General features: G+C 68.9%; 189 protein-coding genes, 10 tRNA genes, 2 pseudogenes and 2 riboswitches (2 of these 203 cut by a window edge). Of the genes and pseudogenes, 138 read left to right on the top strand and 63 right to left on the bottom strand.

Annotated elements, in window-relative coordinates:
• The 7 genes from HBK84_RS05540 to HBK84_RS05570 form a co-directional block, all read left to right on the top strand.
• On the top strand, window positions 1-643 hold the 3' portion of the coding sequence (locus HBK84_RS05540; protein ID WP_240919113.1) for a ribonuclease HII. 59 nt of this gene lie to the left of the window's left edge; only the last 643 of its 702 coding nucleotides appear in the window; its start codon lies beyond the left edge, outside the window; its stop codon occupies window positions 641-643.
• Between the two features lie 140 nt (window positions 644-783).
• Window positions 784-1,263, top strand: a complete 480-nt coding sequence (locus HBK84_RS05545; RefSeq protein ID WP_085106283.1) for a YraN family protein — start codon at window positions 784-786, stop codon at window positions 1,261-1,263.
• Between the two features lie 155 nt (window positions 1,264-1,418).
• Window positions 1,419-2,741: a hypothetical protein gene (locus tag HBK84_RS05550; protein ID WP_167318395.1), complete on the top strand. Its 1,323-nt coding sequence runs from the start codon at window positions 1,419-1,421 to the stop codon at window positions 2,739-2,741.
• Window positions 2,742-3,037: 296 nt separating this feature from the next.
• A complete protein-coding gene (locus HBK84_RS05555; protein WP_167319142.1) occupies window positions 3,038-4,609 on the top strand; it encodes a YifB family Mg chelatase-like AAA ATPase in 1,572 nt (523 codons plus the stop codon).
• 164 nt (window positions 4,610-4,773) lie between these two features.
• Complete coding sequence (dprA, locus tag HBK84_RS05560) at window positions 4,774-5,985, top strand: DNA-processing protein DprA (RefSeq protein WP_240919114.1); 1,212 nt, start codon at window positions 4,774-4,776, stop codon at window positions 5,983-5,985.
• Entirely contained in the window at window positions 5,945-6,967 is a 1,023-nt protein-coding gene (locus HBK84_RS05565) for a tyrosine recombinase XerC (protein WP_085106279.1), read from the top strand. The genes dprA and HBK84_RS05565 overlap by 41 nt, the downstream gene beginning before the upstream one ends.
• A gap of 217 nt (window positions 6,968-7,184) precedes the next feature.
• The gene (locus HBK84_RS05570; protein WP_085106278.1) at window positions 7,185-7,688 is read left to right on the top strand and encodes a DUF3145 domain-containing protein; all 504 of its coding nucleotides are present in this window, start codon (window positions 7,185-7,187) and stop codon (window positions 7,686-7,688) included.
• A 232-nt stretch (window positions 7,689-7,920) separates the two neighbouring features.
• Here HBK84_RS05570 and HBK84_RS05575 read toward each other — a convergent pair whose 3' ends face one another.
• The 6 genes from HBK84_RS05575 to aceE all read right to left on the bottom strand — a co-directional run bounded on the left by HBK84_RS05575 (window position 7,921) and on the right by aceE (window position 16,062).
• On the bottom strand, window positions 7,921-9,183 hold the full coding sequence (locus HBK84_RS05575) for a beta-ketoacyl synthase (protein WP_064846119.1): 1,263 nt from the start codon (window positions 9,181-9,183) through the stop codon (window positions 7,921-7,923).
• Between the two features lie 123 nt (window positions 9,184-9,306).
• Entirely contained in the window at window positions 9,307-9,552 is a 246-nt protein-coding gene (locus tag HBK84_RS05580) for an acyl carrier protein (RefSeq protein WP_035964527.1), read from the bottom strand.
• A gap of 148 nt (window positions 9,553-9,700) precedes the next feature.
• A complete protein-coding gene (locus HBK84_RS05585) occupies window positions 9,701-10,768 on the bottom strand; it encodes a beta-ketoacyl-ACP synthase III (RefSeq protein WP_064846118.1) in 1,068 nt (355 codons plus the stop codon).
• A 60-nt stretch (window positions 10,769-10,828) separates the two neighbouring features.
• On the bottom strand, window positions 10,829-11,740 hold the full coding sequence (locus HBK84_RS05590) for an ACP S-malonyltransferase (RefSeq protein ID WP_167318397.1): 912 nt from the start codon (window positions 11,738-11,740) through the stop codon (window positions 10,829-10,831).
• 91 nt (window positions 11,741-11,831) lie between these two features.
• Window positions 11,832-13,067: a CdaR family transcriptional regulator gene (locus HBK84_RS05595; protein ID WP_064846116.1), complete on the bottom strand. Its 1,236-nt coding sequence runs from the start codon at window positions 13,065-13,067 to the stop codon at window positions 11,832-11,834.
• Window positions 13,068-13,323: 256 nt separating this feature from the next.
• Complete coding sequence (gene aceE / locus HBK84_RS05600; protein ID WP_167318398.1) at window positions 13,324-16,062, bottom strand: pyruvate dehydrogenase (acetyl-transferring), homodimeric type; 2,739 nt, start codon at window positions 16,060-16,062, stop codon at window positions 13,324-13,326.
• Window positions 16,063-16,427: 365 nt separating this feature from the next.
• Between aceE and HBK84_RS05605 the strand changes: the two genes are divergently transcribed.
• The 3 genes from HBK84_RS05605 (at window position 16,428) to HBK84_RS05615 (ending at window position 18,252) form a co-directional block, all read left to right on the top strand.
• A complete protein-coding gene (locus tag HBK84_RS05605; RefSeq protein WP_144996474.1) occupies window positions 16,428-16,844 on the top strand; it encodes a DUF3052 domain-containing protein in 417 nt (138 codons plus the stop codon).
• A 40-nt stretch (window positions 16,845-16,884) separates the two neighbouring features.
• Window positions 16,885-17,346, top strand: coding sequence for a redoxin domain-containing protein (locus tag HBK84_RS05610; RefSeq protein ID WP_167318399.1), 462 nt, complete (start codon window positions 16,885-16,887; stop codon window positions 17,344-17,346).
• Window positions 17,347-17,496: 150 nt separating this feature from the next.
• Window positions 17,497-18,252 (top strand): Sir2 family NAD-dependent protein deacetylase, encoded by a 756-nt coding sequence (locus HBK84_RS05615; RefSeq protein ID WP_370520620.1) that lies wholly within the window; start codon window positions 17,497-17,499, stop codon window positions 18,250-18,252.
• Between the two features lie 152 nt (window positions 18,253-18,404).
• Here the strand turns inward: HBK84_RS05615 and ppgK are convergent, their stop codons facing one another.
• On the bottom strand, window positions 18,405-19,238 hold the full coding sequence (gene ppgK, locus HBK84_RS05620) for a polyphosphate--glucose phosphotransferase (protein WP_064847240.1): 834 nt from the start codon (window positions 19,236-19,238) through the stop codon (window positions 18,405-18,407).
• 72 nt (window positions 19,239-19,310) lie between these two features.
• Window positions 19,311-20,207, bottom strand: a complete 897-nt coding sequence (map, locus tag HBK84_RS05625) for a type I methionyl aminopeptidase (protein ID WP_085108672.1) — start codon at window positions 20,205-20,207, stop codon at window positions 19,311-19,313.
• 183 nt (window positions 20,208-20,390) lie between these two features.
• Here map and HBK84_RS05630 point away from each other — a divergent pair, with 183 nt between their 5' ends.
• A complete protein-coding gene (locus HBK84_RS05630; RefSeq protein ID WP_144930816.1) occupies window positions 20,391-20,567 on the top strand; it encodes an SPOR domain-containing protein in 177 nt (58 codons plus the stop codon).
• Between the two features lie 60 nt (window positions 20,568-20,627).
• Here HBK84_RS05630 and panB read toward each other — a convergent pair whose 3' ends face one another.
• Window positions 20,628-21,482, bottom strand: a complete 855-nt coding sequence (gene panB, locus HBK84_RS05635; RefSeq protein ID WP_085108670.1) for a 3-methyl-2-oxobutanoate hydroxymethyltransferase — start codon at window positions 21,480-21,482, stop codon at window positions 20,628-20,630.
• A gap of 237 nt (window positions 21,483-21,719) precedes the next feature.
• Here panB and HBK84_RS05640 point away from each other — a divergent pair, with 237 nt between their 5' ends.
• Window positions 21,720-23,063 carry a glutamine synthetase family protein gene (locus tag HBK84_RS05640; protein ID WP_035962238.1) on the top strand — a complete coding sequence of 448 codons (1,344 nt, stop codon included), beginning with the start codon at window positions 21,720-21,722 and terminating at the stop codon, window positions 23,061-23,063.
• A gap of 9 nt (window positions 23,064-23,072) precedes the next feature.
• The gene (locus tag HBK84_RS05645) at window positions 23,073-26,144 is read left to right on the top strand and encodes a bifunctional [glutamine synthetase] adenylyltransferase/[glutamine synthetase]-adenylyl-L-tyrosine phosphorylase (protein WP_167318400.1); all 3,072 of its coding nucleotides are present in this window, start codon (window positions 23,073-23,075) and stop codon (window positions 26,142-26,144) included.
• Here HBK84_RS05645 and HBK84_RS05650 read toward each other — a convergent pair.
• The 8 genes from HBK84_RS05650 to HBK84_RS05680 form a co-directional block, all read right to left on the bottom strand.
• Window positions 26,141-26,737: a DUF2231 domain-containing protein gene (locus HBK84_RS05650; RefSeq protein WP_240919115.1), complete on the bottom strand. Its 597-nt coding sequence runs from the start codon at window positions 26,735-26,737 to the stop codon at window positions 26,141-26,143. The two genes, HBK84_RS05645 and HBK84_RS05650, sit on opposite strands and share 4 nt — an antisense overlap.
• A gap of 355 nt (window positions 26,738-27,092) precedes the next feature.
• Window positions 27,093-27,479 (bottom strand): ImmA/IrrE family metallo-endopeptidase, encoded by a 387-nt coding sequence (locus tag HBK84_RS05655; protein WP_167318401.1) that lies wholly within the window; start codon window positions 27,477-27,479, stop codon window positions 27,093-27,095.
• A gap of 150 nt (window positions 27,480-27,629) precedes the next feature.
• A complete protein-coding gene (locus HBK84_RS05660; protein ID WP_167318402.1) occupies window positions 27,630-28,481 on the bottom strand; it encodes a DUF3037 domain-containing protein in 852 nt (283 codons plus the stop codon).
• A gap of 29 nt (window positions 28,482-28,510) precedes the next feature.
• Window positions 28,511-29,329, bottom strand: coding sequence for a HipA family kinase (locus HBK84_RS05665; protein WP_167318403.1), 819 nt, complete (start codon window positions 29,327-29,329; stop codon window positions 28,511-28,513).
• Between the two features lie 308 nt (window positions 29,330-29,637).
• Entirely contained in the window at window positions 29,638-30,024 is a 387-nt protein-coding gene (locus HBK84_RS05670) for an ImmA/IrrE family metallo-endopeptidase (protein WP_167318404.1), read from the bottom strand.
• Between the two features lie 79 nt (window positions 30,025-30,103).
• Entirely contained in the window at window positions 30,104-30,478 is a 375-nt protein-coding gene (locus HBK84_RS05675) for a hypothetical protein (RefSeq protein WP_167318405.1), read from the bottom strand.
• A gap of 117 nt (window positions 30,479-30,595) precedes the next feature.
• Entirely contained in the window at window positions 30,596-30,721 is a 126-nt protein-coding gene (locus tag HBK84_RS13035) for a hypothetical protein (protein WP_255458077.1), read from the bottom strand.
• Window positions 30,722-31,021: 300 nt separating this feature from the next.
• Window positions 31,022-31,097: transfer RNA gene (locus HBK84_RS05680), tRNA-Arg, on the bottom strand.
• Window positions 31,098-31,362: 265 nt separating this feature from the next.
• Here HBK84_RS05680 and HBK84_RS05685 point away from each other — a divergent pair.
• Window positions 31,363-32,067, top strand: coding sequence for a single-stranded DNA-binding protein (locus HBK84_RS05685; protein ID WP_167318406.1), 705 nt, complete (start codon window positions 31,363-31,365; stop codon window positions 32,065-32,067).
• A 222-nt stretch (window positions 32,068-32,289) separates the two neighbouring features.
• Entirely contained in the window at window positions 32,290-33,972 is a 1,683-nt protein-coding gene (gene ettA, locus HBK84_RS05690; protein ID WP_035962235.1) for an energy-dependent translational throttle protein EttA, read from the top strand.
• A 227-nt stretch (window positions 33,973-34,199) separates the two neighbouring features.
• On the opposite strand, the gene HBK84_RS05695 is transcribed toward ettA, so the two are convergent.
• The 4 genes from HBK84_RS05695 to HBK84_RS05710 form a co-directional block, all read right to left on the bottom strand.
• Window positions 34,200-37,010, bottom strand: a complete 2,811-nt coding sequence (locus HBK84_RS05695; RefSeq protein WP_255458083.1) for a GNAT family N-acetyltransferase — start codon at window positions 37,008-37,010, stop codon at window positions 34,200-34,202.
• Between the two features lie 170 nt (window positions 37,011-37,180).
• Window positions 37,181-39,007 carry an IucA/IucC family siderophore biosynthesis protein gene (locus HBK84_RS05700; protein ID WP_167318408.1) on the bottom strand — a complete coding sequence of 609 codons (1,827 nt, stop codon included), beginning with the start codon at window positions 39,005-39,007 and terminating at the stop codon, window positions 37,181-37,183.
• A complete protein-coding gene (locus tag HBK84_RS05705) occupies window positions 39,004-41,055 on the bottom strand; it encodes a GNAT family N-acetyltransferase (protein WP_167318409.1) in 2,052 nt (683 codons plus the stop codon). Before HBK84_RS05705 ends, HBK84_RS05700 begins: the two co-directional genes overlap by 4 nt.
• The gene (locus tag HBK84_RS05710; protein ID WP_167318410.1) at window positions 41,052-42,596 is read right to left on the bottom strand and encodes a pyridoxal-dependent decarboxylase; all 1,545 of its coding nucleotides are present in this window, start codon (window positions 42,594-42,596) and stop codon (window positions 41,052-41,054) included. Before HBK84_RS05710 ends, HBK84_RS05705 begins: the two co-directional genes overlap by 4 nt.
• Window positions 42,597-42,799: 203 nt before the next feature.
• Here HBK84_RS05710 and HBK84_RS05715 point away from each other — a divergent pair, with 203 nt between their 5' ends.
• A complete protein-coding gene (locus HBK84_RS05715; RefSeq protein ID WP_206069198.1) occupies window positions 42,800-43,570 on the top strand; it encodes a siderophore-interacting protein in 771 nt (256 codons plus the stop codon).
• Window positions 43,567-44,823, top strand: a complete 1,257-nt coding sequence (locus HBK84_RS05720) for an MFS transporter (protein ID WP_167318411.1) — start codon at window positions 43,567-43,569, stop codon at window positions 44,821-44,823. The genes HBK84_RS05715 and HBK84_RS05720 overlap by 4 nt, the downstream gene beginning before the upstream one ends.
• Window positions 44,824-44,832: 9 nt before the next feature.
• Here HBK84_RS05720 and HBK84_RS05725 read toward each other — a convergent pair whose 3' ends face one another.
• Window positions 44,833-45,723: an acyl-CoA thioesterase II gene (locus HBK84_RS05725; RefSeq protein ID WP_098055004.1), complete on the bottom strand. Its 891-nt coding sequence runs from the start codon at window positions 45,721-45,723 to the stop codon at window positions 44,833-44,835.
• 43 nt (window positions 45,724-45,766) lie between these two features.
• Between HBK84_RS05725 and HBK84_RS05730 the strand changes: the two genes are divergently transcribed.
• Together HBK84_RS05730 and HBK84_RS05735 are read left to right on the top strand one after the other, a co-directional pair.
• Complete coding sequence (locus tag HBK84_RS05730; protein WP_064847268.1) at window positions 45,767-46,234, top strand: thioesterase family protein; 468 nt, start codon at window positions 45,767-45,769, stop codon at window positions 46,232-46,234.
• The gene (locus HBK84_RS05735) at window positions 46,231-46,941 is read left to right on the top strand and encodes a hypothetical protein (protein ID WP_085107751.1); all 711 of its coding nucleotides are present in this window, start codon (window positions 46,231-46,233) and stop codon (window positions 46,939-46,941) included. The genes HBK84_RS05730 and HBK84_RS05735 overlap by 4 nt, the downstream gene beginning before the upstream one ends.
• 61 nt (window positions 46,942-47,002) lie before the next feature.
• Here HBK84_RS05735 and HBK84_RS05740 read toward each other — a convergent pair whose 3' ends face one another.
• Window positions 47,003-47,395, bottom strand: a complete 393-nt coding sequence (locus HBK84_RS05740) for a globin (RefSeq protein ID WP_035962646.1) — start codon at window positions 47,393-47,395, stop codon at window positions 47,003-47,005.
• A gap of 146 nt (window positions 47,396-47,541) precedes the next feature.
• On the bottom strand, window positions 47,542-50,130 hold the full coding sequence (pepN, locus tag HBK84_RS05745; protein WP_167318412.1) for an aminopeptidase N: 2,589 nt from the start codon (window positions 50,128-50,130) through the stop codon (window positions 47,542-47,544).
• A gap of 297 nt (window positions 50,131-50,427) precedes the next feature.
• Here pepN and HBK84_RS05750 point away from each other — a divergent pair, with 297 nt between their 5' ends.
• Together HBK84_RS05750 and HBK84_RS05755 are read left to right on the top strand one after the other, a co-directional pair.
• Window positions 50,428-50,940, top strand: coding sequence for a ribose-5-phosphate isomerase (locus HBK84_RS05750; RefSeq protein WP_085107757.1), 513 nt, complete (start codon window positions 50,428-50,430; stop codon window positions 50,938-50,940).
• A gap of 15 nt (window positions 50,941-50,955) precedes the next feature.
• A complete protein-coding gene (locus HBK84_RS05755; protein ID WP_131332776.1) occupies window positions 50,956-51,879 on the top strand; it encodes an Fpg/Nei family DNA glycosylase in 924 nt (307 codons plus the stop codon).
• Window positions 51,880-52,025: 146 nt separating this feature from the next.
• On the opposite strand, the gene HBK84_RS05760 is transcribed toward HBK84_RS05755, so the two are convergent.
• Window positions 52,026-52,096 (bottom strand) — tRNA-Gly (locus HBK84_RS05760).
• 186 nt (window positions 52,097-52,282) lie between these two features.
• On the opposite strand from HBK84_RS05760, the gene HBK84_RS05765 reads away from it, so the two are divergent.
• The 6 genes from HBK84_RS05765 (at window position 52,283) to HBK84_RS05790 (ending at window position 57,574) form a co-directional block, all read left to right on the top strand.
• Window positions 52,283-52,355, top strand: a tRNA-Pro gene (locus tag HBK84_RS05765).
• Window positions 52,356-52,459: 104 nt separating this feature from the next.
• Window positions 52,460-53,863: a trigger factor gene (gene tig / locus HBK84_RS05770; RefSeq protein WP_167318413.1), complete on the top strand. Its 1,404-nt coding sequence runs from the start codon at window positions 52,460-52,462 to the stop codon at window positions 53,861-53,863.
• Between the two features lie 301 nt (window positions 53,864-54,164).
• Window positions 54,165-54,767 (top strand): ATP-dependent Clp protease proteolytic subunit, encoded by a 603-nt coding sequence (locus HBK84_RS05775; protein WP_035962642.1) that lies wholly within the window; start codon window positions 54,165-54,167, stop codon window positions 54,765-54,767.
• A 48-nt stretch (window positions 54,768-54,815) separates the two neighbouring features.
• Window positions 54,816-55,478, top strand: coding sequence for an ATP-dependent Clp protease proteolytic subunit (locus HBK84_RS05780; RefSeq protein WP_035962208.1), 663 nt, complete (start codon window positions 54,816-54,818; stop codon window positions 55,476-55,478).
• Window positions 55,479-55,643: 165 nt separating this feature from the next.
• A complete protein-coding gene (clpX, locus tag HBK84_RS05785) occupies window positions 55,644-56,939 on the top strand; it encodes an ATP-dependent Clp protease ATP-binding subunit ClpX (protein ID WP_064847274.1) in 1,296 nt (431 codons plus the stop codon).
• A gap of 32 nt (window positions 56,940-56,971) precedes the next feature.
• The gene (locus HBK84_RS05790) at window positions 56,972-57,574 is read left to right on the top strand and encodes a DsbA family protein (RefSeq protein WP_167318414.1); all 603 of its coding nucleotides are present in this window, start codon (window positions 56,972-56,974) and stop codon (window positions 57,572-57,574) included.
• Window positions 57,575-57,806: 232 nt separating this feature from the next.
• Here HBK84_RS05790 and valS read toward each other — a convergent pair whose 3' ends face one another.
• Window positions 57,807-60,458, bottom strand: coding sequence for a valine--tRNA ligase (valS, locus tag HBK84_RS05795; protein ID WP_167318415.1), 2,652 nt, complete (start codon window positions 60,456-60,458; stop codon window positions 57,807-57,809).
• A gap of 50 nt (window positions 60,459-60,508) precedes the next feature.
• Here valS and HBK84_RS05800 point away from each other — a divergent pair, with 50 nt between their 5' ends.
• The 8 genes from HBK84_RS05800 to cobA all read left to right on the top strand — a co-directional run bounded on the left by HBK84_RS05800 (window position 60,509) and on the right by cobA (window position 68,364).
• Window positions 60,509-60,877, top strand: coding sequence for a DUF488 domain-containing protein (locus HBK84_RS05800; RefSeq protein ID WP_167318416.1), 369 nt, complete (start codon window positions 60,509-60,511; stop codon window positions 60,875-60,877).
• Between the two features lie 63 nt (window positions 60,878-60,940).
• Window positions 60,941-61,741, top strand: a complete 801-nt coding sequence (locus tag HBK84_RS05805; protein WP_167318417.1) for an SDR family oxidoreductase — start codon at window positions 60,941-60,943, stop codon at window positions 61,739-61,741.
• 231 nt (window positions 61,742-61,972) lie between these two features.
• Window positions 61,973-63,037, top strand: coding sequence for an ABC transporter substrate-binding protein (locus HBK84_RS05810; RefSeq protein WP_167318418.1), 1,065 nt, complete (start codon window positions 61,973-61,975; stop codon window positions 63,035-63,037).
• A gap of 81 nt (window positions 63,038-63,118) precedes the next feature.
• Complete coding sequence (locus HBK84_RS05815) at window positions 63,119-64,123, top strand: iron ABC transporter permease (RefSeq protein ID WP_167318419.1); 1,005 nt, start codon at window positions 63,119-63,121, stop codon at window positions 64,121-64,123.
• A complete protein-coding gene (locus HBK84_RS05820; RefSeq protein ID WP_240919117.1) occupies window positions 64,120-65,190 on the top strand; it encodes an iron chelate uptake ABC transporter family permease subunit in 1,071 nt (356 codons plus the stop codon). The genes HBK84_RS05815 and HBK84_RS05820 overlap by 4 nt, the downstream gene beginning before the upstream one ends.
• Complete coding sequence (locus HBK84_RS05825) at window positions 65,187-66,080, top strand: ABC transporter ATP-binding protein (protein WP_167318420.1); 894 nt, start codon at window positions 65,187-65,189, stop codon at window positions 66,078-66,080. The genes HBK84_RS05820 and HBK84_RS05825 overlap by 4 nt, the downstream gene beginning before the upstream one ends.
• A complete protein-coding gene (locus HBK84_RS05830; RefSeq protein ID WP_167318421.1) occupies window positions 66,077-67,108 on the top strand; it encodes a siderophore-interacting protein in 1,032 nt (343 codons plus the stop codon). The genes HBK84_RS05825 and HBK84_RS05830 overlap by 4 nt, the downstream gene beginning before the upstream one ends.
• A gap of 89 nt (window positions 67,109-67,197) precedes the next feature.
• Window positions 67,198-68,364, top strand: coding sequence for a uroporphyrinogen-III C-methyltransferase (cobA, locus tag HBK84_RS05835; protein WP_167318422.1), 1,167 nt, complete (start codon window positions 67,198-67,200; stop codon window positions 68,362-68,364).
• On the opposite strand, the gene nirB is transcribed toward cobA, so the two are convergent.
• Entirely contained in the window at window positions 68,352-71,006 is a 2,655-nt protein-coding gene (gene nirB / locus HBK84_RS05840) for a nitrite reductase large subunit NirB (protein ID WP_085107788.1), read from the bottom strand. The genes cobA and nirB overlap by 13 nt on opposite strands.
• 116 nt (window positions 71,007-71,122) lie before the next feature.
• Here nirB and nirD point away from each other — a divergent pair, with 116 nt between their 5' ends.
• From nirD to HBK84_RS12640, 6 genes are all read left to right on the top strand, one after another.
• Window positions 71,123-71,521: a nitrite reductase small subunit NirD gene (nirD, locus tag HBK84_RS05845; protein WP_052160704.1), complete on the top strand. Its 399-nt coding sequence runs from the start codon at window positions 71,123-71,125 to the stop codon at window positions 71,519-71,521.
• A gap of 269 nt (window positions 71,522-71,790) precedes the next feature.
• Window positions 71,791-75,090, top strand: coding sequence for an isoleucine--tRNA ligase (gene ileS, locus HBK84_RS05850; protein ID WP_167318423.1), 3,300 nt, complete (start codon window positions 71,791-71,793; stop codon window positions 75,088-75,090).
• Window positions 75,087-76,457 (top strand): folylpolyglutamate synthase/dihydrofolate synthase family protein, encoded by a 1,371-nt coding sequence (locus HBK84_RS05855; protein ID WP_167318424.1) that lies wholly within the window; start codon window positions 75,087-75,089, stop codon window positions 76,455-76,457. Before ileS ends, HBK84_RS05855 begins: the two co-directional genes overlap by 4 nt.
• Before the next feature lie 30 nt (window positions 76,458-76,487).
• Window positions 76,488-76,931 carry a DUF4233 domain-containing protein gene (locus HBK84_RS05860; RefSeq protein ID WP_167318425.1) on the top strand — a complete coding sequence of 148 codons (444 nt, stop codon included), beginning with the start codon at window positions 76,488-76,490 and terminating at the stop codon, window positions 76,929-76,931.
• 118 nt (window positions 76,932-77,049) lie between these two features.
• Window positions 77,050-77,463 (top strand): nucleoside-diphosphate kinase, encoded by a 414-nt coding sequence (ndk, locus tag HBK84_RS05865; RefSeq protein WP_064846151.1) that lies wholly within the window; start codon window positions 77,050-77,052, stop codon window positions 77,461-77,463.
• 16 nt (window positions 77,464-77,479) lie between these two features.
• Window positions 77,480-77,683: a hypothetical protein gene (locus HBK84_RS12640; protein WP_206069199.1), complete on the top strand. Its 204-nt coding sequence runs from the start codon at window positions 77,480-77,482 to the stop codon at window positions 77,681-77,683.
• A gap of 20 nt (window positions 77,684-77,703) precedes the next feature.
• On the opposite strand, the gene HBK84_RS05875 is transcribed toward HBK84_RS12640, so the two are convergent.
• A complete protein-coding gene (locus HBK84_RS05875; protein ID WP_240919118.1) occupies window positions 77,704-78,342 on the bottom strand; it encodes a vitamin K epoxide reductase family protein in 639 nt (212 codons plus the stop codon).
• Between the two features lie 460 nt (window positions 78,343-78,802).
• Here HBK84_RS05875 and HBK84_RS05880 point away from each other — a divergent pair, with 460 nt between their 5' ends.
• The 12 genes from HBK84_RS05880 (at window position 78,803) to HBK84_RS05935 (ending at window position 91,839) form a co-directional block, all read left to right on the top strand.
• Complete coding sequence (locus tag HBK84_RS05880) at window positions 78,803-82,138, top strand: Rne/Rng family ribonuclease (RefSeq protein ID WP_167318426.1); 3,336 nt, start codon at window positions 78,803-78,805, stop codon at window positions 82,136-82,138.
• Window positions 82,139-82,218: 80 nt separating this feature from the next.
• Window positions 82,219-82,314: riboswitch (TPP riboswitch) on the top strand.
• A complete protein-coding gene (locus HBK84_RS05885) occupies window positions 82,302-83,855 on the top strand; it encodes a bifunctional hydroxymethylpyrimidine kinase/phosphomethylpyrimidine kinase (RefSeq protein ID WP_085107801.1) in 1,554 nt (517 codons plus the stop codon). (Overlaps the previous riboswitch by 13 nt.)
• 237 nt (window positions 83,856-84,092) lie before the next feature.
• Window positions 84,093-84,404 (top strand): 50S ribosomal protein L21, encoded by a 312-nt coding sequence (rplU, locus tag HBK84_RS05890; protein ID WP_064846154.1) that lies wholly within the window; start codon window positions 84,093-84,095, stop codon window positions 84,402-84,404.
• Window positions 84,405-84,450: 46 nt separating this feature from the next.
• Window positions 84,451-84,705 carry a 50S ribosomal protein L27 gene (gene rpmA / locus HBK84_RS05895; RefSeq protein ID WP_035962177.1) on the top strand — a complete coding sequence of 85 codons (255 nt, stop codon included), beginning with the start codon at window positions 84,451-84,453 and terminating at the stop codon, window positions 84,703-84,705.
• Between the two features lie 151 nt (window positions 84,706-84,856).
• The gene (obgE, locus tag HBK84_RS05900; protein ID WP_035962175.1) at window positions 84,857-86,458 is read left to right on the top strand and encodes a GTPase ObgE; all 1,602 of its coding nucleotides are present in this window, start codon (window positions 84,857-84,859) and stop codon (window positions 86,456-86,458) included.
• Between the two features lie 49 nt (window positions 86,459-86,507).
• Window positions 86,508-87,731 carry a glutamate 5-kinase gene (proB, locus tag HBK84_RS05905; RefSeq protein ID WP_167319146.1) on the top strand — a complete coding sequence of 408 codons (1,224 nt, stop codon included), beginning with the start codon at window positions 86,508-86,510 and terminating at the stop codon, window positions 87,729-87,731.
• A 68-nt stretch (window positions 87,732-87,799) separates the two neighbouring features.
• Window positions 87,800-89,107, top strand: a complete 1,308-nt coding sequence (locus tag HBK84_RS05910) for a glutamate-5-semialdehyde dehydrogenase (protein ID WP_167318427.1) — start codon at window positions 87,800-87,802, stop codon at window positions 89,105-89,107.
• Between the two features lie 79 nt (window positions 89,108-89,186).
• Window positions 89,187-89,444: a hypothetical protein gene (locus HBK84_RS05915; protein ID WP_167318428.1), complete on the top strand. Its 258-nt coding sequence runs from the start codon at window positions 89,187-89,189 to the stop codon at window positions 89,442-89,444.
• Window positions 89,445-89,548: 104 nt separating this feature from the next.
• Complete coding sequence (nadD, locus tag HBK84_RS05920; protein WP_167319147.1) at window positions 89,549-90,235, top strand: nicotinate-nucleotide adenylyltransferase; 687 nt, start codon at window positions 89,549-89,551, stop codon at window positions 90,233-90,235.
• The gene (locus HBK84_RS05925) at window positions 90,232-91,164 is read left to right on the top strand and encodes a hypothetical protein (protein WP_167318429.1); all 933 of its coding nucleotides are present in this window, start codon (window positions 90,232-90,234) and stop codon (window positions 91,162-91,164) included. Before nadD ends, HBK84_RS05925 begins: the two co-directional genes overlap by 4 nt.
• Window positions 91,165-91,196: 32 nt before the next feature.
• The gene (gene rsfS / locus HBK84_RS05930; protein ID WP_085107812.1) at window positions 91,197-91,607 is read left to right on the top strand and encodes a ribosome silencing factor; all 411 of its coding nucleotides are present in this window, start codon (window positions 91,197-91,199) and stop codon (window positions 91,605-91,607) included.
• 159 nt (window positions 91,608-91,766) lie between these two features.
• Window positions 91,767-91,839 (top strand) — tRNA-Ala (locus tag HBK84_RS05935).
• 604 nt (window positions 91,840-92,443) lie between these two features.
• Here HBK84_RS05935 and HBK84_RS13125 read toward each other — a convergent pair.
• Both HBK84_RS13125 and HBK84_RS05950 read right to left on the bottom strand, forming a co-directional pair.
• A pseudogene (locus HBK84_RS13125) lies at window positions 92,444-92,908 on the bottom strand (recombinase family protein); the annotation flags it as partial.
• A complete protein-coding gene (locus HBK84_RS05950; RefSeq protein ID WP_167318430.1) occupies window positions 92,905-93,402 on the bottom strand; it encodes a recombinase family protein in 498 nt (165 codons plus the stop codon). The gene HBK84_RS05950 and the pseudogene HBK84_RS13125, both read right to left, overlap by 4 nt.
• A gap of 891 nt (window positions 93,403-94,293) precedes the next feature.
• Here HBK84_RS05950 and HBK84_RS05955 point away from each other — a divergent pair.
• From HBK84_RS05955 to HBK84_RS05970, 3 genes are all read left to right on the top strand, one after another.
• Entirely contained in the window at window positions 94,294-99,342 is a 5,049-nt protein-coding gene (locus HBK84_RS05955) for a hypothetical protein (RefSeq protein ID WP_167318431.1), read from the top strand.
• An 858-nt stretch (window positions 99,343-100,200) separates the two neighbouring features.
• Complete coding sequence (locus HBK84_RS05965) at window positions 100,201-100,923, top strand: isochorismatase family protein (RefSeq protein WP_167318432.1); 723 nt, start codon at window positions 100,201-100,203, stop codon at window positions 100,921-100,923.
• A gap of 65 nt (window positions 100,924-100,988) precedes the next feature.
• Window positions 100,989-101,597 carry an NADPH-dependent FMN reductase gene (locus tag HBK84_RS05970; protein WP_167318433.1) on the top strand — a complete coding sequence of 203 codons (609 nt, stop codon included), beginning with the start codon at window positions 100,989-100,991 and terminating at the stop codon, window positions 101,595-101,597.
• A gap of 100 nt (window positions 101,598-101,697) precedes the next feature.
• Here the strand turns inward: HBK84_RS05970 and HBK84_RS05975 are convergent, their stop codons facing one another.
• Complete coding sequence (locus HBK84_RS05975; protein WP_240919137.1) at window positions 101,698-102,702, bottom strand: esterase-like activity of phytase family protein; 1,005 nt, start codon at window positions 102,700-102,702, stop codon at window positions 101,698-101,700.
• A 692-nt stretch (window positions 102,703-103,394) separates the two neighbouring features.
• Here HBK84_RS05975 and HBK84_RS05980 point away from each other — a divergent pair.
• From HBK84_RS05980 to HBK84_RS06000, 5 genes are all read left to right on the top strand, one after another.
• Window positions 103,395-104,054, top strand: a complete 660-nt coding sequence (locus HBK84_RS05980) for a TetR/AcrR family transcriptional regulator (RefSeq protein WP_167318435.1) — start codon at window positions 103,395-103,397, stop codon at window positions 104,052-104,054.
• A complete protein-coding gene (locus HBK84_RS05985) occupies window positions 104,051-104,998 on the top strand; it encodes an arsenic resistance protein (RefSeq protein ID WP_167318436.1) in 948 nt (315 codons plus the stop codon). Before HBK84_RS05980 ends, HBK84_RS05985 begins: the two co-directional genes overlap by 4 nt.
• Window positions 104,999-105,125: 127 nt before the next feature.
• Entirely contained in the window at window positions 105,126-106,073 is a 948-nt protein-coding gene (locus HBK84_RS05990; RefSeq protein WP_240505781.1) for a hypothetical protein, read from the top strand.
• 389 nt (window positions 106,074-106,462) lie between these two features.
• Window positions 106,463-110,512 carry a Pls/PosA family non-ribosomal peptide synthetase gene (locus tag HBK84_RS05995; protein ID WP_240919120.1) on the top strand — a complete coding sequence of 1,350 codons (4,050 nt, stop codon included), beginning with the start codon at window positions 106,463-106,465 and terminating at the stop codon, window positions 110,510-110,512.
• The gene (locus HBK84_RS06000) at window positions 110,509-111,942 is read left to right on the top strand and encodes a DUF418 domain-containing protein (protein WP_085108680.1); all 1,434 of its coding nucleotides are present in this window, start codon (window positions 110,509-110,511) and stop codon (window positions 111,940-111,942) included. The genes HBK84_RS05995 and HBK84_RS06000 overlap by 4 nt, the downstream gene beginning before the upstream one ends.
• Window positions 111,943-111,982: 40 nt before the next feature.
• Here HBK84_RS06000 and HBK84_RS06005 read toward each other — a convergent pair whose 3' ends face one another.
• On the bottom strand, window positions 111,983-112,765 hold the full coding sequence (locus tag HBK84_RS06005; protein WP_035962156.1) for a 4'-phosphopantetheinyl transferase superfamily protein: 783 nt from the start codon (window positions 112,763-112,765) through the stop codon (window positions 111,983-111,985).
• Window positions 112,762-113,526 carry a thioesterase II family protein gene (locus HBK84_RS06010; RefSeq protein ID WP_035962154.1) on the bottom strand — a complete coding sequence of 255 codons (765 nt, stop codon included), beginning with the start codon at window positions 113,524-113,526 and terminating at the stop codon, window positions 112,762-112,764. The genes HBK84_RS06005 and HBK84_RS06010 overlap by 4 nt, the downstream gene beginning before the upstream one ends.
• Before the next feature lie 335 nt (window positions 113,527-113,861).
• Between HBK84_RS06010 and ybaK the strand changes: the two genes are divergently transcribed.
• The 4 genes from ybaK to HBK84_RS06030 all read left to right on the top strand — a co-directional run bounded on the left by ybaK (window position 113,862) and on the right by HBK84_RS06030 (window position 116,081).
• Window positions 113,862-114,383: a Cys-tRNA(Pro) deacylase gene (ybaK, locus tag HBK84_RS06015; RefSeq protein WP_052160699.1), complete on the top strand. Its 522-nt coding sequence runs from the start codon at window positions 113,862-113,864 to the stop codon at window positions 114,381-114,383.
• 229 nt (window positions 114,384-114,612) lie between these two features.
• The gene (locus HBK84_RS13130) at window positions 114,613-114,984 is read left to right on the top strand and encodes an enoyl-CoA hydratase-related protein (RefSeq protein ID WP_370520622.1); all 372 of its coding nucleotides are present in this window, start codon (window positions 114,613-114,615) and stop codon (window positions 114,982-114,984) included.
• A 2-nt stretch (window positions 114,985-114,986) separates the two neighbouring features.
• Entirely contained in the window at window positions 114,987-115,493 is a 507-nt protein-coding gene (locus HBK84_RS06025; RefSeq protein WP_240919121.1) for an acyl-CoA dehydrogenase family protein, read from the top strand.
• A gap of 33 nt (window positions 115,494-115,526) precedes the next feature.
• Window positions 115,527-116,081, top strand: coding sequence for an SDR family NAD(P)-dependent oxidoreductase (locus HBK84_RS06030; RefSeq protein ID WP_167318438.1), 555 nt, complete (start codon window positions 115,527-115,529; stop codon window positions 116,079-116,081).
• A 13-nt stretch (window positions 116,082-116,094) separates the two neighbouring features.
• On the opposite strand, the gene HBK84_RS06035 is transcribed toward HBK84_RS06030, so the two are convergent.
• Entirely contained in the window at window positions 116,095-116,430 is a 336-nt protein-coding gene (locus HBK84_RS06035) for a putative quinol monooxygenase (protein ID WP_206051984.1), read from the bottom strand.
• Between the two features lie 263 nt (window positions 116,431-116,693).
• Between HBK84_RS06035 and HBK84_RS06040 the strand changes: the two genes are divergently transcribed.
• The 12 genes from HBK84_RS06040 to HBK84_RS06095 all read left to right on the top strand — a co-directional run bounded on the left by HBK84_RS06040 (window position 116,694) and on the right by HBK84_RS06095 (window position 130,430).
• On the top strand, window positions 116,694-117,122 hold the full coding sequence (locus HBK84_RS06040) for an MFS transporter (protein WP_206069200.1): 429 nt from the start codon (window positions 116,694-116,696) through the stop codon (window positions 117,120-117,122).
• Window positions 117,101-117,244, top strand: coding sequence for a hypothetical protein (locus HBK84_RS12655; protein ID WP_206069201.1), 144 nt, complete (start codon window positions 117,101-117,103; stop codon window positions 117,242-117,244). The genes HBK84_RS06040 and HBK84_RS12655 overlap by 22 nt, the downstream gene beginning before the upstream one ends.
• Before the next feature lie 363 nt (window positions 117,245-117,607).
• Window positions 117,608-118,018: a hypothetical protein gene (locus tag HBK84_RS06050; RefSeq protein ID WP_167318439.1), complete on the top strand. Its 411-nt coding sequence runs from the start codon at window positions 117,608-117,610 to the stop codon at window positions 118,016-118,018.
• 102 nt (window positions 118,019-118,120) lie between these two features.
• Window positions 118,121-121,774, top strand: a complete 3,654-nt coding sequence (locus tag HBK84_RS06055; RefSeq protein WP_167319150.1) for a DNA polymerase III subunit alpha — start codon at window positions 118,121-118,123, stop codon at window positions 121,772-121,774.
• Between the two features lie 173 nt (window positions 121,775-121,947).
• The gene (locus HBK84_RS06060) at window positions 121,948-123,162 is read left to right on the top strand and encodes a metallophosphoesterase family protein (protein WP_167318440.1); all 1,215 of its coding nucleotides are present in this window, start codon (window positions 121,948-121,950) and stop codon (window positions 123,160-123,162) included.
• A gap of 178 nt (window positions 123,163-123,340) precedes the next feature.
• Complete coding sequence (locus HBK84_RS06065; RefSeq protein WP_064846806.1) at window positions 123,341-124,411, top strand: App1 family protein; 1,071 nt, start codon at window positions 123,341-123,343, stop codon at window positions 124,409-124,411.
• An 89-nt stretch (window positions 124,412-124,500) separates the two neighbouring features.
• On the top strand, window positions 124,501-125,358 hold the full coding sequence (locus HBK84_RS06070) for an NAD(P)H-binding protein (RefSeq protein WP_167318441.1): 858 nt from the start codon (window positions 124,501-124,503) through the stop codon (window positions 125,356-125,358).
• 295 nt (window positions 125,359-125,653) lie between these two features.
• Complete coding sequence (gene nrdH / locus HBK84_RS06075) at window positions 125,654-125,890, top strand: glutaredoxin-like protein NrdH (RefSeq protein WP_035962144.1); 237 nt, start codon at window positions 125,654-125,656, stop codon at window positions 125,888-125,890.
• 127 nt (window positions 125,891-126,017) lie between these two features.
• Complete coding sequence (nrdI, locus tag HBK84_RS06080) at window positions 126,018-126,512, top strand: class Ib ribonucleoside-diphosphate reductase assembly flavoprotein NrdI (RefSeq protein WP_064846809.1); 495 nt, start codon at window positions 126,018-126,020, stop codon at window positions 126,510-126,512.
• On the top strand, window positions 126,509-128,668 hold the full coding sequence (nrdE, locus tag HBK84_RS06085; protein ID WP_167318442.1) for a class 1b ribonucleoside-diphosphate reductase subunit alpha: 2,160 nt from the start codon (window positions 126,509-126,511) through the stop codon (window positions 128,666-128,668). The genes nrdI and nrdE overlap by 4 nt, the downstream gene beginning before the upstream one ends.
• Window positions 128,669-128,854: 186 nt before the next feature.
• Complete coding sequence (locus HBK84_RS06090) at window positions 128,855-129,826, top strand: ornithine cyclodeaminase family protein (protein WP_167318443.1); 972 nt, start codon at window positions 128,855-128,857, stop codon at window positions 129,824-129,826.
• 22 nt (window positions 129,827-129,848) lie between these two features.
• The gene (locus HBK84_RS06095; protein ID WP_240919138.1) at window positions 129,849-130,430 is read left to right on the top strand and encodes a MerR family transcriptional regulator; all 582 of its coding nucleotides are present in this window, start codon (window positions 129,849-129,851) and stop codon (window positions 130,428-130,430) included.
• Between the two features lie 112 nt (window positions 130,431-130,542).
• Here the strand turns inward: HBK84_RS06095 and HBK84_RS06100 are convergent.
• The 3 genes from HBK84_RS06100 to HBK84_RS06110 form a co-directional block, all read right to left on the bottom strand.
• Window positions 130,543-130,617, bottom strand: a tRNA-Val gene (locus HBK84_RS06100).
• A 29-nt stretch (window positions 130,618-130,646) separates the two neighbouring features.
• Window positions 130,647-130,717 (bottom strand) — tRNA-Cys (locus tag HBK84_RS06105).
• A gap of 57 nt (window positions 130,718-130,774) precedes the next feature.
• Window positions 130,775-130,847, bottom strand: a tRNA-Gly gene (locus HBK84_RS06110).
• Between the two features lie 243 nt (window positions 130,848-131,090).
• Here HBK84_RS06110 and HBK84_RS06115 point away from each other — a divergent pair.
• The 6 genes from HBK84_RS06115 to rpe all read left to right on the top strand — a co-directional run bounded on the left by HBK84_RS06115 (window position 131,091) and on the right by rpe (window position 136,318).
• A tRNA-Val gene (locus HBK84_RS06115) sits at window positions 131,091-131,162 on the top strand.
• Between the two features lie 179 nt (window positions 131,163-131,341).
• On the top strand, window positions 131,342-132,262 hold the full coding sequence (locus HBK84_RS06120; protein WP_167318444.1) for a cytochrome: 921 nt from the start codon (window positions 131,342-131,344) through the stop codon (window positions 132,260-132,262).
• A 45-nt stretch (window positions 132,263-132,307) separates the two neighbouring features.
• Window positions 132,308-132,967 carry a peptide deformylase gene (def, locus tag HBK84_RS06125; RefSeq protein WP_144930959.1) on the top strand — a complete coding sequence of 220 codons (660 nt, stop codon included), beginning with the start codon at window positions 132,308-132,310 and terminating at the stop codon, window positions 132,965-132,967.
• Window positions 132,964-133,914, top strand: a complete 951-nt coding sequence (locus HBK84_RS06130; protein WP_167318445.1) for a methionyl-tRNA formyltransferase — start codon at window positions 132,964-132,966, stop codon at window positions 133,912-133,914. The genes def and HBK84_RS06130 overlap by 4 nt, the downstream gene beginning before the upstream one ends.
• Entirely contained in the window at window positions 133,911-135,608 is a 1,698-nt protein-coding gene (locus HBK84_RS06135; protein ID WP_167318446.1) for an RsmB/NOP family class I SAM-dependent RNA methyltransferase, read from the top strand. The genes HBK84_RS06130 and HBK84_RS06135 overlap by 4 nt, the downstream gene beginning before the upstream one ends.
• Before the next feature lie 44 nt (window positions 135,609-135,652).
• Entirely contained in the window at window positions 135,653-136,318 is a 666-nt protein-coding gene (gene rpe, locus HBK84_RS06140; protein ID WP_064846815.1) for a ribulose-phosphate 3-epimerase, read from the top strand.
• A 46-nt stretch (window positions 136,319-136,364) separates the two neighbouring features.
• Here the strand turns inward: rpe and HBK84_RS06145 are convergent, their stop codons facing one another.
• The gene (locus tag HBK84_RS06145) at window positions 136,365-136,721 is read right to left on the bottom strand and encodes a helix-turn-helix transcriptional regulator (RefSeq protein ID WP_131332855.1); all 357 of its coding nucleotides are present in this window, start codon (window positions 136,719-136,721) and stop codon (window positions 136,365-136,367) included.
• Between the two features lie 55 nt (window positions 136,722-136,776).
• Here HBK84_RS06145 and arsB point away from each other — a divergent pair, with 55 nt between their 5' ends.
• The 20 genes from arsB (at window position 136,777) to pyk (ending at window position 160,667) form a co-directional block, all read left to right on the top strand.
• A complete protein-coding gene (gene arsB / locus HBK84_RS06150) occupies window positions 136,777-137,910 on the top strand; it encodes an ACR3 family arsenite efflux transporter (protein ID WP_144996568.1) in 1,134 nt (377 codons plus the stop codon).
• Window positions 137,907-138,347, top strand: a complete 441-nt coding sequence (locus HBK84_RS06155; RefSeq protein ID WP_167318447.1) for an arsenate reductase ArsC — start codon at window positions 137,907-137,909, stop codon at window positions 138,345-138,347. Before arsB ends, HBK84_RS06155 begins: the two co-directional genes overlap by 4 nt.
• A 57-nt stretch (window positions 138,348-138,404) precedes the next feature.
• Window positions 138,405-138,580: riboswitch (FMN riboswitch) on the top strand.
• Window positions 138,581-138,727: 147 nt separating this feature from the next.
• Window positions 138,728-139,435: a nicotinamide riboside transporter PnuC gene (gene pnuC / locus HBK84_RS06160; protein ID WP_131332861.1), complete on the top strand. Its 708-nt coding sequence runs from the start codon at window positions 138,728-138,730 to the stop codon at window positions 139,433-139,435.
• On the top strand, window positions 139,432-140,700 hold the full coding sequence (ribD, locus tag HBK84_RS06165; protein ID WP_368835358.1) for a bifunctional diaminohydroxyphosphoribosylaminopyrimidine deaminase/5-amino-6-(5-phosphoribosylamino)uracil reductase RibD: 1,269 nt from the start codon (window positions 139,432-139,434) through the stop codon (window positions 140,698-140,700). The genes pnuC and ribD overlap by 4 nt, the downstream gene beginning before the upstream one ends.
• An 88-nt stretch (window positions 140,701-140,788) precedes the next feature.
• Window positions 140,789-142,183, top strand: coding sequence for a 3,4-dihydroxy-2-butanone-4-phosphate synthase (ribB, locus tag HBK84_RS06170; RefSeq protein ID WP_144996570.1), 1,395 nt, complete (start codon window positions 140,789-140,791; stop codon window positions 142,181-142,183).
• Complete coding sequence (gene ribA / locus HBK84_RS06175) at window positions 142,180-142,881, top strand: GTP cyclohydrolase II (protein WP_082943382.1); 702 nt, start codon at window positions 142,180-142,182, stop codon at window positions 142,879-142,881. Before ribB ends, ribA begins: the two co-directional genes overlap by 4 nt.
• The gene (ribH, locus tag HBK84_RS06180; RefSeq protein WP_144930970.1) at window positions 142,878-143,357 is read left to right on the top strand and encodes a 6,7-dimethyl-8-ribityllumazine synthase; all 480 of its coding nucleotides are present in this window, start codon (window positions 142,878-142,880) and stop codon (window positions 143,355-143,357) included. Before ribA ends, ribH begins: the two co-directional genes overlap by 4 nt.
• 114 nt (window positions 143,358-143,471) lie before the next feature.
• Window positions 143,472-143,735 (top strand): phosphoribosyl-ATP diphosphatase, encoded by a 264-nt coding sequence (locus HBK84_RS06185; RefSeq protein WP_035962118.1) that lies wholly within the window; start codon window positions 143,472-143,474, stop codon window positions 143,733-143,735.
• 69 nt (window positions 143,736-143,804) lie between these two features.
• Entirely contained in the window at window positions 143,805-144,650 is an 846-nt protein-coding gene (gene hisG, locus HBK84_RS06190; protein ID WP_035962116.1) for an ATP phosphoribosyltransferase, read from the top strand.
• A gap of 48 nt (window positions 144,651-144,698) precedes the next feature.
• Window positions 144,699-145,463, top strand: a complete 765-nt coding sequence (hisF, locus tag HBK84_RS06195; RefSeq protein WP_064846823.1) for an imidazole glycerol phosphate synthase subunit HisF — start codon at window positions 144,699-144,701, stop codon at window positions 145,461-145,463.
• Window positions 145,463-145,867, top strand: coding sequence for a phosphoribosyl-AMP cyclohydrolase (gene hisI, locus HBK84_RS06200; RefSeq protein ID WP_231885604.1), 405 nt, complete (start codon window positions 145,463-145,465; stop codon window positions 145,865-145,867). Before hisF ends, hisI begins: the two co-directional genes overlap by 1 nt.
• Window positions 145,868-147,457 (top strand): anthranilate synthase component I, encoded by a 1,590-nt coding sequence (locus HBK84_RS06205; protein WP_167318448.1) that lies wholly within the window; start codon window positions 145,868-145,870, stop codon window positions 147,455-147,457. It begins immediately after the preceding gene.
• Window positions 147,458-147,459: 2 nt separating this feature from the next.
• Window positions 147,460-148,101, top strand: coding sequence for a Trp biosynthesis-associated membrane protein (locus tag HBK84_RS06210; RefSeq protein WP_167318449.1), 642 nt, complete (start codon window positions 147,460-147,462; stop codon window positions 148,099-148,101).
• A 132-nt stretch (window positions 148,102-148,233) separates the two neighbouring features.
• The gene (locus HBK84_RS06215; RefSeq protein WP_098054460.1) at window positions 148,234-148,479 is read left to right on the top strand and encodes an HGxxPAAW family protein; all 246 of its coding nucleotides are present in this window, start codon (window positions 148,234-148,236) and stop codon (window positions 148,477-148,479) included.
• 130 nt (window positions 148,480-148,609) lie between these two features.
• Window positions 148,610-150,775 (top strand): bifunctional phosphoribosylanthranilate isomerase/tryptophan synthase subunit beta, encoded by a 2,166-nt coding sequence (locus HBK84_RS06220; protein ID WP_167318450.1) that lies wholly within the window; start codon window positions 148,610-148,612, stop codon window positions 150,773-150,775.
• A 38-nt stretch (window positions 150,776-150,813) separates the two neighbouring features.
• Entirely contained in the window at window positions 150,814-151,620 is an 807-nt protein-coding gene (trpA, locus tag HBK84_RS06225) for a tryptophan synthase subunit alpha (RefSeq protein ID WP_231885607.1), read from the top strand.
• The gene (gene lgt, locus HBK84_RS06230; protein ID WP_144996579.1) at window positions 151,620-152,483 is read left to right on the top strand and encodes a prolipoprotein diacylglyceryl transferase; all 864 of its coding nucleotides are present in this window, start codon (window positions 151,620-151,622) and stop codon (window positions 152,481-152,483) included. Before trpA ends, lgt begins: the two co-directional genes overlap by 1 nt.
• A 327-nt stretch (window positions 152,484-152,810) precedes the next feature.
• Entirely contained in the window at window positions 152,811-157,526 is a 4,716-nt protein-coding gene (gene gltB, locus HBK84_RS06235; protein WP_240919122.1) for a glutamate synthase large subunit, read from the top strand.
• Window positions 157,519-158,982: a glutamate synthase subunit beta gene (locus tag HBK84_RS06240; protein ID WP_035962101.1), complete on the top strand. Its 1,464-nt coding sequence runs from the start codon at window positions 157,519-157,521 to the stop codon at window positions 158,980-158,982. The genes gltB and HBK84_RS06240 overlap by 8 nt, the downstream gene beginning before the upstream one ends.
• Before the next feature lie 182 nt (window positions 158,983-159,164).
• The gene (pyk, locus tag HBK84_RS06245; RefSeq protein WP_167318451.1) at window positions 159,165-160,667 is read left to right on the top strand and encodes a pyruvate kinase; all 1,503 of its coding nucleotides are present in this window, start codon (window positions 159,165-159,167) and stop codon (window positions 160,665-160,667) included.
• Between the two features lie 606 nt (window positions 160,668-161,273).
• On the opposite strand, the gene HBK84_RS06250 is transcribed toward pyk, so the two are convergent.
• Window positions 161,274-161,355 (bottom strand) — tRNA-Leu (locus HBK84_RS06250).
• Between the two features lie 195 nt (window positions 161,356-161,550).
• On the opposite strand from HBK84_RS06250, the gene HBK84_RS06255 reads away from it, so the two are divergent.
• The 4 genes from HBK84_RS06255 to rpsA all read left to right on the top strand — a co-directional run bounded on the left by HBK84_RS06255 (window position 161,551) and on the right by rpsA (window position 168,496).
• Complete coding sequence (locus HBK84_RS06255; RefSeq protein WP_035962094.1) at window positions 161,551-162,285, top strand: ANTAR domain-containing response regulator; 735 nt, start codon at window positions 161,551-161,553, stop codon at window positions 162,283-162,285.
• A gap of 136 nt (window positions 162,286-162,421) precedes the next feature.
• Complete coding sequence (gene polA, locus HBK84_RS06260; RefSeq protein WP_167318452.1) at window positions 162,422-165,313, top strand: DNA polymerase I; 2,892 nt, start codon at window positions 162,422-162,424, stop codon at window positions 165,311-165,313.
• Window positions 165,314-165,443: 130 nt separating this feature from the next.
• Window positions 165,444-166,841 (top strand): GNAT family N-acetyltransferase, encoded by a 1,398-nt coding sequence (locus HBK84_RS06265; protein WP_167318453.1) that lies wholly within the window; start codon window positions 165,444-165,446, stop codon window positions 166,839-166,841.
• Window positions 166,842-167,026: 185 nt separating this feature from the next.
• Window positions 167,027-168,496, top strand: a complete 1,470-nt coding sequence (gene rpsA / locus HBK84_RS06270; protein ID WP_035962088.1) for a 30S ribosomal protein S1 — start codon at window positions 167,027-167,029, stop codon at window positions 168,494-168,496.
• Window positions 168,497-168,582: 86 nt separating this feature from the next.
• Here the strand turns inward: rpsA and HBK84_RS06275 are convergent, their stop codons facing one another.
• A complete protein-coding gene (locus HBK84_RS06275; RefSeq protein ID WP_240919123.1) occupies window positions 168,583-169,305 on the bottom strand; it encodes a YigZ family protein in 723 nt (240 codons plus the stop codon).
• A 159-nt stretch (window positions 169,306-169,464) separates the two neighbouring features.
• Between HBK84_RS06275 and HBK84_RS06280 the strand changes: the two genes are divergently transcribed.
• The 5 genes from HBK84_RS06280 (at window position 169,465) to HBK84_RS06300 (ending at window position 177,662) form a co-directional block, all read left to right on the top strand.
• Window positions 169,465-171,837 (top strand): dephospho-CoA kinase, encoded by a 2,373-nt coding sequence (locus HBK84_RS06280; protein ID WP_167318454.1) that lies wholly within the window; start codon window positions 169,465-169,467, stop codon window positions 171,835-171,837.
• Window positions 171,830-172,456 carry a dephospho-CoA kinase gene (coaE, locus tag HBK84_RS06285; protein ID WP_167318455.1) on the top strand — a complete coding sequence of 209 codons (627 nt, stop codon included), beginning with the start codon at window positions 171,830-171,832 and terminating at the stop codon, window positions 172,454-172,456. The genes HBK84_RS06280 and coaE overlap by 8 nt, the downstream gene beginning before the upstream one ends.
• Window positions 172,457-172,518: 62 nt before the next feature.
• A complete protein-coding gene (gene uvrB / locus HBK84_RS06290; RefSeq protein ID WP_144996595.1) occupies window positions 172,519-174,666 on the top strand; it encodes an excinuclease ABC subunit UvrB in 2,148 nt (715 codons plus the stop codon).
• Between the two features lie 104 nt (window positions 174,667-174,770).
• Window positions 174,771-175,982: a TerC family protein gene (locus tag HBK84_RS06295; RefSeq protein ID WP_064846601.1), complete on the top strand. Its 1,212-nt coding sequence runs from the start codon at window positions 174,771-174,773 to the stop codon at window positions 175,980-175,982.
• A gap of 297 nt (window positions 175,983-176,279) precedes the next feature.
• Entirely contained in the window at window positions 176,280-177,662 is a 1,383-nt protein-coding gene (locus HBK84_RS06300) for a TerC family protein (protein WP_144996597.1), read from the top strand.
• Window positions 177,663-177,723: 61 nt separating this feature from the next.
• Here the strand turns inward: HBK84_RS06300 and HBK84_RS06305 are convergent, their stop codons facing one another.
• From HBK84_RS06305 to HBK84_RS06325, 5 genes are all read right to left on the bottom strand, one after another.
• Window positions 177,724-178,224, bottom strand: a complete 501-nt coding sequence (locus HBK84_RS06305) for a hypothetical protein (RefSeq protein WP_064846600.1) — start codon at window positions 178,222-178,224, stop codon at window positions 177,724-177,726.
• Window positions 178,221-178,949: a sigma factor-like helix-turn-helix DNA-binding protein gene (locus tag HBK84_RS06310; protein WP_206069202.1), complete on the bottom strand. Its 729-nt coding sequence runs from the start codon at window positions 178,947-178,949 to the stop codon at window positions 178,221-178,223. Before HBK84_RS06310 ends, HBK84_RS06305 begins: the two co-directional genes overlap by 4 nt.
• 85 nt (window positions 178,950-179,034) lie before the next feature.
• Window positions 179,035-181,647: an RNA helicase gene (locus HBK84_RS06315; protein WP_167318456.1), complete on the bottom strand. Its 2,613-nt coding sequence runs from the start codon at window positions 181,645-181,647 to the stop codon at window positions 179,035-179,037.
• Window positions 181,648-181,845: 198 nt separating this feature from the next.
• Window positions 181,846-182,832 carry a bile acid:sodium symporter family protein gene (locus HBK84_RS06320; protein WP_240919124.1) on the bottom strand — a complete coding sequence of 329 codons (987 nt, stop codon included), beginning with the start codon at window positions 182,830-182,832 and terminating at the stop codon, window positions 181,846-181,848.
• The gene (locus HBK84_RS06325) at window positions 182,829-183,485 is read right to left on the bottom strand and encodes an MBL fold metallo-hydrolase (protein ID WP_144996605.1); all 657 of its coding nucleotides are present in this window, start codon (window positions 183,483-183,485) and stop codon (window positions 182,829-182,831) included. Before HBK84_RS06325 ends, HBK84_RS06320 begins: the two co-directional genes overlap by 4 nt.
• Before the next feature lie 303 nt (window positions 183,486-183,788).
• Here HBK84_RS06325 and HBK84_RS06330 point away from each other — a divergent pair, with 303 nt between their 5' ends.
• The 13 genes from HBK84_RS06330 (at window position 183,789) to secG (ending at window position 199,792) form a co-directional block, all read left to right on the top strand.
• Window positions 183,789-184,340, top strand: coding sequence for a MarR family winged helix-turn-helix transcriptional regulator (locus HBK84_RS06330; protein ID WP_167318458.1), 552 nt, complete (start codon window positions 183,789-183,791; stop codon window positions 184,338-184,340).
• Window positions 184,337-186,145, top strand: coding sequence for an MDR family MFS transporter (locus tag HBK84_RS06335; protein ID WP_167318459.1), 1,809 nt, complete (start codon window positions 184,337-184,339; stop codon window positions 186,143-186,145). The genes HBK84_RS06330 and HBK84_RS06335 overlap by 4 nt, the downstream gene beginning before the upstream one ends.
• Before the next feature lie 200 nt (window positions 186,146-186,345).
• A complete protein-coding gene (gene uvrA, locus HBK84_RS06340) occupies window positions 186,346-189,453 on the top strand; it encodes an excinuclease ABC subunit UvrA (RefSeq protein WP_370520631.1) in 3,108 nt (1,035 codons plus the stop codon).
• Window positions 189,450-190,136, top strand: a complete 687-nt coding sequence (locus HBK84_RS06345; RefSeq protein WP_144996609.1) for an HAD family hydrolase — start codon at window positions 189,450-189,452, stop codon at window positions 190,134-190,136. The genes uvrA and HBK84_RS06345 overlap by 4 nt, the downstream gene beginning before the upstream one ends.
• 11 nt (window positions 190,137-190,147) lie before the next feature.
• Complete coding sequence (locus HBK84_RS06350) at window positions 190,148-190,837, top strand: 1-acyl-sn-glycerol-3-phosphate acyltransferase (RefSeq protein WP_206069203.1); 690 nt, start codon at window positions 190,148-190,150, stop codon at window positions 190,835-190,837.
• Window positions 190,830-192,893: an excinuclease ABC subunit UvrC gene (uvrC, locus tag HBK84_RS06355; protein WP_144996613.1), complete on the top strand. Its 2,064-nt coding sequence runs from the start codon at window positions 190,830-190,832 to the stop codon at window positions 192,891-192,893. The genes HBK84_RS06350 and uvrC overlap by 8 nt, the downstream gene beginning before the upstream one ends.
• Before the next feature lie 58 nt (window positions 192,894-192,951).
• Window positions 192,952-193,869 carry an RNase adapter RapZ gene (rapZ, locus tag HBK84_RS06360; RefSeq protein WP_085107506.1) on the top strand — a complete coding sequence of 306 codons (918 nt, stop codon included), beginning with the start codon at window positions 192,952-192,954 and terminating at the stop codon, window positions 193,867-193,869.
• Between the two features lie 27 nt (window positions 193,870-193,896).
• Window positions 193,897-194,970, top strand: a complete 1,074-nt coding sequence (yvcK, locus tag HBK84_RS06365; RefSeq protein ID WP_094067113.1) for a uridine diphosphate-N-acetylglucosamine-binding protein YvcK — start codon at window positions 193,897-193,899, stop codon at window positions 194,968-194,970.
• Between the two features lie 51 nt (window positions 194,971-195,021).
• Entirely contained in the window at window positions 195,022-196,014 is a 993-nt protein-coding gene (gene whiA, locus HBK84_RS06370) for a DNA-binding protein WhiA (protein WP_167318460.1), read from the top strand.
• A 234-nt stretch (window positions 196,015-196,248) separates the two neighbouring features.
• On the top strand, window positions 196,249-197,256 hold the full coding sequence (gene gap, locus HBK84_RS06375) for a type I glyceraldehyde-3-phosphate dehydrogenase (protein ID WP_167318461.1): 1,008 nt from the start codon (window positions 196,249-196,251) through the stop codon (window positions 197,254-197,256).
• 85 nt (window positions 197,257-197,341) lie between these two features.
• A complete protein-coding gene (pgk, locus tag HBK84_RS06380; RefSeq protein ID WP_206069204.1) occupies window positions 197,342-198,565 on the top strand; it encodes a phosphoglycerate kinase in 1,224 nt (407 codons plus the stop codon).
• A gap of 96 nt (window positions 198,566-198,661) precedes the next feature.
• A complete protein-coding gene (tpiA, locus tag HBK84_RS06385) occupies window positions 198,662-199,480 on the top strand; it encodes a triose-phosphate isomerase (protein WP_085107501.1) in 819 nt (272 codons plus the stop codon).
• A 57-nt stretch (window positions 199,481-199,537) separates the two neighbouring features.
• Entirely contained in the window at window positions 199,538-199,792 is a 255-nt protein-coding gene (gene secG / locus HBK84_RS06390; protein WP_035962057.1) for a preprotein translocase subunit SecG, read from the top strand.
• Window positions 199,793-199,985: 193 nt separating this feature from the next.
• Here secG and pgl read toward each other — a convergent pair whose 3' ends face one another.
• From pgl to tkt, 6 genes are all read right to left on the bottom strand, one after another.
• A complete protein-coding gene (pgl, locus tag HBK84_RS06395) occupies window positions 199,986-200,792 on the bottom strand; it encodes a 6-phosphogluconolactonase (protein ID WP_144996623.1) in 807 nt (268 codons plus the stop codon).
• Complete coding sequence (locus tag HBK84_RS06400; protein WP_167318462.1) at window positions 200,785-201,807, bottom strand: glucose-6-phosphate dehydrogenase assembly protein OpcA; 1,023 nt, start codon at window positions 201,805-201,807, stop codon at window positions 200,785-200,787. Before HBK84_RS06400 ends, pgl begins: the two co-directional genes overlap by 8 nt.
• Window positions 201,804-203,342, bottom strand: coding sequence for a glucose-6-phosphate dehydrogenase (gene zwf / locus HBK84_RS06405; protein WP_064845169.1), 1,539 nt, complete (start codon window positions 203,340-203,342; stop codon window positions 201,804-201,806). The genes HBK84_RS06400 and zwf overlap by 4 nt, the downstream gene beginning before the upstream one ends.
• A 33-nt stretch (window positions 203,343-203,375) precedes the next feature.
• Window positions 203,376-204,980, bottom strand: a complete 1,605-nt coding sequence (locus tag HBK84_RS06410; protein WP_167318463.1) for a glucose-6-phosphate isomerase — start codon at window positions 204,978-204,980, stop codon at window positions 203,376-203,378.
• A gap of 120 nt (window positions 204,981-205,100) precedes the next feature.
• Complete coding sequence (gene tal / locus HBK84_RS06415) at window positions 205,101-206,207, bottom strand: transaldolase (RefSeq protein WP_167318464.1); 1,107 nt, start codon at window positions 206,205-206,207, stop codon at window positions 205,101-205,103.
• A gap of 78 nt (window positions 206,208-206,285) precedes the next feature.
• Window positions 206,286-208,397: a transketolase gene (gene tkt / locus HBK84_RS06420; protein WP_085107489.1), complete on the bottom strand. Its 2,112-nt coding sequence runs from the start codon at window positions 208,395-208,397 to the stop codon at window positions 206,286-206,288.
• Window positions 208,398-208,818: 421 nt separating this feature from the next.
• Here tkt and HBK84_RS06425 point away from each other — a divergent pair, with 421 nt between their 5' ends.
• A complete protein-coding gene (locus HBK84_RS06425) occupies window positions 208,819-209,715 on the top strand; it encodes a heme o synthase (protein ID WP_167319156.1) in 897 nt (298 codons plus the stop codon).
• Between the two features lie 174 nt (window positions 209,716-209,889).
• Complete coding sequence (locus HBK84_RS06430) at window positions 209,890-210,813, top strand: dihydrodipicolinate synthase family protein (RefSeq protein WP_085107486.1); 924 nt, start codon at window positions 209,890-209,892, stop codon at window positions 210,811-210,813.
• A 16-nt stretch (window positions 210,814-210,829) separates the two neighbouring features.
• Here HBK84_RS06430 and HBK84_RS06435 read toward each other — a convergent pair whose 3' ends face one another.
• The 3 genes from HBK84_RS06435 to HBK84_RS06445 all read right to left on the bottom strand — a co-directional run bounded on the left by HBK84_RS06435 (window position 210,830) and on the right by HBK84_RS06445 (window position 213,746).
• Window positions 210,830-211,855, bottom strand: a complete 1,026-nt coding sequence (locus tag HBK84_RS06435; RefSeq protein WP_167318465.1) for a heme A synthase — start codon at window positions 211,853-211,855, stop codon at window positions 210,830-210,832.
• 95 nt (window positions 211,856-211,950) lie between these two features.
• Window positions 211,951-212,751 (bottom strand): ABC transporter permease, encoded by an 801-nt coding sequence (locus tag HBK84_RS06440; RefSeq protein ID WP_231885420.1) that lies wholly within the window; start codon window positions 212,749-212,751, stop codon window positions 211,951-211,953.
• Window positions 212,748-213,746, bottom strand: a complete 999-nt coding sequence (locus HBK84_RS06445) for an ABC transporter ATP-binding protein (protein WP_085107480.1) — start codon at window positions 213,744-213,746, stop codon at window positions 212,748-212,750. The genes HBK84_RS06440 and HBK84_RS06445 overlap by 4 nt, the downstream gene beginning before the upstream one ends.
• 234 nt (window positions 213,747-213,980) lie before the next feature.
• Here HBK84_RS06445 and HBK84_RS06450 point away from each other — a divergent pair, with 234 nt between their 5' ends.
• From HBK84_RS06450 to HBK84_RS13070, 6 genes and pseudogenes are all read left to right on the top strand, one after another.
• Window positions 213,981-214,742, top strand: a complete 762-nt coding sequence (locus HBK84_RS06450) for a metalloregulator ArsR/SmtB family transcription factor (protein ID WP_167318466.1) — start codon at window positions 213,981-213,983, stop codon at window positions 214,740-214,742.
• Complete coding sequence (gene sufB, locus HBK84_RS06455; protein WP_064845266.1) at window positions 214,739-216,214, top strand: Fe-S cluster assembly protein SufB; 1,476 nt, start codon at window positions 214,739-214,741, stop codon at window positions 216,212-216,214. Before HBK84_RS06450 ends, sufB begins: the two co-directional genes overlap by 4 nt.
• A gap of 1 nt (window position 216,215) precedes the next feature.
• A complete protein-coding gene (gene sufD, locus HBK84_RS06460) occupies window positions 216,216-217,508 on the top strand; it encodes a Fe-S cluster assembly protein SufD (protein ID WP_064845265.1) in 1,293 nt (430 codons plus the stop codon).
• A 98-nt stretch (window positions 217,509-217,606) separates the two neighbouring features.
• Window positions 217,607-218,371, top strand: coding sequence for a Fe-S cluster assembly ATPase SufC (sufC, locus tag HBK84_RS06465; RefSeq protein WP_064845264.1), 765 nt, complete (start codon window positions 217,607-217,609; stop codon window positions 218,369-218,371).
• A gap of 31 nt (window positions 218,372-218,402) precedes the next feature.
• Window positions 218,403-218,762 (top strand): metal-sulfur cluster assembly factor, encoded by a 360-nt coding sequence (locus tag HBK84_RS06470; RefSeq protein WP_035962032.1) that lies wholly within the window; start codon window positions 218,403-218,405, stop codon window positions 218,760-218,762.
• Between the two features lie 323 nt (window positions 218,763-219,085).
• Window positions 219,086-219,256 (top strand): annotated as a pseudogene (locus HBK84_RS13070) (alpha-hydroxy-acid oxidizing protein); the annotation flags it as partial.
• Between the two features lie 72 nt (window positions 219,257-219,328).
• Here HBK84_RS13070 and HBK84_RS06480 read toward each other — a convergent pair.
• The 4 genes from HBK84_RS06480 to HBK84_RS06495 form a co-directional block, all read right to left on the bottom strand.
• Window positions 219,329-220,234 (bottom strand): neutral zinc metallopeptidase, encoded by a 906-nt coding sequence (locus HBK84_RS06480; RefSeq protein WP_167318467.1) that lies wholly within the window; start codon window positions 220,232-220,234, stop codon window positions 219,329-219,331.
• A 99-nt stretch (window positions 220,235-220,333) separates the two neighbouring features.
• Complete coding sequence (locus HBK84_RS06485) at window positions 220,334-220,951, bottom strand: energy-coupling factor transporter transmembrane protein EcfT (protein ID WP_167318468.1); 618 nt, start codon at window positions 220,949-220,951, stop codon at window positions 220,334-220,336.
• Window positions 220,948-221,691 carry an energy-coupling factor ABC transporter ATP-binding protein gene (locus HBK84_RS06490; RefSeq protein WP_240918802.1) on the bottom strand — a complete coding sequence of 248 codons (744 nt, stop codon included), beginning with the start codon at window positions 221,689-221,691 and terminating at the stop codon, window positions 220,948-220,950. Before HBK84_RS06490 ends, HBK84_RS06485 begins: the two co-directional genes overlap by 4 nt.
• The gene (locus HBK84_RS06495; protein WP_035962026.1) at window positions 221,692-222,324 is read right to left on the bottom strand and encodes a biotin transporter BioY; all 633 of its coding nucleotides are present in this window, start codon (window positions 222,322-222,324) and stop codon (window positions 221,692-221,694) included.
• Between the two features lie 347 nt (window positions 222,325-222,671).
• On the opposite strand from HBK84_RS06495, the gene HBK84_RS06500 reads away from it, so the two are divergent.
• Window positions 222,672-224,270, top strand: a complete 1,599-nt coding sequence (locus tag HBK84_RS06500) for an ABC-F family ATP-binding cassette domain-containing protein (protein ID WP_098053392.1) — start codon at window positions 222,672-222,674, stop codon at window positions 224,268-224,270.
• A 115-nt stretch (window positions 224,271-224,385) separates the two neighbouring features.
• On the opposite strand, the gene HBK84_RS06505 is transcribed toward HBK84_RS06500, so the two are convergent.
• The 4 genes from HBK84_RS06505 to HBK84_RS06520 form a co-directional block, all read right to left on the bottom strand.
• On the bottom strand, window positions 224,386-225,495 hold the full coding sequence (locus HBK84_RS06505; RefSeq protein WP_167318469.1) for an alcohol dehydrogenase catalytic domain-containing protein: 1,110 nt from the start codon (window positions 225,493-225,495) through the stop codon (window positions 224,386-224,388).
• 109 nt (window positions 225,496-225,604) lie between these two features.
• Window positions 225,605-226,579, bottom strand: coding sequence for an SURF1 family protein (locus tag HBK84_RS06510; RefSeq protein WP_167318470.1), 975 nt, complete (start codon window positions 226,577-226,579; stop codon window positions 225,605-225,607).
• The gene (locus HBK84_RS06515; RefSeq protein WP_239318668.1) at window positions 226,579-226,974 is read right to left on the bottom strand and encodes a hypothetical protein; all 396 of its coding nucleotides are present in this window, start codon (window positions 226,972-226,974) and stop codon (window positions 226,579-226,581) included. The genes HBK84_RS06510 and HBK84_RS06515 overlap by 1 nt, the downstream gene beginning before the upstream one ends.
• A gap of 56 nt (window positions 226,975-227,030) precedes the next feature.
• Window positions 227,031-227,540, bottom strand: a complete 510-nt coding sequence (locus tag HBK84_RS06520) for a DUF3099 domain-containing protein (protein WP_370520505.1) — start codon at window positions 227,538-227,540, stop codon at window positions 227,031-227,033.
• Window positions 227,541-227,661: 121 nt separating this feature from the next.
• Between HBK84_RS06520 and fabG the strand changes: the two genes are divergently transcribed.
• The 3 genes from fabG to HBK84_RS06535 all read left to right on the top strand — a co-directional run bounded on the left by fabG (window position 227,662) and on the right by HBK84_RS06535 (window position 229,424).
• Window positions 227,662-228,387: a 3-oxoacyl-ACP reductase FabG gene (gene fabG, locus HBK84_RS06525; protein WP_064845278.1), complete on the top strand. Its 726-nt coding sequence runs from the start codon at window positions 227,662-227,664 to the stop codon at window positions 228,385-228,387.
• Between the two features lie 49 nt (window positions 228,388-228,436).
• Window positions 228,437-229,192: an SDR family oxidoreductase gene (locus HBK84_RS06530; protein ID WP_167318471.1), complete on the top strand. Its 756-nt coding sequence runs from the start codon at window positions 228,437-228,439 to the stop codon at window positions 229,190-229,192.
• A 146-nt stretch (window positions 229,193-229,338) separates the two neighbouring features.
• Window positions 229,339-229,424, top strand: a tRNA-Leu gene (locus HBK84_RS06535).
• Between the two features lie 224 nt (window positions 229,425-229,648).
• Here the strand turns inward: HBK84_RS06535 and HBK84_RS06540 are convergent.
• Entirely contained in the window at window positions 229,649-230,404 is a 756-nt protein-coding gene (locus tag HBK84_RS06540) for a TVP38/TMEM64 family protein (protein ID WP_240918805.1), read from the bottom strand.
• Between the two features lie 178 nt (window positions 230,405-230,582).
• Between HBK84_RS06540 and HBK84_RS06545 the strand changes: the two genes are divergently transcribed.
• A protein-coding gene (locus tag HBK84_RS06545) for an MMPL family transporter (RefSeq protein WP_167318473.1) crosses the window boundary here: on the top strand, window positions 230,583-230,686 show its 5' portion. 2,128 nt of this gene lie beyond the right edge of the window; only the first 104 of its 2,232 coding nucleotides appear in the window; its start codon is at window positions 230,583-230,585; its stop codon lies off the right edge, out of view.

Consider the following 230,686-nt stretch of genomic DNA (forward strand, 5'->3'; position numbering starts at 1 on the left):
CGCCGGGCACCGCTTCGTGGCCGGAATGGACGAGGTGGGCCGGGGAGCCCTCGCGGGTCCCGCGAGCGTGGGCCTCGCGGTCCTGGACCTCGAACGGATGGCCGGGGGAGCGCCGTCTGACCCGCCGCCGTGGCACGGCGTGCGTGACTCCAAGGCCCTGAGTCCAGCGCGGCGTGCGGCCCTCGCGGGCACGATCGCGGCATGGGCCGTGGGCACCGCGGTGGGGCACGCGCAACCGCGCGAGATCGACCAGTTCGGTGTCACCGCCGCGCTGCGCTTGGCCGGGCTCCGGGCACTGGCTACCGTGGCCGCACACGGCACGCGCGTCGATGCCTTGATCCTGGACGGTTCCCACAACTGGCTGGACGCACCCCCGGTGCTGGGGCAGGACGCCGACGACACCGCGTTGCCGCCGGTCGTGCGCACATTCGTCCGGGCCGATGCGCACTGTGTCAGCGTGGCGGCCGCGTCGATCCTGGCGAAAGTGGAGCGCGACGAACTCATGGTCTCGCTCGGCCGCGAGTTCCCCGCGTACGCGTGGGAGTCCAACAAGGGCTACGGCAGTGCTGTGCATCGCGCGGCGCTGCTCGAACACGGCACCACGCCGCAGCACCGGCTCAGTTGGAACCTGGGCGCGCGGTAGTCCGCTGGTCACCCGCATTCCTTCGCAGGTGAGGTGGGGGCCTGGTACTCGAGGGCCCATAGCGCGTCCTGGACGGATCCGCCCTGCACAGGCGCGCCCCGGCCATGGCCAGGAGTGTCGTCGCGCATCACAGTGGGTCCATGACGACTTCCACTTCTGCCCATGTGCCACGCAATTCCGGTCGTCCGGGCACCGCTCCGCCCGACACCGCTCCGCCCGACACCGCCCCGCCCGACGCCCCGGTCGCGGCCCATGTGAGCGTGGGGAGGGCGGGGGAGGAACTGATCGCGGACCTGTTGCAGCGTTCGGGCTGGCGGATCCTGGACCGGAACTGGCGCCCCGCCGTTGGGCCCGGGGCGCCCCGCGGTGAGCTGGACGTCGTCGCCGAGCGACAGGGAACCGTGACCGTGTTCGAGGTCAAGACGCGCTCGGGCGGGGACTTCGGACATCCCGCGGAGGCCGTGGGGTGGGAGAAGCTGCGGCGACTGCACGTCCTCGCGCGCGCCTGGGCCAGGGAACACAGGGCTGTCGCGATCCCCGGCGTGGACGTCGTGGCGGTCCACTGGCCCCGCGGCGGTACCCCGCGCGTGGAACACATAGGCTCCCTCGGCTGGTTGTGAGGCATCCGCGCGATCCGTGCCACGGGGCCCGTTCGCCGCCGACCTCCACCGGGGAGTCACACTCCGGGTCGTCACCGAGAGCATTATGAATTTCCCCCTCCCCGTGCCACGGTATTTTGTGGCATGAGTACAAAGGCTCGGCGATCGGGGGACGCATGAAGAGTCCGGCGTGGCTTCCTCACGTGTTGTCGGCCACGGCATTGGCCGCGGCCGCCTCGCTGATGCTCGTCTCGTGCGCGGACGAGGAGCCGCCCGCCGGATCCGACGCCTCCGCGTGTGCCACCTCAGCCGCGGGTGACCGGGGTCTGCATGCCGGGATCTTCCGGGCGCACCTCCCCAACGGGGCGTCCGTGCGCATCACGCTCCCCGCGCGGGAGATCCCCGATCCTGAACTCGACGAACTGCGCAAGGATGCCCGCGTCAAGCGCGCGACGTACGCCACCGTGGAGATCGACAACGAACGGGGAGATTCCCCCGTGTCGGTGAGTCGTATGATCCTCAAGGCCTCCGACGGCGGGTCCTACCAACTGGAGAACGTCTCACGGGCCCTGGACCGGTGGCGGCCCCGGACGTCCGGGGACCAGTACCGCGCCCATGACGGGTCGCCACTGACCGAGCACGAGGCCCGGCACCTCAAGAATCGCATCGAGGAGGCGGACCGGACCGCCGCGGGGGACATCGCCGCGGGCGAGCGCGGTACGAACATCCTCGTGGGGGACATCTCCCGTGTTCCGGAGAGCTTCGAGAGCCTCGAGCTGATCCCCTCCATCGGTAACCGGGAAGTCACCCCCGTGCGTGCCCAGCCCGAGGACACCGATGACACCCCGAGCGGCGACGGGCCCGCGGGCGGCGGACGATCGGGCAGCGGGAACGGATCGGACGGCGCCGGGGAGAGTGCGAGCCCCGATGCCCCCGCGGAATCGGCTGTTCCCGGTCTCCCCGCTCCGGACGTCCCCGAACCCTCGGCATCGCCCACCGCGGACACCCCTCAGGTGCCCGGGGATCCGGGTGCACCCGCGGTTCCGGACCCCGGGGCGCCCGTTCTCCCGGATCCGGGAGGGATCCCGCCGGTGAATCCCGATCCGGGCGGTCCCGTGCCTCCGAGCCCGGCGCCCACGATCCCGATCCCGCCGGTACCCGCGCCCGACACCTCCGTCTCGCCCCACCCGGCGGTGACCGATCCCATCGTCTCGGTGCCCACGGTGTCAGCACCGGTGATCCCGGACCCCGTGGACCCGGATCCGGGGATTCCGGGCCCGGGATCCCTGGAGCCCGCAGCCCCGGCGGAGTCGCAGGACCTACAGCTCGGTCCCATGAACCTGGAACTGCGGGCCGGAGCCCCGGTCACGGAGCTACCCGACAGCGCCGTCTCCGTGGTGCCGGTGTCGGTTCCCACTGACGTGCTGCCCGTCGAGGACACGGACCCGGCAATTGCCGTCCCCGTGCCCCTGGAGGACCCCGCGCCCGCTGCTCTCTAGTGGGCCGTTCGTTGGGATTCGCCCCGGTACACGGTTCTGTTCAGGGGCGCCTCGCGAAGTAGTCTGCTGCGCCCGGCCGGGTCACGGGTCCGCCGTGCCGGCGCTGTTAGGGGCCTCCGCGGGTGATCGTGTTCCACCGGGTCTCTCGGGTCGTGCCTCGCCCGTCTGGCCAGTTCATTTCCGCATTCGGGCCGCGGCATCTGGGCTGCACACTGCTGGGCTGTGCTAGGGCCCGGCGGCCCGGGCGGGAACGCTGGACCCATGATTCGAGATTCGGTGACGTGCAGCGCCAACCCATGGTCCGGACGTGGCTCGTGAACGGGTTCGCGCGCAGCCGCAGTGTGGCGCTGGTCGGGTTGGCGGGGCACCTGGTGGAGGTTGAGGCGGACATCGGCCAATCACTGCCGGCGTTCACGATTATCGGCCTGCCCGATCAAGCGGTGAACGAGTCCAAGGAGCGGATCCGTTCGGCCGCGCGCCATGCCGGGGCCGCCCTCGCACCGCGCAAGATCACGGTGAACCTCTCCCCGGCCACGCTCCCCAAGCGGGGGTCGCACTTCGACGTCGCGGTCGTGATGGCGGTGCTCAGCGCCCAGGGTGTGGTGCGGGTGCCGCCGGACACGGTGTTCTACGCCGAGCTCGGTCTGGACGGTTCCCTGCGTCCGGTGCGCGGTGTCCTGCCCGCCGTGTTGGCAGCGGTGCGGGCGGGGTATCCCCGAGTGGTCGTCGCCGAAGCCAATCGGGCGGAGGCCGAGCTGGTGGCCGGCGCGGACGTGAGTTCCGCCGCCCACCTGTCGCAGCTGCTCGTCGCCCACGGAGCGGATCCTACGTTGCTGGCCCGTGCGACGTCGTCACGGGCCGAAAGCGCGCCGGAGGGCGGGAACCCGCAGGAGCCGGAGGGAACGGCCGTGCCAGACCTGCGGGACGTGGTGGGGCAGGTCGAAGGGCGTCAAGCGCTCGAGATCGCCGCCGCCGGTGGACATCATCTCCTGATGGTGGGTCCACCGGGAGCGGGCAAGACGATGCTCGCGGAACGGTTGCCGGGGATCCTGCCGGACCTCGCGGACGATGACTCCCTGGAGGTCACGTCCGTGCATTCGCTGCGAGGCGACGACGTGTGTTCGTCCCTCATACGGCGGCCCCCGTTCCAGGCCCCACACCACAGCATCACCATGCCCGCGCTGTGTGGCGGAGGCAGCGGGATGCCACGGCCCGGGGCCATTTCCCTGGCGCACCGGGGCGTATTGTTCCTGGACGAGGCCCCTGAGTTCGACCGCCGGGTGCTGGACGCCCTGCGGCAACCGCTCGAATCGGGAACGGTCACGATCGCCCGGGCACAATCCGTGGCCCACTATCCCGCACATTTCCAATTGGTCCTGGCGGCGAATCCGTGTGCGTGCGGCAACGCGGGCGGCACGGACCAGGCATGCACATGCACGGCGGTGCAGCGCCGCAGGTATTTCGGCAAACTGTCTGGGCCCCTGCTCGACCGTGTGGATCTGCAATTGCGGGTCCCCGCTGTGACCTATCACGAGCTCAGCGGGGGCCACGGCCGGACCCCCGAGGACAGCGCAGCCGTCGCGGAGCGGGTTGCGACCGCCCGGGCCGCCCAGGAGGAGCGGCTGCGCCGCTGGGGGTGCCGACTGAACAGCGCGGTTCCGGGTTCACTGTTGCATCGCACCCTGTCACCGGGCACTCGATCCGTGCTACCGCTCAAGGCCGCCATGGACAACAAGACCCTGACGGCCCGTGGATTCGTGAAGGTGTTGCGTGTTGCCTGGACCCTGGCGGATCTGGTCGGGGCCACGGTTCCCAGCCCCGAGCACGTGCAGTTGGCCCTCTACTTCAAGACGACGGTGACGACATGACGGAACACCACCCCGCCGGGTCTGAAAGCTACGACAGCTCGACAGAGCACCACCCAGCCGGGTCGGACCGCCGCGGCAATATGACGGATCTAGGGGCAACCGCGGGGGACACTGCCGGGGTCGGCACCCCTGGCGATCCATACCACGCCGTCCGGGCGTGCCGCATGCGCTTATCGCGCATCATCGAACCCGGCGACACCGCGGGCTTGATCCTGCTGGCAGCCCTAGGCCCTGAACTGTTGTGGCGCAGCATCGTGGAATTGCAGGCCCCCAGTCCCGCTCTGTGTTCCGTTTATCGCAAGGCCGCCGAGGAGCTGGCGCCGGACTCGTCGGTCCCGAATCTCCTCAAACGGTTCGCGGCCTGGCGCTCGCGGCTGCCCGTCCCGGAACCCCGCGTGGATGCCCGGCACGCCGAACAGATCGGTGCGTGGACACTCATCCCGGAGGATCCGGAGTGGCCCGCGCAGCTCGACGACCTGGGCCTGCAGCGCCCGCTGGTCCTGTGGGGCCGGGGTCATCGCGAGGCGCTGTCCCGGCTGGATCGCAGTGTGGCCGTGGTGGGCGCACGCAACGCGAGCGGTTACGGGGCCGCGGTGACCCGACAGATGGCCCATGAACTGGCCGCTGCCCACTGGTGTGTGGTCTCGGGCGGCGCGTACGGGATCGACGCCGTGGCGCACACGGCCGCCCTTGAAGCAGGCACCGGGGACGGGGCCACGATCGCCGTTCTGGCGTGCGGTGTGGATCGGTTCTACCCGGCGGGCAACGCGGACCTGCTGCATCACATCACGCAGCGTTCAGTGGTGCTGAGTGAGGTCCCCCTGGGCTGTGCTCCCGCGCGCTACCGGTTCCTGCAGCGCAACCGCATCATCGCGGCTCTCACGCGAGCCACGGTGGTCACGGAGGCGGCGTGGCGTTCCGGATCGCTCAACACCGCACGCCACGCAGCGGGGCTCTCGCGGGAGGTCGCCGCGGTCCCGGGGGACGTGCTCGTGGGAGGATCGGCGGGCTGCCATCGCCTCATCCGCGACGATCACGCGGTGCTCGTGAGCAATGCTGCCGAGCTCCTGGAACTCGTGGAGCCCCTGGGCAATGCCGTGGCCCAGGATGCACACCGGGCGGCGAGTACCCGTGACGAGCGCCCCGAGGACGGCCTGGATCCCACGTTGTTACGCTTGTTCGACGCGCTGCCCCTGCGCACCGACGCGGACCCGTCCCATTTGTGCGCGGTGTCCGGGTTGAGCCCGGGGGAGGTGCTCACGGGTCTCGTAAGGCTCCGTGACGCCGGACTGGCCGCGGACTCGCTGCTCGGATGGCGGCGGGTAGGCTCGCCGCATGGGCGCAGTAAAAGACCGGACGGTCGAACGGGAACCTGAGCACGCGGCGTCGTCGGGCGCGCAGGGGACACCGGCAGCAGGCGCGAAGGATACCCCGCCCGGGCCGCTCGAGGCCTACCTCCCGCAGTTCCGGGCGTATCTGAGCCTTGAGCGGTCCCGCAGCGACCACACCGTGCGCTCCTACGTCAACGACGTCTCGGACCTCTCGCACTGGATGCGGGACCACGGGATCGACGCCATGGACCTGCTGGACCGGGACACCCTGCGCGGCTGGCTCGCCCAGCGCCACCACCGAGGACTCGCCCGCAGTTCCCTGTCCCGGGGGATCGCGGCCGTGCACACGTTCTTCCGCTGGGCCGTGGACACCCAGGGGCTGCGTCACGACCCGGCCGCGGGGTTGCGCGGGCCGCGCCCCGCCAAGCACCTCCCGGACGTCGTGGGCGCCACGGCACTCAACGACATGCTCGACGACCTCGGGGACGTCGCCCTCGGTGGGCACGACGACGCTCACGCGGCAGCGCTCGCGGCGCGCGACTGGGCACTGCTCGAACTGCTCTACGCCACGGGCGCTCGGATCAGCGAGCTCGTGTCCCTCGACGGGTCCCACGTGGACGCCGTGAACCACGTCCTCACGGTCACGGGCAAGGGGAACAAACAACGCCGGGTCCCGTACGGGGAGAGCGCGGGGGAGGCGCTGGCCCTGTGGGGACATCGGCGCGCGGAGCTCGCGGCACCCGAAGCGGGTGACGCCGTCTTCGTCGGGGCCCGCGGTGCCCGGATCGACGCCCGGGTGGCCCGCAGGGTCGTGGCCCGTGCGTTGGAGACCATTCCGGAGACCACCGCCCGTGGGCCGCACAGCCTGCGGCACAGCGCTGCGACCCACTTGCTGGACGGGGGAGCGGACCTGCGCACCGTGCAGGAAGTGCTGGGGCACGCGAGCGTGGCCACCACCCAGATCTACACCCATGTGTCCGTGGAACGGCTCAAACGTGCCTACTCCCAAGCGCATCCGCGAGCTTGACATTTCAGCGCGAGCAGTGATTCGGGTTGACCGGTGAGTAGCCCTGCGGGACAATGAAACGGAATGAGCCACCCCCGCGGCCTCGAATCCGCGAGGGTGTGTACATCCGGCCGCCGAACACCGACCGGACAACTTCATACGGGCGCCGAAACACATAGGCCGGGGCCTCCGAGCAGGACGTTGGGGAAGACGTACCTACACAACGGAGGAACAGGCTATGTCTTCACCCACCACGCGGGGTGTGCTGTACGTGCACTCCGCGCCGCAGGCGCTGTGCCCCCACATCCAGTGGGCTCTGGAATCCGTCTCGCGACAGCGCACGGATCTACAGTGGACACCGCAGAACGCCGAGCCCGGTTGCGTGCGCACCGAACTCGAGTGGTCCGGCCGCGCAGGCACGGGGGCGCTGCTCGCCTCCGCGCTCCGGACCCTGGGGCGGGTGAGGTTCGAGGTGACCGAGAACGCGAGCCGCGGTAACGACGGCTCCCGGTGGTCCTTCACGCCGGATCTGGGGATCTTCCACGCGACCACGGACGTCGCCGGGAACATCTGCGTGAGCGAGGACCGGATCCGGTTCGCGTTCGAGGCCTCCGGTGGGGACCCCTCCGCCGTGGTCGCGGAGCTCTCCCTGGCACTGGGGGAGGCCTGGGACGAGGAGCTGGAACCGTTCCGTCACGCCGCCGAGGGCGCACCCGTGCGGTGGCTGCATCGCGTCGGATGACCCCCGCCAGATAGCCACCCGCCGGATGACACGGCTCGCCCCGGAGAGGCGTTACCGATGCGGCGTGACGTGGTGGGTGACCTACCCGGGGACCCCCGATGGGTGCCACCCGTACCTACAAGTTTCCGACCTCAGAACTCTCGCTCCGAATCCGTTGCGGAGCACGAACGAACCCCGGTGTCCCACCTCCACAGGGTGGGCCACCGGGGTTCGTCGCTGGGGTGGGCGCCCGCTACAGGGAGCGGAACGCCGCCACCGAGTTGTGCCCGCCGAAACCGAACGAGTTGGAGATCGCGACCATGTCCCCACCGGGGAGATTCCGGGCGGTGGTCACCACGTCCAGATCGATCCGGGGGTCCTGGTTCTCCAGGTTGATGGTGCACGGGGCCTTGCGCTCGGATAGGGCCAGGACGGTGAGTACACCCTCAACGGCTCCGGAACCACCGAGCAGGTGACCCATCATGGACTTGGTCGCGGACACGGCCATGTCGTCCACGGCGGACCCGAATGCGCAGCGCAGTGCGCCGGCCTCGGGGATGTCGCCCACGGGGGTGGAGGTCGCGTGCGCGTTGACGTGCTTGATGTCCGAGGGGGCGATGTCCCCGGACTCCATGGCCTCACGCAGCGCGCGGGCGGGTCCGCCCTCATCCCCGGTGGCGGGAGCGGTGATGTGGTGGGCGTCGGCACTGAGACCCGCACCCGCCAGTTCGGCGTAGATCCGCGCGCCGCGGGCCTTCGCGTGCTCCTCGGACTCGAGCACCACGGCACCGGCTCCCTCACCCATGACGAACCCGTCGCGGTCCACGTCGAACGGGCGGGAGGCGCGCTGCGGATCGTCGTTGCGCCGGGACAGGGCCTGCATGGAGTTGAACGCGGCAATGGTCATGGGGTGGATCGCACTCTCGGCGCCGCCCACGATCACCACGTCCGCCTTGCCCGAGCGGATCAGATTCAGACCCTGGAAGAACGCCTCGGTGCCGGATGCACACGCGGAGACCGGGGTGATCGCGCACGCGCGGGCCTTGAACTCCATGCTCACCGAGGACGCATTGCCGTTGGGCATGAGCATGGGCACGGTCATGGGCTTGACGCGGCGGGGCCCCTTGGCGAGCAGGGTGTCCCACGCATCCAGGAGGGTCCACACACCGCCGATACCGGTACCGAACGCCACGCCCACGCGGGTGGGGTCCAACTCGTCGCTCGAGTCGGCGTCGGCGCCGGAGAAACCGGCGTCCGTCCACGCCTCACGAGCCGCTGCCACGGACAGCTGACCGGAGGGGTCCAGACGCTTGGCCTGCACCCGGGACACGGCATCCTCAGACGGCTTGGGGGAGGTGGCGCCGATGCGCACAGGGAGGTCGTACTTCTCCACCCACTCCTGTTCCAGAGCGTGGACACCGGAGACACCCTTGAGGGCGTTCTGCCAGGTCTCCTGGACGTTCTCACCGATGGGAGTGATGGCACCCAGGCCGGTGACGACTACTTTGCGGGACATGTTGTGCACTTCCTCGTGTCCGGGGTCGCAGATGTTCCAGGGCTTGCTCGGTCGGCCGCCTGGTGTGACGTGAGGTGGCGTGCCCCGCTCACGCTGGAGGGCACGCCACCTGACACCCGGGGATCAGTCCTGGGCGTTGTCGATGAAGTTGACGGCGTCCTCGACGGTCTTCAGGTTCTTGACCTCTTCGTCCGGGATGGTGACGTCGAACTTCTCCTCGGCGTTGACCACGATGGTCATCATGGAGATGGAGTCGATGTCCAGATCCTCGGTGAAGGACTTGTCGAGCTGCACGGCGTCGGTCTCGAGGCCGGTCTCTTCGTTCACGATTTCTGCCAGGCCGGCCAGGATTTCGTCTTTGCTCGCCATATCGGCTTCCTTTCCTTACAGTCGCGGTGCGCGACCTTACTGGGTGAGCACGGGGTTCGGGAGAACTACCGTGCGGACCGCCCGAGTGCTCGAACGGTCCGTGGACAAGAGGTGTGCGGTCTAACCCTACGGCACGCCACGGGTGGGATCAGGGCAGCAGCACCACTTGGGCGCCGTACACGAGACCCGCCCCGAAACCGATCTGCAGGGAGGGCTTGCCGGACAGTTCCGGGTGCTCCGCGAGCAAGCGGTGGGTGGCCAGCGGGATGGACGCCGCGGAGGTGTTACCGGCCTCTGCGATGTCCCGGGCGATGATCACGGAGTCGGGCAGCTTGAGCACCTTGGCCATCTGATCGATGATGCGCATGTTCGCCTGATGGGGCACGAATGCTGCGAGGTCCTCGGGCTCGAGCCCGGAGGCCTCGAGGGCTTCCTTGGCCACGCGGGCTCCCTCCCACGAGGCCCACCGGAAGACCGTGGGTCCGTCCTGGCGCAGGGTGGGCCACATGGTGGCGTCCGGGCGCATCTCACCGGTCTCCGGGTCCGCGAGGTCCTTGGCGAAGGTCCGCTCGCCACCCTTCTCGACCGTGCGGATGTCGGTGAGCGGGTGGGTCATACGGATCGCATCCCACTTGGATCCGTCCGAACCCCACACGGACGGGCCGATCCCCGGGACGTCGGACGGGCCGATGACCACGGCGCCGGCGCCGTCGCCGAGCAGGAAGGAGATGGAACGCTCGGTGTTGTCGATGACGTCGGAGAGCTTTTCCACGCCGATCACCAGTACGTTGGTGGAATCCCCGGAGCGCACGAGCGCGTCCGCCTGGGCGATGCCGTAGCAGTAGCCCGCGCACGCCGCGGAGATGTCGTAGGCCGCCGCAGGTGTGGCCCCCAGGCGGTCCGCGAGCTGGGCGGCGAGGGACGGGGTGAGGTACGGGAAGGACACGGTGGACACGATGATGGTGTCCAGCTGCTCACCCGTGAGACCGGCGCTCTCGAGTGCCTCGCGGGCCGAGTGCTCGGCCATCTCCAGGACGGTGACGTCCGCCGGGGCACGGTGGCGGGTGTGGATGCCCGTGCGCTTGACGATCCACTCGTCGGAGGATTCGATCCACTGACAGACGTCGTCATTGGTCACGATCTCGGACGGGCGGTAGGCGCCGATACCCAGGATGCGTGTGTGGGCGTTGGGGGTGTTCTGTTTGATGGTCGCCACGGGAGGCCGACTCCTTACCTGGTGCAGTTCACGAGTTGTCCGGGTGCGTGCGCACACTTGTCAGCTCAGAATACTCCGCACCGTCTCCAGGCCCTCCGGTGTGTTGACGGCGGTTGCGGGCACGCCCTTGAGCCCGCGCTTGGCCAGACCCACGAGGGTCCCGGCCGGCGGCAGTTCCACGATGTGCTCGACCTGCAGCTCGGCCAGGGTCTCCATGCACGCGTCCCACCGCACCGGGCGGCAGACCTGCTCCACGAGCGAGTCCACGGCCGCTGCACCGCCGTCGACCCGGGCACCATCGAAATTGCTCAGCAGGGGGTGCTTCGGATCGTTCGGGGACAGCTGCGGCACGAGCTCACGCAGCGGCTCCAGCGCGGGCGCCATGTGCTCGGTATGGAACGCGCCAGCGACCTTGAGCTTGATGACCTTTGCCCGCGCCGGAGGGTTCTCCGCGAGGGCGTCGAGCTGCTCGATCGTCCCGGCGGCGACCACCTGGCCACCGCCGTTCGCGTTCGCGGCGGTGGCGCCGACGGCGGCGATGGCCTGAGCGACGTCGTCTGGCTTACCGCCCAGCACCGCGGCCATCCCCGTGGGGGAGACGGCGGCTGCGCGGGCCATTTCCGTGGCGCGCACGCGCACGAACTGCATGGCGTCCGCCTCGCTCAGCACGCCGGACAGCGCGGCGGCGGTGATCTCACCGACGGAGTGCCCCGCGAAGACGACGTCGGAGCGGTCCTCCAAGCTCGGCGCGAGCAGCCGCCCGGCCACGAGACCCGCGGCCACGATGAGGGGCTGGGCCACCGCGGTGTCCTTGATGGTCTCCTCGTCCGCCTGGGTGCCGTAGTGCGTGAGATCTAGCCCGGCGGCGTCGGACAGCTCGCTCAGGTGGTCGGACACTCCGGGAACGGACAACCACTCGGTGAGGAAACCTGGCTTCTGGGACCCCTGACCGGGGCAGACAACTGCAATCACCCGTTCATTCCACCAAGAGTGGACCGCGCCACGGACTGGTCGGTGTCACCAACCTGGGGGACGAGCTTTGTGGGAGGTCTACAAGACCATGTCATGGCTGACTGTTCAGCCGGCCCGCGAGCACGGCGCAGTGCAGCACGAACGCGTCCCGGGGCAGCAGGGGGTCCCACCCGGTGATGTCGCTGACGCGGCGCAACCGGTAGCGCACGGTGTTGGCGTGGACGAACAGCTCGCGCGCGGTGGCCTCGAGCGAGTGCCCCACGCACAGGTAGGTGGTGAGGGTGTCCACGAGTCCGGTGGAGGACGCCGAGAGCGGTTCCCACACGGCCTCCACCATGGAGCGCAGCGCGAGCGGGTCCCCGCTGATGGCGCGTTCGGGCCACAGGTCCTCGGAGTAGACGGGATGCGGTGCCTGGGGCCAGGCCGCGGCGGCGCGCAATCCTGCCTGGGCGCGATCCGCCGATTCCTTGACCTCGAACACGGAGGACACCGCGGGCCCGTGGACCACCGGCCCCTCACCGAACACCGCCGCGAGCTTGGTCAGGGAACGCATGCGGTCTCGGAGCCCGCCGAGCACGAGTACGAGCCGGTCGGTCTGGATGGCCACGAGGCATTCCGTGGCATGGCGGCCGGCCGCGCGCCGGATGCGTTCCACACCGGCGGGTCCGGTGGTGGCGGGCGCGGGGCCCACCATGACCGTGACGTCACCCTGGTCGGTCCAGCCGAGCGCGGAGACCCTGGAGCGCATGGAGTCGGAGTGGTCGCCGCGCAGGATCCCGTCCACCACGAGCGATTCCAGCCTCGCATCCCACGAGCCTCGGTTCTCGGCGGCCTTGGCATAGACGTCCGCGGCGGCGAAGGCGACCTCGCGCGAGAAGCGCAGCACGGCCTCGCGCAGCGCCACCTCGTCGTTGTGCTGGGCGAGCTCGGGGACCTTCTCCTCGACCACGTCCACGACGATGCGCAGCACCTGCAGTGCGTTCTGCAGCGTGATGGAGCGGGTCAGTTCCGTGGGGGCCTGCTTGAAGATCTCCGTCAGCACCCACACGGGTTCCTGCGGGTTCTCGTACCACCGCACGAAGGACGCGATACCGCGCTGGGCGAGCAGCCCGAGTTCCGAGCGTTCGTCCGCGCGCAGCTGGGAGAACCACGGCAGGGACGTGCTCAACCGCTGCACTGCCACGGTCGAGACCTGCCCTAGATTGGCCGTGAGGTTGTCCAGCGTCTTGGGGTGCGGTGTGCCCTGTTGCCGACTGCGGAGCGGCCAGGTCACCCGGCGCGTGGAGCGTGCTTTGCGGGCGGCGGAGCCGGAGGTGTCGGAGGGCATGAGTCGAGGGTAGTCCATGCCGTTCGCCCGTCCGGGGGGATGTCCCCGGACGACGACGCCGCACGCCGGGGCGGGTGCCCCGCGTCGAGTTGCAGGCGGGGTGCGCGCGTCCGCGAATACGGGTCAGGGCGAGCCCGCCGTGGGTTCGGTCTTCGAGGTTTAACGCGTGTGCATGGTACGACGGCGCCCCCGCACTGTCCCGTCCGTGTGTGGGTGGGTGGGTGGTGTGGGGGCGCCGTGGTGGTGGGTTGGTGGGTTAGGCGTCGCCTCCGGTGTTACCGCTGGTGCCGGCGGCGGGGTTGGTGAGGTCGTAGCGGGTGATGGCTTCTGCGGGGGCGGACCAGTCGATCTCTCCGCGTTTGGCCAGCATTTCCAGGGTGCGTACGACCATTGAGTGCGCATCGATGGTGAAGTACCGGCGTGCTCCGGCGCGGGTGTCAGCGAACCCGAATCCGTCAGCGCCCAACGAGGCCCAGTCGTTGGGCACGTACTGACGCACGGAGTCCGGTAGGGCCGAGGTGTAATCACTGGTAGCGATCACCGGTCCCGTTGCCCCTGCTAGTGCTTGGGTGATGTAGGGGGTGCGGGCTCCTTCACCGGGGTTGAGGAACGCCTCATGTTCGGCGGCGTGAGCATCCCGGCGTAGGTTCGTCCACGAGGTCACCGACCACACGTCGGCGGAGACCGACCATTCCTCGGCGAGGATCCGTTGGGCTTCCAACGCCCAGGGCACCCCGACCCCGGAGGCCAGCAACTGGGCGCGCGGGCCTTCGTTGGTGGCGGGTTTGAGCAGGTAGATGCCGTTGAGGATCCCGTCCACATCGACGTCTTCGGGTTCGGCGGGTTGGTGGATGGGTTCGTTGTAGACGGTGAGGTAGTACATCACGTTGTGATCCTCATCCGCCTGCCCGTACATGTGTTCGATCCCGCGTTTGACGATGTGGGCGATCTCGTACCCGTAGGCGGGGTCGTAGTGGATCACCGCGGGGTTGGTCGAAGCCAGGATCGGGGAGTGCCCGTCAGCGTGTTGCAGGCCCTCACCGGTCAGGGTGGTACGCCCGGCGGTGGCGCCGATCACGAACCCGCGGGCCATCTGATCGGCTGCTGCCCAGAACTCATCCCCGGTGCGTTGGAACCCGAACATGGAGTAGAAGATGTACACCGGGATCATGGTTTCACCGTGGGTGGCGTAGGAGGTGCCCGCGGCGGTGAACGCAGCGGTGGCCCCGGCCTCGTTGATCCCCGGGTGCAGGATCACACCCTGGGCGGATTCCTTGTACGCGAGCATCAGTTCGCGGTCCACGGAGAGGTAGTTCTGCCCGTTGGGGTTATAGATCTTCGCGGTCGGGAAGAAAGAGTCCATCCCAAACGTTCTGGCCTCGTCCGGGACGATGGGTACGATGCGGTGCCCGAAGTCCTTCTCCCGCATCAGGTCTTTGAGGATCCGCACGAACGCCATGGTCGTGGCCGCCAGTTGTTTGCCCGAGCCCTTCTTCCCCGAAGCGAAGGCTTTGTCCGAGGGCAAGGTGAGCGCCTGCTGGGTGTGGGGGCGATCCGGGAGGAACCCCCCCAACTCCTGACGGCGCTCCAACAAATACTTGATTTCCGGGGAGTCGGGTCCGGGGTGGTAGTAGGGGGCGTTGTAGAGATCCGAGTCCAGTTGCTCATCACTGATCGGGATCCGTAAGTGATCCCGGAAGGCCTTGAGGTCTTCGAGGGTGAGTTTTTTCATCTGGTGGGTGGCGTTACGGGCCTCGAAGTGCGGACCCAACCCGTAGCCCTTGACGCCTTGGGCCAGGATCACCGTGGGCTGGCCGGTGTGTTCCACCGCCGCCTTGTACGCCGCATACACCTTGCGGTAGTCATGGGCGCCGCGCTTGAGGTTCCAGATCTGCTCATCCGTGTAATCGGCCACCAGTTCTTTGGTGGCTGCGGAGCGGGCGAAGAAGTGGTCACGGACGAACCCACCGGATTCGGCTTTGAAGGTCTGGTAGTCCCCGTCCAGGGTCTCGTTCATGATCCGCACCAACTCCCCGGTGTGATCCGCCTCCAGTAGGGCGTCCCATTCCCGGCCCCACACGACCTTGATCACATTCCACCCCGCACCGCGGAAGAACGCTTCCAGCTCCTGGATGATCTTCCCGTTCCCGCGTACCGGACCATCCAAGCGTTGCAGGTTGCAGTTGATCACGAAGGTGAGGTTGTCCAACTTCTCATTCGCCGCTAACTGCAGCACACCACGGGATTCGGGTTCATCCATCTCCCCGTCGCCCAAAAACGCCCACACGTGCTGGTCCGAGGTGTCCTTGATACCGCGGTTGTGCAGGTACCGGTTGAACTGGGCCTGGTAGATCGCGTTCATCGGCCCGATCCCCATCGACACGGTGGGGAACTGCCAGAAATCCGGTAAACACCGCGGATGCGGGTACGAGGGCAACCCGTTGGGGGCGTGGGTCTTCTCCTGCCGGAACCCATCCAACTGCTCCTCCGTGAGCCGGCCCTCGAGGTAAGCGCGGGCGTAGTTACCGGGGGAGGAATGACCCTGGAAGAACACCTGATCCCCGCCCCCGGAATGGCCAGGTCCGCGGAAGAAGTGGTTCAACCCCACCTCATACAACGTCGCCACCCCCGCGTACGAGGAGATATGCCCGCCAACGGAGACTTCCGGGCGTTGAGCGCGGTGGACCATCACCGCCGCGTTCCAGCGCAGGAAAGCCCGGTAACGGCGCTCGATCTCCTCATCACCGGGGAACTCGGGTTCTTGATCCACCGGGATCGTGTTCACATAATCCGACGTCGTCACCATCGGCACACCCACCGAATGCGTGCCCGCGTGCTGCAACAACGCCCGCATCACGTACTGCGCCCGCGCGGTACCCTGCGCCTGGATCAACGCGTCAAACGACTCGATCCACTCCTGCGTCTCCTGAACATCAGCGTCCTGAAGATTATTCGTCAACCCACTCAAAATGTGGTGATTGCTGTCGGAAGACACGAGAACCTCTCTATCGTCAGCTCCGTGTCACGGGATCCCCGGTGTCGGAGCGGTGTGTCAGGCGGCGGGTGATCGGACAGGCCGATGCCGCCGTCCTTTCATCGTGTCACACGCGATGGCGTCACCGGCAGTGGCCACACCGTTTCACGCGTCACACCGCCTGCGCCGGGCCGCCACGGGTGTGGAACGTGTCACAAGTCATCCGATTCGCCCCGCGGTTCGTGGTGTGGCTTGAACGCGGGGACAATCCAGTGTTGTCTTTATTACGCACCGTTGACATCCCCGTCACGGTGAGGGTGAGGTCCGGCAGCGTCGTTGAGCCGACGGTCCGGCCCCGCGCGAGACAGCAGTGAAGGAGAGTTACGGTGAGCGAGGCGAAAGCCCCCGAGGAGAGCATTGCGGCGCAACTGAATCTGAAGGACGGCGACTACGTCCAGGAATTCGGTTACGACGACGATGTCGACGCGGATCTGCGCGGGCGGATCGAGGACGCGATCGGCTCGGAGCTCTTCGACGAGGACGCGCAAGAGGTCGTGGACGCCGTCGTGCTGTGGTGGCGTGACGGGGACGGCGATCTGGTGGACGAGCTCGTGGACGTCCAGACCACCCTCGACGACGGCGGTGTCGTGTGGTTGCTGACGCCCAAGGCCGGCCGCCAGGACCACGTCTCTCCCGCTGACATCCAGGAAGCGGCCTCGACCGCCGGTCTGCACGTCACGAGCGCGGCACGGGTCTCCCCGGACTGGTCCGTCTCCCGCCTGACCCCCAAACGAAACTTCTGAGCGCGCGCCGCGGCGCTCCCGCGCGGCAGGAAGGGCCCTCATGAGTGCCATCGGATCCACCGCGCCGGACTTCACCCTCCAGGACCGTTACGGCGAGTCCCGCTCCCTGGGCGACTACCGGGGTGCGCCGGTCGTGCTCGTGTTCTTCCCCTACGCGTTCTCGCCGATCTGCACGGACGAGCTGTGCCATCTGCAGGATCACGCGGACATGTTCGATGAGTTCGCCGCCGTCGTGGTGTGCATTTCCACGGACAGCCACTTCGCATTGGACGCGTTCGCGCGGCAGGAGTCCTACGACTTCCAGATGCTCTCCGATCACTGGCCCCACGGGGACGTGGCCCGCCGCTACGGTGTCCTGGACGAGGACGCAGGGTGCGCCCAGCGCCACACCATCACCATCGACGCCCGCGGGATCATCCGTGACGTCAGCTCCGCCGACATCACCCAGGCCCGGGAATGGGATCGACTGCGGGGCGTCCTCGAGAACCTGCCCCGGTCCTGATGCCCCTGCGAGTACTGCGCGCCGGTTACGGCGCACCGGTGGACGAGAGCCTCTTCCCCGATCCCCATGCACTGAACGCCCGGGACGGTCTGCCGCGCGTTCTCGAGGTGCTACGGGGCAAGCAGATCGCGGTGCTCACGGGCGCGGGGGGTGAGCACCCCGTCCGGGATCCCCGACTACCGCGGCCCGGGCGCCAAACCTCGTTCCCCCATGACGTATCAGGAGTTCATGGGCAGTGTGGCGAGTCGCCGGCACTACTGGGCCCGCAACCAGTACGGCTGGCACTTCGTGGCCCGGGCACAACCGTCCGCCGCCCACGAGGCGCTGGCCCGGCTCGAGGCCGCCGGTCTGGTGGACGGGATCATCACCCAGAACATCGACCGGCTGCACCAGAAAGCCGGCTCCGTGGCCGTGGTGGACCTGCACGGCACCTACGCGTGGGTGTTGTGCACCTCGTGCTCGTCCCGATTCCCCCGGGAACAGGTCTCGCGCTACCTGGACGAGTTGAACCCCGGGTTCTACGACGGCATGGCCTCGGCGGACGACATCGAATACGCCCCGGACGCGGACGCCACCGTGGAGCACACCGGCGGTTTCCGTGTGTGGGACTGCCCCGTGTGCCAGGGGGTGCTGAAACCGGATGTCGTGTTCTTCGGGGAGAACGCGCCGTCGCACCGCGTGGCCCTGGCGCGGCGCATGGTCGCGCGGTCCGAGGCGCTACTCGTGGCGGGATCGTCGCTGACCGTGAACTCCGGACGCCGGTTCGTGCGGCAAGCAGACCGAGAGGGGATCCCCGTGGTGATCGTCAACCACGGCGTCACCGGAGGGGACTCGATGGCCACCGTGAAGGTGGACGCTCCCGTGGGGGAATTCCTCGCCGACCTGGGCGAACACCTGACGGCTTGATCCGAATGCGTTGAGTACTTAGACTCTCAATACGAGACCCCGAGGGTCCGCGGAGGGGAAGCCGCGGTCACCTTCGGGGTCTCACCCATGTCCGGGGCGGGTCGGTACCGTCCCGAGCGCGGAGGATCTCCACGGCCCGGGACGGGCGTCCGTCACTTCACGGGGTCGATGACCGGCTTGGCGGCCTGGGCGTCCCGGCACTGCTGGGCCCACAGCGCAGCACCCACGATGCCGGCGTTGTTGCGCAGCGCGGCGATCTCTACCGGTGTCCGCAGTTCGAGGTAGGGCAGGAACTTCTCCGAGTTCTTGGACACACCGCCCCCGATCACGAACAGGGACGGGGAGAACAGGAACTCCACGTGGGAGAAGTACCGCTGCAGCCGCTTCTTGGCCCACTTCTTCCAGGGCAGCTGCTCGCGTTCCCGGGCGGCGGCCGAGGCCTTGGTCTCGGCATCGAAGCCGTCGATCTCCAGGTGACCGAGCTCGGCGTTGGGGACCAGTTGGCCGTTGAGGATCATCGCGGAACCGATCCCTGTGCCCAGGGTGATCACCATGACCAGGCCTTCCTTGCCCTTGCCCGCGCCGTAGTGCGCTTCGGCGAGCCCGGCGCCGTCGGCGTCGTTGAGGGCCTCGACCTCACGGCCCAGCGTCTCGGTCATGAGGGCATCCACGTTCGTGTTGATCCACGACTTGTCCACGTTCGCCGCGGACAGCGCCACCCCGTTCTTGATGATGGCGGGGAAAACGATGCCCACGTGGCTGTCCGGGGCCGGGGCCTCGGGGCGGGACTGCAGTTCGTCCACGATCTGCTTGACGACGCCGGCCACGGCTTCCGGCGTGGCGGGCTGCGGCGTGGGGATGCGGAACCGTTCACCCACGAGTTGGCCGGTGGCGAGATCCACGATCCCACCCTTGGTGCCGGTACCACCAATGTCGATTCCGATGCCACACTGCGATACGACACCCTGCGGAGTACCTGAGCTCATGAACGGTCCCTTCGGTTCACGGTGGAAACTATGCGGAGGTGGACGCGATGCAGCCCGCCCCGTCGCTCGATCTTACGGGAGGGTGAGGATCTCCACGCCGTCATCGGTCACGACCATGGTGTGTTCGAACTGTGCAGTGCGCATCTTGTCGTGGGTCGTGATGGTCCAGTCGTCGGACCACTGATCCCACGTGATGGAACCGAGGGTCAGCATGGGTTCGATCGTGAAGATCATTCCCGGGACCATCTCGGTGGCGTAGGACGGGGCGGCGTCGTAGTGCGGGACGATCAGACCCGTGTGGAACTCGCGCCCCACGCCGTGCCCGGTGAAGTCGCGCACGACCCCGTAGTCGAAACGCTTGGCGTACTTCTCGATGACGCGCCCGATCACGTTGATCTCACGCCCGGGACGCACGGCCTTGATCCCGCGGTTCATCGCCTCGTGCGTGCGTTCCACGAGCAGGCGGGAGTCCTCGTCCACGTCACCCACCAGGAACATGGCATTGGTGTCCCCGTGCATGCCGTTCTTGTACGCGGTGACGTCCAGGTTGATGATGTCCCCGTCCTCGAGCACGGTGGAATCGGGGATGCCGTGACAGATCACCTCGTTGAGTGACGTGCAGATGGACTTGGGGAACCCGCGATACTCGAGGCACGAGGGGTATGCCCCGTGATCACACATGTACTCGTGCGCGATCCGGTCCAGTTCATCCGTGGTCACGCCGGGCTTGGCCTCTGCGCCCGCGGCCTGCAGCGCACGGGCGGCGATCCGGCCGGCCTCGCGCACCAGCTCGATCTCTTCGGGGGTGTACACGTTGGAGGCGTGACCCTCGTTCGCGTCCCGGCGTCCCACGTACTCCGGCCGTTCGATCCCGCCCGGGACGTGGCGCCGCGGGGTAAGGTTCCCGGGGCGTAGCGCGCCGCGCGGTGCGGTGGATCCGGGTGCTGGTGCGAGATTGTGCGTAGTCACGATGGGTCATTGCCTCCTGCGGCGATCGCGGGCGTGTTCGTGCTGTGAGGCGTCAAGGCGCCCCGAACACCTGGTTCAGCAACTAGCCTAATCCTTGAGTCCCGGGCCCGTTCGGCCGGGAAGGTTCGCGACCCCGCCGCGGGGCGGGTGTACGGCGCACGGCGCCGCACAGGGAGGAAGATCATGGCCGAGTACTGGTACAACCTCTACACCAAGCAGGTCGAGGAAGGCCCCAAGGACGACTACCGCAAGCTCATGGGCCCCTACGCGACCCGCGAGGAGGCCTCGCGCGCCCTCGAGCGCGCCGCGGAGAACACCAAGCGCTGGGACGAGGAGGACGCCGCGTTCAAGGGTGACTGACCCTGTAGGGCCGGGCGGCGACGTCGCCCGGTCCCATTCTGGTTCGGGGCGACCCGGGCGTCACCCCCGGTAGGAGTGCTCCTCGGCCGGGAACGCACCGGAGCGGACGTCGGCCACGTAGCCGCGCACGGCGTCGTCGGCGACCTGAGCGAGCTGCGCGTACTGCTTGACGAAGCGCGGCATCTTCCCGGTGCGCAACCCCAGCATGTCCTGCCACACGAGCACCTGGCCGGTGGTCACATTCCCGGCGCCGATCCCCACCGTGGGGATCCGCAGCTCGTCCTCCACTCGTGCCGCGGCGTCCGCGGACACCATTTCCAGGACGACGGCGAAGCACCCGGCGTCCTGCACGGCACGGGCGTCGCGCAGTAGCTGCTCCCCGGCCTCGCCGCGGCCCTGGATCCGGAACCCGCCCAGCGCGTGCTCGGACTGCGGGGTGAATCCGACGTGACCCATGACAGGGATCCCAGCGCGCACCACGGCGGCCACGTGCTCCGCGAGCGCTTCCCCCGCCTCGATCTTCACGGCGTGCGCGCCGGACTCCTTCATGATCCGCACCGCGCTGCGCACGGCCTGATCCGGGGACTCCTCGTACGAGCCGAAGGGCAGGTCCACGACCACGAGGCTGCGCTGTACGCCGCGCACGACCGCGGCGGAGAACGTGATCATGTGCTCGAGCGTGACCGGCAGGGTGGACTCGTGTCCGAGCACCGTGTTGCCGAGTGAATCACCCACGAGCAGGACGTCCACGCCGGCTCGGTCGAAGATCCCCGCGGTGAGCGTGTCGTAGCTCGTGAGCATGGAGAACTTCTCCCCGGCGTCCTTGGCACGCTGCAGGTGCAGGGTCCGCACGCGGGCGATCTGGGCGAGGGATTTCTCGGCGGGGGAACCGGACGAAGGTTGCGTTTCGCTCATGGTGTCAGGGTACCGGCCGGTCGGGCCCAGGGGTTCCGGGCGGGGAGCGGCACTGACTCGGCGACCCGATCTCCGTGCGGACCGGGGCGGGAACACGCAAGCGGACAGATGGGGGAGACGGGCGCGAGGAACGCTGCTGCGACCGATACAGTTGTGACGTGGCTCGTCCCGGGCATGGCCCCGGCGCGTGAGCCCGCAGCCGCTGTGTCACACGCCCCAGGAATCCGAGGTGGACCCATGGACCGTCAGCAAGAATTCGTTCTGCGCACCATCGAGGACCGGGACGTCCGGTTCGTCCGGTTGTGGTTCACGGACGTCGTGGGGACCCTCAAGTCCATTGCGCTGGCACCCGCTGAGGTGGAGGCCGCGTTCGAGGAGGGCCTCGGGTTCGACGGCTCCTCGATCGAGGGGCTGTCGCGGATCTTCGAGTCCGACATGCTCCTGCAACCGGATCCCTCCACGTTTCAGTTGCTGCCGTGGCGCGGGGAGGACGAGCCGACCTCCCGGATGTTCTGCGACCTGAAGACCCCGGACGGTGAGCCCTCCGCGGCGGATCCCCGCGGGGTTCTGCGCCGCGTGCTCGCCAAGGCCTCGGACATGGGCTTCACGTGCTACACCGCTCCCGAGATCGAGTTCTACCTGTTGCGCTCGCCCGAGCTGGACCCGCGCACCGGCGAACCCGTACCGGTGGACTACGAGGGGTACTTCGATCACGTCCCGGGGGGAGTGGTCCAAGACTTCCGCCGCACCGCGGTGAACATGCTCGAATCGGTGGGCATCTCCGTGGAGTTCTCGCACCACGAGGCCGGACCGGGTCAGAACGAGATCGACCTGCGCTACGCGGACGCGCTGCAGACCGCGGACAACATCATGACGTTCCGCACCGTGGTGCGCGAGGTGGCCCTGTCCCAGGGGATCTACGCGACCTTCATGCCCAAGCCGTTCTCCCGCCACCCCGGCTCGGGGATGCACACGCACTTCTCCCTGTTCGAAGGGGACACCAACGCGTTTTACGAGGCCGGGGCCGAGTTCCGGCTCTCCGAGACCGGGCGGCACTTCATCGCCGGGCTGCTGCGCCACGCCCCCGAGTTCACGTCCGTGACCAATCAGTTCGTGAACTCCTACAAGCGACTGTGGGCCGGTGACGAAGCGCCGTCGTACATGTCATGGGGCCACAACAACCGCTCGGCGCTGGTGCGTGTGCCGCTCTACAAGCCGGACAAGGTGCAGTCCTCCCGGATCGAGTACCGGGGGATCGACTCCGCGACGAACCCGTACTTGTCCTACGCCGCGCTGCTGGGGGCGGGGCTCAAGGGGATCGAGAACGAGTACGAGCTGCCGCCCGTGGAGATGGACGACGTGTTCGCCATGAGCAGCGCCGAGCGCCGCGCCGTGGGCCACCAACCCCTGCCGGGCAGCCTCCACGACGCGATCCGGCTGACCGAGGAATCGGAGTTCATGGCGGAGCTGCTGGGCGAGCAGGTCTTCGAGTACTTCCTGCGCAACAAGCGCCGCGACTGGGACCAGTACCGCCAGGAGGTCTCGCCCTACGAACTGCGGACCAACCTGGGCATCCTGTAGGGGCAGACCATGACTGACACCCCGGGTACCGCCAAGGAGCGCGCGGAGAAGATCTCGGCCAAGCAACTGATCTCGATCGGTTTCGCGGACGTCACGAATGCCCGGCGCTGGCTGGGGTTCCGGGAACTGGACGGCGTGGACCTGTCCGCGCTGCTCGCGGGACTGGCCCACGCGGCGTCGCCGGACGTGGCGCTGCAGCTCATCGTGCGGCTCATCGAGAACCACCCGGAGGTCGCGCGGCGAGTCAACGGGGACCCCCGAGAGTCCGAGACCATGTTCCGCTTGCTGGGTGCGTCCGAGGCACTGGGGGAGTTCCTGCTGCGCGCCCCCGAGAACCTGGACCTGCTGGACATCCCGCCCGTGGACGAGCCGAGGGCAGACCGCGCGGAGGTCTTCCGTGCGGCGCTGCTCGAATCCGTGGGCGCCGATCCGCAGGCGGACACCCCGGTGGCATCGCTCACGGGACAAGACGCGCACAAGGCGTTGCGCGTGGCCTATCGCCGCGGGCTCACGCGCGTGGCCGTCCGGGACGTCGGGGCCGTGGACCCGGTGGCCTACATGCCCGCCGTCGGCCGGCAACTCGCGGACCTCGCCGGGGCCGCCCTCGAGGCCGGCCTGGCGGTGGCGCGCGCTCACGCGGCCGAGCGCTGGGAGCCCGCCCTCGTGGAGCAGGTACGGCTCGCGGTGATCGGCATGGGCAAGTGCGGCGCCCGAGAGCTGAACTACATCTCGGACGTGGACGTGGTCTACGTCGGGGAGACCCGGGCCTCCGGCGCCGGGGACACCCCGGACGAGAGCACGAGCACGGAGATCGCCACCGAGATGGCCCACACCCTCGCGCAGGCCATGATGGCAGCCGGTCCCGAGCCGGCGTTGTGGGAAGTGGACGCGAACCTACGGCCCGAGGGCAAGGACGGGCCGCTCGTGCGGACACTGGACTCCCACGTGCGCTATTACAAGCGCTGGGCCAAGTCCTGGGAGTTCCAGGCGCTGCTCAAGGCCCGGTGCGTCGCGGGCGATCAGGACCTCGGGCGGCGCTACGAGGCGGCCATCGCGCCGTTCATCTGGTCATCCGCCGGGCGCGAGGGCTTCGTGGAATCCGTCCAGGCCATGCGCCGCAGGGTCACGGAGAACATCCCTGAGGCGGACCGGGACCGGCAGATCAAGCTCGGACCCGGGGGACTGCGGGATGTCGAGTTCACGGTGCAGTTGCTACAACTCGTACACGGACGCTCGGATGAGACCGTCCGCACGCGTGCCACCACCGAATCCCTCGCGGCGCTGAGCGCGGGTGGCTACATTGGCCGCGCGGACGCCGAGGAGTTCGGACTCAACTACCGATGGCTGCGGTTGCTCGAGCACCGGATCCAGTTGTTCCGCATGCGGCGGACGCACCTAATGCCGCGCGACGAACGGGAACTGGCCGTCGTCGCCCGGTCCGTGGACGGCGCCGCCGAGCGCACGCACCCCACGGCCCAGAAACTCGTGAGCGACTGGAACGCGGCCAAGCGCTCCGTGCGCAGCATGCACGAGCGGATCTTCTACCGTCCCATGCTCGCGGCGCTCGCCAACGCGCCCGCGGACACCACCCTCACGACCGACGCCGCTCGGGACCGCCTCGCGGCACTCGGGTACCAGGACACCAAGGCCGCGATGCGACACATCGAGGCCCTCTCGCGCGGCGTGAGCCGGCGAGCCGAGATCCTGCGCACGCTGCTGCCGGTTCTGCTCGACTGGCTCGCTGAGGGCGTGGACCCGGACGCCGGTCTACTCAACCTGCGCAAGGTGTGCGAGGCCTTGGGCAACACACCCTGGTTCTTGCGATTACTGCGGGATTCCAACGCCGCGGCCGAGCGGTTGTGTCACATCCTCTCGAGTTCTCGGTACGTCTCGGACCTGCTCGAAACCTCTCCCGAGGCGACGGCGTGGTTGGGCGACGACTCGCAGCTGGCCACCCGGTCCCTGGACGAGCTCGTGTCACAGATGCGCGCGCAGGTCGCTCGGCACCACGACCCGGGCGAGGCCATCCGGGCCGTGCGCCAGATCCGGCGCCGCGAACAGTTGCGCATCGCGCTCGCGGACACGAGCGGCGTCGCCAGCGTGGAGACCACAGTGACGGGTCTTTCGGACGTGGACCAGGCCACCGTGATGGCCGCGCTGTACCTTGCCCGCACCGAGTACGCGGCCGCGCACGACGGCGCTGTCCCCGCCGAGGTGCTCGTGATCGCCATGGGGCGCCAGGGCGGGCGCGAGATCGGTTTCGGCTCGGACGCGGACGTGATGTACGCGTACGCACCCGCCCCGGACGCGGACCCCGGGGAAGCGCGCAGTGCCGCGGAAACCGTGCTCAACCGCATGGTCAAGCTCCTGAAGCAACCGTGCACGCCGCCCGTGGTCGCCGAACGGGTTCTGGAGATCGACAACGACCTGCGTCCGGAAGGGCGCTCGGGCACCATGGTGCGGTCGGTGGCCTCGTACGCCGAGTACTACGAGCGCTGGGGTCAGACCTGGGAGTTCCAGGCCCTGACCCGCGCCCGGTACATGGCCGGTTCCGAGGACGTGGCCCAGGCGTTCTTCCGTGTGGTGGACCGCTTCCGGTACCCGGCCGAATTCACGGACCGTCAGCTCGTGGACATCCGGCGCATGAAGGCGCGCGTGGAGAGCGAGCGGATGCCCCGCGGGGCGGATCCCACCCGGCAGGTGAAGCTGGGCAGGGGCGGGCTCTCGGACGTGGAATGGCTCGTGCAGTTGCTGCAACTGCAGCACGCGCACGAGGTCCCCGAGCTGCGCACCACCTCCACGCTGCCCGCGCTGAACGCCGCGGTGGCCGCCGACCTCGTGGGCCCGGAGGACGCCGCCGTACTGGAGCACGCGTGGAAACTTGCCACGGACATCCGCAACGGCAACGTCCTGCGCTCCGGGCGGGCCTCCGATTCCGTGCCGTCACGCCGGGTGGACCTCGAGGCCGTGGCCCGGTGGATCGGCTACGAACCCGGTTCCGCCGCGCAGCTCGAGGAGGACTACCTGCGGATCACCCGGCAGTCCCGCTCGGTGTTCGAGCGGTTGTTCTACGGCCGCTAGTTCTGCGCCCGACCGTTCGTGCCGTCCTCGTAGGCCGCGTCCCGCGAGCCCACCTGACGCGCGACCGACAGGTGCCCGCCCAGGTAACCGCCCAGGCCGGCGGCGGACATGCCGCCCAGGGCGAGGACGCGCCCCAGCCCGTGGCGTCCGGTGCAGCGGGCCACCCACGAGGCGAATTGCAGACCCGTGGCCAGGCCGTTGGACCCGGCGTGGATCACGGCCACACGTTTGTCCCGGTTCTGCAGCCCGTGGTACTCGGCCCATCCGGTCAGGGCAGATGGCACCGCCGAGAGGACACCCACGCCCGTGAGCACCCGCGCGGCGCGGGCGGAGTCACGGCCACCCATGAGGTCGAGCACGAGCGCGCTCATCCACGTGCCCATGGGCACCTCGATGAGCAGCGGGTGCAGCGCGTGGCCCACCTGCTTGCCCTGCAGGAGGTCGCGAACGGTCGGATTCCCGGCCACCGCGGTGGCCACGGAATCGGCCGAGCTCACCAAGGGGTCCAGGGCGCTGCTGCCCTCGACCGTTTTCATCAGGGGAGTCAGGGGGCTCTCGGCATTCGAGGCGGGGGATTGGGTGGACTTATTCATGGTCGGTCCTCTCAGATGTGGGATGTCCCGCCATCCTCGCACCCCGCGGCGGGGAATGCACCCGCCCCTCGGGGTGTCCCGGTCCTGCGTGGAGTGGGCCAGTCAGCCCGGCGCTGCTTGCTCCAGTAGACCCGCCCGCTTCAACTGAGCAAAAGTAACCCGGGGCGCCCCTGGGCTGCTTTTGCTCCACGGGATTCTCGGTGGAACGGGCCTGGTGAGTGGTGCCCCAGGAGGGAGTCGAAAACGCCTCCCGCGCGTGTCCCGTGACGGTACGCGCCGGAACGGCGCGGAACGCCACCAACCCGGCACAGGCCAGGATGCCGCACCCGTTGACTCGGTCAACACGTCCCCGGACCTACCCCGCCGCGCACCGCAGCTCTGCGATCTCCGTCGCGCTCGCGTGCTGCAGGCGGTCGGCGAGCACGCGTTCCGTCACGCCGAGTTTTTGAGCGAGGTGCCAGGCGTTCAGCTGTGAGCCGGCATGGGCGGTGATGGCCGCCCAAGGGACGAGCAGGCGCGCGGTGTCCGCGCGTACGCGGTTCTCGACGGCGGGCGGCTGGTGCCGGTCATGGCCGCGCGCGAGGTGGATGAGCTCGTGTGTGAGCGCGCACCGGGCCTCTGTGGCGGTGAGGCGGTGGTCCAGCCAGATGCGCCGGCTGTCGGTGTAGCCGCTGAGGGGCCGGAGGGGGATGCGGCTGACCTCAATGTGTCGTTCTTCGGCGAAGGCCCAGGGAACAAACATGCGTTCGAATGTAGTTGTGAGCGGGGACACGGATAAGGGGCCGGTCCGTAGTTCTCGAGCCGGCCCCTCAAGGTGGGGACCAGTAAGAGTGGTCCAGGTGTACATGGCATAGGTTGCCCCTCATCTTGTGTGGCCCCCACGTCTGCGTGTTCAGGGGATGGCGCTCAGGAGGGACTCGACGTGGTTGGTGTCGTAGGCGTCGACTTCGAGCTCGCGGAACGATTCGGAGGCAATGCTGAAGACCTCTCGCTGTGGAGGGGTGACGGGGTTCTTGTACAGGACAAGAACTGGGGTCTCCGGGGGAAGGTCTTTGGATGTGCCTCCATTGAGTGAGGCGCGTGCGCCGTTCTCACGCATCTTGCGAACGGTCCAAGACCAGGCCAGGACCTTGTCGCGAAGGGACTTCGGGTTGGCGTAGTCGAACGACCAGGCGTACGTCACTGCGCTGGGGCTGTTGATCTGGACGTTCGTGACGAGTTGGTCGAAGTCTTGCTCATATGAGGCTGAGACAATCCGGGGCTTCTTGTGCACCCCATAGCCGGGGTGCCGTTGTGCCCATTGCTCCAGGCGACGGGTCATTTGCTCACGAACGATGGTTCGCTTCTGCTTGCGGTGTTCAGGCTCCGGGTCGTCTACGAACACGTTGAACAGCAGGTCTGCCGCCCGTGCGGAGTCGGAGGTCGCTACGGGTCCGCCTGGGTGGATCTGGATGGTGTTGTTGAGGCGGGCTGCGAGATCGTCGAATCGGGTGCCGTGGAGACCTGGAAACTCGTCGAGCGCTTCAAGCGTCGAGGGAGAGCCCTGTTCAATGAGGGACTCAAAACGGTCCAGCCAAGGCTGAATCCGTTCTGCATCACCACCGAGACGATTCATGTGTCGGTGATTACTTGCAAGCCGGATGGACCAGTCCTCGTTAGCCCCGACTATCACCCCGACGTTCACAAACTCGCCCCGGACAGCATTGGGGACGTAGCGCAGCAGCCAGTAACGGTAGCGGCTCATGGTTGCCCCCTTCAGTGCGTCGCCGGGTGTCATAGTCTTGCTCTACTGGCAAGGTCGACTAGACGTTGCGCAACGCCTCTGGACCGACGGTAGAGCATCCATCCCAAGACCTCTAGATCGCGGTCCGACTTGCCCCATTCGGTAGGTACGGCGGCGAGTATCGCCAGCAGGTCAGCCGGGGTGATGTCTCGGAGCTTCTCCGCGTAGGAATGGAAAGTAGAGGCGCTGAGATTATCTACAGGGTAGTCCGCTTCGTTGACGCCCCAAGGCCTATCGACGAGGGTGCGGCACATGTGTTGGTCCCATTCCTCCCCCTGAACCGCGAACCACAGGCTGTGGTCGAAAGACCAGACAGAGTAGTCAGCTGCTGAGTCGTACAACCACTGCTCATCCTGGCCCAGGCACAGGTCCCACAGGGCATAGATACCGACTTCACGTTCCGTGTTGCTGTCTCGGTCGCGATACTCAAAGCCCTCTTCGACTTCCACCGCATTCTCCAGGTGGAGGCTGCCATGGGCAGGCCCTGAAACGGGGCGCAGCACAGAGGGTGGTTTGAACCTTTCCCGGCAGAGTTCATCGGGCAACATGACGATCTGACGAGGCCGAACGCAGGCACCCAGATGATCGGCGATCTTCCCCACAACGAACTCGTTGACTAGGGCCACATCACCCTGCCTGTTCCCCATGGCCTTGACCCAGTAAACCTCCCCGGAACTCAGGATCGCTTGAAAGGCATCGGCCCCAGAGCTGGTGGTGTGGGCCACCGTCAATACGATCGGGTAGCCGCGGCCGATTGACGAGCGTTGCAAGCGACCATGCCACCAAGACTCATCGCGGGCGGAAGACATCACGCCTCACCCCACTCAAAAGTCTCCTGTACCCCCTTCGCCGCGTCGTCCTGCGCCCGTCGGCGCTCGCGGCTGGTCAATGGAGCTCAGTGCTCACAGAGCAGACGGGGGACGGTTGCGGTGGGAGTTCGTCGGACCTGATTGGCTTGTTCTGAGCCTCAGTGGGGGTGTTCATCGTCTGCGCGGATCTCTCGTCTTCACTGCGGGGGGTGTCGCTCACAATGTGGTTTACGGTACACGGCAGAACGGCGCGAAACGGCGCGATACGTCGGCCGCTACACATGTCGTGTCCTCCCCGTAGTGGAGATTTAGCTACCCACGCGTCGCAGCTCGGCGACCTCCGCGGCGCTCGCGTGCTGCAGGCGGTCGGCGAGTACGCGTTCCGTCACACCGAGCTCTTGGGCGAGGTACCACGTGCTGAGCTGTGAGCCGGCGTGCGCGGTGATGGCCGCCCAGGGCACGAGCAGGCGCGCGGTGTCCGCGCGTACGCGATCCTCGACGGTGGGCGGCTGGTGCTGGTCGTGGCCACGGGCGAGGTGGATGAGCTCGTGGGTGAGGGTGCACCGGACCTCTCTGGCTGTGAGGTGCTGGTCCAGCCAGATGCGCCGACCATCCGTGTAGCCGCTGAGGTGGCACAGGGGGAGGCGGATGACCTCGATACCGCGCTCGGGTGTGATTATCCAAGGGTCGAACATGCGTCCGAATGTGGTTGTGAGCGGGGACACGGATCAGGGGCCAGCCCGGGAGTCCCGGACCGGCCCCTCATCGTGGGGATCAGTAGGAGTCGGTGCAGATGGCCACGGCGTAGGCCCCGGTGGCGCTCTGCTCCTCTGTCTTCTTGCCGTCGCGCGTCATGGTGCAGGTGACCTTGGCGTCAGGCGCCCCGGACTTGTCCTGCACGGTGACGGAGAAGAAGTCCATGCGCTTGGCAGTGACCGTCTTGGTCCAGTCAGTGGTGAACTCGCCCGTGCTCATGGAGCCGCCGGAACCGTAGGACACGGAACCGGCCTCGGTAGCGGTGGTGCTGATCTTGAGCTGATCCTCGCCCGGCGCGGCCTTCGCATCGGCGGGCGCGGACTCCCCGCCCGTGCTGGCTCCGTTGTCCTGAGCTTCCTCGGTCGGGGTACTGGACTGGATGGAGTCGTTCACGGACTTCGCGGCCCCACCGATGAGCGTAGCGCACCCGGCGAAGAGCAGGATGAGTAGCAGGGCGATGATGCCCAGGGTCCACGGCCACTTCTTGCGCTTCTTCTTCGGGGGCTCCTGTTAGTAACCCTGCTGAGGGTAGCCCTGCTGACCGTAGGGCTGACCGCCCTGCTGGGGGTAGCCCTCCTGCGGGCGGTGGTTCTCGGGCTGGCCCTCGGGGCCGGGCCCGTTGACGGGGGTGCTCATGCTGATCTCCCTGGTGTGAAGTGCGTAGTGGATCGCCCATGCGATAGCAAACGAGTGCGTGCGCATAAACCTACCGGGGCGCACTCCTGCCCGTGTCATCCGCCACAACGTGTCGCGCGCGAGTCAGGCCCCGTCCCTCCCCAAGTCCGCGTCACACCAAAGCACGGCCCATGCGGTGGTGCCGCCTTTACGCACGCGCTCTCGGATGCTTGCCATGACCCTGAGCGCAGGGACCGCGTCAACGAAAATCGGCCCATGTATAACGAGGCCGATTCAGCACCCGTCTGACTAGGTGTTTCGTGGTGCCCCAGGAGGGAGTCGAACCCCCGACCAAGAGATTAGAAGGCTCCTGCTCTATCCACTGAGCTACTGGGGCGTGCTGCGGGCAACGAGACCCCACTTTAGCAACGCCACAGCGCCCTCCACGGCAGGGTCCCTCGCATCCGCGCGGAGCGCCCTCCCCAGCCGCGAGCACGACGGCGCTCGGACGGTCGGTTTCCCCAGTTCTGTCCGACGCCGCGCACCTGGGAACGGGGTGCCGCACAGTGGGGGCACCCCGTACCGGGGCACAATCCTCACCCGCTGTGAACGGCCACGGGGCCGCAGACCGGAACTGGGCGAGCACGAACAAGGAGCACTCCATGAGCGAGCACATCACCCTTCGCGGATTCGTGGGCAAGGACCCGGAATCCCACCTCTTCGAGGACGGCACCATGGTGGCCCGGTTCCGTCTGGCCACCACCTCCCGGCGCTTCGACGCCGCCAGCAACACGTGGCAGGACGGGTCCACCAACTGGTACACGGTGCGCTGCTTCCGCACGCTGGCCATGCACGTGATGGCCAGTGTGCGCTGCGGGCACCCCGTGGTGGTCACCGGCAAGCTGGGCATCAACGAGTGGCAGTCGGAGACCGGGCCCCGCACGGTGGTCCAGGTGGACGCCGCCGCCGTGGGCCACGACCTCAGCTTCGGCACGGCCAACTTCTCCCGCTCGGGCGGGCGGGCCCAGCGCACCGGCAACGCCGGGGGCGCACAGTCCCGCCAGGACACCGGTGACGGCCCCGCAGACGGCGCGGGCGGCGTCGTCCGGGGCGAGGACGAGGCGGGAATTGGAGGCCGGTACCGGGACGCGCTGTCCCTGGGGCTGGGCGAGGGCGGGTACGTGGACGTGACGTCCGGCGCGGTGATCGCCGTGGACGCGGACGACCACACGTTCGACGGTCTGGGCGCCCACGGCGATCGCACCGACGACCCCGGCGGCATGCGGAACGCCGGTGGGAGCGACGAGGCCACCGCGGGGGAGAGCTCCGCGTCCGAGGACAGGGAGCCGGCAGTGGCCGCCTCGTGAGCGGCGCGCGGCCGAGGGCCGAGGCGCGCTCCGGATACGCGGGGGTGTCTGCGGGGGCGCCGTTCGCGGGGCGCGTCCGAGCCCGCGGGGCAGCCGCGTGCAGGAGAGTGTTCCGGGCCCGGCCGGGATGCTTCCCCGCCCGCGGTGGCACCGGCCACACCACCGCGGGGCCCGCTGGGATCGTGGCTCGCGCGGGTGCGGCGGCGCGGTAGCCTGGAGGGTATGGCGGAATTTATCTACACCATGAACAAAGCCCGCAAGAAAGTGGGCGACAAGGTCATCCTCGATGACGTCACCATGTCGTTCTTCCCCGGCGCCAAGATCGGCGTGGTGGGGCCGAACGGCGCAGGTAAGTCGACGATTCTGAAGATCATGGCGGGGCTGGACCAGCCCTCCAACGGCGAGGCGCGCCTGAGCCCCGGCTACTCCGTGGGCATCCTTTTGCAGGAACCCCCGTTGAACGAGGACAAGACCGTCCTGGGCAACGTGGAGGAGGGCGTCGGCGAGATCAAGGCCAAGCTCGACCGCTTCAACGAGATCTCCGCCGAGATGGCCGAGCCGGACGCCGACTTCGACGCCCTGATGGAAGAGATGGGCAAGCTGCAGGAAGAGATCGACGCCGCCAACGCGTGGGATCTCGACTCCCAGCTCGAGCAGGCCATGGACGCGCTGCGGTGCCCGCCGCCGGACGCGGATGTGAAGGTGCTCTCCGGTGGTGAGCGCCGTCGTGTGGCGCTGTGCAAGCTGCTGCTCGAGAAGCCGGACCTGTTGCTGCTGGACGAACCCACCAACCACCTGGACGCCGAGTCCGTGCTGTGGCTCGAGCAGCACCTGGCCTCCTACCCCGGTGCGGTACTGGCCGTCACCCACGACCGGTACTTCCTGGACCACGTGGCCGAATGGATTTGCGAGGTGGACCGCGGCCGCCTCTACCCCTACGAGGGCAACTACTCCACCTACCTGGACACCAAGGCCAAGCGCATGGAGATCCAGGGCAAGAAGGACGCCAAGCAGGCCAAGCGCCTTAAGGACGAACTCGAATGGGTCCGTTCCAACGCCAAGGGCCGCCAGACCAAGTCCAAGTCCCGTCTGGCGCGTTACGAGGAGATGGCGGCCGAGGCCGAAAAGACCCGGAAGCTGGACTTCGAGGAGATCCAGATCCCGCCGGGGCCCCGCCTGGGCAACCAGGTCATCGAGGCCAGCAACCTCAAGAAGGGCTTCGGTGACCGCTCCCTGATCGACGGGCTCTCGTTCTCGCTGCCGCGCAACGGCATCGTGGGCGTGATCGGGCCCAACGGTGTGGGTAAGTCCACGCTGTTCAAGACCATCGTGGGCCTCGAACCGCTCGACGGCGGCGAGCTGAAGATCGGCGATTCCGTGCAGATCTCCTACGTGGACCAGAACCGCGAGAACCTGGACCCGGAGAAGACCCTGTGGGAGGTCGTCTCGGACGGGCTGGACTACATCAACGTGGGCAAGGTCGAGATGCCCTCGCGCGCGTACGTGTCCGCGTTCGGCTTCAAGGGCCCGGATCAGCAGAAGAAGGCCGGCGTGCTCTCCGGTGGTGAGCGCAACCGCTTGAACCTCGCGCTGACCCTGAAGCAGGGCGGCAACCTGCTGCTGCTGGACGAGCCCACCAACGACCTCGACGTGGAGACCCTCGGTTCCCTGGAGAACGCACTTCTCGAGTTCCCGGGCTGCGCCGTGGTCGTCTCCCACGACCGGTGGTTCCTGGACCGCGTGGCCACCCACATCCTCGCGTGGGAGGGCACCGAGGAGAACCCCGACCGCTGGTACTGGTTCGAGGGCAACTTCGACGCGTACGAGGAGAACAAGGTGGAGCGCCTCGGCGCCGACGCCGCTCGGCCCAAGCGCCTCACGCACCGTCGTCTCACGCGCGACTGACATTCGCGCCACCGCGGGTCCTGTGCCCGCACCGGCCCGGCGCCCCCGGCCACCGCACACGCGGTGACCGGGGGCGGCGTCGGTTCGGGAGCGGGCCGGACCGCGGTGTCCGTGGACCGCTCTGCCCCGGGTGAAACCCATGAAGCCAGGCTCGTGCGAACGCCCGGTCAGCCCACAAGGATGCGGCGGCTCGCAACGTCAGCCCCCGAATCGACCACCGGTCGTGCTCAGCGGGACTCGGTGAGCCCGCCAACGCGAAGGAACGCCAACTGCCCGGTCTTCCCCGGTAACCGGATGGTCGGGCCGAGCTCGAAACCCGTGGCGATGAGTCGGGCCACGGCTCGGTCGTTGGACACGTCCGGTTCCGCCACGATTCGTCGGGTGCCGCAGCGTGCGAGCTGCGCGATGATGAGGCGCCCGAGTGCCGCGGTGAGTCCCGGGCGGCGGGTGCGCACGGGCGCCAGCAGGACATGCACCCCCAGGTCCCCGGGTTCCACCCGATACGTCGCGCCCACCGGATCAGCGTGGGGTTCGTAGCTCTGGAAGATACCCATGGGGGTACCGTCGAGTTCCAGGAGCCACGCATGATGCGTGGGCGAGGCATCCAGGTACTCGTACACCTCGCGCACCCGCTCGCGGGTCCACCCCGTCATGCCCCAGAAGCGGGCTCGCGGCGCACGGACCCATTCGTGGATCACGGCCGCGTCCCGCCCCGGATCCACGGGCCTCAGCGTCACGCGCGGGCCCGGCGCGGACTGATCGGGTAGCGGTGGCAGTGCGCCCAGGTCGATGGATCCACCGGACGAGCCGGATGAGCTGGCCGAGCCGGCCGGACCGGCCGGACCCATCGCGCCGGACCTCCTCACGGAACCAGCCGGAACCCACGGCAGAGCGTGATCCATCTCCCCGCGCGACCACCGGTGCAGCGGCGGTTCCGTGCACTCGCCCCGGGCCACGGGGTCGGGTGTGATCCACCATGACGCCGCGGGGTCGGCCAGATCCCACAGCACCCGCGCAGCGGGGACACGCACGCACGCGGGTCCCGTGCCCGGTAGTGTCCCCGCCGCGAGCAGGCAGTCCGCGTCCCCGCCCACGGGAACGGGGTCCGCCGCGGTCAGGGCCGGGTCACTACGCCACGGGGTGTACACATGCAGTGCGCCCCACGGCGGCAGCGCCGTACCCGGGTGCTCGTGGGCGACCCGTTCGAGGGCCGTCCTGGCGCACCAGCGGACGTCCACTCCCAGGTCAAGGCCGTGACGCACGATGTTCTCCACCGCGAGTCCCACTCGTCCGGGCCCGTGCAGGAACGGGTCCCACACGGTCGGCATGCCTGTGGGTCCCGAGAGCACCGATAGCGGGGTGGTCCGCATGAGCTCGTGAACGAATGCGTCCCGCCACACGGCGAACAACGACGCTGTCCAGGACCCCGCCGCCATCGACCCGTCCCAGTCGAGCAGTGCCGCACGGACGGAGTCAGCCGCCTCCGCCGATGCATTCGTCGTTCGGGACTCCCCCTCCCGTTGCGATGCCGCACCGGCCGCCGACGGCGCCCCCGCAGGTCCCGACGCCACGTCCGGCTCCGGCGCCGTCCGCACCGGCCCCGTGGAACCCACCCGCGCCACGGTGGCGACCGGGTCCGACACGGCGGTCGGAGACGCGTCCGCGAACAGCTCCCTCAACAGCGGGGGCCAGTGCGGAGCGGCGGTGTCCAGCTGGGCCGCCAACAGGTTCTCATGACACACTGCACCGTGTTCGGCCACGGCGGCGTCGAGCAGGTGCGTTGCCCGCCGGGCCCGGTGCGGGGGCGCGCACGCGAGCCGCGCGGCCGAAGCGCAGGGGTCCGAGGGGCGCTGATTGGCGCGCACGGTGATCCCGTGCAGCGGTCGGGGCGGTTCGGCGGCCCCCAGGAACGACCCCGTGACCGTGTGTCGACATGAGCCGTCGCGGTCCGCGGCCACCACGTCGTTGCACGGCACGGCCCACCCGGACACCGCCTCCATGACGTCGTCCGCTGTGCGCGCCGAGAGCAGCTCACGACATGCCGAGAACGCCCGTGCAGGGTCCGCCGTGAGCGCGGGGAACACCACGGTGACGGTGGTCGCGGTGCCGGGCACGGCGGCGTCGAGCACTGCTTCCGCCGCGGGAGTGCCCGGCAGCACGAACCCCGCCGCGCACGAGCGGAGCAAACAGGCCCGTTCGACGCTGCCGCGCGCCCGCAGCACCACCGAGCGGTGCTCGAGCCGTTCACCCGTGGTCGCGACGTACCACGCGCCGTCACGGTTCTCGACAGCTAGGTCCGCGATGTGTTCCGTCGTCGTCATGGCGGCCGTAATGGCCCACGCGGCGCTTTCGGTGCGCCCGAAGTGCGGGACCCCTGGCAACCCCACGAGCGCGAGACCCCGCACCCGGACGTCCGGCGTGGAGAGGCACACGGGCTGATAGGGCCCCGATTCCTCCACGACGCGGTGCGGGTCCGCCGCGAGCAGCGGTGCGCCGCTCGTGGACAGCTCGCCCGGAACGAGCCACGCATTGGATCCGGCCGCCGCGGGGGATTCGGCATCGAGCACGGGGACCCAGGCGTCGCCGAGTTCGCGCCGCACGCGGCGTCGCCACAGCTGCTCGGGGAGACTCCCCGTGAGCAGGTGCGCATCGAGGTGCACGGCCATCGGGGTCCAGGGGTCCCACGGCCGCACGGCCCGCTCGGTGAGACCGAGCTCGCGCACCTCGGGGGTCCCTGGCCAGGTCTCGGCCAGTGCCTCACTGATCCCGCGCGCGTATGCAGCGAAGAACTCCCGGTCCTGTGACGACGCCGCGTCCCACCACCGTCTGGCCGTACCGGGGACGTCCGCGGCCAGGGTGAGGTGATCGCCGTCGAAACCGTCCGGTCCCACGAGCTCCGCCGAGCGCCCCTCGGCGCGGTGACGCAGCACCTCCACGTGCCAGGCCCTGTCCACACCGGTCACGTAGCCGTGGCCGTGTGCCAGCGCGGTGAGATCGTCCGCCTGCACGTGGGGCACACCCAAGGGATCGCGCCACAACCGCCAGCCGGGGCCGGACCGTTCAGGGCCGGGCCGCCCGGCATCAGACTGCTCAGAACCGGTCCGCGCGGGGGCAGGGAGCATGACACTCCGTGACCCGCGAGAGACACGCCCCGGCTCAGCACCGTCGGTGCGCGCTCCCGCGGATTCGCCGCCGAAACACCGTGCGCTCACGACGCGGGGCCCGCATCAGGGGAGCGGAACGCGGACAGCGGATTGGTCAACCGACCGGCGTAGGTCAGGGACGCCGACTGGTCGGCCAGATCCACCATGCGCTGCGGGTTGCGCAGTTGCAGCCGGTTCAGGCACGAGTGGGCGAAGGTCTCCCGGAACAGGTCCAGCTCGCGCCAGTGTTCGGGGAAGCGCTCGCGGTGCTCGTCCAGGACCTTGGCCCCGAGCGCCCAGAACTCCTGTTCGGGGAGCACACCGGAGGTGTGCAGGAGCACCGCGAGGTGCCGCAGGACGCCGTCGACCACGTCCGTGTGGATGGACAGCTCCCGCTGCTCCGGCTCCACCACGGAACGGATGCGTTCGATCCCCTCGGGCAGGGGCCGGTCGCTGAGCACCGCGATTTCCTCCCCGATGTCCTTCCAGAACGCACCGACCGGGAACCCGTCGCGCAGGCGCAGGATCACGTTTTCGCTGTGGGGCATGAGCGCGATGTCCTGGGACAGCAAGAGGTGCGCGACCGGGACCAGGTACACGTCGAGCAGGGCGCGCACCCAGTCCCTCGCGGTGACTCCCGAGCGCTCGATCCACGCTTCCGTGAGGGGCCGCCCGGCGCAGTCCCGGTGCAACACCCCGGCCAGGCTGGCGGCGTGCTCCCCGGGCTCGAGCATCGGCACCGGGGACTCACGCCACAGCGCAGCCAACTGTTTGGTGTGGTCGGAGGCCACACCGCTGCGGTGGTGGGCATCCCCGGTGTAACCCACCGCGGCGTGCTCGCGCAGCACCCGGATCCCGCGTGAGCGCAGGAACGGATCCTCCCGGGTGATCCCGTGCAGCCAGTCACTCACGGCGGGCATCGTGCGCATGTAGGCGGGGGAGAGCCCGCGCAGGAACCCCATGCTGTGCACCCCGAGCGCGGTCTTGGCGTAATCCCGCGCCGGGTCGCTCACGTCCAGGAACGTGCGCACGGACTGTTGCGCGCGCCACTCGTGCTCACTACGGCCCACCAGGATCAGGTGGCGCCGCAGCACGTCCGGGAGCATCCCGGGCAGAATGCGATGCTCCCACTGCCACGGGTGCACCGGGAGGAACGTGTACTCGTCCGGGTCCTCGCCGGCCTCGGTCACCGCCGCGCGGAAACGGTCGCGCTCACCGGCGGTGAGGTGCCGGTCCTCATGGTCATGTTCGTTCACGTGCTGCCCCAGGGACACGGTGCACAGACTGCGGCGCGCGGCGAGCCACGTCAACCGGGCGGGGTATGCCGCCTCGGGAGCCCATGACGTCTGTTCGGACGCACCCATGCCCACCCGGCCCGAGCTCGCGACGAATCCGGGGTGTCCCCGGTCCAGGAAACGTTCCACTTCGGCGAGGTCCGCGGTCGCCAGTTCCGCGGCGGTCGGTGCGGGTACGACACGACGACGCGCCATCGAGTACATGGTTGCGGACAGGTCCTCGAGGTACAGCGGGAGCATCTCGTCGGTGAGTCCCAGGACGTCCTTGAGGTCCAGCACGGCCTGCTGGGCGTCCGGTTCCTCGCCGGCGTCCCCGGGGATGATGCGCCGCACCGAAGCGGGGTCCACCTCCCAGTGCTCGAGCGGGTGCCGGGTGGCCTCGAAGTACCAACTCGGGCGCCCGGCGGCGTCGGCCACGGTCCAACCGTCGCCGTGCGGGGCGGGATGCAGCAACCGTTCGTGACTGAACTCGGAGAACATCTTGGCGAGCACGTCCCGCTGCAGTCGCCGTGCGGCCCGGCGGTCCAGCCGGGGCTCGGGCGTCGGGGCGACGTCCCGCTGTTCATCGGGGATGCGGGTTTCGACGACGGCGCTCATCGGGTCACCCCCGCGCGCTCGGCCACGGAGGCTTCCGTGTCCGCGGTCCGTACGTGGTCCTGCGGTCCGTCCCCGCGGACGACGACGCTCACGGACGCGGTCTTCTCCGCCAGGTGGCACTCGCCCACCTCACGGAACCCGGCCCAGCGGTTGATTGCGCGGATCCGCTCGTTGCGGACGTCGGGTTCCACGATAACGCGCTGCACCGCGGGGTCCGACCACAGCAGGTTCAGCGCCGCCGCCATCACGGCTCGCGTGGTCCCCGGAACCGGACGGGACGTGGGTGCCACGAACAGGTGCAGACCGGCGTCGCCGTCGCGGACCGGCCACACCGCGGCCAGGGGGCTGCGGGCGGGGTCGTACGTCTCGAGCAGCGCGAGCGGGCGGTCGTGTTCGCTGACGATCCAGGCGTCCTCTGCGTCCGCCGCGGTCATCCTGTGGTACTCCCGGGAAATCGTCTGCTCGTCCGCGCCCACGAGTCCCCACGCGTGCGCACGCGGGGAACTCAACCACGCGTGCAACAGCGCCGCGTCCCCGTCCGGGTCCACCGGCCGCAGCGTGAACGCGCGCCCGAGAGCGCGGGTCTCGAACGCGCCGTCGGGCCCCACGGCGGGGGCGACATGACGCTGGGGGACGTGACCGAAACTCTGGAACGTCGTGTGGTCCTCGGTGATGTACGGTGTGCGGCCCGTGACGTGCGCGAGCACGTGCGCGTTGCGCAGCGGTCCCATCCCCAGGTCGGGTGCCGTGAGCGCATGCGTGTGCTCGCCGTGGTTGAGTACGTGCACGGTCCCGTCCGGGCTGGCCCGGTGGTACCGGTCGGGGCTGAGCCGCCCTGAGGCGTCGAGCGAGAGCTGGTCCCGGACCGGTGCGAGCCAGTCCGGGGCCGCGGACCGGTAGCCCGTGGCCGCGACGACGGCATCGGTCACGGTCTCGCGCACGTGGTGGTTCTCCGAATTGCGCCAGCGCAGGACGGTGCGCCCGGCCTCGTGCCACGCGTCCACGAGTTCGGTGGCCGCGACGAGGCGCACGGGCGGCGCGTCCGGGTCGTTGCGGCGCGCGTACAGGGCCTCGTGGATCGCGTCGATCGTCGCGTCCGAGATGCCGCGGTGCAACTGGGGTTGGGACGCGTTGAGCCGGTCCCGCTCTGCCTCCGGGAGGGACCGGAAGTGGTCGAGGTAGTCGGGCGACGTCAGTTCGAGGCTGAGCTTGGAGTACTCCATGGGGTAGAACCGTGGTGAACGGGTGAACCAGTCCACGGCCGGCCCGCCCGGGGTGTGCAGCAGGTCCAGGAACACCTCCGCGGCCGACTGCCCCGAGCCGATCACGGTCACGTGCTCCTCACTCACCAGGGTCTCCCGGCGGGACAGGTACTCACTTGCGTGCACCGTGGTGTCCGGGACGCCGGACAGTTCGCCCGGCGTGCGGGGGACCGTCCCCGTGCCCACGACCAGGTGGCGCGCCCACCACGAGTGCTCGACGCCGCGGGCCCGGGCCGTGACGCGCCACGGACCCTCACCCGTCGGGCGGGTGACCTGGGTGACCCGGTGTCCCCAGTACACCCCGCGGACTCGCTGCGCGGCCCACCGGCAGTAGGCGTTGTAGTCCCGCCGCAGCGGGAAGAAGGACTCACGGACGTAGAACGGGTACAGTTCGCCGGTCTCCTTGAGCCACTGCAGGAACGAGAACCGCGAGGTGGGATCCGCCATGGTCACGAGGTCCGCGAGGAACGGGACCTGCAGCGTGGCGTCGTCGAACAGCAACCCGGGATGCCAGTTGAAACCGGGGGCCGCGTCCAGGAAGGCGGCGCGGACGTCCGGCAGAGGGTCGGTGAGGCATGCGAGTCCGAGTCCGAACGGGCCCACCCCCACGCACAGCAGGTCCAGGGGGTCGTCCGGGGTGCCACGCTGAACGGTGCCCGGGGCGTCAGTGGGAGTCGACGCGGCGTCCGACGGCGTCGATCCCTGGTCCGCGGGCCTGGAGTCGTCGTGTGCCGGTTCGGTTCCGTGCCGACGGTCGGGGTGGGATGCGGTCGTGCGGGGGGTCATGCGCGGGCCTTTCCGGTGCGATCGTGGGCGGTGAGGGACAGGGCGGTCTCGTGGATGAGGTCCAGGACCTCCCGGACGTCGTCGAGGGTCGTCTGCGGGTTGAGCAGGGTGAATTTCAGGCAGGGACGCCCGGCCACCTCGGTCTCCGCCACGGTGGCGCGGCCGGTGTCCCACACCGCGCGGCGGATCGGGCGCACCCAGCGGTCCGCGGTCTCATCGACCGCGTCCGGGCCGTTCCCCGTGGTGGAGGAGGCGTGTGCGGCAAGCGGGGCCCCCGCGGCGTCGTCGTTCCCCGCATCCGGAGGCGTCCAGCGGAACAGCACGGTGCTCAGGGACGGGTCGCACACGAGCTCGAAGCGCGGGTCCGAGCGCAGCTCGTGGGCCACACGCGCCGCGAGGTCGATGACGGCGTCGAACATCGCGCCGATCGCGTCCGGGCCCATCGTGCGCAGCGTGACCCACAGCTTGAGCGCCTCGAAGCGGCGCGTGGTCTGCAGGGAGCGGTCCACCTGATTGGGTTCGGGGGTGTCCGCCGGGTTGAGGTACGCGGCGTGATGCGCGCAGTGGCGCAGCGTGTGGCCGTCCCGCACGATCACGGCGGAGCACCCGATGGGCTGGAACCACGCCTTGTGGAAGTCCACGGTTACGGAGTCAGCGCGGTCGATCCCGGCGAGCCGGTCGCGGCGCGTGGGAGAGACCAGCAGCGCGCCGCCGTAGGCCGCGTCCACGTGGAACCAGACCCCGTGCTGCGCACACACCTGCGCGACGTCCTCGAGCGGGTCGATCGCGCCGCGGTCCGTGGTGCCCGCGGTGGCCACCACGGCCATGGGGGTCAGCGACTGGGCCGCGAGGTCCGCCAGCACTCGACGCAGCGTCGGCACGGACAGTGCCCCCGCGGCGTCGACCGGGACCGGGACCACGCAGTCGTCGTCGAGTCCCAGGATCCGGGCGGCCGTGCTGACCGAGAAGTGGCTCTCCGCGCTCGCGAGGATGCGCAACGACGCCGCTCGTACCGGCCGCGGGGCCGCGTGCGGGGTGCGCGCGGAGCGTTCGAGGCATTCGTCGCGGGCGAGCATGAGCGCCTGCAGGTTGGAGGTCGTCCCGCCCGGGGTGAACATGCCGTCCGCGGCGGCGGGGAAGCCGATGCGCCGCGCCGTCCACGTCAGCAGCGAACGTTCCATCACGGTCGCCGCCTTGGACTGGTCCCACGTGTCCATCGAGACGTTGACGGTGGCGGCCAGGGTCTCCGCGGCGACCGCGGGCACCGCCACCGGGCAATTGAGGTGCGCGAGCGTCCGGGGGTGATGGAACCACACCGCGTGGCGCAACCACGTACGGTCGAGCTCGTCCACCGCGGCGCCGAAGTCGTGCAGCGGGGTGTCCAGGTCGATCCGCGACAGTGCCCGGTCGATCTCGTCGTGGCTCGCGGGTTCGTGGGGTTGTCGCGCGCCGGCCAGGCGCGCCGCACCGGCGGCCGCGGCTGCGGTGACATCGCGCATGAGGTCCGTGACGGTGTCCGCGTGGAGCAGGGATGAACTCATGGAACGGTTCGGCTTTCGTTCGGGGGCACTCGGATGCAATAAGCTACACGGTGGTAACTAATTACTGATAGGTTAGGCTAACCTAAGATTCAGCAATTGTGTACTGCCCGATCCACCCCGGAACACGCAGAACTGCCTCGCGACCTGCCGGTTCTTTCCGGGCTGGTGTTCCGTGACCCGCCCGCCGAACGAGGAGAACGCCCGTGCCCCACTGGGAACGTCTGGCCGTCCGAGCCCTCGGGGCTTCCGAGACCGTGCTCACGGTGGTGAGTCGCCGCGACGTCGGCCCCACCTACACGCGCATCACCGTGCGGCACGAGGGGTTCCTCGCGCGCCACACGCCGTTCCCGACCATGTGGTTGCGGTTGTGGTTCACGTCCCGCGGCAAGGACCACCAGCGGGCGTTCACGGTGGTCGACCCACGCCCGGACGAGGGCGTCTTCGACATGGAGTTCGCCCTGCACGACGGCGCCTCCTCCGACTGGGCTCGCACGTGCGCACCCGGCGACACCATCCGGGCGTCGCTGCTCGGCAGCACCCCGCCCTGGCCGCCGCGCAGGACACCGCGCCGCGGTCACGGGTCCGAACCCGCTCCGGGGCTCGATGCCGATTTCCCGGGACGCACGGTGCTCGTGGGCGACCCCGCGAGCTTGCCCGCCCTGAACTCCATGCTCCCGCTGTTGGGAACCCACGACGTCGAGGTGTGGTTCGAGTACCGCGACCCGCGCGACGCCGACCTGCCCCTGGCCGCAGCGAAGCGCCACCAGGTGCACACGGTGCACCACATCGGCGCGGGGGAGGACGTGGCCGCGGCCGTGCTCGCGCACTGGGAGACGCATCCGCCCGCACCGGGGGACCGGTACTGGATCGCTGTGGAGGCGCAGCAGAACCGCCTGCTGACCTCGGCCCTGCGCACCCGCTACGGCGTGCCCCGCACACACATCGACGCCACCGCCTACTGGAGGAACGTATGAGCACCATGACCCTGTCCGCGCCCGCGGGGATCGGCACGAACCGTGGGTTCTGGGGGCTGCTGTGGGCGCTATACACCACGCAGTTCATCGGGGCGGCGTTCCTGTCCACCGGCCTGGTGGGCATCCTGCGCGACGGCGGCACGGACCTGGGGACCCTGGGCGCCCTGCAGCTGCTCGCCCTCGTGTGGCCCGTGAAGTTCCTGTGGGCACCCCTGATCGATCGGTGGGCGCCGGGCCGGGCGCGCGGGCACTACAGGTCGTGGTTGCTCGTGCTGCAACCCCTCATGGTGCTCGCCCTGCTGGCCATGGCGGTGTTCGCCGACCCTCAGGACAGTCTGAGGGTCCTCGTGATCCTGGCCGCGGCGTTCGTGCTCTTCTCCGCGACGCAGGACATCGCGGCGGACGCGCTGTCCGTGAGGGGTCTCGATCGCTCCCAGCACGATCTCGGTGCGGGGGTCCAGGTGGGGGCGAGCTACATCGGGACCGTGATCGGCGGCGGATTGGCCTTGCTGATCTACGACGCATGGGGATGGCGGGCCGCGGTGATCGCGCTCGCACTGTGCACCGCGGCCGCGATGGTCCCCGTGCTGCGGCACCGGGAACCGGAGCGCGCGGCGTCGAATGCGCAACCCCGCGGGCTCTCCGGGATGTTCGGCATGCTGGCCGTACCGGGGGCCAAGGCCTGGGCGCTCGGTGGTGTCCCCCTGGTGACGTTCGGCTCCGCAGCCGTGTGGTCCCTCGTGACCCCGGCACTCGTGGACGCGGGGTGGTCGCTGGCCTTCATCGGCGCGGTCACCTCCATGATCGCGGCGGCGCCCGCCCTGGCCGCGGCACTCCTGGGCGGCCGGTTGTGCCGACGGCGCGGGCGCGGCGTCACGCTGTTGCTCGGCGCCGGGATCCAATTGCTCGGTGGGGTGTGTCTGGCACCCGTCGTGTGGCCCGGTGCGGGCGTGGACCAGTGGCTGCAGGTGCCGCTGGGCGTGGTGGGAGCGTGCGGCGTGCTCGCGGGCTACACCGTGATGAACACGGGCATCTACGCGGTGAACCTGGACCTTGCGCGTCCCGGGTGCGCCGGCGCCGACTTCACGCTCCTGAGCTCCATCGGCATGCTCGGCGGGAGCGTCGGTGCGTGGGCGGCCCTGTTCCTGGCCGGCATGGCCGGCTACGGCGCGTCACTCGTGTTCGGACTCGCGGTGTCCGTGGCGGGCGTGATCGTGTGCCGGTCGCACCCGCTACTGGCACGCCGCGTGTGAGGGCCCCGCTCAGTGGAACTCGGGCAGGCGCATCATGCCCTCCTGCACCGTGGTGGCGATCATCGTGCCGTCCCGCGTGAACATCTTGCCGATGGCCAGACCCCGGGACGAGGATGCGCTGGGGGAGGTCTGGGTGTAGAGGATCCACTCGTCCGCGCGGGCGTAGCGGTGCCACCACATCGCGTGGTCCAGGGACGCCACGTTCATCCCCGGTTCCACCCAGGACTTGCCGTGGCAGCGCAGGATGGGCTCCATCATCGTGTAGTCGGAGACGTAGGCCAGGGCCGCCCGGTGGATGTTCGGGTCGTCCGGCAAGGGGGCCAGCGCCTTGATCCACACCGCGTTGTACGCATCCTGCGCACCCTTCCACGGCAGGAACAACGGCTCGGTCACGTAGCGCATGTCGAAGGGCCGCTCGAACGCGGTCGCGCGGGCCTCGGGGATGTCCAGTGCCCCGAGCGTCTCGCGCAGTGCGGGCAGCGACTCCGGATCGGGCACGTTCTCGGGCATGGGCTCCTGGTGCTCCAACCCCTCGGCGGGATCCTGGAAGGAGGCGATCACGGACAGGATGGTCTTCCCGTGCTGGTAGGCGTGGATCCGCCGGGCGGAGAACGAGCGACCGTCGCGGACCCGTTCCACCCCGAACGTGATGGGGACCTCGATGTCACCGCCACGCAGGAAGTAGGCGTGCAGGGAGTGGATGTGCCGGTCCGGCTTGACGGTGCGCATGGCCGCCATGGCCGCTTGCGCCAGGACCTGCCCCCCGTACACCCGCGCTCGCGGCGAGGTGATGGTGTTGCCCACGAAAATGTCTTCCGTGGTGCGGGCCCCTCCTCCGTCCGCGAGTTGGAGCATCTGGATGAGGGCTTCCACGGGGTCCTGCAACGGGTCGACTGTCATGGCACCACTCTAAACCGGGCATCGGGTGTGATCTGATAGAGCCATGACTTCCCTCAACGTTCCCGTCCAGATGCGGTTCTTCGACCAGGACCAGTACGGCCACATCAACAACGTGACCATGCTGCGCTACTTCGAGGACGCCCGTGTGCGGCTCACGGCGTCCCCCATCAAGGCGGACGCCCAGCACGGCATCCCCGAGGACACGACCTTCCGCGAATCGGTGGGCAAGAACCGCACCGTGGTGGTGCACCAGAGCGTGGACTACAAGGAGCAGCTGTTCTTCCGCCAGGAGCCGGTGTACGTGCGCACGTGGATCTCGCGCGTGGGCGGTTCGTCGTTCACGATCTCCTACAGCCTGCAGGAGGAGGACGGTTCGCACGTCTACGCCGAGGGCGAGTCGGTCATCGTGGTCATGGACCCGGACACGGGGAAGAGCATGAAGCTCACGGATGACCAGAAAGCACTGCTGGCCACGCTCGAGGACGAGGTCAAGGAGCCGGACGAGCGATGAGCGACCCTGGTGATACCCGCACGGACGGCTTCCTGCTGCAGGACCGGCAGGACGCCGCCGATCTGGCCACGTACCTGAGCCGCGCCCGCTCGGTGGATCCGCAGGCGGCCGTCCGGTTGCAGGGCTTGGACCGGGTGCTCGCGGCGTGGGTGTCGGTCATCCACCCGGCCGGACTCCTGGACACCGCACCCGTGGTGCTGGGGCTGCGCACGATGTCACTGGCGCAGTCGTGCGAGCTGGACGTCACCGTGGCCGTGGCCGCCATCACGGACCGGCTCGCGCGCGAGACGGGCGCTCGCGGGTCCGACGACGACGCCCCGGTGTGGATCAGTGCCCCGCCGCAAGAGGTCTCGGCCTCCTGGGCGGGGATCGTGGCCCCCCGCACGGGGTGGCGCTCCCTGGGGTCCGTGCCCGCCCACCGCGTTCGCGACGTGGCGCACCGCGGTATCCGGACCGTGTCCGATTCCGTGCCCACCAACTCCGGCGCCGCCGTGGTCCAGAAGGTCCGCGCGCGGGTGTGGGGTGCCGGGTCCGGTTGGGGTCCCCTGGAGGGCCCGGAGATCCCCGACGGCGCCGCGTTCGCCCTGGACGTCCTGGGGTTCATCCCGGCGTCCGAATCGGACGTGCACGTCGCGGCCGAGGCCTCGGGCCAGTGGGTGCGCCTGAGCACGGGCGCGGGTCACGTGCTCGTCAAGGTCTCCCGCTGAGACCCGGCCCCGCCCGGTAAGGCAGTGCCGGGACCGGGCCCCCGCACGCGAGGAGAACGCCTCAGCCGGGGCGGTTGACCATCGCGTGGGCGGCGCGGTCGAAGTAGTCCCACATGATGCCGTCGTGTAGCGGGGACAGCTCCAGGGTGTCCATGGCCGCGCGCATGTGCGTCAACCACGTCTCGCGCGCCCACGTGTCCACGGGGAACGGGGCGTGGCGCATCCGCAGTCTGGGGTGCCCGCGCTGTTCGGAGTACGTGGTGGGTCCGCCCCAGTACTGCTCCAGGAACATCCGCAGCCGCTCCTCCGCGGGTCCCAGGTCCTCCTCGGGGTACAGCGCCTTGAAATCGGGGTCCTGCGCCACGCGCGCGTAGAACTCCCGGGTGAGCTTGGCGAACGTCTCGTGCCCGCCCACCTGGGCGTAGAACGAGTCCGACGACGCCGCTTCGGCCACGCCCCGCGCGTCCCCCACCTGTTGTGGGGGCTGGGTCACCGAGCCGGCGGCCGACCGGGAACCCACCGCACCCAGCGTGAAGGTGCGCCGCCCCGCCGGAGCAGCGGCCTGCGGGTCGAGTGGCTGGGAAGAGTCCTGCGTCCCACTCATCGGTCGGCCTCCGGGGCGTCACTCGCTGAGTCCTGCAGCGCCGCGGCGTCCACGGCCTGGGCGCGCACGGCGCGGCGCGCGGCGTCCTGGCGTTCCAACACGATCCGCCGCAGCCCGGACAGGGCCGGGTCCAACCGGTCGAGGAACGCCTGGGCGGCGTCCACCGTCTCCTGGCCGACGGCCCGGGGGAACAGTCCCACGGCGATCTGCTGCGCGAGTTCGTGCGTACGCTCGGTCCACACACCCGTGACGGCGTCGAAGTAGTGAGAGGCGTACGGGGTGACCAGGGCGTCGTCGTGCACGCGGAAGAAGCCGGCGATCGCCGCTTGTTGTTGGGAATTGGGCAGCGCGCCCTCGGTCACGACGAGCCGCCACGCCTCGGCCTTGGCCTCCGGGGTGGGGATCGCGGCGCGCGCGGTGGCCGCGGCGATCGCACCGGTTTCGGTGTTGTCCTCGGCCAGCGCACGGTCGACGTCCTCGGCGCCCTTGCGGCCGGCCGCGACGAGCGCGATCAGCACGGCCCAACGGGTGTCCGTGTCCAGTTCGATCCCCTCGGGGACGCCCCCGTCGAAGAAACCCTCGATGCGATCGAAATGCGCCTCGGTGCACGCCCGGCGCAGGAAGGCCCGGAAGAACTGCCACTGGTGGTCGGAGCCCGCCTCCGCGGCGGCCGTGAGATCCCACAGGGTGTCCGCGGCCCGGGCCCGGACCTGGTCCGCGTGCTCGGGGGCGAGGTAGCGGTCCAGGGCCACGTCCAGCTGGCGCAGCTGCACCTGCACGGCCGTGGAGTCGGTCTCGTGGCCCACGTTGGAGAGCACGAGGTCCACGTAGTCGCGCGCCGGGCTCACGCCGTCGTGCACGGAGTCCCACGCCGCGGCCCACACGAGCGAGCGGGGCAACGACTCCTCGAAGTCTCCGAGGTGGGTGGTGGCCGTGGCCAGGGAGCACTCGTCCAGGCGGATCTTGGCGTAGGCGAGGTCGTCGTCGTTGAGCAGCACCAGGTCCGGGAGTTCGCGACCCACGAGCTGCGGGACGTCGGTGAACTCGCCGTCCACGTCCAGCTCCACGCGGAACGTGCGGCTCAGCAGTCCGGTGTCCTCACGGTGGTCGTAGAAGCCCACGGCCACGCGGTGGGGCCGCAGGGTGGGATGGCCGTCCTGGCCCAGCTGCTCGATCCGGAAGGACGTGATGACGCCATCGTCATCGGCCTCGACCTGCGGCACCAGGGTGTTCACGCCCGCGGTCTCGAGCCAGCGCGCGGACCAGTCGGTCAGGTCGCGCCCGCTGGCCGCCTCGAGCTCGACCATGAGGTCCGAGAGCTCCGTGTTGGACCACGCGTGCTTGCCGAAGTAGCGGTTGAGCCCCGCCATGAACTCCTCCTGGCCCACCCAGGCCACGAGCTGCTTGAGCACCGAGGCACCCTTGGCGTAGGTGATGCCGTCGAAGTTCACGAGCACCGCCTCGAGGTCCGGGATCTCGGCCTTGATGGGGTGGGTGGTGGGCAGCTGGTCCTGTTCGTAGCCCCAGGACTTCTCCCCGGCCGCGAACGTGGTCCACGCGTTGGTGTACCGGGTGTTCTGCGCGCACGCGAGCGTGGACATGTACTCGGCGAAGGACTCGTTGAGCCACAGGTCGTTCCACCAGCGCATGGTCACGAGGTCCCCGAACCACATGTGCGCGAGCTCGTGCAGCACGGTGATCGCGCGGCGCTCCACGCGGGCCTGCGCCGGCTTGGAGCGGAAGACGTAGGACTCCACGAAGGTCACCGCGCCCGCGTTCTCCATGGCGCCGGCGTTGAACTGCGGCACGAAGAGCTGGTCGTACTTCTCGAAGGGGTAGGGCACCCCGAACTGGGACTCGAAGAACTCGAAGCCCTGCTTGGTGACCTCGAACATCTCCTCGGCGTCCACGTACTCGAACAGGGAGCGGCGCGCGAACAGGCCCAGCTCGATGGTGCGTCCGTCCGAGGAGACCAGGCTGTCCGTGGTCTTGACGTAGGGGCCCGCGATCAACGCGGTGATGTAGCACGAGATCACGGGGGTGGGGGAGAACTCCCACCGGGCCACGCCGTCTGCCACTGGGAAGGGTTCCGGGGTGGGCTGGTTGGACACCACGTCCCAGTCGGCGGGTGCGGTGACCGCAAACTGGAACGTGGCCTTGAGATCGGGCTGTTCGAACACTGGGAACATCCGGCGGGTGTCCGCGACCTCGAACTGGGTGTAGAGGTACACCTGCTCGTCCACGGGATCCACGAACCGGTGCAGGCCCTCACCCGTGTTCATGTAGTACATCCGGGAGTCCACCACGAGCTCGTTGTGCTCGGCGAGATCGGGCAGGTCGATGCGCTCGCCGTCGCTGACCTTCGCGGGGTCCAGGAAGGTGCCGTTGAGGGTCACGGAATCCACGGACGCGGTGATCGCGTCGATGAACGTGTGCGCTCCCGCTTCGGCATCGAACGTCACCGTGGTGCGCGCCCGGAAGGTCTCGGGGTCCCCCGTGAGGTCCAGATCCACGTGGTAGGACTCGACCGAGATGATCCGCGCGCGCTCGGCGGCCTCCGCTCGGGTCAGGTTCGTTCCGGGCACAGCGGCGTTCCTCTCCTCGACGACAATTCGATGCCCGCGCGGGGCATCTTGTCATTATGGCAGCCGTCGCAAGTCCCGCCGCGGGCCCCACGCCGCCGACTCGGGCCCGCGTTCTTCCTCGCACGCATACCGCGACGGCACGGCCCCTCCGCCGGTCCGATCGTTGCCCGGGCGCGAGCCGGGGGAGCGCCCGCGCCGGTGGGATCGGCGGCTAAGGTGGAGGAGACCCTTTCCCCGTCGCGGAGCAGACGTGCCGGTTGCCCCGCGACCACCCCGTCCAGGAGTTGCTGACGTCCCATGCGCGTGCACATTGCCACCGACCACGCAGGCCTCGAGCTGTCCCACTTCCTCATGCAGCGGCTCAGCGAGGACGGTTACGAGATGATCGACCACGGCCCCGCGGTCTACGACGCCGCGGACGACTACCCCGCGTTCTGCATCAGTGCTGCCCAGGGGGTCCGCGAGGACCGCGAGAACGGTCTGGACTCGCTCGGCATCGTGCTGGGTGGTTCCGGTAACGGCGAGCAGATGGCGGCCAACCTGGTCCGGGGGATCCGCGCGGCCCTCGTGTGGAACGAGGACACCGCCCGGTTGGCCCGGCAGCACAACGACGCCCAGGTGATCGCGATCGGCGGGCGCCAGCACGGCAACGACGAGGCCCTGGAGCTCGTGCGGATCTTCCTCGCCGAGCCATTCTCGGGGGAGTCCCGGCACGTGCGCCGAATCGAGCAGCTCGCCGAGTTCGAGCGCACCGGTGACATCGTGGGCCACCTCTCCGAGGTCCCGGTCCGCCCGTACACGCAGGACTGAGCGGGGGCGTCGGACGTGCCCGAGGGCCACTCAATCCACCGCCTCGGGCGTCAGCTCGGGGACCTGTTCGTGGGCCAGCGGTTGCGCGTCACGAGTCCCCAGGGCCGCTTCGCCGCGGGTGCCGCCGTGCTGGACGGGCGCGTCCTGACGTGCGCCCGCGCCCACGGCAAGCACCTCTACCTGGACTTCGCGGCGCCCTGTGACCCGGACGACGTCGTGGTCATGCGTTCGCACCTCGGCATCTACGGCGCGTGGAGTTTCGCGGGGGACGAGCAGTTCGCGGCGGCGTCCTCGATCGGCGCCCCGCGCCGCGTGGGGGAGCGCGAGTCCGGCTCCGCGGAGGAATCGGCAGTGGCGTACGACGACGCCGGACGGGTCGTTCCCGAGCCCCCGGTCGGTGCCGTGCGGGCCCGGTTGGCCGGCGAGCACGGGTGGGCGGATCTACGCGGGCCGGCCCTGTGCACGGTGGAGACACCGGAGGAAGCGCGGGCCGCGGAGGCCAAGCTGGGACCGGACCCCCTGGACCCGCAGGCCGATCCGGAACCGTTCCTGCGTGCCGCGGCCAAGAGCAAGCGGGCGATCGGCGTGCTGCTCATGGAGCAGAACGTGGTGTCGGGGATCGGCAACATCTTCCGGGCGGAGTCCCTGTTCCGCCGGGGTGTGAACCCCATGACGCCCGGAGCCTCGCTGACCCGCGAGGACCTGCTCGGGCTGTGGGAGGAGAACGTGACGCTCATGGCCGTGGGGGTGCGCGTGGGCCGGATCATCACCACGGATCCGGCGGACCGCCCCGACATCCCGGACACCGAGGCATGGCCCGAGCATGCGAACTACGTCTACCACCGCCACGGGCAGCCGTGCCTGCGGTGCGGGACCACCGTGCTCAAGCGCGACCTCAACGGGCGGGGGCTCTACTGGTGCCCGAGCTGCCAGGCGTGATGCGGCCTCGCACCCACCGTGTGCCCGCTCCGGTTCGACGCGGCGTCGTACTGCGAGAGTCTTCCGGGGGGGTGTCGGGAGAAGGGTCGCGGGAACGAGGAAACCCCGCGGCGCACACGGGTACGGCGGGGTTTCGGGGATCGCTGAGGGGATGACGGGAATCGAACCCGCGTAGCCAGTTTGGAAGACTGGGGCTCTACCATTGAGCTACATCCCCGGGGACGTTGAAAGAGTACACGAGCCCCAGAAACCGTGCCAATCACCGGGTTCTACCACCCGGTTGCCGGGTGCGGGGCCGCGACACGATAGACTGTCGTGATGTCGGCTCGCCCGCGGGCGAGCCGTCGACCTCGTTCCGTCCACGGGCGGAGACGAAACGGAGCGCGTGTCGGGCACGTGATCACGGGGTGTAGCGCAGTGGCTAGCGCGCCTGCTTTGGGAGCAGGAGATCGCAGGTTCGAGTCCTGTCACCCCGACGTCTGAGCGTTGCAGCGCGTCGCGTTGCGGCGCTCGTTGACCGACCGGACCGACCCCGGTCCGTTGTAGCAAGTACCCATCGACCCCAGGAGTGACAGCGGAAGTGAAGAGCGCCGTCGAGAAACTCAACCCCACCGAGGCGAAGATCACCATTGACATCGCTTACGCGGATCTGAAGCCGTTCGTCCAGAAGACCTACAAGGAACTGGCCGAGCAGATCCAGATCCCCGGCTTCCGCAAGGGCAAGGTGCCCTCCAAGCTCATCGACCAGCGCGTGGGCTTCGACTTCGTGGTGGAGAACGCCCTGAACGAGGGGCTCAACGACTTCTATCAGCAGGCCCTCGCCGAGCACGAGCTGACCCCGCTGTCGCAGCCCCAGGTCGAGGTGCTCTCCAAGCCGGAGGGTGACGACCGCGAGGCCGACAGCCAGGTGGAGATCTCCGTGGCCATCCGTCCCGAGATCGAGCTGCCCGACTACAAGGGTCTGAAGATCGAGGTGGACGCCCGTGAGGCCTCCGCCGAGGACGAGCAGAAGGCCCTGGACGAGCTGCGCGGTCGCTTCGGCACCCTCAAGACCGTGGATCGCCCCGCGGCCGAGGGTGACCACGTGACCCTCGACCTGCAGGCGCTCGTGGACGGCGAGGAAGTGGACGCCGCCAACGACCTGTCCTACGAGGTGGGCTCCGGCACCATGCTCGAGGGCATCGACGAGGCCGTGACCGGCCTGTCCGCCGGTGAGGACGCCACGTTCGAGACCACGCTGGCCGGTGGCGAGCACTCCGGTGCCGAGGCCACGGTCAAGGTCAAGGTCACGGCCGTGAAGGAACGCGAACTGCCCGAGGTGGACGACGAGTTCGCCCAGCTGGCCTCCGAGTTCGACACCGTCGATGAGCTCAAGGAGGACCTGAAGAAGCAGGCCGTCGAGTCCGTCGCCGTCGAGCAGGGCATCGAGGCCCGTGACAAGGTGCTCGAGAAGCTCGTGGAGCTCATCGAGGTCCCGGTCCCCGAGAACGTCATCGAGGAGCAGGTCACCCAGCACTTCGACTCGCCGCAGGCCCAGGCCTCCGCCGAACCCGGTCACGACACCGAGGAGCACCGTGCCGAGGTCCGTGAGAACGCCGCGACCGCGTTCCGCAACGAGATCATCCTGGACGCCGTGGCCGAGGCCGAAGAGGTCGGCGTGGAGCAGTCCGAGCTGATCGACTACATCGTTAACATGTCCCAGCAGTACGGCATGGACCCCAACCAGTTCGCACAGATGCTGGACGGCTCCGGCCAGGCCGGGATGATGGTCGGTGAGGTGCGCCGCCGCAAGGCCCTGGCCAAGGTCCTCGAGTACGCCACCGTCACCGACTCCAACGGCAAAGCCGTGGACCTGTCCAAGTTCGTGGGCTCCGCGGACGACGCCGCCGCCGACCAGGGTGCCGAGGCCGACTCCGCTCCGGCCGTCTCCGAGGAGACCGCCGCGGACGAAGCTGCCACCGACGAGGCCGCCGAGACCAAGTGAGTCACCCGTTGGCACCCGGGTGAACCGGGTGCCAACGGCCTCCGCGCAACGCCACGACGAGCCCCCCCCACCGAGGGGACGTCGTGGCGTTTCGCTGTCCGCGTGCCACCATGCGCCAGAAGCGAACACCGCGGAACACCGGGCGTGCACGGGGAGACGGCGCACTACGCTGCTGAGACAGAACGTGTTCATGGGTTCGGTTCGGCGGCGCTCGTTCGACCCGGACCCGTCCAGCAGAAAGAGGGCATTCATGACCTCCACTCCCATTCAGCCGTACGGTGCCGCACCGGCCACTCCGCGTATGGAGGACATGGCGCCGGGTGGTCAGGACGACTACGTCTACAACCGACTGCTCAAGGAACGCATCATTTGGTTGGGTTCCGAGGTGCGGGACACCAACGCCAACCTCATCTGCTCGCAGATGCTGTTGCTCTCCGCCGAGGACCCCGAGGCGGACATCTACCTCTACATCAACTCCCCGGGCGGTTCCGTCACGGCGGGCATGGCGATCTACGACACCATGCAGTTGATCCCCAACGACGTCGTCACGGTCGCCACGGGCCTCGCCGCGTCCATGGGCCAGTTCCTGCTGTCCTCCGGGACCAAGGGCAAGCGCTATGCGACCCCCAACGCGCGCATCCTCATGCACCAGCCCTCGGGCGGCATGGGCGGCACCGCGTCCGACATCCGCGTGCAGGCCGAGCTGATCCTGTCCATGAAGCAGCGGCTCGCGGAACTGACCGCGGAGCAGACCGGTCAGACGCTCGAGACCATCCTGCGCGACAACGACCGTGACAACTGGTTCGACGCTCAGCGCGCCCTGGAGTACGGATTCTTCGACCAGATCGCCCAGTCTGCCGGCAACGTGACCGGTGGCGGCGGAACCATGAAGGACTCCCAGTAAGCAGCGCGCGAGCTGCCAGAACCACCCATAGACTTTCAGGACGGACCAATGAACTTGCCTCACGCCACTGCACCGCAGTTGCCCACCAGCCGCTACGTGATCCCGGACTTCGAGGAACGCACCCCGTACGGCTACCGCCGCCAGAACCCGTACACCAAGCTGTTCGAGGACCGGATCATCTTCCTGGGCGTCCAGGTGGATGACACCTCCGCGGACGACATCATGGCGCAGCTGCTCGTGCTCGAGTCCCAGGACCCGGACCGGGACATCACCATGTACATCAACTCCCCGGGCGGTTCGTTCACGGCCATGACGGCCATCTACGACACCATGCAGTACATCCGCCCCGAGATCCAGACCGTGTGCCTGGGCCAGGCGGCCTCCGCGGCGTCCGTGCTGCTCGCGGGCGGTACTCCCGGTAAGCGCCTCGCGCTGCCCAACGCGCGCGTGCTGATCCACCAGCCCGCCATGGAGGGCCAGGGCGGCGGTCAGGCCTCGGACATCGAGATCCAGGCCAACGAAATCATGCGCATGCGCACGTGGTTGGAGGAGACCATGGCGCTGCACACCAACAGGGCTGCGGAGGAGATCAACCGCGACATCGAACGCGACAAGATCCTCACGGCCAAAGAGGCCCAGGAGTACGGCATCATCGACCAGGTGCTGGACTCCCGCAAGATCAACAAGCCCTCCACGGTCACGCAGGCCTGAGCGGCGACCCGGAGGCGCAGCTTCCGGGGGTGACGAGGGGACCGACGGCCACGGTGCACGGATATGCGGCGTGGCCGTCACGCGCCTCGGCATGATTGGGCGGGCCGTGAGAAGCTCGCTTAGAGTGGACCCAGCATCCGTCAAGACGAACTGTGAGGCTGATACATGGCGCGCATCGGGGAGAGCGTTGACCTGCTCAAATGCTCCTTCTGCGGCAAAAGCCAGAAGCAGGTGCGCAAGCTCATCGCGGGCCCGCGGGTCTACATTTGTGACGAGTGCATCGAGCTGTGCAACGAGATCATCGAGGAGGAGCTCACCGAGGTCACGGAGACGGACCAGACGGAGCTGCCCCGCCCGCAGCAGATCTACGATCACCTGCGGGAGTACGTGATCGGCCAGGAGCCCGCCAAGCGTGCGCTGGCCGTGGCCGTGTACAACCACTACAAGCGCATCCGCGCGGGCGTCTCCGGGCACACGCTCACCATTGCGGGCTCCGAGGGGGACGAGGAGGCCATCGAGGTGGCCAAGTCCAACATCCTGTTGGTGGGACCCACGGGGTCCGGGAAGACCTACCTCGCGCAGTCCCTCGCCAAGAAGCTGGACGTGCCGTTCGCGGTCGCGGACGCCACCTCCCTGACCGAAGCCGGATACGTGGGGGAAGACGTTGAGAACATTCTTCTCAAGCTCATCCAAGCCGCTGATTTCGATATCAAGAAAGCGGAGCAGGGGATTATTTACATTGACGAGATCGACAAGATTTCTCGTAAATCTGAGAACCCCTCGATCACGCGGGACGTATCGGGCGAAGGGGTCCAACAAGCGCTCCTGAAGATCCTCGAGGGCACGGTGGCCTCCGTGCCGCCCCAGGGTGGCCGCAAGCACCCGCAGCAGGAGTTCCTGCACCTGGACACCACCAACGTGTTGTTCATCGTGGCGGGAGCGTTCGCGGGTCTCGAGGAGATCGTGCAGCAGCGCACGGGCAAGAAGGGCATCGGTTTCGGTGCGCCCATCCGGGACACCGCGGACGTGGATCTCACGGGTCAGGTCCAGCCCGAGGACCTGCTCAAGTTCGGACTGATCCCCGAGTTCATCGGGCGGCTGCCCGTGGTGGCCACGCTGTCCAAACTGTCCGTCGCGGACATGGTACGCATCCTCACCGAACCCAAGAACGCGCTGGTCAAGCAGTACCGCAAACTCTTCCAGCTCGACGGTGTGGAACTCACCTTCGACCCGCAGGCACTCGAGGCCATCGCGGAACTGGCCATCGAACGCGGCACCGGCGCGCGCGGTCTGCGCGCGATCCTCGAGGACATCCTCATGCCGGTCATGTTCGAACTGCCGGGCCGCGACGACGTCGCCGCGGTGCTCGTCACCGAGGACGCCGTGGCCAAACTGGCCGACCCCGAGATCTTCACGCACGAGATGATCGACGCCGAGCGGCGTCGCCACAAGTCAGCGTGAGCGAAAGAACCGAACGCCCGAAAGGACATCTCATGGCCGAGAAGCAACACGTCGATTTCTGGTTCGATCCCCTGTGCCCGTGGGCCTGGATGACCTCCCGGTGGATGGAGGAGGTCACCCGCATCCGTGACGTGGAGGTGGACTGGCGGATCATCTCCCTGGGCATCCTCAACGAGGACAACCCGGACAACCACCACAACGAACACGTGGAGTCCATGTGGATGGTGCGCGTCATCGAGGCCGCCGCGCAGGCCCACGGCGCCGAGTACTACAAGAAGCTCTACGACGCCATGGGCACCCGCCGTCACCCCGGTGGCATGAAGGACGAGGCCCAGATCATCACCGAGTCGCTCGAGGAGGTCGGCCTGCCCGCCGAGCTCGCGGACGCCAAGGACTCCGAGGACTACGACGCCGCGCTGCGCGAGTCCACCGAGGCCGCCCGGAAGGTGGCCGGTGAGGACATCGGGACCCCGTGCATCGCCGTGAACGGCGTGGGCTTCTTCGGTCCCGTGTTCACCCCCGCGCCCAAGGGTGAGGAAGCCGGCCGGGTCTGGGACGGCGCACTGGCGCTGGCCTCGTACCCCGGTTTCTACGAGCTCAAGCGCGGCCGCGAGAAGGGCCCCGACTTCAGCTGACGTCCCGCGGCGGCGCGTGCGCCGGACCGTGCGCCCGACCGCTGCAGGCATGAACGAACCCCGTCACGCACGTGGCGGGGTTCGTTCATGCGCTGGGTGAAGCGCAGAGGGCCCGGTGTGCCGGTGCCGCCCGTCGGACCGGGCAAGGGCGGCTCCGCGGGGGCGACGGCGTTCGTGATGTGCCGAGGGGCCCGATCCCGCACGAGGCAGGACGGGGCCCCTCCATGTCGACTCAGGCCTGTGGTGCTTCCTCGAGCTGGACGTCACTCACGGCCAGCTCACCCTCGGCGTCGGTGAGCGTGAGGTCTGCGGCGTTACCGGCGGCCTGGAGGTCCTCCAGCCCGGCGCGCAACTGCTCGAGCTGAGCGGCCGGGCCCGAGATCACCGCGGAGGTGACCGCGGTACGCTGCTTGACCTTGGCCTCGGACTTGGCCTTGCGCAGCCCGGACAGCGCCTCGCCCACCACGGTGAGCACCTCGGGATCACCCGCGCGAGCGGGCTCGGCGAACCCGTCAGTCACGGGCCAGGCCGCGCGGTGCACCGAACCGGAGCGCCACCACGACCACACCTCTTCCGTGGCGAATGGGATGAACGGGGCGAACAAGCGCAGCAGGGTGTCGAGCGTGGTCGCGAGGGCCGCGTGCACCGAGGCCTGCGAGGCCTCCCCGCGGGAACCGTATGCGCGGTCCTTCACGAGCTCCACGTAGTCGTCCGTGAAGGTCCAGAAGAAGGACTCGATCAACTGCAGGGCGCGCGCGTACTCGTACTCCTGGAACGCGGTGCTCGCGCGCTCCACGACGTCCGCGAGCTGGGCCAACAGGGAGCGGTCCAGACCGTTGGTCACCACGGAACCGTCCGTCCCGGAGCCCAGCACGGAGGCCTCGGTCACGCCCTGGGCCAGCACGAACTTGGATGCGTTGAGCAGTTTGATCGCCAGGCGACGGCCGATCTTCATCTGGCCCTCGTCGTAGGCGGTGTCCGCGCCCAGGCGGGCCGACGCCGCCCAGTAGCGCACCGCGTCCGAGCCGTACTTCTCGAGCACCTCGGTGGGGATCACCACGTTGCCCTTGGACTTGGACATCTTCTTGCGGTCCGGGTCCAGGATCCACCCGGACAGTGCCGTGTGCTTCCACGGCACGGTCTGCGCCAGCGTCTCGGCGCGTACCACGGTCGAGAACAGCCACGTGCGGATGATGTCGTGACCCTGCGGGCGCAGGTCCATGGGGAACGTGTTGGCGTGCAAGGTCTCGTCCACGGCCCAGCCGGTTGCGATCTGCGGGGTCAGGGAAGAGGTTGCCCAGGTGTCCAGGACGTCCGGGTCCGCCATGAATCCACCGGGCTGATCGCGCTGGTCCTCGGTGTAGCCGGGGGCCACGTCCGTGGTGGGATCCACGGGCAACTGGTCTTGGGCGGGGAGCACGGGGTGGTCGTAATCCGGTTCACCGGACTCGTCCAGCGGGTACCACACCGGGAACGGCACGCCGAAGAAGCGCTGACGGGAGATCAGCCAATCCCCGTTGAGACCCTCGATCCAGTTCTCGTAGCGCGCGCGCATGAACGAGGGGTGCCACGAGATCTCACGGCCCCGTTCGATCAGGGCGTCGCGGCGCTCGGCGTCCCGACCGCCGTTGCGGATGTACCACTGGCGGGAGGTGACGACCTCGAGGGGCTTGTCGCCCTTCTCATAGAAGTTCACGGGGTGGGTGATCTTCTTGGGCTCGCCCTCCATGTCACCGGAGGCGGCGAGCAGTTCGACCACGGTCTTCTGCGCGGAGAACACGGTCTTGCCGGCGAGCTGCGCGTAGTTCTCGGCCGGGGCGCCGTCGGCGATCCATGCGGGCTGCTCCGAGGCGAAGCGGCCGTCGCGGCCGATCAGGGCGCGTGTGGGCAGATCGAGCTCGCGCCACCACGTGACGTCGGTGAGGTCACCGAACGTACAGATCATGGCGATACCCGAGCCCTTGTCCGGCTTGGCGAGCGGGTGGGCCTTGACCTCGACCTCGACGTCGAACAGCGGGGAACGCACGGTGGTGCCGAACAGCGCCTGGTAGCGCTCGTCGTCCGGGTGGGCCACCAGCGCCACGCACGCGGGCAGCAGCTCGGGGCGGGTGGTCTCGATGAAGACCTTCTCGCCGTCCGGTCGGTGGAACGCCACGCGGTGGTAGGCACCTTCGCGTTCGCGGTCCTCGAGCTCGGCCTGGGCCACGGCGGTGCGGAACGTGACGTCCCACATGGTGGGGGCCTCGGCCATGTACGCGTTACCGGCCTCGTAGTCCTTGAGGAATGCGAGCTGGGAGACCTTGCGCGAGTGCGCGTCGATCGTGCGGTACGTGCGGGTCCAGTCCACGGACAGCCCCAGGGTGGAGAACAGGTGCTCGAAGACCTTCTCGTCCTCGACCGCGAGTTCCTCGCACAGCTCGATGAAGTTCTGGCGGGACACCACGTCCCAGTCGCGCTGGTTCTTGGCCGGCTTCTCCGGGGGCTGGTAACCCTCGATGTACGGCTTGCCGGGCTCGCAGCGCACGCCGTAGTAGTTCTGCACGCGGCGCTCGGTGGGCAGGCCGTTGTCGTCCCAGCCCAGCGGGTAGAACACGTTCTTGCCGGACATCCGCTGATAGCGGGCGATCACATCCGTCTGCGTGTAGGAGAACATGTGTCCCACGTGCAGGGAGCCGGAGGCCGTGGGCGGGGGAGTGTCGATCGAGTAGACGTCCTCGCGCGTGGTGTCCTCGCGGAACGCGTACGTGCCGTTCTCGCGCCACTGCGCGGAGTACTTCTCCTCCAGGCCCTCCATAGCCGGCTTGTCGGGGACGTTCACCGCGGTGGTGGACGCAGCGCTGTCGATGATTTCGGGCGTGTCTGTACCCTCGAGGTTCTGTGCCATGTGCTCCAGTCTCTCATGCACGCGGGCACGGACCGTCGTAGCGTGGGGGCATGGCACGTTTGCACATCCACCGCATTCGCGAGGACGCCGCGCGAGACGACGGCGCTCGGATCCTGGTCGATCGCTTGTGGCCGCGCGGGGTCAGAAAGGACCTTGCAGCCCTGGACCACTGGTTCAAGGGGGTGGCCCCGAGCGACGAGTTGCGCAAGTGGTTCGGTCACGACCCCGAGAAGTTCGACCGCTTCGCGCAGCGCTACCGCGAGGAACTCGACGAGGACGCCTCCGGGGAGGTCGCGCAGCTCAGGAGCGTGCTGCGGGACGTGGACTCCGCGACCCTGCTTTATGACGCGAAGGACGAGGAGCACAACAACGCCGTTGTGCTCATGGGCTGGTTGCGCGATCACCGCAGTGGTTTCTGAAACGTCCTAATCGAGCCGATCCGGATTGTTCTAAGTCATAATTCCGCGCGCTACGGTGGAGCTATGACTCAGAACACACATCCCACCTACAAGGATCCCAAGCCGCTCGGCAACGGCAAGGTGGCCGTGGTCACCGGTGCCTCCACGGGCATCGGCGAGGCCACGGTGCGCCGCCTGCGCGAGAGCGGGTGGACGGTGTACGCCGTCGCCCGTCGCGCGGAGCGTCTCGAGGAATTGGCCCGGGAGACCGGCGCGAGTGCCGTGCCCACCGACATCACCGACCAGGCGCAGGTGGATGCGCTGCGCGATCGGGTGCTCGGCGAGCAGGGCACCGTGGACGCGATCCTCAACATCTCCGGCGGAGCACGCGGCACGGACACGGTGGCCGACGCCAAGGACGAGGACTGGCAGTGGATGTACGACGTCAACGTGATGGGCACCCTGCGGGTGGTCCGTGCGTTCCTGCCCGCGTTGCGGGCCAACGGTGAGGGCACGGTGCTGAACCTGACCTCGATCGCCGCTCAGCGCGCCTACGAGGGCGGAGCGGGGTACAACGCCGCCAAGTACGCCGAACGCGCCATGACCGAGGCGCTGCGCCTCGAGGAGGCTGAGCACAACGTGCGCGTGGTGGAGGTGGCGCCCGGTCTGGTGCACACTCCCGAGTTCTCGCTCATGCGCCTGGGTGGTGACCAGGCGGCCGCGGACAAGATCTACGCGGGCGTGGAGAAACCGCTCTCGGGCCAGGACGTGGCCGAGGTCTGCGCCTTCGCCGTGGAACTGCCGCATCACGTGGACCTGGACACGATCACGGTCAAGCCCGTGGCCCAGGCTGCGCCGCACAAGATGATCCGCACGAACAACTGACAGCGTGCGTTGCGGTGACCGGCCGCCGGTGCCTCGGAGCACCGGCGGCCGGTTGCCCTTGGTGGGCCGGTCCTGCCCATCCGCCCGGCGCCCCATGACCGGTCAGCGGAATGCCCTGGCTCTGCTCGGTCCGGCCGCACCCGCGAGAGCGCGCACGGAGCGGTTGCGGCCGAACGGGAGCATGAATTAGGTTAGGCTTGCCTTATCAAATTCAGTGACCCAGGAGTGTCCATGTCCCCTCACCGGTCCGGGAACGCGTCCCGGCAGTTCAATCGTCGCACCCTGCTGGGCTCCGGCCTGGCCGTGGCCTCCCTCGTGGGGCTCGCGGCGTGTTCCACGGGCGCGCGGGACGGGGACGGGCAGGCGCAGACCCCCGGTGCCACGGCGTCGTCGAGCCCCACGGACACGTTCCCCGTGGAGGTGACACACGCCCTGGGCACCACGAAGGTCGAGGCCGCGCCGCAGCGGGTCGTGTGCGTGGGCGCGAGCAACACGCAGGACTTCGTGGCCGCGCTCGGCGTGGTGCCGGTGGGCATGACCAAGGTGGCCTGGGGCGGCAACGCGAACGGGTCCACCGACTGGTTCGACGCCAAGGTCTCAGAACTGGGCGGGCAGACGCCCAAGGCCATGGACGAATCGGATGGTGTGAACTTCACGGACATCGCCGAGCTGAGCCCGGACCTGATCGTCGCGGTGAACTCCGGGGTCACCCGGGAGGAGTACGACCGCCTCACGAAGATCGCCCCGGTGGTCGCGTACCCCACGGGCCCGTGGGTCAACTCGTGGCAGGACATGCAGCGTGTCACGGCCAAGGCCCTGGGCCGTTCCGCGGCCGGTGACGAACTCGTGAGCCGCACCGAAGAACTCGTCTCCCGGCGCTCCGACGAACTCGGCGCGGCCAAGGGCAAGACCTTCATCTACGGTGACGTCTCCCAGAGCCTGGGGTTCTACGGCCCCGCGGACGGACGCCCCCGCTTCTTCACCGAGCTGGGGATGAATCTCGCGGACGCGGTCAAGGACAACATCACGGAGGATCAGTTCTGGCGCGAATGGCCCCGCGAACGCGCCGACGAGCTCACGAGCGACCTGTTCGTGGCGGCCGCGGAGGACGACGCCCAGGCCGAGAAGTTCCGCACGGACCCGATCCTCAAGACCATCCCCGCGATCGCCAACGGGCGGGGGATGTTCCTCACGGACAAGCAGGACGTGCTCTCCGGGTACTCGTCCTCTCCGCTGTCCATGCCCCACGCGCTCGACGCCCACATCCCGGCGATCAAGACCACGCTGGGGGCCTGACCCTTCGTGCCCGGCAGTTCCACATTCGCCCGCCCCGACGCCGCGCCGTCCGCCCCGCGCGGGCGCGCGCGGGGTCGGGGTATGTCCTGGCTCGCCATGGCGGCACTGCTGCTCGTGGCCGTGTTCCTCTCGATCTCGTACGGGTCCCGGCCCATCGGGCTGGGTGTCACGTGGCACGTGGTCCCGCACGTGTTCTCGGGTGACCCGGGGGCCGTCCCGGGGGTTCCCGCGCTCGACGGCGCCGTGGTCGAGTCCCGCGTGTGGCGCACCGGGGCGGGCCTGCTCACCGGGGCCGCGCTCGCCGTGGCCGGGGCGTTGCTACAGGGTGCCACGCGCAACCCCCTGGGCGATCCGGGCATCCTGGGGCTGACGGCCGGGGCCGCGTTCGCGGTCGTGGCCGGCGGCGCGTTCCTGGGTCTGACCGGCGTCACGCACCAGTTGTGGCTCGCGGCGCTGGGCTCCGCCGTGGCCGTGGCCGCCGTGTACGCGCTGGCCTCCGCGGCCCGGGGCGGGGCGCGTCCGGTGACCCTGGCCCTCACGGGGGCGGCGGTCTCCGCGGGTCTCACGGCGCTGACGAGCGCGGTGCTGTTGAGCAACCAGGCCACGTTCGACACGTTCCGGCGCTGGCAGGTCGGTGAACTGACCCGGCCGGACGGCACGTTCCTGCTGCTCGCGAGCCCCGTGATTCTCGTGGCCCTGCTGCTCGGGTGGACGCTGGCCCGTTCCCTGGACACCCTGACCCTGGGCGAAGCTCTGGGTCGCGGACTCGGGGTGAACCCGGCGCTCGTGCGCGGCCTCGCGGGCCTGGCCGTGGTGCTGCTCTCGGGCACCTCCACCGCACTCGTGGGCCCGCTAGTGTTCTGCGGACTGCTCGTACCCCACGCGGTGCGTTCGCTGGTGGGCATCTCCTACCGCAGGGTCGTTCCGGCGTGCCTGCTCGCGGGCCCGTTCATCGTCCTGCTCGCGGACGTCGTGGCGCGCGTGCTCGTCCCGGACCGGGAGATCCAGGTGGGGATCGCGCTCGTGGTGATCGGTGCCCCCGCGCTCGTGGTCGTGATCCGACGCAGGGGAGTGGTGGCCGCGTGAGTCCCGCCGTTTCCCCTTTTCCCAGGACGACGTCGCTGCCCGCCCCCGCGACCGTGGCCACCGTGCGCGCGGGACGCTCCCGCTCCCGACGCCGCACCCGCCGGGTCACGGCGCTGCTCGTGCTCGTCCTGGTCCTCGCCTCCTTCGCGCGGATCGCACTGGGCAAGTATGTCGTGGCCGTGCCCGACCTGGTCGCCGTGCTCACCCACGACTACTCCGGCCCCGCCGCGTACATCGTGTGGGACATCACTCTGCCGCGCACGGTGCTCGGGATCCTCACGGGGATCGCCTTCGGGATCGCCGGTCACCTGTTCCAGCGCGTGCTGCGCAACCCCCTGGCCTCCCCGGACATCATGGGTGTCTCCTCCGGGGCCGGGCTCGGCGCGGTCGCGGCCATCACGCTGGGCGGGCTCTCTGGCGTCGCGGTGACACTCAGTTCTCTCGCGGGTGGTTTCGGCCTCATGGTCGCGGTGGTCCTGGCCGCCGGGGGCACGAGGGCCAACATCGGCAAACTCGTGCTGACCGGCGTCGCGGCGGGAGCACTGACCGCCGCGGCGATCAACGCGGTGCTGACCCGCGCGGACATCTATGCCGCCCAGGACGCGATGCAGTGGCTCACGGGTTCACTCAACGCTGCCCGGTGGGTGGACATCGCACAGGTGGGGATCTGCCTCGCGATCCTGCTGCCCGTGTGCGCGGTTTTGGCGCCCGCGGTGGACACGCTCGGCGCGGGGGATCCCCTGGCCGCCGGGCTCGGGGTGCACGTGCGGGCCACGCGGCTCGCGGCCCTCGGGCTCGCCGTGGTGCTCGTGGCCGTGGCGGCCTCCGCCGTGGGGCCCGTGGCGTTCGTGTCGTTCATGGCCGCACCCATTGCGAGGGGGCTGGGTGGCGGTGCGGGTCACGCCCGGCACGCCGCGCTCGTGGGCGCGGTGCTCATGGTGGTCTCAGACTACGTGGCCGCGGAGACGATCCCCGGGCTGGCCCTGCCCGTGGGTGTGGTCACCGCGGCGGCCGGCGCGCCCGTGCTGCTGTGGTTGTTGATCGGGCGAGGAAAGGCGGAAGCATGACGTCCAGGACCGATCCGAACCGGGCCGGGGGGACCGAGCAAGGCGAGGACGCGGCGTCGTCGTCCGAGCTCGCGGTGCGTGGGCTGACCGCGGGCTACGGCGAGACGCCGGTGCTGCGGGACGTGAACGTGAGGTTCCCCGCGGGGGCCGTGACCGCGCTCGTGGGGGCCAACGGTTGCGGGAAGTCCACGCTGCTCAAGGCGTGCGCGCGCCAGCTCACCCCGTCCGCCGGAGAGATCCTCGTGGGCGGGGCGGACGTGAGTCGGTGGCACCGCACCCGGTTCGCGCGCACCGTGGGTTTCCTCCCACAGGACCCCGTGGCACCCGAGGGCGTGACCGTGCAGGAGCTCGTGGCGCGCGGACGGCACCCGTACCGTGGCGCCTTCGGACGGTGGCGTGCCCAGGACGACGACGCCGTGGCGGAAGCGGTCGAACTCACCGGGTTGGGGGAGCTGCTCGAACGCCGCGTGGGGGACTTGTCCGGTGGTCAACGCCAACGCGTGTGGATCGCCCTCGCGCTCGCGCAGCACACGGACGTACTGTTGCTCGACGAACCCACGACGTATCTGGACATCGCGCGCCAGGCCGAGATCCTGGACATCCTCACCGCACTGCAGCGCTCCCGAGGGATCACCCTGGTCATGGTGCTGCATGAACTCTCGCTCGCGGCGCGGTACGCGGACGTGCTCGTGGCACTCAAGGACGGGGCGGTCGCCGCGACCGGTTCGGCCGAGCAGGTCATGACCGATGAGGTGGTCAGCGACGTCTTCGACATGTCCGCGCGGGTGCTCCACGACGCACCCACGGACGCCCGGCTCGTGATCCCGTGGACGGGACCGGCGAACACCCCGCCGAGCACTCCAAGATCACCCGAGGAGGTACTGCCATGACGGAACTCGCATGTGTGACGGCCACCGTCACGGGACGCACGAAGCTCAGCGAACACCTCGTGCGCGTACGTGTGGCGGGGCAGGAATTGCGGATCATGCCGTGGGGTGACCAGGGACCGGGCCCCCGTACGGACGCCTACCTCAAGGTACTGATCCCACCCACCCCCGGGGCCACCGTGGCGGTGGACGTGAGCGACATGACCCGGTGGCGGCGCGAGTTCATGGCCGCCCCGCCCGAACGCCGGGGTTGGCTGCGCACGTACACGGTGCGCGATGCGGCCGAGGTGGAGCTGGCCGGGCACACGGTCCCGGAGCTGGCCATCGACGTGGTGCTCCACGACGACCCCGAGCATGGGATGGGCCCCGGGGCCGCGTGGGGTGACACCGTGCGCGAGGGTCAGGACGTGCAGCTGCTCGTGCCCTCGGGCGGGTCCCCCTGGTGGGCCGCGTGGGACGAACGGCGTGCGGCGGACCAGGACGTCGTGCTCGCTGGGGACGAGACTGCCCTGCCCGCGCTCGCCGCGATCATCGACGGCATCGAGCGGGGGGTGCACGTGGGTGCGCCTGCCCCTTCCGCCCCGCCCCGCAGCGTGACGATCGCGGTGGAGGTTCCTTCCGAGGACGACGCCGTGGCCGCGGCCGGCCCGCGCGCCCTCGCCCGGGCGACGTCGTCCGACGGGCACACCCTGACCGTGACGCTGCGCGGCGGCACCGAACTGCACTGGACGTGGCTGCCCCGGCGGGGACGCCCGCGCGGACTAGACCTGGAGCTATGGCTGTGGCACCGGTTGTCCGAGCGCGCCCGCCGCTACTGGGAGGTCGGTCATGGCGAGCCCGAGGCCGCCCCGTCGGAGGAGTCGGACTTCGTATGGGACGTCGCCCGCCCGGAGGGCCGCGGTACCTACTGGTTCTTCGCGGCGGAATCCGCCACGGTCAAGTCGCTGCGCCGGATGTGCGTGAGCGGGGGAGTGCCCAAGACGGACATCTCGTTCATGGGCTACTGGAAACAGGGAGCGGCCACGGAGTGACCCCGCGGATGTGACGTCCGAGGTCAGGAGAGGCGGCCCGCGGCGTAGCATGGCGATGATCCGCCCGCACCCGAGGAGAGCTCCCGACCATGACCTACCCCCTGGGGCTGAACCTCGCCGGACGCGCCGTGCTGGTGGTCGGTGGGGGACCGGACGCCGCGCGTCGGACGCGGTCCCTGCTCGCCGAGGGCGCCCTCGTGGACCTCGTGGCACCTGATCTGCATGACACGTTGCGGGACCTCACGAGCTCACCCGGTCTCACGTGGCACGAGCGCGCGTTCCGCCCCGACGACCTCGGCGGCGCGTGGCTCGTCTTCCTCCACGTCTCGGACTCCGGGGAACGGGAGCGGGTGGCGCTCGCGGCGGAAGAGCGTCGGGTCCTGTGCGTCGCGGACGACGCCGCGCCCGGGCCCGATCGCGCAGCCGACACTCGGGCACCGGTCACTCAGGTGCCGGTTACCGAAACACGGGTTGCTCAGGATCGGGTCTTTCAGGCCCCGGTCACTCAGGAACCCGGGACAGTGGCGCTGGTGGGCGGAGGACCCGGCGACCCCGGACTGCTCACGGTGCGCGGACGGCAACTGTTGGCGGACGCGGACGTGATCGTCGCGGACCGGCTCGGCCCCACGGACCTCCTACCAGAGCTCGCCCGGCACGCCCGCATCATCGACGTGGGCAAGCGCGCCGGGTACCACAAGTACACGCAGGACCGGATCAACGAGACCCTCGTGGAGCAGGCGAAACTCGGACTGCGGGTCGTGCGGCTCAAGGGTGGGGACCCGTACGTGTTCGGCCGCGGTGGCGAGGAAGTCGAGTTCTGCCGGGCCCATGGTGTGGCCACCCAAGTGGTGCCGGGTGTGACCTCGGCGATCTCCGTCCCCGCCGCGGCGGGGATCCCCGTGACCCACCGGGACATGACCCACGGGTTCACCGTGATCACTGCACACCAGCACTTGCGTCACGTGCCGTACCGGGACGGGCACACCCTGATCCTCATGATGGGCGTGCGGGGTCTCGAACGTAACGCCGAGCTGCTCATGGCCGCGGGCTACCCCGCAGACACCCCGGTCGCGGTCGTGGAGCGGGGCTGGACCCCAACCCAGCGCACGACCGTGGCGCAGCTGGACACAATCGCCCGCGTGGCCCGCGCGCGCGAGGTCACTGCTCCCGCGGTGATCGTGGTGGGTCGGGTCGCCGCGCTCGCGCACGAGTCATCCGCGATCCCCGGCCCCCAGGAGTCGGCTCAGGAGGGCTGACCCACCGGGATCCTCGCCCCGGACACCAACAGCTTGTGCCCCTCACCGGCCTCGGACCGGGCGATCTCCTCGGGGGTGGCCGGGCGGATCTGTTCGCGCTCAAGCACGTACATGCGCGCGTTCACGTCCTCCGGCGCACTCTCGGGGTGGTTCACGAACGCGCGGAAGCGGCGCAGGCGATCGGGGTCCGCGAGGGTCGCAGCCCACTCGTCCTCGTACGCGTCGATGTGGCGGGCCACCTCCGCCTCTAGGTCCGCGCAGATGCCCAGGGAGTCGTGCTGGATCACGTCCCGCACGTGCTGCATCCCGTCCCCGTACCGCTCGTCCAGGTCCTCCAACCAGCGGGCGGTGCGCTGGAGCTTGTCCGCCGTGCGGATGTAGTACATGAGGTAGCGGTCGATGTACCGGAACACCTGCTCGCGCGTGAGGTCCTTCGCGAACAGGCGGCCGTGGGCGGGGTTCGAGCCACCGTTGCCTCCCAGGAACAGGTTCCAGCCGTTGGTGGTGGCGATCACACCCACGTCCTTGCCCTGGGCCTCGGCGCACTCGCGGCTGCAGCCCGAGACCCCGAACTTGAACTTGTGGGGTGAGCGCAGCCCGCGGTAGCGGTTCTCCAGGTCCACGGCGAGCGCCACCGAGTCCTGCACACCGAAGCGGCACCACGAACTGCCGATGCACGACTTCACGTTGCGCAGCGCCTTGCCGTACGCGGAACCGGACTCGAAACCGGCGTCCACGAGTTCCTTCCAGATCGTCGGCAGCTGCTCCAGGCGGGCCCCGTAGAGCCCGATGCGCTGGGCACCCGTGATCTTGGTGTACAGCCCGTACTCCTGGCCCACCCGGGCCAGCACGCCCAGCTTCTCGGGAGTGATCTCGCCCCCGGGGATGCGCGGGATCACGGAGTAGGTGCCGTCCTTCTGCATGTTGGCCATGTTGCGGTCGTTGGTGTCCTGCAGGGTCCCTCGGCCGCCGTCGAGCGAGTACGCGTGGACCTGCGAGTGCAGGATGGACGCGACCGCCGGCTTGCACAGCGCGCAACCGTCCTCGCCCGTGCCGAAGCGGGCGAGCACGGACTCGAAGTCCTCGAGCGCCGTGGAGCGCACCGCTTCGTAGAGCTCGGGCCGGGACATGGGGAAGTGCTCGCACAGGGCCTTGGAAACCGTGAGCCCCATGGCCTTCATGCGCTGCTCCAGCGTCTTCTGCAGCATGGGTACGCACGAGCCGCACTGCGTCCCGGCCGTGGTGCAGGCCTTCAACGACGCGACGTCGTGGGCGCCGTCGTCCACCGCGGCACGCACCGTGGCGAAGTCCACGTTGTTGCATGAGCACAGGATCGCGTCCCCGGGCAGCTCGGTGTCCGGGACGCCGTCGCCGCCGGCCGCGCTGAGGTACGCGCCGGGCTCGGCGGGCAGTTCGCGCCCGAGCAGGGGCTTCAAGGAGTCGAACGGGGAGGCGTCCCCCACGAACACCCCACCGAGCAGGGTCTTGGCGTCCTGCGAGACCACGACCTTCTGGTACATCCCGCGCGCCGGGTCCGCATAGAGCACCTCGAGGCTGCCGGGGGTGCGGCCGAGCCGGTCGCCGAATCCCGCGACCTCCACCCCGGAGAACTTCAGCTTGGTCGCGACGTCGAACTCCGCGACCTCCGCGTCCCCGCCCGTGAGATTGCGCGCGGTGGCCTCGGCCATCGCGTTCGCCGGCGCCACGAGGCCCCACGTACGGCCCAGGATGTTGGCGACCTCGCCGATGGCCCATACGTGCGGGTCCGCCGTGCGGCAGTGATCGTCCACGAGGATGCCGCCGCGCTCGCCCAGGCGCAGGCCCGCGGCCTTCGCGAGTTCGTCGTTCGGGCGGATGCCGGCGGCCATCACGACCATGTCCGCGGGAAGCGTGCGCGCCGCGGACTCGTCACCCAGGGACTGCGCGAGGGAGACGGAAACGACTTCCCCGGTGTTGTCCGAGTTCACGGAGGAGATGAACGCACCGCACTCCACCTCGATCCCCGTGGCGCGGATCGCCTCGTTGACCGCGTATCCGCCGGCCTGGTCCAGTTCCACGGACAGCAACCACGAGGCCACGTCCAGGATCACGGGGTCCGCTCCCACGCGCTGCAGGCCCTCGGCCGCCTCGAGCCCCAGCAGGCCGCCGCCCACGACGACGGCGCGCGGTCGCCTCCCGAGCCGCTCCTGCAAACGGGCGGCCTCCGAGACCATGGTGCGGACGTCGTCGACCGTGCGGAAGACGTGCGCGTGCTGTGAGCCCGGGATGGGGATGACCGCCGCGCGGGACCCCGTGGCGAACACGAGCTCGTCGTAGGGATGCTCGGTGCCCCCCTGATCGGTCACGACGCGACGGTCGCGGTCCACGCGCGCGGCGCGGGTGTTGGTGAGCAACTCGATGGCCGGTTCATTCCACAGGCTCCCGTCCCCGAGGGTCAGGTCCTTGTCCGGCTCGGCGAACAACTGCTCGAGCGCGACCCGGTCATACGGGTCGTACGGCTCGTCCATGAGCACTCGGATCCGGTCCGCGGGACCGCTGCGCTCGGCAAGCGCACGGACCAGGCGGAACGCCGCCGGGCCACCTCCCAGGACGAGGATCGTGCGGGGTGTGCCGGGGGCGGTGGGTGTCTCGTGCGCTGCCATGGGGACCTCCGTCGGGCGATCGGTTGCGCCGCGACCGTACGGGGCACGGCACTGCTAATATTAGCCGGGAAAATACGTAATTCCCGGCATGTCAGCCCCCCGGCAGGAGGCCCCCGATGAACGATTCGTCACATCCCACCGCCGAGTCCGTGAATGCCGAGTGGACGGACGTGTGCGGCGTCGAGGACCTCGAGGTCAACTGGGGTGAGGCAGCCCTCGTGGGTGGACGCGAGATCGCGGTGTTCCGCACCCATGACGACCTCGTGTTCGCGACCGACCACCGGGACCCCCGCTCCCGGGCGCTCGTGATGGCCCGGGGGATCGTGGGGCGCACGGGGCAGTACCACACGGTGGCCTCACCCCTGTACAAGGAGACCTACGACCTCGCGACCGGGCGGTGCGTGTCCGGCGCGGAGTACACGCTGCCCGTCCACCCGGTGCGCGTGCAGGACGGCCGGGTCCTGGTGGTGGTGTCCGGGGGAGACGAACAGGGCGGCGGCGAGCAGGGCGAGTAGTCCCTCCCGTCGGGGTATCATGGCGGGGTGCGCCCTGCGCGCACGGGTGTCGATCCGGCCATCACCGGGGAGCCCTTCCGGAAGAACAGGCACCGCGCCCCAGTAGAACCGGACGACTCGGGCCCGTGACAGCCCCCAACGAGCGACTCGCGGCGTCGTCGGCTGTGCCGATGCCACCGCGGGTAAGCGAGGTGGTACCGCGCCACCGGCGCCCCGCGCGCCCGAGCGTCCTCGCATCCTGAACCACACACCCCTCAGGATGGAGCACCGTGACCGAATCCTTCGTGTATCCCAAGGCGAGCACCGACCCCAGCGCACACGGAGTGCCCTCCGCGCCGCGTTTCCCCGCGGTCGAGGAGCGCGTCTTGGATTACTGGAAACAGGACCACACCTTCCAGGCGAGCATCGACCAGCGCGACCGCGGGGACCACGGGTCCAACGAGTTCGTGTTCTACGACGGCCCGCCCTTCGCCAACGGCCTGCCCCACTACGGCCACTTGCTGACCGGCTACGTCAAGGACCTCGTGGCCCGCTACCAGACGCAGCAGGGCCGGCGCGTGGAGCGCCGCTTCGGGTGGGACACCCACGGACTGCCGGCCGAACTCGAGGCCATGAAGCAGCTCGGGATGACCGACAAGCAGGACATCGAGGCCATGGGCATCGACAAGTTCAACGACGCCTGCCGCGCCTCCGTGTTGAAGTACGCGTCCGAGTGGCAGGACTACGTGACCCGCCAGGCCCGCTGGGTGGACTTCGACAACGACTACAAGACCCTGAACGTGGACTACATGGAGTCCGTGATCGGCGCGTTCAAGGCCCTGGACGACAAGGGCCTGGTCTACTCCGGCTACCGCGTGCTGCCGTACTGCTGGAAGGACGAGACGCCCCTGTCCAACCACGAGTTGCGCATGGACGACGACGTCTACAAGAACCGCCAGGACCCCTCCGTGACCGTGGCGTTCACGCTCTCCGAGGACACCTCGTGGGCCACCGATCCCGCCGTGGCCGCCGAACTCGCCGGCGCGGAGGCCATCGCCTGGACCACGACCCCCTGGACCCTGCCCACTAACGAGGCGCTCGCGGTCGGTCCGCACATCGACTACGTCCTGGTCCCCGGTGTCGGCGACCTGGCCGGGCGCCGCTTCCTCGTGGCCGCGGAGCTCGCGGGCGGGTACGCCAAGGAGTTCGGGTACGACGACGCCGCGGCCGTCGCGGATGCCGTCACCGCCCACTACAAGGGTGAGCAGCTGGGCGGGATCCGGTATCGGCCGCTGTGGGACTACTTCACGGACGCCGAGCGCTTCGGGACGCAGAACGCGTGGCAGATCCTCGTGGCCGAGTACGTGTCCACCACGGACGGCACGGGCATCGTGCACCAGGCCCCCGCGTACGGCGAGGACGATCAGATGGTGTGCGCCGCCCACGACATCCCCGTGGTGCTCTCCGTGGACGAGAGCGGACGGTTCTACGATTTCTTCACGGACGAGTCCCTCGCGCAGGGCGCGCCGCTCGGGGAACTCGCCGGGCACAACGTGTTCGACAAGGACGTGGCCCGCACCGTGGTCCGGGACCTCCGAGCCCGCGGCGCGCTGCTGCGGGAGGCCTCCTACGAGCACTCGTACCCGCACTGCTGGCGCTGCCGTAACCCCCTGATCTACCGCGCGGTGTCCTCGTGGTTCGTGAGCGTGACCGCGTTCAAGGACCGGATGGTCGAGCTGAACCAGCAGATCAACTGGATCCCCGATAACGTCAAGGACGGCCAGTTCGGCAAGTGGCTCGAGAACGCCCGTGACTGGTCCATCTCCCGCAATCGCTACTGGGGTTCACCCATCCCGGTGTGGGAATCGAGCGACCCCCATTACCCGCGCCAGGACGTCTACGGTTCCCTCGCGGAGCTGGAGCGGGACTTCGGCCGACTTCCGCGCAACGCCCAGGGCGAGGTGGACCTGCACCGGCCGTGGATCGACGACCTGACCCGGCCCAACCCGGACGACCCCACGGGCGAGTCCGTGATGCGCCGCGTGCCAGAGGTGCTGGACGTGTGGTTCGACTCCGGGTCCATGCCGTACGCCCAGGTGCACTACCCCATGGAGAACCGGGAGTGGTTCGAGACCCACAACCCGGGTGACTTCATCGTGGAGTACATCGGTCAGACCCGCGGCTGGTTCTACACGCTGCACATCCTGGCCACCGCGCTGTTCGACCGCCCCGCGTTCCGCAACGTGATCTCCCACGGGATCGTGCTGGGTTCGGACGGGCAGAAGATGTCCAAGTCGCTGCAGAACTACCCGGACGTCAACGAGGTCCTGGACCGGGACGGTTCGGACGCCATGCGCTGGTTCCTGATGTCCTCGCCCATCCTGCGCGGCGGCAACCTGATCGTCACCGAGCAGGGCATCCGCGACGGCGTGCGCCAGATGATGTTGCCGCTGTGGAACGTGTACCACTTCTTCGGTCTGTACACGAACGCCGCGAACGGGGGAGTGGGCTACAACGCCCAGTTGCGCCACGACGCCGATCACGTGATGGACCGCTACATCCTCGCGGAGACCGGCGCGCTCGTCACGGACGTCAAGCGGTTGTTCGACGACTACGACATCTGGGCCGGTGCCGAGCGGTTGCGCTCCTACATGGACACCCTCACCAACTGGTACGTGCGCCGTTCCCGCGAGCGGTTCTTCGAGGAGGACACCCAGGCCTTCGACGTGCTGTACACGTGCCTCGAGACGGTGTGCCGCGTGGCCGCCCCGCTGCTGCCGCTCGTCACGGAGGAGATCTGGCGCGGTCTTACGGGTGGGCGCTCCGTGCACCTGACCGACTGGCCGGATGCCTCCCTGTTCCCCCGGGACGAGGCCCTACTCACGGCCATGGAGCGCACGCGCGCCATCTGCTCGGCCGGGTCCGGTCTGCGCAAGACCCACAACCTGCGCGTGCGGCAACCGCTCGCGGGCATGACCGTGGCCGTGCCCGGGGCGCATGCCCTCGAGGGCACGTTCCAGGAGATCATCGCGGATGAGTTGAACCTCAGGTCCGTCACGCTCGAGGACTCGGAGCAGGTCAGCGCCGCGGACCACGGTATCTCCCAGGAGTTAAAGGTCAACGCCCGCGCGGCGGGCCCGCGCCTGGGCAAGCAGGTCCAGCAGGTCATCAAGGCCACCAAGAACGGTGACTGGTCGGTCTCCGCGGACGGCGTCGTCGTCGCCGGCTCCGTGCCCCTGCAGGAGGGCGAGTACGAACTCGTCACGGTCGTTGACGACGCCGCGGCGGACTCCGCGCGCGCCGTGACCGTTCTGCCCGGCGGCGGGTTCCTGGTCCTGGACACCGAACTAACGGATGAACTGCGCGCCGAGGGCGTGGCGCGGGACATGATCCGTGCGATTCAGCAGGCCCGGAAGGACGCGGACCTGCAGGTCTCGGACCGGATCCGCACCCGCGTCGCCGCGGACGCGCAGACCGTGGCCGCCGTGGCCGCGAACCGCGAGCTCGTGCAGTCCGAGACCCTGTCCCGCGAGCTCGAGCTCTTGGAAGCGGACGAGCCGTCCGTGACCGTGGCGGTGATCGACGCGTGAGCGGGGCCCAGGAGCACGAGGACTTCGCATCGGTCGAGAATATCTACCAGCACCTGCTGAGTCGGGCGCCGGAGGACAGGATGGCGCCGCGACTGGACGCCGTGGCCGCCGCGGTCGCCGCGCTCGGGGATCCGCACCGCAGCGCACCCGTGGTGCACGTGACCGGGACCAACGGCAAGACGTCCACGGCCCGGATGATCGAGTCGCTGTTGCTCGCCCACGACCTGCGCGTGGGCCGGTACACGAGCCCGCACCTCGAGCGCGTCACGGAACGGATCAGCATCGACGGCGAACCCGTCCCGGACGAGACGTTCGTGCGGATCTACTCTGAGATTGCCCCGTACCTCGAGCTCGTGGACCGACAGCTCGAGGCCGACGGCGCTCCCCGCCTCACGTACTTCGAGACCCTTACGGTCCTGGCGTTCGCGGTCTTCGCGGACGAACCCGTGGACGTCATGGTCCTTGAAGTCGGCATCGGTGGCACGTGGGACGCGACCAATGTGGCGGACGCCGCGGTGTCCGTGGTGACCCCGATCGGGCTGGACCACACAACCATGCTCGGGGACACCGTGGGGCAGATCGCCCGGGAGAAGGCCGGGATCATCAAGCCCCAGGGCTTCCTCGTGAGCGCGGCGCAGCAACCCGAGGCCGCGCAGGTCCTGCTGGACCGGGCCCGGGAACTCGGTGACCCGTTCCGGTTCGAGGGCGTGGAGTTCGCCGTGACCGGGCGTTCCACCGCGGTGGGCGGCCAGGTCATCACCGTGCAGGGGCTCGCGGGGGAGTACCCGGATCTCATGTTGCCGCTGTTCGGGGCCCATCAGGCCCAGAACGCCGCGGTGGCCGTGGCCGCCGTCGAGGCGTTCGTGGGGGGAGGGGACAAGCCCCTGAACCCCGAGCTCGTGGCCACGGGACTGGGTGCGGTCTCCTCGCCGGGCCGGCTCGAGCTCGCCCGCAAGGCACCGCCGGTGATCCTGGATGCGGCCCACAACCCGCACGGTCTGCTGGCCTCGGCGACCGCGGTGCGCGAGGCCTTCACGTTCACCAAGCTCAACCTGGTGGTGGGCGTGCTGCGAGACAAGGACGCTGCGGAGATGATGCGCGTGCTCGTGGACGAGTACCACGAGTTCGAGCTCGAACTGTGGTGCACCCGCTCCCAGTCCCCGCGCGCTGTGGCACCCGAGGAACTCGCGGAGATCGCCGAGGAGATGGGCTTCGACGAGGACGCCGTGCACGTGAGCGAGCGACTGGACGATGCGTGCGCCGCGGCCATCCAGGACGCCGCGGCCCGCGAGCAGTTCGACGGCGCGGTGCTCGTCACCGGGTCCATCACCGTGGTGGGTGAGGCCCGTGTGCTGCTCGGACTCTGAGCCCGCCGCCCCGACCACGGAAGGAGCCCGATGGCCCGCCTGACCAAGGCCCAGCGCGAATGGCGCCCTGGCCAACCCAAGAAGCCACGCTCGATCAAGACGATGTTCGCCTCGAGCGTGCTCTCCATCGAGGCGTTCATCGTGTTCTTCGCCGCCCTCGCGGCGTTCGGACTCACGGCGCGGGACTGGAGCACGGCCGGGAAACTGTGGCTCATGGGCGGATCGGTGGTTCTCGCCCTGGTGTTCCTGCTGGCGTGCGGCCTCCTGCGCAAGCCGTGGGGGTACACGCTCGGGTGGGTGCTGCAGGTCGTGCTCATCGCCACGGGAGTGCTCGTGCCCTCGATGTTCGTGATCGGCGTGTTGTGCGCCCTGGCCTGGTGGTACGCCGTGGTCAAGGGTGGCGCGATGGATCGTGAGAACGTGCGGCGCGCGGAGGAACAACGCCGTTGGGAGGCCGAGAACCCCCTGACGTGATCACCGTCTCCCGGCCGCGGTCCCCGGGCGTTGCCGCGCGGGGACCGCAGGCCGTTAGGCTCGGAGCGGAACCTGATCGACCGAGGACTCCGCGTGGGTCCACAGCAAGGAGAAGCACATGACGCAACGCACCCTCGTCCTCGTGAAGCCGGACGGCGTCCAGCGCGGCCTGACCGGGCAGATCCTGGCCCGCATCGAGGCCAAGGGCTACACGCTCGCGCAACTCGAGCTCGTGACGGCGACCCGCGAGATTCTCGAGCGGCACTACGAGGAGCACCAGGGCAAGCCGTTCTTCGAGCCGCTCGTGGAGTTCATGCTCTCCGGGCCCGTCGTGGCCGCCGTGGTCGAGGGGGACCGGGTCATCGAGGGCTTCCGCAGCCTCGCCGGTGCCACCGAGCCCACCACGGCCGCCCCCGGTACCATTCGCGGCGATTTGGGTCGGGACTGGGGCGAGAAGGTGCAGAAGAACCTCGTGCACGGCTCCGATTCGCCCGAGTCCGCCGAGCGGGAGATCGGCATCTGGTTCAGCTGAGCTGAACGCGGGATCCATGACCGACTACGACCCGCGGATCGTCGACCTGTACGACGGGGACAACCCCGACGGGCCGGACCAGGCCTTTCGTGGCCGCGGCATCCTGACCGATCAGTTACGGCGCGCCGGGTTCGAGGTCGACGCGGTTCGGGGCGACTGGCAGCGGACGCCATTCGACGGCACGCACCCCATCATGGTGTTCGAGGCGCACGCCGTCTGAGCGCGGCGTCGGTGAACGGCTCAGGCGAAGATCGCGGTCGAGAAGCGCACCGCGATGATCCCGAAGACGATCACGAGCACCCCGATGCCCAGGAGCCACGCCCACGCGGCGGAGCCGGCGGCGGTGCCACGCGAGGAACCGATCAGGCCGGCGCGGCGCATCCGCGCCGTCGTATGCGCGAGCAACAGGGTCTGGGCGCACCACACGATCATGCAGTACAGGCACAGGGCGTTGATGTGGAAAGTGGTCTGCCACCACAGCCACAGGGTGAACACCGAGCCGGCGGCGATCCCCAGCCACAGCAACCACCAGAACCAGCTGGCGTAGCGTGCGCCGGCGAGCACGCCCATGGCCACGGCGATCACCACGGCGTACGCCACGATCCCGATGAACGGGTTGGGGAAGCCGAAGAGCTCCGCCTGCGGGGTGCGCATGACCGTGCCGCACGAGAGCCACGCGTTGATGTCGCAGCTCGTGCGGTGTCCCGCGTCCTTGTAGATCGCGAGCCGTTCCGCCACGAGCACGGCCGATGCGGCGAAACCCACGATCGAGAAGATCACCGCGAGCACGGCCCACGAGCGGTCCGAACGGGTGACGTGCGCCGGAGTCGTCTCGGGTGTCCGGTCGGTCAGGGGGGTGGTCGCGGAAGTTGGGCTCACGCGCCCGATCGTAGACCATGCGCATGACGACCCACCGGGCGTGGGCCGCCCGTGGCGGCGGGTGACGCCGGCACACACCCCGTACACGCGCTGTGGTCCGGCCGGTGGAATGTGGTCCGGACCACCCGGAATGTGCCCCGGCCCGGGGTGACTGTGAGATACTGCCAATGGTCGGGCCTCAGCCGCACGTGAGGAACCGGCCCGGCAGGAACACCGATCTCCCTCGGTACGGACCCGCGCTCTCACAGGATCGAGCGCGTCCGGAGCGGGGCAAGTTCGCGGTCCCCACGGACCCAGCGACTCGGGCATCCGCCGGCTCGCGGACAGTGCGCGTGACACACGCCGCGCCCGCGAGTACGACTTTGACTTCCGGCGGCCGCGTGGCAAACACCGGCTCGACCGACCGAGCACACCTCGGGCCCGGGTGCGGGCGGTGTCCCGAGCAGGAGCACAACTTCACATGGAACCTGAGAAGGACAACGCGGAACAGTCACCCCTCGAGACTGCCGCCACCACCCCCGTCGAGGACAGCACCACCACCGATCCCGCCGTCACGCCTGATGCACCGGCCGACGACGCCGCCGTTCCCCATTCCGAGCCCGACGCCGCCGTGCCCGCCGACACCGCTACCGGGCAACCCGCGACGACCGACGCTCCCGCCGAGGATCCGGGGACGTCCGATTCCGCGGCCACCGCTTCCGACGATGCTGGCGTTGCGGACACGCCCGCGCGCGAGATCCCAGTGGCCGAGATCCCCGAGGCCGAGCAGCCCGCGGAGAGTATCGAGGACGAGATCGCGCTCGATGTCGAGGACGCAGCCGGTGACGCCGCTGAGAGCGCCCGCAATACGGATGAGCAGGCTGCTCTGCGCGCCGACGGGCCCGAGCAGACGACGCAGGCCGGCGAAGGAACCGGCTCGGCCGAGGCGAGCGACGAGCAGACCGACACCTCGGAACAGACGGACGCGCAGACTGTACAGGCCGAGGAGTCCGCGAACGACCAGCCCAGCACCCAGGAGAACTTCGGGGCCTTCGGTCCCGGCGCCTCCCTCATGTTCCATGCCCCGGACCCGGACGAGATCCGCCGTGCCGCCGAGGAGCAGGCTGCCCGACTGCGCGAGGCCGCCAAGGAACGCGACGCCCAGCGCGAGGCCGAGCGGGCCGCACGCAAGGACGTGAACAGCGAGGACGACGTGGACAGCGAGGACGACAAGTCCGGCGAGGTCACGAGCAAGCGGCGTCGCCGGCGGCGTCGCGGTGACGAGGACATGGAACTCGTGGACGAGTCCGACGGCTCGGTGACCCGGGTCCGCGCCCCGCGCGGTGCCGGTGAGGGCACGGGCAGCGACGAGGTGACCGGGGTCAAGGGCTCCACGCGGCTCGAGGCCAAGCGTCAGCGTCGTCGTGAGTCCCGGCAGTTCGGCCGCCGCCGCCACGTGATCACCGAGGCCGAGTTCCTGGCCCGGCGCGAATCCGTGGAGCGCAAGATGCTCGTGCGGCAGAAGGACGACCGGATCCAGATCGGTGTGCTCGAGGACGGGATCCTTGCCGAGCACTTCGTCTCGCACACCCAGCAGGACTCGCTGATCGGCAACGTGTACGTGGGCAAGGTGCAGAACGTGCTGCCGTCCATGGAGGCCGCCTTCGTGGACATCGGCCGCGGCCGCAACGCCGTGCTCTACGCCGGTGAGGTGGACTGGGACGCCGCCGAGCTGGGCAGCAAGCCCCGCAAGATCGAGAACGCCCTGAAGTCCGGGGACACCGTGCTCGTGCAGGTCACCAAGGACCCCGTGGGGCACAAAGGTGCTCGGCTCACGAGCCAGGTGTCCCTGCCCGGTCGCTACCTCGTCTACGTCCCGGGCGGTTCCATGACGGGGATCTCCCGCAAGCTCCCGGACGTGGAGCGCCAGCGGCTGAAGAAGATCCTCAAGGACCGGTTGCCGGAGGGTGCGGGCGTGATCGTGCGCACTGCGGCGGAGGGTGCCTCCGAGACCGAGCTGACCAACGACATCAACCGGCTGCGCTCGCAGTGGGAGCAGATCCAGGACAAGGCAAAGTCCACCAAGACGCTGGCCCCGGAAATGCTGTACGCGGAACCGGACCTGACCATCAAGACGGTGCGGGACGTCTTCAACGAGGATTTCACCGCCATGGTGGTCCAGGGCGAGCAGGCGTGGGACAACATCGAGGCTTACGTGACCTACGTGGCGCCCGACCTGCTGGACCGCCTCGAGCGCTGGACCGGCGATGACGACCTCTTCGAGCACATGCGCGTGGAGGAGCAGATCCAGAAGGCCCTCGAGCGCAAGGTCTTCCTGCCCTCCGGCGGATCGCTCGTGATCGACCGCACCGAGGCCATGACCGTGGTGGACGTCAACACCGGCAAGTTCACGGGCTCCGGGGGCAACCTCGAGGAGACCGTGACCAAGAACAACCTCGAAGCCGCCGAGGAGATCGTGCGGCAACTGCGGTTGCGGGATATCGGCGGGATCATCGTGGTGGACTTCATCGACATGGTTCTGGAGTCCAACCGCGATCTCGTACTGCGCCGGCTCGTGGAGTGCCTGGGCCGGGACCGCACGAAGCACCAGGTGGCCGAAGTGACCTCCCTGGGTCTCGTGCAGATGACGCGCAAGCGCATGGGTACGGGGTTGCTCGAGGTCTTCTCCGAGCCGTGCGAGGAATGCGCGGGCCGCGGCGTCGTGGTCCACGACCACCCCTTGAAGGGCCGCTCCGGCGCGGCTCCCTCCGACCACCGCGGCACTCGACACGAGCGTAAGCGTTCGCGCAACAAGCAGCACAACGGTGCGCAGGACAAGCCCAGGAACGGCAACCAGCACCACAGTTCGGACGAGCCGGACCAGGCGCGCGTGGAGGCCACCCGCACGGCGTTCGCAAACATCGCCGCGGCCTCCTCCCACGACGAGTCCGACGACGCCGCACGGAATGCTTCCCAGGGCACCGCACCGCAGTCCGGGGGCGGGCAGGCCGAGGACACCGGTTCCCAGGAGCAGCAGACCTCCCGCGGTCAGCAGGGCGGGGAGCACGCGTCCGAGAACTCCCACGGGGAGTCCGAGGGCGGGCGCCGTCGCCGCAAGCGCCGCGGCAAGCGCAGCCGCGGTCGCGGTCAGCAGGGCGAGGACAACGCCGTGCAGAACGACGGTTCCGGCCGGGACGGTTCCGGGAACGACTCGCGCGGGGATTCCCGGTCCGAGGACCGTTCCGGTGGGGACTCGTCCGCGAGCCTCACGATTCACGGCGAGGTCATCGAACTGCCCCACGGGCAGTCTGAGCAGCGGGGGAGCGAGGGCACCCAGGAGGCCCTGTCCCTGGATTCGCTGAGCGCCGCGTTCACGGATGCGGGCGAGCACGAAACCTCGACCGAGGGTGCCGTTCAGGATGCGGACGCCGCGCCCCAGCCGCGAGAGGCCGTGTCGAAGCGGTCGGCCGCCGGACACGCGCCGTCGAACTCCGGGACTGCGCAATCCAGTGCAGGGCAGACGAGTGCCGCGCAGCAGCAGACTTCCGGGGCAGCGTCGTCCGCTGGCGGGAACCGGCCGGCGGAGGCGCCGGCGGCTCCGGCCCGACGGCGTCGTGGGTCGCGGCGTGCCGTGGCGCCGGCGGCCGCGCCCGGAACCGCGAGCGTGGAGACCCACGAGTACACGCAGGAACGGCAGGTCAGCCGTTTCACCGCGGAGGCCGGGGCCGTGGCCCCCGCGGCGTCCGGTGACCAGCCCACCATCGTGGGTGTGGGCATCAAGGCTCAGGACATCACGATGACCGGCAAGCAGGACTGAGTGACCGGCGGCTGGATCCGTCGCCACGCGAGCACCGCAGGGGCACCCGGGATTCCGGGTGCCCCTGTGGCATGATCGGGGACACACACACGGGGTGCTGCGCACTGCGGCTGAGAACACACCCGTCGAACCTGATCTAGCTCGTACTAGCGAAGGGATTGTCGTGGACACCACGCCTTCTACCGCCATACCCCGCGTCCTCTCGATTGCCGGAACCGATCCCACGGGCGGGGCGGGTCACGCCGCGGACCTGAAATCCATCGCCGCACTGGGCGGGTACGGGCTGAGTGTGATCACCGCAGTGGTCGCCCAGAACACCCGGGGCGTCGTGAGCGTACACACCCCACCCGTCCAGGTCCTGCGGGACCAGCTGGATGCGGTCGCCGGGGACGTCACCCTGGATGCGATCAAGGTGGGGATGCTCGGCTCCGTGGAGGTCATCGACACGGTCCGGGACTGGCTCATGGTGGGGCGCGCACCCGTGGTCGTGATCGACCCCGTCATGGTCGCCACGGCCGGTGGGCGATTGCTGCGTCCGGACGCCGAACGGGCCCTGCGGGAGCTGCTGCCCCACGCGAATCTGATCACCCCCAACCTCCCGGAACTCGCGGTGCTGGCCGAGCGCCCCGTGGCCGCGACCTGGGACGAGGCGCTCGAGCAGGGACGCGCGGTCGCGGCGGCGTTCCATACCCGGGTCCTCGTGAAGGGTGGCCACTTGGCCGGGGACACGACCCCGGACGCCCTGTTGCTCCCCGGTCAGGACGAACCCGCCGCGTTGTTCGAGGGTCGCAGGGTGCACACGCGTAACACCCACGGCACCGGGTGCTCGCTGTCCTCCGCGGTGGCCACGGTCGTGGCGCGGACCGGGGACTGGCCCGAGGCGATCCGCACGGCCCGCACATGGTTGCGCGGTGCACTGCGCGGCGCGGACGAGTTGCACGTGGGTCACGGCAACGGTCCCGTGCACCACATGCACCACGTCCAGCACCTCGTCACGGATCCGGCGTTCGTGATGACGGCCGCCGCGGAATCCGAGGGCCCCCGGTTCACCGATGAACTGTGGGAGGAGAGCGCCCCGGTGCGTGAACGCATTGCCGCCCTGGCGTTCATCCGGGGCCTCGGGGACGGCACCCTGGACCCGGGCGAGTTCGAGCTGTACCTGGACCAGGACATGCAATATCTGCAGTACTACTCCCGGGCGCTGGCCCTGCTCGCGGCCTCCGCCCCGGACGAGCGTTCGCGCGAACACTTCGCCGCGGCGTCGGCCTCCGTGGTCTCGGTCGAGTCCGCGCTGCATCGCGCCCGGCTCGGGGATCGGGAGCCCATGCCGCCGAGTGACGTCACGAGCAGTTACGCGGACTTCCTGCTGGCGCGCACGGGTCAGGACGGCTTCGCGGTGGGCTCCGCCGCGATCCTGCCGTGCTACTGGCTCTACGCCCACGTGGGTGCGGAGCTCACCCGTCGTGCCCGCGTCGCGGGACCGCAGCACCCGTTCGCCGACTGGCTCAGCACGTACGACGATCCGGACTTCCAGACCGCGACCGAGTCGGTGCGCGAGATCGTGGACCGGGAGGCCGCCCACGCGGACCCGGCCACCCGGGAGCACATGCGCCGCGCGTTCCACCGGGCGTGCGCGCTCGAGCTGGCCTTCTTCGCGCAGACGACCCCGGCGACGTCGCCGGAGGGCGAGCGGCGCGCCGCGGCGCAACTGGCATGACTTCGGGTGATCGGGTAGGCTGGGGTGTCGGTGCCGAGCGCCGGTGTGTGTCATATCCAGTTCACGCACCAGGTTGCGGCACACTCGGGCGAACATCCTGAATCGATGCGATAGCCACGCGGAGAATGCGGTCGGTCATGGATCACCGCGGCGTGATGTCTCGACATTCGCAGTCCTCCAGGAGTACGCCCGACCCACACACGTAGTCCATAGATGTCGAGAGAAGTGAGTTCCCAAGTGGTGTACGCGATTGTCCGCGCAGGCGGCCGCCAGGAGAAGGTTTCCATCGGAGACCTCGTGACCCTTGACCGCGTCGCCGGCGAGGCAGGCAGCACCGTAGAGCTTCCTGCGCTGCTGCTGGTCGATGGGGACAAGGTCACCTCCGACTCCAAGACCCTGGCGAACGTCAAGGTCACCGCCGAGATCGTCGAGGACCTGCGCGGTCCCAAGATCTCGATCATGAAGTACAAGAACAAGACCGGTTACAAGAAGCGTCAGGGCTTCCGCGCCGAACTGACCACCGTCAAGGTCACCGGCATCGACGCCTGAGCATCCGGCTCCCCACATACGTTTCCAACGAAGGTAGGCACACACCATGGCACACAAGAAGGGTGCGAGCTCCACTCGCAACGGCCGTGACTCCAACGCTCAGTACTTGGGTGTGAAGCGCTTCGGCGGCCAGTCCGTTAACGCCGGCGAGATCATCGTCCGCCAGCGCGGCACGCACTTCCACCCGGGCGTGAACGTGGGCCGCGGCAAGGACGACACCTTGTTCGCCCTGGCCGCTGGCGCCGTCGAATTCGGCACCCGCCGCGGTCGCCGCGTGGTCAACATTCAGACCGCCGAGTAATTCTCATTCGGACCCCTGGGTCCACCCGCCGCCACGACCCCGTGGCGGCGACCACTAGAGGGTGGGCGCTTCACGCGCTCACCCTCTAGTCTTTTCAGAAGACCCCGGTCGACCCGCTCGCAGCAGGTGACCCCTACCACCGAGGAGCCGCGTGGCCAGTTTTGTAGATCGAGTGATCGTGCACGCCACGGGCGGTAACGGCGGCCACGGCTGCGTGTCCGTCAAGCGCGAGAAGTTCAAGCCCCTGGGCGGCCCGGACGGCGGCAACGGCGGCGACGGCGGTTCGGTGATCCTGCGTGTGGACGGTCAGTCCACCACGCTGTTGGGTTTCCACCACGCACCCCACCAGAAGGCCCCCAACGGTGAGCCCGGCAAGGGGGACATGCGCCACGGTTTCAAGGGCCAGGACCTCGTGCTGTCCGTCCCGGACGGCACCGTGGTCAAGGACCGGCAGGGCAACGTGCTCGCGGACCTGCTCGGTGAGGGCAGTGAGTTCGTGCTGGCCGGTGGCGGCCAGGGCGGACTGGGCAATGCCGCACTGTCCTCGCCTAAGCGCAAGGCCCCGGGCTTCGCTCTGCTCGGTGTGCCCGGTGAGGAACACCAGGTCGAGCTCGAACTGAAGTCCATCGCGGACATCGCCCTGGTGGGCTTCCCCTCCGCGGGCAAGTCGAGCCTGATCGCGGCCATGAGTGCCGCGCGCCCCAAGATCGCGGACTACCCGTTCACCACCCTGGTGCCCAACCTGGGTGTGGTCCAGGCGGGTGACACCCGCTTCACCGTGGCGGACGTGCCGGGGTTGATCCCGGGTGCCTCGGAGGGCAAGGGGCTGGGACTCGAGTTCCTGCGGCACGTGGAGCGCTGCGCCGCACTCGTGCACGTGATCGACTGCGCCACGCTCGAACCCGGACGGGATCCGCTGAGCGACCTGGACGCCCTCGAACAGGAACTGTCCCACTACGCCGAGGCCATCCGCGACGACGACCCCACCACGATCCCGCTGACCGAGCGCCCCCGACTCGTGGCCCTGAACAAGGTGGACGTGCCCGAGGCGCGGGAACTGGCCGAGTTCATCCGCCCCGAACTCGAGGAACGCGGTTACCCGGTCTTCGAGATCTCCACGGCCTCGCACGCCGGACTGCGGGAACTGGGCTTCGCGATGGCCGAGCTCGTCTCCCGTGCCCGCGAGCAGGAGGAACAGCGGGAGGAGCAGCGCCGCGCGGAGACCGTGCTGCGCCCGGAACCCGTGCGGCGTCGTCGAGGGAAGGACCGCAAGGAGTTTGAGATCACCCGCGAGGACCGGGCGGGGGAGCCGCTGTACCACGTGCGCGGCGTGAAGCCCGAACGGTGGGTGCAGCAGACCGATTTCAACAACGACGAGGCCGTGGGATACCTCGCGGACCGCTTCGCGAAACTCGGGATCGAGGACGAACTGTTCCGCATTGGCGCCCGCCCGGGCAACGCGGTGCTGATCGGCCCCGAGGACAACGGTGTGGTCTTCGACTGGGAGCCCACCATGGTGGGCGGCGCCGAACTGCTCGGCGGCCCGCGCGGTTCCGACCTGCGCCTCGAAGACACGTCCCGGCCCACGCGCCGCGAGAAGCGGGAACAGTTTTACGACCGCATGGACGCCAAGGCCGAGGCCCGCGCGGAGCTCGAGGAGCAGCGCCGCGCCGGGATCTGGACCGAGTCCGTGGACGACGCGCGAGATCGACGCCGTACTTCCGAGCCGAAGGAGACGCACGACAGTGAGTGACACGCCCCACGCGGAGAAGACCCCCACCGAGACGATCGACGTCCCGGCCATGGAGCAGCAAGCGGCCAAGTCCGCGATCCAGCTGAGCACCGAGAGCCGGGGGAAGAACCGCCGCTCTCCCATCACCCGCCGTGCGGACCTGCCCATGGCCCGGCGCGTGGTGGTCAAGGTGGGGTCCTCGTCCCTGACCTCGATCGAGAACTCGATCGACGAGAACGCGCTGCGCAGCATCGTGGACGCGCTCGGCCGGGTCAAGGCGCAGGGCGTGGAGGTCGTGTTCGTCTCCTCGGGTGCGATCACCGCGGGGCTGCAGCCGCTCGGACTGTCCCGCCGGCCCAAGGACCTCGCCACCAAACAGGCCGCGGCCTCCGTGGGACAGGGTCTGTTGATCTCGCGCTACACCGACTACTTCACGCGCTACGACGTCACGGTGGGTCAGGTGCTGCTCACGGCCGAGGACCTCATGCGCCACTCGCAGTACAAGAACGCGCATCGCCAGATCGAACGGTTGCTGGACCTGGGGATCCTGCCGATCGTCAACGAGAACGACGCCGTGGCCACCCACGAGATCAAGTTCGGCGACAACGACCGCATCGCTGCGCTCGTGGCGCACCTGATCAAGGCGGACGCGCTGTTGCTGCTCTCGGACGTGGACGCGCTCTACACCCGGCCCCCCCAGGACGGCGGGGAGCGCATCCCCACCGTCGAGGATCCCATCACGGATCTCGAAGGCGTGGAGATCGGCACGATCGGCCGCGCGGGCGTGGGCTCGGGCGGGATGGTGACCAAGGTGCAGGCGGCGCGCATCGCGGCGTCGTCTGGCATCCCCGCGCTCGTGACCTCCGCCGCGAACATCGAGAGTGCGCTGGCCGGCGACGACGTGGGCACGTGGTTCGCCACGACCGGCGGGCGGCGCAACGTGCGGTTGCTGTGGCTCGCGCACCTCGCGGACATCAAGGGCACCCTGACCCTGGACGACGGCGCGGTGGAGGCCATTCGCGGTCGTCGCTCGCTGCTCGCGGCCGGTGTCACCGAGGTGTCCGGGAAGTTCACTGCGGGCGATCCCGTGGCCATGGTGGATTCCCACGGAAAGGAAGTGGCCCACGGGCTGATCAACTACGCCTCGGACGAGGTCCCCGGGATGCTCGGCAAACGCACGCACGAACTGGGGGAGGAGTTCGGTGAGGACTACGCCCGCGAGCTCGTGCACGTGGACAACCTCGTGACCATGCGGCCCCGTTCGGCGAAGACCAAGCTGAAACGAACCGTCTGACCACACGTCCAACCCCTAACCTGAACCGTGGGCGCCGCGCGCCCGCACCACGATCCGCAGGAGGAACAGTGGCCGAGAACACGTCCGTACTGACCGCGCAGGAGACCTTCGGGGACGATCCCGTGGCCGGGGTCGGCCTGATGGCCGACGACGCCCGGGTGGCCGCCCGCACGCTCGCCCGCGCCCCGCGCGCGTGGAAGGACCGCGCGCTGAACATCATGGCCGATCGGATCGAGGCCCGCGCCGACACCGTTCTCGAGGCCAATTCGCGGGATCTGGAACGCGGGCGCGAGTCAGGGATCTCCACCGCGCTGCTGGACCGGCTCAAGCTGGACCGTACCCGCATCACGGGTCTTGCGGACGCGCTGCGGGAACTCGCGGCCCTGCCCGATCCCGTGGGCTCCGTGGTGCGCGGGCAGACGCTCGCGAACGGGCTGCGCATGCGCCAGGTGCGCGTGCCCATGGGAGTGGTGGGCGTGATCTACGAGGCCCGCCCGAACGTGACCGTGGACATCGCCGGGATCGCCGTGAAGTCCGGTAACGCGGTGCTGCTGCGCGGTGGTTCGGCGGCCTTCGACTCCAACCGGGCGCTCGTGGGCATCCTTCGGGACGCCCTCGCGGACGCCAAACTGCCCGTGGACTGCGTGCAGACCGTGGACGACTACGGCCGCGACGGCGCCAACGCCCTCATGGGTGCGCGCGGGAAGGTGGACGTGCTCATCCCGCGCGGCGGCCGTGGACTCATCCAGTCCGTGGTGACCAACGCGACCGTCCCGGTCATCGAGACGGGCGAGGGCAACGTGCACGTGTTCATCGACGAGTCCGCGCCCGCGCAGATGGCCGCCAAGCTCACCGTGAACTCCAAGACGCACCGCACCTCCACGTGCAACTCCGCCGAGACCCTGCTGCTGCACAGCGGGGCGCAGGAGACATCCCGCGAGGTGCTCGCCGCACTCGACAAGGCCGGTGTGACCCTGCACGTGGACGACCGCGCCGCAGCGCTGCTGCCCCCGGGATCGGACCACCTGCAGGCCACGGACGAGGACTGGGCCACCGAGTACCTGGACATGGACATGGCCGTGAAGGTCGTGGACGGCATCGACGAGGCGATCGAGCACATCCGCACGTACTCCACGGGCCACACCGAGGCGATCGTGACCAACGACCTGGCTAACGCGGAACGTTTCACCGCGGAGATCGACTCCGCGGCGGTCATGGTCAACGCGTCCACCCGCTTCACGGACGGCGGCCAGTTGGGGCTGGGTGCGGAGATCGGGATTTCCACGCAGAAGATGCACGCGCGCGGTCCCATGGGGCTGGAGGAGCTGACCACCACCAAGTGGGTCGTCCAGGGTGACGGCCACGTGCGTCCGTGAGACGTACCATGGAACGGACGTCACCCGGGACGTTCGTCGCATTCACCGACCGGCGCCGCCGGCCACAGAAGGGAACCGCATGAGCTCGCTGTACCTGTTGTCCAACGTCACCGTCCTGGCGGCCGAGGAGGGGCACTCCATCAACGAAGAGCTGCACGCCATGGCGCCGGTCTTCGGCATCGTCGCGTTCATCCTGTTCCTGATCATGCTCTTCATCTCCATGTCCTTCGTGTCCCGTGGCAAGGCCCCGGCCGTCGGTGAGTACGAGGACCCCGCGCAGCTGCCCGCGGAGGAGCAGGCCATGCTCGACCGGGTGCACGCCGCCCCGCGCCATTGACCGACAGATCGGCACGAGTGAATCCCCTCAGCGCGTCAGTGACCGCGGCCGAGACGGAACTGGACATCCCCCCGCGCAGGCCGGGTGTGACCCGGCTGGGAGTCATGGGCGGGACCTTCGATCCCATCCACCACGGGCACCTCGTGGCGGCGTCGGAGGTCGCCGCAGTCTTCGACCTGGACGAGGTCGTCTTCGTCCCCACGGGTGAACCGTGGCAGAAGGCCGGGCAGGACGTCTCCGACGCCGAGCACCGCTACCTCATGACCGTGGTGGCCACGGCGTCCAATCCGCGGTTCACGGTGTCCCGCGTGGACATCGACCGTTCCGGACCCACGTACACGATCGACACCCTGCGGGACCTGCGCACCCTGCGTCCCCACGCCGAGCTGTTCTTCATCACCGGCGCGGACGCCATGGCGGAGATCCTCACGTGGAAGGGCACCGATGAGCTGTGGTCCTTGGCCACGTTCGTGGGTGTGACCCGCCCGGGCCACGTGCTCTCCGCGCCCGTGGGCTCGGAGAGCGTGTCGCTGCTCAACGTCCCCGCGATGACCATCTCCTCCACGGACTGCCGCGCCCGCGTGGCGGCGGGCAAGCCCGTGTGGTACCTGGTCCCGGACGGGGTCGTGCAGTACATCAACAAGTACGGCCTCTACCGCGGTTCCACCGATCCCGATGTGGACCCGGAGACCGCATCCGGCACCCCAGCGGCACAGGATGCCAGCACCCCCTCATCCGCCCCCACGGATTCGCCCGGGGTCCCCGCCCCGGGTCACAGGAGCACCGCGTGAGCACACCCCCCGAAAAGAACCGAGCCGCGAACCCCCAGGAATGCCCGTGGGCCGCCCACCCGGCCACGGGACAGCAGGAGTGGGTGGCCCCGCCGGCTCCCGTGATCGAGTTGGACACCCCCCAGCACACGGGTACCGTCAAGCCCTTGGGGCCCCGGCGACTCGCGCGGCTGCAGCGTGAGATGGTCGAGCACGCCCGGCAGATCCAGGAATCGGAGCGCACGGGCGGGGGAGAGGTCGACGACGCCCTGCTCGCCACCCAGCGTCGTCTCGCGGATCTCGCGATGCGCGCCGCGGCGGCTAATGAACAGGACCGGCAGGCCGCCGAGCGGGCCACCGCTGAAGAGCCCACCGCTTTGGGGAACGGACCCGCAGCAAGTGGCCCCGCCGGGGAGGCACTGGCTCGTCCGGCATCCGAGGGCTCCGTGCCAGGGGACACCGTGTCGTCGGGTCACGCTCCCGCCGCACCCGGGATCGGCCAGGCGCCGGTCACCCCGCCGCAACCCGTGCACGACGAGCCGGAGCCGGAGTACTTCACCATCACCTTCCCGCCGGCCCTGATGACCCAGGCGACGGGGGTGAGCCTGGGGAAGAGTCTCGCGGACCCCGCGTCCCTCCCGGCCTCACCCGTGCGCTACGGACCGGTCACCGAGACCTCCCGGATCCCCGTGATCCAGGCCCCGCACCGGGACCACACACCCGAGGGGACGCACGAGGCCGCGGCGGGAGCGGCGTCGTCGACCCCCGAAACGCGGTCCGAGACCGTGGCTCCTCCCGCCGAGCCGGTGCGCGCGGTGGACGCCGAGGGACTGACCCTGCTGGAACCCGGGGCGTATTCCCGCGGGACGTCCACGACCCGAGTGGTGCTCGCGCTACTCGTGGCCGTGATCGTGGCGCTCGTGGTGGCCTTCGTGATCTTCGTTCTGTGAAACCGACCCATGTGAAAGGACAGCACACTTCAGTGACTGCAACCACCGAATCCATCGACCTCGTGCGCAGCGCCGCGCGCGCCGCGGACCAGAAGAAGGCCGAGAACGTCGTCGCGTTCGACGTCAGCGAGAGCCTCGCCATCACGGACGTCTTCATGGTGACCTCCGCGTCCAACGAACGTCTGGTCTCCGCCGTGGTGGACGCCGTGGAGGAAGCGCTCATCGAGCAGCACGACCGTCGGCCCCTGCGCCGCGAGGGCAAGGGGGAGGGCCGCTGGGTGCTCCTGGACTACGGGGACGCCGTGATCCACGTGCTCCACGACGAGGACCGTGCCTTCTACGCCCTCGAACGGCTGTGGGGCGACTGCCCGGCGATCGACGTCCAGTTGCCATCGGCCGGCTCCGCGAACATCGACGACGACGCCGCTCCCCGCGCGGTCTGACCTCGCGCCGCCGGGCAATTTGCGCGAGTTCGCGCGAGCTGTCTAGGATGGTCGAGTCGTTCCGGGGAACTGGAAACGTGGCGGTCCCACGAAGTTGTTAGGGAGTCAATCCCGGGTAAACGTGGCAGGCCGAAGCGTGGTAAGGTTTCGGAGTCGTACGGGGCTATGGCGCAGCTGGTAGCGCACCTGCATGGCATGCAGGGGGTCAGGGGTTCGAGTCCCCTTAGCTCCACGTAAGATGAAAAAATCGAAACTTGCCCCGCCTGATGGCGGGGCAGTTTTGTTTCTGCGGTGACTTCGGCCGGGGCATCGACGCTCGTGTGGGCAAGGACGCTGGTGGTGGTCTGCTCGGGGGTGTAGGTGGCGTTTTCTTCGTCATCGATGGTGATGCGGGTGAACAGGGCGCGGTTGAGGATGCGTCGTTCGGCTGGTTCGCACTTGTTGTAGAGGTCGTCGAGGTCGACCAGGAGTTCGGTGAGCTGGTCCAAGCCCGTTCGGGCCTCGGCGTAGGTGTCGGTGAGGTTGTCGAGCCGTGTGCTGATCTGGTCGAGGCTGGCGCGGATGCGGTCTTGCTCGCTCTTGAGGAGGTCGAGTGGGATCGCGTCGGCGTAGTGGGCCTGGACGAGTTTGAGGCGTTCGGCTTCGAGCTTGTCGCGCTGGGCAGTCAGGAGCTTGCGTTCGTCCTCGCTGGATCCTTCGAGCTGGTCGAACACGTCGTTGAGGACCTTCCGGACGTGCTCAGCCTGGGCGTAGCTGAGAGAGTTGCGCTGGTAGGTGCGTTCGATCTCGGATTCGGCGCGTTCGGCGAGGATCGCGGAGCGAGTGCAGTGGGTGGTCTTGCGGCGTCGTCCGGAGCAGGTGAAGTACTCGTAGCGGTCCCCGGTCTTGTCGCGGGGGCGTTCGATCATGAGCTTGGCTCCGCAGGCGCAGTACAGGGTGCCTTTGAGGTAGTGGTCGTACTTCTGGGGTCGTTCGCCACGGGCGTTGTTGGCGTCGAGGTTGGTTTGGACACGCAGCCAGGTCTCGGCGTCGACGAGGGACTCGTGGGTGCCCTCGTAGGTGACCCCGCGGAAGGTGACGGTGCCCTCGTAATAGGGGTTGGTCAGGATCTTGTGCAGCCCGGTCGTGGTGACTGGTTTGGCCGGCTGCGAGGGCGTGGGTCGGGTGGTCAGGCCGCGGGCTGTCAGTTCCTTGGCCAGGCGCGACAGGGACCAGTCGCCGGTGGCGTAGGAGGTGCGGACGTTGAGGTAGCCCAGAGGCGCTTTGGTGGGGGTCCTGCCGATAGCGGCTTTCTGGGTCATGCCTTGGAGGCCAGGATGCCATGCATGAGCATCCCGGAGGCGGTCTCGTCGATGTTCTCGGTGACCGAGACCAGGCTGATGTTCGCATCCCGCAGCGCGGCGTGGATCATGGCGTCATTGAGCCGGTTGCGTGTGAGGCGGTCGACCTTGTTGATGATGCAGTACCGCACCGGGTGTGTGGTCGCGTAGTCGAGCATCTCTTGGAGCGCGCGTCGTTGGGCGGTCTTGGCTGACTCGCCTGGCTCGATGAACTCCTTGATGATGACTGCGCCGAGCTGTTCGGCCTTGCGCTGCGCGGCTTCGCGCTGGGCCGGGATCGAGAGGCCCTCTTCCAGCCCGTTGCGGGTGGCCTGATCCTTGGTCGAGACCCGCAGGTAGCTGATCGCCGCCACCTGCCCCTCGCCCTCGGGTGCTGGGGCGTCTGGGCGTGGTGTGGTGCGGGCGAGGCGTCGAAGGCCCGGGATGTCGAGGCCGGAGAGCTTATCGAGTGTCATGGTGACCGCCTTTCACAAGCCCCCACATAACTGGGGGCGGGTGGGGCGCCAGAGGCGGTCACGTCAGAGTCGAAAAGAACACCCCGCGAACGGGGCTTAGCAAGGCAGGTGCCAACAACGCCGAAACTTGATGTGAGCCCAGTCTAGCGGCCGGCTACGAGCAGGCGACGAAGATGGGCACCGGACTGCCCGACGGGTTGGTCGCCAGCGGTGCGCAGCGCGATCCGGATCAACACCTCCGCAACCTTTGCGGCATCGATCTCCTCACGCGGCTCATATTGCACCCACAGGGGCCGATCCGCCTCGACTCGGGCCGTGGTGCGGCGGTACCGGCGGACCATCCTCATCCGCCTTCCGGGCCGGGAACGTCGTCACGAAGCTCACCAGTCGTCGGGTCGATCCGGTCGTCGAGGCTCGCATAGAAGGCGTCTTCGGCAGCTTGTCGTTCTTTGACTTGGTCGATGACGTAGTGGACGAAGTCGGCGTCTCGGTCGGTGATGACGGATTCGTCGTGGGTGGGTTGGGGTTCTTCGCCGGGCCAGTTGGTGTGTCGGTGGGACTCCCACTACGATATGCCCATCCGTAGGGGGTGTGCTTTCCATCTGGCGACGAGGTCGGGGAATGCATGCCACCCCCGGTGCTCTGATAGCTCTGTCGTGAACGTCGAGGCTGGACAGCACGGCTCGGGATTGCTTGCGGTCAGCGGCAGATGAGTGCGCCACTTGCGGCGGTGTAACGCGGGCTCGTCAGATGGCCAGGGCCGGGCCGCCCAACGCGGCGACTGCGCTTCTCAACCGCACTTACGCCGTCACTCTAGTTCTTCCCAGAGGCCAGTCGCAGACTGCCCCGTCGGCGGCTGGTGTTTGTCTCCGGCAGAAATATCCTTGAGTCATGACGACAGATCGTGCGGCGAGTTCCTACTCCACGGGTGGTGGAGGCGTCGTCCTGGAGCACCGCTACGCCGCGACCCTCCTCGCGCGATTGCTCGTCGGAGCACCTTGCGCAGAGATCGGCGACAACATCGAACTAATTAAGGTGCGCCTTCAGGCGAGTGACATCAGCGCCGTTGATGACATCGTACTCGAGGGTAAAGCGACCGACGGGGCCCTCCATCGAGCCTCTATCGGAGTTCGTCGCAATCCAGCCCTCAACTCCAGCGACACGGCCTCTGTTCCTCTCATTCGCGACTTCCTAACGGTTGTCACGGAGCACTGGGACGAAGTGTCAGCTGGGCGATGGTCGCTGGTGCTGGCGGTGGCCGGGTCGAGACAGGCGTTCGGGCAGGTAGCGACGCTCTCGGTGATTGCCCGGTCGGTTTCCAACGCCGACGCCTTCGATGCCGCCGTGAATCGCACCGGAGCCGCCAACGCTCCTACACGGCAACGCCTGGCGCACCTGAAGGCGCTGGTTGTCGCCGCCGCGGCCGAGGACATCGACCTAGCCGACCTCGGCGCGGACGAGCTCATTTGGAGACTGCTGTCGAGCCTGTCAGTTCGCACCTTAAGGCTTGAAGGAACCGACACGTCTGACCGATCGCCTGCCGTCGGAATCCTCCAGGGGGCCGTCCTTGATGGAACGTCGGCAACGGCAGAGGCCGTGCTGCACCGTCTTGCTGAACTCGTCGGAGAGTACGCCCCGTCTGGCGCGCAGGTGACAGGTACAATGTTGCGCCGCCGCCTTACTACCTATCCGCTGAAGCAGTTCGGGCCTCACCAACGCGCCTGGGCAATCGTCGAACGACTCGATGGTCTCCTACACCAACAGACCCGTTCGACCATTTCTGCTGGGACCGAGTCGGTTCATCTTCAGCGCGTCGAAGCTGTCGAAGCGCTCCGGCGGTCAATGGAGGCCTGCGCCGATGCAGGCGGGCCGCTCATAGTGACGGGCGAGCCAGACGTCGGCAAGTCTGCGCTCTCGGTCGCAGTCGGGGACTTGCTGCGCGCCGACGGAGCGTTCGTCGCGTGTCTGAGCCTCCGAGACGTTCCCGGCAGTGTCCTCGAGTTCGAGGACCAACTCGGCGGAGTGACCCTGACCAATCTCTTCGATGGCGCGCCGACCGCTACGGCGCGCCTGCTCGTGGTCGACGGGTGCGAAGCAGTCTTGGAGGGCCGCGAGTCGCTCTTCACGGAGCTGGCTGCGTCCGCAATGAAACAATCCATCGGCGTCGTGGCAGTTACGCGGTCCGACGGGGCGAAGTTCGTGGAGGCTGTATTGCAGCGGGTGGCCGATACGGTGGATCCCCTGCAGAAGGTGCAGACCCATGTGGTCCAGGAACTCACCCAGGTAGAACGCGCGCTGCTCGCCGAACGCATCCCCGGGCTAACCCGAGTGAACGAAAACGCCAAATCCAACTGGTTGCTTGGGCGCCCGGGGCTGGTCGACGCCTTACTGCGTTCCGGCCGGCCCATCGAGCCCGATCGTCTCCTCTGCGAGGCGGACGTCTACGTCGCCGTTTGGAACGGCCTCGTGCTCCGCGATGGGACGCATAGACCGGGTACCGCGCCGCCCGAGGAGCGCGAAGACGCAACCCTAACGGTCGCTCGGCGGCGTCTCGGAGCGCATGAGGTAAATCCTACTTCCGCCGTCGTCAGGGAGCTGCGTTCCGACGGGGTCTTCCGTGCCGACGTAAACCCTGCCCTCTCTCAAGGGCCTGACTTCTCGACAGACCTGTACCGCGACTTCGCGTTATGCAGACTCTTCCTGTCAGTCGGATGGACGCCACTCACCGAGAACGCGGCTCCCCGCTGGACGATTCGGGCAGTGAGGTTGGCGTGCGAAGCGCGCCTGGCGAACCTAGGTGGTCGAACACGCCGTCAAGTCTGGAATGAGCTGGCCGAGGAGTTCAACGCCATCGCCGCTGGCGAAGGGATCCGGTGGAGAGAGGTCCCCGTCGAAGCCCTCCTAACCGTCGGCGATGCACGCGAAGCGATCGGGGAGCTCTGGGACGTACTCCAACGGGGAGAGGGTCTCGACGCGCTGTTGCGCCTCGCGGCTTCGCGATACGGAGGCGTGTTCGGTGACCGGTTCGCGTTGGCTCCCATTGTTGAGGTTGCCTTCTGCGAAGGTAGAGACCTCGGGCGGCCGCAGGCTGGCACGCGCGACACTCAGCAAGAACGTGTCCAGGAACTGGTACTCGCGTGGTTGCGCGGCATGGCTCACGCCGGCGCAGGTCCTGACCCTCTCCGTCAGCGAGTGCGTGAATCAATCCTCGGACAGGACCGGCCCCTGTATAACGAGTTCGCAATCCAAGCTTTAGCCGCACTGGGTGAAGATCTCAACGATGCCGCTGCCTCGTGGCTGCGCACAGTCGCGCGCGAGCGGCCGAATTCACTTCACGAGATCCCCGAGTCACCGTCCTCGGTGCTCGCTTTGGCGTCAATCGACCCCGACCTCCTCCTCGAACTCACCGAGGCCTACTACATCGAGCAGCCCCAACCAGAAGACACTGAACTCGGGTGGGCCGGTCTGAGTGGCCGCAGCTATCTCGACGACGGGATCCGCGACTTCGGGCATGGCAACAAATTCGGGATCGGGCCGCCTAGTGCCGCCTGGTACTTCGGGCCCTTCTTCAGGCTACTGAACCTAACGCCGCTCAAGACCATCGCCTTCATAAACCGGATGCTCAACCAGGCGGCTTTCTATCGCGTCACAGACGAGACCCAGACTCTGACCGCCGGCGTTGACTGGAGCAGCTATCCGGGCGCGTCGCTGCATCTGACTGCCAAGAGCGGGCAGCGGCATTACGTCGGAGACTCCCACGTGTGGAGTTGGTACCGCGGCACCAGTGTCGGTCCCTACCCGTGCATGAGCGCTCTCCTTGCGCTCGAACGCTTCATCGACCACTTGCACAACGAAGCTGAGATCCCGTTGGCCACCATCGTCGATCTCCTTCTGGAGGACTGTCACAATCTCGCGATTCCCGGCCTGCTCCACGGGTTCTTGACCCGACACCTCGACGAGGTAGGAGACCTCCTCGACCCGTTTCTCGCCGACGTGACCGTCTGGCACTTGGAGATTGGGCGCGTGACGACTGAAGGGGCGTTCACCGTGCGAGACCGTGACGCCGACATGCTGGCAGGCCAGGACAAGCGCAGGTACTCGCCTCACGAAACTGTCGGCTGGATGGTCGTCAACGCACGCGCGGACGGCAACCAGGCACGTCTCGACCAACTTAGCGCAGTCGGCTCAAGACTACTGGAGTCGGCTCAACGGAATGTCGACGCCGAACAAACAGCGGCATCGGAACCAGACCCTGCCGAGGCAGCTCTGACGAGAGAAGGACCGGAGCAGTACCTGGCGATGATCGGCAGCTGGGCTGCGGAGTTCAGCGCCGAGAACTACGAGGCATCGGTCGTCGACGGCGGCGTCGTCGTTCAGTTCGGGCGTCCGGCAGAACTCGAAGCTGCACTAGCGCCAAGCAACGCCGAGATCAAGGCTACGCAGGCGTTCTTGCGGCTGCAGGACGCGTACGCGTTGAAGAACGAGACACCTGAGGCATGGCCGGTTGACTCGATCACTGCGGACATTGCCGAGGCGAGACGTCTCATGGATGAGAGCTCGTCCGCGATGCTTAACCGGCACGAAAACCCCGTCGTGGCGGTCGCGGCCGCAGGCCTGCGCGCGCACGCTCTGGGCCTCGTGACACTAGAACTGACCGAGTTGGACTGGGCGGTCGACATAGTTCTCACTGCAGCTGAAGAGCCATGGATAGATAGTTTCAGCTCCTCCTCTAGTCTCTTCTCCATGGGCGCCGACCGTGCCGCGGCCATCGCGGTGCCGCTTCTACTCCTGCCGGTCTTCGAGCACCTGGACGTGGACGTCGGTCGCCTTCAACGAGCCTTAATCTCGTTGGCGACAAGCGTCTACGACGAGGTTCGCACCACCTTCGCGAAAGGGACGGCGCCTGTCTGGGCAGCAGACTGCGCCACCAGCGAGGGGACGGTTTGCACGCGACACGAGCCGCTGTGGGAGGCCACCCAGGCCTGCATTTCGACCGTTCGCCTAGGGCCGTGGGAGTACGAAACGCAACGCCGGCACCCTATCTCGCTTGAGGGCCCCTTTGAGCAGACACTACTGACAGTCCCCGGCGACGAACTCTTGGTTAACCGTCTCCGCATGCCAGTGGTCTGCAACCACGCCGCGCTTTCGTCTCAATGCACGGCTGCACGCGCGAAACTCCTCACTAGTCCGCTTTGGGACGCTCACCTGCGAGCCCTCGATCACGCCTGGCGCGGGAACTACGACCACCTGGGCGAACGCCATCACGAGCTCATCGCACGCCTGTTCATCCAGCTCGCAACCGAAGGAGACAGGGAAGCGCTCAACGCGCACCTCCGCCTTTTCGCGTCGAACGCACACGCCCTTCATCTGATGCTTCACAGCTTCGCGACCGCGTTCAGCTACGACGACGAACTGCGCCCCCTGCTGGCCGAGTTCTGGCCGCCATTAATGGCGACGGTTCTCGACGAGATCGACACAGGCACGAGCCTGATCGACGACTCCACCTCGTGGCACGACTACGCGATCTCCGCACTGCTTCCTGTACCGCAGATCAAGCCGGAAGACCTTGACCCCGATGCAACGCTGAACAGCTGCAGAGCTTCTTGGGCACCGCCCGACGCCTTCGAAGGGGTGGTCGATCGATGGCTGGCCATTGGGAAGGGCGAGCCGAAGTGCGCCGAGGCCGTGGCGCAGTTCGCCAGGACGGCCCCAACCAGTTGGCAGGCAACAACCGGACTCGTCTGGTTGGAGAGCGTGCTTCACGGAAGGTTCGGCGCGTTCGCAAACCGCACTTGGTTCGTTACCGACTGGCTAGGGGAACTGCGCGCCTCCGCAGCTGTGGTGGGCCCGCCGCTCGCCCGCTACCGCCGTATCGTGGACGGACTCGCCGCGGCTGGCGATTCGGCGTCGGTAGTGCTCCAGCAGCTTGAAGAGAGTTAGTCATTTATCCGGTGGCGGCGCCTCATCCCGACTGAAAAAGCCGTGGGAGCTGATCCATCCCGCTGCGCGTCAATGATGGCCTTGCTGGGCCTTCGGGCCTGTTCCACGACCGTGCGTGTCGCGCATCGTGACGCCAGCAATAATCAAGTGTTTGCGGACTGTCCCCGCTGTGTAACCGAACTTGTCGCCCACGCGTTCCAGTGAAGCCCCTTGTTCATACATGGACCGCATCAGCCGAATCTCACTGCTGGACGGGGAGTGGTTGCGGAGGATGATACCGCGTTCTCGCAGGAGACGAGCGAGCCGCTCGTGTCCGAGGCCAACCTGTCGGGCCACAACTTTCAGGGACCCGCCGGCAGCGTAGGAGGCTTCCGCTCGCTGGAGGAGGTCTTCGGATGCTCGCGGCGCCTGCTGTGGATGGCGCCTCCGACTGTGCATCCTGCGCCGTCCAGCGCGGATCGACTGGTGTGCTCGCACTATCTGAATCACCGGCGGGGCAAGTTTCGACAAGCCTTCCGCTAGGTCCACAGAATGGCCCGTCGGACGGGCGGAGAAACCCGGATCATCGAAAGAGGGTCCGGGTTTTTCGCTGTCCAGGTATGTTTTCCGTGCCGGGTGTGTTGACCGTGTGGTCCGGGTGAGCCGCCGGGTTTATGGCCGGCCGCCCCGCACACCGGATACAAATATGTGCCAAAAAGACGCATTTCCGGGTCCTGGGCGTGCGTATCGCACCACAGATGCACTCCGTGGCCTTTCTCGCGCTCTGCACGGGGAATTGTGTCCGGGCGGTCGTCACATCATGGGCAAGCGGATACGCCCCTCTCTACGCTGGGGGTGGCCCATCGTCGGCCCCCCGGAATGCGACAGGAGAACGCCACCTCAACGGATTCCCCCGCCCTGCCCACCTTCCACGGTTCCCTCCCGATGATCGATCCCGAGGACGTCGCCCTACTGCTGGTGGACCACCAGAGCGGCCTGTTCCAGGTCGTCGGGGATCTGAGCGTCCCGGACCTGCGCCGCAACGCGACCGTCCTGGCCAAGGTGGCAGGTAAGACGGGGATGCTCGTGGTCGCCACTGCATCCGTCCCGCAGGGCCCCAACGGACCGTTCATCCCGGAGATCCGGGAACACGCCCCGCAGACCGTGTACGTGCCCCGCAAGGGTGAGGTCAACGCGTGGGAGTGCGCGGACTTCGTGAAGGCGGTCAAGGCCACGGGGAAGAAGCAGCTCATCATCGCGGGCGTGCTGACCACCGTGTGCATGGCGTTCCCCGCACTCTCGGCGGTGGCCGAGGGTTACCAGGTGTTCGTGGTGCCGGACGCCTCCGGTGCGCCCATCAAGATGGCGGAAGAACTCACCGTCGCGCGGCTCGTCCAGGCCGGTGTGGTCCCCATGGATCTCATCGCGTGCGTGGCCGAGATCCAGTGCACGTGGCGCCGTCCCGACGCCATGGACTGGATGGCGATCTGGTCGGAGATGCTCCCCGGGTGCCAGCTGCTCGTGGAGTCCCACCAGAAGGCCCAGGAGGTCGAGCGCACGGGTGAGCCATTGGATCCGAGCGCGACTGACCGAGTTCCGTAGCGTCTCATCCCCAGCACATAGAAGTCGTCGGTGACCGCCGACGCCCACACCACAGGAGGATCTCTTTGACCGAACAGAGCACCGTCACGACCGAATCCGTCGGCCACGAGGGTGCACCCGTCATCGGGGTCATCGTCTCGACCACGCGCAGGAACCGCGTGGGCCGTCAGATCGCGGACCAGGTCGCCGGGTTGGCAACCGGTGATGACGCCGACGTGCGCCTCATCGACCTGGCCGAGGTCGCCCTGCCGTTCCTCGACGAGCCGGACATGCCGGCCAGGGGCAACTACGTGGAGGACACCACCAAGAAGTGGGCCCGCGTGGTCGCCTCCCTCGACGCCGTGGTCATCGTGACGGCCGAGTACAACGGCGGCTATCCCGCGCCGCTGAAGAACGCCTTGGGCACCGTCTGGGCCGCGTGGAACGGTAAGCCCGTCCTGGTCGTGTCCTACGGCGGGCGCGGTGGGCAGCGGTGTACCGCCGCACTCGTCCCGGTGTTCCAGACGCTGCGCATGGACAAGATCGGACCGGACGTTTCGATCACCCAGTCCGGTGACGACTACGCACCGCACGGTCCACTGACCGACCCCGGCGGGGTCGTGGAGCCGCACCGCTCCGAGATCAAAGCGGGTTTCGCGGCCCTGCACGCCGCACTTCGCTCCGGGCGCGACTGAGCGAACGCGCCTCGTGGCGCATCGGCCTGTTTCACGGGCCGCGGCGTGATGGGAGCGAGGGTGGGTGGGGTCCACCGTGGACCCCACCCACCCTCCCCATCTATTTGTGGGTGTTCACCCGGAGCAGGTGGAACACCGTGTCCTGGGTGGCCAGGTTGAAATTGTCGTCCGCCGCGAGCACGAGGGATGTGTCACCGTCCGCGAAATCCGGACCGAAACTCACGGCCTCCACGTTTCCGGGGGACATCCCCGATACGGCCAGGTCGATGACCAGTTCCTTCTTCATCGGGATTTCCGTACCCGTGAGGGCCCCCGAACGGGACACATCGGTGGCGCCCTTGGTGCTGGCCCGGTAGACCTGGATCTGGTTCTCACCCTCGACGTACTGACGCTCGATCACCAGATAATCGGTCTTGCTCAATTGCAGCATCTCGGAAGCGCCGCGGTCGCCGCCACTCGAACCCCGCGGGACGGACACCGGCTCGGTCTTGTAGACGTACTGGGCCAGGTTGTGACCGGTCCGCCGGTCGAGCTGGGCCAGGCGCAGCGGGCTCCCGGTCTCGGGTGAGGCGACCGGGCCGTCCTGGACCAGGGTTGCCTCGTTCATCACGGAGAACGTGGTGCCGCACGGCCCCAGGGTCAGATTCTCCAGCGCGAGGTTGTTGCGAACGCTCCGGATCTGATTGCGGCTCTGGTCCAACGCTGGGAGATACTGCCGAGGCACGTCGAACGCGCGAACGAACGCCCCCGTGTCGGACATCTCCCGAATGGCCGGGGCGAGTCCCTTGGTCACGTCTTTCTCGTCCGTCCAGAGAGCCGTGTGCGAGGTGCGGTCCCATCGGATGGACTCCGGATCCACGGAGTTCTCCGGGTACGGGGAGCCATCTGCGCGCTGGAGCACCGTGGTGTCCGTGACGGAGTACCCCGGTGCGTCGAAGCCATCATCGTCGAAGGGTAGGTCCAGGGTGTAGAACCTGGCGGGTGCTTTCTGGGAACGGTCGTCGCTGAGGGCCAGATAGGAACCGTCCTCGGAGCGATAGTCCACCCCGGAGATCCCGCCGAAAGGCACGCCGTTCACGCTGCGCAACTCGTCCGGCAAGACCATGCTGTCCACGTAGCTCACCTCGAAGGCGTGCCCCTTGTGATGCCCTCGCCCCGGGCGGTGCTTTTTCCCGTGGTGACGGTGCCGATCGTGGTGGGCCCCCTGATCTCCCCGGTGCTCGCGTACACGGTGTCCCTGCGTGTTGGCCTTACCCTCGTGCGGGTGGGTGCCCGGTGCGGGAGAGCGGTCATGCCCTCCCATGGGGACCTGGACGGCGGAGCCGGTGTTCACCGCCGGCGCCGCGGCCGCGGCCGGTCCCACGGTAAATAAGCCGAACCCCACGGTGATCGCGGCCGCAGGGACGAGTGATCGGTGCATGGCGGTACTCCTCGGTCTGACCCGCGCGGGTGGGCGGTGGGTGTGCCGCAGACCCTACGAGCGTCCGGAGACCGCGAGGTGACCGATCGGTGAACGTCTCTGCGCGACGTCGAGTCCCGGTATGTCCGGGATGGCCGGGCGCCGCGTGGCACGGCCGTCGACAGCGAACGTCGATCGAACCCGTCCGGGCTGGCCAGAAACCGGGCAGGGGCAGGCCTGAGATGGACCCGGGCATGTCACGGGGCGTCGCCGGGGGTATGGGCGCGTAGCCGGAGCCGTTCGGTGACGAGGGGCAGGGACAGCCCAGAATCGTCAGGCATGTCCTTAAACTACTTAGTTCGCGTGCCGGATGAACAGTGTTCGTTTACGCTGACCCCGTGAGTTACTGGGACCATCGCAAACCGGTGCACCGCACCCGCGCCGTGGATACGGACGAGATCGGCCGAACCGCCGCCGCTCTGCTGGATGCGGGCGGGCTCCGGGCCCTGACGGTCCGCGCCGTGGCCGGTCGGTTGAACGTGGCGCCGGCGAGCCTGTACTCGCGCGTGTCGTCCGTGGACGACCTGTTCGATCTCGGGCTCGACCACGCGCTCGGCGCCGACCCCGCCATGCGACACGCGGTGGACACCTGCGAGCTCACGGACCTGATGCTCGCCTATCACGCGCACCTCACGCGCCACGGGTGGGCGTGCCTGGTGATCGGGATGCGTGCTCCCATGGGACCCCACTACCTCCGCTTGTCGGAGCGGATGATCGCTCTCCTGGACGAGCTCGGTGCGCCCGATCCCCTCAGTGCTGCGTACACACTCGCCACCTTCACGCTCGGCAGCGCTCTGACACAGCCGATGGCCCCTTCCGAGCGCGCCGCCCCGGTCGATGCGGAGATCGCGCCGCGCTATGCCCGTCTGCACACCGAGCACCCCGTGGACACCGACGCCGTCTTCCGGTCGGGACTCACGGCCCTGACCCGAACCGCGCTGACACGGGACGACACCGACGGCGCCGGACATGGTGGCGCGCGGCAGGGGCCCCGATGACCCGGTTCATGGAGCGGTTCCAGATACCCCTCTACCTCGCAGCGCTCGCGGTGGGCGCGCTCGCCGGCTGGTGGGCCCCGGGACTCGGCGGCCTCGCCGCCCCCGCGGTGACCCCGGTGCTCGCGGCCCTGCTGTACGTGACGTTCCTGGGTATCCCGCTGCGCCGCGTGGGCGAAGGTCTGCGCGACCTGCGCTTCATGGCGTGCCTGGTGATCGTCAACTTCGCGGTCGTCCCGGTCATCGTGTTCGCGCTCGTCCGCGCATTCTCCATCGAGGGCCCGATGCTGATGGGGGTGCTACTGGTCCTGCTCACCCCGTGCATCGACTACGTGATCGTGTTCTCGGGCCTCGCGGGCGCCGCGAACGACCGGTTGCTCGCGGCATCCCCCGTGCTGCTCGTCCTGCAGATGCTGACCCTGCCCCTGTATTTGTGGTCGTTCCTGGCGCCCGACGTCGCCATGGCCGTGCATTGGGGGACATTCGCCCAGGCCCTCGCGGTGGTGATCGTCATCCCTCTGGTGGCTGCGGCAGTGACCCAGTGGGCCGCAGCGCGGTCCCCGGTGGCCCGGCGGTGGGGCCGGCTCGCCGGTGGTGCCATGGTCCCGCTCATGATGCTCACCCTCGCGACCGTGGTCGCGTCCCAGATCGCCCTCGTGGGTTCACGCGCGCAAGCGCTGCTGCCGCTCGTACCCGTCTACGTGAGCTTCGCAGCGCTCATGACGGCGCTCGGCTGGGCGGCCGGTCGCCTTGCCGGCCTGCGCGTCCGCGAGCGCCGCGCGGTGCTCTTCAGCGGGGTCACGCGCAACTCCCTGGTGGTGCTGCCGCTCGCCCTCGCGGCGCCGGACGGCACGGTCCTCGCGCCGCTCGCCGTACTCACGCAGACCCTCGTGGAGCTGCTCGTCATGCTCGCACTCGTCGGCCTCGTGCCCCGTCTGGTGCGCTGAAGCGGACGACGACGCCGCGGCGCCGGGGCGTCGCGCGGACCCGGCCGAGCGACGTCGTCTCACGCCACAGGGGTGTCGCGGGGTGGAAGGTCGAGAACTCCCAGCCCGCGGGGGTACGATTCCGGCCATGCCTACCAGTCCCACGAGGACGGGCGCGAGACATGCCTCGTGGCGTGTCGTTCTGGTGCTGGTCCTGCTGCTGGTGCTGGTGGCGGCCGTGGTCCTCATCAGTGTGAACCCGTTCAAGTCCGCGGAGCCGCCCACGACCGACTGCACCCAGTACGGGCTGCGCGCGGACGACTCCCGAGCCTTCCCCCACACGGTGACCCTGGCCACGCAGCCGACCACCCAGGACCAGACCCAAGCCGGGGCGCTCGGCCACCTGGAGCAGACCTACACGTACCGCGGGACCACGAGTTCCTACCACGTGATCGACGGCGGGGTGGACGTCTCCAAGCCCGTGGGGCTCGTGATCGACCTGCACGGGGACGGCGGGGCGGAGTACTTCGAACCGGGTGGGCGCACCACGTGCCTGTCCGCGATCGCGGCCTCCCACAACGACCTGTTGGCCGTGCCCCTCACACCCGACTGCCAGGGCGAGTGCACGTGGTGGCAGGGGATGAGTGCCAACATGCGCTGGTTGCGCGCTTTGACCGAGAACCGGCTGCTCGCGGACCTCCCGGTGCAACGGGACCGGGTGTCGTGGTTCGGGTACTCGGGTGGCGCGGAGATGCTCAGCTACGGGGTGCTCAGCGGTGCCCGGGACCTCGTGACCGGCGGTGCGGCCATGGTGGGCGGTGGTGGCGCGCCGGACGGGCTGTCGAAGGTCCCGACCCGCCAGGAGAAGGCCGAGGTGCGCATGTGGTGGTTCACGGGTCTGCTGGACAACGGCTCAGATCCCGCGTCCGATTTCGACGCCGTCACGGCGGCCACGGAGGGTCAGCGCTTCTACGAGAAGCGCGGCTTCACACGCACCCGCCTGGAACTGATGCCGCACCGCGACCACTTCAACATGCCGGACGCCGAGATCCTGGACGAACTGCTCGCGGCGGACGAACCCACGCATTCCACGTGATCTACGGAACACGATTCACGGGCACACGGGGGGAAGTCCGTGGGGTGGGTCACGTTGAGTAATTCTTTAGCATGACATCCCCACCTGGGTGATGCCGGGACCGACACCGTACATTGCATCCAAGTTCATGCTTGTCGTATTCTGGCGACGTAATCTGGGCCAGCAGGGGGATATTTTCGCTGGACGCCATTGCGCATCTTCCGGATGTCACGCTGCCGTATCGGTCGGGGGACCCATCGGCATGATCCATACGTTTGCAGCACCGCGCCTCGACCGAGGACGACGTCCGCATCTCCCTGCACCACCGGTCCTTAGCAAGGGGGAGAGTACTAGCAGTGGACAGCCAAGATCTTAGGAGCGGAGTCCGAGCGCTCGCGCCGGACAGGGCCGTGTACCCGGTGGAGGAACCACCGGCACCGCGCACCCTCGTCGACATCGTCCTCGAGACGGTCGCGCAGTACCCGGACGCCATCGCCTTGGAAGATGAGAACGAGAGCGTTCCCTACGGGGAACTCGAGGACCGGATCGAGACCCACGTCCAGCGGTTGTGGGACATGGGCATCGGACGCGGGGACCGTGTGGGCGTGCGTGTGCCCTCCGGTGGCGTGGACCTGTACGTTGCCATCCTGGCCACCCTGTTCGCCGGCGCGGCTTACGTGCCCGTGGACTGGGACGACCCCGATGAACGCGCGCGCACCGTGTGGGAGGAAGCCGGCGTGGCCGCCGTGTTCGGTCAGGGGCTCGAACTGACCCGCAACCCGGCCGTGACCACGGGTGAGCAGACCGCCACCCCGCGTACCCGCGACGACGCCTGGATCATCTTCACCTCCGGGTCCACCGGTAAGCCCAAGGGCGTGGCGATCTCCCACCGCTCCGCCGCGGCACTCGTGGACGCCGAGGCCCTCATGTACCTGCAGCGCCGCCCGCTCGGCCCCGGTGACCGCGTGATGGCGGGACTGTCCGTGGCTTTCGACGCGTCCTGCGAGGAGATGTGGCTCGCGTGGCGCCACGGTGCCACCCTGGTGCCCGCACCGCGCAAGATCGTGCGCTCCGGCCCGGACCTGGGCCAGTGGATCGTGGACAAGGAGATCACCGCGGTCTCCACCGTGCCCACGCTCGCATCCCTGTGGCCCAATGCCGCACTGGACCGGGTGCGCCTGCTGATCTTCGGCGGCGAGGCCTGCCCCCTGGAACTGACCAAGCACCTGGTGCGCCCGGGCCGTGAGGTGTGGAACACCTACGGACCCACCGAGGCCACCGTCATCGCCACGGGCGCCCTGCTCAACGGGGAGGCCCCAGTGCGCATCGGTCTGGCCGTGCCCGGGTGGGAACTCGCCGTCGTGGACGCCGACGGCCAGCCCGTGGGCTGGGGTGAGACCGGCGAGCTGATCATCGGCGGCGTGGGTCTGGGCCGCTACCTGGACCCCGCAAAGGACGCCGAGAAGTACGCGCCGCTGGAATCCCTGGGCTGGGACCGCGCGTACCGCTCGGGTGACGTCGTGCGCGCGGACCCCGAGGGCATCGTCTTCGCTGGCCGTGCCGACGACCAGGTCAAGGTCTCGGGGCGGCGCATCGAACTCGGTGAGATCGACACGCAGATGAGCGCCGTGCCCGGCGTGAAGCTCGGCGCGTGCGCCGTGCACTCCACCCCGGGCGGTGGCAGCGTGATCGCGGGTTACCTGGTCCCCGAGTTCGAGGGCTCCGTGGATCTCTCCGAGGCGCGGCGTTGGCTCGTGGAACGACTCCCGGGGCAGATGGTCCCCGCGCTGTGCATCATGGACGAACTGCCCATGAAAACCTCCGGCAAGGTGGACCGCAAGGCCCTTCCCTGGCCGCTGCCCGCGTCCAATGACGACGGCTCCGAGTCCCTGACCGGGGACCTCGCGTGGCTCGCGGAACTGTGGGCGGACCAGCTCGGACCGCTGCCGTTCGGCCCGGACAGCGATTTCTTCGCAATGGGTGGCAGCTCAGTGGCGCTCGCCCGGTTGGTCTCCGCGCTGCGCAAGACCCACCCGGACACCGAGATCGCCAAGATTTACGCCCACCCCACCCTCGAGGGCATGGCCGGTTACCTGGCCACGCTGGGGGAGTCCCACGACGTCAAGCGGGACCCCGAGCCCACCCCCGCGAGCACCGGCTGGCTGCAGGGGCTGTTCATCCTGGCCCTGAACTTCCTGAACGGGTTCCGCTACGTGGTGGGCGCGCTCATCGTGGTGTGGCTGCTGGCCGTGGTCGCGGATGCCGGGTGGGTCCCCACGCCGCCGTTGTGGCCGCTCGTCCTGGGGTGGCTCGTGATGTTCTCCCTGCCGGGGCGCGTGTTCATCGGCGCTGCCGCGGTACGCGCGCTGACCGCGGGGTTGAAACCCGGGCACTATCCGCGGGGGAGCTGGAACCACCTGCGCGTGTGGGCCGCCGAGCGCATCGTGGTCTACAACAAGTACGACGTCCTCACCGGCACCCCCATGGCCCGCGGCCTGCACCGGTTGTTCGGCAACAAGATCGGTAAGGGCGCACACCTCTACAACACCCCGCCCGTCACGGGTCTCGTGAGTGTGGGGGAGCACTCCACCCTGGAGTTCGAATCGGATCTGTCCGGCTACTGGCTGGACGGGGACGTCTTCCACGTGGGCGCCATCGAGATCGGTGACAACGCCCGCGTGGGTACCCGCACCCTCGTGGATCCCGGGATGCGCGTGGGCCACGGCGCTGAGGTGCTGCCCGGCTCGCACGTCAGCCGCAACGTCCCGGACGGCGAGCTGTGGGGCGGTTCCCCTCTGCGCCACCATGGCTCGGCCGGCCTCACGTGGCCGGAGGATTCCCCGGAGGCCACGGGCGGCATGAAGACCTGGGGTTCGGCGACGTCGCACCTCGCGTTCTCCGCGGGCGCCGTGCTCGTGGGGTTGTTGCCCTTCCTCGCCCTGATCCCCGGGGCGCTGATCGTGCTGTCCCAGGTGATCACCATCCAGCAGTACGAGGTCGTCTTCCCGATCGTGGCCGTGTGGGTCCCCGTGTTCACCATCGTGACCGCGGTGGTGTGGTTGTTGCTCGTGGTCGCGCTCGTGCGCCTCGTGGCCGGGATGATCGTGCCGGGGTACTTCCCCCAGAACGGTCCCGTGGGGTGGGCCATGTGGCTCACCGAGACGCTCATGCAGCGCACCCTGATCTCCACCTACCCCGTGTACGCGTCCTGCATCACTCCGTGGTTCATGCGCCTGCTTGGGGCCAAGGTGGGGCGCAACGTGGAGATCTCCACCGCGGAGACCATCCCGCACCTGACCACGCTCAAGGACGGGTCCTTCCTGGCCGACCACGCCCTGGTCACGTCCCACCGCGCCGGGTTCGGATGGCTGCACGTGGGTACCTCCGTGATCGGTGAGCGCACCTTCGTGGGCAACTCCGGGATCGTAGGACCGGACCGGGACCTGCCCGCGGACGCCCTCGTGGCCGTGCTCAGCTCCGCCCCGCACCACGCACCCGCCGGTTCGTCCTGGCTGGGTCGCACGGCCGAGCCGATCGCCCGCGCCAAGACCGAGGCCGACGCCGAGTCCACGTTCCGCCCGCAACGGCGGCTCAAGGCGGCGCGTGCGTTCGTGGAGTTCTTCCGCTTCGTGCCCGCCATGGTCTCGGCCTGGTTGGACCTCATCATCGTGTACGTCCTCACCGAGATCTACATGTCCCACGGGATGGGTGCCACGGGTGTGGTGGCCGCGTTCGCGTGGTCCGGTGTGGTGCTCACGGTCGCCAGTACCGTGGCCTGCCTGGTGCCGGTGCTCGTCAAGTGGGCCCTCGTGGGCCGCTTCCGACCGAGCGAACGGCCGCTGTTCAGCTCATTCGTGTGGCGCAACGAACTCACGGACGTGTTCGCCGAGTCCCTCGCGGTCCCGTCCATGATCCGCCTGAGCGTGGGTTCGCCCATGTTCAACCTGTGGGCGCGCCTGATGGGTGCGCACATCGGTCGCGGCGTGTGGTGCGAGTCGTGGTGGCTGCCCGAGTTCGACCTCGTGCGCCTCGAGGACAACGTGTCCGTCAACCGCGGCACGGTCCTGCAGACCCACTTGTTCCACGACCGGGTCATGCGGATGGAGCCCGTGACCATGCGGCGGGGATCCACGCTGGGCCCCAACAGCTTCGTGCTGCCGGGTGCGACGATCGAGGAGCGCACCACCGTGGGCCCCGGGTCCCTGGTCATGCGGCAAGAGACGGTGCCCCCGGACGGCAACTGGGGCGGTAACCCCATCCGTCACCTCGCACCGGGGGACCAGGCGATCAGCGCCGAGGTCGTGCCCGCGATCGAGTCGGACCACGTGTCCACCGCACCGTTGCTCGGAGCTGCACCGGCGCCGCAGTTGAGCGCGGGATCGTCCGCGATGGCCACGGTCCGCACGGACGTCGTCCCCGCGGGGAAGACCTCCGGCAAGCACGAGGGAGTCACCGAATGACGCAGCAGAGCACGCAAGAAGTCGTCCTGGAGGGTGACCTGCCCGTGGGACAGCGCCCGCAACCGGGGCGCCGTCCACCGCGAGAGGTGTGGTTGGGCGACCGCGGGGACGAGGGTTGCACCGCGGCGGAGAGCGGTCTGTGGACCGCCGCGACCCCGGTGGTCACCGCACCGCCGCGTTCCACGTCCGCACCGCGTCAGGGTGCGGCCACCCGCAACGTGACGAGCGCGGACGGCCGCCGCACCAAGCGCCGCATCATGGGCGTGGACGTGGCGCGTGGATTCGCGCTCATCGGGATGATCGCGGTGCACGTGCTCTCCGCGACGAACGCCGCGGGGGAACCGTCCCTCGAATGGACCCTGTTCGCCGGGCACTCGGCCGCGCTGTTCGCCACGCTCGCCGGTGTGAGCCTCGCATTCATGACCGGCGGGCGCACCCCGCGCCACGGTCGTGACGGCTCCCGGGCACGGTTCTCCATCCTGGTGCGTGCCCTGTTGCTGTTCGCGATCGGGCTGACGGTGAACCTGCTCGAACTGCCCGTGTACAACATCCTGATCTACTACGGTCTGATGTTCCTGCTGGCCATTCCGTTCACGCTCATGAGTGTGCGGTGGCTGCTGGTCTCCGCCGCGTTCTTCGCGGTGGTCATGCCGTTCGTGATGCAGTGGTCGCTGTCGGTGCTGCCCGCCCACGTGTACGGCAACCCCAGCTTCCTGGAGATCTTCTCGGACCCGGGATCCGTGTTCGCGGAGCTGTTCCTCACGGGCACCTACCCGGCGCTGCCCTGGATGACGTTCATCTGCCTGGGCCTGGCGCTGGGCCGGTTGCCCCTGTCCCGCGACCGGGTGCAGGTGCTGCTCGTGATCGTGGGCGCCGTGGTCGCGGCCCTGTCCCGCGGTATCTCCATGCTCATGCTGCTGCGGTTCGACCTCGAGGACGCGTTGATCAATGCGACCCCGTGGATGACGTCCGAGGACGTGTGGAACATCCAGTACTACGGCCCGGACCCCCAGTTGCCGGACACCACGAACCTGTGGTTGCTGCTCACGGGCCCGCACACCAACACCCCGCTCGCCCTGTTCGAGAGTGCGGGCATGGCGATGATCGCCCTGGGTGCGTTCCTGCTGCTGTGCCGCGTGATTGGCAAGTGGCTCACGTGGCTGGGTGCCATGGGGTCCATGACGCTGACGCTCTACGTGTGGCACCTGATCTTCCTGGCGTTCGTGTGGACGGACGGCACCCCGTGGTTCTGGTACATCGTCCAGATCGTGGTGGCCGCCCTGTTCGCGGTGGCGTGGCAGCACGCCGTGGGGCCGGGTCCGCTCGAGCGGTTCGTGACCCGGGTGTCCAAGGGCGCCGCGGCCGCGGTGATCCAACCCAAGAAGGCGCCCCCGCGGCGTCGGGTGGAGACCCCGCGACGTCGCCACTGAGCGACGCCGCCCCGCGGGGCGGATGACGAGCGAACGGACCTCAGCCCTGCGGGGCGGGGTCCGTTCGCCATGCCACGGCCAGGCGCGCGTTCTCCCGCGCCGTGGTGCGCACGTCGCTCACGCTCCACCCGCGGCCGTAGTCCGCGCGCGCGGCCGATCCCACGTGGATGCTTGCGGGGTCGCGGGACAGGCCCGTCCGCCAGCCCTTCACGAGCGCTTCCACGCGCACCCACGTGCGGGTCACGGCCACGGCACGACGTCGCCCGCGCACGCGGGAGAGTCGGGCACGGTCCGCGGGGTGCAGGACGTCGAGCAGCACGTTCGCCTCCACCTCGGACTGCAGGCGTTCCACGTCCACACCCACGGCACGCTGGGCCGTGACGAGGGCGATGACCCCGGCCGTGCGCGAGACCGAGAACCGGACGGGGCGCACGTGACCCAGCGCGGAGGACGCCGCGAGCTCGGGACCGGCGTCACCGCGGGATCCGGACACGGCCGCCGCGCGACCGTGCACCTCGTGGGGCGCCCCGGTGCGAGGGTCGTGACTGATCGGGACCTCGTGGGCGGCGCACCCGAGTCGGTGGGCCAGAACGTGGCGCAGAGCGACGCGTGAGACCACGAACAGTTCACGGGTGTGGGAGTCCTGCAGCGCACACGCCCGGGACAGTTCGTCCTCCGTGAGGCAGTCCACGGCGGAGAACGCCCAGGACGAGACGTCCTCGAGGTGCAGGACGTGCAGCGTGAGATCCGCCGGCGCACCGGGCACGCGGCGTCGTTGTGCTGCCCACACGGGCTGGCGGTGCGCGACCGCGTGCGCGCTCATCGGGCGCCACCCGTCGTGCCGTCGACAGCGGACCGCAACGCGTCGTGCAGCTCGCGTGCGTGATCGAACAGCCCGTGATGGCCCCCGGGGATCGTGAGTGTGGCAGTGCCCCCGGTGCTCGTCCACCCCGCCATGGACTCCGCCGACGCCGTGCGGTCCTCCTGTGCGTGGACGAGCAGCAGGGGCGTGGCGAGGTCTGGCGGGGCGGCGTCGTAGCTCAACGACGCCCGAAGATCCGCGCGCAACGGGGCCAGGACGAGCTCACGCAGACCAGGGTCCGTGAGCAGCTCCTCGGGGGTGCCCCCGAGCTCGAGCAACCAAGCGGCCAGAGCGGCGTCGTCCTCGAGGATCGACGCGAGGTGCGGATCGCGATCCGGGGGCGCGGCCTTGGCGGAGAGTACCGTGCGCTCGAGCCGACCCGGGCGCTCGCGGTCCAGGGCCGCGGTGAACTCGGCGGCGAGCAGCGCACCGAAGGAGTGACCGAGCGCGACCGTGGGCCGCTCGTCCGCGTCGAGGATCGGCAGCAGCGCCGCAAGCGCTTCCGCGACGAGCTCCGGGACGTCCACGACAGCGGGTTCGGCCATACGTGATTCCCGGCCTGGACGGCGGTGGGTGAGCACCTCGGTGTCCGCGGCCTGCAGATCGCGGCCGGACAGTGCCCCAGCGCCGGCGTGGGGGAAGACGACGAGGCGCCGTTGCGGGGTGAACGGGCCGGAGAACCACTGGGCGAGGGCCGTGGCGGGGGGTGGGGTCGTAGCCAACTTCCCGGACCTCCTGAATCCTGGGTGTGCCGACTGCCGCCGGTGCCGCGCGTGGGCGACGCTCGCTCGGTACAGTGCCGGACTGTTCCACCGGGCGGCCCTGTGGGGCGTTGCGGCGGGTGCTCCGGTGCGGGTCCGGGGTGCTGCGAGTGGGCGTCTTACTGCGAGGCGTCCGGGGGAGAGGCTGCGGTGGGGGGGGGGACTTCTCGTCCGCGCTGCGGGAGGACCTAGACTCGAGGTAGGGGGCGCCGGCCCTTCCGTGGTGTGGACGTGGTCCCACAGTACCGAACCCGGCTGGGTGTGCTCCCCCGCAATCCGGGAAGTGACCCGGGTGCATGACGGACGCGGCATGGGAGGAACCCGTGGGGAAGAAGACACAACGAGCATCGGCCACGCCCGCCACACTCGCCCTCGAGCGCGCTGGCGTGCAATTCGAGGCCATGGGTTACGAGCACGATCCCCGCGTCACGGCCTACGGGCGCGAAGCGGCCGAGGCGCTGGGGCTGCCGCCGCAGTGCGTGTTCAAGACCCTGGTGGTGCAGACGGATCACGATGGCTTCGGGGTGTGCGTGGTGCCTGTGGCGCAGAGTGCGGACCTGAAAGCGGTGGCCGTCGCGCTGGGTGCCAAGAAGGCCCGGTTGGCGGATCCCGGGGAGGTCCAGCGACTGACTGGCTACGTGCTCGGCGGAGTGAGCCCTCTGGGTCAGCGCACCCGCTTGCCCACGGTGATCGACGACGGCGCTCGGCGGTTGGACCGGATGTACGTCTCCGGTGGCCGACGCGGGCAGGACGTGGGCCTGGCCCCGCGGGATCTGGCCGAGCTCACCGGGGCGGTGTTTGCGGCGATCGCCCGCTGAGGTGGTCGCCGCGATCGCTCGGTGACCGGGCACGGTTTCATCTTCCGACCCATGACGCGCCATGAAGTGGATCCAGATTTATTCGTGATGAATACTGATTCACTTACCGACACCTCGGCCCTCGCCCCGGAGGGCGCGGCCCGTCGTGCCCGCAAGGAGGCCCGCCGGAACCAGCTGCTGCGTGCGGCCGGTGCGGTGCTGGACGAACTCACCGAACGGGTCCCGGGAGGTGGAATCGCTCCGACCCCTGGTCGAGGCCATCCAGGAGGCCGTGCGCAGCGGTGCGTTCGTGGAGCTGGACGTCGAACTGCTTGCGTACGACCTGGTCCTGCTGGCTCACGGGTGGGACGCTGAAGTCGTGGTACTTCGAGCGGCGGCACACGTTCGATTCCTACGTCCGGGGCCAGCCCCGCCTGGTCCTGGCCGCCGCAGTGGCGCCCGAGCGCCGTCGCGCCCGAGGGCCGGCCTCAAGCCCGTGATCGCGGCGGTCAACGGACTCGCGATCGGTGGCGGGCACGTGCTGCACGTGCCGTGCGATCTCACGATCGCCTCGAGCACCGCGCGCTTCGGTCGGTCCGGGCCCAAGGTGGGTTCGTACTGATCGTGGAGGAGATCGCCCGCGGTGACTTCAACGCGGGCTCGGACGCCGGCAACCCGAGGATGACGGCCCGGCGCACTGACGACGGTTGGGTCATCAACGGCACCAAGGCGGTGAGCCGCGGCCTGATGCGCTGCAAGGACGTCCTGGTCCCGCGCGAGCACCTGATCGGCCCCGGGGGCGCGGGATTCACCCGGGTCATGAAGGGATTTGACTTCTCCCGGGCGCTGATCGGGATGCAGTGCGTGGGCACGGCGGAGCAGACCGTGGCCGAGACGTGGGAGTACGTCTCGCACCGGGATGCCGTCGACAAACCGCTGTCCTCGTTCCAGAGTGTGGCCTTCCCCTCGCGGAGGCGGAGAAGCAGCTCGCGGCCGCGCGGTTGCCGCTCGGACAAGCCCCTTGAGCAGAGGCTGCGGGACGTGTTGGGTCTGCAGATCGCCGACGGCACACCCCAGATCATGGAGCTCATTATTTCCCGCGAATCGGCCGGACGCGAGTACGCACCCTGACCGGGATCGACAGCACCACCAGGAGGATTTCCCATGAACGAGCACACCACCGACACCACCGCACGGGTGGCGATCGTGACCGGCATCGGAGCGGCCATCGCCGAGCCGCTGCACGAGGCCACTGAGGAGTGGACCCGCGAGATCGTGACCGTGGAGCTGCTCGGGGTGCTCACTGTGGCTCGCCATGTCCTGCCGCATCTGCGTGCGGCGGGAGCCGCGGGTCGGCGGGCGAGCTTGGTCGTGGTGTCGTCGGACAGTGCCAAGGCGGGCTCGTTCGGGGACGCGGTGTCGTCGGCCGCGCGGGCGGGTGTGCTGGGCATGGTGCGCTCCGTGGCGCGCGAGAGCGCCGTGGCAGCCATGACGGTCAACGCCGGGTGCCCGGGTCCCACGGACACCGCGATGTACCGCGAGCTCGCGGACGCCCAGGGCCTCACGGGGAAGGTCTTTTCCGGGATGACGCGGGGCATCCCCGCCCGCAGGCTCGGCACCCCCGAGGAGGTCGCGGCCACGATCCACTTCCTGCTCTCCCCGGGGACGGCCTACATCACGGGCCAGGCGATCTCGGTGAGTGGTGGGTTGACGATGTGATGGTGGCGCCGGGTCAGCGCGGGATGCCCGCCACGGCTTGCAGCCGGTGGCTGGTCATGCCTTCACGGTCGATGATCGGCAAGGCCCGTTGGATCCGCTCCTGGACGGCCGGGATCTGCAGGGACGCCTGATGGTCCTCCTCGGTGTCCCAGACCTCGGTGACCCACACGGCATCAGGATCCTCGGGATCGGTGGCAACGAGGTAGAGGCGGCAACCGGGCATGGGCTCGGCGGCGTCGTTCTCGGCCAAGATGCCCGCGAGCGCGTGTCCGTTCCCGGGGGTGGAGCGGAGGCATCCGTGGAGCATGAACAGGGCGGTGGTGTCGGCTGTGCCGACGGATGTCGTCATGGAGCCAATCTAACCGCTGTGTGTCGTGGAACACAGGGGTGCTGGCGGACAATGCCGGCGCTCCCGAAAGGGGCACGGACACCATGCCCCGGAACTGCTCCAGGGCATCATCTCCGGGCGCTTCGTCCGGGTGTGCAACGTCCGAACGGTGCCCGAGCGGCGTCGTAGTGTGAGCTCATGCGCCAGCGGACGACGACGGACACGGCAGCGCGCCCCGGCGCTGGCAGGGTGCTTTTCGCGGCGATCGCGGGAACGGTTATCGAATGGTACGACTACGCGTTGTACGGCACCGCGGCCGGGCTCAGCATCGGCCGCTGTTCTTCGCGGGGATGGACTCCGGGGCGTCGCCCAAACGCCGCGGGCTCTACACCTCGTTCGTGCTCTCCGCGCCGCCCGCCGGCATCGTGCTCGCGTGCGTCGCCTTCCTGTGGGCCGCATCCCTGGGCGACGACGCTCTGCTCACGTGGGCCTGGCGCATCCCCTTCCTGGTGTCGGTGGTGCTCTTCGCGCTCGCGGTGTTCATCCGGGCCAAGCTCGAGGAGAGCCCCGAGTACGAACAGGCCCTGGCGCGTGCACCTCCGGCTCCCAGGGCTCGCTCCTGGCCGGCCTGTTCCCCACGGCGGAGCGCTTCAGCGGTATCGCGTTGGCGCGCGAGACCAACGGTGCGATCGTGGCGGGTTTCAGCCCGCTGACCTCGGCGGTACTGATCTCCGCGGCCGGCGGCAGCACGTGGGGAGCGGCCTTGTTACTGGCGGCGCGCTGCCTCAGCCCCGTGCTCGCGGTGCTGCTGATGCACTCGCGGCAGTATGCATGAGACGCCGGTGACATGGTCGGCGGGTCCGGGGCGTCGCCCAGGGCGTCGGGCCCGCGGTATTTCCCCGGTCACGGCGCAGAGAATCACCGACCGGGAGGGCCGATAATCGCCTCACGCGTGTTCCGTCATCGCAGCGTGAGGGTTTCCACCGGCTGGCCTGTGACCGCGGCAATCAGGTCGAAGTCCGTGTCCATGGCCAGCACCGTCAGCCCAGCCTTCTCAAAGATCTCACCCACGCCCGTGTGCGGGCATCTCTCCGGTGACCGACACCGCTGTGGCGTCGGTCGCTTATGCGTGTCGGACGATCTTGGCACCGTCTCATTAGTCGAATAAAGTTTCGAATATCGGCGAGGGTGAGCCATCATGACGGTGCTGGAGATGACGAAGACCGGGCAATACGAGGACCCGTGGGACACGGTTCCGGTGATCGGCGCGGGCATGCCGGTAGAGTGTCCCACGGGGCTGGTGGGCGGCTCCACGGACCCCGCCCACGATGATCTCGCGGTGGTGTGTGACATCACTGGGACGCCGTGTGTGGTGACGTACCGCGGTGAGGAGCATCGCGTCCTGCAGCCCGCCGTTCGCTGGTACGAACGCCGGAATTGGTGGGATGTGGAGGTCCGCGTGCCGCGTGAGAGCCGCACGAGCGCGGTGGATCAGGAGCGGTGGCGGGTGCAGGTCGTCCGGCCCGGGGTGGTTATCGCACGCACCTTCGAGCTGGTCCGGAACCAGTTCACCGATCAGTGGCGGGTGCTCCGTGTCAGCGCCGCATGAGACCGCCCGTGGTCGCTGTGCGGAGTCCTTCCGTGTCACTTCATGTCGCCCGCGGAGCCGTCCGCGATTGACAGAAGTTCGAATAAAGTTTCGAATATGGGCATGTGGTTCCCCCATCTTCACGTGGCCTCGGCCTTCAGTGCGCACTACGGTGTGGCGCGTCCGGAAGAACTCGCCCGGGCGGCCGCGTCCCAGGGAGCACAGGTCCTCGCGTGCACGGACCGGGACGGCCTCTACGGGGCCGTCAAACACGTGCTGGCATGCCGCGCGCACGGTCTCGCTCCCGTCCTGGGTGTGGACATCGCCCTGCTGCGGACCCCGCGCGCCGGCGCGGGAGGCGCGCAGGGCCGGGTGGCCGGGCAGAATCGGGCGGCCGGACAGCGACGTCGTCCGGCGGCACCCGTGGTGATCGGCCGGGTGGTGGTCCTGGCCACGGGACGCAACGGGGGAGCCGGGTACGCGGCCCTGTGCCGGGTGGTCTCCGCCGCCCACCGGGCTCATGACCGGCACGCGGCCCATCCCATCGGACTCAGCGCGGAGCAGTTGGCGCGGCACGTGCATCGTGCGGCGCGCCACGGTGATCCCGGGCTCGTGGTGCTGCTCGGCCCGGACTCGGACGTGGGTCGGCTGCTCGTGGGACGGCACTACCACGCGGCGCGCACTGCGCTGAACCGATGGCGTCACGCGCTGCCCGCGGGGACCCTCGTGGTGGAGACGGTGACCCACCTGGCGCCCCAGGGTGTACCCCTGAGCATGGGGCACGCGGTGCGGATGTTCCAGATCGGGCGGCAGGCGCAGCTGCCCGTGGTGCTCAGCAACGCCGTGCGCTACGCCCACCCGGGGCAGGCCGTGACCGCGGACGTCCTGGACGCCGCCCGGACATTGATGTCCCTCGACGAACTGGCCGGGGCGGATCGCGGTGTGCTGCAACCCAACGGGCAGGGCTGGCTCAAGGACGGTGACGAGATGAGTCTGCTGGCCCGGGAGATCGCCCTCGCCGCGGACCACGGTCAGGCGGGACACGGCGCGCTGCTCGCGGACACCCACCACCTGGCCCAGCGCTGCCGTCTGGATCCGGAGGGGGATCTCGGGGTGGACCGTCCGGTGATTCCGGAGGCCTCGGTGATCGGGGTGAGCGGTGACCCGGACCGGGAACTGGCCCAGCGTTGCTACGCGGGACTCGCCCGGTTGCATGCCGGCGAGGACTGGGACCGCACCGTGCCCGGACTCAACCGGGAGTCCCTGCGCGGACGGTTGGAACGGGAACTCGCGGTGATCGCCCAGCTCGGCTTCGCCGGGTACTTCCTGACCGTGGGGGAGGTCTCGGAACTGATGAGCGGCATGGGTGTGCGTCACGCCGCCCGCGGTTCCGGGGTCTCGTCCCTGGTGGTCCACCTGTTGGGGATCTCACCGGCGGATCCGCTCGAGTACGACCTCGTCTTCGAGCGCTTCCTCTCCCCGCTGCGCCCCAGCCTGCCGGACATCGACATCGACATGGAGAGCGCGCAACGCCACGCCGTCTACCACCGGATCTTCGAACGCTTCGGCCCCCGCCGCGTCACGCTCATGAGCATGCAGAACGCCTACCGCTCCCGCGGGGCCGTGCGGGACGCCGGACTGGCACTGGGGCTCGAGGCCCAGGAGGTGGACCACGTGGCCACCCAGTTGTGGCGCGTGCCCGGGGGCACCCTGCGGGAGGAGATCGCACGCCGGCCCGAACTCGCCCCGCTCGCGCAGCGGCTGCGCAACAACCGGCAGTTGGACCTGCTCGTGGACCTCACCGAACGTCTCGACCGACTACCCCGGCACATCTCCATGCATCCGTGCGGGGTGATCCTCTCCGACACCACCCTGTTGCAGCGCACCCCCGTGCAGGCCAGCGGGATCGGGCTGCCCATGTCCCAGTACGACAAGCACGACATGGACCCCATGGGGCTGATCAAACTCGACATCCTGGGCGTGCGCATGCAGTCCACCCTGGCCCACGCCGTGGAGGAGATCACCCGGTTGCGACCCCACGAACCCCCGCCCAGCCTCGACACTATGCCCCGGGACGACCCCGACACCTTCCGGCTGATCAGCTCCACCCACACCCTGGGGTGCTTCCAGATCGAGTCCCCCGGGCAGCGGGAACTGATCGGGACCATGGGACCGGAGGAGTTCAACGACCTCGTCGTGGACATCTCCCTGTTCCGCCCCGGGCCCATGCAGGCCGCCATGGTCCGGCCCTACCTCAACGCCCGCCACGGCTGGTCCACGCCCACCTACCCCCACCCGGACCTCCAGGAGATCCTCGCCGAGACCCGCGGGGTGGCCGTCTACCACGAACAGATCATGCGCATCATGGACCGGATGACCGGGTGTGGTCTGGCCCGCGCGGACATCTGGCGGCGACTGCTCGGCTCTGCCTCGGAGGAGCCCGTGGAAACCGCTTTCCGCGACGGCGCCCGCGCTCGCGGCTACGCCCCGGACGTGATCGACACGGTGTGGGGGATCCTGCACGCGTTCGGCAGTTTCGGTTTCTGCAAGGCCCACGCGGTGGCCTTCGCGGTGCCCACCTATCAGTCGGCGTGGTTGAAGACCCATCACCCGGAGGCGTTCATGGCCGGGGTATGGGAACATGACCCCGGGATGTACCCCGCCCGCCTGCTCGTGGGGGAGGCCCGCCGCATGGGGATCCCCGTGCTGGGCCCGGACGTCAACCGCAGCACGGACCACCACCGGGTGGAGTCGGTCACGCCGCGGCCAGGGACCGTGGTCTCGGGGGACCTGGACCGGGGGATCCCCCACACCCAGGACGGTGCGTGGGGGATCCGCATGTCCCTGGGTTCCATCACGGGGATCAGCGCCGCGGAGATCGAACGTCTCGTGGCCGCCCAGCCCTACAGCACCCTCGCCGAACTGCGGGTGCGCGCCCGGCCCACCCGGCGCACGCTGCAACGGCTCGCGGAGGCGGGCGCCCTGGACTCCCTGTTGCACCGCGCCGAGACGCGGGCCTCCCACACGGACATGGTCCACTTCCTGCGGGAACAGGCGGATCGGCCCGCGACCGGGCGCGGGACCTCGGCCCGTGTGCAGCCCGGGGAGGGGCAGCTGGCCCTGCCCCTCGGGGACGTGGACCTGGCCGCCCTTCCGGCGCGGCTGCCTGAACCGAGCACGGGGGAGCGGGTCAAAGCGGAGATGGACACCATGCGCATCGAGGTCAGCGCCCACCTCATGGACTCGCACGGTGAGCTCATGCGTTCCTACGGGGCCACCCGCGCCGAGGACCTGTTGGGGTTGCGCAACGGCACCGAGGTGTTCGTAGCTGGCGTGCGGGTCTCCACCATGACCCCGCCCATGCGCAGCGGCAAACGCGTGGTCTTCATCTCCTTGGACGACGGCTCCGGGGCCGTGGATTGCACGTTCTTCGACGAGGCCCAGGCCGCCTCCGGTGAGGTACTGTTCGCCCCCACGCTGCTGTTGGTCCACGGCCACACGCGCCGCACGGGCCCGCGGGGGATCGGGATCCAGGCGGCCCAGGCGTGGGACCTCTCCCGCCCGGAGACCCTCCCGGATCCCCGGTCCCTGCTGGGTTCGCGGCCCACACCGTCCCGTCCGCCGCGACCGGAGTCCGCCGAGGGCCCCGGACGACGCCGCAGCCACGGCCCCGAACGGCCCGGTGCCTCCCGGGGCCGCGCTCCCCAGGGGGACAGCGCCGTCGCCGGTGCGCACCCCCGCACCAGAACGGAGGTGAAACCCCAGGTCAGAAGGTGAATAACCGGCGCGCGGCTCGTGCCCCACGGGACACCGGGGCGCCACGTGGCCGTAACGCGGTGACCCTAGCGTGTGACTCACCCACCGCCCGTCGCGGTCGGATGCTCACCGCCCGTAGTAGCCGGACCCCCTCCGCCCGCAGCGGTCGGAACCCTTCGCACCAGGAGCACCACATGACCGAGAACACCTCACGTCCCTCGCGCCGGAACCTGATCACCGGAGGCAGCGCCATCGCGGCCGCCGGTGTGCTCGCCGCCGCGCCGTCGACCGCCCACGCGGCACCGGCGCTTGTGACCCAGCACGGCCACGGTCACAGTCGGATGCCCCTCTCCTTCGGGCGCAACGGCAGGTTCAAGATCGTCCAGTTCAACGACACCCAGGACGGCCCGCGCACCGACCGGCGCACCATCGAGCTCATGAACAAGGTGCTGGACCGGGAGAAGCCCCAGTTCGTGCTGATCAACGGGGACGTGATCGACGGTTCCCCGCGCACCGACCGCGAGGTCAAGCAGGCCGTGAACAACGTGGTGCTGCCCATGGAGTCCCGGGGCATCAAGTGGGCGGTGACATTCGGCAACCACGACGAGGACTCCGCCGAGGAGCACGGCACCGGGATGCGTGAACCGCAGTTGGTCGAGTTCGTGCGCCAGTACAAGCACAACCTCAACCCCGGGGACGACCAGAAGGTCTTCGGCTCGTCCAATGCCCAGCTGTTGATCCGCGGGTCCCGCGGCCACGCCCCCGCGTTCGCCGTGTGGTTGCTGGACTCCGGCCGGTACGCGGAGGAACGCCCCGGCGGGCAGGACCGTGAGGGTCTCATGGGCTACGACTGGATCCGTCCCCAGCAGATCCGCTGGTACAACGACCTCTCGGTGGAGACCGAGCGCCGTTATGGGAAGAAGATCCCGGGGCTCATGTACTTCCACATCCCCACGTGGGAGCACCACCACATGTGGTTCGGTCAGCAGTTCACTTCGGACGAATCCGGGCACGCGGCCGCCGTGAAGCGTCACGGGATCGTGGGGGAGAAGCACGAGAACGTCTACACGGGCATGGTCAACTCGGGGATCTACGCCGCGGTCCTGGAACGCGGGGACGTCCTGGGCCTGTACTGCGGCCACGACCACATCAACACCTACATGGGCAACTACTTCGGGGTCGAACTGGGCTACGGCCCCGGCGCGGGTTTCGGGACCTACGGGCTCAACGACGGCACCCGTGACGAGCACACCCTGCGCGGTGCCCGCGTGTTCGAGCTCGACGAGCGCACCAAGCGCGTCTACACCCGCACGCGCCTGGTCTTCGCCAAGGACCTCGGGATCGCCATGAGCCCCGAGACCCAGCCCATCGACCACCCCGAGCGCTTCCCGCGCTACGTGCGCGGCTGAGCCGCGGGCACCGGGACTGGGCCCCGGGTCCGTCCTCGCGCCCGGGGCCCGACGCCCTGCCCGCAGCCCTGTCAGGGGTTCGACGGCGCGGCCCCGCTCCACGACGCCGCGCGCCGTCGTCCGCGGCACGGTACGCCGCGACGTCGTGGGCCGGGAGTGCTGTGCAAAACTGTGAGGCATGGCGAAAAACAGTGGCGGAGGAGATCTGCTGCAGACCGTGGACCAGGTCACGGAAGAGGCGATCAACATCGCGTACCGCTTCGACCAGAAGCTGCAGCGATGGCGTCAGGGACGGGCCGTGCAGCGCGGGGACATCCCCACCATGCTCGCCTTCGACGGCTACGGCAGCCCCCGCTACGTGCGGGCCCTGGGGCGCGTGCTCCTCAAGACGGGCTTGCTGATCGAGGACACCGACGACGCCGCGGAGTCGATCCGCGGGTGGCGTTCCTTCACGTCCGTGCCCTTCGCGTTCGCCCACGTCAACGTGTGGTTGGGCGAGCACGAGTTCCACCTCGTGGCGGACAAGGGCGGCGTGATCGACGTGGACCTCAAGGTCTCCATGACCCCCGGGGTGCACACCATTTACATGCAGGCCGAGGGCTCGGAGGTCACGGAGGCCAAGGTCACCGTGGTCTCGGACGAGCAGCACGTGGGGGTCGTGTGCGACGTGGACGACACCGTGATGGTCACCGCCCTGCCCCGCCCCATGCTCGCGGCCTGGAACTCGTTCGTGGCCAACGAGCACGCGCGCATCCCCACGCCGGGGATGTCCACCATGATGGACCGGCTGCGCCGCAGCCATCCGCACGCACCCTTCCTCTATCTCTCCACGGGGGCGTGGAACGTGGCGCCCACCCTGCGTCGGTTCCTCACGCGCAACGCGTACCCCGCCGGAGCGCTGCTGCTCACCGACTGGGGGCCCACCACGGAGCGCTGGTTCCGGTCTGGTTCCCAGCACAAGGTGCAGAACCTGCAGCGTCTGGCGCGCAACTTCCCCCACGTGCGGTGGATCCTGATCGGCGACGACGGTCAGCACGATCCGCAGATCTACTCGGGCTTCGCGCAGCGTCACCCGGACTCGGTGGCCGCCATTGTGATCCGCAACCTCTCACCCACCGAGGCCGTCCTGGCCGCGGGCACTCGCGCCTCGGAGGGCCATCACGTGACCGTTCCGGAAGGCACGCTGTGGATCGAGGCCAACGACGGCGCCTCCATCTCGGATCAGCTGAAGGACGCCGGGTTGCTCTGAACCCGCGCGGGCCACGGGGGCGCCCCGATCCGGGCGCCCGTCGACCCGCCCCGAGCACATTGTCGGATGCACCCCCGAACGCAGGAACCATGGCACACACGACCCTCGGTATCACCGGCGCCACAGGACGCATCGGCGGGGCCGTCTCGCGCCGGCTCGAAGAACGCGGGGTCGCCCACCGGCTGCTCGTGCGTTCCCCGCACCGGGTCGCGTCCCACGTGGCCGTAGCGAACGGCCTGCTCGACGCCGCCACCATGGACTTCGCCGACCCGGACGGGGCCGCGGAGTCGATGGCGGGACTGGACACTGTGTTCCTGGTATCCGCGTCCGAATCGGCGGATCGCAAGCAACAGCAACTGGCCATGGTCGAGGCGCTGTCCCGCGCGGGCGTGCGCCGGGTGGTCTACACGTCCTTCGCGGCACCCGCACCGGACGCGACCTTCACGTTCGCCCGCACCCACTACGCCACGGAGCAGGCCATCGAGCGCGCCGGTCTCGAGTACACCTTCCTGCGGGACAATTTCTACCTGGACGTCTTCCCGGACTTCGCCAGCGCCGACCGCGTCCTGCGCGGGCCCGCCGGGGACGGGCGGGTCGCGGCGGTGGCCCGCGCCGACGTCGTCGACGCCGCGCTCGCGGTGCTGCTGGATCCGCGAGGGCACGAGCGCGCGGCCTACACCCTGACCGGTCCCAGTGCGCTCACCCTGGACGAGATGGCGCGGATCGTGACCCGTGTGACGGGGCAGGACCACCGCTACGAGCCCGAGACCCTGGAGCAGGCCCGGGCGTCCCGCGCTGGCTACAACCCCGAGCCGTGGCAGATGGAGGGCTGGCTCTCCACGTACACGGCGATCGCCTCGGGGGAGCTCTCGCGCGTCACGAACGACGTCCAGATGCTCACCGGGCACGCGCCCCGCTCCCTTGAGGACGTGCTGCGCGGCGCGTGAGACACGCTGTGCAAAAAAATTTTTCGTGACTTCCCCCGCCCGTCTTGTCCACATGGGCCCCGCGAGAACCGCGTGTTCTCAGGGCTCCCGGACGCGGTCCCTGTGGACAACCCGGGGAAAAGACGACATCCCCCTGTGGATCACACGACCACATCATGTTGGGTCCTGTTCCGGCACACGACACTAGATGTAGTATTGACGTAGATCTTCAACCACCTGGCGCACCACCCGGATCCAGAGCCGAACGGCCCCGGAAGCGCCCGAAAATTGGTACTTCCCGCAAGGAGAATGGGCTATGTCTGTCACCGTGTATTCCAAGCCGTCGTGCGTCCAGTGCAACGCCACCTACCGTGCTCTCACCAAGAAGGGCATCGACTACACCGTCGTGGACGTCACCGAGGACACCGCCGCCTACGAGCACGTGGTGGGCCTGGGATACCAGCAGGTCCCCGTCGTGGAGACCGCCACCGAGCACTGGTCCGGCTTCCGCCCGGACAAGATCAACTCGCTGGCCCTGCTGCGCTCCGCCTGAGCCGGAAACGGACGGGCCGCCGCGGGCGGCCCGGCACCACCCGGGCGAGTGGCCCCGAACCTCACCGCCAGCCCGCCCCCGGAATCACACGAATTGGTACGACCCCCCAGAATCGAAGTGACCCGGCATGAGTGCTCTCGCCACGGTTCTCGCCCAGGCGAAGGAGCGGGAACTCCATCGCACACCAGTCGTCGCGGGGGATGATGCACCCCTAGTGGTGTACTTCTCCTCCGTGACGCGCAACACGGACAGGTTCGTCACCAAACTCCCGGTGCGGTCCGTCCGGTTGCCCCTGAAGACCACCGAAACCGCTCCCCGCATTGACGAACCCTACGTGCTGGCAGTGCCCAGTTACGGGCGTCCCGGGGGAGCGGGATCGGTCCCACCGCAAGTCGTGAAGTTTCTCAACGATCCCGTCTCGCGCGCGCACCTATTGGGGGTGCTCGGCGCGGGCAACACCAACTTCGGCCCCCTGTTCTGCGTCGCCGCGGAGAAGGTCGCAGCTAAGTGTCAGGTTCCCCTGCTCTACAAGTTCGAGCTCATGGGAACCGACGAGGACGTCGAGAAGGTTACCCAAGGATTGGACAAGTTTTGGCAAGCATCCATGCAACCCCGGGCGTGAGCGTCGAACCCGGTCACGAGGATCCCACCTGCCCCGAGAAGTACCGCGGGCTGGGCTACCACGAGCTCAACGCGCTGTTGAACCTCTACGACGCGGACGGCAAGATCCAGTTCGAGGCCGACCGCCAGGCCGCGCGACAGTACTTCCTGCAGCACGTGAACAAGAACACCGTGTTCTTCCACGACCTCGAGGAGAAGCTCAAGTACCTCGTGGACCACCAGTACTACGAGGCCGAGGTGCTCGAGAAGTACAGCTTCGAGTTCGTGAAGGCGCTGTCCAAGCAGGCCTACGGCTACAAGTTCCGGTTCCAGACCTTCCTGGGCGCGTTCAAGTTCTACACGTCATACACGCTCAAGACCTTCGATGGTCAGCGTTACCTGGAACGGTTCGAGGACCGCGTGGTCATGGTGTCCCTGTACCTCGCGGACGGGAACGAGGCCCTCGCGCAGCGGCTCGTGGCGGAGATCATCTCCGGGCGGTTCCAGCCGGCCACGCCCACGTTCCTCAACGCGGGCAAGAAGCAGCGCGGCGAGCTCGTCTCGTGCTTCCTGGTGCGCTTCGAGGACAACATGGAGTCGATCGGGCGCAACATCAACTCCGCGCTGCAGCTGTCCAAGCGCGGCGGTGGCGTGGCGTTCGCGCTGACCAACCTGCGCGAGTCCGGTGCGCCCATCAAGATGATCGAGAATCAGTCCTCCGGTGTCATCCCCGTGATGAAGCTGCTCGAGGACTCCTTCTCCTACGCCAATCAGCTGGGTGCCCGCCAGGGCGCCGGCGCGGTGTACTTGAACGCCCACCACCCGGACATCCTCAACTTCCTGGACACCAAGCGCGAGAACGCGGACGAGAAGATTCGCATCAAGACCCTCTCGCTGGGTGTGGTCATCCCGGACATCACGTTCGAGCTGGCCAAGAAGGACCAGGACATGTACCTGTTCTCCCCGTACGACGTGGAGAGGATCTACGGCGTGCCGTTCGCGGACGTCAACGTGAGCGAGAAGTACCACGAGATGGTGAACGACTCCCGCATCGCCAAGAAGAAGATCAACGCCCGCGAGTTCTTCCAGACCGTGGCGGAGGTGCAGTTCGAGTCCGGGTACCCGTACATCATGTTCGAGGACACGGTGAACCGCGCCAACCCCATCGACGGCAAGATCATCATGTCCAACCTGTGCTCCGAGATCCTCCAGGTCTCCGAGCCCTCCGTGTACAACGAGGACCTCACGTACGCGCAGGTGGGCAAGGACATCTCGTGCAACCTGGGGTCCATGAACATCGCCATGGCCATGGAGTCCCAGGACTTCGGCGCGAGCATCGAAATCGCGATCCGCGGTCTCACGGCGGTCTCGGACATGTCCAACATCGACTCGGTGCCCTCCATCCGGCGCGGCAACGAGATGTCCCACGCGGTGGGCCTGGGGCAGATGAACCTGCACGGGTACCTCGCCAAGGAGCACATCCACTACGGTTCGACCGAGGGCGTGGACTTCACCAACATGTATTTCTACGCGGTGACCTACCACGCGATCCGCGCGTCCAACCTGATCGCCAAGGAGCGCGGCGAGTCCTTCGTGGGCTTCGAGAAGTCGGCCTACGCGAGCGGCACGTTCTTCGACAAGTACGTTGACGGCGTGTGGGAGCCCGCCACGCCGCGCGTCGCCGAGCTGTTCGAGCGGGCGGGCATCGCCCTGCCCACCGCGAACGACTGGCGTGAGCTGCGCGAGAAGGTCATGGCGGACGGGATGTACAACCAGAACCTGCAAGCGGTCCCGCCCACGGGGTCCATCTCGTACATCAACAACTCCACGTCCTCGATCCACCCGATCGCCTCGCGGATCGAGATCCGCAAGGAGGGCAAGCTCGGGCGTGTGTACTACCCGGCGCCGTTCATGGACAACGAGAACCTGGAGTACTTCCAGGACGCGTACGAGATCGGCTACGAGAAAATCATCGACACGTACGCCGCCGCGACCCAGCACGTGGACCAGGGCCTGTCCCTCACGCTGTTCTTCAAGGACACCGCCACCACGCGCGACATCAACCGCGCGCAGATCTACGCGTGGCGGAAGGGCATCAAGACCATGTACTACTCGCGCATCCGCCAGCTGGCGCTCGAGGGTACCGAGGTCGAGGGCTGCGTCTCCTGCATGTTGTGATCCCCGCCGTCTCCTGACGGCACCGCGTCGGCGACGACGCCGCTCCCGCCCCGCCCGGGTCTCTTACCCGGGTGGGGCGGGAGTTTTTCTCTGAAGTCCGGTCCTGGTCGGGGATATGCTGACGGAACAGTCGAGACAGTGAATCGGCCAATGCCGGAGCACCGCATCCCTGGGAGGAACCGCATCATGACCACCGAGGGATCGACCCCCCAGGAGCAGTGCTCGACAGGAATCCAGGGTGCACCCGCGTGGTACACCGAGGAACAGATCGTGCGGGCGGTTCCCGCCGAGCGTGCACGTCGGCTTCTCGAAGCCACGCTGCGTTCCGGATTCCGCCCGGAAGATGACCCCGCGCGCAGCAATGTCCCCGCCGGCGAGGGCCACCTGCTGTTGATGCCGTCGGTCATTGGTGACTGGGCAGGCATCAAGGTCGCATCGGTCTCGCCCGGGAATCCCGAACGCGATCTGCCCCGCATCCAGGCCACCTACATGCTCATGGACTCGGCCACCCTGAGTCTTCGAGCTCTGCTGGAAGGCAACGTCCTCACCACCTTACGGACCCCCGCGATCTCGGCCGTGGCCACCGATTACCTGGCCCCGAAGGAGGCGACCAAGCTCGTGGTGTTCGGCACGGGGCCGCAGGCGCTCGCCCACATCGCGGCATTCGCCGAGATCCGCTCGTTCACGGAGGTCGTGGTGTGCGGCCGGACTCCGCGCAAGGTGGACGCCGCCGTCGACTACGCCCGCACGCTGGGTCTTGCGGCCCGATCGGGGGACGCGAGCGAGGTACGCGACGCGGACGTAGTGGTGTGCACGACGTCGGCGGCGGAGCCCCTCTTCGACGGTGCCCTGGTGCCGGACACCGCGTGCGTCGTGGCCATGGGATCCCACGAGCCGCAGTTCCGCGAGCTCGATTCCGCGCTCATGGGTCGCGCCCAGGTGGTCGTGGAGGACCGGGCCACCGCCATGCGTGAAGCCGGGGACGTGATCCAGGCCGTGGCCGACAGTTCATTACACGAGGATTCACTCGTGGACCTCGCGGACGTCGTCACGGGCGCGGTGGCCCCTGATGAGACGCGGCCCCGCGTGTTCAAGTGTGTGGGCATGAGCTGGCAGGACCTGGTCGTGGCCGTGGGGGTGGTCGATCCGAACGCGTGAGGGGGGAGAGGGCGTCGTGGCCATGGGATCCCACGAGCATGTTCCGCCGGCGCATTCGGACGTCGCCGTGCAGGATCCCCCACATGGCCAACCCCACCGAGAAGAGGGTGAACGCGGCGAGTTCGTGCAGCCACGTCAGGCCGTGGGGGTGGATGAAGGTTGTGGTATTCAGCGCGCCGTCAGGACTGTTGACGCGTCGACGACTATCCGAGGGGGTTGCGTCATTCTGCTTAATGCCCTGGCCGAGGTCAGCAACACCACCACGGCCAGCATCAAGTTCTACCGTCGGGAGGGACTGTTGCCCGCCGGTACCAGGCTCACCGCCACGCGGCAGGACTACGATCAGGGTCACGTGGAACGCCTGCAGCTCATCCGGGTACTGCGGGAGGAGGCCGGTGCCACGATCCCCGAGATCCGTGCGTTGGTCACCGTGATCGACGATCCGCGGCGGCCCCTCGTGGGCGCCCTCGAAATCGCCCGGGCGCTCGGTGAGTTGTTGGAGGGCATGCGGGCCGCTGGTTCACCCGTGGACCGGGGGAGACGCCGTCCTGGGACGTCATCGTGGCCCGCGCGGTGCGGGGAATGGTCTCCTACGATCGGCTGACCCGGGTGCTGCGGGCCCTGGGCCATGTCTCCCACTTGGTGCGCGCCGCCGGGTCGTAGGTCAGCGGTGGCACGCGAAAGGCCCCGGAACGTTGTGTTCCGGGGCCTTTGTCTGGTGCGCGATACTGGGATCGAACCAGTGACCTCTTCCGTGTCAGGGAAGCGCGCTACCGCTGCGCCAATCGCGCTCAATCTCTTGAACGAGGTGGTTGCACCGAGGTGGAGACGGGATTCGAACCCGCGTAGACGGCTTTGCAGGCCGCTGCCTAACCACTCGGCCACCCCACCGGGGACCAGATCCTTGGAGGACAAGGTCTCAGGTCTCGACCAGGGTCGAAAACTGCGAGCGGACGACGGGAGTCGAACCCGCGACCCTCACCATGGCAAGGTGATGCTCTACCAGCTGAGCTACGTCCGCATTGTCGGTCGATCGAGGCCCTGGAACTCAGTACTCCGTTCTTCCGAGCGGAAACTTTATCACAAGACTTCACACCCTTCCGTGCTTGTCCATCCGAGGTGTTGCCATCGGAGGACTTCGCTTTCGGGGCGTTGCCAACGAGCAAGAACATTACCCACCGGAACGGGTCCGGGCAAATCGATCGCGGACGCCGGGGAATTTGCCGTTCCCGGACGAAGTGTTCTAGAGTCTTCAACGTTGCAAGCGCGATTGGCGCAGCGGTAGCGCGCTTCGTTCACACCGAAGAGGTCACTGGTTCGATCCCAGTATCGCGCACGGTAACAAGGAACCCGGTCCCGGGAGGGGCCGGGTTCTTTCGCATCCAAGGCCGATCGGACCGATCGGTCCGGCCCCGACCGCGTGAAGTCCGGCTCCTGGACGGACGTCCGAGCCCGCTCCGCCCGGGTGAGTCGGTGATCGTTGTCCGTGTCTGGACCCCTTCCTACGCTGAGCCCATGACTCAACCCCGCTTGGCCCAGCAGACCGCCACCGGCCGGATGTACGCCCGGAGTGAGGGCGGGGACCTCGAGGTCCCCTCCATCACCACGGTCATCGGGTGCGAGGCCAACGACCTCGGGGGCTGGTACGCCTACACCGCAGCGCAGGCCCTGGCCACGGATCCCCAGTTGCCGGACGCGCTCCGGGACACGCGGCGTCGTCGTTCGCTCGTGAACCACGCGGCCAAGGCGGCGGAGCGGCACCGGGACCACGCGGCGCAGCGCGGTGACCGCGTACACGACTACTGCGAGCAGCTCGCGCTGCGGGCCATGGGCCGCGACCACGAGGTGGACCGGGCCCGGGACACGCTCGCAGAACACCACGAGACCCGATTCGCGGACAGTGCGGACCAATGGTGGCAGTTGTTCCGCCCCGAACCGCTGGCCGCGGAGATCACGGTATGGAACTCCACGGTGGGCTACGCCGGCACTCTGGATCTCGTGGCACGCATCGGCGGCAAGGTGTGTCTGATCGACTACAAGACCCGCGGGACCGACCGCGCCGGGCGGGTCAAGGCCCCGGACCCCAAGGTCGTGACCCAGTTGGTGGCCGGGCTCAAGGCCGAGGAATCCCTCGTGGACGCCACGGCGGGGGAGTGGGAACCGTGGCGCTACCGGGACGCGGAGGTCTTGATGGCCGTGGCGATCGGTGAGACCGAGGCGCTCACCGTGCAGGCCGCGCCCGAGCACCTCCCCGTGCACTGGTACAAGTTCTGCGCCCTGGCCAAGGTGTGGGCGCGCAATTCCCAATTGGCCACCGCCGGGGCGCAACTGCGCAGCATCGCGCCCCCGCCCCTGGATTCCTCCCCCACGGGTCGCGTGGCGGGCGGCATGCAGGTCGTGACGGCCGAGACGGTCGCGGGCCCCGCCGTAGACTGACAGGCACATCCCGTCCCACGACCCCCATGAGGAGTGCACTCCGCGGTGAGTATTTTGCGCATTCGTACCATCGGTGACCCCGTCCTGCGCACCCCGGCCCAGGAGGTCACGCAGTTCGACGACGCCCTGGCTGCCCTCGTCCGGGACATGCTCGAGACCATGTACGCCGTGGGCGGTGTGGGTCTGGCCGCACCGCAGGTGGGCGTGGGATTGCGCGTCTTCACGTGGGGCATCGACGGGGACGAAGGGCACGTGATCAACCCCCAGCTGAGCATGGGGGAGGAGCCGCAGGAAGGCGGCGAGGGCTGCCTGTCGGTCCCGGGCCTGTCCTACGAGACCCCCCGCGCCGAGCACGCCGTCCTCACCGGGGTGGATTGCCACGGCGAGCCCGTGCACCGTGAGGCCACCGGCCTGTTGGCCCGCTGCTTCCAGCACGAGAACGATCACCTGGGCGGCATGCTCTACGTCGACCGTCTCGTGGGTGACGAGCGTAAGGACGCCATGCGGCAGTTGCGCGCGCAATCGTTCACGGACACGACCGCCCGTGTCACGCGCGAACGCGAGGCGCAGCGCGCGGGTCACTCAACACCGGACGCACACGACGCCGCTGGGTCGGCTTTCGGTGCGGCCCGCACCTCGGGAGCCTCATCCGACGCCGCACACACGGCCGGTTCCGCGTTCGGCGCGGCGGGTGATGCCCGATGAGCCCCGACACGAACCAGCAGCCCCTCAAGATCCTGTACGCGGGAACTCCGGAGACCGCCGTCCCCCCGCTCGAGGCACTGCACCAGGATCCCCGGATCGAGATCACCGCGGTGCTGACCCGTGAGGACGCCCCTGTGGGCCGCAAGAAGGTCATGGCCCCGTCCGCGGTGGGTCGTCGGGCCGATGAGCTCGGACTGCCCGTGATCAAGGCCAATCGGGTCCGGGGTGAACTCCTGGACACCCTGCGTGACACCGGCGCGAGCATCGCGGCGGTCGTGGCCTACGGCGCCCTGCTGCCGCGACCGGCCCTGGAGGTCTTCCAGGACGGGTGGATCAACCTGCATTTCTCCCTCCTGCCCCAGTGGCGCGGCGCCGCCCCGGTGCAGCGGGCCCTCATGGCCGGGGACTCCGTGGTCGGGGCCACCACCTTCGTCCTGGACGACGGCATGGACACCGGCCCCGTGGTGGGCACCCTCACGGACGAGGTGCGTCCGGAGGACACATCCGGTTCGGTCCTGGATCGGCTCGCACATGAAGGTTCGCCCCTGCTCGCGGAATCCTTGCTCGGTGTGGCCTCGGGCCGCGTGCACCCCACGCCGCAACGCGGTGAATCCACCGCTGCCCCTAAACTCACGGCCCAGGACGGGCGCGTCGATTGGTCACATCCCGCCGTGGCCGTGGCTCACCGGGTGCGCGGTGTGACCCCCGAACCCGGTGCGTGGACCGAACTCGACGGCCAGCGCTTCAAGCTCGACCGCGTGATCCCCGCCCCGGAGATCACCGGGATCGCCTCGGGCCACGTGGAGCTGCGGGAGAAGCGGGTCTTCGTGGGCACCGGGTCCTACGCCGTGGAGCTGACCCGCGTGCAACCCAATGGCAAGAAACCCATGGCGGCCCTCGACTGGGCGCGCGGCAAGCAGAACACGGAACAGGTGGCCTTCGGATGAGTCGGGACCAGCAGCACCGCGGCCACGCCGGTAGCGGCAACGACCGGTCTGGGGGGAACAACCGCCGTCGTGACGATCGTCCGTTCCGTGATGCCGGCGGCCGGGGCCGCGACGACCGCTCGGCCCGCGACTCCGGTGGGCGCCGCGGTGACGACCGCTCGCCCCGGGAGGCCGGCGGGAGGGATCGACGAGCGGGGGACGGCTCGCGTCGCGACGCCCAGGGCCACGAGCGCAACCGCCGGGCCCAGCACGAGCGCTCCTACTCCGCGCAGGCGCCCTCGCAGCGCCGCAAGCGCTCCGATCCCGCACGGCTGACCGCATATCAGGCCCTGCGCGCGGTCAACTCGGAGGACGCCTACGGGAACCTCGTGCTGCCACGCCTGGTCCGTGAAAACCGCCTCGACAAGCGGGACGCGGCGTTCGCGACCGAGCTCGCCTACGGGGCCATGCGGTGGAGTGGCACGTGGGACGCCGTGCTCGAGAAGTGCGTGGACCGCCCGCTGGACCAGTTGGACCCCGCGGTGCTGGACGCGCTGCGCCTGGGTGTCCACCAGTTGCTCGCGATGCGCGTCCCCGATCACGCCGCGCTGGACGCGACCGTGGGTCTGGTGCGCGGGGAGATCGGGCAGGGACCCTCGGGACTCGTCAACGCCGTCCTGCGCAAGGTGACCCGGCGCAGCCACGACGAATGGCTGGACGCGCTCGCCGCCGAGCACACCGACGAGCTGCGGCAGCTCGGTGTCCGCCACGCCCACCCGGTGTGGGAGGTCCGCGCGTTGCGCCGGTCCCTGCGCGCCAACGGCCGAGACACCGCGGAGATCGAGGCCCTGTTGGAAGCGGACAACGAGGCGCCCCGTGTGCACCTCGTGGCCCTGCCCGGTATCGGCTCGCTCGAGCCCGCACTCGCAGCAGGCGCCGAACCCGGTGACCTGGTCCCGAACAGCGCGGTCAGCGCCGGGGGAGACGTCCACCGCGTCCCGGGCACGCGGGAGGGAACGGTGCGTGTCCAGGACGCCGGTTCCCAGCTCGTGGCCCGCGTGCTCGCGCAGGTGCCCGTGGCCGATGACAGCGGGGCGTGGGCAGACTTCTGCGCCGGACCCGGCGGCAAGGCGGCGCTGCTCGCGGCATTGGCCCACGAGCGCGGTGCCACGTTGCTGGCCAACGAGGTCAGCGGGCACCGTAGTGACCTCGTGAGCCAGGCGCTGTCGGCCGTGGACCACGAGGCGTGGCACGTCCGCACCGGCGATGCCCGGCAGATCCCGTCCGGCCAGGACACGCGTTTCGATCGGGTGCTCGTGGACGTGCCGTGCACCGGACTGGGCGCGCTGCGGCGTCGTCCCGAAGCGCGATGGCGGCGCACGCCGTCGGACGTCGCGAACCTGGCCCCGCTGCAGCGCGAGCTGCTCGACGCCGCGCTGGACGCCACCCGCCCCGGCGGCGTGGTGCTCTACGCCACGTGTTCGCCGCACACCGCCGAGACGCACGACGTGCTCCAGGACGTCCTGGAACGGCGCGGTGACGTGTCGGTCCTGGACACCGCGCAGCTCGCCGTGGATGCCGCCCTGCCCGGCGCGCTCGACGACGCTCGGGCGGCGGGGCACGACGTCCCCGGCGGGGGTACGAGTGTGCAGTTGTGGCCGCACGTCCACGGAACCGACGCCATGTTCATGGTCGCGCTGCGCAAGAGCGCGTGAGCCGCGGCTCGGTCATTGATCCGGAACTATTCCCAGGAGGAACCATGTCCCGCTGTGACATCCACCCGTCAATCCTCTCCGCGGACTTCTCCCGGCTCGCGGAGGAACTCCAGCGCATCTCGAACGCGGATGCGGCGCACGTGGACGTGATGGACAACCACTTCGTCCCCAATCTGACCCTGGGGTTGCCGGTCGTGGAACGATTGCAGGCCGTCTCCCCGATCCCCCTGGACCTGCACCTGATGATCGAGGACCCGGACCGGTGGGCCCCGGCGTACGCGGAGGCAGGGTGCGCGTCGGTGACGTTCCACGCGGAAGCCGCCACGGCGCCGATCAAGCTCGCGCGTGAACTGCGCGCGGCGGGTGCCCGAGCGGGACTCGCGGTGCGTCCGGCCACGCCGATCGAGCCGTACCTGGACCTACTGCCGGAGCTGGACATGTTGCTCATCATGACCGTGGAACCCGGCTTCGGCGGCCAGAAGTTCCTGGACGTGACCCTGCCCAAGCTGCGCCGCGCCGCGGCGGCGGTCAAGGCCCACGGGGGCACGATCGCGCTGCAGGTGGACGGCGGGATCACGGAGGAGACCATCGTGCGCGCCGCGGAGGCTGGGGCGGACACGTTCGTCGCCGGTTCCGCGGTCTACGGCCAGGACGACCCCGCCGCCGCGATCGAGGCACTCCGCAGGACCGCGCGGGAGCACCGGGCCTGAATTTATGCGGGCCCCGATGACGGGTCCGCGGAGAACGCCCTGCCTGTCAGCGCAGGTCCAGGAGTTCACGCAGTTCCGTGAAGGCGCCGCGCACCACGGTGTAGTGCGCCCACTTGCCGCGCTGCTCGCGTGTGAGCAGTCCGGCGTCCACCAGCTTCTTGAGGTGATGACTCACGGTGGGCTGGCTGATGTCGAGGACGTCCAGCAGGTCGCAGGCGCACACTGTGTCGCAGCCCTGCGCGGCGATGTGGGAGAGCAACCGCAGGCGCGTCGGGTCGGAGAGCGCCTTGAGCTTCGCGGTCATGCGCTCGGCCTCGCCGGCCCCGAGCGGCGAGGAGGCGAGCGAGCAGCACTCGGTTGCTTTCTCATCGATCAGCTCGGGTCGTTGCGCGGGTGCTTTCATACCGAGATTTTACATTGACGGACATCTATATGACCTCGTAGCGTGTGTCTCATAGATGACCGTCGATACGAGGAGCTCGCCGCCCGTGAGTACCACCATCGCCTCCGCACCGGTGAGGCAGAGCATGTCGTTCCTGGACCGGTGGCTGCCGGCCTGGATCCTGCTGGCCATGGGCGTGGGCCTGCTGCTGGGCCGGCTGGTGCCGGGGCTGAACACGGCCTTGGAAGCCATGACGATCGGACAGGTGTCGCTGCCGATCGCAGTCGGTCTGCTGGTGATGATGTATCCCGTCCTGGCGAAGGTGCGCTACGACGAGACCCGCCGCGTGACCGGCGACAAGCGATTGCTGGGCCTGTCGCTCGTGCTCAACTGGGTCGTGGGACCGGCGTTGATGTTCGTGCTCGCCTGGGTGTTCCTGCCCGATCTGCCCGAGTACCGCACCGGGTTGATCATCGTGGGCCTGGCCCGGTGCATCGCCATGGTCCTGATCTGGAACGACCTCGCATGCGGCGACCGGGAGAGTGCGGCCGTGCTCGTGGCCATCAACTCCGTCTTCCAGGTCGTAGCCTTCGGCGCTCTTGGGTGGTTCTACCTCCAGGTCCTGCCGTCGTGGCTGGGGCTGCCCACCACCACGGCCGAATTCTCCGTGGGGGCGATCGTAGGATCCGTCCTGGTGTTCCTCGGCATCCCGCTGCTCGCAGGCTTCCTCACCCGCGTCCTGGGTGAACGGGCGAAGGGCCGGGACTGGTACGAGGAGAAGTTCCTCCCCGCGATCGGCCCGTGGGCCCTGTACGGCCTCCTGTTCACCATCGTGATGCTCTTCGCGCTCCAGGGGGACGCCATCACCTCACAGCCCCTCGACGTGGTCAGGATCGCGCTGCCGTTGCTCGTGTACTTCGCTCTGATGTTCGTCATCGGCCTCTTCGCCTCGAAAGCGGTGGGGCTCGACTACGGCAAGTCGGCCACGGTGGCTTTCACCGCGTCGGGCAACAACTTCGAACTGGCGATCGCCGTGGCCATCAGCACCTTCGGCGTCACCTCCGGGCAGGCACTGGCCGGCGTCGTGGGGCCGTTGATCGAAGTGCCCGTCCTGATCGGCCTGGTCTACGTGGCCCTGTGGGCCGGCCCGCGCGTGTTCCCGAACGATCCCTCCGTCCCCACCCACCGAACCCGGGAGACCGCATCATGAGCGCACCATCACCCACGAAACCGACCGTGCTCTTCATCTGCGTCCACAACGCGGGCCGCTCCCAGATGGCGGCGGGCTACCTGGCCGCGATGTCAGGCGGGAGCATCGATGTCCGTTCGGCCGGGTCCGAACCGGCAGAGAGCCTGAACCCGGTGGCCGTGGAGGCAATGGCTGAGGAGGGCATCGATATCACCGCAGCCGTGCCCACGATCCTGCGGACGGAGCAGGTCAGGGCCTCCGACGTCGTCATCACCATGGGCTGTGGGGACGCCTGCCCCGTGTTTCCGGGCAAGCGCTACGAGGACTGGGACCTCGACGACCCGGCCGGTCAGCCCCTCGCGGACGTGCGCAGGATCCGCGACGACATCAAGGCCCGCGTCACCGGACTGCTCTCGGATCTGCAGGGCCGTGAGAACGGCCAGAAAACCAGGACGTGACCGCCCGGTGCCCCCGATCACGGGCATGGTGAGGCCGCGTGGCATAATGAGCGCAGCAACGTGTTCCGGGGTCGGTGCAATTCCGAACCGGCGGTGACAGTCCGCGAACCGTGAACACCGTGCACAGCACCGAGCAGGTTCCCGTGGGAACCACCGGGGATGCGCACGGAGGGATCGGCCGAACCGGTGGAAATCCGGTACCGACAGTACAGTCTGGATGGTAGGCACACGTGAGCGTCACGGCGTCCTGACCGTGCGCGGTCGCACGCGATCGCGGTCCGTCGGGTGGTGCTGTGACGTGCTCCGCCGCGCGATCGTGTTCGACGCGTGTGCGCATTCCTCCCCGGGACCACCGACAGTGGCGGGTGAGAGGAGACACCGTGGACGTCCTGCGTTGGTTGTTCGACGCGCAGTTGCGGGTGGGCGACGGTTTCATCCTGTGGCGCGAGGTGCTCGGCAACGTGTTCGGGCTGCTGTCCGCGCTGGGCGGAATGCGCCGCAAAGTGTGGGCGTGGCCCGTGGGGATCGTGGGCAACGCGATCCTGCTGACCGTCTTCCTGGGCGCGGTGTTCGACACCCCCAACCCCGTGAACCTGTTGGGCCAGGCCGGCCGTCAGGTCATGTTCATCGCGGTGTCCGTGTACGGCTGGGTGCAGTGGCGCCGGTCCCGCGGGGCGTCCGAGGAGGCCGTGTCCCCGCGTTGGGCCACCGCCCGCGAACGCGTGTTCCTCGTGGTCGCCCTCGTGTTCGGGACGGCACTTCTCACGCCCATCTTCCGCGCCCTGGGCTCGTACGAACCCGTGTGGGCGGACGCCTGGATCTTCATGGGCTCGCTGCTCGCAACGCTCGGGATGGCCAAGGGCTGGGTCGAGTTCTGGCTGTTGTGGGTCGCCGTGGACATCGTGGGCGTGCCCCTCCTGTTCTCCGCCGGTTACTACGCCTCGGGCTTGATGTACGTGTTCTACGGCGCCTTCACGCTCGCCGGGTTCTTCGTGTGGTGGCGCGTGAACACGCGCCAGCGCCGTCGCGCGACGATCGAGACGGGCTTCCCGGACCTGCGCCTGTCCGTGGGTGAGGACGAGAAGTGACGGCGTACGACGACGCCGCTGCGCCGGGGCCCGCGCCCCGCTCCCGTCCGGGGGCGGAGCCGTCCCACGACTTCTCGGCCGCGGAACACGAGGCGATGCGCGCGGCTCTGGAAGCGGCTCGGCGGGGGATCCGCGGGGCCAATCCCGTGGTGGGCGCCGTGATCCTCTCCGCCGCGGGGGAGATCCTGCACGTGGGTCATCACCGCGGGGCGGGCACCCCGCATGCGGAGGCGGACGCCCTGCATCTGGCCCGTGAGGCGGGGACACCTCTCGAGGACACCACCATGGTCGTGTCCCTCGAACCCTGCAACCACACCGGACGCACCGGCCCGTGCTCGCGCGCGATCCTCGACGCGGGGATCCCCCGGGTCATTTACGCGGTGGCCGACGGCACGGACACCGCCCGCGGGGGCGGCGCGTTCCTCGCCGCACACGGGGTGGACGTGCGTCAGGGGCTGCTCGCGAGGGAAGCCCACGATCTCAATGACCGCTGGTTCATTGCCCAGCATGATGCGCGACCGTTCGTGACGCTAAAACTCGCTCAGACGATCGACGGCCGCGTGGCCGCCGCGGACGGGACGAGCCAGTGGATCACGGGTGCACCCGCTCGGGATCAGGGCCACGCCCTGCGCACCCGGGTGGACGCGATCCTGGTGGGCGGCGGGACCCTGCGCGCGGACGACCCGACCCTGACCGCGCGGGATGCCGCGGGTGAACCCCTCGCGCGGCAACCCCTGCGGGCAGTCATGAGCACCCGCCCCGTGCCCGCGGATGCCAAGGTCCGGCGCGGCGTCGTCGACCGCGCGCCCCGGGAAGACACCGAACGTGGAGCCCCGGGAGACACCGGAACGGATCACGGAGAGGTCGCATGCGCCGACCGCGGGCACGACGGGCGGTTCATCCACCTCACCACGCACGATCCCGCCGAGGCGTTACAACACCTCCGTGAACGCGGGGTTTCCCACGTGCTCGTGGAAGGCGGGCCCACGGTGTCCGCCGCGTTCCTCGCCGCCGATCTCGTGGACGAGCTGTGGTTGTACCAGGCCCCGCTGATCCTCGGGGACGGCGCTGCGTCGGTCGCGTCGCTCGGGATCGGGACGCTTGCCGCGGCGTCGTCATGGCGCGGTGACCCCGTGCGGCACCCGGCGGACCTCGCGCGCCCCGGCCACGAAGAGGCTACGGACCAGATGGAGGCGATCAGCCGCGTGGGCGTCGATGGACGGTGGCACTTGCGGCCCGCGGGTCCCGTACCCGACGCCCCATGACACGCCCCTGAACTGACGCAGCACACCAAGACCTCGCGCCGGGAAGTTCCCGAGAACCCCGCGCACCCCGGATCCCCAAGGAGAATCAGTGTTCACCGGAATTGTCGAAGCCCAGGCCACCGTGGAACGTGTGGAACGGTTGGCGCAGGACGCCGCCCGGCTGCACGTGTCCGCGGGGCCACTCGTCGCGGACCTGCCCCACGGCGGCTCACTCGCGGTCAACGGGGTGTGCCTGACCGCGGTCCCCTCGGGCGCGGCGGGGGACTTCACCGCGGACGTCATGGGCGAGACACTGCGCCTGACCACCCTGGGGGCGCTCGGACACGGTGACCTGGTGAACGTGGAACGCTGCACCGCAGCCGGGCAGCGCCTGGACGGGCACGTGGTCCAGGGGCACGTGGACGGCGTGGGCACCGTGGTGCAGCGCACGTCCCACACCGGATGGGAGACCGTGCGGATCAGAGTCCCCGTGGCACTTGCGCGCTACATCGCGGTCAAGGGTTCGATCGCCGTGGACGGCGTGTCCCTCACGGTCACTGCGGTGAACTCCACGGACGAGCCCGAGGCGTGGTTCGAGGTGGGGCTGATCCCGGAGACCCTGCGCGCGACCACGCTCGGCGCTCGCACGCCGGGTTCCACCGTCAACCTCGAGGTGGACGTGCTCGCCAAGTACGCCGAGCGCCTGGCCTCGTACGCGGCACCCGCGACACCGCGCGGCGTCGCCCTCGATCCGGTCGCGGACGCCGTGGCCGCGATGGCCTCGGGCGCCGCGGTCGTTGTCGTGGACGACGAGGACCGGGAGAACGAGGGCGACCTGGTGTTCGCGGCCCAGCACGCGACCCAGCCCCTCATGGGCTTCACGATCCGGCACAGCTCCGGGGTGGTGTGCGTGCCCATGACCGACGAGCGCGCGGACCGGCTTGCCCTGCCGCCCATGACCGAGCACAACGAGGACGCCAAGGCCACGGCGTACACCGTGACGTGCGACGCCCGCACCGGGATCACCACCGGGATCAGCGCGCGGGACCGGGCGCTGACCACGCGACTGCTCGCGCTGCCCGGCACCACCGCGGCCGAGCTCACGCGGCCCGGCCACATCCTGCCGCTGCGCGCGGTCCCTGGCGGGGTGCGCGAACGCGCGGGGCACACCGAGGCCGCCGTGGAGCTCGCGCGGCTCGCGGGGTGCGAGCCCGTGGGTGCGATCGCGGAGATCGTCGACGACGCCGGGCAGCCCCTGCGCGCCCCCGCCCTGCGGCGGTTCGCGGACGAGCACGGGCTCGTAATGATCAGCATCGCCGATCTGATCGCCCACCTGGACGCGACGGATGCCGCTGAGGACGCCGTCCCGCGGGCGGCCGCGAACGACGCCGGCGCCGCGGCTCAGGACGCGAAGGGCACAACTCGACCGAGCGCCGTCGACGTCGCCGGGGGCGCCACCGCGCCGTCGGTGGACACCACGGGGGAGGGAGACCGCATCGCATGAGCGTTTTCGACCACGGTGAGATCCCCGAACACGCGTCACCGGCCGACAATCACGCGGCTCCGGGAGCGGAGCCCCTGCACCACAGCGACCCCGTGACCGTGCCCTCCGAGTACGGCACGTTCTCGGTGACCGGTTGGCGCGTTCCGGAGCCGTCGGGGATCCCCGCCGCCGAGCACGTCTCCCTCACGGCACCCCCGCCCGCCGACGAAGCCGCTCTGCCACCGTTGCTGCGGCTGCATTCCGAGTGCCTCACCGGGGACGTCTTCGGCTCGTGGCGCTGTGACTGCGGACCGCAACTGCACCTTGCGCTGGAACGGATCTCCCGCCACGGGGGCACGGTGCTGTACCTGCGCAACCACGAGGGCCGCGGGATCGGGCTGATCAACAAGCTGCGCGCCTACAAGCTCCAGGACGGCGGAGCGGACACCGTGGACGCCAACACCATGCTCGGGCTGCCCGCGGAGGCCCGGGACTACACCGCCGCCGCCCGGATCCTCGCGGCCATGGGCCTGACCACGGTGCGGCTGCTGACCAACAACCCGGACAAGGTCGCCAAGCTCGAGGCGCTCGGGATCACCGTGGCGAACGTGATCCCCCACGAGGTCCACGCGCGCACCGAGAACCTGGACTACCTGCGCACCAAGCGCGACCGCATGCACCACCACCTGACCCACCTCAACCCAGGAGAAACATCATGAGCGGACACGGCGCCCCGACCACCCTCGCCTCGGACCTCGACGCCTCGGACCTGACCGTGGCCGTGGTCGCCGCGAGCTGGCACACGACGATCATGGACGGGCTGCTCGACGGCGCCCTGCGCGCCCTCACGGAAGCGAACACCGGCACGGTCGTGCGGGTGCGCGTGGCCGGGAGCTTCGAGCTGCCCGTGGCCGCCCGCCGCCTGGCGGAGGCGGCGGACGCGGTGGTCGCGCTCGGCGTCGTGATCCGCGGCGGCACCCCGCACTTCGACTACGTGTGCCACGCCGCGACCTCCGGACTCACGGACGTGTCCGTGGCCACCGGGACCCCGGTGGGTTTCGGCGTACTCACGTGTGACACGGAGGAACAGGGTCTGGACCGCGCCGGCCTCGAGGGCTCGCACGAGGACAAGGGCTACGAGGCCGCCCACGCCGCCCTGAGCACCGCCCTGACCTTGCGCGAGCACGGGGTCTGAACGGAGCAGACGCTCGCGGCCGGTCCGCCACGCTCGATCCGCGGAGGCCGGCCGCGAGCGGCGTGCATGTGCCACGCGTTCGGGACGGGCACGCGCACCCATTACCCTGAAGGGGTGAAAACCTTCGAAGACCTCTTCACCGAACTGCGCACCAAGGCCGAGCAACGCCCCGAGGGATCCAGGACCGTCACGGAACTGGACTCCGGGATCCACGGCATCGGGAAGAAGGTCGTCGAGGAGGCCGCCGAGGTCTGGATGGCGTGCGAGTACGAGTCCGACGCCGAGGCCGCTGAGGAGATCTCCCAGTTGCTCTACCACGTGCAGGTCATGATGATCGCCAAGGGTATGAGCCTCGAGGACGTCTACAAGTACCTCTGAGCCCCGCGCGTCACCCGCTCCGGGCACCGCCCCGATCCCCGTCATCTGCGCCCCGCGGAAAGGAATCTCATGCTGCGAGTAGCCGTGCCCAACAAGGGCGCGCTGTCCGAAGCCGCCATCACCATGCTCACCGAGGCCGGTTACCGGCAGCGGCGCAGCACCCGGGAACTCGTGCTCGTGGACAACGACAACCACGTGGAGTTCTTCTACCTGCGCCCGCGGGACATCGCGATCTACGTGGGTGGCGGCACCCTGGACCTGGGGATCACCGGACGGGACCTGCTGCTCGATTCCGGCGCGGAGGCCGAGGAGGAGCTGGGCCTGGACTTCGCCCGTTCCACCTTCCGGTTGGCCGGCCCGCGCGGCCAGTTCGAGTCCGTGCAGGAACTCGAGGGCAAGCGAATCGCCACGAGCTACCAGTTGCTGCTGGAGCGTTACCTCGCGGACCGCGGCGTGGATGCCGAGGTCGTGCGCCTGGACGGCGCCGTAGAATCCTCCATCCGGTTGGGTGTCGCGGACGCGATCGCGGACGTCGTGGAGACCGGCAACACCCTGCGCGCGGCGGGTCTCGAGATCTTCGACGAACCGATCATGACCTCCGAGGCGCTGCTCATCCGCCGCGGCGACGAACCGGAACCCGAGGGACTGCGCGTGCTGCGACGTCGTCTGCAGGGTGTGCTGGTCGCGCGGCAGTACGTGATGATGGACTACGACATCACCGAGGACCTACTGGCCGCCGCCACCGAGATCACCCCGGGTATGCAGGGCCCCACGATCTCCCCGCTCGGTCACGACGGCGCGGTGGCCGTTCGCGCGATGGTGCGCAAGAGCGACACCAACAAGGTCATGGACGCGCTCTACGAGGTGGGGGCCCGGGCCATCCTGGTCTCACCCATCCAGGCCGCGCGGATCTGACGCGGGCGCGGGCGAAGAGAAGTCGAGAGCAGTGAGGACGGTGGCGTAATGGGTGTGGCCGTACGAGTCATTCCGTGTCTGGATGTCGACGCCGGGCGCGTGGTCAAGGGCGTGAACTTCGAGAACCTGCGGGACGCGGGGGATCCTGTGGAACTCGCGGCGCGCTACAACCTGGCCGGCGCGGACGAGCTCACGTTCCTGGACGTGACCGCGTCCTCGAGCGAGCGGGACACCATGTTCGACGTCGTGGCCCGCACCGCAGAGAAGGTGTTCATCCCCCTGACCGTGGGCGGCGGCGTGCGCACGGCGCAGGACGTGGACCGGTTGCTGCGCTGCGGCGCGGACAAGGCCTCGATCAACACCGCGGCGGTCACGCGCCCGGAGGTCATCGACGAGATCACGAACCGCTTCGGCAACCAGGTGCTCGTGCTGTCCCTGGACGCGAAACGCACGGGCAACACCCCGTCCGGTTTCGAGGTCACCACGCGCGGTGGGCGCACGCTCACGGGCCTGGACGCGCTCGAGTGGGCCCGGGAGGCCGAGGAACGCGGGGTCGGGGAGATCCTGCTCAACTCGATGGACGCGGACGGGACCCGCGAGGGCTTCGACCTGGAGATGATCTCCGCCGTGCGGGATCGGGTAAACGTTCCGCTCATCGCGTCGGGCGGGGCCGGGGCACCCGAGCACTTCCCGCCCGCGGTCGCCGCCGGCGCGGACGCGGTGCTGGCGGCCTCGGTGTTCCACTTCGGCCCGGACGACGCGATCGCGGACGTCAAGAACGCCCTGCGTGCCGCAGGTTACGAGGTGCGCTGATGTCCCAGAACCAGGAGACCCGGATGAGTACAGCTACGGACGAGTTCACGACCCACAACCTGGACCCCCGCATCGCCGAGCAGCTCTCGCACAACGAGGCGGGACTCGTGGCGGCGATCATCCAGCAGTACGACACCAAGGAGGTGCTCATGCTGGGCTGGATGAACGACGAGGCCCTGCACCGCACCCTGACCGAGGGTCGCGTGACCTTCTGGTCGCGGTCCCGTCAGGAGTACTGGCGCAAGGGGGACACCTCCGGGCACTACCAGAGCGTGCACTCCGTGAGCCTGGACTGTGACGGGGACGCCCTGCTCGTGCAGGTGGACCAGCACGGCGCGGCATGCCACACGGGCTCGCGCACGTGTTTCGACGATCGAGACCTCCACGCGGAACAGGCGGTTTAAATGCACGAACTCGGCAGCATCACCCCCACCCTTGAGGAGTTCCGGCAGTATGCCGCGACCCGCCGCGTGATCCCGGTGCGCACCACGGTGCTCGCGGACTCACTGACCCCCGTGGGTCTGTACCGCGCGCTCGTGACCCGCGAGGGCGAACCCCGCCCGGGCACGTTCCTGCTCGAGTCCGCCGCGGAGGGCGGGGTGTGGTCCCGCTACTCGTTCGTGGGGGCCGGTTCCGTGGCCACGCTGACCTCCCGGGACGGGCAGGCGCACTGGATCGGTGACGCACCGGCCGGGGCACCGGTGGACGGCGATCCCCTCGACGCCCTGCGCGCGACCATGCAGTTGCTGCACACCGCACCCTTCGACGGCGTCCCGCCGCTCACGAGCGGGATGGTGGGTTTCGTGGGCTGGGAGGCCGTGCGCCGCTGGGAGACCCTGCCCAACCCGCCCGAGGATGACCTGCACATGCCCGAGCTGGCCATGAACCTGGTCGCGGACATGGCCGTGCACGACAGCAAGGACGGCTCCGTGCTGCTCGTGGCCAATGCCGTGAACGTCAACGGCACGGACGAGAACGTGGATGCCGCCTACCACGACGCCGTGTCCCGGTTGCGTTCCATGGTGACCCGCCTGGCCACCCCGCTCGAGCGCACTACGGTGTCCATCGCGGAGCAGGGAGCACCGGAGCTCACGGACGTGGAGTCCGTCGCGCGCCAGTCGTGGGACCGGGAGCTGTTCATGTCCGCGATCGACCGCGGCAAGCAGGCGATCGTGGACGGCGACATCTTCCAGGTGGTGGTCTCGCGCCGCTTCGAGGCTGAGTGCCACGCGAGCTCGCTGGACGTCTACCGCACGCTGCGCCGGATCAACCCGAGCCCGTACATGTACCTGTACTCGTTCGAGGACGCCCAAGGTCGGCCGTACTCGATCGTGGGTTCCTCACCCGAGGCGCTCGTGACGGTCACGGGCCGCCAGGCCATGACCCACCCGATCGCGGGCTCCCGCCCGCGCGGTGCCACGGTGGACGAGGACGTGGCCCTGGGCCAGGACCTGCTCGCGGACGAGAAGGAACGCGCGGAGCACCTCATGCTCGTGGACCTGGCCCGCAACGATCTTTCCAAGGTCGCCGAGCCCGGCAGCGTGGACGTGAGCGAGTTCATGGAGATCGAGCGTTTCAGCCACATCATGCACCTGTGCTCCACGGTGGTCGCGCGCATGCGCGAGGACGTCACCGCCTACGACGTCCTCGCCGCCACGTTCCCCGCGGGCACGCTCTCGGGCGCGCCCAAGCCTCGCGCGTTGCGCCTGCTCGACGAGTACGAGCCGCTGCGCCGGGCCGTCTACGGCGGCGTCGTGGGCTACATGGACTTCGCGGGGAACATGGACATGGCGATCGCGATCCGCACGGCGCTGCTGCTCGAGGGTACGGCGTACGTCCAGGCGGGCGGCGGTATCGTGGCTGATTCGGATCCCGAGTCCGAGGCCCAGGAATCCCTCAACAAGGCCACCGCGCCGTTGCGCGCCGCGCTGATCGCCCAGACCCTGCGCGAGCCGGGCACGGACACCCGGGCCTCCCGTCCCCCGAGGAGCTGACGTTGCTGCGCCGCACCGCACCCGCCGTCCTGGTCACGCTGTTGTGTGCCCTGGCGTTGTTCGCCACGACCACCGCCACCTGGGTCCACGCGGACGTCCCCACGTCCCTGCAGTCGGTCACGGTGGACGTCCCCGGGGCCGACGCCGCTCCGGCCGTCACCGCCCTGGGTCTTGTCGCCGCCGTGGCCGCGGTGGCCTCCGCGCTGGGAGGCCGGGTGCTGCGCATGATCGTGGGCGCCGTCGTCGCGCTGGCGGGCGTGGGCGCGGTGCTCGCGGTGCTGGCCGTCACGGGGGACTCGCGTGCGGCCGCGCAACCCACGGTCGGCGCGCAGACGGGTGTGATCAACGACGGCGGGGACTACGCCCTTACCGGGTGGCCGTGGGCCGCCGTGACCGCCGCGGTGCTGCTCGCACTGTGCGGCGTGTGGCTCGCGGTGGTCGCCCGGCACGCGCGACGGCGCAATGCGCAACGCTACGATCGCGCTGCGGTCGCCGGCAGCGTGGGAACCGCCGCGACGACGGCCGCGATGCACCCGCGGGGTGGCGAGGCCTCGGCAGGGGAGACCCAGGCCGCGGAGCACGTGGACGACATCGACACGTGGGACGCGCTGACCCGCGGCGAGGACCCTACACAAACCGACTGAACCGCGTGGGCTGCGGCGCGCACGCGCCGGGAAGTGGCACAATGGGGTCAGAGAATCCTCGGTCCCACGGCTCACGCGGGACCGGCAATCCAAGAGCCGAGCGGCTCAACCGGCACGGGAGAGTGGACACGCATGTCGAACACCGATCAGATCATCCTGGACCACACCGCCGCGGTGGGCCACGGCAACACCGTGGCCGCGTGGGCCTGTGTGGGCGTGATGACCGTGGGTGTCATCGTGGGCTGCGTGGGTTTCGTGATGGCTTCGGTCCCTGTGACGGTCGTGGGCATCGGTCTGATCATCGTGGGCGTGATCGTGGGCGGCGTGCTCAAGTCCATGGGGTACGGCAAGGGCGGGTCCAAGACCAAGTCCCACTGATCGCCGCAGGGGATCGGTACCGCATTCATCCGTCGATGACCAGTTCCGCACTGTCGGGAACTGGTCATCGTCGTCCGTGCGCCGGGTGCACCGCACGCCGGCGTGCACCGAGAACTAAGTGAGGAATCGCATGACGCAGCAGCACACCGGTACGGTGCTGGACCGGATCATCGAGGGGGTGCGCGAGGACCTCGAGACCCGGAAGGCATCGGTGTCCCTGCAGGACGTGCGCCGTGCCGCCGCGGAACAGACTCCCGCGCTGGACGCCGAGTCCGCGCTGCGCGGTTCGGATCCCGCGTCCGTGCAGGTGATCGCCGAGGTCAAGCGCTCGAGCCCGTCCAAGGGTGCGCTCGCAGCGATCGAGGACCCGGCGCAGCTGGCCGCCGCGTACGAGCGCGGTGGGGCCTCCGTGATCTCGGTGCTCACCGAGCAGCGCCGCTTCGGGGGCTCGCTCGCGGACCTCGACGCCGTGCGCCGCGCCGTGGGCATCCCCGTGTTGCGCAAGGACTTCGTGGTCGAGGAGTACCAGGTGTGGGAGGCCCGCGCGCACGGTGCGGACATCGTGCTGCTCATCGTGGCAGCCCTCGACGACGCCACCCTGCGGGAGCTGCTCGAACTGACCCACCACCTCGGCATGCATGCGCTCGTGGAGACGCACACCGAGGAGGAGATCGATCGCGCCGTCGCCGTGGGTGCGCGGATCATCGGGGTGAACACCCGCAACCTCAAGACCCTGGACGTGGACGTGGACACGTTCGGTCGGCTCGCCGAGCGGTTGCCACGCGAGGCCGTGATCGTGGCGGAGTCCGGTGTCCTGGGGGAGGAGCAGATCCGGTTGTACGCGGGCCACGGCGCCAACGCGGTGCTGACCGGTGAGGTGCTCGTGCGCGCCGAGGACCCCGCGCAGACCATCGGTCGCTTCCGGGAGGTCGGCGCAATGTCCCGGGCCGAGTACTTGGCTGGGGCCACCCCGACCGCCGCGCAGGAGGAACTCGCCGCGGTCCAGGTCTCGGGGGAGGCTTCCGCACGGGACGCCGAGTCCCTCCGGCACGCCCCGGGCCCTTACTTCGGGGACTTCGGTGGCCGGTGGATGCCCGAGTCCCTCGTGGCGGCCCTGGACGAACTGACCGAGACGTTCGACAAGGCTCGTACGGATGAGACCTTCCAGGACGAGTTCCAGCGGCTCTCCCGCGAGTACTCCGGCCGACCCTCCCTGCTCACCGAGGCCGAGCGCTTCGGCGCGGAACTCGGGGTGCGCGTGTTCCTCAAGCGTGAGGACCTCAACCACACCGGTTCCCACAAAATCAACAACGTGCTGGGGCAGGCCCTGTTGGCCCGGCGCATGGGCAAGACACGGCTGATCGCCGAGACAGGCGCGGGCCAGCACGGTGTGGCCACGGCCACCGCAGCGGCTCTGTTCGGCATGGAGTGCTGCGTGTACATGGGCGAGGAGGACACGCGCCGCCAAGCGCTCAACGTCGCGCGCATGCGGCTGCTGGGCGCGGAGGTCGTGGCCGTGAAGAACGGTTCCCGCACCCTCAAGGACGCGATCAACGAGGCCCTGCGGGACTGGGTCGCGTCCGTGGAGACCACTCACTACCTGCTCGGCACCGCCGCCGGACCGCACCCGTTCCCGGCTATGGTCCGCTACTTCCACGAACAGATCGGTGAGGAGGCCCGCGCGCAGATCCTCGAGCAGACAGGCCGCCTCCCGGACGCCGTGACCGCGTGCGTGGGCGGCGGGTCCAACGCGATCGGGATCTTCCACGGCTTCCTGGACGATGAGTCCGTGCAGCTCTACGGCAACGAGGCCGGGGGTGACGGCGTGCAGACCGGCCGCCACGCCGCGACCATCACACTGGGCCGACCGGGCGTGCTGCACGGCGCCAAGACGTTCCTCATGCAGGACCCGGACGGGCAGACCGTGGAGTCCCACTCGATCTCCGCCGGCCTGGACTACCCCGCCGTGGGGCCGGAACACTCCTACTTGCACTCGATCGGGCGCGTGAACTACGAAGCGGTCACGGACGTCCAGGCCATGGACGCCTTCCGGCTGCTGTGCCGCACCGAGGGCATCCTCCCGGCCATCGAGTCCTCCCACGCGCTCGCCGGCGCCCGCGAGGTCGCTGCCCGCTGGGTCGCGGAACTCGGGCCCGAGGAAGCGGCGCAGAAGATCATCGTGGTCTCGCTCTCCGGGCGCGGCGACAAGGACGTGGCCACCGCGGGGGAATGGTTCGACCTCCTCCCGCAGGACAGCCACGAGGAACGCGTGGCGCAGAAAGGCGAACAACTGTGAGCACCACCGAGCACACCCCTGCGGGCTTGACCGAACGCATCGTCCCGCGTGACCTCACGCGCAGCGCGGACTCCGCGCTGTCGCGGCGGATCGAACAGTGCAAGGCCGAGGGCCGCCCGGCCCTCGTGGGCTATCTGCCCGCCGGGTACCCCACCGTCGAGGAGTCCGCCGCCGCCGCCGTGGCCCTGGGTCGCAACGGCGCGGACATCATCGAGATCGGCATCCCCTACTCGGACCCCGTGATGGACGGACCGGTCATCCAGGCGGCGACCACCCAGGCGCTCGCCAACGGTTTCCGGGTTGAGGACGCGTTCACCGTGGTGCGCGCCGTCGCCGAGCAGACGGACGCGGTCCCCGTGGTGATGACGTACTGGAACCCCGTGCTGCAGGCGGGCGTGGACGAGTTCGCGCGCCGGCTCAAGGACGCCGGGGGAGCCGGGATCATCACCCCGGACCTGATCCCGGACGAGGCCTCGGAATGGTTCGCGGCCTCCGAAGAGCACGGTCTGGACCGGATCTTCCTGGTGGCCCCGTCCACCACCCGTGAGCGCATGGACATGACTGTGAGCGCGGCCTCCGGCTTCGTGTACGCGGTGTCCGTGATGGGCGTGACCGGGACCCGGGACCAGGTGTCCTCGGCCGCCGAGGACGTCGTCGCCCGCGCACGCGGGGCCGGTGCGGAGCGGGTGTGCGTGGGCCTGGGGGTGTCCAGCCGCGAGCACGTGCTGGAGATCGGGGCGTACGCGGACGGCGTGATCGTGGGTACGGCTCTCGTGCGCGCGCTCGGTGAGGGCGGGCCGCAGGCCGTGGGTGAGCTCGCCGCGCACCTCGCGGGACGCGACTGATGCCGCCGGTGCTGCCCGCCTCCATCCCGTCCCCGAGCATCAGCAGCATCCACCTAGGGCCGCTCACGGTGCACTTCTACGCGCTGTGCATCCTGCTCGGGATGGCCCTGGCCATCTGGCTCACCATGCGGCGCTGGAAGCAGTGCGGTCAGGACCCGGACGTACTGTGGGACATCGTGTTCTGGGCGGTGCTCGCCGGGATCGTGGGGGCGCGCGCCTACCACGTGCTGATCACGGACCCCGCCGGGTACTTCGGTCCCGGCGCGGACCCCCTGGCCGTCTTCCGGATCTGGGAGGGCGGACTCGGCATCATGGGTGCCGTGCTGTTCGGCGCCGTGGCCGCGTGGTTCGTCTCGCGCAAGAACGGGTTGTCGCTCGCCGTGTTCGCGGACTGCGTGGCCCCCGGACTCCTGCTTGCCCAGGCCGTGGGACGGTGGGGCAACTGGTTCAACCAGGAACTGTTCGGCAGACCCACCACACTGCCGTGGGGGCTCGAGATCTCCCCGGCGTCCCCGAACTTCCCCGCGGGGCTGCCCGCGGACACGCTGTTCCACCCCACATTCCTGTATGAGAGCCTGTGGAACCTGCTGGGTGTGGTGCTGCTGCTCGCCATCGACCGCCGCATGCGGGACCCGCACGGGCGGATCTTCGCGCTGTACATGATCTACTACGGGATCGGGCGACTGCTCATCGAGCTGTTCCTGCGCGTGGACCCGGCCCTGATGATCGCCGGTGTGCGCGTGCACGTGTGGACCTCGCTGCTGATCGTCATCGCGGGCATCATCCTCTTCGCGGTCCTGGGTAGGCGTGCCCGCTCTCGTGCCGGGGCAGCGGCCGAGCCTGCCCGGGCCGTGCGTTCCTGACGCGTCCTCCGGGTCTCCGACCACGACGCCGCACGCGGACCCCGCAGAGCTCTTCACGACTCCGCGGGGCCCGCGTCGTCGTCCGTGCGATCCGTCACGCATGTTCATGTGACATGGCCTACGTGGTAAATTACCCGAGCACCGTGCCTGTCCCGCTCATCCGTGGGACCCGCCGGTTCGATCCACGGCCCACGGGCCGCTTCCTTCCGCAACGGGGCGGACACGCGCGTCACCTGGATCCCGCGTCGCCCGCTGCGCACCCACCGAGTGCTCCCCGGGCCTCGTCCGACGCATTCGACCTGCCGGCCCTTGGTGAGGAGTACCGCCATGAGCAGTGACCAGATAGCAGCCCCGAACTCCCGCGAGCAGCATCGCGTGAGCACCACGGATCCCGTCCACCGGGACGCACCCGAACCACGCGACGCCGCCGAACCGGTGTCCCCGTTCGAGCGTTTCTCGGCAGTGCCCGAGGATCAGGGCCTGTACCGCTCGGAGGACGAGAAGGACGCGTGCGGTCTGGCCGTCGTGGCCACCCTGGACGGCGTGGCCTCCCACGACATCGTGGACGCCGCGCTCACGGCCCTGCGCAACCTCGAGCACCGCGGTGCGGTAGGTGGGGACGAGGGCACCGGGGACGGCGCCGGTCTGCTGACCCAGATCCCGGACGAGTTCCTGCGCGAGGTGGTGGACTTCCCGCTGCCGCCCCAGGGGGCCTACGTGGTGGGCACGGCGTTCATGCCCACCGGCGGTAAGCACCTCGAGGAGCTCAAGCGCTCGCTCGAGGAACTCGCCCGCATGGAACGCCTCACGGTCCTGGGCTGGCGGGACGTCCCCGTAGTTGACGACGCCGTGGGCGCGTCCGCGCGCGCCGTGATGCCAACGTTCGTGCAGTTCTTCGTCTCCGACAGCAGTCACAACGAGCGGGCGGCGTCCCTGTTTGCGCAGGACGCAACGTCCTACGATCCCGTGGCCGCCCAGCTCGAACTGGACCAGAAGGCGTTCCGCGTGCGCAAGCGCGCGCAGAACAAGTTCGGGGTGTACTTCCCGTCCTTCTCGTCCCGCACGCTCGTGTACAAGGGCATGCTCACCACGGCTCAGCTCGAACCGTTCTACCCGGACCTGTCCGATCCGCGGTTCACGACCAAGCTCGCGGTGGTGCACTCGCGCTTCTCCACCAATACGTTCCCATCCTGGCCGCTCGCCCAGCCCATGCGAACGCTCGCGCACAACGGTGAAATCAACACCGTGGTGGGCAACCGCAACTGGATGCGTGCACGCCAGTCCTCGCTGTCCGGGGCCGTGCTGGGCCGCCAGCCCGAGGACCTTTTCCCCATTTGCTCGGAGGGCGCGTCCGACTCGCAGTCGCTCGACGAGGTCGCCGAGCTGCTCCAGCTCGCGGGCCGGCCCGTGACCGAGACCATGCTCATGCTGATCCCGGAGGCGTGGCAGAACCATGAGACCATGGATCCGCAGCTCAAGGCTTTCTACCAGTACCACGCCACGCTCATGGAGCCGTGGGACGGTCCCGCGTGCGTGTCCTTCACGGACGGCGTGCGCGTGGGCTCGGTCCTGGACCGTAACGGGTTGCGCCCGGGGCGGTTCTGGCAGACCGACGACGGTCTGGTGATCTTCGCGTCCGAGGTGGGCGTCGTGGACGTGGGGGAGCGCGTCGTCGTCCGCAAGGGCCGGGTGTCCCCGGGGACCATGTTCCTCGTGGACACGGACGAGGGCCGGATCGTGGAGGACCGCGAGATCAAGGCCGAACTCGCCGCCACCAAGCCGTGGCAGGACTGGGTGCGGGACTCGGTGCTGCCCATCACGGAGCTGCCCGAACGCGAGCACATGACCCACCCGCCGCACTCCATCCGGTTGCGGCAGAAGACCTTCGGCTACACCGAGGAAGAGCTCAAGCTGATCATCGGTCCCATGGCCGTGGCCGGCGCCGAGCCCATCTACGCGATGGGCACGGACACGCCCGTGGCAGTGCTGTCCAACCGCTCGCGGCTGTTGTTCGACTACTTCGTGCAGTCCTTCGCGCAAGTGACCAACCCGCCGCTCGACGCGATCCGCGAGGAACTCGTCACGTCCATGGCCGGTGCCGTGGGGCCCATGGCCAACATGCTCTCCACGCAGCAGACCCGGACGCGCCAGATCCAGCTGAACTTCCCGGTGATCGACAACGACCAGCTGGACCAGTTCGTGCACCTGGACGACGACGGCGTGCCCCTGAGCCTGCGCGTGCGCGGGCTGTACCGTCCCGTGGACGGTGCGGACTCGCTGCGGGCCCGGATCGCGGAGATCTGCGAGAAGGTCTCCGCGGCCGTGAACCGCGGGGTGCAGTTCGTCATCATCTCCGACCGGGATTCCAACGGCGTGTGGGCTCCCATCCCGTCCCTGCTGCTGACCTCCGCCGTGCACCACCACCTGTTGCGCTCGGCGACCCGCACCAAGGTGGCCCTGATCGTGGAATCGGGGGACGTGCGGGAGGTCCACCACGTGGCCCTGCTGCTGGGCTACGGGGCGTCGGCCGTGAACCCCTACCTGGCCATGGAATCCGCCGAGGAACTCGTGCGCCGCGGGGAGATCCGGGGGGTCACGGAGGAACAGGCCGTGGCGAACCTCATCAAGGCGCTGGGCAAGGGCGTGCAGAAGATCATGTCCAAGATGGGCATCTCCACCGTGCAGTCGTACTGCGGTGCGCAGACGTTCGAGGCGCTGGGCCTGTCGAGCGAGCTCGTGGACGACTACTTCGCGGGCACACGGACCCAGATCGAGGGCGTGGGTCTGGACGTGATCGCCGCGGAGATCCAGTCCCGACACCGCCTGGCCTATCCGGAGGACGGCGTCACCGAACCGCACCGGGACCTCGCCACGGGCGGCGAGTACGACTGGCGCCGCGAGGGACCGCGGCACCTGTTCGACCCGCACACGGTCTTCCGGTTGCAGCACGCGACCCGCACGGGCCGCTACGACATCTTCAAGTCCTACACGTCCCGCGTGGACGACCAGGCCAAGGAGCTCGCGACCCTGCGCGGACTCATGAGTTTCGCGTCCACGCGCGAGCCCGTGAACATCGACGAGGTGGAGCCCGTGAGCGAGATCGTCAAGCGGTTCTCCACGGGTGCCATGAGCTACGGCTCGATCTCCGCGGAGGCCCACGAGACGCTCGCGATCGCCATGAACCGTCTGGGCGCCAAGTCCAACACGGGCGAGGGCGGTGAGGACGTCGAGCGGCTGATCGACCCCGAGCGGCGTTCGGCGATCAAACAGGTGGCCTCTGGCCGGTTCGGGGTCACGAGCCTGTACCTCGCGACCGCGGACGACCTGCAGATCAAGATGGCCCAGGGCGCCAAGCCCGGCGAGGGCGGGCAGCTCATGGCGCAGAAGGTCTACCCATGGATCGCGCGCACGCGCCACGCGACTCCGGGGGTTTCGCTGATCTCCCCGCCGCCGCACCACGACATCTACTCGATCGAGGACCTCGCGCAGCTGATCTACGACCTCAAGCACGCCAACCCTCGCGCTCGCGTGCACGTCAAGCTCGTGTCGGAACGCGGGATTGGCACGGTCGCGGCGGGCGTGACCAAGGCCAAGGCCGACGTCGTACTGGTCTCCGGCCACGACGGCGGCACGGGCGCGGCGCCCCTGAACTCGCTCAAGCACGCGGGCATGCCGTGGGAGCTGGGACTCGCGGAGACCCAGCAGACCCTGCGGCTGAACGGGCTGCGCGAGCGCGTGGTCGTGCAGGCGGACGGCCAGCTCAAGACGGGGCGCGACGTCGTCGTCGCCGCGTTGCTGGGCGCCGAGGAATTCGGCTTCGCCACGGCGCCGCTCGTGGTGGAGGGCTGCATCATGATGCGCAAGTGCCATCTGGACACGTGCCCCGTGGGAGTTGCCACGCAGAACCCCGAACTGCGCAAGCGCTTCACGGGCAAGGCCGAGCACGTGGTGAACTTCTTCGAGTTCATTGCCCAAGAGGTGCGCGAGATCCTCGCCGAACTCGGGTTCCGCAGCATCGCGGAGGCCGTGGGGCACGCCGAGGTACTGCGCACGCGGGAGGCCGTGGCGCACTGGAAGGCCAAGGGGCTGGACCTGAGCCCCGTGCTCGATTCGTTCCGCGCGGAAGGGGTCACGGACGGACTGCGCAACACCGGCGTCCAGGACCACGAACTCGAGAAGCACTTCGACACGAAGCTCATCCCGCTCGCGCAACCGGCGATCGAACGCGGTGAACCCGTGCGCGTACAGGAACGCGTGATCAACACGGACCGCGCCGTGGGCACGATGCTCGGATACACCGTGACCAGCGCGCTCGGGACCCGGGAGCTGCCGGATGACACGATCGACGTGACCCTGACCGGTCAGGCCGGCCAGTCACTGGGCGCCTTCGTGCCCCGCGGTATCACGCTGCGGCTCGAGGGGGACGCGAACGACTACACGGGCAAGGGCCTTTCCGGCGGACGGATCGTCGTGCGGCCCCCGCGCGACGCCGGATTCGTGGCCCACGAGAACGTGATCGCGGGCAACGTGATCGGTTACGGCGCCACGAGCGGCGAGATGTTCTTCAACGGCACCGTGGGGGAGCGCTTCCTGGTGCGCAATTCCGGGGCAACCGCGGTGGTCGAGGGCATCGGTGACCACGGCTGCGAGTACATGACCGGGGGTGTGGCCGTGGTGCTGGGTGAGACGGGCCGCAACTTCGGGGCCGGGATGTCCGGCGGTGTGGCATACGTGCTGGACCTGGACGAGCGGGACGTGAATAAGCAGGCCCGCGAGAGCGGTGAACTGCACCTCGAGCACCCGGACGCCAACGACCGTGAGTTGCTCGCCGACCTCATCAAGCGCCACGGTGAGGAGACCGGGTCCGAGTTCGCGCGCCAACTGCTCGCGGACCCGGACCGCACGATGTCGCGCTTCACCAAACTGCTGCCGCGGGACTACTCCGCGGTGCTTGCACTGCGCAACGAGGCCGAAGCCGCCGGGGACGACCCGGACGGCGACGGCACCTGGCACAAGATTCTGGAGGTGACCGGCCGTGGCTGATCCCCGTGGTTTTCTCAAGGTCCGCACACGCGAGGACCGTCCCAAGCGCCCCGTCCCGGTGCGCCTTATGGACTGGGCGGAGGTGCAGCAACGCCAGGAGGCGGGGACGCTGCACGAGCAGGCCGGGCGCTGCATGGACTGCGGTGTGCCGTTCTGTCACCAGGGGTGTCCCCTGGGCAACCTCATCCCCGAGTGGAACGACCTCGTGTGGCGTGACCGGTGGGACGAGGCCTCCGAGCGGATGCACGCGACCAACAACTTCCCGGAGTTCACCGGGCGCGTGTGCCCCGCGCCGTGCGAGTCCTCGTGCGTGCTCGGGATCAACCAGGAGCCCGTGACCATCAAGCAGGTCGAGTACGCGATCGGCGAGAAGGCGTTCGACGACGACCTCATCAAGCCCTACGTCCCGCAGCGGCTCGTGGGCAAGACGATCGCGGTGGTGGGTTCCGGTCCCGCCGGACTCGCGGCGGCCCAGCAGCTCACGCAGGCGGGGTTCACGGTGGCCGTGTACGAACGGGACGACCGGATCGGCGGTCTGCTGCGCTACGGCATCCCCGACTTCAAGCTCGAGAAGTCCGTGCTCGAACGCCGGCTCGAGATCATGCGCCAGGAGGGCACCAAGTTCCGCCCGGGCGTGGAGATCGGCACGGACATCACGTGGGACGCGCTGCGCAGGCGTTACGACGCCGTGATCGTGGCCACGGGTGCCACGCGGCCCCGTGAGCTCGCGATCCCCGGCCGCGAGCTCGCGGGGATCCACTACGCCATGGACTTCCTCGTGCGAGCCAACCACCTGGTGGCCGAGGACCACGTCCCCGACCCCATCGACGCGCGCGGCAAGCACGTGATCGTGTTGGGCGGCGGTGACACCGGTTCCGACTGCATCGGCACCGCGCTGCGCCAGGGTGCGGCGTCCGTGACGTCGCTCGCGATCGGTCGCAAGCCTCCCGTGGACCGCGCGGACGAGGAACCGTGGCCCATGATGCCCCGGGTCTTCGAGGTCTCCACGTCCCACGAGGAGGGCGGCGAACGCACGTACCTGGCCTCCACGGTGGAGTTCGTGGGGCAGGACGGCCGGGTCACGGGACTGCGCGTCGCGGAGACCGAGTACCGCGAGGACGGCTCCCGCGGTCCCGTGGCCGGCACCGAGAAGGTGTTGCCTGCGGACCTGATCCTGCTCGCCCTGGGATTCACGGGCAATGAGTCCCGCGAGCTCACCGAGCAGCTACCCGTGGCGCTGGACTCCCGGGACAACGTGGCGCGGGACGAGACCTACATGACCGCCGTGGACGGGGTGTTCTCGTGCGGTGACGCAGGTCGTGGGCAGTCCCTCGTGGTGTGGGCCATCGCGGAGGGCCGGGCGTGCGCCGCTCACGTGGAACGCCACCTGACAGGCCAGACCCGGTTGCCAGAACCCGTGACCCCGTCCGAGCGGGCGATCGACCTGAGCCTGTGACCCGCCCGCGTCCGTGATCCTCCCGGCACCCGCCATGAGTCCTGCCATATCAATTCCCGGGGCTCGTTGCTAAGGTAGGAACGAACATCGGCGAAGCGGCCGCGGTCGGGCAGCACCAGGCTGCTCGACCCGGCCGCTTCGTCATATGCGCCAACCATCCGCCATTCGAAAGGGAGTCACCCATGCGTCGAGCGAAGATCGTGGCCACCATCGGCCCCGCCATCTCCTCGTACGAGAACGTCACCCAGGCGATCCAGGCCGGAATGAACGTGGCTCGCCTCAACATGAGTCACGGTGACCACACCGTGCACAATACGTCCTACGAGAACCTGCGCCGGGCCAGCGAAGAGCTGGGCACCACGGTCGCGATCCTCGCGGACCTGCAGGGGCCCAAGATCCGGCTGGGCAACTTCGCGGACGGCCCCCATGCGCTGGACGTGGGTGACACCTTCACGATCACGATCGAGGACGTCCCCGGCTCCAAGGAGCTGTGCTCCACGACCCACAAGGGCCTGCCCGGCGACGTCAACGTGGGGGACCCGTTGCTGATCGACGACGGCAAGGTCGCCCTGCGCGCCACGGCCGTGTCGGACACCGCCGTCACCACCGAGGTCGTGGTTGCCGGAACCGTGTCCGACCACAAGGGCATCAACCTCCCCGGCGTGGCCGTCAACGTCCCCGCACTGAGCGAGAAGGACGAGGCGGACCTGCGCTGGGCCCTGCAGCGCGGCGTCGACATCATCGCGCTGTCCTTCGTGCGGGACGCCCAGGACATCACCCGGGTGCACGAGATCATGGCGGAGGAGGATCGCAAGATCCCCGTGATCGCCAAGATCGAGAAGCCTCAGGCCGTGGATGCGCTGCACGAGATCATCGACGCGTTCGACGGCATCATGGTTGCCCGCGGCGACCTCGGTGTGGAGCTGCCGCTGGAGGCCGTGCCGATCGTGCAGAAGCGCGCGATCGAGCTCGCCCGCCGCTGGGCGAAGCCCGTGATCGTGGCCACCCAGGTGCTCGAGTCCATGATCGACAACCCGCGCCCCACGCGCGCCGAGGCCTCGGACTGCGCGAACGCCGTGCTCGACGGCGCGGACGCCGTGATGCTCTCGGGCGAGACCTCGGTGGGCAAGTACCCCATCAAGACGCTCGAGACCATGTCGAACATCATCCTGGCCACCGAGACGCAGGGTATGGACCGCATGCCCCCGCTGGGCACCGAGCCCCGCACGCGCGGCGGCGCCATCACCCGTGCGGCGGTGACCATCGCCCGGCAGCTGGACGTGAACTACATCTGCACGTTCACCCAGACGGGTGACTCGGCCCGCCGGTTGTCCCGGTTGCGCCCGGAACACCCGATCCTCGCGTTCACCCCCGAGAAGAGCGTGCAGGCGTGGCTGCAGTTGCTGTGGGGCGTCCAGCCCATCCGGGTGGATCGCGTGGAGCACACCGACGACATGACTCGTCAGGTGGACCACTACCTGCTCCAGCATGATCTCGCCAACACCGAGGACATGGTCATCATCTGCGCCGGTTCGCCCCCGGGCCACGCCGGGTCCACCAACCTCGTGAAGGTGCACCGCGTGGGTGACCTCCAGGACGCCGGCGAGGCACCCCAGCGCGAACCCCGCGAGCGCGTGGGACCGTGGGGCGGCATGGCCGGGCCCGCCACGTGGCGGGAGCCGTGATCGGTCGCTGACCCACGCGGGTCGGCCGTATGGCGGACCGCTACGAGCGGTTCTCGTCGCGGCATCTGCGTGTGGGTGTCGATCCGATGTTCTAGTGGAGTAAAGGCAGTCCGGACGCCGTCCGAGCTGCCTTTACTCCACTCTGGGTGCTGACCGTGGACGCTGATCGATCGCGCGAACAGCGGCTGGGGCCCCACGGTCTCCGAAAGGTTTTGCTACGCGCCTTGATCACGGAGCCGGTCCCGCATGAGGGATTCGAGCAGCGTGATGGGCAGGGGCCGGTCATAGGGAAGCGTGATGAACCCGGCGCCGTATCCCCCCCCCCCCGCAGCCGCTACCCGTGACTGGTGGGGTGCGAAGAACTCGGGGGTGAACCGCAGGGAGCAGTGGTGCTTGAAGTTCTACAGCATCCACAGAGTGGTGTTGTCATCGAGCACGGGCGGGCCTCCCCATTGCTGACAGGTTCCCGACCGGTCCACCCACCCGCCCGACCACGGATGCGGGGAGACCCACGACCCCCCGTGCATTCGCCCTGTCTTCGGCCACGAAAAACGGCCCCGCGGGTGCGAGGCCGTTCCAAAGGTGCTCCGACGGAGCGAGTAGTCGTGCCCAAGGTGGGACTCGAACCCACACATGTCTCCATACTGCATTTTGAGTGCAGCGCGTCTGCCAATTCCGCCACTTGGGCATGTCCGGGAAGGGGACCGTAGTGCGGGCCACCGCCGCCGGTGCGGATAACAGCATACATGATGGGTCTAGGCTGGAGACCGGTCCGCCCCTTCCGCGCCCGGGGGTGTGATGTGTCCCATGAGGCGCGTTCGCGGCACTCGTGGTTGGATGCCGTGTCGACACGACCAAGTTGTCCCCAAACCTAGGAGTCCCCGTGACGGATTCGTCGAACACCCCGGAGCCCACTGCGCCCGGGGCACAACGGTCGGGCGCCGCAGACCCTGACGCCGCGCAGCCCGACACCGCCCGCGCCGAGACGACCCACGTCGACGCCGCGCCCGCCCAGGACCACGCCGCCCGTTCCGAGGCGCAGGGTTCCGAAGCCAAGACGGTCGTCGTCGCGGAGGACGAGGCGCTGATCCGCATGGACATCGTCGAGATGCTCGAGGACGCCGGGTACCGCGTGGTGGCGCAGGCGGAGAACGGGGAGCGCGCCGTCGCCCTGGCCTCCGAACACCGCCCGGACCTCGTGCTCATGGACGTGAAGATGCCCGTGATGGACGGGATCACCGCCGCCGAGCAGATCGCGCAGGACCGGATCGCGCCCGTGGTACTGCTCACCGCGTTCAGCCAGCGCGAGCTCGTGGAGCGTGCGCGGGAGGCCGGCGCCATGGCGTACGTGGTCAAGCCGTTCACCGTGGACGACGTGGTGCCCGCGATCGAGATCGCGATGTCTCGTTTCGAGGAGATCACGGCCCTCGAGAGCGAGGTCGCGGACATGAAGGAACAGTTCGCTACGCGCAAGCTCGTGGAACGCGCCAAGTCGCTGCTGCAGACCAAGATGGGTCTGTCCGAGCCCGAGGCGTTCCGCTGGATCCAGAAGACGTCCATGGATCGCAGGCTGTCGATGCGCGAGGTGGCCGAGGCGATCATCAGCCAGGTGGCCTGACGCCCCCGGGGCCCAGCTCGTCCCGGGCCGCACGCGGAACGCGCCCGAAGCTGTCCCTGGCCGTGCGGCGTCCCGCGTCCGAGCCCGTGTTCCGCCGGGGCCTGTGCCTGTCCGGGGGTGGCCCTAGGATGGAGCCGTGACTGAGACGAGCAAGCAGGCCAGCCAGGACGTCCCTGAGACCCGCACCGTGGTGATCGGCGAGAAGACCGAGCACCCGCAGGAGGTCTCGCTGCCCGTTCCGGTGTCCCGGCCCGAGAAGCGCTTGCTACTGATCGACGGCCACTCCCTGGCGTTCCGCGCATTCTTCGCGCTATCCCGCGCTGCCGAGTACGGTGGGGGCCCCGGTTTCGTGACGTCCGACGGCGTCCACACCGAGGGCGTCTACGGATTTGTGAACACCATGGTCAAGCTCGTGCGCGAGGAGAAGCCCACCCACCTGGTCGTCTCCTTCGACCTCGAGGGCCCTACCCTGCGCTCCCAGGAGTACGGGGAGTACAAGGGCGGCCGGGACGAGACCCCGGAGGAGTTCCACGGGCAGGTCCCCAACATCCGACGCATCCTCGAGGCTGTTGGCATTCCGATCGTCACGAGCGAGGGCCACGAGGCGGACGATGTCCTGGCCACGCTCGCCACCACGGCCGCCGCCGAGGACTTCGAGGTGCTCGTGTTCTCGGGTGACCGGGACGCGTTCCAGATGATCACGGACCACGTGACGGTGGTCTACCCGGGCCGCACGCCGTCGGACCTGCGCCGCATGGACGCGCAGGCGGTCTTCGAGAAGTACAAGGTGGCCCCGCAGAACTACCCGGACCTCGCCGCGCTGACGGGGGAGACCGCGGACAACCTACCGGGTGTGCCGGGCGTGGGTCCCGGCTTCGCGGCCAAGTGGATCACGTCCTACGGTCCCGTGGAATCGCTGCTCGAGCACGCGGACCGGATCACCGGCAAGAAGGGCGAGGCCCTGCGCGAGCACGAGGACCTCGTGCGGCGCAACCGCAAACTCAACCGCCTGGTCACGGACCTGCCCCTCGGCGTGGACCTGGATCACGCGGTACTGCCCGAGGCCGATCCCGAGCGGGTCGGCGTAGTCTTCGACGAGCTCGAGTTCGGTGCCCAGTTGCGCGGGCGTCTGCTCGAGGCCTTCGGTTCCCACGCTTCCGACGACGCCGCCGCCGCCACGGTTCCCGAGGTCACCGACGTCACCCGGGTGCGCACCGCCCAGGAGTTCAGCGATTGGCTGGACGCGGGGGAGAAGGACGTGCCCATCGTCGTCCGCCGCTTGGCGCACGACCCCAAGGCGCCCTCCGGCGCGGAGGTGACCACCCTCATGCTCATGAACCAGGGCGGTGCCGCCGTGGACCTCGTGACCGCGGACCAGGAGCTGACCATCGCCGTCGAGGCATGGCTCGCAGACCCGGCGGCGCCCAAGATCGTGGACGGCCTCAAGGACCTGTACCACGGTCTGATCCAGCGCGGGATCAAGCTCGCCGGTGTCGTGGACGACGTCCAGCTCTCCGGCTACCTCGTGCGGCCCGCGCTGCGTTCCTACGAGCTGGACGCCCAACTGAGCCACCACCTGGAGGTGGAGGTGCCCCGCGCGGACGAGTCCGCGGCGTCGGAGAAAAACGGACAGACCGAACTCGCGCTGGACGCGTCGGACGAACAGGACGAGCTGGCCGGTGTGAGCGACGCCGAACTGCGTCGCCAGGCCACGCTCGGTTCCGCGTGCCGGCAGTTGAGCGAACACCTGCGCGGGCTGCTCGAGGCCGACGGCCAACTGGGGCTGCTCACGGATCTGGAGATGCCCCTCGCCGTGATCCTCGCCCGGATGGAGGCCACGGGGATCGCGATGGACCGCCCAGGTATCGACCGGTTGTTCGACGACCTCCAGCAACCGATCGACCAGGCCTTCGAGCAGGCGCAGGCGCAGATCGACCACGAGATCAACCTGGGTTCCACCAAGCAACTGCAGGCCGTGATGTTCGAGGAACTCGGCCTGCCCAAGACCAAGAAGACCAAGACCGGGTACACCACGGACGCCGCGGCGGTCGCGGACCTGCTCGGACGCGTGGACCCCGAGACCCAGGGTTCGCGGTTCCTCGTGGCGCTCATGAACTGGCGCGAGTACTCCAAGCTCAAGCAGATCGTGGCCGGATTGCGGGACGCGATCGCCGAGGACGGGCGCATCCACACCACGTACCAGCAGACCGTGGCGGCCACCGGACGGCTGTCCTCCACGGGTCCCAACCTGCAGAACATCCCCGTGCGCACCGAACAGGGCCAGCGCATCCGCGACGTGTTCGTGGTGGGGGAGGACTCCCAGGGCCCGTTCGAATGCCTCATGACCGCGGACTACTCCCAGATCGAGATGCGGATCATGGCCCACCTGTCCGGGGACGAGGGCCTGATCGAGGCGTTCCGCGGCGGGGAGGACCTGCACCGGTTCGTGGGCTCGCGCGTGTTCGACGTGGCCCCGGAGGACGTCACCCCTCAGATGCGTTCCAAGGTCAAGGCCATGAGCTACGGCCTCGTCTACGGGCTGAGCTCCTACGGCCTGTCCCAGCAGCTGAACATCGGCGTGGACGAGGCCCGCACCATGATGAGCGGCTACTTCGAACGCTTCGGCGGCGTGCGGGACTTCCTGCGCGGCGTCGTCGAGGAAGCCCGTTCCAAGGGCTACACCGAAACGATCGACGGGCGACGCCGCTACCTCCCGGACCTCACGAGCGACAACCGCCAGGCCCGCCAGGCCGCCGAGCGCATGGCCCTGAACGCACCCATCCAGGGCTCCGCCGCGGACATCATCAAGAAGGCCATGATCGGCGTGGACCGGGCCCTGCGCGAGGACGACCTGCGCTCGCGGGTGCTGCTGCAGGTCCACGACGAACTCATCGTGGAGGTCGCCCCGGGGGAGACGGAGCGGGTCGAGGAGATCCTGCGCACCGAGATGGCCGGGGCCGCGGAACTGACCGTGCCCCTGGACGTCAACGTTGGCACGGGGCGGACATGGCACCAGGCCGCCCACTGACCGCCTGAGCGCACGGGATCACTCAGCCCGCCGCTCGGTGCCGCAGCAGGCCGCGCACCCAGCACGACACCCGCCACCGCGCGGCGGGCCACGGCACACCCGAACCGCCCGAGTCACGACGAGGAGCATCATGAACGCGACACCCCGGCACGAGCAGACCCGCGAGAGCGAGTACAGCGCCCGCGGGAACGACTACGTCCTGCGCCGCTTTCTCGCGAACGAGGGTGGCACGGACGCGAACCCCGAGTTCGTGGAGTGGAACCGGGCGGTCGCCCAGGGGTTCCACGGCCGTGAACCGGGGCAGGAGGCCACCGAGCGCAACCTGCGATCGATGCGCGCCGCTGGCACCCGGTTCCGCGCCGCATACACCGCGGACCCCGTGCCCACAGCCGCGCTGGGGGCCGAGCGACCTGTGGCCACGTTCTGCTCGTGGGACTCGGAGCTGACGCTCGGGGAAGGGAGCAGCGTGCCCGCGTGGTTGGTCTCTGAGGTCACGGTGCGCCCAACCCATGCCCGGCGAGGACTGTTGCGCCGGCTCATGACCACCGACCTGACCGAGGCCCACGAGGCGGGGTTCCCGATCGCGGCGCTCACCGCCTCCGAGGCCACGATCTACGGTCGCTTCGGTTTCGGTGCGGGCACGTTCAACTCCGAGATCACGGTGGACGCGCACACGCGGTTGCAGTTGAAGGCCCCGACCGTGGGCACGGTGGAAATGGCCGACAACCACGCCGTGGCCGAGCTGGCGCCGAGCATCTTCGATCGCTTCCACCGCGTGACGGCAGGCTCCCTCACGCGCACTCAGAAGTGGTGGGACATTATCTCCGGTCGGTGGAACTGGGACCAGGAGGGCGCGGATCCTGAGATCCGCACCGCGGTGCACTACGACGCCCGGGGTGAGGCGGACGGCTACGTGAGCTACAAGTTCGTCTCCACCCAGGGGTTCCAGGGGTACCTGAAGGTCGTGGACCTCGTGTCCCCGAGCTCGCAGGTGCGCATCGCCCTGTGGGAGTACCTGTGCAACCTGGACCTCGTCACGGAGGTGCGCTACAACAGCGCCCAGATGGAGGACCCGCTCATGTGGGGCATGGTGGACATGTCCGCCTACACCGTGCGCAAGCGCTTCGAGCGACTGTGGTTGCGCGTCCTGGACCCGGTGGCAGCCCTGTCCGCCCGGCACTACACGTCCCACCGCAAGGTCAGGATGTCGGTCGTGGACTCCATGGGCTTCGCGGACGGGATCTACGAGATCGACACCACCGGTGATGCCCCCCGCGTGGAACGCGTAGCGGACCGCCCGCGCACACAGGACGATCTCGCGGGGAAGTCCATGCCCGCCGTGGAACTGCCCGACGGCGCGGACGTCGCCCTGAACGTCGATTCGCTCGGCTCGCTGTACCTTGGGGCGGTCAAGGCGTCCACGCTGCATTACGCGGGCCTGCTGCGCGTGCGCGACGACGCCGCCCTGCGGGACATCCAGGCGCTCATGTCCACGCCCACCCACCCGTACTGCATCTCCCCGTTCTGAGCGCGGCTCGCGCAGCGCGCGGACGCACCCTTCAGGCTTGAACCGACACGGTTTCGGGCCTAGACTGGAGCGGTGCGTGTATTCGCACGCCCACATCAAGCGTGACGTCGCCAATCCGGTGCGCCCTACAGGGCGGGGTCGGTGACACCAAACCATCACATCAATTTCATCGGAGTCCCTACTACATGACCACCACCACCCAGCAGGTCGCCGTCAACGACATCGGAACTGAAGAGGATTTCCTCGCCGCTGTCGACGCGACCATCAAGTACTTCAACGACGGCGACCTCGTGGAAGGCACCGTCGTCAAGGTCGACCGCGACGAGGTCCTCCTGGACATCGGGTACAAGACCGAAGGTGTCATCCCCTCTCGTGAGTTGTCCATCAAGCACGACATCAACCCCGATGACGTCGTGGCTGTGGGTGACGAGGTGGAGGCTCTGGTCCTCACCAAGGAGGACAAGGAAGGTCGCCTGATCCTCTCCAAGAAGCGCGCTCAGTACGAGCGCGCCTGGGGCGATATCGAGAAGGTCAAGGACGAGGACGGCGTCGTCACCGGCACCGTCATCGAGGTCGTCAAGGGCGGCCTCATCCTGGACATCGGCCTGCGTGGCTTCCTGCCCGCCTCCCTCGTGGAGATGCGCCGCGTCCGCGACCTCGCTCCGTACATCGGTCAGCAGCTCGAGGCCAAGATCATCGAGCTGGACAAGAACCGCAACAACGTGGTGCTCTCCCGCCGTGCATGGCTCGAGCAGACCCAGTCCGAGGTGCGCGCCAACTTCCTGCAGCAGCTGCAGAAGGGCCAGGTCCGCACGGGCACCGTGTCCTCGATCGTCAACTTCGGTGCGTTCGTGGACCTCGGCGGTGTTGACGGTCTGGTGCACGTCTCCGAGCTGTCCTGGAAGCACATCGACCACCCCTCCGAGGTCGTCGAGGTCGGTCAGGAAGTCACCGTCGAGGTGCTGGACGTGGACATGGATCGCGAGCGTGTGTCGCTCTCGCTCAAGGCCACCCAGGAAGATCCGTGGCAGCTGTTCGCCCGCACCCACGCTCTGGGTCAGGTCGTCCCCGGCAAGGTCACCAAGCTGGTTCCCTTCGGTGCGTTCGTTCGCGTCGAGGACGGCATCGAGGGCCTCGTGCACATCTCCGAGCTGGCGCAGCGTCACGTGGACATGGCCGAGCAGGTCGTCTCCGTGAACGAGGAGCTGTTCGTCAAGGTCATCGACATCGACTTGGACCGCCGCCGGATCTCGTTGTCCCTCAAGCAGGCCAACGAGGGTGTGGACCCGGACTCCACCGAGTTCGATCCCGCCCAGTACGGCATGGCCGCCGAGTACGACGAGCAGGGCAACTACAAGTACCCCGAGGGCTTCGATCCCGAGACCAACGAGTGGATCGAGGGTTACGAGGAACAGCGCGCCGCGTGGGAGGAGCAGTACGCTCAGGCCCAGGCCCGCTGGGAGGCTCACAAGGAGCAGGTGCGCAAGCACCTGCAGGAAGACCAGGATGCGGCGACCACCTCGTCCTCCTCGTCCTCCCCGAGCCACTCCTCCGGCCCCACGAGCTACTCCTCCGAGGCTCCGGCCGAGGACGCCGGGACGCTCGCGTCCGACGAGGCCCTCGCCGCTCTGCGCGAGAAGCTCACCGGTCACTGAGTCGCACGCGGCGGCACGTCGGCCCGTGAGCTCGCCGTGAGGTGAATCCGAGAGGTCCCGCTCCCCGTGACGAGGAGCGGGACCTTTCACATGTCCGGGACGTCCTCCCACCGGGCGGGTCCCTCGTGGACGCTCGCGTGGCCCGCGGTGATGCTCGCAAGGGCTGCCCGGGCGTCGTCGATGGCGCCGGGGAGGTCCGCCACGAGCAGGCGCAGGGTCGCGTCCGCGGAGCCGTAACCGGTGGGCAGGACCGTGAACCCGCGGGCGCGCAACTGGGACTCCACGCGGCCGGCCTCGGCGTAGGGGAGCGGCAGGGTCAGTTCGCGGCAGCGCATCCTGCGCACGAGCGGGGCGGTGTCCAGCGCGGCGGTCACGGCACCGGAGTAGGCGCGCACGAGCCCGCCGGCCCCGAGCTTGACCCCGCCGAACCACCGCACGACCACGCCACACACGTCCGAGAGGTCACCGGCCTCGTCCGCGGTGCGTTGCCGGGTCGTGGCGTGCGCGGTCAGCGCCTGCAGCATGGGCGTGCCCGCGGTACCCGCCGGTTCGCCGTCGTCGGACGAGCGCGTCGTGGCGCGCGTGGGTCCGAGCACGAACGCCGAGCAGTGGTGACGGGCGTCCCGGTGCTCGGCGGCCACACGGGAGATGAACTCGCGGGCTTCCGCTTCCGTGTCCACGCGGGTGAGTAGTGCTAGGAACCGCGACTTCTTGATCTCGAGCTCCGCGCTGTGCACGATGCCCCGGCGCGGGACGGTGTAGGACACGCGCGAGTCCGCGGCGTCGTGGGAGAGGGATTCGGCGGGCACACCACCAGTGTAGGGACGCCCCGATCCGGGGGCTCGTGGCCGCGCGGGGGGCCCGGGACGGTCCCGGGGCGCCCGCTCTGAGCACGGGAGGGCCACTACAGTGAGACCTGCCGCGCCGACGCGGCCACGTGCCACCGCCTCCCATCGGAAAGCTGACCTGTGCTCAATCGTCTTCACGACCGACTGGGGTTGCGCACGACCCCGTCCATCTTCTTCGTCTCGGCCGCGCTGGTCGTCGTCTTCACGCTCGGCATGAGTCTGTTCCCGGGGCCCGTGCAGTCGGTCTTCGGCGTGGTCTCCCATGCGTTGCGCTACCAGACGGGATGGTTTTACACCTTCAGCGTGACCGCTCTCGTGATCTTCGCGATCGGTCTGGCACTGAGCCGCTACGGTCGCGTGAAGATCGGCGACGACGATTCCGTCCCGGAGTACTCCGGGATCGCGTGGTTTGGGATGCTCTTCGCGGCGGGCGTGGGCGCCGTGCTGATGTTCTGGGGTGTGGCCGAACCCATCAACCACTACGCGAACCCACCCATGTACGGCACCGAACCCGCCTCGGACCGCGCCGCGGTGGAGGCCCTGAACATCGCCAACTTCCACTTCGGCGTGCACATGTGGGCGATCCTCGCCGTCCCCGGTCTGACGTTCGGGTACTTCACGTACAAGCGCAAACTGCCCCCGCGCGTCTCGTCCGCGTTCCACCCGGTGCTCGGGGACGGGATCCACGGCCCGTGGGGAAAAGCGATCGACGTGCTCTCGATCGTCGCGACCGTGTTCGGGCTCGCGGTGTCCGTGGGGCTCGGGGCGCTGCAGATCAACAGCGGCCTCACGTACGTCTACGGCATCCCGATGGAGGGGTGGATCCAGGCGGCGATCATCGCGCTGATCACGGCGGTGGGCCTGGCGTCCGTGCTCGCGGGCATGGAGAAGGGCGTCAAGCGACTGTCGTACGCGAACATCGTCCTGGCCGTGGCCCTGTTGCTGTTCGTGCTCATGGCCGGGGCCACAATGGACACGATGCGCAGCATCGTGGAATCCGTGGGTGGCTACGTGAACCAGTTGCCCACGCTCGCGTTCTTCAACGACACGTTCGGCGGCGGCACGTGGTCCGGTGACTGGACGGTGTTCTACTGGGCCTGGACCGTCACATGGGCGCCGTTCGTGGGGATGTTCGTGGCCAAGATCTCGCGCGGGCGCACGATCCGCCAGTTCGTGGTGGGGGTGCTCGGCGTCCCGTCGTCGTTCGTGGCGGTGTGGATGGCCATCTACGGCTACAGCGCGATCCGCATCGACCGCGCTCCCGAGACGCAGGGCAGTCTCACGGACACCATCGTCACGCAGGGCAACGTGGAGGCCGCGCTGTTCCAGTTGCTCGGATCCATGCCGTGGTTCGCGGTCACCGCGCTCGTGGCGCTCGTGGTCATCACGATCTTCTTCATCACCTCGATCGACTCCGGCGCGCTCGTGATGGACGCAATGGCCAATGGCCACGAGGACGAAGGCCCGCGCCGGCAGCGGATCTTCTGGACGCTCGCCGTGGGCGCGGTGTGTGCGGCGATCATCACGACCTCCGGCGAGAACGGGCTCAACGCCCTGCAGGAGGTCATCATCGTGATCGGTGCTCCCGTGATGGTCCTGGAGGTCCTGCAGGCCGGGATGCTGTTGCGGGCGTTACGCCAGGACGCCGGTACCGCGCGTCCCATGCGCACGCGGCAGTGGAAGAAGGTGCTGCCCGCGGAGGAGTACCACCGCAGGGCGCAGCAGGACACCGCCGCGATCGAGGACTACGTCATCCGTCCCGAGTACGAGGTGGGCACCGAACCCGATCACGACACCCATCAGCCCCGCACGTGGCACTGGCAGCGGGAGCAGGAGGGCCGGCCGGTGTTCCAGCTCGCGCTCACCGGTGGGCCGTCGGCGGGCAAGCACACCGTGGCCCGCGAGTTCGAGGCGCTGGGCGCCGTCGTCGTGGACAGCTCAGCGCTGTGGGGCGAGCTCCTGAGCCCGGGCACGGACACGCGCGCGGACGTCGAGCGCGTCTTCGGGGAGCAGTTGCGCGCCCGGGGGGTCTCTTCGCAGGACAACGCCGCTGCGGCCGAGGCGCTCGACGACCTGATGACTCACAACGACGCCGCCAGGGCCCGCGCCCACGAACTGTTGCTCCCCGCGCTGCGGGAGGCGGCGCGGCGTCGAGCCCGGGACGCGGGACCCGACAGCGTGGTCGTGCAGGTGATCCGGGACCCGCTCGAGGCGGACCAGGGGGACCGGTTCGACCTCGTCGTGGCCGTCGACGCACCCGTGGAGGACCGGGTGCGGAGGTTGCGCGCGGGTAAGGGCCTGCCCGCCGAGGACGCGTGGGACCGGGTGGACGTGGCCGCCGGGCCGGAGGAGATCCGGGCGGTCGCGGACGAGGTGATCGTCAACGACGGTGACCTCCACGGTCTGCGGGAGCGCTCCCGCGAGATCTGGCGCGACCACGTGCTCCCGGCACTGGGCCGGGACCAGGACACGGAAGGACACCGTCATGACTGAGCTGTTGCGCAGACCTGGCCACACCGAGACCCTGCGGGTCGGGCTGACGGGCGGGATCGCCTCGGGCAAGTCCACCGTCTCGCGGCGGCTGAGCGAGCTCGGGGCGCTCGTCGTGGACGCGGACGCGATCGCCCGGGCCCTGCAGGAACCGGGGGAACCAGGCTACGAGGCCATGGTGGCCCACTTCGGTGAGCGGATCGTGCAGCCGGACTCGGGCGCACTGGACCGCGCGGCGGTCGCGGCCATCGTGTTCGACGACCCCGAGCAGCTCGCGGCCCTGAACGGGATCATCCACCCGCTTGTGCGGCGCGAGACCGCGCGGCTCGTGAGTGAGGTACCGCCGGGGGGAGTGGTGGTCCACGACATCCCGCTGCTCGTGGAGACCGGTCAGTACGGGACGATGGACGAGGTGCTCGTGGTGCAGGCGCCCGAGGACGAGCGGGTGCGGCGGATGGTCGAGGACCGCGGGATGAGCCCGGAGGACGCCCGCCGCCGGATCGCGGCCCAGGCCACCGACGAGCAGCGCCGGGCGGTGGCCACGGCAGTCCTCGACAATTCCACGACCATCGAGGACCTGCTCGCGCAGGTGGACGAGTGGTGGCGCACGCGGGTCCTGTGAGCAGTTCCGGAGCGATGCGAGCCGCCCGGATCCGTGTCTGAGTCGGCGCGTACGCTGGGTCCATGTCGCTCGCGCAGAAGATCAATCGTGTGGTCGCCCCGTTCGAGGTCGTGTCTGAGTACCAGCCCGCCGGTGACCAGCCCAAGGCCATCGCGGACCTGTCCCGCCGGATCGAGGGCGGGGAGAAGGACGTGGTACTCATGGGCGCCACGGGCACGGGTAAGTCCGCGACCGCCGCGTGGCTCATCGAGGCCGTCCAGCGGCCCACGCTGTTGCTCGTGCAGAACAAGACCCTGGCCGCCCAGCTGGCCAACGAGCTGCGCGAACTGCTGCCCCACAACGCCGTCGAGTACTTCGTCTCCTACTACGACTACTACCAGCCGGAGGCCTACGTCCCCCAGACGGACACCTTCATCGAGAAGGACTCCTCGATCAACGAGGAGGTCGAGCGGTTGCGACACTCCGCCACCAATGCCCTGCTGACCCGCCGCGACACCGTGGTGGTCTCCACCGTGTCCTGCATCTACGGTCTGGGCACCCCGGAGGAGTACGTCAAGCAAATGGTCACCCTGGCCGTGGGCCAGGAGATGGACAGGGACACCCTGCTGCGTCAGTTCGTGAACATGCAATATGTGCGCAACGACGTGGACTTCCACCGCGGGACGTTCCGCGTGCGCGGGGACACCGTGGAGATCATCCCCATGTACGAGGAACTCGCGGTGCGCATCGAGTTCTTCGGGGACGAGATCGAGGCGATCTACACGCTGCACCCGCTCACGGGGGAGATCGTAAACGAGGAGCAGGAGATGTACGTCTTCCCCGCCTCGCACTACGTGGCCGGTGCGGAACGCATGGCCTCGGCGATCGAGTCCATCCAGAAGGAGCTGCAGGAGCGGCTGCAGGAGCTCGAGTCGCAGAACAAGCTCGTGGAGGCCCAGCGGTTGCGCATGCGCACCACCTACGACCTCGAGATGATGGAACAAATGGGCTACTGCAACGGGATCGAGAACTACTCGCTGCACATCGACGGCCGCCCGCGCGGTTCCGCTCCCCACTGTCTGCTGGACTACTTCCCGGACGACTTCCTGCTCATCATCGACGAGTCCCACGTGACCGTGCCGCAGATCGGTGGCATGTACGAGGGGGACATGTCCCGCAAGCGCACGCTGGTGGAACACGGCTTCCGGTTGCCGTCCGCCATGGACAACCGCCCCCTGAAATGGGACGAGTTCCTGGAACGAATCGGGCAGACCATGTACATGTCCGCGACCCCGGGGCCGTACGAGATGTCCAAGGTGGACTCCGTGGTGGAGCAGATCATCCGCCCCACGGGACTCGTGGACCCCCAGGTGATCGTCAAACCCACCAAGGGTCAGATCGACGACCTGCTGGAACAGATCGAGTTGCGCGTGGAACGCGACGAACGCGTCCTGGTGACCACGCTGACCAAGCGCATGGCGGAGGACCTCACCGAGTACCTCATGGAACACGGTGTGCGGGTCCAGTACCTGCACTCGGACGTGGACACCCTCAAGCGCGTGGAACTGCTGCGGGACCTGCGCATGGGCACGTTCGACGTCCTCGTGGGCATCAACCTGTTGCGCGAGGGCCTGGACCTGCCCGAGGTCTCCCTCGTGGCCATCCTGGACGCGGACAAGGAAGGCTTCCTGCGTTCCACCACGTCCCTGATCCAGACGATCGGTCGCGCCGCCCGTAACGTCTCGGGTGAGGTCCACATGTACGCGGACAAGATCACCAATTCCATGAACGTTGCGATCGAGGAGACCAACCGCCGCCGGGAGATCCAGGTCGCGTACAACGAGGAACACGGGATCGATCCGCAACCGCTGCGCAAGCGGATCGCGGACATCACCGATCAGTTGGCACGCGAGGACGAGGACACCCGCACCCTGCTGGCCCAGCGCGCCGCCGCCAACAATCACACCGCTCCTGTCAAGGGCGGTAAGGGCAAGGCCACAGGCAAGGCCACGGGCAAGGATCAGGCCGCGGCCGCCGCGGAGTCCAAACTGCTGCGCGACGGTGTCGCGGCCGCACCCGCCGAGGACCTCGTGGATCTGATCGAGGACCTCAGTGAGCAGATGCGCAACGCCGCCGCCGAGCTGAAGTTCGAGCTGGCCGGGCGGCTGCGGGACGAGATCGCGGACCTCAAGAAGGAACTGCGGCGCATGAAGGACGCCGGCCACGCGTGAGCCGATCGCACCCCTCACGGCGAGTTGTTAGTCAGGTAAACTTCCCGAGTTACCCAGCCCGTTCCCGGGCTGCTGCATACGTCGTTCTCGCCTAAGGGGTGCTCGTGGAGGTTTCCGGTCTGCAATGGGGGGTCACCATCGCGGTGATCGTGGGGTTGCTCGCGTACGACTTCATCTTCCACGCGCGCAAACCGCACGAACCCAGCATCAAGGAAGCGGCGCTGTGGACCAGCCTGTACGTGTCCCTGGCCCTGATCTTCGGCCTGCTGATCCTGTTCTGGGACGGCCCGGGCTTCGCGGCGCAGTACTACGCGGGCTTCGTGACCGAGCAGGCCCTGTCCGTGGACAATCTGTTCGTGTTCCTGATCATCATGGCGTCCTTCAAGGTGCCCCGGGCGGACCAGCAAAAGGTGCTCCTGTTCGGCATCGTGGTGGCTCTGATCGCCCGCACGGTGTTCATCTTCATCGGCGCGGCCGCGATCAACCGGTGGTCCGCGCTGTTCTACGTGTTCGGTCTGTTCCTGCTCTACACCGCGGGCAACCTGGTCAAGGGTGAGGTCACGGACAAGGACGAGGGAGACGAGGCCAACAACGTGATGGTTCGTCTGGCCAAGCGCTTCCTCAAGACCACGGACGAGTACGACGGCGACAAGCTGTTCACCGAGGTCGACGGCAAGCGCGTGATGACCCCCATGCTGCTGGTCATGGTGGCCATCGGGCTCACGGACATCATGTTCGCCCTGGACTCCATTCCCGCGATCTTCGGTCTCACCCAGGAGACCTACATCGTGTTTACGGCCACCGCGTTCTCCCTCATGGGCCTGCGCCAGTTGTACTTCCTGATCGACGGTCTGCTGGACCGGTTGATCTACCTCTCGTGGGGTCTCGCGATCATCCTGGGCTTCATCGGCGTGAAGCTCATCCTGCACGCCCTGCACGAGAACACCCTGCCGTTCATCAACGACGGCGAGCCCGTGCACGTGGTCGAGGTGACCACCGGGTTCTCACTGGCTGTGATCCTGGGGGTGTTGATCGTGACCGTGCTCGCATCGCTGTTCAGCCCCAAGGGCCGCGCGGTGCGCATCGTCAACGGCGCGCGCGACTGGGCCGAACGCTACCTGGACCTGCCCGAGGACGCGCCCCGGGACGAGCGGGTCAAGGCCGCGGAGAAGATGACCAAGTACCGGGAACTGCTGCCCACCGTGAAGGAGAAGTACCGGGACGAGCTCATCGAGTCCGAGGCCCGCTACCACGACCTGCTCGAACGGGCCCACGGATTGCGTCAGCACCGGCTCGCCCGGACCGAGAACCGCTGAGCTCGCGTCTCGCCCGAGGGCCCGTCCAGGGCCCGCCACCGTGGCCCGCTCACGGATCCGCCACGAGGCCCCGCCGGTGCACCGGCGGGGCCTCGCCCGTCACCGCGTGCCTCCACGCCGGGAAACCGGTACACTCTTACCTGATCAAGGGAGTATCCCACCACTTCCGTGCACGTCAGTACGTCGGGCGCCGTCGCCGGGCCGGGCACGGACCACGCCGCACCCCGTCCTCCGCGCGAGGGCCGGCGCGTGGGGGAGAGACTTGTGCGGTACACCTCACCCACAAGGAGACCCTCCGTGGAGATCACATCCTTCCAATGGGGCATCACGATCGCCCTGATCGTGGGCCTGCTGGCCTACGACTTCATCTTCCACGTGCGTAAGGCGCACGAACCGTCGATCAAGGAAGCGGCCATCTGGTCCGCGGCGTACGTGGGCATCGCGTTGCTGTTCGGCTTCGTGATCCTGTGGCTGGACGGCCCCACGCTCATGGCCGAGTACTACGGCGGCTACGTCACGGAGAAGGCGTTGTCGGTGGACAACCTCTTCGTGTTCCTGATCATCATCGGCTCGTTCGCGGTGCCCCGGGCGGACCAGCAGAAGGTGCTGCTGTTCGGCATCATCTTCGCGTTGATCGCCCGCACGGTGTTCATCTTCATCGGCGCGGCCGCGATCAACACCTTCGCGTGGGTTTTCTACCTCTTCGGCCTGATCCTGATCTTCACCGCGGGCAACCTGATCAAGGGCGAGGTCACGGACGACAAGTCGGACGAGGCCAACAACATCGTGGTGCGCCTGGCCAAGAAGGTCTTCCACACCACGGACTACTACGACGGCGACAAGCTGTTCACGAGGCACAACGGCAAGCGCGCGCTGACCCCCATGCTGCTCGTGATGGTCGCGATCGGTGGCACGGACATCCTCTTTGCCCTGGACTCGATCCCCGCGATCTTCGGCCTCACGCAGGAGCCGTACATCGTGTTCACGGCCACCGCGTTCTCGCTCATGGGTCTGCGCCAGTTGTACTTCCTGATCGACGGTCTGCTGGACCGGTTGATCTACCTCTCGTGGGGCCTGTCCATCATCCTCGCGTTCATCGGTGTGAAGCTCATCCTGCACGCGCTGCACGAGAACACCCTGCCGTTCATCAACGACGGCGAGCACGTGGCCGTCGCCGAGATTGGGATCGGCACGTCTCTCACGGTGATCATCTCCGTGCTCGTGCTCACCGTTCTCATCTCGCTGTACAGCCCCAAGGGCCGCGCGTTGCGCACCATCCAGAAGACGCAGGACCTCACCGAGAAGTACCTGGCTCTCCCGCAGGACGCGGACGCCGAGGAGCGTCACAAGATCGCCGGGGAGCTCGCGCGGCTGCAGAAGCGTTTCCCGCGGATCTCGGAGAAGCACAAGAACGAGCTGATCGATTCCCGCGCTCGGTTCCGTAAGATGCTCGAGACCGCCCGGGGTCAGCACCGCGAGTTCGAGGAGACCGGCCGGGTGCAGACCCCCTCCCCGGACTTCGCCGAGGAGAGCCACCACGACGACACCGCCTCCCCGGCCGCCCCGGGGGCCAACACGGGCAAGGCCGCTCCTGCGGGTGAAGCGGCCGCGGACGCCACGCCGGGTGCGGGGACCGCCCGCGGCGACTCCTCGGGCGGGGGCTCGACCGCGGCGCGGTAGGCCACCCGGCTGCCCGAGGCGTACGACGACGCCGCTCGAACCGGTCCGCGGGGCCCGTTCCCTATCCTGGGAACGGGCCCCGCGGCGTCGTGCACCACAGCGCAGCACCGGCGAACAACGCGGCCCATAGCAGGGACACGAGGGTGCCGATGATGAACTGTTCGCGCTGCTGGGCGTTGGTGAACTCGCCGTAGCGGGCCAGGCCCTTGATCGCCACGACCACGCCGATCCCGGCGACCATGCCCGTGAGCAGCGAGACGATGGCGCCGGCGCGTTCCAGCGCACCGATGACCAGACCTCCGCGCAGCGGCGGGTCCACGGGTTCCGCCGTGGCCTCGGAGTCGTCCCACGGGCTCTTCGCCGGACGCAGGCGTTCGTGGGAGACGTCCGCGAAGCGGAAGACCCCGCGCACCACAGGGTCGCCGGACAGGGCCCCGGCGATCAGCAGCGCGGGATAGGCCCATTCCCGGGGCACGGTCCCCGCGAACACGGTCCAGATCGCAGTGGTCAGCACCAGGGCTGCGGGGAGGACCGCGGTGGTGAGCGGGCGCAGGAAGCTCACGCGTCACCGCCCGAGGTGGTGTCGCCACTCGAGGCGACATCCTCCGGCGAGGAGACGTCCTTCAATGGGTGGGCGTCCTTCGAGGAGGTGGCGTCCTGCGCTGAGGGGGCCGCGGCGTCCGGAGCGTGGCCAGAGGGGGAGTGCTCGTCCGCGAGTCGGAACAACGCCTCGAGGGTCTCGTGGACCGTGTGTTCCTCGTGCCACAGCGCTGCGCTGAGCCGCCGGGACACCGAGGACTGGGTGATCCCGAGCCCCTCGGCGATCTCCTGTTGCGTGAGCCCCCGGTCGGCGAGTTCCGTGGCCTGCGCCCCGGCCTCGGAACGCCGGGCCCGCACGGCACACACCAGATCCACCACGCTGCCCGCCCGCCGCGCCCACTCGTTGCCGGCCACGACCGGACGGCCGCGCTCCTTCGCGGCGTTCACGGCATCCCGCGCGGCCACGAAGGCCTCGCCCGTAGCTTCGCGCACGGACGACGGCAGGGGGTCGTCCACCGCGCCGATGCCCACGCCCACGTGCCAGTGCCCGGCGTCGGCGAGCGCGAGGACCGCGCGGACGATCGCGGCGGCGTCGTCGTAGAGCGCCTGCAGCTCATCGCCCGCGCTGATCTCCCAATCGAGGACCGGGCGGGGGAGTTCCTCCTGCAGAGCCGTGCGCTGCCGTCCCATGTGCAGCTCGGCGGCGCGGCCGCGGGAATCGCGGCGGTCGATCGTCAGGGCGAACACGAACTCCTCCTCACCCTATGCATCCTAAAGTGCATATTATCCGATGATGCGTCTCCACATGCATGGCTTCTGGGATAACCGGTGCTCAGCGTCTCGTGTCGGTGATGGGACCCACGTTGTCCACGAGGACCACGGGGAAGCCGTCCTCGTCCGACGCCGCGAGGTCGACGCGCGCGTTGATACCCCAGTCGTGGTGCCCGTCCGGATCGTCGAAGACCTGCGTGACGGTCCAGAACCCGGTCATTCCCTCGGGGTCCTCGGTGATGCGGATCAGAGACGGCCCGCGGGACTGGGCGTCCGTGTAGATGTCCTCGTACTCGTCGAAGTACGTGTCCATCGCGTCCGCCCAGCGGTCGCGGTCCCACCCGGTTCTCTCGTCCAGGGCCCCGAGCACCTTGTCCTTCTCCTGCGCGAACAGTTCCACGCGCTGGAACAGGGCATTACGCACCATCACGCGGAACGCACGGGGGTTCGCGGTGACGCCTTCCGGCTGTTCGGCCACGAGTTCCTTGAGGGAGTCCGCGCCCGTGCCCATGGGGGATTCCTCCCCGGAGGCCAGCTTCTCCCATTCGTCCAGCAGGGAGTTGTCGGTCTGGCGGATGCTCTCCCCGAGCCATTCCACCAGGTCGGTGAGCGACTCGGTCGTGGCGTCCACCGGGACCGTCTGGCGCAGGGCCTTGTACGCGTCCGAGAGGTAGCGCAGCAGGATGCCCTCGGAGCGGGCGAGACCGTAGAACTGCACGTAGTCTCCGAACGTCATGGCGCGCTCGTACATGTCCCGCACCACGGACTTGGGAGAAAGCTCGAACTGTGCGACCCACGGGGCGGAGGTTCGGTAGGTCTCGAACGACTGCTCGAGCAGTTCCCGCAACGGCTGGGGGTACGTGATCTCGTCCAACTCGCGCATGCGTTCCATGTACTCGAGGCCGTCGGCCTTCATGGTCGCGAGCGCCTCGCCCTTGACCTTCTTCTCCTGCAGGTTCAGCACCTGGCGCGGTTTCTCCAGCGTGGCCTCGATGACAGAGACGACATCGAGCGCGTACGTCTCCGACTCCGGGTCCAGCAGGGTGAGCGCGGCCAGCGCGAACGGGGACAGCGGCTGGTTCAGCGCGAAGTTCTCCTGCAGCTCGACTGTGAGCCGGTAGCGGCGCCCGGTCTCGTCCGGCTCATGCAGGCGTACGACGACGCCCGCGCGCAGCAGTTCCTTGAGGATCGCGAGCGCCTGGCGCAGCAGCAGGCGTTGGCGCGGCCGTGGTTCGTCCACGCTCGTGAGCAAGCGGTACCCGGCGCCGATGTTGTCCCCGGGCCGCTGCAGCATGTTCAGGACCATGGAGTGGGTGATCGCGAAGGAGGACGTGAGCTGTTCGGGCTGGGCGGCCACGAGCGACTCGAACGTCTTGCGGCTCCAGGACACGAAGCCCTCCGGCGGCTTCTTCTTGGGCACCTGACGCAGTTTCTTCTGATCGTCCCCGTGCTTGGCCCGGGCCTTGGCCATGGCGCGTTCGTTCTCGATGACGTGCTCGGGGGCCTGGACCACCACGGTCCCCGCGGTGTCGTAGCCGGCGCGGCCCGCGCGGCCCGCGATCTGGTGGAACTCGCGGGCGCTGAGCCGGCGGGTGCGGCGACCGTCGAACTTGGACAGCGCCGTGATCAGCACGGTGCGAATGGGCACGTTGATCCCCACGCCTAGGGTGTCCGTCCCACAGATCACCTTGAGCAGCCCGGTCTGGGCGAGCTGCTCCACGAGGCGGCGGTACTTGGGCAGCATGCCCGCGTGGTGCACCCCGATCCCGTGCCGCACGAGCCGGTTGAGCGTCTTGCCGAAGCCCGCGGAGAAGCGGAAGTCCTTGATCAGCTCCGCCACGCGCTGCTTCTCGTCCTTGCTGAGGACGTCCACGGACATCAGGTTCTGGGCCTGTTCCGCGGCCTGCAGCTGCGAGAAGTGCACCACGTACACCGGGGCCTGGTGGGTGCTGAGCAGTTCCTCGAGCTCCTCGTGGACGGGGCGCTCGGAGTAGTAGTGGTGCAGGGGGATGGGGCGTTCCGCGGAGGAGACGAGCGCGGTGGAACGGCCCGTGGTCTCGTTCAGGCGGTTCTCGATGCGGGTGACGTCCCCGAGGGTCGCGCTCATGAGCAGGAACTGCGCCTGGGGCAGTTCGATGAGTGGCACCTGCCACGCCCAGCCGCGCTGGGGATCGGAGTAGAAGTGGAACTCGTCCATGATCACCACGCCGAGGTCCGCGTCCGCACCCTCACGCAGGGCCACGTTCGCGAGGATCTCCGCGGTGCAGCACACGATCGGGGCGTTCTGGTTGACCGCGGAATCACCCGTGACCATGCCTACGTTCTCGGCGCCGAAGATCTCGCACAGGTCGAAGAACTTCTCGGACACCAGGGCCTTGATGGGCGCGGTGTAGTACGAGCGAGCCCCGCGAGCGAGCCCCGCGAAGTGCGCGGCCACGGCCACGGTGGACTTACCCGACCCCGTGGGGGTCGCGAGGATCACGTTGGACCCGTTGGCGACCTCCAGCACGGCTTCGTCCTGGGCGGGGTACAGCTCCATGTCCCGTGAGGCGATCCAGCCGAGGAACCCCTCGTAGATCTCGTCCTCGCTCAGGGGGTTGGACGCGAAATCACCGCGCAGGTACCGGTGCCCGGGGGCGGAGAGATTGGGGGCCAGGGAATCGAGGAGTTTCATCCCCGTCAGCCTATCGGCCCCCGCGGACACGCATACGGGCGTGTCCTGCGGGGGTGCGCGGGCGACGTCGTCCCCTCACCGCGGTACCGCGGGGCCGGGTCCAACACGACGCCCCGTGGTGCGCGGCGGGTCCGGTCGACCAAGGGCGGCCCCGGAGGGAACGAGGCCCGGCGGCATGGGAACGACGTCGCGACGTCGTCAGATGTTCGCGCGCCGCGCCGCGGCCGAATCCGCCCGGCGGCACAGCAGCGCGAAGACCGCGCCGGAGAGGTTGTGCCACACCGAGAACACCGCGCCGGGCAGGGCCGCGAGCGGGGACATGTACTGCGCCGCGAGACCCGCGGCGAGTCCGGAGTTCTGCATGCCGACCTCCACCGCGGTGGTCCGGCGCACGGGAGCCGGCTGTCCGGTTACCCGGCCGACCGCGTAGCCCAGCAAATACCCGAGCACGTTGTGGATCGCGACGGCGGCGAGCACGAGCAGTCCCGCCTGGATGATCTTGTCCGCCGAGCCAGAGACCACGACCGCCACGATCACGGCGATGCCGAGTACCGAGACCCACGGCAGCACGGGTAGCAAACGCTCGACCACGCGGGGTAGCGTGAGGCGCACCACGAGTCCCGCGAGCACGGGCAGGAGGACGATCAGGGCGATCGACGTGGCCATGGCGGCGCCGTCGAGCGGCATATACGCGCCCGCGAGCCACAGTGTGAGGAACGGGGTGAGCAGCGGGGCGAGCAGCGTGGAGATGGACGTCATGGTCACGGACACGGCCACGTCACCGCGGGCCAGGTAGGACACCACGTTGGAGGACGTGCCGCCCGGGGCGCAGCCCACGAGGATCACGCCGGCCGCGATCTCCGGGGGCAGTTGCAGCAGCCAGGTCACGAGCAGCGCGATGGTCGGCATGAGGACGTACTGGGCCAACACACCCACGACGATCGGGACCGGGCGCTTGGCCACGAGCGCGAAGTCCACGGGACGCAGAGTGAGTCCCATCCCGAACATCACGAGACCCAGCAGGGGATTCGTCCAGCCCGCGGCCTGGTGCACTGTGGGGGCGAACGCGTATCCGACCACCCCGCCCGCGAGCACCAACAGGGGGAAGGCCAAGACGGCGACGTACGCGGCCCGGTCCGCCGTGTTACGCGCCGGGGCCGCGGCCCCGGACGAGGCGGCGCTCACCAGCCGCGTTCTTTCCACTCCTGCAGGTGCGGGCGTTCGGCGCCCAGGGTCGTGGGGTCGCCGTGGCCCGGGTGGATCACGGTGTCGTCCGGGAACTCGTCGAAGATCCGCTCGGTGACGTCCTGGTAGAGCTGCTGGAAGTCATCGGGGGAGTTCGTCTTGCCGAGACCGCCGGGGAAGAGGGAGTCACCCGAGAAGATGTGGGCGGGCCCGGACGGGTCCCGGTACACCACCGCGATGGAGCCTGGGGTGTGCCCGCGCAGCTCGATGATGTCCAGCTCGAAACCGTCGAGTTCGGCGGTGTCCCCGTTCTCGAACGTGAGGTCCATGGGCACCGAGATGTCGTTCTCGTCCGCGGCACCGCACGCCGTCATGGCCTCCGAATGCGAGGCCACGGACTCCAGCGCGCGCACGTGGTCCCAGTGCGAGTGGGTCGTGATGATCAACTGCAGGTTCCCCCAGTCGGAGCAGTCCCCGGACCCGGCGGCCACGAGACCGGCGATGGCGCGGGCGTCGTCCGCGGCGTCGATGAGCACCTGCGTGCCGTGCTCCTTGGAGGTGAGGAGGTACACGTTGTTGTCCATCTCGCTCACCGAAATGCGGCGGATGGTGATGTCGGCGAGTTCCGTGATCTCGGTCTGGGTAGCGATCATGCCCACGATTCTAGGCCGCCGAGTCACGCCGGGCTAATACGCGGCCGCGCGTGGGGAGGTGCATGTAGTGCAGACGACACGCCCGGTGATGGACTACCGGAGCGTAAAGATATATAGTTGCGCGAAGCAAATAAATAAGCTGGCGGCGTCCGAGCGCCGCGTACTCGCCCGACCGAGCGGCGTCGACCGCCGAGTCCTGCGAACCCAGCGGATCGCCCGGGTGGGCAGCAACGAACTCATGACCGCCCGCACCGGGTGCGGACCGCGCGCTACGGACCCGGCACCCGAGGAACGGGGGAGTGGATGGGCGTGTCACACGCGACCGCCGAGGAGCTCGTGCGCGACTTGTTCGAGCTGCAACGCGTGACCCGCAAGGTGCTCAAGGCAGCGGCGCTGCACCGGGAACTGTCCATGGTGCACACCAACATCCTGAGCTATCTCGCGTGCGTGCCCGGACGCCGGGCAAAGGACATCGTGGCCGAGTCCGGCCTCGGGGCCTCAGGGATGAGCCGACACCTGAGCGCCCTCGAACACCTCGGGTACGTGACCCGCACACGGGATCTCGAGGACGGACGCGCGCAGATCGTGGAGATCACCGCCGAGGGTCGCAAGGCCCTCGAGGCGAACCTGCGCGCGGACGCCGAGACCCTCGTCGCCCGTCTGGGCGACCTGGGCGAGGAGGAGGCAGAACGCACACGCGTGGACCTCAACCGGCTCACCGAACTCTTCCTGACATCACTGGGCATGTCCCGGGTCACGGCGGCCACGACCGCGCCGGAGCCCGGGGCGCAGCCCGGATCCCCGCACCCCACGGCGTCCGGTGACCCCGGTCGCGGAAAGGAGAACAGCCCGTGACGGCAGCCCAGGACACGCGCGGTAAGGCGCGTACTACGCGAACGAGCGACCAGGAGCATCGGGACGTCCTGCGGGCGTTGACCGGCATCCTGGCCGCGTTCTTCATGGCCATGGTCACCCTGACCATCATCGGCACGGCACTGCCCGTCATCATGGCGGACCTGGGCGGAGACCAGACGGCACTGTCCTGGACGGTCACGGGCACCCTGTTGGCCAACGCCGTCACGACCCCCGTGTGGGGCAAACTCGCGGACCTTTTCGACAAGAAAAAGCTGCTGCTCATGGCCATCGCGATCTTCGTGATCGGTTCCGCCGCCGCGGGTCTCGCGGGATCCATCACCGTGCTCGTGGTGGCACGCGTGATCCAGGGCGTGGGCATGGGCGGCCTGATGGCGCTGGCCCAGACGATCCTGGGCACGATCATCCCGCCGCGCGAGCGCGGCCGGTACGCCGGGTACATGGGCGCGGTCATGGCCGTGGCCACGTCGGTGGGCCCGCTCCTGGGCGGGCTCATCGTGGACGCGTTCGGGTGGCGCTGGTGCTTCCTGATCCCCGTGCCGCTGTCGATCCTCGCGGCCGTGCTGATCGTGCGCACGCTGCACCTGCCCGAGACCACGCGTGAGACGGCGCCCACAGTGGACTTCCTGGGTATGGCCCTGCTCGCGGTGGCCACGTCCTCCCTGCTGTTGTGGGTGTCCTTCGCGGGCAAGCTCTTCGACTGGGGTTCGTGGGAGTCCATCCTGCTGATCGTGGTGGGCGTGCTCAGCACCTTGGCGTTCATCCTGGTGGAGCGGCGCGCGAGCGAACCGACCATGCCCCTGCACGTGGTCACCGAGCGCACCACCGTGCTCGCGATCATCGCGGCGATCGCCACGGGTGGCGCCATGTTCGCGTCCACGACGTACCTGGGTCAGTACTTCCAGCTGGGCCAGGGCTACACGCCCACCGAATCCGGGCTGCTCATGCTCCCGCAGGTCGTGGGATCGTTCCTGGGCTCCATGATCGCAGGCCAGCTCATCACGCGCTTCGGCCGGTGGAAGCGGGTGTTGATCGCGGGCGCGGTAATCCTCGCGATCGGTCTGTTCCTGGCGTCCCAGCTGACCCACGCGACGCCCGCGTGGCTCGTGGGCATCTTCATCTGCCTCGTGGGTCTGGGCGTGGGCACGCTGAACCAGAACCTCGTGCTCGCCGTGCAGAACACCGTGGGCCTGAAGGACATGGGTTCCGCGTCCTCCGCGGTCGCATTCTTCCGCACCGTGGGTGGCGCCGTGGCGGTGTCTCTGTTCGGGGCGCTGCTCACGCGTCACCTCTCGAGCGAGATGTCCCAGTTTGCCGCGGACCACGGTCTGGATGCCCACCAAACGCCCGACGCCGCGTCGATCGACCTCGCGGGGCTGCCCCCGGCAGTGTTGGAGGCCATTCGTGAGGCGTACGGCACCGGGACCGGGTTGCTCTTCCTCGTGGCCGGGATCGCATCGCTGGTGACCCTGGTGTGCGTGCTGCTCATGAAGGAGGTGCCGCTGCGCACCACGGTGGACGTCGCGGAGGTGGACCCGGAGACGGGTGAGATCACCATGGTGACCAAGCGCGTCAACCCCGTGGAAGCGGCCGGGCTGCGCATGCAGCACGCGGAGACCGGTGAGCTGCCCGTGGTCGATCCCAAGGCCTCCGGGCTGCGGCGCTCCCACGGCGAACGCGCCGAGGAGACGGCGCGTTCGGCCCGCGGGGCCCACGCCGCGCCGGTCGAGCCCGACGCCGCGGGGACCGCGCACCCGCATCCCCACCCTAGGCACCGGGCCGAGTAGGGTGCCCCGCTGCCGAGTGGGTCGCCCACTCGTAGGGGACACGACGGACGACGGCGCAGCGCGCGATCCGGCCGGGAGGTCGCATTGCGCGCTGCGCGGATTCGCCCCTGGACCCGCTCGTCGTGTCGGTGGCTAGTAATAGAGTGACTGCCGTGTCTGAGCAAACCCGCCGAACTCCCAGTGACCGTTCGTCGAGCTCCGTGCTCGCGGAACGAGTGGCCCACGACCGTGCCCCGCGCACCCGCGCCTCCGGTGTCTCGGACCTGACCGAGATCGTGGTGCAGGGTGCCCGCGAGCACAACCTCAAGAACGTGGATCTGACCATCCCCCGCGATTCCATGGTCGTGTTCACGGGGCTGTCCGGGTCCGGGAAGTCCTCCCTGGCCTTCGACACCATCTTCGCCGAGGGTCAGCGCCGCTACGTGGAGTCGCTGTCCTCCTACGCCCGGATGTTCCTGGGCCGCGTGGACAAGCCGGACGTGGACTTCATCGAGGGGCTGTCCCCGGCGGTGTCCATCGACCAGAAGTCCACCTCGCGCAACCCGCGCTCCACGGTGGGCACGATCACCGAGATCTACGACTACATGCGTCTGCTGTGGGCGCGGATCGGCCACCCGCACTGCCCGGTGTGCGGTGAGCCCATCACCAAGCAGACGCCCCAGCAGATCGTGGACCAGCTGCTCGAGCTGCCCGAGCGCACCCGGTTCATGGTCCTCGCCCCCGTGGTCAAGGGCCGCAAGGGCGAGTTCCAGGACCTGTTCCAGCAGCTGAGCACCCAGGGATACGCGCGCGCCGTCGTGGACGGCGAGACCGTTCAGCTCGAGAACGCGCCCAAGCTCAAGAAGCAGTACAAGCACACGATCGACGTGGTCGTGGACCGCCTCACGGCCAAGCCGGACGCCCGGCAGCGACTCACCGACTCGGTCGAGACCGCCCTGAACCTCGCGGACGGACGCGTGGTCATCGAGCTCGTGACCCGTGAGGGCGAGCAGTCCCCGTGGCACGAGACCCGCCGCACGTTTTCCGAGAACCTCGCGTGCCCCAACGAGCACGAGCTGCAGACGGACGAGATCGAGCCGCGCTCGTTCTCGTTCAACGCCCCGTTCGGCGCGTGCCCCGAGTGCGACGGCATCGGTTCGCGCCTCGAGGTGGACGAGGACCTCGTGGTTCCCAACCCGGACCTGTCCCTCGTGGAGGGCGCCATCGCGCCGTGGTCCCTGGGCAAAGCCACGAGTGACTACTGGAACCGCTTGCTCGCCGGACTCGGGGAGGAGGCCGGATTCGACCTCGTGACCCCGTGGAAGGACCTGCCGGCCAAGGCACGCAAGGCCATCCTGCACGGCAAGGACTACAAGGTCACCGTGGCCTACCGCAACCGGTGGGGCCGCGAGCGCCGGTATACGCAGGGCTTCGAGGGCGTGTTCGGCTATATCAAGCGCAAGCACGAGGAGACCGAGTCCGATCACGCCAAGGACCGCTACGAGCAGTACATGCGCCAGGTGGCGTGCCCCGAGTGCGGGGGAGCGCGGCTGAACCCCACGATCCTGGGGGTCACCGTGGGCGGGAAGAACATCGCCGAGGCCACCCGCCTGCCCATGCGCGATTCCCTCGCGTTCTTCCAGCAGCTGGACCTTGACACCCGCGAGGCCAGGATCGGTGACCAGGTGCTCAAGGAGATCATCGCGCGCCTGACGTTCCTGATCGACGTCGGGCTGGACTACCTCAACCTGGAGCGGGCCGCGGCCACGCTGTCCGGCGGGGAGGCACAACGCATCCGGCTCGCCACCCAGATCGGTGCGGGGCTCGTGGGCGTGCTCTACGTCCTGGACGAGCCGTCCATCGGGCTGCACCAGCGCGACAACCGCCGACTCATCGACACCCTGCTGCGCTTGCGGGACATGGGCAACACCCTCATCGTGGTCGAGCACGACGAGGACACCATGCGCGAGGCCGACTGGATCGTGGACGTGGGCCCGGGCGCGGGCGTGCACGGTGGGGACGTGGTCCACTCCGGGACCTACGACCAGCTGCTCGAGAACCGCCGGTCCATCACGGCCGACTACCTCACCGGCCGCACGCTGATCGAAGTCCCCACGACGCGGCGTCCCGTGGACAAGAAGCGGCAGCTCACGGTCGTGGGTGCGCGGGAGAACAACCTGCAGAACCTCACGGTGGACTTCCCGCTCGGGGTCTTCGTGGCCGTCACGGGCGTCTCCGGTTCGGGGAAGTCCACGCTCGTCAACGACATCCTCTACACGAGCCTGGCCAATCAGCTCAACGGCGCCAAGCAGGTGCCCGGTCGGCACAGGCGCATCGACGGTCTGGAGCACCTGGACAAGGTCGTGCACGTGGACCAGAGCCCCATCGGGCGCACCCCGCGCTCCAACCCGGCCACGTACACGGGCGTGTTCGACCGGATCCGCAAGCTGTTTGCGGAGACCCAAGAGGCCAAGGTCCGCGGCTACCAGCAAGGCCGGTTCTCGTTCAACGTCAAGGGCGGGCGCTGCGAGGCATGCTCGGGTGACGGGACGCTGAAGATCGAGATGAACTTCCTGCCGGACGTCTACGTCCCGTGCGAGGTGTGCAAGGGCGCGCGCTACAACCGCGAGACCCTCGAGGTGCACTACAAGGGCAAGAACATCGCGGAGGTCCTGGACATGCCCATCGAGGAGGCGGCGGAGTTCTTCGCGCCGTTCACCGCGATCGCGCGCTACCTCACCACGCTCGTGGAGGTGGGCCTCGGGTACGTGCGGCTGGGTCAGCCCGCCACCACGCTCTCCGGCGGTGAGGCTCAGCGCGTCAAGCTCGCCGCGGAACTGCAGAAGCGTTCCAACGGGCGCACGATCTACGTCCTGGACGAGCCCACCACGGGTCTGCACTTCGAGGACATCCGCAAGCTGCTCATGGTGCTGCAGAGCCTGGTCGACAAGGGCAACAGCGTCATGACCATCGAGCACAACCTGGACGTCGTGAAGTCGGCGGACTGGATCGTGGACCTGGGCCCCAACGGGGGATCCGGCGGTGGCACGGTCGTGGCACAGGGCACCCCGGAGCAGGTCGCTCGCAACAAGGACAGCTTCACGGGGCAGTTCGTACGCGAGGTGCTCGAGCACTCCGCCACCCGGGAGGCCGCCCACCGCAGCGACGCGGACGGCACTGCGAGTTCCGGCGAGGCCGCGCGCCCGGGGAACGCTGCCGACCCGGGCAACACCGCGGACGGCGCGGAGGCCCCGGGAGACGCGGAACCGGCCGACGGGACGCAGGAGAACCGGCAGCGCGCCGAGGCCGCGGTGGGGGACCGGGCATGAGCGTCCAGAGCCCCATCGTCCTGTGGGACCTGGACGGCACGGTCCTGGATCCCGCCGGGGCCATCACGGACGGGATCGCCGGCGCCTTGCGCTCGTGCGGTTTCGCCGTGCCCGAGAACCTCGGGCGCTTCGTGGGACCGCCGATCGGGGAGTCCCTGCGCCGGTTCACGGACGTCCCCGAGGACCGGATCGCGGAGGTCGCCGCGGTGTACCGCGCCGGGTACCTCGCGGAGGGCCTGGACCGCTCGCGCGTCTATCCGGGTGTCCGCGAGGTGCTGGGGTCGCTGCGCGAGCGCGGCGTGCGTCAGGCCGTGGCCACCCAGAAGCCCGAACACATCGCCGTGGAGGTCGTGTCGCGTTTCGGGCTGGACGAGTACTTCGAGACCGTGAGCGGCGCCGCGGACGATCTCGCGCAACCGAGCGGGTCTGGGCGGCTGCACGACAAGCCCGCGATCATCGGAGAGGCTCTGCGGCGCATGGGTGCGCTGCCCCCGGACCCCGCACGCACCGTGATGATCGGGGACCGCAGCTACGACGCCGACGGTGCCCGCAGCCACGGCATCGACTGCCTGGGCGCAGGATGGGGCTTCGCGCAACCCGGGGAACTGCGGGACGTGTGTGCCGCTGTCGCTCGTGAGCCCGGGGATTTGGCACACTTGCTCCAGCAATATACGGACCGGTAGGGGAGCGAGCAGTGATCACGAAATACGACCTGACCAAGGCCTCGGTGGCGCGCGCCCTGAGGCTGCTGTGTCGTCCCGTGATCACGGGTCTGGAGAACCTCCCGCAGGACGGCCCCGTGATCATCGCGTCCAACCACCTGTCCTTCCTGGACTCGGTCATCATCTCCGCGTTCATGCCCCGACGGGTCAAGTTCATCGCCAAGGCGGAGTACGTCAACAGCCCCGGGATCAAGGGCAAGCTCATGCGCGAGGCCTTCGAGTTCATCGACATCATCCCCGTGACCCGCGGTCAGCAGAGCGAGTCCGTGGCGGCCCTGGATCCCGCCGTGGAACACCTCAAGCAGGGCAACGTGTTCGGGATCTACCCGGAGGGCACGCGCTCCCGGGACGGTTACCTGTACCGCGGGCACTCCGGCGTGGCCTACCTGGCCTACGTCACGGGCGCCCCGGTGGTGCCCGTGGGGCTGATCGGCACCCAGCGGTTACAACCGCCCGGGGCTACCACGATCCGCCCCGCCAAGTTCGAGATGCACGTGGGGGAGCCCATCCCCACACCGGAGTCCCATGGGCACCAGACGGGCAAGCTGCGCAAAACCCACGTGGAGCAGATCATGACCACGATCGCGGCACTGTCCGGGCAACCGCGCAAGGACGTGTACAACGTGTCCCCGTCCGTGCAGAGGGACGCCGGGCGTGGCTGACCCGGCGAGCTACAGACCGGCCCGACAGGACATCCCCACCAATCCGGGGGTCTACCGGTTCCGGGACGAACACGGCCGTGTGATCTACGTGGGCAAGGCCAAGAACCTGCGCAACCGGCTCTCGTCCTACTTCGCGCCCCTGCACCAGCTCGCGCCCAAGACCCGCACCATGGTCACCACGGCCGCGGCGGTGCAGTGGACCGTGGTGGGCTCGGAGTTCGAGTCCCTGCAGCTCGAGTACACGTGGATCAAAGAGTTCGCGCCCCGGTTCAACATCGCCTACCGGGACGACAAGTCCTATCCGTACCTGGCGGTCACGATGTCCGAGGACGTCCCGCGGGCCATGGTCACACGCGGGGAGAAAAAACCGGGCAACCGCTACTTTGGCCCCTATTCCCAGGCGTGGGCCATCCGGGACACCCTGGACGCCCTGTTGCGGGTCTTCCCCGTGCGCACGTGCACCAAGGGTGTGTTCCAGCGCGCCGAGCGCAGTGGCCGGCCGTGCCTGCTGGGTTACATCGACAAGTGCTCGGCGCCGTGCGTGGGGGAGATCTCCCGCGAGGACCACCGCCGGCTCGCCGACGACCTGTGCCGCTTCATGGCCGGACACGCCAAGCCGTACATCCGGGAGCTCACGCGGCAAATGAACGAGGCCGCCGAGCGTATGGACTTCGAGACCGCTGCGGCACGCCGCGACGACGTCGGCGCGCTCGAGCGGGCTTTCGAGCGCAACACGGTGGTGCTCGCGGACACCACGGACGCGGACTTCTTCGCGATCGCCGAGGACGAGCTCGAGGCCGCGGTCCAGGTGTTCTACGTGCGTGGTGGCCGGATCCGGGGTCAGCGCGGGTGGATCACCGAGAAGGTCGAGGACGTCACGACCGCCCAGCTCATGACCCACCTGTTGCAACAGGTCTACGGCGAGGCGCAATCGGAACTGGCCCCCGCGCCGTCGGCCCGCAGGAAACAGACCGCAGGCGGGAGCACGGACGTGGTCGCCAAGCACCGCCGCACGTCCGAGCTCGCGTACCGCCAGGACACGATCCCGCGCACGGTGTACGTGTCCGCGGAACCGGACGAGGCGGACGAGCTGCGCAACTGGCTCAGTGAGCTGCGCGGTTCCCAGGTGGCCATCCAACGGCCCCAGCGCGGTGACAAGGCGCAGCTGCTCGAGACCGTCGCGGAGAACGCGCGCCAGGCTCTGGCCCTGCACAAGTCCCGCCGCGCGGGGGACCTGACCACGCGCTCGGCGTCCCTGCAGCAGTTGCAGGAGGCCCTGGACCTCCCGGACGCCCTCATGCGCATCGAGTGCTACGACATCTCCCACGTCCAGGGCACCAATGTGGTCGCGTCCATGGTCGTGTTCGAGGACGGTCTGCCGCGCAAGTCGGAGTACCGCAAGTTCTCGATCACTGGCGACGCCGCACGGGACGACACCGCGTCCATGTACGACGTCATCCACCGCCGGTTCTCCCGCCACCTCGAACAGCAGCGCCGCGCCGCGGAGAAGGGCGTGCACAGCGGGGAGGTGGCCCCGGACGCCGACGACGCGCCCGCGCGCGCCTTCGCGTATCCCCCCAATCTCGTGATCGTGGACGGCGGCCCGCCCCAGGTCGCGGCGGCCCAGCGCGCCCTGGACGACCTCGGCGTGGACGATGTCCACGTGGTGGGTCTGGCCAAGCGGCTCGAGGAGGTGTGGGTGCCCGACGACGAGTTCCCGGTCATCCTGCCCCGCGCCTCGGAAGGGTTGTTCCTCATGCAGCGCGTGCGCGACGAGGCCCACCGTTTCGCGATCACGTTCCACCGGCAGAAGCGCTCCAAAGCCATGACGGTCTCCGCGCTCGACGACGTGCCTGGGCTGGGCCCGGCCAAGCAGAAGGCCCTGCTCAAGCACTTCGGCTCGGTCAAGAAATTGCGCGCCGCCACCGCGGAGGAGATCCTTGAGGTCAAGGGCTTCGGGCCCGCGTTGGCCACCAAGGTCGCGCAGGCCCTCGGGGGCGGCACCGAGGCCCGGGAGCCCGCTGTGGATACCGAGACGGGCGAACTGCTCGACTGAAACTGGTCTACCCTGGAAACGAACCCTGCAGTCGGAAGATCAGGCGGTCCGCGACCACATGAGCAGCCCACCCCCGGAAGCCACGCCCTCCACCCTGGAACCGGTGAAGCCCCCCACGGCGGAGTTGCTGATCGTGACCGGGATGTCCGGGGCGGGTCGCTCCACGGCGGCCAACGCGCTCGAGGACCTCGGGTGGTACGTCGTGGACAACCTGCCCCCGCAGATGCTCGGGACGCTGGCGGACCTCGTGTCGCGGACCCCGCAGACCCTGCCCAAGCTCGCCGTGGTGATCGACGTGCGTGGCAAGGCACTGTTCAACGACATGCGTGAGACCCTCGCCGCGCTCGAACGCTCGGGCGTGGAGTTCTCGGTGCTGTTCCTCGAGGCCTCGGACGAGGTGCTCGTCTCGCGCTACGAGCTCCAGCGCCGCCCCCACCCCCTGCAGGCGGGCGGCCGGATCCTGGACGGGATCCGCGCCGAGCGCGAGCTGTTGCGCGATCTGCGCGAGACCGCCGACTCCGTGCTGGACACCTCGTCCTTCAACGTGCACGCGCTGACCAAGGCCGTCGCGGACATGTTCTCCACGAGCGGTCCGGTGGTGTTGCGGCTCACGGTCATGAGCTTCGGGTTCAAGTACGGCGTGCCCGCGGACGCGAACTTCCTCGCGGACGTGCGTTTCATCCCCAATCCCCACTGGGTCCCCGCGTTGCGCCCGCGCACGGGCAAGGACCCCGAGGTGCGGGACTACGTCTTCGGCCACCACGGCACGCCGACCTTCGTGGACCGCTTCGTGGCCATGCTCGAACCGGTGTTCGCCGGCTACCGCACCGAGAACAAGCACTACGCGAGCATCGCCATCGGGTGCACGGGAGGCAAGCACCGTTCCGTGGCGATCACCGAGGAGGTCGCGCGGCGGCTCAGCAAGTCCCCCCGCGTGACCGTCAACATCCAGCACCGGGACCTGGGCCGCGAGTAGTCCCGCCCCCCAGAAATTACGGATTCCATGACTAACTTTCCTACGACGGGTGCGTTGCCCCGGTTGCCGCTGAGCAGCCGACGCGACGTGGACCCCTACCACTCGTTGGACGCCTCCGCGCGTGCGTCCCTGACGGATGCCGATTCCGTGGTCGCCCTGGGTGGCGGTCACGGGTTGTCCGCGAGCCTGTCCGCCTTGCGTCTGTTAGCACCGGCCCTCACGGCCGTGGTCACGGTCGCGGACGACGGCGGATCGTCCGGTCGACTGCGCAACGACCTGGGCGTCCTGCCGCCCGGCGATCTGCGGATGGCGCTGGCGGCGCTGTGCGACGACTCCCAATGGGGTCGCACGTGGAGCGACGTGATGCAGCACCGGTTCAGCATCAAGACCCACCCGGACGAGGGTCTGGACAACCATGCCCTGGGGAACCTGCTGATCGTGACGTTGTGGGAGCTGCTCGGCGACCCCGTGGAGGGACTGCGCTGGGCCGGTGCGCTGCTGGGTGCGCGCGGCCAGGTGCTACCCATGAGTTGCCTCCCGCTCGTGATCGAGGGGGATGTCTCGCCCGGGAGCAATCCCACGCAGGAGTGCCCCCCGGAGAAGATTACGCGCACCGTCACGGGCCAGTCACGGCTCGCCAAGGAGGCGGACGTGTGCAACGTGCGCCTGTCCCCGGCGGACGCCCCCGCGTGCCCGGAGGCCGTCACCGCGATCGAGGAGGCCGCGTGGGTCGTGCTCGGTCCCGGGTCGTGGCACACCTCCGTACTGCCGCACCTGTTGCTGTCCGAACTGCGGGACGCGATTTGTCGGTCCCCGGCCAAGCGTCTCGTCACGCTGAACCTCTCCCGGGATTCCGAGACCCTCAGCATGGGATCGGGGGACCAGTTGCGCGTGCTCAAGCGCTACGCCCCAGACCTGCGCCTGGACGTGGTGCTCGCGGACCCGTCCGCCGCGGAGTCCCCCAAGGACGTCGAGGCGGCGGCCGCCCAGCTCGGCGCCGTCGTGCACTGGGACTCGCTGCGGGACACGAGCGGCAGTTCGGTGCACAACCCCTTCAAACTGGCCGCGGCCTATCAACAGATCATGAACGCGCAGCGCTGAGCGGGAGCCCCCGCCGCGCAGCACACGTACTCGGCAAGGAGATCGACAACCATGGCATTGACCGCTTCGGTCAAGGAAGAACTCTCGCACCTGCAGGTGCGCAAGTCCGCGGTGCGCGCGGCGGAGCTCTCGGCGCTGTTGCGCTTCGCGGGCGGGCTGCACATCGTGGGCGGGCGGATCGTGGTGCAGGCGGAGCTGGACACCGAATCTGTCGCGCGCCGCGCGGCACGCGCCGTGGGGGAGGTCTTCGGCCACGAGTGCGAGCTCGGGGTGATCAGCGGCGGTGGTCTGCGCCGGGACCGTACGTGGGTCGTGCGGGTTGCCCGCGACGGTGAGGCGCTGGCCCGGCGCACCGGGTTGCTGGACGCCCACGGTCGTCCCGTGCGCGGTCTGCCGCCCACCGTAGTCAACGGCAGCGTCGAGGAGTCCGCCGCCGTGATCCGAGGTGCCTTCCTGGCCCACGGTTCGCTCACCGAACCGGGGCGGGCCGCGGCGATGGAATTCACGTGCCCCGGTCCCGAGGCGGCGCTCGCGCTCGTGGGTTCCGCGCGTCGGCTGGACGTGCTCGCCAAGGCGCGGCAGGTGCGCGGGGCGGACCGCGTCGTCGTGCGCGACGGGGACACGATCGCCACGCTGCTCACGCGCCTGGGCGCGCACCGCGCGCTGCTGCAGTGGGAGGACCGCCGGATGCGCAAGGAGGTGCGCGCCACGGCCAACCGGCTCGCGAACTTCGACGACGCCAACCTGCGCCGCTCCGCGCAGGCCGCGGTCACGGCGGGGGCCAAGGTCGAGCGTGCCCTGGACCTGCTCGGGGACGACGCCCCGGAGCATCTGCGGGCCGCCGGCCGGCTCCGGGTCGCCAACAAGCAGGCAAGCCTGGACGAGCTGGGTCGGTTGTCGGACCCGCCCCTGACCAAGGACGCGATCGCCGGGCGGATCCGCCGACTGCTCGCCATGGCGGACCGCCGTGCCGAGGAACTGGGTGTGGCCACGACCGCCGAGTTCGCCGCGCACGCTGGGTCGGAACAGCGCCGCGCATGGTAGCACCCGCGGACAACACGCCGGTGCTGTGGGTTTGTGTGGGGTTTACGGGGGAGTCGCCTGAATGTGCGTCGAGCCCCTGTTGAACCGCGTCAATTCTCGGTAGAATATAACCGGAAGACCCGGCGGGCCTCGGACGACGTCGAGAACAGAGTGTGGGATTTCTACCGTTTGGTTTGGATCCCACATCTCGACGGACCGGTACCCGCCAACCCCCGACAGACAGAGGAGATCGCAGTGACAGTCAAGGTTGGCATCAACGGTTTCGGACGGATCGGACGCTGCTTCGCGCGGGCCCTGTACACCGAGCACGGCCACGACATCGAGTTGGTCGCGGTGAACGACCTCACGGATCCGGAGACCTTGAAGCACCTGTTCGAGTTCGACTCCGTCATGGGCCGGCTCGGCGCGGACGTCACCCTGGACGGTGACATGATGACCGTGAACGGCCACCAGGTGAAGTTCCTGGCCGAGGCCGATCCCTCCAAGCTGCCCTGGGGCGAGCTCGGCGTGGACATTGTGATCGAGTGCACGGGCAGGTTCACGACCGGCCCCAAGATGCAGGCGCACCTGGACGCCGGTGCCAAGAAGGTCGTGCTCTCCGCACCGGGCAAGGAAGTGGACGGCACGTTCGTCTACGGCGTGAACCACAAATCTTACGACTCGGCCAACATGAACCTGGTCTCCGCCGCGTCCTGCACCACCAACTGCCTCGCGCCGCTGGCCAAGGTCATCAACGACGAGTTCGGCATCGAGCGCGGTCTCATGACCACGATCCACGCCTACACGGGTGACCAGCGCCTGCACGACGCCCCGCACAAGGACCTGCGCCGCGCCCGCGCCGCCGCGCTGAGCATGATCCCCACGACCACCGGTGCCGCCGCCGCCGTGGGCCTTGTGCTGCCCGAGCTCAAGGGCAAGCTGGACGGCTTCGCCGTGCGCGTCCCGGTTCCCACCGGCTCGCTCGTGGACCTCACCGTGGACGTGGAGAAGGACGTCACGGCCGAGTCCGTGAACGCCGCGATCAAGCAGGCCGCCGAGGGCCCCTTCAAGGGCATCATCGAGTACTCCGAGGAAGCGCTCGTCTCCAAGGACATCGAGGGCTACGACGTCTCCACCGTGTTCGACGCGCCCCTGACCAAGGTCATCGGCAACCAGGTCAAGGTCATCGCGTGGTACGACAACGAGTGGGGCTACACCCTGCGTCTCGTGGACTTCGTCTCCTACGTAGCGGATAAGCTCTGAGTCAGACCGCTCAGTGGCGCCGGTGCCCGCGGGTACCGGCGCCATTGTCATCAGTACGGCATCACCACAGGAAGGGATGACGGATATGGCCAAGTCACTGGACGATCTCATGGCGGAGGGGGTCGCGGGTCGCCGCGTGCTCGTGCGCTCGGACCTCAACGTTCCGCTTGACGGTTCCACCGTGACCGACGACGGTCGCGTGCGCGCGTCCTTACCGGTGCTCACCAAGCTCGCCGACGCCGGCGCACGCCTGATCGTCATGGCGCACCTCGGGCGCCCCAAGGGCACCGTGGACCCCAAGTACTCGATCGAGCCGGCCGCCGCGCGCCTGGCCGAGCTCGCGGACGCGGACGTCGTCGTCGCCTCGGACGTGGTGGGTCAGGACGCCCGCGAGAAGGCCGAGGCCTTGCAGGACGGACAGATCCTCGTGCTCGAGAACGTGCGCTTCGACCCGCGCGAGACGTCCAAGGACGACGCCGAGCGGGAGGAGTTCGCGGCCGAGCTCGCGTCCCTGACGGGGGAGAACGGCGCGTACGTGGATGACGCCTTCGGGGCCGTGCACCGCAAGCACGCCTCCGTGTACGACATCGCGCGCGCGCTGCCCGGTTACCTGGGTGACCTGGTCAAGACCGAGGTGGACGTCCTGCGCAAGGTCATCTCCGATCCCGAGCGCCCGTTCGTGGTGGTCATGGGTGGGTCCAAGGTCTCCGACAAGCTGGCCGTGATCGACAACCTGATCGGTAAGGCGGACTCGCTGCTCATCGGCGGCGGCATGGTCTTCACGTTCCTCGCGGCCCAGGGCCACGCGGTGGGTTCGTCCCTGCTCGAGAAGGACCAGATCGACACCGTCAAGGGTTACCTGGACCGCGCCGCCGAGGCGGGCACCGAGATCGTGCTGCCGGTGGACGTTGTGTACGCCTCCGAGTTCTCCAAGGACGCCGAGCACGAGGTCCGCCCGGTCTCGGACATCGAGGGTGGGAAGATCGGTGACTCCGGCCTGGGCCTGGACATCGGCCCCGAGTCCGCCGAACTGTTCGCGCGCACGATCGCCGAGGCGAAGACCGTGTTCTGGAACGGCCCCGTGGGCGTGTTCGAGATGCCGGCGTTCGCCAACGGCACCAAGACCGTGGCGCAGGCCCTCGTGGACTCCGACGCCATGAGCGTGATCGGCGGCGGCGACTCTGCCTCCGCCGTGCGCAACCTGGGATACCGGGACGACCAGTTCGGCCACATCTCCACGGGGGGTGGCGCGTCGCTCGAGTACATCGAGGGTAAAGAACTGCCGGGCCTCGTGGCGCTGGGCGCCTGAGCCGCCACACACCGTGATGCGTGGGGCCCGCCGCCGCGGGCCCCACGCGCCCGCCCCCGTCTACAGCCACGCCGCACGACCGAAGGAGATTCAGCCATGACCACCCAGACCAATGGTGTCTTCGACCGCACGCCCCTGATCGCGGGCAACTGGAAGATGAACATGGACCACACGCAGGGCATCGCCCTGCTGCAGAAGCTCGCGTGGACGCTCAAGGACGCCAGGCACGACTTCTCCCGCGTGGAGGTCGCGGTGTTCCCCCCGTTCACCGGCCTGCGCTCCGTGCAGTCCCTCGTGGAGGGCGACGGACTGCAGATCGCCTACGGCGCCCAGGACCTCTCCGACCAGGACTCCGGGGCGTACACGGGAGACATCTCGGGCCAGTTCCTGGCCAAGCTTGGGTGCCGTTACGCGCTCGTGGGGCACTCCGAACGGCGGAGCATTCACGCCGAATCCGATGAGCAGTGCCGCGACAAGGTCCGCGCCGCGATCCGTCACGGCCTGACCCCCATGCTGTGCATCGGCGAGGGTCTCGAGCAGCGCCAGGCCGGTGAGCACGTGCAGTACACGCTCGAGCAGTTGCGCGGGAGCCTCGCCGAGCTCAACGCCGGCGAGCTCGAGGGCCTCGTGGTGGCCTACGAACCGGTGTGGGCCATCGGCACGGGGGAGGTGGCCGGACCCGAGGACGCCCAGGAGATGGCGCACGCGATCCGCGCGGAACTCGAATCGCTGTACGGCGAGGACTTCGCGAAGGCCACGCGGGTGCTCTACGGCGGTTCGGTGAAGTCCTCGAACGTCGCGAACATCCTCGGGGGAGCGGACGTGGACGGCGCCTTGGTGGGCGGTGCCAGTCTGGACGCGGAGGAATTTGCTAAGATTACCCGGTTCGAGCAGCACCTGGTCACCGACCAGTGATCCCCTCCGATCGCTGACGGTTGACCCGCCCCCGAGATTCGTGAATCGAGGCTATTCGTGGAGATCCTCCAGATCGCCCTCCAGGTGATCATCGTGGTCACCGGCATCCTGTGCATCATGTTCGTCCTGCTCAACAAGGGCAAGGGCGGCGGTCTGTCGGACATGTTCGGTGGCGGGATGACCCAGTCGCTGAACACCTCCGGCGCCGCGCAGAAGAACGTGGTGCGGATCACCACCGTTCTGGCGATCGTGTGGGTCCTGGCCATCGTGAGCTATGGCCTGCTGATGCGCTTCAGCGGCCCGGGGGTCTGAGACCCGCCGCACGCGCACCGGCGGATCCGGTCGCCACGACTCGGCACAGCACAAGAACTCGGCACAGCAGAAGAACTCAGTAGAGCAGACGACGTCGGCCCGGACCTTCACGGTCCGGGCCGACGTCGTCGTATCCGGGGTGCGGTGTCGTCCCGTACGTGCCGGGTGATGGGCCGGGCCCGGGATCATGGGCTCAGCCCGCGGTCCCGCCCGGGGCCGGGTCGGGGTCCTCGGGCATGCCCGGGAGGGCGTCCTCCGTGACGAGCCACAGGGTCTCCCGGGTCCCGCGTACCGCGCTGGCCGGGGCCTCGGTCGCGGTGATCTCCGGCCGTCGGATCGTGGCGAGGGCCCCGGCCTTCGCGGCACCGGCGACCAGCAACCAGACCCGCTGCGCGGAATTGATCGCTGGTAGGGACATGGTGACGCGGGTGGGCGGCGGTTTGGGGGAATCCTCGACCGCGAACACCGGGGCGTCCGTGCGCAAGACGTCCTCGCGGCCCGGGAACAGGGATGCCACGTGGGTGTCCGGGCCTAGGCTCAGCAGGGCCAGATCGAAGACCGGCAGGCCCGTGTCGGATCCCTCGTTCTCGGCCGCCGCGGCGAGTTCCTCGGCGTAGTCCTCGGCCGCGGCATCGGCCGACGCGATCTCGTCCGAGCCCGCCACGGGGTGCACGCGGTCCCACGTCAGCTCGTGGGTCTCGCCCCACGCGTCCGCGGCCTGGACACCGTTGCGTTCGCCGTCCGCACCGGGAAGGAACCGCTCGTCCGACCACCACACGTTCACGCGCGACCAGTCGATCACGGCGGCGTCCGGGTGGCCGGCCAGCTCACCGATCACGCGGGTCCCCATGCTCCCGCCGGTCAGTACGAGGGTGGCCTCCCCGCGTTCGTCCTGGGCGTGCTCGAGCACCTCGAGGACGCGCCGGGCGGTGTCCCAGGCAAGGCGTTCGTCACCCTCGTGCGGGACGAGTCGCGGTTCCGGGCGGGACGGCTCACTCATCGCCGGCTCCCTCGGCCGATGCGGAAGCCGAGGCATCGTGGCCCTGCACCGCGGTGTTCTCGGAAGGCTCCGCGGCCTCCTCACCGACGGTGCGGGTCGTGATCCGGGCACTCGCGAGCCCCGAGGTGATGACCTCGCCGTAGACCTCGTCCGCGTCCAACCGTCGCAGTTCCTCCGCGAGGCACGCGTTGAGATCCCGCACGGGCATGGCGATCTGCTGATCCGGCTGACCCGGCTGGGAGAGCACGGCCACGGTGCGGCCGGGGCGGTGCAGCTGCACCGATCCGTCGTCGGTGACCAGGCACACGCGGTCGAGACCCCGCCGGGTGTCGTCGGTGATGATGGTCGCCGGGGCATCGAGCTTGCTGGACAGCCACACCCCCAACAGCACCATGGACGGGGCCACCGTGGAGCCCTCGAGCACGATCTCGCGCACCTTCACGGGCCCCACCTGGTCCAGGACCGCAGCGAGCTGGATGCGCCAGTTGGTGATCCGCGTCCAGGACAGGTCCGTGTCCCCGGGGCGGTACTGCTGGGACAGTTGTGCCAGGGACTCGAAGGGTGCGGGCGCACGCGAGGAGTCGGTGATCCTGCGGTGGGCGATGCACCCGATCGAGCTCGTGCTGGGATTCTCGGGGAAGTCGTGCGGCCACCACGCCACGATGGGTGCGTCCGGCAGCAACAGCGCGGAGACCAGAGTCTCAGTGGGTTCGGCGAGCTCGCCGTAGCCGTGCAGCAGGATCACCTCGGACGCGCCGGCGTCCCCGCCCACGCGCAATTGCGCGTCCAAGCGGGTCTCGTCGGTGCGGGAGTGCGCTACGTGCACGATGATCCGGCACGGGTGCTCGTGACTCGCGTAGTTCGCGGCCTCGACCGCGACCTCCGAGTGACCGGCCTGCGCCAGGACCACGAGCGTCAGCACGCGGCCCAGCGTCACCACGCCGTTCTCGTCCCGCAACTGATTGAGTTTCTTCTCAATCTTCGCCGCGGTGGTGTTCTCCATCTGAACGATCACGGTCGCCTCCAAACTCGCCCGTCACGGGCCATCAACTCGTGCGCCGAGTCCGGTCCCCACGAACCCGGTGCGTACGGCTCGGGCATGACGCGCTGCTCGGCCCAGTGCTCTTCGAACGGGTCCAGGATCTTCCAGGACAGCTCCACCTCGGAGTGGTCCGGGAACAGCGGGGGCTCACCCAGCAGGACGTCGAAGATCAACCGCTCGTAGGCCTCGGGGCTCGACTCCGTGAACGCGTGGCCGTAACCGAAGTCCATGGTCACGTCCCGGATCTCGGACTGGGTGCCCGGGACCTTGGAGCCGAAGCGGATGGTCACGCCCTCGTCCGGTTGGATCCGGATCACGATCGCGTTCTGACCGAACTCGTCGTTGTCCATGTCCCGGAACAGCAGGTTGGGCGACTTCTTGAACGCCACCGCGATCTCGGTGACCCGCCGGCCCAGTCGCTTCCCCGCGCGCAGGTAGAACGGCACGCCCGCCCAGCGGCGGTTGTTGATGTCCACGCGCAGTGCGGCGAAGGTCTCCGTGCGGGAATCCGCGGGGATGTCCTTCTCCTCGTGGAAGCCCTTGACGTAGTCCCCGCCCTGCAGCCCGGACGTGTACTGGCCCAGCGCGGAATGCTTCCCGAGGTCCTCGGGCAGCACCACGGATTCGAGTACCTTGGCCTTCTCGCGGCGCAGGTTGTGCGCCGTGAAGGACGCGGGTTCCTCCATGGCGGTGAACGCGAGCAACTGCAGCAAGTGGTTCTGGATCACGTCCCGGGCCGCGCCCACGCCGTCGTAGTAGCCGGCGCGCGAACCGATCCCGATCTCCTCGGCCATGGTGATCTGCACGTGGTCCACGTAGCGGGCGTCCCACAAGGGCTCGAACATCTGGTTCGCGAAGCGCAGCGCCAGGATGTTCTGCACCGTCTCCTTGCCCAGGTAGTGGTCGATGCGGAACACGCTGTCCGCGCGGAACACGCGTTCCACGATCGCGTTGAGCTCCCGCGCGGATTCAAGGTCGTGCCCGAAGGGCTTCTCGATGACCACGCGTCGCCAGCCCGTGCTGTCCTCGCTGTCGGCGAGGTCGTGGTCCGCGAGCTGTTGGCACACCACCTCGAACGTCTTGGGCGGAATCGAGAGGTAGAACGCGTGGTTGCCGCGGGTGCCCCGGTCCCGGTCGAGCTCGTCGAGGGTCTGCGCGAGCCGGTGGTACGCGTCGTCGTCGTCGAACTCGCCGTGGACGAAACGCAGACCCGAGGCGAACTGGTTCCAGAGGTCCTCGTTGTAGGGCGTGCGCGCGTGCTCGGCGACGTGTTCCTTGACGTACTCGGCGAACTGGGCGTCGTCCCAGTCCCGCCGGCCGAACCCCACGAGGGAGAAGGCCGGCGGGAGCAGGCTACGGTTGGCCAGGTCGTACATGGCCGGCAGCAGCTTCTTCTTGGCGAGGTCACCCGTGACGCCGAACAACACGAGGGCCGACGGCGCGGCGACCCGGGTCAGGCGCCGGTCGCGGGGATCGCGTAGCGGGTTGCAGTTCTTGTTGTCAGGCACGCGTGTTCCTGTTCGTTAGCGGTTGGTGGCGGGTCACAGCTCCGATGCCACCCTGAGCAGCTGTGCGACACCCTCGGCCCGGTCCGTGAGCCGCAGCCGCACGACGGGACGGTGGTGATCGCTCAGCACACCAGCGTCGCCGTCGGCCTGCGCGCCGATGAGCTCACCGAACGTGAACGGGATCCCGGGGATGTCCACGTCAGTGCCCGTGGCCGCAGTGATCTGCAGGTAGACACCCTGCTCGGGGCCGCCCTTGTGGTACTGACCCGTGGAGTGCAGGAACCGGGGTCCCCAGCCGAAGGTCACGGGACGGCCCGTGTGCCGTGCGAGCAGATCGCGGATCGACTCGAGCTGCGCCCACTCGAGACGGTCGAAGTACGCCTGCACGCTCACGTAGCCGTTCTCGGGCAGCTGGGCGAGCAGTGCGGCGAGCGCCTCGGGCACGGTCGTGGCGCCGTCGAGCAGCTGTTCATTGCCACGGATCTCGATCGCGCCGTCCGTGGCGGCGGCGGGGGAGGGCTCGGGCTTGGTGGCCAGCAGCTCGCGAGTGGCCGCCTTGGCGGATTCCACGTCCGGCTGGTTGAACGGGTCGATGCGCAGCAACTGTCCCACCACAGCGATCGCGACCTCGAACGCCATCATGAGCCCGGCCAGCGAACCGGCCACGCGCACGCCCTCGCCCTGCTCCTCCGTGACGGCCTCGTCGTCCACGAGCGAGACCACCAGGACGTCGGGGGCGCCCGACGTCACTTCGGGAGCGGCGTCGTTCACGACTACGGGCAGCACACCGGTTCCGGACTTGCCCGTGGACTCGGCGATCAGCTGCTCGGCCCAGTCCGCGAAGCCCACGAACGGTGCGCCCTGGTTCACGAGCACGATCTTGTCGCGCAGCGGGGACGTCCCGCCCAGGGCGGCGCCGAGCTGCAGACCGATGTTGTTCTCGTCATCCTCGCGCAGCATCTCGGTGGCCTCTTCGGCGTCGTCGAGCAGCGCCGCGACGTCCACGCCGGCGAGCCCGGACGGCACGAGGCCGAACGCGGTGAGCGCCGAGAAGCGACCGCCCACGTTCGGGTCCGCGGTGAAGACCTTGCGGTAGCCGGCCTCACGGGACGCGGACTCCATGGGGGAGCCCGGATCCGTCACGACCACCACGCGCGACGGTGCATCGATGCCCGCGCGCTCGAACGCGTTCACGAACACGCGCCGGGCGGAGTCCGTCTCGACGGTGGACCCGGACTTGGAGGAGACCACGAGCGCGGTGTGCTCGAGGTCCTCGAGTGCCTTGGTGACCATCTCCGGGTCGGTGGAGTCCAGCACGAACAGGTCCACCCCCGCGCTGCGCGTGATCACCTCGGGGGCCAGCGACGAGCCGCCCATTCCCGCGAGCACGAAACGGGTCACGCCCTCCCGGGCGAAGTCGTGGCGCAATTGTTCGATCTCGGGCACCAGGGGGCGCGAGACGCGCACGGCGTCGGTCCACCCGAGCCGTATCGCGGCTTCCTCCTGCGCGGCGGAGCCCCACAGCGCGGGGTCCTGGTCGAAGAGTTTGGACGCGAAGTTCTCGGCGACCAGACGCGGGACGTGCGTGTCGATCGCCTCACGCGCGGCGCCGGCCGCCTGCAATGACAATGAGCTCACGGGGAGCCTCCTCGGAACGTGGTTTTCGGACAACGACGCCGCGGCGCGGCTCCGACCCTATGCTCACCGGGCGGGTGCCCGGCGCGGGATCGCAGCCGCGACGCAGTGGCTGGGTTCGGCTCAGCGGGCCTCGTCGAGGGCAGTGCGCACCGTGGCGAGCAGCTCGTCCCAGGACTTGTCGAACTTCTTCAGCCCCTCGGTCTCGAGCTGGTCCACGACCTCCTCGTAGGAAATCCCCTGCTCGGCCACGGCGTTGAGCACGTCCGTGGCCTGTTGGTAGGTCCCCGTCACGGTGTCACCGGTGATCTCGGCGTGGTCGTAGGTCGCGTCCAGGGTCTTCTCCGGCATGGTGTTCACGGTATTAGGGGCCACGAGTTCGCTCACGTACAGCGTGTCCGGCAGCGACGGGTCCTTGACACCCGTGGACGCCCACAGGGGACGCTGCGGGTTGGCCCCGGCCGCGGCCAGGCGCTTCCAACGCTCGGTCTCGAGCTGCTCCTCGTAGACCTGGTACGCCAGGCGCGCGTTGGCGAGACCCGCCTTACCCTTCAGGGCCTTGGCCTCGTCCGTGCCCACGGCGTCCAGACGCTTGTCGATCTCGGTGTCCACGCGGGAGACGAAGAAGGACGCGACGGAGTGGATCGTGGAGAGGTCCTTGCCGTTCTCGAGCGCTTCCTCGAGGCCCTGCATGTACGCGTTGATGACCCCGCGGTAGCGGTCCAGCGAAAAGATCAGGGTCACGTTCACTGAGATGCCCTCCGCGATCGTGGCCGCGATCGAGGGCAGGCCCTTCTCGGTGGCGGGGATCTTGATCAGCGCGTTGGGCCGGTCGATGGTCTGCGAGAGCTTCTGGGCCATTGTGGACGTGGCGTCGGCGTCCTGGGCCAGTCGAGGGTCCACCTCGATGGACACGCGGCCGTCCACGCCCTGGGTGGCCTGGGCGATGGGGGTGAACAGGTCACACGCATCGCGCACGTCGTCGGTGGTGATCCGGAACACGGCGTCGTCCACGGAGGCGCCGGCCTTGGCGAGCTCCGCGACCTGTTCGCGGTAGGACTCACCGTCCGCGAGTGCCGCGGCGAAGATCGTGGGGTTGGTGGTCACGCCCACCACGTTCTTGGTGTCGATCAGTTCCTGGAGGTTCCCGCTGGTCAGGCGCTGGCGGGAGAGGTCGTCGAGCCAGATGGAGACGCCGGCGTCGGAGAGTTTCTGGGTGGGAGTCGTCATGATGTCCTCACTTCACGTCGAAGGGTTCTGGGGCGTCGCAGGCGGCCCGAGCGGACCGCCTGCGACGTGGGACGGGGTTCACCGAGCGGCGGCGATGGACTCCTCGGCGGCCTGGGCCACGGCCTCGGCGGTGATGCCGAACTCGCGGTACAGGGTCTGGTAGTCGGCGGACTCGCCGAAGTGCTCGAGGGACACGGCGCGTCCGGCATCGCCCAGCAGGTCGTTCCAGGACATCCGGATCCCGGCCTCCACGCTCACGCGGGCCTTGACGTCGGACGGGATCACGGAGTTGCGGTAGTCCTCGTCCTGGGCGTCGAACCACTCGCGGCACGGCATGGACACCACGCGGGCGGCCACGCCCTTGGCCTTGAGCTGTTCACGGGCCTCGACGGCGAGCTGGACCTCGGAACCGGTGCCGATGAGCACTACGTCCGGGGCGCCCTCGGTGTCCGCGAGGACGTATCCACCGCGGGCCACGCCTTCGGCGGAGGCGAACTTCTCGCCGTCGTGATCCGGGTGAAGGTCCTCCCGCGCGAACGTGGGCAGGTCCTGGCGTGTGAGGGCGATCCCGGCCGGGTGCTCGTGGTGCTCGAGGATGGTTCGCCACGCCACGGAGGTCTCGTTGGCGTCCGCGGGGCGCACGACGTCGAGCCCCGGGATCGCGCGCAGCGCGGAGAGCTGCTCCACGGGCTGGTGCGTGGGACCGTCCTCACCCAGGCCGATCGAGTCGTGCGTCCACACGTAGATCGAGGGCACGCGCATGAGCGCACCCAGGCGCACGGCGGGACGCTGGTAGTCCGAGAAGATCAGGAACGTGCCGGAGTAGGCGCGCGTCTGGCTGCTCATCACGATGCCATTGACGATCGCTGCGGCAGCGTGCTCACGGATGCCGAAGTGCAGCACCCGGCCGTACGGGGAACCGGACCACTGGGCCGTGGAGCGGGCCTCGGGGATGAAGGACTTGGCGTCGTCGATCGTGGTGTTGTTCGACCCCGCGAGGTCCGCCGAACCGCCCCACAGCTCGGGGAAGGTGTCCGCGATGGCGTTGATGACCTGACCGGAGGCCTTGCGGGAGGCCACGGCCTTGCCCGCCGGGAACGTGGGGAACGCGTCCTCGTAGTTCTCGGGCAGTTCCTCGTTCTTGATCCGGTCGTACAGCGCGGCCTTGTCCGGGTGGGCCTCACGCCATTCGGCGAAGGACTTCTCCCATTGCGCGCGCTCCTGCTTGCCGCGTTCGCCGACCTCGCGCACGTGCTCGAAGATCTCGGGCTCGATCTGGAAGGACTTCTCCGGGTCGAAGCCCAGGATCTTCTTGGTCGCGGCGACCTCGTCCTCGCCCAGCGCGGAACCGTGCACGCCACCGGTGTTCTGCTTGGTGGGGGCGGGCCAGCCGATGATGGTGTTCAGGGCGATGATCGAGGGCTTGTCCGTGACCTTGGTGGCCGCGACGATCGCGTCGTACAGCCCCTGCACGTCCTCCTGGTACTCGCCGCCGTTGCGCCAGTCCACGCGCGTGGTGTCCCAGCCGTAGGCCTCGTAGCGCTTGAGGACGTCCTCGTTGAACGCCACGTTGGTGTCGTCCTCGATGGAGATCTTGTTGTCGTCGTAGATCACCACGAGGTTGCCGAGCTCCTGGGTGCCCGCCAGCGACGACGCCTCGGAGGTGATGCCCTCCTGCAGGTCACCGTCGGAGGCGATCACGAACACGGTGTGGTCGAACGGGGAGGTGCCCTGAGCGGCGTCGGCGTCGAACAGACCGCGCGTGTAGCGCTGCGCGTACGCGAAACCCACGGAGGACGCGAGCCCCTGGCCCAGCGGACCCGTGGTGATCTCGACACCCGTGGTGTGGCGGTACTCGGGGTGACCCGGGACCTTGGAACCCCACGTGCGCAGGGACTCGAGATCCTCCATCTCCAGGCCGTAGCCGGAGAAGTACAGCTGCAGGTACAGGGTCAGGGACGTGTGACCGGGGGAGAGGATGAACCGGTCACGCCCGGTCCAGCGGTCGTCGGAGGGGTCGTGCCGCATGATCTTCTGGAACAACAGGTACGCGACCGGGGCCAGGGACATGGCGGTGCCGGGGTGGCCGTTGCCCACCTTCTGCACGGCGTCCGCGGCGAGCACACGCGCGGTGTCCACCGCACGGGCGTCCTTCTCGGTCCAGTTCAACGGTTGATCGAGGTTCGGCACGGTGACGCGCCCCTTTCCTAGACGGGTTGTGCGGTCACGATCCGGAACACTCCGCCGCGGACTCGGCCGCGACGATCGGCCCGGAACGCATGTTCCGGGATCAACCTTAGTCCGGTGGGACGCCGCGTGGCAGGGACGACCGCGGCCCGCGCCACGGGCACAAGCGCGTGCCGAACATCACCCCGGCGTGGGCCGGGACCGGCGGCTATACTGATGACCGGGTATCGGTGCGCATGCGGCGCGCCCGCCCCAAGCACTCCCGGCGCACGGCCGGGCCACCCACGTTCTTTGGAGCATTGATTCCGTGAATCACCTTGACACCGCGACGCACCCGGAATCCCACGGATCCCACGCGCCGCACGGACACGGAGTGACCGGGACCCGCATCGGGACCGTGGAGCCCGTGGGGTATCAGGGCCGGATGACCTTGGGTCGTAAGCTCAAAGCGTACGTGGCGCTCACGAAGCCCCGGATCATCGAACTGCTCCTCGTGGCCACCGTGCCCACCATGTTCTTCGCCCAGCAGGGTGTCCCCGATTTCTTGCTCGTGCTCAACACCCTGATCGGCGGCGCGCTCGCGGCCGGTGCGGCGGGTGCGTTCAACTGTTACATCGACCGCAACGAGGACCGGCTCATGCGGCGCACCGCCAAGCGCCCACTCGTGACCGGTGAGGTGGGGGAGCGTGAGGCCCTGATCTTCGCGTGGGTGCTTTCGGTCGTGTCCGTCGCGTGGCTGACCCTGGGGGTCAGCGTCTTGTGCGGTGTGCTCGGCGTGGTGGCCATCGCCCTGTACGCGGTGTTCTACTCGATCGTGCTCAAGCGCCGCACCGCGCAGAACATCGTGTGGGGCGGGATCGCCGGGTGCATGCCCGTACTGATCGGCTGGGCCGCGGTGCGCGGGACCCTTGAGTGGCCCGCATTCGTGCTCTTCGCGTTCATCTTCCTGTGGACCCCGCCGCACTACTGGCCGCTGTCCATGAAGTACGCGGAGGACTATTCCCGCGCCGGCGTGCCCATGCTCGGTGCGGTGGACACCGCGCGCACCGTGGGCGCCCAGGTGGTGCTCTACGCGTGGGCCACCGTGATCTGCTCGCTGCTGTTGATCCCCGTGGGTGACGCCGGGTGGGTCTACGGTGTGATCGCCCTGATCTCCGGCGGCTGGTTCACGTACCACTGCCACAAGCTCTACGGCCTGGCCCGCGTCGGCAAGCCCACGCTCAAGCAGGCCATGTACGTGTTCCACGGCTCGATCGCCTACATCACCTTCGTGTTCGTGGGCGTGGCCCTGGACCCGTTCGTGGGTGGGCCCATTTTCTGACCCGGGCCGTTACCGTCGGAGCCTTTCGGGCTTGCGTCTCGCCCGGCCCGCTCCAGCGCGCGGGATCCCGTCCGGGCGTTACCACGGACGACGACGCCGTCCGCCCTTCGTTCTCGACGTCACGCACGGGCTGGGTGTCCTGGAAAGCTGGTTAGGGTCACCTAAAATGGGTCCATGTTCTCGATGACCTTCTCCGGTGTGATCGCCTACCCCGTGACCCCCTTGCTCCCCGGTGGCGGGCTGGACCTGGATTCCCTCGAACGTAGTGTCGCGCGGCTCGCGCGCAGCGGAGTGTCCGGGATCGTGGTACTCGGGACCTCCGGTCTGTTCGCCTACCTGGGCCCCCAGGAACGGGCGCAGGTGGTCCGCACGGCCGTGGACGCGGCGTCGGGCTCGGGGACGCCCGTGGGCGTGGGGATCTCCGCTATCACCACGCGGGAGGTCATGCAGTTCGCGTACTCCGCCGAGAACAACGGTGCCGACGGCCTGGTGTTGAGCCCCGTGAGTTACATCCCGTTGGTATCCCAGGAGATCGCGGACCAGGTGGAGACGGTCGCCTCCGCTATGTCCCTGCCGTTGTGCCTGTACAACAACCCGACCACCACCGGGTTCACCTACCCCGTGGAACTGGCCTCGGAGCTGTCGTGGCTGGACAACGTGGTCGCGTTCAAGGACACCGCGGCGTCCGGTCGGCTCTTCCACTCCCGCCAGCTGCTCTTCGCGCAGCAGGCCGAACCGGGCACCGTACACGGTGTGAGCCGCGATCAACTCATCGTGGACGAGTACCCGAGCGCGGCGTGGCACAGCGGCATGGCGGCGTTGCTCGCGCCCGAGTTCGTGGCCTTCCACCGCGCCGTCGCGGAGGGCCGCGCGGACGACGCCGCAGCCTGGAGCGCCGCGCTGCATCCCCTCATGCACCTCATGAGTCAGGAACGGCCCCTGTCGGTGCTCTACGCGTTGGCGGAGGTGTGCGGCGTTCGAACGAGCGCTCCCCGCCGTCCCCTGCTGCCCATCCCGTCCCACAGCAAGCGGCTGCTCTCGGACGCCGTGGAGCGGCTGCGCTCGTCCGCACCCTCGGCGACCTTCGTCGCAGAATAAGCTTGGTGCCTCGCGATCAGCGCACGGTGTGCGCGGGTGTGGCGCGAGCGGCGTCGTCGGCGGGCCCGTCGATGGGTGCCGCGTACTCGTGGGTGTCCTGTGCGAGGTAGACGCTGAACGAGACCACCCGCGTGGCCGCCCAGATCAGCACGGCCGAGAGCACCATGTGCAGGGCCACGGCGGGAACCGGGACTCCGTTGAAGTACTGGTAGTACCCCAGCAGCGCCTGGGCCACGATGACGACCGCCATGATGAGGTACGCGTTGCGCAGGATCCGCGGCAGGGACTTCACGACGGTGAGGGCGATGCCCGCGATCACCGTGAACGTCAGGAGGTAGACGGGGATGGCGTGCGCCCGGGCGATCATCACGGAGTCGAACGCGAGCCGCGCACTGTCCTCGTCCCCGGCGTGGGGGCCCGTGCCCGTGACGAGCGTCCCGAGGTAGAGGATCACGGCGGTGAGCACACCGGTCAGCGCCCCCAGCACGCGTGCGGCGGAGCGGGAGCCGTGCAACTGCCCCGGTCGCTGCTCGTATGCGACCACCGACAGCCCGTCCCGGCGGGTGTTGAGCACGAGCAGAGTGGCCAGGCTGATCATGATGGCCGAGATCAGGTAGTGCACCCCCACCACGAGCGGGTGAAGGTCCGCGTGGACGGTGATGCCGCCGATCGCGGCCTGCAGGGGAATGCCGATCAGCAGGAACAGCGCCAGGCGGAAGAGCTTGGGGTGCTCGTGACGCAGTTTGAGCACCGAGAGGAACGTGAGCACCGCGACCACGGTGAGCACGAACGTCAGCAGGCGGTTGCCGAACTCGATCAGCCCGTGCACGCCCATCTCCTGGGTGCTGGTCCACGAGTCGGCGGTGCAGCGCGGCCACGTGGGGCAGCCCAACCCGGAACCCGTCAGGCGCACGAGCCCGCCCGTGAGGATTAACAGCGAGTTGGTCAGCAGGGATGCGACCGCGAGTCCCCGCACCCACGGGGTCACGGTGGCGGGCCACCAGAACGAATCGGTGGCGGTGGGGCGGGCGACATCAGACATGACGGAGCATCCAAGGGCAGAGGGGATGGGACCCCTCCAGTGTAGCGAGAACAGCGTGGGAAACCCCTGGGCGCAGCGGGCTCACGCGGGTGAGCTCACACCCACTTGAACCAGGCGACCGTGGCCGCCCAGCTGAGCACGGCCCACGCGGCGAGCACGAGCAGCGGCACGGGGGAGACACTACCCATCAGGAAGCATTCCCGCAGCGCCTCACCGGCCGCGGAGGACGGCAGCCACGCCACGAGCCACGAGAGCCACCCGGGCAGCACGCTCACCGGGAAGAGGACGCCGCCGGCGGCCGCGAGCGCGACCCATACGACGTTGAGCACGGCCAGGGTCGCCTCGGCGCGCAGGGTCCCCGCAATCAGCATGCCGAGCCCGGTGAACGCGAGTGCCACGAGGATCAGCAGGGGAACGGACCCCAGCACGGCCTCCCAGGACGGCCGCCAGCCCAGGGGCACGGCCACGGCCGCAATCACCGCGTACTGCACCGCGAGCACGGCCAGGATGGCCAGTAGCTTGCCCGCGATCAGCCCGGCGCGACCCAGGGGAGTGGTCGAGAGGTAGCGCAGCACCCCGTAGCGACGGTCGAAACCGGTCTGGATCCCCTGTCCGGAGAACGCGCTCGAGATCACGCACAGCACCAGGATCCCGGGCACGGCCACGTCCACGCGGGATGCGTCCCCCACGCGGTAGCCGTCCAACAGGTCGGTCACGGTCAGGGCCACGAGTGCCATGACGGGCAGGATCAGCAGAAGCAGCAACTGTTCGCCGTTGCGGATCATGGTCATGGTCTCGAAGCGCGCCTGAGCGAGCACGCGCCGGGGCAGGGACGCGGCCCCGGCGGGGGACGACGGCGCTGCGGTCACCGAGGACTCGTGGGTCGAGGTGCTCACGAGGCATTCCCCCCGGAGACTTCCAGGAAGACGTCTTCGAGGGATCGGGGTTGCACGCTCAGCGCCTCCGGCAAGGTGTCGTTCTGTGTGGCCCACGCAGTCAGTTCGCGGATCCGTGGCGCGTCCAGCGGGCCCGTCAGCGTCACGGTGCGGTCCTGGACGCTCCATTCGACGTCGTCGAACCGCGGGGTGCGCCACGGCGGGTCCGCGCGCAGCAGACCGGCGTGCTCCTTGGCGAGCGTGATGCTCATCACGAGCGGTGCGTGGCGTTCGGCGCTGACCAGTTCCGCAACGGTTCCCTGCGCGGCGATCGTGCCCCGGTCCACGATGTAGACGTAGTCGGCCAGGCGGGCGGCGTCGTCCATGAGGTGCGTGGTCAGGATGATGCACACCCCGCTGTCCCGCAGGCGCCGGATCAGGTCGAAGACGATGTGGCGCGAGCGGGGGTCCAACCCCGCCGAAGGTTCGTCCAGGAACAGCACGTCCGGGCGGCCCACGAGGGCCGCGGCCAGGGCCACGCGTTGCTTCTGCCCGCCGGACAGGCGCCGGATCCCCGTGGTCAGGAACGATTCGATGCCCAGCAGCTCCACGAGTTCGGCCACGGGCACGGGGTCCGCGTAGAGCCGGCTGACGTGGCGCAACAGTTCCCCGGGGCGCACTGACGGCGGTAGACCCCCGTCCTGGAGCATCACGCCCACGCGCGCCCGCAATGCGGGGGAGGCGTGCCACGGGTCCTCCCCGAGCAACCGGACGCTGCCCGAGGTGGGGCGCTGCAGCCCCTGGGCGCACTGCAGTGTGGTGGTCTTGCCGGCCCCGTTGGCCCCGAGCAGGGCGGTGATCTTCCCGTGCTCCGCGGCCAGGCTCAGCCCGCGCACGGCCCGGACGGGCTCACCCCGGCCCTCGAAGGTCTTCACGAGGTTCTCGATGTGCAGGGCGGGACCGGTGTCGGTCGCGGTCGCCGGGGACGTGGGAGCGGGGTCGGGGTGGATCTGCACCCGGACAGTCTAGAACGTCCGTCCCGGTACTGGCTGGAGGGTTCGCCGAAGGGTCTTGGACCCCGGTTCCCCTATCGGAGCCGTTTGGCCGGGAATGGATTAGGACATACCCTCGTTATGTATTGCGTGTCCCACCACGAGGGTTTTTACGCTGCACGGCGCTCACCCGGTGGGATCGACGCGGACGCCGCGCCCCGAGCCAACCGTCATCACTCGAAGGATGTTGCACCGAGCATGAGTTCACCTGCCACGGGCCGCGGTGCGGTCCGCACGGACCAGGATGACACCACCCGTTCCCGGGTGCTCTCGTTGGTGCTCGCCCACGGTCCCATCTCCGCCGCCCAGATCGCCAAGGACCTGGGGTTGACCCCCGCCGCCGTCCGGCGCCATCTGGACGCACTCGAGGCCGAACAGTTCATCGAGGTCTCCGCCCTACGCAGCGCGCAATCGGGCGCGGGGCGCCCGGCCCGGCGCTACGTCGTCGCCCCCGGAGGCCACGAACAGCTCGGCCACGACTACCTCGGACTCGCACACCGTGCGCTGGAGACCATGCAGCGCGTGGGCGGTGAGAAGCTCGTGCAAGCGTTCGTCGCCGAGCAGATCGAGCGCATGCGCGAACGCTACCGCCCGCAGGTCGAGGCGGCCGGGCCCGACGTCGACGACCGCCTCAACGCCCTGACCGCGGCCATGAGCCGCGACGGCTTCGTGGCCTCGCACACCACCGTGACCCCGCGGGGACCCAAGGGCGTTACGCTGCGCTCGGCGCAACTGTGCCAGGGCCACTGCCCCATCCAGGACATCGCGAGCGAGTACCCCGAGTTCTGCGAACAGGAAACCGCACTGATCTCCGAACTGTTGGACGTGGACGTCCGCAGGCTGTCCACCATGGCGGCCGGCGCCCACGTCTGCACCACACACGTCCCGCTGCAACTGCGCACTGCGGGTCACTCGAATTCCACCAACCACACAACCGCACGACAGGGAGGGTTGTCATGACCGAGCGCATTGTGCCCGCGGAGACCGCGGGCAACACGTCAGGTGACACCACGATTTCCGAGATCCTGGAGATGAACCCGGAGCTCGAGGGGATCGGTCAGTACCAGTACGGCTGGGCCGACAAGAACGACGCCGGTGCCTCCGCGCGCCGCGGCGTCAACGAAGAAGTGGTCCGGGACATCTCGGCCAAGAAGAGCGAACCGGACTGGATGACCCAGCTGCGGCTCAAGGGTCTGAAGTTCTTCGACCGCAAGCCCATGCCCACGTGGGGTGCGGACCTGTCCGGGATCGACTTCGACAACATCAAGTACTTCGTGCGCTCCACCGAGCAGCAGGCCGGCTCCTGGGAGGAGCTGCCCGATGACATCCGCAACACGTACGAAAGGCTCGGCATCCCCGAGGCGGAGCGCAACCGTCTGGTGGCCGGTGTGGCCGCGCAGTACGAGTCCGAGGTCGTGTACCACCAGATCCGCGAGGACCTGGAGCGCCAGGGCGTGATCTTCATGGACACGGACACCGCGCTGAAGGAGCACCCCGAGTTCTTCGAGGAGTACTTCGGCACCGTGATCCCGGTGGGCGACAACAAGTTCGCCGCACTGAACACGGCCGTGTGGTCCGGCGGGTCGTTCGTGTACGTGCCCAAGGGCGTGCACGTGGACATCCCGCTGCAGGCCTACTTCCGCATCAACACGGAGAACATGGGCCAGTTCGAGCGCACGCTGATCATCGCGGACGAGGACTCCTACGTCCACTACATCGAGGGTTGCACCGCGCCGATCTACAAGACGGACTCGTTGCACTCCGCCGTGGTGGAGATCATCTGCAAGAAGAACGCCCGGGTGCGCTACACGACCATCCAGAACTGGTCGAACAACGTGTACAACCTGGTGACCAAGCGCGCGATCGCCCACGAGGGCGCCACCATGGAATGGGTGGACGGCAACATCGGCTCCAAGGTCACCCAGAAGTACCCCGCGGTCTACATGACCGGTGAGCACGCCCGCGGTGAGACGCTGTCGATCGCGTTCGCGGGTGAGGGCCAGCATCAGGACACCGGCTCCAAGATGGTGCACATCGCCCCGAACACGTCCTCGTCGATCGTGTCCAAGTCCGTGGCCCGTAACGGCGGTCGTTCCGCGTACCGCGGTCTGGTGCAGGTGCGCGAGGGCGCCAAGCACTCCAAGTCCAACGTGGTGTGCGACGCCCTGCTCGTGGACACGATCTCCCGCTCGGACACCTACCCGTACGTGGACATCCGCGAGGACGACGTCACCATGGGTCACGAGGCCACGGTCTCCCGGGTCTCCGAGGAGCAGCTGTTCTACCTCATGCAGCGCGGTCTGCCCGAGGACGAGGCCATGGCCATGATCGTGCGCGGCTTCGTGGAGCCGATCGCCCGCGAGCTGCCCATGGAGTACGCGCTCGAGCTGAACCGTCTCATCGAACTGCAAATGGAAGGATCCGTTGGCTGATATGTCCACCACTGATCAGACCGCCCAGGACACCACCGAACAGGTGAACGGGGTCCCCACCGGTGAGGACCGCGTGGCGATTCCCGGGATGAGCCAGGAGGGCGAGACCCTCCAGGAGGGTCGTAACCAGGCCGGTGAGCCCGAGATCAGGCACACGGAGCACGGTGACATCTCCGGTGTCCCGGATTCCTCGCGCGCGGGCCGTTTCACCTCCTACGACGTCGCGGACTTCCCGCCGCTGAGCACCAAGCTCGAGGACTGGCGATTCACCCCGATCAAGCGCCTGCGCGGACTCGACGACTCCGCCCTGGACGGGCCCGCCCCGGCCGTGTCGGTCTCCGGCGGCGATGGCGTGGAACTCACCACGGTCTCCCGCGAGGACTCCCGCATCGGCTCGGTGGGCATCCCCGAGGACCGGGTCTCCGCCAACGCGTGGTCCAACTTCCGCGAGGCCACCGTGCTCAGCGTCCCGCGCGACGCGCAGGTCACCGAGCCGGTCATCGTCACGATCACGGGTGAGTCGGCCGAGCCCGCAGCCCAGCACATCGTGATCGAGGCCGGGACGAACTCCCGCGCGCTCGTGGTGCTGCGCCACGTGGGCTCCGCCGTGCTGTCCCAGAACGTGGAGTTCTCGGTCGCGGACGGTGCCAACCTCACGGTCGTCTCGCTCCAGGAATGGGACGACGACTCCGTGCACGCCTCTTCGCAGCAAGCGAGCCTGGGCCGCGACGCGACCTTCAAGCACGTGCTCGTGAGCCTCGGTGGGGACCTCGTGCGGGTCACCCCGTCCACCCGCTTCACCGCTCCCGGTGGTGACGTGGAAATGTACGGTCTCACGTTCGTGGACGACGGCCAGCACCTGGAATCCCGGTTGTTCGTGGACCACTCCGTGCCCCGGTGCCGTTCCCGCGTGACCTACAAGTCCGCGCTGCAGGGCGAGAACGCCCACGGCGTGTGGATCGGCGACGTGCTGATCCGCGCGGAAGCGGAGGGCACGGACACCTACGAGCTCAACCGCAACCTGATCCTCAACGACGGCCCCCGCATGGACTCCGTGCCGAACCTCGAGATCGAGACCGGCTTGATCGCTGGCGCCGGTCACGCCTCGACCACGGGTCAGCTGGACGACGAGCACCTGTACTACCTGATGTCCCGCGGGATCCCCGAGCAGGACGCGCGGCGCCTCGTGGTGCGCGGGTTCCTGTTCGAGATCATCCAGCAGGTGGGCGTCGAGTCCCTCGAGGAACAGCTGCGCGCGTCCCTCGAGGACGAGCTGGCCCGCACCGAGAACTGAGCGCCCGGCCCACGCGCCGCGGCAGTTCCCATCCACGACCTTCCCGCATCCGGCTCGCGAACCGATCGGGTGCGCACGAACACTAGGAGAATCGCTTCATGTCAACTCTGGAGATCAAGGACCTCCACGCGTCCGTCATCCTGGACGACGAGACCACCAAGCCCATCCTCAAGGGCGTGAACCTGACCATCAATTCCGGTGAGGTGCACGCGATCATGGGCCCCAACGGTTCCGGGAAGTCCACGCTCGCCTCCACGATCGCCGGTCACCCCAAGTACCAGGTGGACTCCGGTTCCGTGACCCTGGACGGTCAGGACGTGCTGGAGATGTCCGTGGACGAGCGCGCCCGCGCCGGGCTCTTCCTGGCCATGCAGTACCCCGTGGAGATCCCGGGTGTGACCACCTCCAACTTCCTGCGTTCGGCCAAGACGGCGATCGAGGGCGAGGCCCCGTCCCTGCGCACGTGGACCAAGGACGTGCGCACCGCCATGGACAAGCTGAAGATCGACAACGACATGTTGCAGCGCAACGTGAACGAGGGCTTCTCCGGTGGCGAGAAGAAGCGTCACGAGATCCTGCAACTCGAGATCCTCAAGCCCAAGATCGCGCTGCTGGACGAGACCGACTCCGGTCTGGACGTGGACGCCCTGAAGATCGTCTCCGAGGGTGTCAACCGCGCCCTGCAGGAGGACAACACGGGCATCATGCTCATCACCCACTACACGCGGATCCTGCGCTACATCAAGCCGCAGTTCGTGCACGTGTTCTCGGACGGGCGCGTGGTGGACCAGGGTGGTCCCGAGCTCGCCGACCAGCTCGAGAACGAGGGCTACGACCGCTACGTGCGGGCCCCCGCCAAGTAAGTCCCCGCACACCACTTCAGAGGAGGTCGCGATGAGCGATTCCACCGAGACCGTCACGGCGGAGACCCCCGGTCCCAATGGCCAGGCGTCGCTTGCCGAGATCACGGATCTGTTGAAGAACGTGATCGACCCCGAGCTGGGTGTCAACATCGTGGACCTGGGGCTGCTCTACGGGCTGGCCTACCAGGACGACGACTCCCTGCGTCTGGACATGACGCTCACCACGGCCGCGTGCCCGCTGCAGGACGTGATCGAGGAACAGGTCGCCCAGAACCTGGCCCCCACCGTGGACGAGTGGCACGTGAACTGGATCTGGATGCCCCCGTGGGGTCCCGAGCGGATCACGGAGGACGGACGCGATCAGATGCGGGCTTTGGGCTTCAACATCTGAGTCGATGCGTGTCGTGAGGGCGCGGGGTGAACCACCCCGCGCCCTCACGCGTACCCGGACCCCTCCCGCATGACTCGGATGCGCAGAGCCCCGGGCAGCCATGTGCTCGGCCCCCATCCGAGGGTTCCATGGCGCGGGCGGTGCTACGTTCGGATCCGACGCCCATGTCGGGCCCGCGGCCCACGTCCGGATCGGGAGATGCTCCCTGCAACGCCAACTACCCCAGGTGACCGAATTGAAACCCCTCATGCGCCTCGGCTCCTTCCACCCGGACCGCCCCCACGGGGTTCACGCGGTTCATGCATGCGGAGGGTGAGACCGGGGGCGTGCTCACCGCCGACGACGCCCGCCGGGCCCTGAGCGTGGGCGCCGACGGGCTGGTGGTCTCGAACCACGGCGGCCGGTAACTGGGCCGGGCCCCGGTGTCCCTGACCGCGCTGGCCGAGGTACGCGACGAAGTGGGCCCGGACGTGCCGCCCGGACCCGACGCCGGGGCGCCGGTCACCTGTGTTGCCCCGGTGCGGCTCGTCCCGGGCGTGCCGCACCGGATGACGATGTGTGAACGGTTACGTCAGGGCCGCAGGACGGTTCAGGTCCGAGGCGGTGAACGTGTTGCACGCGCGGATGTCCCCGGTCTGGTAGCCGGTGAGGAACCACGCCTGGCGCTGCGCCGAGGTGCCGTGGGTGAAGGACTCCGGGTTCGCGCGACCCTGGGTGGTCTCCTGGATCCGGTCGTCACCGATCGCCCCGGCCGCCTCGATCGCGTCGGCGAGCTGCGTGCGCGTGATCGGTTCCAACTGGACGGCCCCGCCGGGCTCGGTCGCGTGATGCGCCCACATTCCCGCATAGCAGTCGGCCTGCAGCTCGGTGCGCACGGCGGCCGACGTCGCGCCGTGCGGGTCCTGCTGCGCCCGGCCCAGGGTGCCCTGCAGGTTCTGCACGTGGTGCCCCACCTCGTGCGCCATGACGTACTCCTGGGCCAGGGCGTCGGCGTCCGCGCCGAACTGGCTGCGCATCTGGTCGAAGAAGCCGGTGTCCAGGTAGACCGTGGAATCCGGCGGGCAGTAGAACGGGCCGGTCGCGGAGGACGCCTGGCCGCAGGACGTGGAATCGGTCCCGCGGAACAGTTCCACCTGCGGCAACGAGTACTTCTTGCCCGTGGCCTCGGGGAAGTACCCTCCCCAGAACTGGTCCAGGGACTGGACCGTGGCCACCATGCGGCACTCGGTGTCCCGGTTGGCGTCCTCGCCCGTTCGGCAGCGGTCCGCGAGCCCGGAGTCCACCTGTTGCGTGCTCTGGGTGTCGTCCTGATTGCCGCCAGTGAGCGCATCGATGCCGTCCTGGCCGAAGAACAGTCCCGCGAGCAGCAGCAGGACGGCGCCGCCCAGCCCGCCTCCCACGGCGATCCCGCGGCCACCGCCGCCCGAACCCACGCGGCCGCCGTTGAGCTGGGAGTTGTCATTGAAACTCATGGGGGAAGCATAGGGCCCCACCGGGGCAACCGCATGGTACGGGGCCGTGGTGCCGCGTCGTGGCGCGTCGGACGGCCTCCGCGTCGCGTGCGCGGGGGCTCACTCGAGTCCGCGCGCGGCGAGCGCCTCCCCGGTGCGGTGCGCGTAGTCCACGGTCGCGATCACGGCCGGTGTCACGAGCTGCACGGGGGACGGGCGCACGGTGCGTGCCGCGGCGGCGTCGCGCAGCCCGGAGAGCACGCCGAACAACCAGGGCACCGAACGGATCATGAGTGAGACCGCGAGCCCCACCCGCTCGGGGTCCACACCCAGCCGGCGCAGCGGTGCGCACAGGGTGACCAGGCCGTCGATGAGTCGGGGCAGCGGTGTGGTGGTGATGAGCAACCGGGTGATCCCCACGACGGCCAGCAGGGAGAGCACGACGTCCGCCGCGCGGGCCGGACCGTTGGCCACGAGGTGGTAGAGACTCAGCACGCCCACGAGCAGCAGGAGTGGGCGCAGGGAGCGGGCCCACCGCCGTAACCCCAAACCACAGGCCGCGGACACCACCGCGCTGAGCGCGAATGCCGCGAGGGACACCGGCCACGCGCGCACGGCCATGATCGCCACGCACGCGCCGAGCAGCACCACGGTCTTGAGCCACAGGGGACTGCGATGCAGGATCGAGGTCCCGGGGACGTACGTGCCCAGCAGGTCGTCGGCGCGCGACCTCCTCACGCAGTCTCCCCGGGGAAACCGTGCGCGCACCACGCGCGGTACCGGGGGAGCACGAGCTCGGGCGGACCCTGATCGAGGATCCGCGCCTCGTGGACCACGACCACGTGCTCGGCGCTCTCGGCGAGGTCGAGGTCGTGAGTGCTCACAAGTTGCTGCTGGGGTAATCCGTCCAGCAGCTCTCGCAGCTTGAGGCGATTGCGCAGGTCCAGCAGCGTGGTGGGTTCGTCCAGGATGAGCACCCGGGGTTCCACGGCGAGCACGGCGGCCAGCGCCACGAGCTGGCGTTCCCCGCCGGAGAGGTCGAACACGCTGTGGTGCGCGCGGTGCTCAAGCCCCATGCGGCGCAGCCAAGACAGGGCCTGCTCAGCGCGTTGCACCCGGTCCGGGACGCGACGCCGCAGGGACAGTTCAATGTCCTCGAGCGGTGTGGGCATCAGGATCTGGGAGGCCGGATCGGTGAACACGAACCCCACGAGCGAGCGAGCCTCCCGGGGGAAGGCCACGGGGTCCACGCTGCCCGTGAGCACCACGCCCGAGGTCGGGGTCACGAGCCCGTTGAACAGCCGCAGCAGCGTGGACTTGCCGGAGCCGTTGAGCCCGACCACCGCGGTGCGCGGCGCGGTGAACTCACACGTGACCCGGTCCAGGACGGTCACGGGACCCGCGGGTCCCTCCGCCGTGACGGTGACGTCCGCGCAGTACAGGGGGTCGGAGGAGCCCGGTCGTCGTGCGGGCTGCACTCAGAGGACCGCCCCGGCCATCCGGGGGAAGGCACGGTGCACGGCCACCGCGATCAGGGCCGCCACGAGTGCCTTAACCAGGTCACCGGGGACGAACGCGAGATCGGTGAGCAGCGCCGCCCGAAGGGACAATCCCGCGGTGAGCATCATGCCCACGATGCCCATGACGTGGGAGAGCACGAGGCCAGCGAGCGCCGCACCGAAGAGTGTGATCACCAGCCCGCCACGGCGTTCGGGGGCGGCGGAGGTGGAGCCCGCGCGGCGTCGTACGCGTTCGGCGCGCACGCTGCGGTGGGCGAGTGCACCCACGAGGGCGGCGGCGAACGGGAAGGAGAGCAAATAGCCCACGCTGGGCCCGCCCAGGACGGCCGGTCCGCCCACGAAGCCAGCGAACACCGGGACGCCGAGCAGACCCACGATCACGTATAGCGCCAGGGCGGCGAAGCCGCGGCGGCTCCCGAGGATCATGCCGGTCAGGTACACCCCGAGGGTCTGCAGTGTGATGGGCACCCCGAGCGCACCCACGGGGATGGCGGGAGCGAGCGCGAGCACGCACGTCAGCGCGGCGAACACGGCGATGTTGGCCAGGTCGAATGAGGTCACGGTGCGGGTGTCGCGCGCGGGTGCTGTCATGGTCCGCAGTCTAGTGGAGCCCGGTGGTATGGGCCGACGGCGCCCGCCCACCCTCGCTCGCCCGACCGCTCCTGCTCATCCGGCGGATCACACGGCCCGTGCACCGCGCCGGCACCTCACGGGACGACGCTGCATGGGTCGCGGGTGCCCCGCGCGCCGGCAGCGCCCGCTCATCGAGTGGATTTGCGACCGTGAGTAGACTGGTGCGGGATCCCGCAGCGACGGGGTTTCTGTCTGTCCCGGGTGCGTTCATCCGGAGCGATCCACGAAGCGCCGCACGCCGAGCACGGTGTGCGGCGTCGTCCCGGGACCACTCGCTCGACCGCCCCACGAAAGGCCCTGCACCGTTGATCACCGTCACGAACCTCGAACTGCGCGCCGGCGCGCGATTGCTCATGGACGAGGTGAACTTCCGGGTGGACAAGGGCGACAAGGTGGGCCTGGTCGGGCGCAACGGGGCTGGCAAGACCACCATGACCAAGGTGCTCGCGGGGCTCACGCTGCCCGCCGCGGGTGAGGTCACGCGGTCGGGATCGATCGGGTACCTGCCGCAGGACCCCAAGGTCGATGACATGGACCAGCTGGCCCGGGACCGCATCCTGTCCGCGCGTAACCTCGCCGGTGTGATCACCAAGCTGCGCCGCGCGGAGGAGGAGATGGCCTCCGAGGACGACGCCGTGCGGGCCAAGGCCATGCGCCGCTACGACCGCCTCGAGTCCGAGTTCCTGGCCGGCGGCGGCTACGCCGCGGAGTCCGAGGCCGCGACCATCACGAGCAACCTCAACCTGCCCCAGCGCGTGCTTGACCAGCCCCTGCACACGCTCTCCGGTGGGCAGCGTCGCCGTGTGGAGCTCGCCCGGATCCTGTTCTCGGACGCGGACACCATGCTCCTGGACGAGCCCACCAACCACCTGGACCACGACTCGATCGTGTGGCTGCGCGAGTTCCTGCGTTCCTACCAGGGCGGGGTCCTCATGATCTCCCACGACGTGGACCTCATGGAAATGGTCGTGAACAAGGTGTTGTACCTGGACGCCAACCGCTGCGTGGTGGATGTGTACAACATGACATGGAAGAACTACCTCCAGCAGCGCGACCAGGACCAGGCCCGCCGCAAGCGTGAACGCGCCAACGCGGAGAAGAAGGCCGGGGTGCTCATGGACCAGGCCAACAAGATGCGCGCCAAGGCCACCAAGGCCGTGGCCGCCCAGCAGATGATCCGCCGAGCCGAACGGCTCATGGCCGGGATCGAGGGTGAACGCGTGCAGGACAAGGTCGCGGCCATCCGCTTCCCCAAGCCCGCCGATTGCGGCAAGACCCCGCTCATGGCCAAGGGCCTGTCCAAGTCCTACGGCTCACTCGAGATTTTCACCGATGTGGACCTCGCGATCGACCGCGGTTCCCGCGTGGTCGTGCTCGGGCTCAACGGCGCGGGCAAGACCACGCTGCTTCGCATGCTCGCGGGCCAGGCGGACCCGGACACCGGCGAGGTGGTCGCGGGTCACGGCCTGAAACTCGGCTACTTCGCGCAGGAACACGACACCCTGGACACCGAGCGCACCGTCCTCGAGAACATGAAGAGCGCCGCACCGGACCTGCAGGACACCCAGGTGCGCACGATCCTCGGCTCCTTCCTGTTCCAGGGCGACGACGTGGACAAGCCCGCCGGGGTGCTCTCCGGCGGCGAGAAGACGCGACTCGCACTCGCGACGCTCGTAGCGTCGTCGGCGAACGTGCTGCTGCTGGACGAGCCCACCAACAACCTGGACCCCGCGTCCCGGCGGGAGATCCTCAACGCGCTGCACAGTTACGAAGGCGCCGTGGTCCTGGTCTCCCACGACGAGGGCGCCGTGGAGGCGCTCGAACCCGAGCGCGTGGTCATGCTCCCGGACGGCGTGGAGGACCTCTGGAGCCAGGACTACCAGGACCTTATCACCCTCGCGTAGCACGGGCGTCCAGCTGCGGCCGCTGGAGGACCAACGGGCCTGGCGCGCCGCGGGACTTTCCGCGGCGCGTACGGTGCGGGGACGTACGCCGCTCCCGCACCCGGCGCGGCGGGGCTCAGTTCTCGAACAGTACGACCTGGCGCACTGCCCGGCCCTCGGCGAGGGCGTCGAGACCCTCGTTGATCTGCTCGAAACCGATCCGCTGGGAGATCAGCTCCTCGATGGGTAGCTTCCCCTCCCGCCACAGTCCCAGGTACACGGGGATATCCCGCGCGGGGACCGCCGAACCCAGGTAGGAACCCACGATCGTGCGCGCCTGCGCGGTGAGCCCCAGCGGGGAGATCGTGGACCGGGCGTCCGGCGAGGGCAACCCCACCGTCACCGTGATGCCCCCGGGCGAGGTCGCCGCGACCGCCGTCTCGAACGCGCGGGGGTGGCCCGCGGCCTCGATCACCACGGCCGCCGTCACCCCCTGCTCGGCGAGCTCCTCGGGGGAGTACACCGCGCTTGCTCCGAGTTCGACGGCGCGCGCGAGCTTCTCCGGGTTCGCGTCCACCCCGATCACCGGGCCCTTCTCGAGCGAGACTGCGGTCAGCAGCGCAGCCATGCCCACGCCGCCCAGACCCACGATGAGCACCGTGTCACCGTCGTTGGGACGGCCCGCATTGATCACGGCGCCGCCGCCCGTGAGCACCGCGCAGCCCACCACGGCGGCGATCTCCGGGGGCACGTCCTTGTCCACGGGCACCACCGATTGGCGGTTGACCACCGCGTGGGTCGCGAAACTCGAAACCCCCAGGTGGTGGAACAGCTCCTCCTCACCGCGGTGCAATCGGCGCTCACCACCGGGCAACAGCCCGGCGTCGTTACTGCGGGAACCGGGACCGCACGGCAGCTTCCCGTCCGTGGCGCATTGGTCGCACTCCTCGCAGCGGGGCAGGAACACGGTCGTGACCTGGTCACCCACGGCGATGTCCGTGACACCCTCACCCACCGCCTCCACGATCCCGGAGGCCTCGTGTCCCAGCACCATGGGCGTGGGACGCACCCGGTTGCCGTCCACCACGGACAGGTCCGAGTGACACAGTCCCGCCGCCCGGACCTGGATCAGCAGCTCGCCCGGACCGGGGTCCGCGAGCTCCACCTCCTGGAGGCGCAGCGGATGGGACTCGGCGTACGGGCGCGGCAGCCCGATCTCCTCGAGCACGGCGGCGGTGATCTTCACGGCGACTCCTTCATCACGGGTGACCCGTCCGACAAGGCAACGTCCGCTCGGGCGGACCGCCCGCCTGGACGGCTCCCTCGGGTGCCGTAAGCGGGCGCGGGTCTGCGTCTCAGTGTCGCCTGTCGGCCTCGAGGGCGTCCAGTAGGGCGTCCTCCTCGTCTTCGTTGCTCACGCCGGTGGAGGCCCGACGGCGCTTGGGTCGGTACAGCGACTTCAGATGCGCGGGCATGTCGTCGGCCATCTGCAACTGACGGATGATCAGCGACTCGTCCATCTGCCCGATGTAGTTGCCCTCGGCGTCGTAGTACTGCGCCAACCGGCGTTCCACCTCCGCGGCGTACGCGCGATCCCACTCGAGGTTCTTCACGTGCTGGCGCGCCGAGTACCCGTAGGCCACGAACACCAGCACCGCGAACGCGTACCACTGCAGCGAGTAGGACAGGTGCGGACCGTACTCGATGGCCGGTCGTTCACCGGCCTGCGGGGTCACGCTCGAGGGCGGGTCCTCGGAGACCAGTTCTCCGTACCCGCCCGTGGCCAGCGCGCCACCCCAGCGTTCGGCGAACGCGGGCAGGTCGATCGAGGCGGACTGACCCTCGGGTGCCCCGCGGTCCACGGTGCCCTCGGTGGGGCGCAGCCGGGCGGTCACGGTCACGGTCCCGGACCGGGGAGGGGGCACCGCGGACGGCATCCCGTTCGCGGAGTCGTCCGTGGGGATCCAGCCGCGGTCGATCGCGATCACGGGTCCCTCCACGGTGCGGAACGGGACCAGGACGTCGTACCCCACGCGCCCGTCGTGCGGACGGTTGCGGATCAGCACGGTCTCCTCGGGCACATACGTGCCGCGCAGTTCCACGGGGTGCCAGGTCTGCGAGTCGTCGTAGTCCTGGAACAGGGGGATGCCGCGGGCGGAGTCATAGGCCGGGGCGTCGTAGTTCTTGCTGATCTTGGCGTTCTCCGCGACCAGGTAGTCGTTGCGGGACATCTGCCAGTGGGCCAGGTAGAGGCACAGCACCGCAGCTACGCAGCACAGCGCGAACCAGCCGAGCCACGTGGGGGTGCCCAGGAACTTGTACTTGCGCATCAGGGTGTGCGCCCCGATTCCTCGGGTCGGACGACGCCGCCGTCCCCGACCTCGGCGCGGCCGTCACCCGCGCCGGGCTCGTGCGGGATGTCCTGGCTCGCAGCGGCGTCGGGCGTCGCGTCCTCGGGGGCCTCGAACGGTGTGATGGTCTTGAGGAAGCCACGCTGGCCCAGGAAGTCGGCCAGGTGCTCCCGGTGCTCGTCGCACGCGAGCCACGCCTTGCGGCGCTCGGGGGTGTGCACGCGGGGGTTGTTCCACAGCAGGGTCCACTGCGCGGGACGCGAACAGCCCCGGCGAGAGCACACGGCCTCGGGTGCCGCCGCGCGGGGTCGGGGTGCGGCGTCGTCGGGCGCGGGGCGTTGCGGGTCCAGAGAGCCGAGCAGATCGAATCCCACGGTGAAAAATCCTCCCAGAAATCGTGCGGTGCGGTGGGTGCGGGGGCGGACCCGCTTCAGTTGCGGCGCGTGACCGCGCGGGGCGGGGGCAGTTCGCGCTGCGGGGGCGGGGCGGTGTACTCCCCGTCCACGACCACGGTCTCCGGATCCGGTGCCCGCTCCTGCGACTCGGCGCTCGTGGGCAACTCGGTGCGGGTAGGCGGGCGGTACGCGGAACCCGAGCGTTCGGAGCGGTCCGCGCCGCGGTTGGCCATCATGACCGCGAGCCACGGCAGGATCGCAGCGCCCAGCACGAGCAGGATCCGCGCGATCAGGTTGTCGATCAGCACCACTCCGATGATGCACACCACGCGCAGCGCCATCTGGAAGGAATAGACTTTCATGCGGTGTGCCATGTCGGTGGTGTGCGGATCCGCCGCCGAGGTGATCGAATGAACCTCGGTGGAACCATGCGACTGCGGCTGGGAACGTGAGATGGGAACCGGTCCTTCGGCGAACGATCTGGGGGTGTACCCGCGGGGCAACACTGCCACGGCTGACTGTGAGCGTTCTGAGCATTGTCTCACCGTTGTGTGTGGCGCCCAAGCGGGGGATGTCCGCCGGTCAGAGGCCGGTTAGGATGCTGTGAGGTCTTGATACGAGGGTGGGCTTCCCCGCCGCGCCCGCCCCTCCACGGAAGGTTCCATCATGTCTGACCAGTCCTCCGCCGCTCGCACCGTGCTCGTCACCGGAGGCAATCGAGGTATCGGCCGCGCGATCGCGGAACGGTTCATCGCCGCCGGGGACAACGTGGTGGTCACCTCGCGCTCCGGTGGGGACGGGCCCGACGGCGCGTACACCGTGCAGGCGGACGTCACCGACACCGCCTCCGTGAACGCGGCCTTCCGGGAGATCGAGGGGAAGTTCGGTCCCGTGGAGGTACTCGTGGCGAACGCCGGGGTCACCAAGGACACCCTGTTGGTGCGCATGAAGGACGCCGATTTCCAGGACGTGATCGACACCAACCTCACCGGCGCGTTCCGGGTGGTGCAGCGCGCGACCAAGGGGTTCATGCGACTGAAGCACGGCCGGATCATCTTCATCTCGTCCGTGGTGGGGTACACGGGCGCGCCGGGTCAGGTGAACTACGCGTCCTCCAAGGCCGGCCTGGTCGGCATGGCCCGCGCCATCACCCGCGAACTCGGTTCCCGCGGGATCACCGCCAACGTGGTGGCCCCCGGCTACATCGACACCGCCATGACCCATGAGCTCTCCGACGAGGTCAAGGACAACTACCTCTCCATGATCCCGGCCCAGCGTTTCGGGCACGTGGAAGAGGTCGCCGGAGCGGTGGAATACCTTGCCTCCGACGCCGCGGCCTACGTCTCCGGCGCTATCATCCCCGTAGACGGCGGGTTGGGCCTGGGGCACTGATACCGCCGATTCCCGCACCCGCACCCGCACCCCTCGAAGGAGAAACCGCATGAGTTCAGTGGCAGGCAAGACCGTGGTCATCACCGGATCCTCGCGAGGCGTGGGCGCGGACACCGCCAAGATCCTCGCCGGTGAGGGCGCCAACGTGGTGGTCAACTACCGTCAGAAGGCCCCCCGGGCCAACAAGGTGGTCAAGGAGATCACGGAGGCCGGCGGCCACGCGATCGCTGTGCAGGCGGACATCACGGACGCCGAGTCTCGCGCGGGTCTGTTCCGTGCCGCCGTGGACGAGTTCGGTGGCGTGGACGTGCTGATCCTCAACGCCTCCGGGGGCATGGAGACCGAGATGGGTGAGGACTACGCCCTGCGGTTGAACCGTGACGCCCAGAACGACACCCTGACCGAGGCCCTGCGGACGCTTCCCCAGGGTGGCCGCGTGGTGTTCGTCACGAGCCACCAGGCACACTTCATCAACGACGTGGAGACGATGCCCGAGTACGAGGCCGTGGCCAAGTCCAAGCGCGCCGGGGAAGACACCCTGACGGCTCGCGTGTCCGAGCTGCAGGACAAGGGCATCGGCTTCGTGGTGGTCTCCGCGGACATGATCGAGGGCACCGTCACGGCCACGCTGCTCAACCGGGCCCGCCCGGGAGCACTCGATGAGCGCCGCGAGGCCGCCGGGAAGCTCTACACCGTCCATGAGTTCGCCCGGGAGATCGCCGCGATGGTCTCTGCGGACGTCCCCACCGGTCACGTGGAACTCGTGGGTGGCGCGGAGGACTTCCTGGCGCAGGCAGGTCGGTAGCACCCGCACCGGGCCGTGCTCCCGAGGAGTGCGCGGTCCGGCCCCGGTCGAGTTCGAACGGACCGCGCAACTGTGGTAGGTTTCTTGTCGTTGCCACGGGCCGAGAAGGTTTCCGGGAGATCGGAAACGCCGCGGTTCGGACACCTGCGCGGGTGGCGGAATAGGCAGACGCGCTAGCTTGAGGTGCTAGTCCTCGTATTAGAGGGTGGGGGTTCAAGTCCCCCCTCGCGCACACGATTCGGGAAGCCCCCAATCCGGAGACATGAGTTCCGGGTCGGGGGTTTTTCGCATGCCCGCCCGAACGCCCGGGGCGGGATGCGTCTCGGGGGCGGGGTGCGCTAAGTACATCTGAGACCCGAAACCGCACCAGATCAGCCGTGGAGCCTGCCGTATCGGGGCGCAGATGTATGTGGGCCGGGGCGGACCCGGTCAGGCGTCGGCGGTGCCCTCCGCTGGCTAGTGCCCTCTGCGGTTCTGCGCGGCCACCGAGCGCCAGCGGCGAAACGCGATGATCGTTGCCACGACACTCACCAGGCACGCCACACCGAACACGATCAGGTGTGCCCACGTGGGATCCGTGGCCAGCGCCCCCAGCCCCACGAGGGCCACCTGTCCGGGGATCACGGTCAGGGCACTCGCGGAGAGGAACACGCTCTGGGGGATTCCCAACGCACCGCATCCGTAATTGACCGGCCAATAGGGGATCCCGGGGGCCAATCGCAGCGTGGCCACAGCCTCGAAGCCCGCCCCGGTGAGGTAGTTCTCCACGGTGTCCGCGTGCTTGCCCATGATCTTGCGGGTCGTCTGCTTCCCGAGTCCCCGCGCGAGCCAATAGCCACCCCAGCCGCCGATCAGCGCGGCCACGACGGAGAACACGCTGCCCAGGGTCGCACCGAAGAGCACGCCGGCCGTGACCGCCATGATCGTCACGGGGATCGGGGTCATTGCCACGATCGCGTAGATGAGGATGAACACGAGCCAGCCGGCCCAGCCGTAGCCGTTAATCGTGGCCTCGAGTTCGGCCTGGCTCGGCAGGTGCACGGTGAACGCGAGCCACACCATGAGCACGAGCACCAGCATCAGTGCGGCGTTACGGGCCCACGCGACCCAGCTGCTCATCGAGTCGCCGTCGTCCGGGCCGGAGGATGCGCTCGACGCCTCCCCGGCCGAGGAGTCGTCCGGGGAGGGCTCGGGCTGGAAACGGGTGGCCACGGGCACCCACTGTACGACCAGCATCCACGGGCGGGCGTTTGTGGCCCCCGATGACCGCGAAGGTGACGGGTGTAACCCCTACGATGGGGGTAGCTGCCCGCAGCGCAGCGTCATCGGAGTCGGCCCCGCGGGGGCACGACCGGTGACCACCCCCGCGCCGAGACCCCACAGGTGAGACATGCCCAGTAGCCCCACCCGCCCCGTCCCCGAGCACGCGGAGGACACCAAGAACGCCGAACCGGACGCGGGCGGAAAGCGGCCGGGGTGGGTGCGCCGGCTGAT

This window comes from Kocuria sp. KD4 (assembly GCF_011769905.1).
Classification (GTDB): Bacteria; Actinomycetota; Actinomycetes; order Actinomycetales; family Micrococcaceae; genus Kocuria; species Kocuria marina.

What these genes read in the sequence shown, in the direction of transcription:
- HBK84_RS05545 (WP_085106283.1), top strand. Translation starts at nt 784, where the DNA reads ATGACGACTTCCACTTCTGCCCATGTGCCACGCAATTCCGGTCGTCCG.
- HBK84_RS05550 (WP_167318395.1), top strand. Translation starts at nt 1,419, where the DNA reads ATGAAGAGTCCGGCGTGGCTTCCTCACGTGTTGTCGGCCACGGCATTG.
- HBK84_RS05555 (WP_167319142.1), top strand. Translation starts at nt 3,038, where the DNA reads ATGGTCCGGACGTGGCTCGTGAACGGGTTCGCGCGCAGCCGCAGTGTG.
- dprA (WP_240919114.1), top strand. Translation starts at nt 4,774, where the DNA reads ATGCGCTTATCGCGCATCATCGAACCCGGCGACACCGCGGGCTTGATC.
- HBK84_RS05565 (WP_085106279.1), top strand. Translation starts at nt 5,945, where the DNA reads ATGGGCGCAGTAAAAGACCGGACGGTCGAACGGGAACCTGAGCACGCG.
- HBK84_RS05570 (WP_085106278.1), top strand. Translation starts at nt 7,185, where the DNA reads ATGTCTTCACCCACCACGCGGGGTGTGCTGTACGTGCACTCCGCGCCG.
- HBK84_RS05575 (WP_064846119.1), bottom strand. Translation starts at nt 9,183, where the DNA reads ATGTCCCGCAAAGTAGTCGTCACCGGCCTGGGTGCCATCACTCCCATC.
- HBK84_RS05580 (WP_035964527.1), bottom strand. Translation starts at nt 9,552, where the DNA reads ATGGCGAGCAAAGACGAAATCCTGGCCGGCCTGGCAGAAATCGTGAAC.
- HBK84_RS05595 (WP_064846116.1), bottom strand. Translation starts at nt 13,067, where the DNA reads ATGCCCTCCGACACCTCCGGCTCCGCCGCCCGCAAAGCACGCTCCACG.
- HBK84_RS05610 (WP_167318399.1), top strand. Translation starts at nt 16,885, where the DNA reads ATGAGTGCCATCGGATCCACCGCGCCGGACTTCACCCTCCAGGACCGT.
- ppgK (WP_064847240.1), bottom strand. Translation starts at nt 19,238, where the DNA reads ATGAGCTCAGGTACTCCGCAGGGTGTCGTATCGCAGTGTGGCATCGGA.
- HBK84_RS05630 (WP_144930816.1), top strand. Translation starts at nt 20,391, where the DNA reads ATGGCCGAGTACTGGTACAACCTCTACACCAAGCAGGTCGAGGAAGGC.
- panB (WP_085108670.1), bottom strand. Translation starts at nt 21,482, where the DNA reads ATGAGCGAAACGCAACCTTCGTCCGGTTCCCCCGCCGAGAAATCCCTC.
- HBK84_RS05640 (WP_035962238.1), top strand. Translation starts at nt 21,720, where the DNA reads ATGGACCGTCAGCAAGAATTCGTTCTGCGCACCATCGAGGACCGGGAC.
- HBK84_RS05645 (WP_167318400.1), top strand. Translation starts at nt 23,073, where the DNA reads ATGACTGACACCCCGGGTACCGCCAAGGAGCGCGCGGAGAAGATCTCG.
- HBK84_RS05650 (WP_240919115.1), bottom strand. Translation starts at nt 26,737, where the DNA reads ATGAATAAGTCCACCCAATCCCCCGCCTCGAATGCCGAGAGCCCCCTG.
- HBK84_RS05655 (WP_167318401.1), bottom strand. Translation starts at nt 27,479, where the DNA reads ATGTTTGTTCCCTGGGCCTTCGCCGAAGAACGACACATTGAGGTCAGC.
- HBK84_RS05660 (WP_167318402.1), bottom strand. Translation starts at nt 28,481, where the DNA reads ATGAGCCGCTACCGTTACTGGCTGCTGCGCTACGTCCCCAATGCTGTC.
- HBK84_RS05665 (WP_167318403.1), bottom strand. Translation starts at nt 29,329, where the DNA reads ATGTCTTCCGCCCGCGATGAGTCTTGGTGGCATGGTCGCTTGCAACGC.
- HBK84_RS05670 (WP_167318404.1), bottom strand. Translation starts at nt 30,024, where the DNA reads ATGTTCGACCCTTGGATAATCACACCCGAGCGCGGTATCGAGGTCATC.
- HBK84_RS13035 (WP_255458077.1), bottom strand. Translation starts at nt 30,721, where the DNA reads ATGAGCACCCCCGTCAACGGGCCCGGCCCCGAGGGCCAGCCCGAGAAC.
- HBK84_RS05685 (WP_167318406.1), top strand. Translation starts at nt 31,363, where the DNA reads ATGAGCGAGCACATCACCCTTCGCGGATTCGTGGGCAAGGACCCGGAA.
- ettA (WP_035962235.1), top strand. Translation starts at nt 32,290, where the DNA reads ATGGCGGAATTTATCTACACCATGAACAAAGCCCGCAAGAAAGTGGGC.
- HBK84_RS05700 (WP_167318408.1), bottom strand. Translation starts at nt 39,007, where the DNA reads ATGAGCGCCGTCGTCGAAACCCGCATCCCCGATGAACAGCGGGACGTC.
- HBK84_RS05705 (WP_167318409.1), bottom strand. Translation starts at nt 41,055, where the DNA reads ATGACCCCCCGCACGACCGCATCCCACCCCGACCGTCGGCACGGAACC.
- HBK84_RS05710 (WP_167318410.1), bottom strand. Translation starts at nt 42,596, where the DNA reads ATGAGTTCATCCCTGCTCCACGCGGACACCGTCACGGACCTCATGCGC.
- HBK84_RS05720 (WP_167318411.1), top strand. Translation starts at nt 43,567, where the DNA reads ATGAGCACCATGACCCTGTCCGCGCCCGCGGGGATCGGCACGAACCGT.
- HBK84_RS05725 (WP_098055004.1), bottom strand. Translation starts at nt 45,723, where the DNA reads ATGACAGTCGACCCGTTGCAGGACCCCGTGGAAGCCCTCATCCAGATG.
- HBK84_RS05730 (WP_064847268.1), top strand. Translation starts at nt 45,767, where the DNA reads ATGACTTCCCTCAACGTTCCCGTCCAGATGCGGTTCTTCGACCAGGAC.
- HBK84_RS05735 (WP_085107751.1), top strand. Translation starts at nt 46,231, where the DNA reads ATGAGCGACCCTGGTGATACCCGCACGGACGGCTTCCTGCTGCAGGAC.
- HBK84_RS05750 (WP_085107757.1), top strand. Translation starts at nt 50,428, where the DNA reads ATGCGCGTGCACATTGCCACCGACCACGCAGGCCTCGAGCTGTCCCAC.
- HBK84_RS05775 (WP_035962642.1), top strand. Translation starts at nt 54,165, where the DNA reads ATGGAGGACATGGCGCCGGGTGGTCAGGACGACTACGTCTACAACCGA.
- HBK84_RS05780 (WP_035962208.1), top strand. Translation starts at nt 54,816, where the DNA reads ATGAACTTGCCTCACGCCACTGCACCGCAGTTGCCCACCAGCCGCTAC.
- clpX (WP_064847274.1), top strand. Translation starts at nt 55,644, where the DNA reads ATGGCGCGCATCGGGGAGAGCGTTGACCTGCTCAAATGCTCCTTCTGC.
- HBK84_RS05790 (WP_167318414.1), top strand. Translation starts at nt 56,972, where the DNA reads ATGGCCGAGAAGCAACACGTCGATTTCTGGTTCGATCCCCTGTGCCCG.
- valS (WP_167318415.1), bottom strand. Translation starts at nt 60,458, where the DNA reads ATGGCACAGAACCTCGAGGGTACAGACACGCCCGAAATCATCGACAGC.
- HBK84_RS05800 (WP_167318416.1), top strand. Translation starts at nt 60,509, where the DNA reads ATGGCACGTTTGCACATCCACCGCATTCGCGAGGACGCCGCGCGAGAC.
- HBK84_RS05805 (WP_167318417.1), top strand. Translation starts at nt 60,941, where the DNA reads ATGACTCAGAACACACATCCCACCTACAAGGATCCCAAGCCGCTCGGC.
- HBK84_RS05810 (WP_167318418.1), top strand. Translation starts at nt 61,973, where the DNA reads ATGTCCCCTCACCGGTCCGGGAACGCGTCCCGGCAGTTCAATCGTCGC.
- HBK84_RS05815 (WP_167318419.1), top strand. Translation starts at nt 63,119, where the DNA reads ATGTCCTGGCTCGCCATGGCGGCACTGCTGCTCGTGGCCGTGTTCCTC.
- HBK84_RS05825 (WP_167318420.1), top strand. Translation starts at nt 65,187, where the DNA reads ATGACGTCCAGGACCGATCCGAACCGGGCCGGGGGGACCGAGCAAGGC.
- HBK84_RS05830 (WP_167318421.1), top strand. Translation starts at nt 66,077, where the DNA reads ATGACGGAACTCGCATGTGTGACGGCCACCGTCACGGGACGCACGAAG.
- cobA (WP_167318422.1), top strand. Translation starts at nt 67,198, where the DNA reads ATGACCTACCCCCTGGGGCTGAACCTCGCCGGACGCGCCGTGCTGGTG.
- nirB (WP_085107788.1), bottom strand. Translation starts at nt 71,006, where the DNA reads ATGGCAGCGCACGAGACACCCACCGCCCCCGGCACACCCCGCACGATC.
- nirD (WP_052160704.1), top strand. Translation starts at nt 71,123, where the DNA reads ATGAACGATTCGTCACATCCCACCGCCGAGTCCGTGAATGCCGAGTGG.
- HBK84_RS05860 (WP_167318425.1), top strand. Translation starts at nt 76,488, where the DNA reads ATGGCCCGCCTGACCAAGGCCCAGCGCGAATGGCGCCCTGGCCAACCC.
- ndk (WP_064846151.1), top strand. Translation starts at nt 77,050, where the DNA reads ATGACGCAACGCACCCTCGTCCTCGTGAAGCCGGACGGCGTCCAGCGC.
- HBK84_RS12640 (WP_206069199.1), top strand. Translation starts at nt 77,480, where the DNA reads ATGACCGACTACGACCCGCGGATCGTCGACCTGTACGACGGGGACAAC.
- HBK84_RS05880 (WP_167318426.1), top strand. Translation starts at nt 78,803, where the DNA reads ATGGAACCTGAGAAGGACAACGCGGAACAGTCACCCCTCGAGACTGCC.
- rpmA (WP_035962177.1), top strand. Translation starts at nt 84,451, where the DNA reads ATGGCACACAAGAAGGGTGCGAGCTCCACTCGCAACGGCCGTGACTCC.
- proB (WP_167319146.1), top strand. Translation starts at nt 86,508, where the DNA reads ATGGAGCAGCAAGCGGCCAAGTCCGCGATCCAGCTGAGCACCGAGAGC.
- HBK84_RS05915 (WP_167318428.1), top strand. Translation starts at nt 89,187, where the DNA reads ATGAGCTCGCTGTACCTGTTGTCCAACGTCACCGTCCTGGCGGCCGAG.
- nadD (WP_167319147.1), top strand. Translation starts at nt 89,549, where the DNA reads ATGGGCGGGACCTTCGATCCCATCCACCACGGGCACCTCGTGGCGGCG.
- HBK84_RS05950 (WP_167318430.1), bottom strand. Translation starts at nt 93,402, where the DNA reads ATGACACTCGATAAGCTCTCCGGCCTCGACATCCCGGGCCTTCGACGC.
- HBK84_RS05955 (WP_167318431.1), top strand. Translation starts at nt 94,294, where the DNA reads ATGACGACAGATCGTGCGGCGAGTTCCTACTCCACGGGTGGTGGAGGC.
- HBK84_RS05965 (WP_167318432.1), top strand. Translation starts at nt 100,201, where the DNA reads ATGCGACAGGAGAACGCCACCTCAACGGATTCCCCCGCCCTGCCCACC.
- HBK84_RS05975 (WP_240919137.1), bottom strand. Translation starts at nt 102,702, where the DNA reads ATGGTCTTGCCGGACGAGTTGCGCAGCGTGAACGGCGTGCCTTTCGGC.
- HBK84_RS05985 (WP_167318436.1), top strand. Translation starts at nt 104,051, where the DNA reads ATGACCCGGTTCATGGAGCGGTTCCAGATACCCCTCTACCTCGCAGCG.
- HBK84_RS05990 (WP_240505781.1), top strand. Translation starts at nt 105,126, where the DNA reads ATGCCTACCAGTCCCACGAGGACGGGCGCGAGACATGCCTCGTGGCGT.
- HBK84_RS06000 (WP_085108680.1), top strand. Translation starts at nt 110,509, where the DNA reads ATGACGCAGCAGAGCACGCAAGAAGTCGTCCTGGAGGGTGACCTGCCC.
- HBK84_RS06005 (WP_035962156.1), bottom strand. Translation starts at nt 112,765, where the DNA reads ATGAGCGCGCACGCGGTCGCGCACCGCCAGCCCGTGTGGGCAGCACAA.
- ybaK (WP_052160699.1), top strand. Translation starts at nt 113,862, where the DNA reads ATGACGGACGCGGCATGGGAGGAACCCGTGGGGAAGAAGACACAACGA.
- HBK84_RS06030 (WP_167318438.1), top strand. Translation starts at nt 115,527, where the DNA reads ATGAACGAGCACACCACCGACACCACCGCACGGGTGGCGATCGTGACC.
- HBK84_RS06035 (WP_206051984.1), bottom strand. Translation starts at nt 116,430, where the DNA reads ATGACGACATCCGTCGGCACAGCCGACACCACCGCCCTGTTCATGCTC.
- HBK84_RS06040 (WP_206069200.1), top strand. Translation starts at nt 116,694, where the DNA reads ATGGTACGACTACGCGTTGTACGGCACCGCGGCCGGGCTCAGCATCGG.
- HBK84_RS06050 (WP_167318439.1), top strand. Translation starts at nt 117,608, where the DNA reads ATGACGGTGCTGGAGATGACGAAGACCGGGCAATACGAGGACCCGTGG.
- HBK84_RS06055 (WP_167319150.1), top strand. Translation starts at nt 118,121, where the DNA reads ATGTGGTTCCCCCATCTTCACGTGGCCTCGGCCTTCAGTGCGCACTAC.
- HBK84_RS06060 (WP_167318440.1), top strand. Translation starts at nt 121,948, where the DNA reads ATGACCGAGAACACCTCACGTCCCTCGCGCCGGAACCTGATCACCGGA.
- HBK84_RS06065 (WP_064846806.1), top strand. Translation starts at nt 123,341, where the DNA reads ATGGCGAAAAACAGTGGCGGAGGAGATCTGCTGCAGACCGTGGACCAG.
- HBK84_RS06070 (WP_167318441.1), top strand. Translation starts at nt 124,501, where the DNA reads ATGGCACACACGACCCTCGGTATCACCGGCGCCACAGGACGCATCGGC.
- nrdH (WP_035962144.1), top strand. Translation starts at nt 125,654, where the DNA reads ATGTCTGTCACCGTGTATTCCAAGCCGTCGTGCGTCCAGTGCAACGCC.
- nrdI (WP_064846809.1), top strand. Translation starts at nt 126,018, where the DNA reads ATGAGTGCTCTCGCCACGGTTCTCGCCCAGGCGAAGGAGCGGGAACTC.
- HBK84_RS06090 (WP_167318443.1), top strand. Translation starts at nt 128,855, where the DNA reads ATGACCACCGAGGGATCGACCCCCCAGGAGCAGTGCTCGACAGGAATC.
- HBK84_RS06095 (WP_240919138.1), top strand. Translation starts at nt 129,849, where the DNA reads ATGGGATCCCACGAGCATGTTCCGCCGGCGCATTCGGACGTCGCCGTG.
- HBK84_RS06120 (WP_167318444.1), top strand. Translation starts at nt 131,342, where the DNA reads ATGACTCAACCCCGCTTGGCCCAGCAGACCGCCACCGGCCGGATGTAC.
- HBK84_RS06130 (WP_167318445.1), top strand. Translation starts at nt 132,964, where the DNA reads ATGAGCCCCGACACGAACCAGCAGCCCCTCAAGATCCTGTACGCGGGA.
- HBK84_RS06135 (WP_167318446.1), top strand. Translation starts at nt 133,911, where the DNA reads ATGAGTCGGGACCAGCAGCACCGCGGCCACGCCGGTAGCGGCAACGAC.
- rpe (WP_064846815.1), top strand. Translation starts at nt 135,653, where the DNA reads ATGTCCCGCTGTGACATCCACCCGTCAATCCTCTCCGCGGACTTCTCC.
- HBK84_RS06145 (WP_131332855.1), bottom strand. Translation starts at nt 136,721, where the DNA reads ATGAAAGCACCCGCGCAACGACCCGAGCTGATCGATGAGAAAGCAACC.
- arsB (WP_144996568.1), top strand. Translation starts at nt 136,777, where the DNA reads ATGACCGTCGATACGAGGAGCTCGCCGCCCGTGAGTACCACCATCGCC.
- HBK84_RS06155 (WP_167318447.1), top strand. Translation starts at nt 137,907, where the DNA reads ATGAGCGCACCATCACCCACGAAACCGACCGTGCTCTTCATCTGCGTC.
- ribA (WP_082943382.1), top strand. Translation starts at nt 142,180, where the DNA reads ATGAGCGTTTTCGACCACGGTGAGATCCCCGAACACGCGTCACCGGCC.
- ribH (WP_144930970.1), top strand. Translation starts at nt 142,878, where the DNA reads ATGAGCGGACACGGCGCCCCGACCACCCTCGCCTCGGACCTCGACGCC.
- hisG (WP_035962116.1), top strand. Translation starts at nt 143,805, where the DNA reads ATGCTGCGAGTAGCCGTGCCCAACAAGGGCGCGCTGTCCGAAGCCGCC.
- hisF (WP_064846823.1), top strand. Translation starts at nt 144,699, where the DNA reads ATGGGTGTGGCCGTACGAGTCATTCCGTGTCTGGATGTCGACGCCGGG.
- hisI (WP_231885604.1), top strand. Translation starts at nt 145,463, where the DNA reads ATGTCCCAGAACCAGGAGACCCGGATGAGTACAGCTACGGACGAGTTC.
- HBK84_RS06205 (WP_167318448.1), top strand. Translation starts at nt 145,868, where the DNA reads ATGCACGAACTCGGCAGCATCACCCCCACCCTTGAGGAGTTCCGGCAG.
- HBK84_RS06215 (WP_098054460.1), top strand. Translation starts at nt 148,234, where the DNA reads ATGTCGAACACCGATCAGATCATCCTGGACCACACCGCCGCGGTGGGC.
- HBK84_RS06220 (WP_167318450.1), top strand. Translation starts at nt 148,610, where the DNA reads ATGACGCAGCAGCACACCGGTACGGTGCTGGACCGGATCATCGAGGGG.
- lgt (WP_144996579.1), top strand. Translation starts at nt 151,620, where the DNA reads ATGCCGCCGGTGCTGCCCGCCTCCATCCCGTCCCCGAGCATCAGCAGC.
- gltB (WP_240919122.1), top strand. Translation starts at nt 152,811, where the DNA reads ATGAGCAGTGACCAGATAGCAGCCCCGAACTCCCGCGAGCAGCATCGC.
- pyk (WP_167318451.1), top strand. Translation starts at nt 159,165, where the DNA reads ATGCGTCGAGCGAAGATCGTGGCCACCATCGGCCCCGCCATCTCCTCG.
- HBK84_RS06265 (WP_167318453.1), top strand. Translation starts at nt 165,444, where the DNA reads ATGAACGCGACACCCCGGCACGAGCAGACCCGCGAGAGCGAGTACAGC.
- rpsA (WP_035962088.1), top strand. Translation starts at nt 167,027, where the DNA reads ATGACCACCACCACCCAGCAGGTCGCCGTCAACGACATCGGAACTGAA.
- coaE (WP_167318455.1), top strand. Translation starts at nt 171,830, where the DNA reads ATGACTGAGCTGTTGCGCAGACCTGGCCACACCGAGACCCTGCGGGTC.
- uvrB (WP_144996595.1), top strand. Translation starts at nt 172,519, where the DNA reads ATGTCGCTCGCGCAGAAGATCAATCGTGTGGTCGCCCCGTTCGAGGTC.
- HBK84_RS06315 (WP_167318456.1), bottom strand. Translation starts at nt 181,647, where the DNA reads ATGAAACTCCTCGATTCCCTGGCCCCCAATCTCTCCGCCCCCGGGCAC.
- HBK84_RS06325 (WP_144996605.1), bottom strand. Translation starts at nt 183,485, where the DNA reads ATGATCGCTACCCAGACCGAGATCACGGAACTCGCCGACATCACCATC.
- HBK84_RS06330 (WP_167318458.1), top strand. Translation starts at nt 183,789, where the DNA reads ATGGGCGTGTCACACGCGACCGCCGAGGAGCTCGTGCGCGACTTGTTC.
- HBK84_RS06345 (WP_144996609.1), top strand. Translation starts at nt 189,450, where the DNA reads ATGAGCGTCCAGAGCCCCATCGTCCTGTGGGACCTGGACGGCACGGTC.
- rapZ (WP_085107506.1), top strand. Translation starts at nt 192,952, where the DNA reads ATGAGCAGCCCACCCCCGGAAGCCACGCCCTCCACCCTGGAACCGGTG.
- yvcK (WP_094067113.1), top strand. Translation starts at nt 193,897, where the DNA reads ATGACTAACTTTCCTACGACGGGTGCGTTGCCCCGGTTGCCGCTGAGC.
- whiA (WP_167318460.1), top strand. Translation starts at nt 195,022, where the DNA reads ATGGCATTGACCGCTTCGGTCAAGGAAGAACTCTCGCACCTGCAGGTG.
- pgk (WP_206069204.1), top strand. Translation starts at nt 197,342, where the DNA reads ATGGCCAAGTCACTGGACGATCTCATGGCGGAGGGGGTCGCGGGTCGC.
- tpiA (WP_085107501.1), top strand. Translation starts at nt 198,662, where the DNA reads ATGACCACCCAGACCAATGGTGTCTTCGACCGCACGCCCCTGATCGCG.
- pgl (WP_144996623.1), bottom strand. Translation starts at nt 200,792, where the DNA reads ATGAGTGAGCCGTCCCGCCCGGAACCGCGACTCGTCCCGCACGAGGGT.
- tal (WP_167318464.1), bottom strand. Translation starts at nt 206,207, where the DNA reads ATGACGACTCCCACCCAGAAACTCTCCGACGCCGGCGTCTCCATCTGG.
- HBK84_RS06425 (WP_167319156.1), top strand. Translation starts at nt 208,819, where the DNA reads ATGACCTTGGGTCGTAAGCTCAAAGCGTACGTGGCGCTCACGAAGCCC.
- HBK84_RS06430 (WP_085107486.1), top strand. Translation starts at nt 209,890, where the DNA reads ATGTTCTCGATGACCTTCTCCGGTGTGATCGCCTACCCCGTGACCCCC.
- HBK84_RS06435 (WP_167318465.1), bottom strand. Translation starts at nt 211,855, where the DNA reads ATGTCTGATGTCGCCCGCCCCACCGCCACCGATTCGTTCTGGTGGCCC.
- HBK84_RS06450 (WP_167318466.1), top strand. Translation starts at nt 213,981, where the DNA reads ATGAGTTCACCTGCCACGGGCCGCGGTGCGGTCCGCACGGACCAGGAT.
- sufB (WP_064845266.1), top strand. Translation starts at nt 214,739, where the DNA reads ATGACCGAGCGCATTGTGCCCGCGGAGACCGCGGGCAACACGTCAGGT.
- sufD (WP_064845265.1), top strand. Translation starts at nt 216,216, where the DNA reads ATGTCCACCACTGATCAGACCGCCCAGGACACCACCGAACAGGTGAAC.
- sufC (WP_064845264.1), top strand. Translation starts at nt 217,607, where the DNA reads ATGTCAACTCTGGAGATCAAGGACCTCCACGCGTCCGTCATCCTGGAC.
- HBK84_RS06470 (WP_035962032.1), top strand. Translation starts at nt 218,403, where the DNA reads ATGAGCGATTCCACCGAGACCGTCACGGCGGAGACCCCCGGTCCCAAT.
- HBK84_RS06480 (WP_167318467.1), bottom strand. Translation starts at nt 220,234, where the DNA reads ATGAGTTTCAATGACAACTCCCAGCTCAACGGCGGCCGCGTGGGTTCG.
- HBK84_RS06495 (WP_035962026.1), bottom strand. Translation starts at nt 222,324, where the DNA reads ATGACAGCACCCGCGCGCGACACCCGCACCGTGACCTCATTCGACCTG.
- HBK84_RS06510 (WP_167318470.1), bottom strand. Translation starts at nt 226,579, where the DNA reads ATGCGCAAGTACAAGTTCCTGGGCACCCCCACGTGGCTCGGCTGGTTC.
- fabG (WP_064845278.1), top strand. Translation starts at nt 227,662, where the DNA reads ATGTCTGACCAGTCCTCCGCCGCTCGCACCGTGCTCGTCACCGGAGGC.
- HBK84_RS06530 (WP_167318471.1), top strand. Translation starts at nt 228,437, where the DNA reads ATGAGTTCAGTGGCAGGCAAGACCGTGGTCATCACCGGATCCTCGCGA.